The 166,776-nt window shown below is 73.6% G+C and carries 136 protein-coding genes, 4 tRNA genes and 2 riboswitches; of the genes, 70 read left to right on the plus strand and 70 right to left on the minus strand.

Going from position 1 to position 166,776, the window contains the following annotated elements:
• Positions 1 to 214: 214 nt before the first annotated feature.
• Entirely contained in the window at positions 215 to 1,057 is an 843-nt protein-coding gene (locus tag ACFY00_RS20565) for a LuxR C-terminal-related transcriptional regulator (protein ID WP_388032940.1), read from the plus strand.
• A gap of 57 nt (positions 1,058 to 1,114) precedes the next feature.
• A complete protein-coding gene (locus ACFY00_RS20570; protein ID WP_388032941.1) occupies positions 1,115 to 2,656 on the plus strand; it encodes a polysaccharide biosynthesis protein in 1,542 nt (513 codons plus the stop codon).
• A 235-nt stretch (positions 2,657 to 2,891) separates the two neighbouring features.
• Here ACFY00_RS20570 and ACFY00_RS20575 read toward each other — a convergent pair whose 3' ends face one another.
• On the minus strand, positions 2,892 to 3,386 hold the full coding sequence (locus ACFY00_RS20575; RefSeq protein ID WP_388032942.1) for a MarR family winged helix-turn-helix transcriptional regulator: 495 nt from the start codon (positions 3,384 to 3,386) through the stop codon (positions 2,892 to 2,894).
• Between the two features lie 118 nt (positions 3,387 to 3,504).
• Here ACFY00_RS20575 and ACFY00_RS20580 point away from each other — a divergent pair, with 118 nt between their 5' ends.
• Positions 3,505 to 4,302 carry a methyltransferase domain-containing protein gene (locus ACFY00_RS20580; protein ID WP_388032943.1) on the plus strand — a complete coding sequence of 266 codons (798 nt, stop codon included), beginning with the start codon at positions 3,505 to 3,507 and terminating at the stop codon, positions 4,300 to 4,302.
• Positions 4,303 to 4,317: 15 nt separating this feature from the next.
• Here ACFY00_RS20580 and ACFY00_RS20585 read toward each other — a convergent pair whose 3' ends face one another.
• The 3 genes from ACFY00_RS20585 to ACFY00_RS20595 are packed head-to-tail and all read right to left on the minus strand — an operon-like array spanning position 4,318 to position 6,920.
• A complete protein-coding gene (locus ACFY00_RS20585; protein ID WP_388032944.1) occupies positions 4,318 to 5,169 on the minus strand; it encodes a DMT family transporter in 852 nt (283 codons plus the stop codon).
• A gap of 57 nt (positions 5,170 to 5,226) precedes the next feature.
• A complete protein-coding gene (locus ACFY00_RS20590; RefSeq protein WP_388032945.1) occupies positions 5,227 to 5,940 on the minus strand; it encodes a TetR family transcriptional regulator in 714 nt (237 codons plus the stop codon).
• The gene (locus tag ACFY00_RS20595) at positions 5,937 to 6,920 is read right to left on the minus strand and encodes an acyl-CoA desaturase (RefSeq protein ID WP_388032946.1); all 984 of its coding nucleotides are present in this window, start codon (positions 6,918 to 6,920) and stop codon (positions 5,937 to 5,939) included. Before ACFY00_RS20595 ends, ACFY00_RS20590 begins: the two co-directional genes overlap by 4 nt.
• Before the next feature lie 226 nt (positions 6,921 to 7,146).
• On the opposite strand from ACFY00_RS20595, the gene ACFY00_RS20600 reads away from it, so the two are divergent.
• The 6 genes from ACFY00_RS20600 to ACFY00_RS20625 all read left to right on the plus strand — a co-directional run bounded on the left by ACFY00_RS20600 (position 7,147) and on the right by ACFY00_RS20625 (position 11,896).
• Positions 7,147 to 7,217, plus strand: a tRNA-Gln gene (locus ACFY00_RS20600).
• A gap of 123 nt (positions 7,218 to 7,340) precedes the next feature.
• The gene (glmU, locus tag ACFY00_RS20605; protein ID WP_388032947.1) at positions 7,341 to 8,786 is read left to right on the plus strand and encodes a bifunctional UDP-N-acetylglucosamine diphosphorylase/glucosamine-1-phosphate N-acetyltransferase GlmU; all 1,446 of its coding nucleotides are present in this window, start codon (positions 7,341 to 7,343) and stop codon (positions 8,784 to 8,786) included.
• Between the two features lie 156 nt (positions 8,787 to 8,942).
• Positions 8,943 to 9,923 carry a ribose-phosphate diphosphokinase gene (locus tag ACFY00_RS20610; RefSeq protein WP_388032948.1) on the plus strand — a complete coding sequence of 327 codons (981 nt, stop codon included), beginning with the start codon at positions 8,943 to 8,945 and terminating at the stop codon, positions 9,921 to 9,923.
• 247 nt (positions 9,924 to 10,170) lie between these two features.
• Positions 10,171 to 10,788, plus strand: coding sequence for a 50S ribosomal protein L25/general stress protein Ctc (locus tag ACFY00_RS20615; protein ID WP_388032949.1), 618 nt, complete (start codon positions 10,171 to 10,173; stop codon positions 10,786 to 10,788).
• Positions 10,789 to 10,896: 108 nt separating this feature from the next.
• Entirely contained in the window at positions 10,897 to 11,472 is a 576-nt protein-coding gene (gene pth / locus ACFY00_RS20620) for an aminoacyl-tRNA hydrolase (RefSeq protein WP_388032950.1), read from the plus strand.
• A gap of 199 nt (positions 11,473 to 11,671) precedes the next feature.
• Positions 11,672 to 11,896 (plus strand): hypothetical protein, encoded by a 225-nt coding sequence (locus ACFY00_RS20625; protein WP_388032951.1) that lies wholly within the window; start codon positions 11,672 to 11,674, stop codon positions 11,894 to 11,896.
• 77 nt (positions 11,897 to 11,973) lie between these two features.
• Here the strand turns inward: ACFY00_RS20625 and ppc (ACFY00_RS20630) are convergent, their stop codons facing one another.
• The gene (gene ppc, locus ACFY00_RS20630; protein WP_388032952.1) at positions 11,974 to 14,772 is read right to left on the minus strand and encodes a phosphoenolpyruvate carboxylase; all 2,799 of its coding nucleotides are present in this window, start codon (positions 14,770 to 14,772) and stop codon (positions 11,974 to 11,976) included.
• A gap of 206 nt (positions 14,773 to 14,978) precedes the next feature.
• On the opposite strand from ppc (ACFY00_RS20630), the gene ACFY00_RS20635 reads away from it, so the two are divergent.
• Positions 14,979 to 16,250: a sensor histidine kinase gene (locus ACFY00_RS20635; RefSeq protein WP_388032953.1), complete on the plus strand. Its 1,272-nt coding sequence runs from the start codon at positions 14,979 to 14,981 to the stop codon at positions 16,248 to 16,250.
• A gap of 23 nt (positions 16,251 to 16,273) precedes the next feature.
• On the opposite strand, the gene ACFY00_RS20640 is transcribed toward ACFY00_RS20635, so the two are convergent.
• Together ACFY00_RS20640 and ACFY00_RS20645 are read right to left on the minus strand one after the other, a co-directional pair.
• Positions 16,274 to 16,738: an SUKH-3 domain-containing protein gene (locus tag ACFY00_RS20640; RefSeq protein WP_388032954.1), complete on the minus strand. Its 465-nt coding sequence runs from the start codon at positions 16,736 to 16,738 to the stop codon at positions 16,274 to 16,276.
• Between the two features lie 124 nt (positions 16,739 to 16,862).
• Entirely contained in the window at positions 16,863 to 17,318 is a 456-nt protein-coding gene (locus tag ACFY00_RS20645; RefSeq protein ID WP_388032955.1) for a YwqJ-related putative deaminase, read from the minus strand.
• A 310-nt stretch (positions 17,319 to 17,628) separates the two neighbouring features.
• Between ACFY00_RS20645 and ACFY00_RS20650 the strand changes: the two genes are divergently transcribed.
• The 7 genes from ACFY00_RS20650 (at position 17,629) to ACFY00_RS20680 (ending at position 27,329) form a co-directional block, all read left to right on the plus strand.
• Positions 17,629 to 18,801 (plus strand): Gfo/Idh/MocA family protein, encoded by a 1,173-nt coding sequence (locus ACFY00_RS20650; protein ID WP_388032956.1) that lies wholly within the window; start codon positions 17,629 to 17,631, stop codon positions 18,799 to 18,801.
• Complete coding sequence (locus tag ACFY00_RS20655) at positions 18,798 to 19,781, plus strand: NAD-dependent epimerase/dehydratase family protein (protein ID WP_388032957.1); 984 nt, start codon at positions 18,798 to 18,800, stop codon at positions 19,779 to 19,781. The genes ACFY00_RS20650 and ACFY00_RS20655 overlap by 4 nt, the downstream gene beginning before the upstream one ends.
• A 103-nt stretch (positions 19,782 to 19,884) precedes the next feature.
• Entirely contained in the window at positions 19,885 to 21,021 is a 1,137-nt protein-coding gene (locus tag ACFY00_RS20660) for a DegT/DnrJ/EryC1/StrS family aminotransferase (protein WP_388032958.1), read from the plus strand.
• 193 nt (positions 21,022 to 21,214) lie between these two features.
• The gene (locus tag ACFY00_RS20665) at positions 21,215 to 22,321 is read left to right on the plus strand and encodes a DegT/DnrJ/EryC1/StrS family aminotransferase (RefSeq protein WP_388032959.1); all 1,107 of its coding nucleotides are present in this window, start codon (positions 21,215 to 21,217) and stop codon (positions 22,319 to 22,321) included.
• Between the two features lie 133 nt (positions 22,322 to 22,454).
• A complete protein-coding gene (locus ACFY00_RS20670; RefSeq protein WP_388032960.1) occupies positions 22,455 to 23,456 on the plus strand; it encodes an SMI1/KNR4 family protein in 1,002 nt (333 codons plus the stop codon).
• A gap of 14 nt (positions 23,457 to 23,470) precedes the next feature.
• Positions 23,471 to 25,903, plus strand: coding sequence for an SUKH-4 family immunity protein (locus ACFY00_RS20675; protein WP_388032961.1), 2,433 nt, complete (start codon positions 23,471 to 23,473; stop codon positions 25,901 to 25,903).
• Between the two features lie 160 nt (positions 25,904 to 26,063).
• A complete protein-coding gene (locus tag ACFY00_RS20680; protein ID WP_388032962.1) occupies positions 26,064 to 27,329 on the plus strand; it encodes a hypothetical protein in 1,266 nt (421 codons plus the stop codon).
• A gap of 37 nt (positions 27,330 to 27,366) precedes the next feature.
• Here the strand turns inward: ACFY00_RS20680 and ACFY00_RS20685 are convergent, their stop codons facing one another.
• On the minus strand, positions 27,367 to 28,674 hold the full coding sequence (locus tag ACFY00_RS20685) for a nucleotide sugar dehydrogenase (RefSeq protein ID WP_388032963.1): 1,308 nt from the start codon (positions 28,672 to 28,674) through the stop codon (positions 27,367 to 27,369).
• A 551-nt stretch (positions 28,675 to 29,225) separates the two neighbouring features.
• On the opposite strand from ACFY00_RS20685, the gene mfd (ACFY00_RS20690) reads away from it, so the two are divergent.
• The 4 genes from mfd (ACFY00_RS20690) to ACFY00_RS20705 all read left to right on the plus strand — a co-directional run bounded on the left by mfd (ACFY00_RS20690) (position 29,226) and on the right by ACFY00_RS20705 (position 35,228).
• On the plus strand, positions 29,226 to 32,831 hold the full coding sequence (gene mfd, locus ACFY00_RS20690; protein WP_388032964.1) for a transcription-repair coupling factor: 3,606 nt from the start codon (positions 29,226 to 29,228) through the stop codon (positions 32,829 to 32,831).
• A gap of 168 nt (positions 32,832 to 32,999) precedes the next feature.
• A complete protein-coding gene (locus ACFY00_RS20695; RefSeq protein ID WP_388032965.1) occupies positions 33,000 to 33,626 on the plus strand; it encodes a SurA N-terminal domain-containing protein in 627 nt (208 codons plus the stop codon).
• Between the two features lie 169 nt (positions 33,627 to 33,795).
• The gene (locus ACFY00_RS20700; protein ID WP_388032966.1) at positions 33,796 to 34,179 is read left to right on the plus strand and encodes an LPXTG cell wall anchor domain-containing protein; all 384 of its coding nucleotides are present in this window, start codon (positions 33,796 to 33,798) and stop codon (positions 34,177 to 34,179) included.
• 53 nt (positions 34,180 to 34,232) lie between these two features.
• Positions 34,233 to 35,228, plus strand: a complete 996-nt coding sequence (locus ACFY00_RS20705) for a MazG family protein (RefSeq protein WP_388032967.1) — start codon at positions 34,233 to 34,235, stop codon at positions 35,226 to 35,228.
• A gap of 12 nt (positions 35,229 to 35,240) precedes the next feature.
• On the opposite strand, the gene ACFY00_RS20710 is transcribed toward ACFY00_RS20705, so the two are convergent.
• On the minus strand, positions 35,241 to 35,660 hold the full coding sequence (locus tag ACFY00_RS20710; protein WP_388032968.1) for an SDR family NAD(P)-dependent oxidoreductase: 420 nt from the start codon (positions 35,658 to 35,660) through the stop codon (positions 35,241 to 35,243).
• A gap of 156 nt (positions 35,661 to 35,816) precedes the next feature.
• On the opposite strand from ACFY00_RS20710, the gene ACFY00_RS20715 reads away from it, so the two are divergent.
• The 7 genes from ACFY00_RS20715 (at position 35,817) to ACFY00_RS20745 (ending at position 43,858) form a co-directional block, all read left to right on the plus strand.
• A complete protein-coding gene (locus tag ACFY00_RS20715; protein WP_388032969.1) occupies positions 35,817 to 37,061 on the plus strand; it encodes a cytochrome P450 in 1,245 nt (414 codons plus the stop codon).
• A gap of 232 nt (positions 37,062 to 37,293) precedes the next feature.
• Positions 37,294 to 37,492: riboswitch (cyclic di-AMP (ydaO/yuaA leader) on the plus strand.
• A gap of 3 nt (positions 37,493 to 37,495) precedes the next feature.
• On the plus strand, positions 37,496 to 38,200 hold the full coding sequence (locus tag ACFY00_RS20720) for a transglycosylase family protein (protein ID WP_388032970.1): 705 nt from the start codon (positions 37,496 to 37,498) through the stop codon (positions 38,198 to 38,200).
• Positions 38,201 to 38,523: 323 nt separating this feature from the next.
• Complete coding sequence (gene eno / locus ACFY00_RS20725; protein WP_388032971.1) at positions 38,524 to 39,810, plus strand: phosphopyruvate hydratase; 1,287 nt, start codon at positions 38,524 to 38,526, stop codon at positions 39,808 to 39,810.
• Positions 39,811 to 39,937: 127 nt separating this feature from the next.
• Positions 39,938 to 40,375, plus strand: coding sequence for a septum formation initiator family protein (locus ACFY00_RS20730; protein ID WP_388032972.1), 438 nt, complete (start codon positions 39,938 to 39,940; stop codon positions 40,373 to 40,375).
• Positions 40,376 to 40,418: 43 nt separating this feature from the next.
• Positions 40,419 to 41,090: a DUF501 domain-containing protein gene (locus ACFY00_RS20735; RefSeq protein WP_388032973.1), complete on the plus strand. Its 672-nt coding sequence runs from the start codon at positions 40,419 to 40,421 to the stop codon at positions 41,088 to 41,090.
• The gene (locus ACFY00_RS20740) at positions 41,087 to 42,022 is read left to right on the plus strand and encodes an exopolyphosphatase (protein WP_388032974.1); all 936 of its coding nucleotides are present in this window, start codon (positions 41,087 to 41,089) and stop codon (positions 42,020 to 42,022) included. Before ACFY00_RS20735 ends, ACFY00_RS20740 begins: the two co-directional genes overlap by 4 nt.
• A 468-nt stretch (positions 42,023 to 42,490) precedes the next feature.
• Positions 42,491 to 43,858 (plus strand): NAD(P)/FAD-dependent oxidoreductase, encoded by a 1,368-nt coding sequence (locus ACFY00_RS20745; protein ID WP_388032975.1) that lies wholly within the window; start codon positions 42,491 to 42,493, stop codon positions 43,856 to 43,858.
• Between the two features lie 208 nt (positions 43,859 to 44,066).
• Here ACFY00_RS20745 and ACFY00_RS20750 read toward each other — a convergent pair whose 3' ends face one another.
• On the minus strand, positions 44,067 to 44,522 hold the full coding sequence (locus tag ACFY00_RS20750; protein WP_388032976.1) for a DNA-binding protein: 456 nt from the start codon (positions 44,520 to 44,522) through the stop codon (positions 44,067 to 44,069).
• 185 nt (positions 44,523 to 44,707) lie between these two features.
• On the opposite strand from ACFY00_RS20750, the gene ACFY00_RS20755 reads away from it, so the two are divergent.
• Positions 44,708 to 45,967 (plus strand): cation:proton antiporter, encoded by a 1,260-nt coding sequence (locus ACFY00_RS20755; protein ID WP_388032977.1) that lies wholly within the window; start codon positions 44,708 to 44,710, stop codon positions 45,965 to 45,967.
• Between the two features lie 24 nt (positions 45,968 to 45,991).
• Here ACFY00_RS20755 and glgA (ACFY00_RS20760) read toward each other — a convergent pair whose 3' ends face one another.
• Positions 45,992 to 47,182: a glycogen synthase gene (gene glgA, locus ACFY00_RS20760; RefSeq protein WP_388032978.1), complete on the minus strand. Its 1,191-nt coding sequence runs from the start codon at positions 47,180 to 47,182 to the stop codon at positions 45,992 to 45,994.
• A gap of 52 nt (positions 47,183 to 47,234) precedes the next feature.
• A complete protein-coding gene (locus tag ACFY00_RS20765; protein ID WP_388032979.1) occupies positions 47,235 to 47,390 on the minus strand; it encodes a hypothetical protein in 156 nt (51 codons plus the stop codon).
• Between the two features lie 229 nt (positions 47,391 to 47,619).
• On the opposite strand from ACFY00_RS20765, the gene ACFY00_RS20770 reads away from it, so the two are divergent.
• Positions 47,620 to 48,975: a helix-turn-helix domain-containing protein gene (locus ACFY00_RS20770; protein WP_388032980.1), complete on the plus strand. Its 1,356-nt coding sequence runs from the start codon at positions 47,620 to 47,622 to the stop codon at positions 48,973 to 48,975.
• Positions 48,976 to 49,054: 79 nt separating this feature from the next.
• Here ACFY00_RS20770 and ACFY00_RS20775 read toward each other — a convergent pair whose 3' ends face one another.
• The 7 genes from ACFY00_RS20775 to ACFY00_RS20805 all read right to left on the minus strand — a co-directional run bounded on the left by ACFY00_RS20775 (position 49,055) and on the right by ACFY00_RS20805 (position 59,380).
• Positions 49,055 to 50,410 (minus strand): phosphomannomutase/phosphoglucomutase, encoded by a 1,356-nt coding sequence (locus ACFY00_RS20775; RefSeq protein WP_388032981.1) that lies wholly within the window; start codon positions 50,408 to 50,410, stop codon positions 49,055 to 49,057.
• Positions 50,400 to 52,622, minus strand: a complete 2,223-nt coding sequence (gene glgB / locus ACFY00_RS20780) for a 1,4-alpha-glucan branching protein GlgB (RefSeq protein ID WP_388032982.1) — start codon at positions 52,620 to 52,622, stop codon at positions 50,400 to 50,402. The genes ACFY00_RS20775 and glgB (ACFY00_RS20780) overlap by 11 nt, the downstream gene beginning before the upstream one ends.
• Positions 52,623 to 52,658: 36 nt before the next feature.
• The gene (locus tag ACFY00_RS20785; RefSeq protein WP_388032983.1) at positions 52,659 to 54,119 is read right to left on the minus strand and encodes a hypothetical protein; all 1,461 of its coding nucleotides are present in this window, start codon (positions 54,117 to 54,119) and stop codon (positions 52,659 to 52,661) included.
• Between the two features lies 1 nt (position 54,120).
• Complete coding sequence (locus ACFY00_RS20790; protein ID WP_388032984.1) at positions 54,121 to 56,136, minus strand: alpha-1,4-glucan--maltose-1-phosphate maltosyltransferase; 2,016 nt, start codon at positions 56,134 to 56,136, stop codon at positions 54,121 to 54,123.
• Between the two features lie 43 nt (positions 56,137 to 56,179).
• On the minus strand, positions 56,180 to 56,716 hold the full coding sequence (locus ACFY00_RS20795; protein WP_388033008.1) for a DJ-1/PfpI family protein: 537 nt from the start codon (positions 56,714 to 56,716) through the stop codon (positions 56,180 to 56,182).
• Positions 56,717 to 56,769: 53 nt separating this feature from the next.
• A complete protein-coding gene (locus tag ACFY00_RS20800) occupies positions 56,770 to 58,434 on the minus strand; it encodes a thiamine pyrophosphate-binding protein (RefSeq protein WP_388032985.1) in 1,665 nt (554 codons plus the stop codon).
• A gap of 109 nt (positions 58,435 to 58,543) precedes the next feature.
• A complete protein-coding gene (locus tag ACFY00_RS20805; protein WP_388032986.1) occupies positions 58,544 to 59,380 on the minus strand; it encodes a type 1 glutamine amidotransferase domain-containing protein in 837 nt (278 codons plus the stop codon).
• 320 nt (positions 59,381 to 59,700) lie between these two features.
• On the opposite strand from ACFY00_RS20805, the gene ACFY00_RS20810 reads away from it, so the two are divergent.
• The 9 genes from ACFY00_RS20810 to ACFY00_RS20850 all read left to right on the plus strand — a co-directional run bounded on the left by ACFY00_RS20810 (position 59,701) and on the right by ACFY00_RS20850 (position 67,324).
• Positions 59,701 to 60,126, plus strand: a complete 426-nt coding sequence (locus ACFY00_RS20810; protein ID WP_388032987.1) for a hypothetical protein — start codon at positions 59,701 to 59,703, stop codon at positions 60,124 to 60,126.
• On the plus strand, positions 60,126 to 61,673 hold the full coding sequence (locus ACFY00_RS20815; protein ID WP_388032988.1) for a GMC family oxidoreductase: 1,548 nt from the start codon (positions 60,126 to 60,128) through the stop codon (positions 61,671 to 61,673). Before ACFY00_RS20810 ends, ACFY00_RS20815 begins: the two co-directional genes overlap by 1 nt.
• A gap of 20 nt (positions 61,674 to 61,693) precedes the next feature.
• Positions 61,694 to 62,497 carry an ester cyclase gene (locus ACFY00_RS20820; RefSeq protein ID WP_388032989.1) on the plus strand — a complete coding sequence of 268 codons (804 nt, stop codon included), beginning with the start codon at positions 61,694 to 61,696 and terminating at the stop codon, positions 62,495 to 62,497.
• A 47-nt stretch (positions 62,498 to 62,544) separates the two neighbouring features.
• On the plus strand, positions 62,545 to 62,916 hold the full coding sequence (locus ACFY00_RS20825; RefSeq protein ID WP_388032990.1) for a nuclear transport factor 2 family protein: 372 nt from the start codon (positions 62,545 to 62,547) through the stop codon (positions 62,914 to 62,916).
• Between the two features lie 7 nt (positions 62,917 to 62,923).
• Positions 62,924 to 63,370, plus strand: a complete 447-nt coding sequence (locus tag ACFY00_RS20830) for a VOC family protein (protein WP_388032991.1) — start codon at positions 62,924 to 62,926, stop codon at positions 63,368 to 63,370.
• Positions 63,371 to 63,464: 94 nt separating this feature from the next.
• Complete coding sequence (locus ACFY00_RS20835) at positions 63,465 to 64,652, plus strand: low temperature requirement protein A (RefSeq protein WP_388032992.1); 1,188 nt, start codon at positions 63,465 to 63,467, stop codon at positions 64,650 to 64,652.
• Positions 64,653 to 64,799: 147 nt separating this feature from the next.
• Positions 64,800 to 66,008, plus strand: a complete 1,209-nt coding sequence (locus tag ACFY00_RS20840; protein ID WP_388032993.1) for an MFS transporter — start codon at positions 64,800 to 64,802, stop codon at positions 66,006 to 66,008.
• A gap of 41 nt (positions 66,009 to 66,049) precedes the next feature.
• Positions 66,050 to 66,424 (plus strand): nuclear transport factor 2 family protein, encoded by a 375-nt coding sequence (locus ACFY00_RS20845; protein WP_388032994.1) that lies wholly within the window; start codon positions 66,050 to 66,052, stop codon positions 66,422 to 66,424.
• A gap of 72 nt (positions 66,425 to 66,496) precedes the next feature.
• A complete protein-coding gene (locus tag ACFY00_RS20850; RefSeq protein ID WP_388032995.1) occupies positions 66,497 to 67,324 on the plus strand; it encodes an SDR family NAD(P)-dependent oxidoreductase in 828 nt (275 codons plus the stop codon).
• 100 nt (positions 67,325 to 67,424) lie between these two features.
• Here ACFY00_RS20850 and ACFY00_RS20855 read toward each other — a convergent pair whose 3' ends face one another.
• From ACFY00_RS20855 to ACFY00_RS20875, 5 genes are all read right to left on the minus strand, one after another.
• Positions 67,425 to 68,675: an IS701 family transposase gene (locus ACFY00_RS20855; protein WP_388032996.1), complete on the minus strand. Its 1,251-nt coding sequence runs from the start codon at positions 68,673 to 68,675 to the stop codon at positions 67,425 to 67,427.
• 96 nt (positions 68,676 to 68,771) lie between these two features.
• Complete coding sequence (locus tag ACFY00_RS20860; RefSeq protein WP_388032997.1) at positions 68,772 to 70,946, minus strand: AGE family epimerase/isomerase; 2,175 nt, start codon at positions 70,944 to 70,946, stop codon at positions 68,772 to 68,774.
• Positions 70,943 to 73,078: a glycogen debranching protein GlgX gene (gene glgX, locus ACFY00_RS20865; RefSeq protein ID WP_388032998.1), complete on the minus strand. Its 2,136-nt coding sequence runs from the start codon at positions 73,076 to 73,078 to the stop codon at positions 70,943 to 70,945. Before glgX (ACFY00_RS20865) ends, ACFY00_RS20860 begins: the two co-directional genes overlap by 4 nt.
• 7 nt (positions 73,079 to 73,085) lie before the next feature.
• The gene (locus ACFY00_RS20870; protein WP_388032999.1) at positions 73,086 to 73,778 is read right to left on the minus strand and encodes an SDR family oxidoreductase; all 693 of its coding nucleotides are present in this window, start codon (positions 73,776 to 73,778) and stop codon (positions 73,086 to 73,088) included.
• Positions 73,779 to 73,866: 88 nt separating this feature from the next.
• Positions 73,867 to 75,210: a sugar phosphate nucleotidyltransferase gene (locus ACFY00_RS20875; RefSeq protein ID WP_388033000.1), complete on the minus strand. Its 1,344-nt coding sequence runs from the start codon at positions 75,208 to 75,210 to the stop codon at positions 73,867 to 73,869.
• Positions 75,211 to 75,528: 318 nt separating this feature from the next.
• Here ACFY00_RS20875 and ACFY00_RS20880 point away from each other — a divergent pair, with 318 nt between their 5' ends.
• Both ACFY00_RS20880 and ACFY00_RS20885 read left to right on the plus strand, forming a co-directional pair.
• Positions 75,529 to 75,933, plus strand: a complete 405-nt coding sequence (locus ACFY00_RS20880) for a hypothetical protein (RefSeq protein WP_388033001.1) — start codon at positions 75,529 to 75,531, stop codon at positions 75,931 to 75,933.
• A gap of 193 nt (positions 75,934 to 76,126) precedes the next feature.
• Entirely contained in the window at positions 76,127 to 77,743 is a 1,617-nt protein-coding gene (locus tag ACFY00_RS20885; protein ID WP_388033002.1) for an FAD-binding oxidoreductase, read from the plus strand.
• Positions 77,744 to 77,865: 122 nt separating this feature from the next.
• Here ACFY00_RS20885 and ACFY00_RS20890 read toward each other — a convergent pair.
• Positions 77,866 to 77,947, minus strand: a tRNA-Leu gene (locus ACFY00_RS20890).
• 340 nt (positions 77,948 to 78,287) lie between these two features.
• Here ACFY00_RS20890 and ACFY00_RS20895 point away from each other — a divergent pair.
• Both ACFY00_RS20895 and ACFY00_RS20900 read left to right on the plus strand, forming a co-directional pair.
• Positions 78,288 to 79,061, plus strand: a complete 774-nt coding sequence (locus ACFY00_RS20895; protein ID WP_388033003.1) for an ABC transporter ATP-binding protein — start codon at positions 78,288 to 78,290, stop codon at positions 79,059 to 79,061.
• 54 nt (positions 79,062 to 79,115) lie between these two features.
• On the plus strand, positions 79,116 to 81,680 hold the full coding sequence (locus ACFY00_RS20900) for an ABC transporter permease (protein WP_388033004.1): 2,565 nt from the start codon (positions 79,116 to 79,118) through the stop codon (positions 81,678 to 81,680).
• Positions 81,681 to 81,774: 94 nt separating this feature from the next.
• Here the strand turns inward: ACFY00_RS20900 and ACFY00_RS20905 are convergent, their stop codons facing one another.
• Positions 81,775 to 82,299 carry a peptidylprolyl isomerase gene (locus ACFY00_RS20905; protein ID WP_388033005.1) on the minus strand — a complete coding sequence of 175 codons (525 nt, stop codon included), beginning with the start codon at positions 82,297 to 82,299 and terminating at the stop codon, positions 81,775 to 81,777.
• Positions 82,300 to 82,467: 168 nt separating this feature from the next.
• On the opposite strand from ACFY00_RS20905, the gene ACFY00_RS20910 reads away from it, so the two are divergent.
• Positions 82,468 to 83,349, plus strand: coding sequence for a Bax inhibitor-1/YccA family protein (locus ACFY00_RS20910; protein WP_388033006.1), 882 nt, complete (start codon positions 82,468 to 82,470; stop codon positions 83,347 to 83,349).
• A 78-nt stretch (positions 83,350 to 83,427) separates the two neighbouring features.
• Here ACFY00_RS20910 and ACFY00_RS20915 read toward each other — a convergent pair whose 3' ends face one another.
• A complete protein-coding gene (locus ACFY00_RS20915) occupies positions 83,428 to 84,309 on the minus strand; it encodes a Bax inhibitor-1/YccA family protein (protein WP_388033006.1) in 882 nt (293 codons plus the stop codon).
• A gap of 168 nt (positions 84,310 to 84,477) precedes the next feature.
• On the opposite strand from ACFY00_RS20915, the gene ACFY00_RS20920 reads away from it, so the two are divergent.
• Positions 84,478 to 85,002: a peptidylprolyl isomerase gene (locus ACFY00_RS20920; protein WP_388033005.1), complete on the plus strand. Its 525-nt coding sequence runs from the start codon at positions 84,478 to 84,480 to the stop codon at positions 85,000 to 85,002.
• 94 nt (positions 85,003 to 85,096) lie between these two features.
• On the opposite strand, the gene ACFY00_RS20925 is transcribed toward ACFY00_RS20920, so the two are convergent.
• Together ACFY00_RS20925 and ACFY00_RS20930 are read right to left on the minus strand one after the other, a co-directional pair.
• A complete protein-coding gene (locus tag ACFY00_RS20925) occupies positions 85,097 to 87,661 on the minus strand; it encodes an ABC transporter permease (RefSeq protein ID WP_388033004.1) in 2,565 nt (854 codons plus the stop codon).
• 54 nt (positions 87,662 to 87,715) lie between these two features.
• Positions 87,716 to 88,489 (minus strand): ABC transporter ATP-binding protein, encoded by a 774-nt coding sequence (locus ACFY00_RS20930; protein ID WP_388033003.1) that lies wholly within the window; start codon positions 88,487 to 88,489, stop codon positions 87,716 to 87,718.
• A 340-nt stretch (positions 88,490 to 88,829) separates the two neighbouring features.
• On the opposite strand from ACFY00_RS20930, the gene ACFY00_RS20935 reads away from it, so the two are divergent.
• Positions 88,830 to 88,911 (plus strand) — tRNA-Leu (locus ACFY00_RS20935).
• Between the two features lie 122 nt (positions 88,912 to 89,033).
• Here the strand turns inward: ACFY00_RS20935 and ACFY00_RS20940 are convergent.
• Together ACFY00_RS20940 and ACFY00_RS20945 are read right to left on the minus strand one after the other, a co-directional pair.
• Complete coding sequence (locus ACFY00_RS20940) at positions 89,034 to 90,650, minus strand: FAD-binding oxidoreductase (protein WP_388033002.1); 1,617 nt, start codon at positions 90,648 to 90,650, stop codon at positions 89,034 to 89,036.
• A 193-nt stretch (positions 90,651 to 90,843) separates the two neighbouring features.
• The gene (locus tag ACFY00_RS20945; protein ID WP_388033001.1) at positions 90,844 to 91,248 is read right to left on the minus strand and encodes a hypothetical protein; all 405 of its coding nucleotides are present in this window, start codon (positions 91,246 to 91,248) and stop codon (positions 90,844 to 90,846) included.
• Between the two features lie 318 nt (positions 91,249 to 91,566).
• Between ACFY00_RS20945 and ACFY00_RS20950 the strand changes: the two genes are divergently transcribed.
• The 5 genes from ACFY00_RS20950 to ACFY00_RS20970 all read left to right on the plus strand — a co-directional run bounded on the left by ACFY00_RS20950 (position 91,567) and on the right by ACFY00_RS20970 (position 99,352).
• Entirely contained in the window at positions 91,567 to 92,910 is a 1,344-nt protein-coding gene (locus ACFY00_RS20950; protein ID WP_388033000.1) for a sugar phosphate nucleotidyltransferase, read from the plus strand.
• An 88-nt stretch (positions 92,911 to 92,998) separates the two neighbouring features.
• Positions 92,999 to 93,691 (plus strand): SDR family oxidoreductase, encoded by a 693-nt coding sequence (locus ACFY00_RS20955; RefSeq protein ID WP_388032999.1) that lies wholly within the window; start codon positions 92,999 to 93,001, stop codon positions 93,689 to 93,691.
• A gap of 7 nt (positions 93,692 to 93,698) precedes the next feature.
• Positions 93,699 to 95,834 (plus strand): glycogen debranching protein GlgX, encoded by a 2,136-nt coding sequence (gene glgX / locus ACFY00_RS20960; RefSeq protein WP_388032998.1) that lies wholly within the window; start codon positions 93,699 to 93,701, stop codon positions 95,832 to 95,834.
• A complete protein-coding gene (locus ACFY00_RS20965) occupies positions 95,831 to 98,005 on the plus strand; it encodes an AGE family epimerase/isomerase (protein WP_388032997.1) in 2,175 nt (724 codons plus the stop codon). Before glgX (ACFY00_RS20960) ends, ACFY00_RS20965 begins: the two co-directional genes overlap by 4 nt.
• Positions 98,006 to 98,101: 96 nt before the next feature.
• Positions 98,102 to 99,352, plus strand: a complete 1,251-nt coding sequence (locus tag ACFY00_RS20970) for an IS701 family transposase (protein ID WP_388032996.1) — start codon at positions 98,102 to 98,104, stop codon at positions 99,350 to 99,352.
• Positions 99,353 to 99,452: 100 nt separating this feature from the next.
• On the opposite strand, the gene ACFY00_RS20975 is transcribed toward ACFY00_RS20970, so the two are convergent.
• The 9 genes from ACFY00_RS20975 to ACFY00_RS21015 form a co-directional block, all read right to left on the minus strand.
• Positions 99,453 to 100,280 (minus strand): SDR family NAD(P)-dependent oxidoreductase, encoded by an 828-nt coding sequence (locus tag ACFY00_RS20975; RefSeq protein WP_388032995.1) that lies wholly within the window; start codon positions 100,278 to 100,280, stop codon positions 99,453 to 99,455.
• A 72-nt stretch (positions 100,281 to 100,352) separates the two neighbouring features.
• Positions 100,353 to 100,727, minus strand: coding sequence for a nuclear transport factor 2 family protein (locus tag ACFY00_RS20980; RefSeq protein WP_388032994.1), 375 nt, complete (start codon positions 100,725 to 100,727; stop codon positions 100,353 to 100,355).
• Between the two features lie 41 nt (positions 100,728 to 100,768).
• Positions 100,769 to 101,977, minus strand: a complete 1,209-nt coding sequence (locus ACFY00_RS20985) for an MFS transporter (RefSeq protein WP_388032993.1) — start codon at positions 101,975 to 101,977, stop codon at positions 100,769 to 100,771.
• Positions 101,978 to 102,124: 147 nt separating this feature from the next.
• On the minus strand, positions 102,125 to 103,312 hold the full coding sequence (locus ACFY00_RS20990; RefSeq protein ID WP_388032992.1) for a low temperature requirement protein A: 1,188 nt from the start codon (positions 103,310 to 103,312) through the stop codon (positions 102,125 to 102,127).
• A 94-nt stretch (positions 103,313 to 103,406) separates the two neighbouring features.
• A complete protein-coding gene (locus ACFY00_RS20995; RefSeq protein WP_388032991.1) occupies positions 103,407 to 103,853 on the minus strand; it encodes a VOC family protein in 447 nt (148 codons plus the stop codon).
• Between the two features lie 7 nt (positions 103,854 to 103,860).
• A complete protein-coding gene (locus ACFY00_RS21000; protein ID WP_388032990.1) occupies positions 103,861 to 104,232 on the minus strand; it encodes a nuclear transport factor 2 family protein in 372 nt (123 codons plus the stop codon).
• A gap of 47 nt (positions 104,233 to 104,279) precedes the next feature.
• Positions 104,280 to 105,083 carry an ester cyclase gene (locus tag ACFY00_RS21005; RefSeq protein ID WP_388032989.1) on the minus strand — a complete coding sequence of 268 codons (804 nt, stop codon included), beginning with the start codon at positions 105,081 to 105,083 and terminating at the stop codon, positions 104,280 to 104,282.
• Positions 105,084 to 105,103: 20 nt separating this feature from the next.
• Positions 105,104 to 106,651, minus strand: a complete 1,548-nt coding sequence (locus ACFY00_RS21010; RefSeq protein WP_388032988.1) for a GMC family oxidoreductase — start codon at positions 106,649 to 106,651, stop codon at positions 105,104 to 105,106.
• Positions 106,651 to 107,076: a hypothetical protein gene (locus ACFY00_RS21015; protein WP_388032987.1), complete on the minus strand. Its 426-nt coding sequence runs from the start codon at positions 107,074 to 107,076 to the stop codon at positions 106,651 to 106,653. The genes ACFY00_RS21010 and ACFY00_RS21015 overlap by 1 nt, the downstream gene beginning before the upstream one ends.
• Positions 107,077 to 107,396: 320 nt before the next feature.
• On the opposite strand from ACFY00_RS21015, the gene ACFY00_RS21020 reads away from it, so the two are divergent.
• The 7 genes from ACFY00_RS21020 to ACFY00_RS21050 all read left to right on the plus strand — a co-directional run bounded on the left by ACFY00_RS21020 (position 107,397) and on the right by ACFY00_RS21050 (position 117,722).
• Complete coding sequence (locus ACFY00_RS21020) at positions 107,397 to 108,233, plus strand: type 1 glutamine amidotransferase domain-containing protein (RefSeq protein ID WP_388033007.1); 837 nt, start codon at positions 107,397 to 107,399, stop codon at positions 108,231 to 108,233.
• 109 nt (positions 108,234 to 108,342) lie between these two features.
• Positions 108,343 to 110,007 carry a thiamine pyrophosphate-binding protein gene (locus ACFY00_RS21025; RefSeq protein ID WP_388032985.1) on the plus strand — a complete coding sequence of 555 codons (1,665 nt, stop codon included), beginning with the start codon at positions 108,343 to 108,345 and terminating at the stop codon, positions 110,005 to 110,007.
• Between the two features lie 53 nt (positions 110,008 to 110,060).
• Positions 110,061 to 110,597 (plus strand): DJ-1/PfpI family protein, encoded by a 537-nt coding sequence (locus tag ACFY00_RS21030; protein ID WP_388033008.1) that lies wholly within the window; start codon positions 110,061 to 110,063, stop codon positions 110,595 to 110,597.
• Between the two features lie 43 nt (positions 110,598 to 110,640).
• Entirely contained in the window at positions 110,641 to 112,656 is a 2,016-nt protein-coding gene (locus ACFY00_RS21035; RefSeq protein ID WP_388032984.1) for an alpha-1,4-glucan--maltose-1-phosphate maltosyltransferase, read from the plus strand.
• 1 nt (position 112,657) lies between these two features.
• Positions 112,658 to 114,118, plus strand: coding sequence for a hypothetical protein (locus tag ACFY00_RS21040; protein ID WP_388032983.1), 1,461 nt, complete (start codon positions 112,658 to 112,660; stop codon positions 114,116 to 114,118).
• A gap of 36 nt (positions 114,119 to 114,154) precedes the next feature.
• Positions 114,155 to 116,377, plus strand: a complete 2,223-nt coding sequence (glgB, locus tag ACFY00_RS21045; protein WP_388032982.1) for a 1,4-alpha-glucan branching protein GlgB — start codon at positions 114,155 to 114,157, stop codon at positions 116,375 to 116,377.
• A complete protein-coding gene (locus ACFY00_RS21050) occupies positions 116,367 to 117,722 on the plus strand; it encodes a phosphomannomutase/phosphoglucomutase (RefSeq protein WP_388032981.1) in 1,356 nt (451 codons plus the stop codon). Before glgB (ACFY00_RS21045) ends, ACFY00_RS21050 begins: the two co-directional genes overlap by 11 nt.
• A gap of 79 nt (positions 117,723 to 117,801) precedes the next feature.
• Here ACFY00_RS21050 and ACFY00_RS21055 read toward each other — a convergent pair whose 3' ends face one another.
• The gene (locus tag ACFY00_RS21055) at positions 117,802 to 119,157 is read right to left on the minus strand and encodes a helix-turn-helix domain-containing protein (RefSeq protein ID WP_388032980.1); all 1,356 of its coding nucleotides are present in this window, start codon (positions 119,155 to 119,157) and stop codon (positions 117,802 to 117,804) included.
• 229 nt (positions 119,158 to 119,386) lie between these two features.
• On the opposite strand from ACFY00_RS21055, the gene ACFY00_RS21060 reads away from it, so the two are divergent.
• Positions 119,387 to 119,542 carry a hypothetical protein gene (locus tag ACFY00_RS21060; RefSeq protein ID WP_388032979.1) on the plus strand — a complete coding sequence of 52 codons (156 nt, stop codon included), beginning with the start codon at positions 119,387 to 119,389 and terminating at the stop codon, positions 119,540 to 119,542.
• Positions 119,543 to 119,594: 52 nt separating this feature from the next.
• A complete protein-coding gene (gene glgA / locus ACFY00_RS21065; RefSeq protein ID WP_388032978.1) occupies positions 119,595 to 120,785 on the plus strand; it encodes a glycogen synthase in 1,191 nt (396 codons plus the stop codon).
• 24 nt (positions 120,786 to 120,809) lie between these two features.
• Here the strand turns inward: glgA (ACFY00_RS21065) and ACFY00_RS21070 are convergent, their stop codons facing one another.
• Positions 120,810 to 122,069: a cation:proton antiporter gene (locus tag ACFY00_RS21070; protein WP_388032977.1), complete on the minus strand. Its 1,260-nt coding sequence runs from the start codon at positions 122,067 to 122,069 to the stop codon at positions 120,810 to 120,812.
• Positions 122,070 to 122,254: 185 nt separating this feature from the next.
• On the opposite strand from ACFY00_RS21070, the gene ACFY00_RS21075 reads away from it, so the two are divergent.
• Positions 122,255 to 122,710 (plus strand): DNA-binding protein, encoded by a 456-nt coding sequence (locus ACFY00_RS21075; RefSeq protein ID WP_388032976.1) that lies wholly within the window; start codon positions 122,255 to 122,257, stop codon positions 122,708 to 122,710.
• Positions 122,711 to 122,918: 208 nt separating this feature from the next.
• Here the strand turns inward: ACFY00_RS21075 and ACFY00_RS21080 are convergent, their stop codons facing one another.
• The 7 genes from ACFY00_RS21080 to ACFY00_RS21110 all read right to left on the minus strand — a co-directional run bounded on the left by ACFY00_RS21080 (position 122,919) and on the right by ACFY00_RS21110 (position 130,960).
• A complete protein-coding gene (locus ACFY00_RS21080; RefSeq protein ID WP_388032975.1) occupies positions 122,919 to 124,286 on the minus strand; it encodes an NAD(P)/FAD-dependent oxidoreductase in 1,368 nt (455 codons plus the stop codon).
• 468 nt (positions 124,287 to 124,754) lie between these two features.
• Positions 124,755 to 125,690: an exopolyphosphatase gene (locus ACFY00_RS21085; RefSeq protein WP_388032974.1), complete on the minus strand. Its 936-nt coding sequence runs from the start codon at positions 125,688 to 125,690 to the stop codon at positions 124,755 to 124,757.
• Positions 125,687 to 126,358: a DUF501 domain-containing protein gene (locus tag ACFY00_RS21090; RefSeq protein ID WP_388032973.1), complete on the minus strand. Its 672-nt coding sequence runs from the start codon at positions 126,356 to 126,358 to the stop codon at positions 125,687 to 125,689. Before ACFY00_RS21090 ends, ACFY00_RS21085 begins: the two co-directional genes overlap by 4 nt.
• A 43-nt stretch (positions 126,359 to 126,401) precedes the next feature.
• A complete protein-coding gene (locus tag ACFY00_RS21095; RefSeq protein WP_388032972.1) occupies positions 126,402 to 126,839 on the minus strand; it encodes a septum formation initiator family protein in 438 nt (145 codons plus the stop codon).
• A 127-nt stretch (positions 126,840 to 126,966) separates the two neighbouring features.
• Complete coding sequence (gene eno / locus ACFY00_RS21100; RefSeq protein ID WP_388032971.1) at positions 126,967 to 128,253, minus strand: phosphopyruvate hydratase; 1,287 nt, start codon at positions 128,251 to 128,253, stop codon at positions 126,967 to 126,969.
• A 323-nt stretch (positions 128,254 to 128,576) separates the two neighbouring features.
• The gene (locus tag ACFY00_RS21105) at positions 128,577 to 129,281 is read right to left on the minus strand and encodes a transglycosylase family protein (RefSeq protein ID WP_388032970.1); all 705 of its coding nucleotides are present in this window, start codon (positions 129,279 to 129,281) and stop codon (positions 128,577 to 128,579) included.
• 3 nt (positions 129,282 to 129,284) lie between these two features.
• Positions 129,285 to 129,483, minus strand: a riboswitch (cyclic di-AMP (ydaO/yuaA leader).
• 232 nt (positions 129,484 to 129,715) lie between these two features.
• Positions 129,716 to 130,960 carry a cytochrome P450 gene (locus tag ACFY00_RS21110; RefSeq protein ID WP_388032969.1) on the minus strand — a complete coding sequence of 415 codons (1,245 nt, stop codon included), beginning with the start codon at positions 130,958 to 130,960 and terminating at the stop codon, positions 129,716 to 129,718.
• Positions 130,961 to 131,116: 156 nt separating this feature from the next.
• Here ACFY00_RS21110 and ACFY00_RS21115 point away from each other — a divergent pair, with 156 nt between their 5' ends.
• The gene (locus tag ACFY00_RS21115; protein ID WP_388032968.1) at positions 131,117 to 131,536 is read left to right on the plus strand and encodes an SDR family NAD(P)-dependent oxidoreductase; all 420 of its coding nucleotides are present in this window, start codon (positions 131,117 to 131,119) and stop codon (positions 131,534 to 131,536) included.
• Between the two features lie 12 nt (positions 131,537 to 131,548).
• Here ACFY00_RS21115 and ACFY00_RS21120 read toward each other — a convergent pair whose 3' ends face one another.
• The 4 genes from ACFY00_RS21120 to mfd (ACFY00_RS21135) form a co-directional block, all read right to left on the minus strand.
• A complete protein-coding gene (locus tag ACFY00_RS21120) occupies positions 131,549 to 132,544 on the minus strand; it encodes a MazG family protein (protein ID WP_388032967.1) in 996 nt (331 codons plus the stop codon).
• Between the two features lie 53 nt (positions 132,545 to 132,597).
• The gene (locus tag ACFY00_RS21125; protein ID WP_388032966.1) at positions 132,598 to 132,981 is read right to left on the minus strand and encodes an LPXTG cell wall anchor domain-containing protein; all 384 of its coding nucleotides are present in this window, start codon (positions 132,979 to 132,981) and stop codon (positions 132,598 to 132,600) included.
• 169 nt (positions 132,982 to 133,150) lie between these two features.
• On the minus strand, positions 133,151 to 133,777 hold the full coding sequence (locus ACFY00_RS21130; protein WP_388032965.1) for a SurA N-terminal domain-containing protein: 627 nt from the start codon (positions 133,775 to 133,777) through the stop codon (positions 133,151 to 133,153).
• 168 nt (positions 133,778 to 133,945) lie between these two features.
• A complete protein-coding gene (mfd, locus tag ACFY00_RS21135) occupies positions 133,946 to 137,551 on the minus strand; it encodes a transcription-repair coupling factor (protein WP_388032964.1) in 3,606 nt (1,201 codons plus the stop codon).
• Positions 137,552 to 138,102: 551 nt separating this feature from the next.
• Between mfd (ACFY00_RS21135) and ACFY00_RS21140 the strand changes: the two genes are divergently transcribed.
• Positions 138,103 to 139,410, plus strand: a complete 1,308-nt coding sequence (locus tag ACFY00_RS21140; RefSeq protein ID WP_388032963.1) for a nucleotide sugar dehydrogenase — start codon at positions 138,103 to 138,105, stop codon at positions 139,408 to 139,410.
• Between the two features lie 37 nt (positions 139,411 to 139,447).
• Here ACFY00_RS21140 and ACFY00_RS21145 read toward each other — a convergent pair whose 3' ends face one another.
• The 7 genes from ACFY00_RS21145 to ACFY00_RS21175 form a co-directional block, all read right to left on the minus strand.
• Positions 139,448 to 140,713, minus strand: a complete 1,266-nt coding sequence (locus tag ACFY00_RS21145; RefSeq protein WP_388032962.1) for a hypothetical protein — start codon at positions 140,711 to 140,713, stop codon at positions 139,448 to 139,450.
• Between the two features lie 160 nt (positions 140,714 to 140,873).
• Positions 140,874 to 143,306, minus strand: a complete 2,433-nt coding sequence (locus ACFY00_RS21150; protein ID WP_388032961.1) for an SUKH-4 family immunity protein — start codon at positions 143,304 to 143,306, stop codon at positions 140,874 to 140,876.
• 14 nt (positions 143,307 to 143,320) lie between these two features.
• Positions 143,321 to 144,322: an SMI1/KNR4 family protein gene (locus tag ACFY00_RS21155; RefSeq protein ID WP_388032960.1), complete on the minus strand. Its 1,002-nt coding sequence runs from the start codon at positions 144,320 to 144,322 to the stop codon at positions 143,321 to 143,323.
• Positions 144,323 to 144,455: 133 nt separating this feature from the next.
• Positions 144,456 to 145,562: a DegT/DnrJ/EryC1/StrS family aminotransferase gene (locus ACFY00_RS21160; RefSeq protein WP_388032959.1), complete on the minus strand. Its 1,107-nt coding sequence runs from the start codon at positions 145,560 to 145,562 to the stop codon at positions 144,456 to 144,458.
• 193 nt (positions 145,563 to 145,755) lie between these two features.
• Positions 145,756 to 146,892: a DegT/DnrJ/EryC1/StrS family aminotransferase gene (locus ACFY00_RS21165; protein WP_388032958.1), complete on the minus strand. Its 1,137-nt coding sequence runs from the start codon at positions 146,890 to 146,892 to the stop codon at positions 145,756 to 145,758.
• Between the two features lie 103 nt (positions 146,893 to 146,995).
• Positions 146,996 to 147,979 (minus strand): NAD-dependent epimerase/dehydratase family protein, encoded by a 984-nt coding sequence (locus tag ACFY00_RS21170; protein WP_388032957.1) that lies wholly within the window; start codon positions 147,977 to 147,979, stop codon positions 146,996 to 146,998.
• A complete protein-coding gene (locus ACFY00_RS21175) occupies positions 147,976 to 149,148 on the minus strand; it encodes a Gfo/Idh/MocA family protein (RefSeq protein ID WP_388032956.1) in 1,173 nt (390 codons plus the stop codon). Before ACFY00_RS21175 ends, ACFY00_RS21170 begins: the two co-directional genes overlap by 4 nt.
• 310 nt (positions 149,149 to 149,458) lie before the next feature.
• Here ACFY00_RS21175 and ACFY00_RS21180 point away from each other — a divergent pair, with 310 nt between their 5' ends.
• The gene (locus ACFY00_RS21180; protein WP_388032955.1) at positions 149,459 to 149,914 is read left to right on the plus strand and encodes a YwqJ-related putative deaminase; all 456 of its coding nucleotides are present in this window, start codon (positions 149,459 to 149,461) and stop codon (positions 149,912 to 149,914) included.
• A 124-nt stretch (positions 149,915 to 150,038) separates the two neighbouring features.
• On the plus strand, positions 150,039 to 150,503 hold the full coding sequence (locus ACFY00_RS21185; RefSeq protein ID WP_388032954.1) for an SUKH-3 domain-containing protein: 465 nt from the start codon (positions 150,039 to 150,041) through the stop codon (positions 150,501 to 150,503).
• A gap of 23 nt (positions 150,504 to 150,526) precedes the next feature.
• Here the strand turns inward: ACFY00_RS21185 and ACFY00_RS21190 are convergent, their stop codons facing one another.
• Positions 150,527 to 151,798 (minus strand): sensor histidine kinase, encoded by a 1,272-nt coding sequence (locus ACFY00_RS21190; RefSeq protein ID WP_388032953.1) that lies wholly within the window; start codon positions 151,796 to 151,798, stop codon positions 150,527 to 150,529.
• A gap of 206 nt (positions 151,799 to 152,004) precedes the next feature.
• On the opposite strand from ACFY00_RS21190, the gene ppc (ACFY00_RS21195) reads away from it, so the two are divergent.
• Positions 152,005 to 154,803, plus strand: coding sequence for a phosphoenolpyruvate carboxylase (gene ppc, locus ACFY00_RS21195; protein ID WP_388032952.1), 2,799 nt, complete (start codon positions 152,005 to 152,007; stop codon positions 154,801 to 154,803).
• Positions 154,804 to 154,880: 77 nt separating this feature from the next.
• Here ppc (ACFY00_RS21195) and ACFY00_RS21200 read toward each other — a convergent pair whose 3' ends face one another.
• The 6 genes from ACFY00_RS21200 to ACFY00_RS21225 form a co-directional block, all read right to left on the minus strand.
• The gene (locus ACFY00_RS21200; protein WP_388032951.1) at positions 154,881 to 155,105 is read right to left on the minus strand and encodes a hypothetical protein; all 225 of its coding nucleotides are present in this window, start codon (positions 155,103 to 155,105) and stop codon (positions 154,881 to 154,883) included.
• Between the two features lie 199 nt (positions 155,106 to 155,304).
• Positions 155,305 to 155,880, minus strand: coding sequence for an aminoacyl-tRNA hydrolase (gene pth / locus ACFY00_RS21205; RefSeq protein WP_388032950.1), 576 nt, complete (start codon positions 155,878 to 155,880; stop codon positions 155,305 to 155,307).
• A 108-nt stretch (positions 155,881 to 155,988) separates the two neighbouring features.
• Positions 155,989 to 156,606 carry a 50S ribosomal protein L25/general stress protein Ctc gene (locus tag ACFY00_RS21210; protein WP_388032949.1) on the minus strand — a complete coding sequence of 206 codons (618 nt, stop codon included), beginning with the start codon at positions 156,604 to 156,606 and terminating at the stop codon, positions 155,989 to 155,991.
• A 247-nt stretch (positions 156,607 to 156,853) separates the two neighbouring features.
• The gene (locus ACFY00_RS21215) at positions 156,854 to 157,834 is read right to left on the minus strand and encodes a ribose-phosphate diphosphokinase (RefSeq protein WP_388032948.1); all 981 of its coding nucleotides are present in this window, start codon (positions 157,832 to 157,834) and stop codon (positions 156,854 to 156,856) included.
• Between the two features lie 156 nt (positions 157,835 to 157,990).
• Entirely contained in the window at positions 157,991 to 159,436 is a 1,446-nt protein-coding gene (gene glmU, locus ACFY00_RS21220) for a bifunctional UDP-N-acetylglucosamine diphosphorylase/glucosamine-1-phosphate N-acetyltransferase GlmU (RefSeq protein ID WP_388032947.1), read from the minus strand.
• A 123-nt stretch (positions 159,437 to 159,559) separates the two neighbouring features.
• Positions 159,560 to 159,630 (minus strand) — tRNA-Gln (locus ACFY00_RS21225).
• A gap of 226 nt (positions 159,631 to 159,856) precedes the next feature.
• Between ACFY00_RS21225 and ACFY00_RS21230 the strand changes: the two genes are divergently transcribed.
• Genes ACFY00_RS21230 through ACFY00_RS21240 form a run of 3 tightly spaced genes read left to right on the plus strand, consistent with a single transcriptional unit; the run spans position 159,857 to position 162,459 of the window.
• The gene (locus ACFY00_RS21230) at positions 159,857 to 160,840 is read left to right on the plus strand and encodes an acyl-CoA desaturase (RefSeq protein WP_388032946.1); all 984 of its coding nucleotides are present in this window, start codon (positions 159,857 to 159,859) and stop codon (positions 160,838 to 160,840) included.
• Complete coding sequence (locus ACFY00_RS21235) at positions 160,837 to 161,550, plus strand: TetR family transcriptional regulator (protein ID WP_388032945.1); 714 nt, start codon at positions 160,837 to 160,839, stop codon at positions 161,548 to 161,550. Before ACFY00_RS21230 ends, ACFY00_RS21235 begins: the two co-directional genes overlap by 4 nt.
• Before the next feature lie 57 nt (positions 161,551 to 161,607).
• Entirely contained in the window at positions 161,608 to 162,459 is an 852-nt protein-coding gene (locus ACFY00_RS21240; protein ID WP_388032944.1) for a DMT family transporter, read from the plus strand.
• A 15-nt stretch (positions 162,460 to 162,474) separates the two neighbouring features.
• On the opposite strand, the gene ACFY00_RS21245 is transcribed toward ACFY00_RS21240, so the two are convergent.
• Positions 162,475 to 163,272: a methyltransferase domain-containing protein gene (locus ACFY00_RS21245; protein WP_388032943.1), complete on the minus strand. Its 798-nt coding sequence runs from the start codon at positions 163,270 to 163,272 to the stop codon at positions 162,475 to 162,477.
• A gap of 118 nt (positions 163,273 to 163,390) precedes the next feature.
• Between ACFY00_RS21245 and ACFY00_RS21250 the strand changes: the two genes are divergently transcribed.
• Positions 163,391 to 163,885: a MarR family winged helix-turn-helix transcriptional regulator gene (locus ACFY00_RS21250; protein ID WP_388032942.1), complete on the plus strand. Its 495-nt coding sequence runs from the start codon at positions 163,391 to 163,393 to the stop codon at positions 163,883 to 163,885.
• 235 nt (positions 163,886 to 164,120) lie between these two features.
• Here the strand turns inward: ACFY00_RS21250 and ACFY00_RS21255 are convergent, their stop codons facing one another.
• Complete coding sequence (locus ACFY00_RS21255; protein WP_388032941.1) at positions 164,121 to 165,662, minus strand: polysaccharide biosynthesis protein; 1,542 nt, start codon at positions 165,660 to 165,662, stop codon at positions 164,121 to 164,123.
• A gap of 57 nt (positions 165,663 to 165,719) precedes the next feature.
• On the minus strand, positions 165,720 to 166,562 hold the full coding sequence (locus tag ACFY00_RS21260) for a LuxR C-terminal-related transcriptional regulator (RefSeq protein ID WP_388032940.1): 843 nt from the start codon (positions 166,560 to 166,562) through the stop codon (positions 165,720 to 165,722).
• Positions 166,563 to 166,776 lie beyond the last annotated feature (214 nt).

Below are 166,776 nucleotides of genomic sequence, written 5' to 3' on the forward strand. Positions count from 1 at the left end.
CCCAAGCGCCCCGAACTCGACCGGATCGTCGCCGACGCCTGGGAGTTCACCCTCGCCCACCGCGCCTGACCAGCACCCCACCCCGACCCGACCCCCACCGTCGAAGACCCTGTGTACAGGAACTTCACCAAACCCCCACGCCGTGCGGGCAGGCGCCCGTAGGCTGAGTGAGGGACCGGTGGGGGTCGGCCCACGAGCAGGGGGGCAAGGACGAATGGGGCGTACACGCGTCCTGGTGGTCGACGGCCACCGGATCTTCGCCGAGGCGCTCGCCACGGCGCTGGCCGCCGAACCCGACGTGGACGTCGGGGCGGCGGGCAGCGCGGCGGCGGCCGAACGGGCACTGGAGCGCGCGGCGGGCGAGCACCGCCCGTACGACGTGGTGCTGGTCGACGTCGACCTGGGCGTCGTGCCGGTGCCGCCGCCCCGCGGCCCGGCCGCCGTGCCGGTGCCCCGGCGGGCCCCGCAGCCCCCCGGCGGGCAGCCGCCGCTGACCGACGGGATCGCCCTGGTGGCCCGGATCCGGCGGGCCCACCCGCAGGTGCGGGCCGTCCTGCTGGCCGCCGCGGACGACCCGCAGCGGGCCGCCCGCGCCCTGCAGGCCGGGGCCAACGGCTGGGTGGCGCGCGAGAGTTCGCTCGGCGCGCTGATGGCGGTGGTGCGCGGCGTCCGGCGCGACGAGACGCACCTGCCGCCCGCGCTGCTCACCGGTGTGGTCCGCGAACTGACCTCGGCCCGCCGGGACCGCTCGGAGAGCGAGCGGCTGGTGGCCGCGCTCACCCCCCGCGAGGAGGAGGTGCTGCGCTGCATGGTGGCCGGTCTCGGCCGGCAGGCCGTCGCGGAGCGGCTGTTCCTCTCCCCGCACACCGTCCGCACCCACATGCAGAACGTCCTGGGCAAGCTGGGGGTGCACTCCACGCTGGCGGCGGTCGCGGTCGCCCGCCGGGCCGGGGTCGCCCCCCTGGAACCGCCCGGGCCGCCCGCCGCGCCCGCCCCGGCCACCGCCCCCGTCCCTCCGCCGACCGTCGCCTCTGCCGCAGGCCCCGGCCCGGGCTGAACGAGCCCGCGCCCTTCCGCACGTTCCACTCCGTGAGTCAGGTAGACCGGAGGTCAGATGTCGCCGCACCCCACTGCCGCACGCCCGTACCGGGCCCGCATCCCGCTGCCCGCCCAGCGGGCCGGTTCGCCCGGCCTGCGCACCCTGGTCGTCGGGGGCGGCGCCGCCGGGACCGCGCTGGTCCGCGACCTGGACCGGACCCCGGACTTCGGCCTCCATCCGGTCGGCGTCCTGGACGACGATCCGGCCAAGGCCGGGCTGGACGTCTCCGGCAGCCCCGTCCTCGGCCCGCTCGCCGACCTCACCGACCTGGCCCTCACCCACGCCGCCCAGGTGGTGGTCCTCGCCATCCCCGGCCTCCCGCACCAGCGGGTGCGCGAGCTCGCCACCGCCGCGGCCGCGGCCGGTGCGTCCGTCCGTTACCTGCCGTCCTTCCTGTCCGCGCTGCGCCGCGAGGTGGTCGGCTCCGACATGCGCACCCTGGACGTCAACCGGCTGATCGGCCGGCACGAGGTCCACGTGGTCTCCCCGGACGTCCGCACCGTCATCGAGGGCCGCCGGGTCCTGGTCACCGGCGCCGGTGGTTCGATCGGCAGCGAACTGTGCCGGCAGGTCCAGGCGTTCGGGCCCGCCGCGCTCTACATGCTCGACCACGACGAGTCCAACCTGCACCGGCTGCAGCTCGACATCTGGGGCGAGGCGCTGCTCACCGACGAGTCCCTGGTGATCGCCGACATCCGGGACCGCCCCCGGATCCAGCAGATCTTCCGCGACCTGCGCCCCGACGTGGTCTTCCACGCCGCCGCGCACAAGCACCTCCCGCTGCTGGAGCGCCACCCCAGCGAGGCGGTGAAGTCCAACGTGCTGGGCACCGACCACCTGGTCGAGGCGGCGCTGGCCACCGGCGTCGAACGCTTCGTGCTGATCTCCACCGACAAGGCCGCCGACCCGACCTCGGTGCTGGGCGCGAGCAAGCGGCTGGCCGAGCTGATCGTCCAGGCCAACGCCCGCGACGCCCGCAACCTGGGCACCGGCGTCTTCACCGCCGTCCGCTTCGGCAACGTCCTCGGCTCGCGCGGCTCGCTGCTGTCGGTGCTGGAGGAGCAGTTGCGCAGCGGCGGCCCGGTGACGGTCACCCACCCCGACGTCACCCGCTTCTTCATGACCATCGAGGAGGCCGTCGGCCTGGTCCTGGAGGCCGGACGGATGGCCGAGGGCGGCGAGGTGTTCGTCCTCGACATGGGCGAGCCGGTCCGGATCGTCGACCTGGTCCACAACTTCGCCGAACAGGTGCAGCTGGGCGCGGACGAGGTGGAGATCCGCTACACCGGCCTGCGGGCCGGGGAGAAGCTCAACGAGGCGCTGTTCTCCGACAGCGAGGAGCGCCTCCCCACCGCCCACCCCCGGATCTTCGCCACCGTCGCCGACCACGCCACCGTCCCCGAGGACCTGGCCGGCGGCCTCACCGGCCTCTACGGCGCGGCCACCGTCAACTCCGACCCCGAGGTCCGCGACCGCCTGGCGGCGCTGCTCCCCGGCTACCAGACCGCCCACGCCAGGACCCCGGCCCTCGCGACCCCGTACCCGGACGGTTTCTAGGGGAGTCCCGTCAGGGGCTCGGGAGGAACGGCGGGATGCGTATTCAGGGGCTCGGGGAACGGCGAGTCCGAGCTGCTGCTGGCCGGAGCCCACCGGAGGTCCGTGCTGCTTCGGGCCGCGGTGACAGAACCCGAAGCCGACGCGCGCTCCGGCAGTGCACCGTGAGCAGACCCGTGCCCGCCGTTCCCCGGGCCCCTGATGGGGCCCTCGTGACGGGGCCCTCGTGCGGGGCCTCTCAGCTGCTGCGGTCGAAGGGGGCCACCAGGTTGCGGAGCAGGGCGGCGAGTTCGGTCTGCTGGGCGGGGGCGAGCTGGGCGAGGATCTCGCGTTCGTGGGCGAGGAGGCCGGCCAGGGCCTGGTCGGCCTTGTCGCGGCCGGCGTCGGTGAGGCGGACCAGGACGCCGCGGCGGTCGTCGGGGTCGGGGAGGCGCACGACCAGGCCCTTGGCGGTGAGGCGGTCGATCCGGTTGGTCATGGTGCCGGAGGTGACCAGGGTCTGGGTGAGGAGCTGGCCGGGGGAGAGCTGGTAGGGGGAGCCGGCCCGGCGCAGGGCGGTGAGGACGTCGAACTCCCAGGGTTCGAGGCCGTGCTCGGCGAAGGCGGTGCGGCGGGCGCGGTCGAGGTGGCGGGCGAGCCGACTCACCCGACTGAGGACCTCAAGCGGTTCCACGTCGAGGTCGGGGCGCTCTCGGCGCCATGCTGCGACCAGCCGGTCGACCTCGTCCTCCATGTCGATCAGTGTATCGGGGGGTGTGTCGATGTGAAGTCTCTTGACATCAAGAGATAACAAAGGGAGTCTCGTCGTTACAGAGATATCTTGATGTCGAGATACTTTCGGGAGCCGCACCATGCCCGCCCACTGGGACGCCGACCAGTACCTCCGCTACGCCGACCTGCGGAACCGCCCCTTCGAGGACCTGCTCGCCCGCGTCCCGGAGCTGCCGCCCGCCCCCACCGTGCTCGACCTCGGCTGCGGCCCGGGCAACTCCACCGCCGCGCTGCGCCGCCGCTGGCCGGACGCCCGGCTGCTCGGCCTGGACTCCTCGCCCGAGCTGCTGGCGAAGGCCCGCGGCGCCGACGGCGAACCCACCGCCGTGTACCGGCAGCAGGACGTCACGCAGTACGACCCGGCGCCCGAGCGGCCCGACCTGATCGCCTCCAACGCCGCCCTGCACTGGATGGACACCGACACCGCCGACCACCTGGACCTGTTGCCGCGCTGGGCGGCCGCACTGCGCCCCGGCGGGGTGATCGCCTTCCAGCTGCCCGGCAACTTCGCCGCCCCCAGCCACACCCTGCTCGCCGAACTGCGCCGCGCCCCGCACTGGCGCGAGCGGCTGGGCACCGTCCGCCCGGACGCCTCCTGCCACCAACCGGAGCGCTACGCACGGACGTTGATGGCGGCGGGCTGCACCGCGGACGTCTGGGAGAGCACGTACACGATGGTGCTGCCGGGCCCCGACCCGGTGCTGGAGTGGGTCAAGGGCTCCACCCTGCGCCCGGTGCTGGACCGGCTGCCCGAGGAGCGGGAGCGCGCCGAGTTCCTGGCCGAGTACGGGGCGCTGCTGCGCGCGGCGTACCCGGCCACCGAGCACGGCACGCTGTTCCCGTTCCGCCGGGTCTTCGCGGTGGCGGTCAAGCGGTGAGGCGCTGACGGCGCGTCACTTGGCGCCGGGCAGCGCCGGGTGGCGCCCCAGCACCACCACGCCGACCACGATCGCGGCCAGCCCGGCGCTCTGCCAGGCCAGCGCCCCCGGGGTGAGGCGCAGCCGGTCGCCGAGGAAGCCGACCGCGCAGGCGATCCCGGCCAGCGGCTGGGCCGCGGTGAGGGCGGGCAGCGACATCCGCAGCGGCGCGGCCTCGAACGCGGACTGCACCAGCAGCAGGCCGATCACGCCCAGCCCGACCACGGTGTACGGCGGCCAGGAGACCAGCGCGGCCGCCGCCCCGTCTCGGTCGATCCGGTCGAAGGTGGTGCGGGTGAGCGCGTCCTGCAGGCCGTAGAGCAGCCCGGCGGCCAGCGCCAGCAGGGTGGCCTCCTCGAACAGCGGCAGGCGGCGGGCCACCGTGACCAGCAGCAGGGCCAGGCCGGAGACGATCCCGAAGACCAGCCAGTAGCGCAGCGGTCCGGCCGCCGGGCCGCCGCCCCGAGGCTGTCCGGCGGCGATGAACGCGGTGACGCCGAGGGCGATCAGGGCGACGCCGATCCAGCCGGCGCGGCCCAGCCGGGTGCCGGTGATCCGGCGGGCCAGCAGCATCGCCCAGACCAGGTTGGTGGCCAGCAGCGGTTCGACCAGGGCGACTTCGCCCTGGCTGAGGGCCAGCGCGGAGAGCGCCTGGCCGCCGATCATGAAGGCGATGCCGAGCAGCCAGTCGGGCATCCGCATCAGGTCGAGCAGCAGCCGCCAGCGCAGCAGGTCGCCGCTGGGCGCGCGCTGGGCGGCGTGCTGCTGCAGGACGAATCCGGCGCCCAGGCAGCAGGCGGCGCCGAGGGACAGCAGGAAGACCGCCACGGGTGCTCCTGTCGCGGGGGCGGCCCGGGCCTCGGTGCGGGGCCGGGCCGGTCGGTGTCAGTTCTTGCGCTCGCCGACCAGCTTGGGGTGCCGCTCCAGGCCCTCCAGGCCGTGCCAGGCGAGGTTGACCAGGTGGGCGGCGACCTCCGCCTTGGCGGGCTTGCGGACCTCCAGCCACCACTGGCCGGTCAGCGCCACCATGCCGACCAGCATCTGCGAGTACATCGGCGCCAGCCTGGCGTCGAAGCCCCGGGACTTGAACTCCAGCCCGAGGATGTCCTCGACCTGGGTGGCGATGTCGCCGATCAGCGAGGCGAACGAGCCGGTGGACTGGGCCACCGGCGAGTCCCGGACGAGGATCTTGAAGCCGTCGGTGGAGGTGTCGATGTAGTCCATCAGCGCGAACGCGGCCTGCTCCAGCAGCTCGCGGGAGTGCCCGCCGGTGAGGGCGCCGGTGACCATGTCGAGCAGCAGCTGCATCTCGCGGTCGACCACCACCGCGTACAGGCCCTCCTTGCCGCCGAAGTGCTCGTACACGACGGGCTTGGAGACCCCGGCGCGCTCGGCGATCTCCTCGACCGAGGTGCCGTCGTAGCCGCGTTCGGCGAAGACCGTCCGGCCGATCTCCAGCAGCTGCTCGCGGCGCTGCTTGCCGGTCATCCGCACCCGGCCGCTGCCCTTGCCCCCGCCGCGGCGCGGGGGCTGCCGATGGCCGGCGCTGTCTCCGTTGGTCCCGTTCACCCCTCCATCATGCTGTAGGCGCCGGGTCATGCGGCGCGGCGGGCGGCGATCCGCTCCGCGCCGGGCCAGCGGACGTCGTGCGCCCAGCCCGCCCGCTCGAACCAGCGGATGACCCGGGCGGAGGAGTCGACCTGCCCGCGGAGCACGCCGTGCCGGGCCGAGGTGGGGTCGGCGTGGTGCAGGTTGTGCCAGGACTCGCCGCAGGACAGCACGGCCAGCCACCAGACGTTGCCGGAGCGGTCGCGGGACTTGAAGGGCCGCGAACCCACCGCGTGGCAGATCGAGTTGATCGACCAGGTGACGTGGTGCAGCAGCGCGACCCGGACCAGCGAGCCCCAGAAGAAGGCGCTCAGCGCGCCCTGCCAGCTCCAGGTGGCCAGGCCGCCGACCAGCGGGGGCAGGCCGAGCGAGATCAGCGTCCACAGCCAGAACAGCCGGGAGACGCGCCTTATGGCCGGGTCGCGGACCAGGTCGGGCGCGTAGGTGAGCTGCGGGGTCTGCTCCTCGTCGAACATCCAGCCCATGTGCGCCCACCACAGGCCCTTGAGCAGGGCGGGCAGGCTCTCGCCGTAGCGCCACGGCGAGTGCGGGTCGCCGTCCTTGTCGGAGTAGCGGTGGTGCTTGCGGTGGTCGGCGACCCAGCGCACCAGCGGGCCCTCGACGGCCAGCGAGCCGAGCACCGCCAGGCCCACGCGCAGCGGGCGGTTGGCCTTGAACGCGCCGTGGGTGAAGTAGCGGTGGTAGCCGACGGTGATGCCGTGGCAGGTGAGGAAGTACATGCCGACGGCGAGCCCGGCGTCCAGCCAGGACAGGCCCCGGCCCCAGGCCAGCGGGACGGCGGCGAGCAGGGCCAGGAACGGCACGGCGATGAACAGGGCCAGGGTGGTGCGCTCCAGCGCGCCCTGCTTCTCGCCGCCCCTGGTGGCGGACAGTCCGGTGGCGCTGCGCTCGGCGGTGGTGGGTTCGTCCTCGGCGGCGCGCGGCGGCGCCTGCCCGGTCTGGATGGTCATGGCGCTCCCTTGGGTGAGGGGGAGGAGCTGGTACCTACGTTTCCGTAACTTACGGCATCGTAGGTAACGCCGCCGGGCAAGCGGAAGAGGCCCGCACGGGTGTGTCGCACTGTTCGCCCGCCGGTCGGCGCGCCGTTCGCGCGGCGTCGTTCGTGTGCCTTCGCGGAAGGTGGTGGAGCTACGGGCCGTCAACCCGTAGGCTGTGCTGGGCGCGCGACGCGCCCTTTCCGCCGTGGTGTAATGGCAGCACAGGGCCCTTTGGAGGCCTTTGTCTGGGTTCGAATCCTAGCGGCGGAGCCCTTCGCGGAGCCCCGGCCTGCCGGTTTCGGGCCGCCCCGACCGTTTCGGACGGTTTCCGTTCCTTTTCTCTCGGTATCCTCGGTGCGCCCTCCATCCGCATCGACCGAGGAGTCTCCCCGCGTGAGTGCCAACCAGCCCGCCGCCGTGATCGTGCTCGCCGCCGGGGGCGGCACCCGGATGAAGTCCAGGGCCCTGCCGAAGGTGCTGCACGAGATCTGCGGGCGCTCCCTGGTGGGCCACGCGGTCAGCGCGGCCCAGGAGTTGACGCCCGCTCAGCTGGTCGTGGTGGTCGGCCACCTGCGCGAGCTGGTCCAGGCGCACCTGGCCGAGCACTACCCGGCCGCCCGCCCGGTCGTGCAGAGCGAGCAGAACGGCACCGGCCACGCCGTGCGCACCGCGCTGCGGGCGCTGGCCGCCGACGGCGTGGAGCTGGACGGCACCGTGCTGGTCACCACCGGCGACGCCCCGCTGCTCACCGGCGCCACCCTGGCCGCGCTGGCCGCCGCCCACGCCGAGCAGGGCAACGGCGTCACCGTGCTGACCGCCCGGGTCCCCGACCCGACCGGCTACGGCCGGATCCTGCGCGGCCCGGACGGCGCGGTCGCCGCGATCGTCGAGCACAAGGACGCCACCGCCGAGCAGTTGGCCGTGGACGAGATCAACTCCGGGGTGTTCGCCTTCGACGCCAAGCTGCTGGCGCTGGCCCTGTCGCTGGTCGGCACCGACAACGTGCAGGGTGAGGAGTACCTGACCGACACCCTGGAGATCCTGCGCCGCGAGGGCCACCGGGTCGGCGCGGTGGTGGCCGCCGACCACCGGGAGATCGTCGGCATCAACGACCGGGTGCAGCTGGCCGAGGCCCGCCGGCTGCTCAACGACCGGCTGCTGGAGGACGCGATGCGGGCCGGGGTCACCGTGGTCGACCCGGCCTCCACCTGGTTCGACGTGCAGGTGACCTACGAGCCGGACGCGCTGGTCCACCCGAACACCCAGCTGCGCGGCGCCAGCCACCTCGGCGAGGGCTGCGAGGTCGGCCCGAACACCACGCTGACCGCCACCGCGGTCGGCGCGGGCGCCCGTGTGAGCAACACCACGGCCGAGCGCGCCGAGATCGGCCCGGAGGCCAGCGTCGGCCCGTACGCGTACCTGCGGCCCGGCACGACGCTGGCCCGGGGGGCGAAGGCCGGCACCTACGTCGAGATCAAGAACTCGGAGCTCGGCGAGGGGGCGAAGGTCCCGCACCTGTCGTACATCGGGGACGCGACGATCGGCGAGGGCACCAACGTCGGTGCGGCGTCCGTCACAGTCAACTACGACGGGGTGAACAAGCACCGCACGGTCATCGGGGCCCACTGCCGCACGGGTTCCGACAACATGTTCATCGCCCCGGTGACGGTGGGCGACGGCGCCTACACGGCCGCCGGATCGGTGATCACCAACGACGTCCCGGCCGGTTCGCTGGGCGTCGCGCGGGCCCAGCAGCGCAACATCGCGGGCTGGGTTGAGCGGAAGCGGCCGGGTTCGGCCTCCGCCCGCGCGGCCGCCGAGGCGGGTGGGGCGCAGTAGTCCGGAGGGGGCGGCCGGGGATCTTGAGGAGTGGTCCCCGGCCACCGGTCCGGCAGCGGGGCGCGTAACCTGAAGTACATACGTGCGCCATCGGGCCTGTTCGGCCGTGCCTCGGCGTACTCACCCAGAGTGGCAATACATCGAGGAGACGGTGCAGTGAGCGGGATCACGACCTCCGGTGAGAAGAAGCTCAAACTCTTTTCCGGCCGTGCCCACCCCGAACTTGCCGAGGAGGTCGCCCGCGAGCTGGGCACCGAACTCGTCCCGACCAAGGCCCTGGACTTCGCCAACGGCGAGATCTACGTCCGGTTCCTGGACTCCGCCCGCGGCGCGGACTGCTTCGTGATCCAGAGCCACACGGCTCCGATCAACCAGTGGATCATGGAGCAGCTGATCATGATCGACGCGCTCAAGCGCGCGTCGGCCCGCAGCATCACCGCGATCCTCCCGTTCTACGGCTACGCCCGGCAGGACAAGAAGCACCTCGGTCGCGAGCCCATCTCGGCCCGCCTGATCGCCGACCTGCTGCGCCAGGCCGGGGCCGACCGGCTGATGGCCGTGGACCTGCACACCGCGCAGATCCAGGGCTTCTTCGACGGCCCGGTGGACCACCTGTTCGCGCTGCCGATGCTGGCCGACTACATCGGCGCCCGCGTCCCGGACCGCTCCAAGCTGACCGTCGTCTCCCCGGACGCGGGCCGGGTGAAGGTCGCCGACCAGTGGTGCGACCGCCTCGGCGCCCCGCTGGCGATCATCCACAAGCGCCGCGACATGTCGCAGGCCAACACCATCATGTCCGCCGAGGTGGTCGGTGACGTCAGGGACCGGGTCTGCGTCCTGGTCGACGACATGATCGACACCGCGGGCACCATCTGCGCCGCCGCCGACGCGCTGTTCGACGCCGGGGCCTCCGACGTCCTGGTCGCCGCCACCCACGGCGTGCTCTCCGGGCCCGCCGCGGACCGGCTGAAGAACTCCCGGGTCAGCGAGTTCGTCTTCACCAACACCCTGCCGACCCCGGCCCAGCTCCAGCTGGACAAGATCACCACGCTGTCGATCGCCCCGTCGATCGCCGCCGCGGTGCGCGAGGTGTTCGAGGACGGCTCGGTCACCAGCCTCTTCGAGGGCGTGCACTGACCCCGTCCCACCCCTCGATCGGCCCCCGGCTCCGTCACGGAGCCGGGGGCCGATTTCACGTCCGCGCCACCCCCCGGTTAGTCTTGGGAGACTGCTCGGCGAGGGATGCCCATTCGGTGCTCCGTGATCGACGCGCGAGAACGATGCGCCTTGATCGAACCGCCGAGCGTCCCCCATTACGTACATGAGGGTGTGGCCCGGCGGTTCTGTCGTTCCTGCACCCCTTCGCTTCACGAGGAGTGCAGTCGTGTCCGAGATCCGCCTTGCCGCCGAAGCCCGCACCGAGTTCGGCAAGGGTGCCGCCCGCCGCGCCCGCCGCGCCGGCTTCGTCCCCGGTGTCGTGTACGGCCACGGCCACACCCCGGTGCACCTGAACCTGCCCGGCCACGACCTGATGATGGCCCTCAAGACCCCGAACGCCCTGCTGGTCGTCCCGATCGAGGGCAAGGACGAGTACGTGCTGCCGAAGGCCGTGCAGCGCGAGGCCATCAAGCGCTCCATCGAGCACGTCGACCTGCTGCTGGTCAAGCGCGGCGAGAAGGTCACCGTCGAGATCCCGGTCCACACCGAGGGCGAGCTGGCCCCCGGCGGCAACCTGATCGAGAACGTGCTGAACGCCCTCCCGGTCGAGGCCGAGGCCACCCACCTGCCCGAGTCGGTCACCGTCTCGATCGAGGGCCTGGAGGCCGGCGCCTCCATCACCGCCGGCGACATCACCCTGCCCTCCGGCACGACCCTGGCCGTCGAGGCCGACGCCGTCGTGCTGCAGGTCATCGGCGCCCAGGCCCCCGAGGCCAGTGAGACCGAGGAGGCCGCTGCTGAGGGTGCCGCCGAGGCCGCCGCCGACGAGGCCGTCGAGGCCTGATCGCGCCCCTTCGCTGCCCCGGCCGTCCCGCCCCGCGCGCGGACGGCCGGGGCAGCGGCGTGTCCGGGATGATGTGACGGTACGGAGAACACCCGCGTGAGGAGCGGCATGAGCGAGTACGACGGCCCCTGGCTGGTGGTGGGCCTCGGCAACCCGGGCAAGGAGTACGCCCGCAACCGGCACAACATCGGCTTCATGGTGGTCGAGCTGCTGGCCCAGCGCATCGGCGCCAGGTTCAAGGCCCACAAGAGCCGCGCCCAGGTCGCCGAGGGGCGGCTGGCGGGCAAGCGGGTCGTGCTCGCCGAGCCGATGAGCTTCATGAACCTCTCGGGCGGCCCGGTCACCGCGCTGCGCGACTTCTACAAGGTCCCGACCTCGGCGATCGTCGCCGTCCACGACGAACTCGACCTCGACTACGCGGCGTTGCGGCTGAAGGCCGGCGGCGGGGACAACGGCCACAACGGCCTCAAGTCGATCACCAAGTCGCTCGGCCCCGACTACCACCGGGTCCGCTGCGGCATCGGCCGCCCGCCCGGCCGGATGGAGGTCGCCGACTTCGTGCTCAAGGACTTCTCCTCCACCGAGCGCAAGGACCTGGACTGGTTCGTCGACCGGGCCGCCGACGCCGTCGAGGCGCTGCTCTCGGACGGCCTGGAACGGGCCCAGCAGAACTACAACTCCTGAACCCCCGCCTCCACTTGGCACCTGGTGCCGCGGCGGCACCGGATTCGACCACCCTCCGTACACAACGTTCATGCAACGCTTGCCCGGTGGAAGCTGACCTGGGGTCAGAAACGCCGACGGATCCGATAGCGTCAGGACCGGTACAGCAAGGATTGAAGTGCCGTCTATGGGGGTATGGACCGTGATCCGGTCGAAGCGCGTGGGCAAGGTCGTCGGAGGCACCGTCCTGTGCCTGGCCGCCGGGGGTTGGACCGCCGGGGTCGCCGCGGCCGCCGAAGCCAGCCCCGCCCCGGAGCCCGCCGCGGCCCGGCTCGCCCCGCCCACCGGCTCCGTCGGCTCGGCCGGCGTGTACGCGGTGGGCGGCGGCCTGGTGGTGGTGGCGGGCGGGGCGGCCGCCTGGCTGCGCAAGCGCAGGAAGGCCTGAACGGCCGGTAGGAGCGACGGCGGCGGCCCGCCCCCTCGTCCGAGCGAGGGGGCGGGCCGCCGTGCCGTCGGGGCGGGTCAGCCGGTGTTGCGCAGGCCCGCCGCGATGCCGTTCACGGTGAGCAGCAGCGCGCGGGCGCGCAGCGGGTCCTCCGGGCGGCCGGCCGCGACCTCCTCGCGCTGGCGGCGCAGCAGCGCGACCTGCAGGTAGGAGATCGGGTCGAGGTAGGCGTCGCGCACGGTGAAGGTCTGCTTGAGGACCGGATTGTGCTCCAGCAGCTCCGACTCGCCGGTCAGCCGCAGCACCTCGCGCAGGGTGAGGTCGTGCTCGGCGACGATCTGGTCGAAGATGTGGTGCAGTTCGGCCGGGACGAGCTGCTCGACGTAGTGGCGGGCGATCCGCAGGTCGGTCTTGGCCAGCGTCATGGCGACGTTGGACAGGAAGTTGCGGAAGAAGTGCCAGTTGCCGTGCATCTCGTCGAGCACGTCCGACAGCCCGGCCGCGCGGGCCGCCGCCAGGCCGGAGCCCACGCCGTACCAGCCGGGCACGATCTGCCGGGACTGCGTCCAGCCGAACACCCACGGGATGGCCCGCAGGCCGTCCAGGCCCGCGCCGCTGTCGGGGCGGCGGGACGGGCGGGAGCCCAGGTGCAGCGAGGCCAGCTGGTCGACCGGGGTCGCGGCGAAGAAGTACTTCGGCAGGTCCTCCTGCTCGACCAGGGCGCGGTACGCGGTGTGCGCGGCCTCGGAGACCCGGTCCATCGCGGCGTCCCAGCGGGCCAGCTCCTCGGGGGCCTGGCGGGGCGCGGTGTGCAGCGCGGAGGCGGCCAGCGTGGCGGAGAGGGTCAGCTCCAGGTTCTCCCGGGCCAGCGAGGGCAGCAGGTACTTGTCGCTGATCACCTCGCCCTGCTCGGTGACCTTGATCTCGCCCTCCAGGGTGCCCCACGGCTGGGCCAGGATCGCCTCGTGCGAGGGGCCGCCGCCGCGGCCGACGGTGCCGCCGCGGCCGTGGAAGAGCCGCAGCCGGATGCCGTAGCGGTGCGCGACGTCGCGCAGCCGGCGCTGGGCGCGGTGGATCTCCCACTGCGAGGTGGTGATGCCGCCGAACTTGGAGGAGTCCGAGTAGCCGAGCATGACCTCCTGGACGTCGCCGCGCAGCGACACCAGCAGCCGGTAGGAGGGGTCGGAGAGCATCTCGTCCAGGATCCGGTCGGCCTCCTGGAGCTCGTCGGTGGTCTCCAGCAGCGGCACGATGCCGATCTTGGCGATGCCCGCGTGCAGGTCGATCAGGCCGGCCTCGCGGGCCAGCACCGCGGCCGCGAACACGTCGTCGGCGCCCTGGCACATCGAGATGATGTACGACTCGACGATCTCGTCGCCGAAGCGCTCGAAGCCCTCGCGGATGGTGGTGAACACGCCCAGCGTCTTGGCGCCCGCGGCGTCCAGCGGCGCCGGGGTCGGGGCCAGCGGGCGGCGCGAGCGCATCTCCTTGGACAGCAGGCGCTGGCGGTACTCGCGCGGCATGTCGGTGTAGCGCCACGCCTCCTCGCCGAGCCGGTCGAAGAGCTGGCCCAGCGCGTGGTGGTGCGCCTCGGCGTGCTCGCGCACGTCCATGGTGGCCAGCTGCAGGCCGAACGCCTCGATGGTGCGGATCGCCCGGGCCAGGCGGCCGTCGGCGATCAGGCCGCCGCGGTGGGCGCGCAGCGAGTCCTGGATCAGCCGCAGGTCGGCGATCAGGTCGCGGGTGCCGACGTAGTCGCGGCCCGGGGTGGGCGGCGTCCCGGCGGCCAGCCGGTCGCGGGTGTTCTCCAGCTTGATCCGGATGCAGGTGGCCTTCAGCCGGTACGGCTCCTCGGCGTTCATCCGCTTGTAGCGCGGGCTCAGCTCCGGCAGGTGGGTCAGGTCGGCGTCCAGCGAGGCCAGCAGCTCCTCCGAGGCCCCGGCCAGGCGGACCGAGGTGGAGAGCGAGGCGCGCAGGTCGTCGATCGCCTCCAGGGCGTCCTTGATGCCGTACTCGTGCTGCAGGTTGAGGACGTCCCAGGTGACCCGCGGGGTGACGTTCGGGTTGCCGTCGCGGTCGCCGCCGATCCAGGTGCCGAAGGTCAGCGGGCGCACGCCCTCGGGCAGCGTCAGGCCGACCCGGGCCAGCTCCTCGTGCAGCTCCTCCAGCACCTCCGGGACGGCGTCGCGGTACAGCTCGTCCAGGTAGTAGACGGCGTTGCGGGCCTCGTCGGTGGGCTCCGGGCGGGCGATCCGCAGCTCGTCGGTCTGCCACAGCAGGTCGATCACCTCGGCCAGGCGGCGGTCGGCCTGGCGGCGGGCGGAGGTCTGCCGGGCGCTGTCGACCCGGCCGGTGGCGGCCTGCTCGCGGTGGATGCGCTCCAGCAGCTCGCCGACCCGGCGCAGCTTGTTCAGCACCGAGCGGCGGGCCGCCTCGGTGGGGTGCGCGGTGAAGACCGGGCGGACCGCGAGGTTGGCCAGGGTGTCGGCCAGGTGCTTCGGGTCGGCGTCCTTCAGCTGGTCCATGGTCTGCGACAGCAGCGAGCCCTCGCGGGCCCGGCGGGAGGCGAACTCCCGGCCGCGGTGCACCTGCTCGGTGACGTTGGCCAGGTGGAAGTAGGTCGAGAAGGCGCGCACCAGCTTCGCGGCGGTGTCCAGGTCGATCTCGGCCAGCAGCTGGGCCGTCGCCTCGCCGTCGGTGCGGCTCAGCAGGCGGACCTGCTCGACCAGGCCCAGCAGTTCGGGGCCCTCCTGGCGCACCAGGGTCTCCCCGAGCAGATCGCCGAGCCGGCGGATGTCCGCCCGCAGCGCGGCGTTGTCGTCCGCGTCGGCGATCACGGAGGGGCTGTCCGCCGGAGTGGGGACCGGAGCGGTCACGGCTGTCTCCCTGTGGTGGTGGGGTTCGGCAACGGCTCTGACATCACCGCGGTGCGGGTGACGGGTGCGGACCGCGCTGTCCGACGGGCAACAGCATAGGTGGCACGCGGTGCCAGGACGGAGAGGTGGCCGGATGGCGGACAGGTCGGGGCACCGGGCTGCGCCGGGGGTCCGGCCGCCGGGGCCGCTTGCGTATCGTGTCGGTCATGAGTGAGAAGCCGGCGGGGGACGGCGTGTGGTGGTGGGCGCGCAGGCGCAGCGCGGTGCTGGACGTGGGCCTGGCGGTGGCCTCGGGGCTGGAGTGCGCCGTCGGCGCGTACGGGCTGCTCCGGGACCGGCTGCACTGGGGGACGCCCGTCACGGTGGTGTGCGTGGTGCTGGGGGCGCTGGCCGGGGCGTCGCTGGTGGTGCGGCGGCGGTGGCCGGTGGTGCCGGTGGTGGTGGCGCTGGTGTTCGTGCCGGGCTTCTTCGGCGTGATGCTGCTGGTGGTCTCGCTGTACACGCTCGCCGCGACCTGGGAGTGGCCCTCGCGCCGGGCCCGGGTGGTGGTGCTGTCGGCGGTCGCGACGGTGGAGACCTTCGGCATGGTGCTGTTCGCGATGACGGCGCCCACGAAGGCCCCGCCCGCCGAACCGCTCCCGCCGACCTGGGTGTTCGTGCTGATCGCGGCCTTCGTCGCGGTCGGCATGGCCGTCGCCCCGATGGTGACCGGCCTGTACGTGGGGGCGCGGCGCCGCCTGGTGGAGTCGCTGAAGGACCGGGCCCAGGGCCTGGAGACCGAGCTGACGCTGCTGGCCGAGCAGGCCAGGGAACGGGCCTGGCGGGCCCGGGCCGAGGAGCGCACCCGGATCGCCCGGGAGATGCACGACGTGGTCGCGCACCGGGTCAGCCTGATGGTGGTGCACGCCGCCGCGGTGGAGCGGATCGTCCCCAAGGACCCGGCGAGGGCCCAGCAGTCGGCCCAGCTGATCGGCGAGACCGGACGGCAGGCGCTGGACGAGCTGCGGGAGATCCTCGGCGTGCTGCGGATGACCGAGCCGCAGGAGCAGGTGGAGGCCCCGGTCGGCGGCCTGGCCGAACTGCCGGAGCTGGTCGAGCAGTCCCGGGTGGCGGGCATGGCGGTGTCGCTGACGGTCAGCGGCGAGCGCCGGGCGTACGTCGCCGAGGCCGAGCAGACCGCGTACCGGGTGGTGCAGGAGGGCCTGACCAACGCGCACAAGTACGCGGGCGGGGCCCGGGTCTCGGTGCTGCTGGCGTACGTGCCCAACGGGGTGCGGGTGTCGGTGGTGAACGAGTGCCCGGGCGGGGCGGCGGTGCCGGTGGCGCTGCCCAGCGGGGGCAACGGGCTGGTGGGCATGCGCGAGCGGGTGGTGGCGCTCGGCGGGGCGTTCCACGCCGGGCCGGAGGGGGACGGCGGGTTCCGGGTGGAGGCGGTGCTGCCGTCCCGGCTGCGGCGCGCGGTGGCGCCCCCGGCCTGACGCGGCGCCGGGCCGGGCGGGCGTCAGCCGGGGTCGGACGCGGTGCGCAGCCGGTGCGGGGCGTGGCCGAGCACCAGGGTGCCGATCGCCCGGTCCACGCTGGCGCCCAGGTACCACTCGCCGGTGTGGTCGAGGCTGTACACCCGGCCCTGCTCGTCGATCGCCAGCAGCGCCTGCCCGTACAGCTCCTCGCCCAGCGGGGCCAGCCGGGTGTCGAGGGCGCGGCCGAGGTCGGCCAGGGTGCGCGGGGCGTGCAGGCCGCAGCGCGGGTCGAGCAGGAACGGGGTGCGGGCCAGGGTGGCGCCCGCGCCCGGGACGTCGAAGGCCAGGCCGCCGAACTCCGCCCAGGCCTCGATCGCGGCCGGGAACACCGCGTGCTGCGGCTCCTGCGGGCCGCCGTACGCGACCAGGGCGTCGGCCCACTGCTCGGCCTGCCGGATCTCCCAGCGGCCGGGGTGCCAGCCGGCCTGCTTGAGGGCGGCGGCCACGTCGGCCGGGAACCGGGGCTGGGTGCGGACGGTGCTGGCGTTCAGGGCGTGCTCCGGGAGTGCGGGGACGGGGGCGGGGTGCGCGGCGGAGGCGCGTGCGGGCGCGCGCTCGGCGGCGGCGCGCTCAGCGGCCGGGCGGGCCGACCGCGACGCTGGCCACGTTCAGGTGCTCCAGCAGCGGGGCGCAGGAGCGGCACGGCGGCGCGTGCGTGCCGTGCGCCGGGTCGCCCTCCTCGCGGATCCGCAGCGTGGTCATCCGGGCCCCCTTGAGCGCCTTGCGGGCCTCCTGCACCGTCATCGGCTTGCGCGCGGCCCGCTTCGAGCGGGACGCGTCGACCTGCCCCAGGTACTGGGACAGCAGCGCCGCCTCCGGGCAGCGGCCCACGAAGCGCTCGCGCTTCTCCACCGGCAGCCCCGCCAGGAACTCGCCGACCAGCGGGTGCAGCATCGGCGCCGGCTCCGACTTCTCCCCGGCCAGCGTGTGCACCTCGCCGCCGCGCAGCGACAGCGCGGCCGCGACCGCGGGCAGCAGGCTGTCGCGCTGGTGCCGCAGCACGGGCGGCGGGCCCGACTGGTCCATGACTGCTCCTCGGCATCGGTGCGGTGCGCCGGCAGTTCTCCGCTGCCGGGGGTCTGCTGACGGACGGTGGATCACGCAGGGTAGCGAACCCCACTGACAGGGGATCCTCACCCGAGAGCATCCAGCCTGCCAAACCGATTCGGGCCGCGCCGCGCCGGGGTACGGACACGGGGCGTGCGGAGGTGTACGGAGGGCCGAACTCCCGCCGCACGCGCCCCTGCTGGCCTTCACCGGTTTTGCCGATTGTGACCCGATGGGCCCGGCCGGGCCGGTACCGTTCGAGCGACGCGGCGGCAAGGGGGGTCTTGCGATGGGGTCGAACGTCGTGGCGCACGAGGCGCCCGGGGAACACGTGCCCACACCGGGCAGCACCGAACGCCCGCCCGACCGGCGGATCGGCCTGGCCGTCGTCGGCGCCGGGTACTGGGGACCGAACCTGGTCCGCAACGCGCAGCAGACCGCCGCCCTGCGGCTGCACTGGCTGTGCGACCTCGACGAACAGCGCTCCCGCAGGGTCCTCGGCGAGTACTCCACGGTCGCCGCCACCACCTCGTACGCGCAGGTGCTCGCCGACGAGCGGGTCCAGGCGGTGGCCATCGCCACCCCCGCCGGGGCGCACCACCGGCTGGCCCGGGCCGCCCTGGAGGCGGGCAAGCACGTCCTGGTCGAGAAGCCGATCACCACCACCGTCGAGGAGGCCGCCGACCTGGTCGCCCTCGCCGAGGAGCGCGGCCTCGTCCTGATGTGCGACCACACCTTCTGCTACACGCCGGTGGTGCGCCGGATCCGCGAGCTCGTGCACGGCGGCGAGATCGGCGACGTCCAGTTCTTCGACTCGGTGCGGATCAACCTCGGGCTGGTCCAGCCCGACGTCGACGTGCTGTGGGACCTCGCCCCGCACGACCTGTCCATCCTCGACTTCGTGCTGCCGCCGGGCGTCGAACCCGTCGGCGTCAGCGCCCAGGCCGCCGACCCGATCGGCGCCGGACGGGCCTGCGTGGCCTACCTGACGCTGCGCCTGTCCAACGGCGCGCTCGCCCACTGCCACGTCAACTGGCTCTCCCCGACCAAGGTCCGCACCACCCTGATCGGCGGCTCCCGCCGCACCCTGGTCTGGGACGACCTCAACCCGCAGGCCCGGCTCGCCGTCCACGACCGCGGCGTCGACCTCACCCCGCCCGACGAACTCACCGACGCCATCCGGCACCGCGCCCTGATCTCCTACCGGGTCGGCGACGTGGTCGCCCCCGCCCTGGTCGAGCAGGAGGCGCTGCGCAACGTCATGGGCGAGTTCGCCGCCGCCATCACCGAGGGCCGCGCCCCGCTCACCGACGGCCGCGCCGGACTGCGCGTGCTGCGCCTGCTGCACGCCGCCTCCCGCAGCCTCGAACTCGGCGGCGCGACCGTCCCCGTGGACACCGCCGCCGACGCCGGGCCGATCACCCGCCACCGCACCGCCGAACAGAAGGCCGCCGCCCGATGAACGCCGCCGTCCCCCTCGAGGGCTCCCGCTGCCTGGTCACCGGCGGCGCCGGAACCATCGGCTCCACCGTCGTCGACCAGCTGGTCGAGGCCGGGGCCCGCGAGGTCGTCGTCCTCGACAACTTCGTCCGCGGCCGCACCGCCAACCTGGCCCGCGCCCGCGAACTCGCCGCCCCCGGGCAGCTGCGGGTCGTCGACGGCGACATCCGCGACCGCGCCCTGCTGCGCGAACTGCTCGGCACCGGCACCGACCTGCTGTTCCACCTCGCCGCGATCCGGATCACCCAGTGCGCCGCCGAACCCCGGCTCGCCCTGGAGGTCATGGTCGACGGCACCTTCGACGTGGTCGAGGCCGCCGCGGAGACCGGCGTGCGCAAGGTGGTCGCCTCCTCCACCGCCTCGGTCTACGGCCTGGCGGACACCTTCCCCACGCCCGAGACCCAGCACCCGTACCACAACGACACCCTGTACGGGGCCGCCAAGGTCTTCAACGAGGGCCTGCTGCGCAGCTTCCACGCCATGCACGGCCTCGACTACGTCGCCCTGCGCTACTTCAACGTGTACGGCCCCCGGATGGACGTGCACGGCCGCTACACCGAGGTCTTCATCCGCTGGATGGAGCGGATCGCCGCCGGGCAGCCTCCGCTGATCTTCGGCGACGGCGCCCAGACCATGGACTTCGTCTACACCGAGGACATCGCCCGGGCCAACCTGCTGGCCGCCGCCGCCCCCGTCACCGACCGGGTCTACAACATCGCCTCCGGCACCGAGGTCTCGCTGCGCGGCCTCGCCGACGCCCTGCTCACCGCCATGGACTCCGACCTCGACGTCGAGCACGGCCCGGCCCGCGACACCGCGGGCGGCGTGGTCCGGCGGCTCGCCGACATCTCCGCGGCCGAGCGCGACCTCGGCTGGAAGCCCGAACTCGGGCTGGAGGACGGGCTGCGCAAGCTCGTCGCCTGGTGGCGCGAGCAGAGCTAGCGCGCAGCGCGCAGGACGCCCGCGGGAGCCGGCCGCGCCCGGGCGGGGGTGAACCGTCCACGGGCGCGGCCGCCCACCCTGCGCGATGCGAAGGAGCACCACCGTGTCCACCATCCCCGTCATGGTCCCCTGGCTCGGCGACGAGGAGGCCGAGGCCGCCGCCGAGGCGGTCCGCTCCGGCTGGGTCGCGCAGGGCCCCCGGGTGGCCGCCTTCGAGCGGGCGTTCGCCGAGCACCTCGGCGTCCCGCACGCCGTCGCGGTCTCCTCCTGCACCACCGCCCTGCACCTGGCGATGATCGGCGCGGGCGTCGGCCCCGGCGACGAGGTCGTGGTGCCCTCGCTGTCCTTCATCGCCACCGCCAACGCCGTCACCTACGTCGGCGCCACCCCGGTCTTCGCGGACGTCGACCCGGCCACCGGCAACCTCACCCCCGACACCGTCGCCCCGCTGCTCACCGACCGCACCCGGGCCGTCGTCGCCGTCGACCAGGGCGGCGTCCCGGTCGACCTGGACGCGATCCGGGCCCTGGTCGAACCGCGCGGCGCCGTCGTCGTCCAGGACGCCGCGTGCGCCGCCGGCTCCGTCTACCGCGGCCGACCGGCCGGCGCGGGCGCCGAGATCGCCGCCTACTCCTTCCACCCGCGCAAGCTCCTCACCACCGGCGAGGGCGGCATGGTCACCTGCCGGGACGCCGCGCTCGCCGCCCGGCTGCGGCGCCTGCGCGAGCACGGGATGAGCGTCTCGGCCGCCGACCGGCACGCCGGGGCGGCCGGGGCCGGCATCGTCGAGACCTACGACGAGATCGGCTTCAACCACCGGATGACCGACGTCCAGGCCGCGATCGGCCTGGTCCAGCTCGGCAAGCTCCCCGCGATGGTCGCCCGCCGCCGCGAACTCGCCGACCGCTACCGGGACCTGCTCGGCCCGGAACTCGCCGCCCGGCTGGTCGGCGACCCGGCGCACGGCACCTCCAACTTCCAGTCGCTGTGGCTGCTGCTCCCCGAGGACGCCCCCGACCGCGGCGAGGTCCTCGCCCGGCTGGCCGCGGACGGCGTCTCCGCCCGGCGCGGCATCATGGCCGCCCACCTGGAGGCCCCGTACAAGGGCACCGCCCGGGTGCCGCTCCCGGTGACCGAGACGATCACGTCGCGGACGCTGATCCTGCCGCTGTACCACTCGCTCACCCACGCGCAGCAGGACCACGTCGTCTCGGCGCTCAAGGCGGCCCTGGGCCGCTAGGGCCCGTCTTCAAACCCCCGCCTGCCCCACGATGCCTGGCACGCCCTCTCGCCGCACCGGGCGAAAGGCCAAGTACAGCCAGTACGAGGCCTTCCACCCGGCACGCCGAGAGCACGCACCAGACACCGCAGGGCTGCGACGGGGGTTTGAAGACGGACCCTAGGCCCCCCTACCCCCGAAAGGTTCTGCCCACATGACGAACATCCCCCTGGTCGACCTGCACGCCTCGCACGCCGAGATCGCCGACGAGGTCCGCGCGGGCTTCGACGCGGTGCTGGCGAGCGGGGCCTACATCAAGGGCCCGGACGTGGCCGCGTTCGAGCGGGAGTACGCGGCGTTCTCCGGGGTGGGGCACGCGGTGGGGACGGCGAACGGCACCGACGCGCTGGAACTGGCTCTGCGCGCACTGGAGTTGAAGCCCGGCGGCGGGGTGGTGCTGCCCGCGAACACCTTCGTGGCCACCGCCGAGGCGGTGGTCCGGGCCGGGCTGCGGCCGGTGCTGGTGGACGTGGACGAGGAGCACCTGCTGATCGACGTCGAGCAGGCCGCCGACCGGGTCACCCAGGCCGTCGCCCTGCTGCCCGTCCACCTCAACGGCCAACTCGCCCCGGTGGACCACCTGCTGGAGGTCGCCGACGGGCTGCCGGTGGTCGAGGACGGCGCCCAGTCGCAGGGCGCCACCCGGCACGGCCGCCCGTCCGGCAGCTGGGGGCGGATCTCGGCCACCAGCTTCTACCCGGGCAAGAACCTCGGCGCGTACGGCGACGCGGGCGCGGTGGTCACCGACGACGCCGAACTCGCCGACGCGGTCCGGCTGATCGGCGACCACGGCTCGGCCCGCAAGTACGTCCACGAGAAGTTCGGCTTCAACTCCCGGATGGACACCCTGCAGGCCGTGGTGCTGCGCGCCAAGCTCCGCCGCCTGCCCGCCTGGAACGAGGCCCGCCGGGCCGCCGCCGAACGCTACGACAAACTGCTCGGCGGCCTGGACGGCCTCACCCTGCCGCGCACCCTGCCCGGCAACGAGCACGTCTGGCACCTGTACGCGGTGCGGGTCGACCGCGACCGCGACGGCGTGCTGGCCGCCCTGCAGGAGGCCGGGATCGGCGCGGGCGTGCACTACCCCGTCCCCGTGCACCTGCAGCCCGCCTTCCGGCACCTCGGGTACGCCGAGGGCGCGTTCCCGGTCACCGAGCGGGCCGCCGGGCAACTGCTCACCCTGCCGCTGTTCCCGCAGCTCACCGAGGGCCAGCAGGCCCGGGTCGCCGAGGCGCTGGCCGCCGCGCTGCGCCGCCGCTGACCCGCGCCGGGCACCCGGTCGGCCCCCGGCCGTCCGGGCCGCCGGTCAGGGTGGGCCCGTGCCCCGAACGCGAACGGCCGTTGCCCTACGCTGGTCCCCGAGGAAATCGGCTTCTGCCAGTGGGGGACCACAGATGACGACAGGTCGGCCCGGCACCGCCGCCGTGCCCAACGCGGCGTACGCGGGCCAGGTGGTGCAGTTCCCGGACCCGGTCCGGGCCCAGCGGCACCCCCGGGGCGTGCGCGTCGACGAGAACGGCCACCCCGACTTCGCGCCGTACGCGGCCGCCGCCGCCGAGGTCGCCGACCCGCCGGAGGGCTTCGGCGTCGACGAACTGCGCCTGACCGACTACGTGTCGGCGAACGCCGCGCTGTACACCCAGGGCCACGAGCTCTGGGCCGACCTGGAGAGCGCCGTCGCCACCCCGCCCGGCTGGACGTGGCACCACGTGGTCGGCCGCGCCCCCGCGGGCTGGCGCCGGATGGAACTCGTCCCGGTCGAGGTCAAGGCCCTGCTGCGGCACCACGGCGGCCTGGCCAACTCCACCGCCGACCACACCCGCCGCGGCACCCGCCCGCTGCAGGACCGCCGCCCCGCGCACTTCGCCCTCGCCAAGGACGGCGGCGACCCGCTCGTCGTCACCGAGGACCTCGTCCAGCGCGCCGAACAGCGCCTCGGCCACCCGCTGCCCACCGCCTACCGGGACTTCCTGAAGCTCACCGGCGGCCGCGGCCCGGCCGGCGTCGCCCTCGACGTGGACCTCGGCCTGCTGGTCGACCAGCCGTTCCTCACCCTGAGCGAGGAGTACGGCACCCAGGACCTGGTGTACGCCAACAAGTGCCTGCGCGACCACCTCACCAAGGACCACCTCGCCGTCGCCTACCTGCAGGGCGGCCTGCTGACCGTCAAGGTCCGCGGCGAGGGCACCGGCTCGGTCGGCTTCCTGCCCCACGACGACGCCCGCGACGACGGCTCGGACGAGTCCGTCGAGCAGCGCGTGCAGCGCCTCCTGCTGCCCTGCGCCGACAGCTTCGACGCGTTCCTGCTGCGCCTCGCGGGCAGCCCCGCGGAGCTGGAGACCGTCGCCGAACTCATGGTGGACGGCGGCTTCGCCCGCGCCGTCCCGGTGAACTGACCAGAACGACGAGGGTGGGACGAGACGTGGTGACCACGTACGCGCAGGCGCAGGAGACCGCCGAGGACTGGATCAACGCCGGGGTGCCGCGCTCGCAGCACCGCGAGGTGAAGGTCCGCGAGTTCGACCTCGGCTACGTCTGCTGGGCCGTCGACGGCAGCGAGCACACCGGCGGCCCCGGCACCTCGCTGCGCCTGGTGATCGCCCGCGACGGCGGCGCCAGCACGCTCTGGCCGCCGCTGCCGGTCAACGAGGTGGTCCGGCAGTACGAGGAGCTGTACGGCACCGAGAGCGCCCCCAACCCGGCGGGCGCCGCCAAACCGGTGCGCGGTGCGGTCGAGGCCACCTCCTTCCTGCTCAGCCCCCCGCAGTGGCTGCAGGAGGCCGGGGCCGCCGCGATCGCCGCCGAGGCCGACCGCCTGGGTGCGCCCGCCGCGGCGGCGCCCGCCGCCCCCGTGGCGCCCGCCCCCGCGCCCGCTCCTGCGCCCGTTCCGGCTGCCGCGCCGGTGCCGCCGCCCGTCCCGGTGCAGCAGGGCGGGCAGTTGCCGGAGCCCGGCGGGGAGGGACCGAGCTACTTCACCGGCACGCCCGGCACGCCCGGCACGCCCGGCACGGGCCTGCCCGTGCCGCCGCCGCCCGGCGCTCCGGGCGGCCCCGCCGTGCCCGGCTCCGAGGACGCCACCGTGCTCGCCCCGGGCGGTCTCGGCGTCCCCGTGCCCGGTGCCCCCGCGCCCGTGCCGCCCGGCGCCACCCCGCCGTACCCGGTCGGCGGTCCGGCCACGCCGGTGCCCGGCACGCCCGTCCCGCCCGCCGCCCCCGTCCCGCCGGGCCCGCCCGTTCCGCCGGGCCCGTCCGGCCCCGGGGTCAACTACGCGGCCACCATGCTCGCCACCGACGGCCCGCCCGGGCTGATGGGCCTGCCCGGCGCCCCCGGCCCCGGCCAGCCGCTGCCCGGCACCCCGCAGTTGGGCCGCGGCGGCCCCGGCGTCCCGCCGCCGCCCCCGCCGAACGACCTGCTGCCGTCCACCGGCGGACCCGCGCACGCCCAGTTGGGCCGCGGCGGCCCCGGCGCGCCCCCGCCCCCGCCGCCGAACGAGCTGCTGCCCCCCGGCGGCGGCCCCGCCGCGCACTCCGGCGGCCGCGGCGGCCCCGGTGCCCCGCCGCCGCCCGCCCCGGCGGGCCTGCGCGCCGAGGGCGCGCCCGGCGCGCCCGGTGCCGCCCCGGCGCCCGCGGCCGCCGCGGTCGCGTACCAGGCGACCCAGCTGGCCCCGGCGATCGAGCTGCCGCCGGGCGCGACCCCGCCGTTCCCGATGCCGGGCGCCCCCGGCCAGCCGTTCCCGGGCGCCCCGGCGCCGCAGGGCGCGCCGCCGTTCCAGGCGCCCCCGCCGCCGCCGCCGTTCCCGGGCGGCCCGCAGCCGGGTCCGGGCTTCCCGCCCGGAGCCCCCGCGCCGGTGGCCCCGCCGCCGGCCGGTCCGCCGACGGTCGGCCCCGGCACCACCGCGGTGGTCAACTACCGGGGCCCGGACGGCTCCGAGCTCAACCTGGTGATGACCTCCGAGCTGGGCACCCCGCACCCCGAGTGGAAGGCCCTGCAGGAGCTGCGCCGCCTCGGCGTGCCCGCCGACCAGGTGCTGGAGGTGCACACCGACCTGGAGCTGTGCGACCTGCCCGGCGGCTACTGCGCCCGGATGGTGCGGGCGTCCTGGCCGAACGCCCGGATCAGCCACACCGCCCCGTACGGCCGCGACGCCGCGTCCCGGCAGGCGGGCATGAACGTGCTCAGCGAGCACGTCGAGCAGCTGCACCAGCTGGTGTCGGCACCGCCGCGCCCGCGCACCGTCCGGGTGCCGCTGCCCGCGCCCGGCACCGTCCCGCAGCAGCAGCCGCCCGCGCCGCCGCAGCAGCTCGCGGCGGAGTTCGGCGCCCTGTTCGGCCCCTCGATGTTCCGGTTCGAGCAGCGCGCGGTGGCCCGGCAGGGCGTGCCGGAGCCGGTCGCCCAGACGCTGATGTGGGTCGGCCTGCCGCGCGAGTTCGCGCCGTTCTTCTGGGCCCAGGCGCAGGAGGGCCGCCCCATCCCGACGCTGGCCGAGCTCGCCGCCGAGCGCGGCCTGCCGCCCGGCCCGGACTTCGGCGGCTACCTGGTGCTCGGCAACGACTACGGCCGCCAGCTGTGCGTCCAGTACGGCACCGCCGCGGTGGTCGCCGTCGACCTGGAGAACCCGGCCGAGCCGCCGCGCTTCGTCAACACCGGCGTCCCCGAGTTCGTCGGCTGCCTGGCGGTGCTGGCCCGGATGTGGCGGCTGCGGCTGGGCCTCACCCCCGAACAGGCCGGACGCTGGACCACCGACCTCCAGGCCCAGCTGATGGCCGTCGACCCGGCCGCCGTGCACACCCCGGAGAGCTGGTGGGCGGTGCTCGTCGAGCAGTTCTGGGACGGTCTGCTGTAGTGCCCCGCCGCGCGGCCGGTTTCCCCGGCCGCGCGGCGGCCCTGTTTGGTTTGCGTTCGTATCTGCGCAAAATAGGTCAATGGGACGGTTCACCCCGACCCACCCGAACCACGCACCCAGCGGGGCCGCGCAGCCCGCGAGCACGAGGAGAACAGCCGAAATGAGCGACGCCGTGTCCCAGTACGGCTTCACCCCGTCCCGGCGCGGCTACGCGCCCGACCAGGTCGACGCGGCCGTCACCGCCCTCATCCGCGCACGCGACGAGGCCTGGGAGCGGCTCAGCGTCCTCGGCGGCGGCCTGCGCGAGATGGAGAAGCGCCTCGCCGACATCAAGCAGGCCGCCGAGGACGCCCCCGACCCGGACTTCGCCGAGCTCAGCGACCAGGCCGCCGCCCTGCTCGGCATCGCCCTCAACGAGGCCGACGCGATCCACGCCAAGGCCGAGCGCGCCGCCGAGGACGCCCGCGACTCCGCCCACGAGGCGGGCGAGGCCGCGGCCAAGGCGGCCAAGGAGTACGCCGCCAAGCTGCGCGAGGACGCCGAGCAGTTCGCCCGCCGCACCGACGAGCGCAGCCGGGCCGAGGCCGAGCGGATCCGCGCCGAGGCCGACGCCGAGTGCCGCGCCCTGATCCACGCCGCGACCGGCCACGCCGCCCGGGTCCGGGTCGCCGCGGCCAACGCCTCCGAGCAATCCGAGAGCGCGCTCGCCGAGCGCCGCCGCAAGGCCGACGAGGAGTTCGCCGCCGCCGAGGCCGCCGCCGACGCCGCCGTGGCCAAGGTCACCGCCGCCGCCGACGCCCGGGTCAAGGAGGCCGAGCAGCACCGCGAGGCGATGCTCGCCGAGGCCCGCCGCCTCGACACCGAGGCCCAGGCCAAGGCCGACGCGGCGCTCGCCGCCGCGCGGGAGAAGGCCGACCGGATCAGGGCCGCCAGCGAGCGCGAGCAGGCCGACTTCGCCAAGCGCCTCGACAAGGTCCAGACCCACCTCGACCACATCAAGGGCACCCTGGCCTCGCTCACCGGCGCCGCCGTCGGCGCCATCGAGGACCCGGAGGACGCGGCCGAGGCCGTCGCCGCCAAGAAGGCCGACCTGGCCAAGGCCCCGGCCACCGACCAGCCCACCACCGTGCTGGGCCCGGTCAAGCCCAAGCAGGAGGACCCGCGCAAGCCCTACGCGCCCGCGGCCCCCGCCCAGCCCCCGGCCCCGCCCGCCAAGCCCGCGAGCTTCGCCAAGGAGCCGCTGCCCCCGAAGCCCGCGACCGCCCCGGCGGCCGCGCCGGAGACCCGCGCGAAGCCGGAGCCGAAGGCCGACGCGAAGCCGGACGCCACCGTCGAGGAGCGCATCGTCCCCAAGATCGTCATCGTCGACGACGGCATCGACCACGACACCCGCCCGGACCGCAACCGCATCCAGCGCCGGGGCTGAGCCCGGAGCGAGGGGGCGTCGCGGCGGAGGTGACCGGCTACAGCACCTCGACCGCGGCCCCCGTCAGGCGGCGGCGGCAGTCCAGGACGTACCGGGCGTGGGTGGCGACCGCCTCGTAGTCGAACTCGTCGTGGTCGGCGAGCAGGACGACCGCGTCGGCGGCCGCCAGCTCCTCCGGGGTGGCCTCGACCCGGTGCACGGCGGCGAGCGGGCCGCCCTCGTGGGCGGCGGTGCGCTGGCCCGGGACGTGCGGCTCGGCGACGTGCACGCCCGCCACCACGTGCGGGTCGGCGGCCCGGACCTCGGCGCCCTGGCGGGTGAGCAGCTCGACGACGCGGGCCGCCGGGGTCTCCCGCGCGTCGCCGGTGTTCGGCTTGTACGCCAGCCCCAGGACCAGCACCCGGGAGCCGTTCACGCTGCGCCGCCGCTGGTTGAGCGCCTCGGTGAGCCGGCGCACCACGTAGTCGGGCATGTGGCTGTTGACGTCGTTGGCGAGCTCGACGAACCGGAAGGACTGCCCCAGGGCCCGCTCCACCCGCCAGGACAGGTACGAGGGGTCGATCGGCAGGCAGTGCCCGCCCACGCCGGGACCGGGGGTGAAGCGGAGGAAGCCGAAGGGCTTGGTGGAGGCCGCGTCGATGGCCTCCCAGACGTCGATGCCGAGGTCGTGGGCGAACATCGCGAGCTCGTTGACCAGGGCGATGTTGACGTGCCGGAAGGTGTTCTCCAGCAGCTTGGTCAGCTCCGCCTCCTTGCAGGAGGACACCGGGACGGTCCGCTCGACCAGCTGCCCGTAGAAGTCGGAGACCGCGGCCAGGCCCTCGGGGGTGGTGCCGGAGACGACCTTCGGGGTGTTCTCCAGCTTCCACACCGGGTTGCCGGGGTCGATCCGCTCCGGGCTGTAGCCGAGGTGGAAGTCGGCGCCCGCCCGCAGCCCCGAGCCCGCCTCCAGCAGCGGGGCGAGCAGCTCCTCGGTGGTGCCCGGGTAGGTGGTGGACTCCAGCACCACCGTCGCGCCGGGCTTCAGGTGCCGCCCCAGCAGCTTCGCCGAGGCCTCGATGTAGGACAGGTCGGGGACGCCCTCGCGCAGCGGGGTCGGGACGGTGATCACCGCGACGTCGAACCCCGCGACGTCGGCCGGGTCGGCGGAGGGCAGGTACGCCCCGGAGTCGAGCAGCGGACGCAGCCGCTCCCCGGGGATGTCCTCGACGTACGACTCGCCGACCGCGAGCCGCTTGATCCGGCGTTCGTCCACGTCGTACCCGACGACCCGGTGCCCCACCTCGGCGGCGCGAACCGCGAGCGGGAGTCCGACGTAGCCCTGACCTGCGATGACAACGCGCATGACGAAGCAAACCCCCTGGGAAAGACCGGCGTCCCCACACCTTCTTCACACGAGGGTACGGAGCCCGGGCCTCCGCGCGGGCGGCTTCGCCCGAAGTGGTGCACGAGCGTGCGCGAGCGGCGGGAGGGGCCCGGAACGCCAGGACGCCGAGAGCCGCGGCGCCCGCCCGGGAGCGGACGCCGCGAGTCCCGGCGTGAGTGGCACGGGCGCCCCCACCCAGGGTCGCCCGGCCTTCGCACTCCCGACCCCCATCGAGGTGCGACCGCGCTTCCGCAGCCATCCCCCACGGTTGGATGCGGCCCGCGCTGACATCCATGGTGCGCGCTGACCATGGACGCACAGTGACGACAATGTGTCGGCCGCATGATCTCTGGACGAGCCCGTACGGATACCGGTGAGTCGGCCGGACCGGCCGGGAGGGTGCCGCACCGCGTGCCGGGCGGCGGCGCGGCGTAGGCTGGACACCCCCCGGGGCGCACCGCGTTCCGGGCTGTCGCGCTGCCCGGCCGTCTCCTGTGCCGGGCCACTCCCCGTCGTGGAGAAACTGACGTATGAGCCTGTCCGGACTGCTCGATGTCGTCGTACGGGACGCCGCCCTCGCCGAGGCGATCGAGGCGGCGGCCACGGGGCACAGGCAGCACCTCGACCTGGTCGGACCGCCCGCCGCCCGCCCGTTCGCGATCGCGGCGCTGGCCCGTTCGCTGGCCGCCCGGGGCGGTGGGAACGGGCGGCCGGTGCTGGCCGTGACCGCCACCGGCCGGGAGGCCGAGGACCTCGCGGCGTCGCTGCGCTCGCTGCTGCCCGCCGACGCGGTCGCCGAGTTCCCGGCCTGGGAGACCCTGCCGCACGAGCGGCTCTCCCCGCGCTCGGACACCGTCGGCCGCCGCCTGGCCGTGCTGCGCCGGATCGTCCACCCCCGGGCCGACGACCCGGCGGCGGGCCCGTTGCAGGTGGTGGTGGCGCCGGTGCGCAGCGTGCTGCAGCCGCAGGTGAAGGGCCTGGCCGAGCTGGAGCCGGTGGCCCTGCGGCGCGGCGAGCAGCACGACCTCGGCGAGATCGCCCGGCGGCTGGCGGCCGCGGCCTACGCCCGGGTCGAACTGGTCGAGAAGCGCGGCGAGTTCGCGGTCCGCGGCGGCATCCTGGACGTCTTCCCGCCGACCGAGGAGCACCCGCTGCGGGTGGAGTTCTGGGGCGACGAGGTCGAGGAGATCCGCTACTTCAAGGTCGCCGACCAGCGCTCCCTGGAGATCGCCGAGCACGGTCTGTGGGCGCCGCCCTGCCGGGAGCTGCTGCTGACCGACGAGGTGCGCGGGAAGGCCGCCGAACTGGCCGCCGAGCACCCCGAGTTGGGCGAGATCCTGGACAAGATCGCGCAGGGCATCGCGGTCGAGGGCATGGAGTCGCTGGCCCCGGTGCTGGTGGACGACATGGAGCTGCTGCTGGACGTCCTCCCGGCGGGTTCGATCGCCGTGGTCTGCGACCCGGAGCGGGTCCGCACCCGGGCCGCCGACCTGGTCGCCACCAGCCAGGAGTTCCTGGCCGCGTCCTGGGTGGCCGCCGCGGCGGGCGCCGACCGCCCGATCGACCTGGAGGCGATCGACGTCTCCGCCGCCTCGCTGTGGTCCCTGGCGGACGTCCGCGAGCACGCGGCGGGCATCGGTCTGCCGTGGTGGTCGGTCAGCCCGTTCGCCACCAGCGACTCCACCGTCCACGGCATCCTCGAACGCGACGCCGACACCCTCACCCTCGGCATGCACGCCGTCGAGGCGTACCGCGGCGACACCGCCCGGGCGATCGCCGACGCCCGGGAGCGGCTGGCCGCCGACTGGCGGGTGGTGATGGTGACCGAGGGCCACGGCCCGGCCTCCCGGCTGGCCGAGGTGCTCGGCAACGAGGGCATCGCGGCCCGGCTGGTCGCCGACCTCGCCGAGGCCCCGACCCGGGACGTGGTGTACGTCTCCTGCGGCTCGATCGAGCACGGCTTCGTCGACGAGGAGCTGAAGCTCACCGTCGTCACCGAGACCGACCTGTCCGGCCAGAGGTCCTCCACCAAGGACATGCGCCGGATGCCGTCCCGCCGCCGCAACGCGATCGACCCGCTGGCGCTGGCGGCCGGCGACTACGTGGTGCACGAGCAGCACGGCGTCGGCCGGTACGTGGAGATGGTGCAGCGCACCGTGCAGGGCGCCACCCGCGAGTACCTGGTGCTGGAGTACGCGCCCGCCAAGCGGGGCCACCCCGGCGACCGGCTGTTCGTGCCGACCGACCAGCTCGACCAGGTCACCAAGTACGTGGGCGGCGAGGCCCCGACCCTGCACCGGCTCGGCGGCGCGGACTGGGCCAAGACCAAGCAGCGGGCCAAGAAGGCGGTCAAGGAGATCGCCGCCGACCTGATCAAGCTGTACTCGGCCCGGATGGCGGCCCCCGGCCACGCCTTCGGCCCGGACACCCCGTGGCAGCGCGAACTGGAGGACGCCTTCCCGTACGCGGAGACGCCCGACCAGCTGACCACCATCGGCGAGGTCAAGGCCGACATGGAGAAGTCCGTCCCGATGGACCGGCTGATCTGCGGCGACGTCGGCTACGGCAAGACCGAGATCGCGGTGCGCGCCGCCTTCAAGGCGGTGCAGGACGGCAAGCAGGTGGCGGTGCTGGTGCCGACCACGCTGCTGGTGCAGCAGCACTTCTCCACCTTCGCGGAGCGGTACGCCAACTTCCCGGTCACCGTGAAGGCGCTGTCCCGGTTCCAGACCGACACCGAGGCGAAGGCCGTCCTGGAGGGCCTGTTCGAGGGCTCGGTGGACGTCGTCATCGGCACCCACCGGCTGTTCTCCTCGGAGACCAGGTTCAAGGACCTGGGCCTGGTCATCGTCGACGAGGAGCAGCGCTTCGGCGTCGAGCACAAGGAGCAGCTGAAGAAGCTGCGGGCCAACGTGGACGTGCTGACCATGTCCGCGACCCCGATCCCGCGCACCCTGGAGATGGCGGTCACCGGCATCCGCGAGATGTCCACCATCACCACCCCGCCGGAGGAGCGGCACCCGGTGCTGACCTTCGTCGGCCCGTACGACGAGAAGCAGATCTCGGCCGCGATCCGGCGCGAACTCCTGCGCGAGGGCCAGGTGTTCTACATCCACAACCGGGTCGAGTCGATCGACAAGGCGGCCGCCCGGCTGAAGGACCTGGTGCCGGAGGCCCGGATCGCCACCGCGCACGGGCAGATGGGGGAGACCCAGCTGGAGAAGGTCGTCGTCGACTTCTGGGAGAAGGAGTTCGACGTCCTGGTCTCCACCACCATCGTCGAGTCCGGCATCGACATCTCCAACGCCAACACCCTGATCGTCGAGCGCGGCGACACCTTCGGCCTGTCCCAGCTGCACCAGCTGCGCGGCCGGGTCGGCCGCGGCCGCGAGCGCGGCTACGCGTACATGCTGTACCCGCCGGAGAAGCCGCTCACCGAGACCGCGCACGAGCGGCTGGCCACCATCGCCCAGCACACCGAGATGGGCGCGGGCATGTACGTCGCGATGAAGGACCTGGAGATCCGCGGCGCGGGCAACCTGCTCGGCGGCGAGCAGTCCGGGCACATCGCGGGCGTCGGCTTCGACCTCTACATGCGGATGGTCGGCGAGGCGGTCGCCGAGTTCCGCGAGTCGCTGGACGGCGGCGGCGAGCCGGAGGAGGAGCCGCTGGAGGTGAAGATCGAGCTGCCGGTGGACGCGCACGTCCCGCACGACTACGCGCCGGGGGAGCGGCTGCGGCTGCAGGCGTACCGCTCGATCGCGGCGGTCAACTCGGAGGCCGACATCGCGCAGGTCCGCGAGGAGCTGACCGACCGCTACGGCAAGCTGCCCGAGCCGGTGGAGAACCTGCTGCTGGTGGCGGGGCTGCGGCTGTTCGCCCGGCGCTGCGGCATCGGCGACATCACCCTGCAGGGCAACTTCGTCCGGTTCGGGCCGGTCGAGCTGCGGGAGTCGCAGGAGCTGCGGCTGAACCGGCTCTACCCGCGCACCCAGGTCAAGTCCGCCGCCCGGCAGTTGCTGGTGCCGCGGCCGGGCAGCGGCGGCCGGATCGGCGGCAAGCCGCTGGTCGGGCGGGAACTGCTGTCCTGGTGCACGGAGTTCCTGGGCACCATGTTCGACGACCTCAAGCGGTAGCCGAGCACGCGCACCCGGTACGGGGCGCCGGGGCCGTCCCCGGCGTCCCGTACCGGATCGCCGCTCCCTGCGCGGGGTCTGGCACCCGGGCGCGGTGGTCAATAGTGTTCCTCCCAGCCACGTACGCAGAGCACCACCGGACCGCGCTCCACCGCCCAGGAGGCCCCAGTGATCCGCACCAGCTCCGCCCGCCGACTGCGCGCCGCCCTCGGCACCGCGGTCGCCGCCGCCGCGCTCGCCGCCTGCGGCGGCGCACCGGCGCACCAGGGGGCGGCCGCCGTGGTCGGCAGCGACCGGATCAGCATCGCCCAGGTCGAGGCCCGGGTCACCGCCGTCCGGGACGGCGCCGCGCAGAGCGGCGCCGCCACCGAGGAGCAGCCCGGCCTGGCCCGGCACGCCGTCTCCGACCTGATCCTCGGCAAGGTCGTCGCCCGCGCCCTGGCGGACCGCGGCCTGACGGTCAGCCAGGGCGAGATCGACCGCGCCCGGTCCGCGGACGCCCGGACCGTCGGCAGCGAGGCCAAGCTCGCCGAACTGCTGCGCGCCAAGCAGGGCGTCCCGGCCACCGACGTGGACGGCTTCTACCGGCAGCAGATCGGCCTGGTGAAGCTGGCCGACGGCCGGGACCCGTCCAGCGCCGAGGGCGACGCCGCCATCCGCAAGGCCCTGGTCGACGCGGGCACCGCCCTGCACATCGAGGTCAACCCGCGCTACGGCAGCTGGAACACCGCCGGGATCGGCCTGCAGGGCAGCTCCGACGACTGGCTCCCGAAGAGCGGCCAGGCCGCCCTGTAGCGGTCCGGGCGGCCCTCGGCCGAACGGGTGGGCGACCGGACGCGCGGGCCGTGTCCGGTCGGACGATCCCCCGCGGGCCGGTGAGGCTGGGTTCCTCCGCCCAGTCTGCCCAGTCCGCCCGCCGGTTGCGAGGTCCGCCGTGGTTCAGCGCCGTTCCCCCCTGCCGAGGATGCCGCGCGCCCTGTGCGCGGCCCTGCCCGTCGCCGGGCTCCTCGTCCCGCTCGCCGCCGCCCCCGCGGTGAGCCTGCCGGCGCGCGGCGACCTGACGGCGGCCGCCGACCTGGCCGGCACCGGCGCCGCGGGCGGCCGCTCCGGCGGCCTGGCCCGGGGTGACGCGGCCTCCTGGAAGGTCCCCGGCTCCTCGCCGACCCCGCCCCCGTCCCCCTCGCCGTCCCCGTTTTTGTCCCCGTCCAGCAGCCCCAGCGGCGCCGCGAGCGGCCGCCTCCCCGAGACCGGCACCGCCGGGGCCCTCCCGCTGATCGGCCTCGCCGCCCTCGGCTGCGTCCTGGCGGGGCTGATGGTCCTGGTCGCGAAGGCCCGCCGCAAGCACTGACCGGCCGTTCCCCCGCGCCCGTGGCCGGGGCGCCGCGCGGTAGGTTCGGTCCCGTGGAGACTCCGAAGCTGATCCTGCTGACCACCACCCACCGCGTCGCCCCCGGCCTGCTCTCCTGGCCCGCCTGGGAGGCGCTCCGGTCCGCGCCCACGGTGCTGGCCGGTGTCGCGGACCACCCGCAGTTGGCCGCGCTGCGGGCGGCGGGCGTGGAGCCGGAGGTGGTGGAGCGGCCGTCCGCCCCGGCGCTGGCCCGGCAGTTGCTCGCCCGGGCCCCCGCGGTCTGGCTGGAGAGCCCGGACGGCGACCCGGGCCTGACCGACGCGCTGGCCCGGATCGCGGTCGAGGAGGCGGGCGAGCACCCGGAGATCGAACTGCTGCCGGGTTCGTACGACCTGCCGGGGGCCCGGCTGCTCGACCTGGTCTCGGTGATGGACCGGCTGCGCTCGCCGGGCGGCTGCCCGTGGGACGCCGAGCAGACCCACCAGAGCCTGGTGAAGTACCTGGTGGAGGAGGCCTTCGAGCTGGTCGAGGCGATCGAGGAGGGCGACCGGGAGACCCTGCGCGAGGAGCTCGGCGACGTGCTGCTGCAGGTGTTCTTCCACTCGCGGATCGCCGAGGAGGACGCCGAGGACCCGTTCTCGATCGACGACGTGGCGGGCGACATCGTCGAGAAGCTGATGTACCGCCACCCGCACGTGTTCGGCGACGTGAGCGTGACCGGCTCGGCCGAGACCGAGGCCAACTGGGAGCAGTTGAAGGCGGCGGAGAAGCAGCGCGAGTCGGTGCTGGACGGCGTGCCCGCCGGGCTGCCCGCGCTGGCGTACGCGGCGAAGCTGGTCTCGCGGGTGCGCCGCGCGCACTTCACCGGCGTGCCGGACGCGCCGTACGAGCTGCCCGCCGAGCTGACCGCGGAGTCGGCGGGGCGACTGCTGCTGGCGGTCGCCCAGCGCGCCCACGACCGGGGGGTGGACGTGGACGCGGCGCTGCGGGCGGCGGCCCGCCGCTACCGCGCGGCGGTCCGGGCCGCGGAGGGGCTGCCGGAGGAGTAGGGGGACGCGGGTTCAGCCCGCCAGCGGGACGTCCGCGACCGGGCGGCGCTGGGCCGGGACGACCTCGCCGATGGCCTCGCCGACCAGGGCGAGGACCTCGGCCAGCGGGTTCAGGTGACCGGGCAGGTCGGCGAGCTGGACGATCCGCTCGCCGTCCGGGCCCGCGACCGCGAACAGGTCGATCGGGCCGAGGTGCTTGACGGCGGTGTCGACCAGCGCGGCGATGTCGGCCGGGTGGTGGATGTCGCCGGAGACGCCGACCACCGGGCAGCCGGGGCGGTCGAGTTCGGCCGCGAGGTCCTCGGCGATGCCGGGGCGCAGGTCGGCGATGAGCAGACCGGCGGCACCGGCGGCGGAGAAGCGGCGGGCCAGGTCGGCCCCCGAACCTCCGTCGAGCACCGCGATGACCACCACTGCACCGGCTACTCGCATGGTCTGCTCCCCTTTCCGAGGGCGAACCCGTGGCCGACCCGCACGTCGCCCACTGTGGTTATCGGAGGATCGTAGGCGCGCCCCGACGCTCCGCAACAGGGATTACCCACCAGGTGACCAGACTCACGCGGTGGTGCTTCCCGATACGGTCAAGACATGCCAGATCAGCCCCACGCCCCCCATCCGCAACTCTTCACCTGGGAGTTCGCGGCCGACCCCTACCCGGCGTACGCCTGGCTGCGCGAGCACGCGCCGGTGCACCGCACCACCCTGCCGAGCGGGGTGGACGCCTGGCTGGTCACCCGCTACGCGGACGCGCGGCAGGCGCTGGCGGACGCCCGGCTGTCGAAGAACCCGGCGCACCACAGCGAGCAGGCCCACCGCAGCGGCCGGGTCGGCATCCCGGGGGAGCGGCAGGCCGACCTGATGACCCACCTGCTGAACATCGACCCGCCCGACCACACCCGGCTGCGCCGCCTGGTCTCCAAGGCGTTCACCCCGCGCCGGGTGGCCGAGTTCGAGCCGCGGGTGCAGCAGCTCACCGACCGGCTGATCGACTCCTTCGCGGCCCGCGGCGAGGCCGACCTGATCCACGAGTTCGCCTTCCCGCTCCCCATCTACGCGATCTGCGACCTGCTCGGCGTCCCCGCCGAGGACCAGGACGACCTGCGCGACTGGGCGGGCATGATGATCCGCCACACCGGCGGTAAGAGGGGAGGGGTCGGCCGCGCGGTCAAGCAGATCCGCGGCTACCTGGCCGACCTGATCCACCGCAAGCGGGCCGACCTGGGCGACGACCTGATCTCCGGCCTGATCCGGGCCGGTGACCACGGCGAGCACCTGACCGAGAACGAGGCCGCGGCGATGGCCTTCATCCTGCTCTTCGCCGGCTTCGAGACCACCATCAACCTCATCGGCAACGGCATGTACGCGCTGCTGCGCAACCCGGACCAGCGCACCCTGCTCCAGCAGTCGCTGGACCGCGGCGAGTCGGGCCTGCTGGAGACCGGCGTCGAGGAACTCCTGCGCTACGACGGCCCGGTGGAGCTGGCCACCTGGCGGTTCGCCACCGCGCCGCTGGCCATCGGCGGGGTGGACATCCCGGTCGGCGACCCGGTGCTGGTGGTGCTGGCCGCGGCGGACCGCGACCCGGCCCGGTTCTCCGCCGAGAACACCCTCGACCTGGCCCGCTCGGACAACCCGCACCTGGGTTTCGGTCACGGCATCCACTACTGCATCGGCGCCCCGCTGGCCCGGCTTGAGGGGCAGCGCGCGATCGGCAGCCTACTGACCAGGCTTCCGGACGTCCGGTTGGCCGCCGATCCGGCGGACCTGCGCTGGCGGGGCGGACTGATCATGCGCGGTCTGCGCGACCTCCCGGTCTCCTTCACGCCCCGCTGACGCCGTTTCGGCACCCGCGACACGCCGTCCGACCGGGCCGACGACGCGCCGGGGCGGGGGCGCGCGTCGCACGCCGGTTCGGAACGAATCCGGACATACCTGGATCGTTCGTGTACGAGATTCGAGGATCCGTAATTTCGGCGTGATCATGGTGATATGAGCTTGTGATTGCTCGTCAGCTTTGCCTACTCTCCGACATGCCCGCAGCTGCGGGCCCCGATCGCGGCACGCCGAGTCCTGTCCGCCGCGTCCTCGGGCCACCTACCAGGTACCGGACAGGAGCGGGGGAACCAGTGTGAACGCCGTAGTCCCAACGGCTTGGGGTGAGGCCGCCGAGCGGCGGGCGCAACCGCGTCCGGAGCGACCGGCGGCCGGGCCAACCTCCCGGTCCGAACCCGACAGCTCACCTCGCAGGCGTGCGGAGAGGACGTCCCGTGCTGTTCGCCAACACCGCCCGCCACCGCCGTAGTACCAAGGCCGAGAAGGTCATCGCCGCCGCCGGCGTGGCCTCGGTCGGCCTGGCCCTGCCACTGCTCGCCGCCACCGGAGCGGTAGCCGCACCCGTCGACACCTGGGACCGCGTGGCCCAGTGCGAGAGCGGCGGCGACTGGAGCATCAACACCGGGAACGGTTTCTACGGCGGCCTGCAGTTCACCTCCTCCACCTGGCGCGCCTTCGGCGGCGGCCAGTACGCGGCCCGCGCCGACCAGGCCAGCCGCGCCCAGCAGATCGCGGTGGCCGAGCGGGTGCTCGCCTCCCAGGGCCCCGGCGCCTGGCCGGTCTGCTCCAAGCGGGCCGGGCTCGTCAAGGGCGGCGCGCCTGCCGACACCTCCGAGGACGCCGCCTCGCGCTCCCAGGAGCGCCCGACCGCCCCCCGGCAGCCGAAGGGCTCGCAGTCGAAGAAGCCCGCGAAGCCCGCTGCCCCCGCCACTCCCGCCGAGCCGCAGGCCGCCGAGCCCCAGGCCGCCCCGCAGAACACGGCCGCCGGCGGTTACACCGTCCAGGACGGCGACACGCTCTCCGGCATCGCCGCCGCGCAGAACGTGTCCGGCGGCTGGGAGCGGATCTACCAGGCCAACCACGAGCTGATCGGTGCCGACCCCGACCTGATCGTGCCCGGCCAGGTGCTCGCCCTCTGAGCCGGTCCGGGCCCGGTCCGAGCCCGGGTCCCGAGCCGGTCCGGAACCGGTCCCGGCATCCGGGACGCGAGGGGCGGGCGGCCTGACGAGGCCCCGCCGCCGCCCTGACGAGGGCCGCGTCCCCTGACGTTCCGTCCGCTCCCGGTGCGCACCGGGCAGTTCGCGCTGCCGGGGGCGGCGGACCGGCCGTCAATCAGGTGAACTACCGATGAGTAGCCCGGCCACACCGTGAGACGGGGCCCGGCCGAGCGTGGCCGCGGCGCGGTGTGCGGCTAGGCTCTGGTCGTAACGACCACACATCCGCTTCCGCTAGGAGATGCCTCGTGCCGTCCATTGATGTCGTCGTAGCCCGTGAGATCCTCGACTCCCGCGGCAACCCCACGGTCGAGGTCGAGGTCGGTCTCGACGACGGCAGCACCGGTCGCGCGGCTGTCCCGTCGGGTGCCTCCACCGGTGCCTTCGAGGCCCTGGAGCTCCGTGACGGCGACAAGAACCGCTACTTCGGCAAGGGCGTCGAGAAGGCCGTCCTCGCCGTGATCGAGCAGATCGGCCCCGAGCTGGTCGGCTACGACGCCACCGAGCAGCGCCTCATCGACCAGGCCATGCTCGACCTGGACGCCACCCCGGACAAGTCCTCGCTCGGCGCCAACGCCATCCTGGGCGTCTCCCTCGCCGTGGCGCACGCCGCCTCCGAGGCCAGCGACCTGCCGCTGTTCCGCTACCTGGGCGGCCCGAACGCCCACGTGCTGCCCGTCCCGATGATGAACATCCTCAACGGCGGCTCGCACGCGGACTCCAACGTCGACATCCAGGAGTTCATGATCGCCCCGATCGGCGCGGAGTCCTTCTCCGAGGCCGTCCGCTGGGGCGTCGAGGTCTACCACACCCTCAAGGGCGTGCTGAAGGAGCGCGGGCTCTCCACCGGCCTGGGCGACGAGGGCGGCTTCGCCCCGAACCTGGACTCCAACCGCGAGGCCCTCGACCTCATCACCGAGGCGATCAAGAAGGCCGGCTACACCCCGGGCAAGGACGTCGCCCTGGCCCTGGACGTCGCCGCCTCCGAGTTCTTCGAGGACGGCGCCTACCAGTTCGAGGGCAAGGCGCTCTCCTCCGCCGACCTGATCGCGTACTACGCCGAGCTGGTCGCCGACTACCCGCTGGTCTCCATCGAGGACCCGCTGGACGAGTCGGACTGGGACGGCTGGAAGGCCATCACCGACGCGATCGGCGACAAGGTCCAGCTGGTCGGCGACGACCTGTTCGTCACCAACCCGGAGCGCCTGCGCAAGGGCATCGAGACCGGCACCGCCAACGCGCTGCTGGTGAAGGTCAACCAGATCGGCTCGCTCACCGAGACCCTGGACGCCGTCGAGCTGGCCCAGCGCAACGGCTACCGCTGCATGATGTCGCACCGCTCCGGCGAGACCGAGGACGTCACCATCGCCGACCTCGCCGTCGCCACCAACTGCGGCCAGATCAAGACCGGCGCCCCGGCCCGCTCCGAGCGCGTCGCCAAGTACAACCAGCTGCTGCGCATCGAGGAGATCCTCGACGACGCCGCCGAGTACGCGGGCCGTTCGGCGTTCCCGCGGTTTCGCTCTGCGAACTGACGAGCACAGCGCTCTGCGGACAAGTAAGCACAGCAAGGGCTGAACAACCCCTTGATGTGACCGGTGCCCCGGCTCCCACCGCGTAGGGTGGGGCCGGGGCACCGGCATGCGCAGGAGGGGCGAGCAGATGGCCAAGTGGAGGATTCCCGGGTTGGCGGCGCGACCGCGCTTCACCAGCCGGGCCACCGTGCTGGTGCTCGTGCTGTGCTCGCTGGTGGCGATACTCGCCTACCCGGCCCGGCAGTACATCGCCCAGCGCGGCGAGATCGCCGCCCAGCGGGCCAAGGCCGAGCACGCCCGCCAGCAGGTCGACGAGCTGCGCCGGGAGAAGGCCCGCTGGCAGGACCCGGAGTACGTCAAGGCCCAGGCCCGGGAGCGGCTGCACTACGCGCTGCCCGGCGAGACCCCGTTCGTCTCGGTCTCCCCGCAGCCCTCGCCCGGCGCGAAGCCCTCGACCGACGCCGCGGCCGGCCGCCCGAAGGCGGTCAAGCCCTGGTACGCCACCCTCTGGGACTCGGTGGACGCCGCCGACGCCGCCCTGCCCGCCCCGCGACCGGCCCGCTGAGCAGCCCCAACGACCCCCGCCCCCTCAGACGAACAGACTCCCGATGAGCAACCAGAACCCTCCCGCGTCCGACGCCCCCGAGGTGTCCGAGCGCGACGTCGCCGCCATCGCCGCCCAGCTCGGCCGCGTCCCGCGCGGGCTGCGCGGCGTCGCCCACCGCTGCCCGTGCGGCAACCCGGACGTGGTGGAGACCGCGCCCCGGCTGCCCGACGGCACGCCGTTCCCGACGCTCTACTACCTGACCTGCCCCCGGGCCGCCTCGCTGATCGGGACGCTGGAGGCGGACGGCGTGATGAAGGAGCAGACCGCCCGGCTCGCCGAGGACCCGGAGCTCGCCGCCGCGTACCGGAGGGCGCACGAGGACTACATCGCCCGCCGGGACGCCATCGAGGTGCTGGAGGGCTTCCCCAGCGCGGGCGGGATGCCCGACCGGGTCAAGTGCCTGCACGTGCTGGTCGGGCACTCGCTGGCCGCCGGGGAGGGCGTCAACCCGCTCGGCGACGAGGCGATCGGGATGCTGGAGCAGTGGTGGGCCAAGGGCCCGTGCGTCAGCGAGGCCGAGGTCGACGCGGCCGGTGAGCGGGTCGCCCGCAACCGGGCCAAGGCCGCGGGGCAGGACCACGACGCGGTGATCGCCGCCAAGGAGGCGCTGAGCGCCGAGCGGGCCGCCCGCAAGGCGGCCGCCGGGGCCGACGGGGCGGAGGACGAGTCGTGAGCAGCACCCGGGTCGCCGCGATCGACTGCGGCACCAACTCGATCCGCCTGCTGATCGCCGACCTCGACCCGGCCACCGGCGGGATCACGGACCTGGACCGGCGGATGCTGATCGTCCGGCTCGGCCAGGACGTCGACCGCACCGGGCGGCTGCACCCCGAGGCGCTGGCCCGCACCTTCGCGGCCTGCCGCGAGTACGCGGAGGTCATCGCCGCGCACGGGGTCACCCCGGACCGGATCCGGATGGTCGCCACCTCCGCCTCCCGGGACGCCGAGAACGCCGCCGAGTTCACCGCCGGGGTCGAGGAGATCCTGGGCGTCACGCCGAGCGTGGTCAGCGGCGAGGAGGAGGCCCGGCTGTCCTTCACCGGCGCCACCCGCGAGCTGCTCGGCGGCCCGCACCGGCCGCCGTACCTGGTGTTCGACCTGGGCGGGGGCTCCACCGAGTTCGTGCTCGGCGAGCAGGAGGTGCGGGCCGCGTACTCGATGGACATCGGCTGCGTGCGGATGACGGAGCGTCACTTCGCGGGCGGACAGCCCACCGAGGCGCAGATCGAGGCCGCGCGGGCCGACATCCGGGCCGCGCTGGACACCGTCGCCGGGGTCGTCCCGCTGGACTCCGGCGCGACCCTGGTCGGCCTGGCCGGGACGGTCACCACCGTCGCCGGGATCGCCCTGGAGCTGCCCGGGTACGACTCCGAGCGGATCCACCACGCGGTGGTCGGCGTCGAGCGGGTGCGGGAGGTCGCCCGTTGGCTGCTGCACTCCTCGCACGCCGAGCGGGCCGCCGTCCCGGTCATGCACCCCGGCCGGGTGGACGTGATCGCCGCGGGGGCGCTCGTCCTGCTGGAGGTCATGGAGCGCACCGGGGCCGCCGAACTGCTGGTCTCCGAGCACGACATCCTGGACGGGATCGCCTGGTCGATCGCCTGATCCACCGGGCCGCCGGGAGGCCGTCGAAGGGCCCCCGGGAAGGTGTCGGAAGGCCCCCGGAGGGCGCGCGGGAGACCCCCGCGGGCCGTTCCGGGGGCCTTCCGGCGTGTCGCGGCGAGAAGCTTCGTGAATTTCTTCACATGGCAATCCAGCCTTTCGACCCACTCGGAGCCACTGCGGCGACCGAAATGTGGACCGAAGGCGCTGTCGGCGGGTCGCTCGTGGGATCGCAGGCAACCTGGTGTTCATCCCGGAGAAATCGAAACCCCGCTCGGGAACCGGTGCGGGGCCGGGATCGTTGCTGCTCAGCGCGGCACTGCGGCCCGGACCGCTCACCGAGGTCGGCCGACGGGGGTGGGGAGACCCCTCCGGGGCGGAAGTGCGGGCGCGCAGTGTAGCACCCGGTGTCCAGGAGCTTGTGACGGGCCTCACGAATGGCCCGTCAGGCGGGGGTGGATACTTTCGGATATGAGCACCACGGAGCGTCCTCGCATCCTCATTGTCGGCGGTGGTTACGTCGGCCTGTATGCCGCGATGCGCATCCTCAAGAAGATGCGTTACGGCGAAGCGACCGTCACGGTCGTCGACCCGCGGTCGTACATGACGTACCTGCCCTTCCTCCCCGAGGCGGCCGGCGGCAACGTCGCCCCTCGCAACCTCGTCGCGCCGCTGCGCAGCGCCCTCAAGAAGGCGGAGGTGCTCACCGGTCACGTGACCGAGGTGGACCACGCCCGCAAGGTCGCCACCATCCAGCCCGCGGCGGGCGACTCCTACGAACTGCCCTTCGAGTACCTGGTCGTCGCGACCGGCTCGGTGTCCCGCACCTTCCCGATCCCGGGTCTGGCGGAGCACGGCATCGGCATGAAGACGGTCGAGGAGGCGATCAGCCTCCGCAACCACGTCATGGCGCAGCTCGACAAGGCCGAGTCCACCACGGACGAGGACGTCCGGCGCAAGGCCCTGACCTTCGTGGTCATCGGCGGTGGCTTCGCCGGCATCGAGACCGTCGCCGAGATCGAGGACATGGCGCGCGACGCCGCCAAGATCTACAAGACCGTCAGCCGTTCCGACATGCGCTTCGTGGTGGTCGAGGCGGCCAACCGCATCCTCCCCGAGATGGGCCCGGACCTCGGTCTGTGGACCAAGGGCCGCCTGGAGGAGCGCGACATCGAGGTCTACATCGAGACCTCGATGGAGTCCTGCGTCGACCAGCACGTGGTGCTGAAGAACGGCATGGAGTTCGACGCCTCCACCATCGTGTGGACCGCGGGCGTCAAGCCCAACCCGGTGGTCAACCGCTTCGGCCTCCCGCTCGGCCCGCGCGGCCACGTGGACACCGCGGCGACCCTCCAGGTGCAGGGCTTCGACTACGTGTGGGCCGCGGGCGACAACGCCCAGGTGCCCGACCTGGCTGCCGGTGAGGGCGCCTGGTGCCCGCCGAACGCGCAGCACGCCGTCCGCCAGGCCGCCGTCCTCGGTGACAACGTCATCGCGGGCATGCGCGGCTTCCCGCAGGCCGAGTACAAGCACAAGAACCTCGGCGCGGTGGCCGGCCTCGGCCTGCACAAGGGCGTGGCGATCCTGTTCGGCAAGATCAAGCTCAAGGGCCGCCTGGCCTGGTGGTTCCACCGCGGCTACCACGGCGCGATGGTCCCGACCATGAACCGCAAGATCCGGGTCTTCACCGACTGGACCCTGGCGATGTTCCTCAAGCGCGAGACGGTCGGCCTCTCCGAGATGGAGAAGCCCTTCGACGCCTTCCAGGAGGCGACCGCCCCCGCGCCGAAGCCGGCCGCCGCGGCCGCGCCGGAGAAGGAACTCGCCGCGAGCAAGTAAGTCACGAGCGAAGAGCGACCAGACCCGACACAGGTCGGGTACGAGTCGGAGGCCCTCCGCCCGGCAGCGCCGCCGGACCACGACCTCCGTGGTGCTCAGCCGGCCCCGCCACCGGGCGGAGTACAGCAGGCAGTTGACGAAGGCCCCCACCCTCCACCGGGTGGGGGCCTTCGGACGTTCCGGGGCCGGTCGCCGTCCTGGCGGGGCGTCAGGAGGGCTCGGCGGGGGCGGTGCGGTCGGTCAGCCGCTCGTGCCGCTGGCGGGCGGCCTGCGGCGTGCCCAGGCCCAGCCCGAAGGCGATCTCCTGCCAGGTCATCCCGCGCCCGCGGGCCATGGTGAGCAACCCGGCCTCCAGCTCGTCGAGTTCGGCCCGCACCAGCGGCAGCAGGGTCAGCGCGGCCAGCACGTCGGCCCGGTCGACCTCCGGCTCGCCCTCCTCGGCCAGGGCCGCCCCGCTGAGCAGGAACGCGACCAGCCGCACCGCCTCGTGCGGGGCGAGCATCGCGGGGTTGGTCTGCCGCTGCCGCTGCCCGTCGGTGGCGGCGTGCCGCTCGGCGATCCGGAACAGCGAGGCGTACACCCGCTGGGTGCGGGCGGCGGCGGGGTCGGGCGGGGCGAACGGGTCGGCGGCGGGGGAGTGCGGCTGGGGGGTGGTGTCGGCCATGGTCCCAGGATGCGCCGACGAACGCAGTGTGGTCAAGGATCCGTTGTGAACATTCCGTTCAAGTGCGGGAGTGCTCCGCGCGACTTCCCACAGTGCGCCCCGGCCGGTGACGTTCCGTCGACGGTCCGGATGTGACGACCTAGATTTCTGGCTGTCAATTCTTAAGTAAATATTGGGGGTTGCAGATGTCCTCGGATCCCACCACCCGGTTCCTCCTCGCCTTCGCCGCCGTCCTGGCCCTCGGACCCGGCGCCGCCCGGCTCGCCCGGCGGTTCGGCCAACCGGCGGTGATCGGCGAGATCGTGCTCGGGATCGCGCTCGGACCGTCCCTGCTCGGACGCGTCCTGCCCGACCTGCACCGGCAGCTGTTCACCGGCGTGCCGCTGACCGTCCTCGGCGGCCTGTCCCAACTCGCCCTCTCCCTCTACGCCTTCGAGATCGGCGCGCACCTCGCGGCGGAGGCCCGGACCCGCCGGGGCGCCGGGGGCCGCTCGCCGCTGCCGCTGGCCGCGGTGTCGGTGGCGGTGCCGGCCGCCACCGGGCTGGCGCTCGCCCCCTGGCTGGTCCGCTCGGGCGGGGTCGGACCGCACGGCTCGCCCGGCTCCTTCGCGGTCTTCCTGGCCGCCGCGCTCGGCGTCACCGCCGTGCCCGTGCTGGCCCGGCTGCTGCACGACCGCGGCCTGGACGGCACCCCGGAGGGCCGACTCGCCCTGGCCGCCGCGGCCGTCGGCGACGGCGTCTGCTGGGCGCTGCTCGCCCTCGCCCTCTGGCTGGCCGGCGCCCTGCCGGCCAGCCACCTGGCCCTCGCCCTGGCCGGGGTCGCGGTCGCCGCCCTGCTCGCCCGCCGCCGCGCCCGCGCCGCCGACCGCACCCCGCCCGGCCCCCGTCCCGGCGCCGCCCCGCTGCTCGGCGCGGTCTGCCTGGCCGCCGCGCTCTCCTCCGCGCTCGGCCTGCACACGCTGTTCGGCGGCCTGGTGCTCGGCCTGCTCTGGCCGCCCGCCGACGGCCCGCACGGCGAACTGCCCGCCACCACCGCCGCCGGGCTCGGCACCCTGGCCACCCTGCTGTTGCCCTGCTTCTTCCTCGGCGCCGGCCAGCAGGTCGACCTCGGCGCCGAACTGGCCGACCCCGGCTTCCTCGCCCTGGCCGGGACGCTGCTCGCCGCCTCGACCGCGGCCAAGGTGCTGCCCGCCGCCGCGGTCGGACGGCGCGGCGGGCTGCCCTGGCGGGACAGCCTGCGGCTCGGCGTCCTGATGAACACCAAGGGGCTCACCGAACTCGTCCTGCTCGCCGCCGGTCGGCAGGCGGGCCTGATCGGCCCCCGGCCGTACGCGGCGCTGCTGGTGGTCGCGGTCGCCGCCACCGTGCTGGCCGGGCCCGCGCTCCTGCTGCTGGGCGAGCGGCCGCGGGCCGCGGCGGAGCCGGTGCCCGCCCCGGCGGGCTGAGCGCGGGCCCCGCCGGGGCGGCGGTCAGCGGGCGGCCAGCACCTTGCCGTAGACGTCGAGGGTGCGCTCGGCGACCCGGTCCCAGGAGAACTCCCGGACCGCCCGCTCCCGCCCGGCCAGGCCGAACTTCTCCGCCGTCCCCGGGGACTCCAGCAGCGCGTTGACGGCCGCGGCCAGACCGCGGGCCAGGGCGGCCGGGTCGGTGGGCTCCCCGGTGGCGTCGTCCCGCTGCTCGTACGGCACCAGCAGGCCGGTGCGGCCGTGCTCGACCACCTCGGGGATGCCGCCGACCGCGGTGGCCACCACGGCGGTCTCGCAGGCCATCGCCTCCAGGTTGACGATGCCCATCGGCTCGTACAGCGAGGGGCAGACGAACACCGCGGCGCGGCTGAGCAGTCGGCGCAGGCTCAGCGGGTCGAGCATCCCGTCGATCCGGACCACGCCGTCGCGCCGCCGGACCAGGTCGGCCACCAGGCCGTCCACCTCGGCGGCGATCGCGGGGGTGTCCGGCTGCCCGCAGCACAGCACCAGCTGGGCCTCCGGGCGCAGCTCGAAGGCCGCCCGGAGCAGGTGCTGCAGGCCCTTCTGGCGGGTGACCCGGCCGACGAACAGCACGATCGGCCGGTCCGGGTCGAGGCCGAACCGCTCCAGCACCGCGGGGGAGCGGTCGGGCCGGTAGGCGTCGGCGTCGATGCCGTTGTGGATCACGTGGACCCGCTCGGGGGCGATCTCCGGGTAGGCCGCGAGCACGTCCGCGCGCATCGCGCGGGAGACCGCGATCACGGCGTCCGCGGACAGTGCGGCGGTGCGCTCCAGCCAGGAGGAGAGCGCGTAGCCGCCGCCGAGCTGCTCGGCCTTCCACGGGCGCAGCGGTTCCAGGCTGTGCGCGGTCATCACGTGCGGGACGCCGTGCAGCAGGCCGGCGACCTGGCCGGCGCCGTTGGCGTACCAGGTGTGGCTGTGCACCAGGTCGGTGCCGGCGCAGGCGGCCGCGGCGCCGAGGCCGGCGCCGAGGAAGCCGAGCGCGGGGTTGGCGCCGCGCAGTGCCCCGGGGACGGCGTGGGCGCGGGTGCCCTCCTCGTGGCGGGGCTCGCCGAAGCAGTGGACGTCCACCTCGACGCGGCGGCGCAGCGCCCGGGTCAGCTCGGTGACGTGGACGCCGGCACCGCCGTACACCTCGGGCGGGTACTCCCTGGTCAGGACGGAGACGCGCATGGCGGATCCCTTCTGGGGGCTGGGGCGCTGGTTCCGGGGCCGGGCGCGGGTCTCAACAGCAGTCGCCGTCCCCGTTGGGGGTGACGACGGCCACAGGGACGCCCTTGGTCGGGGCGGAGGAGTGGGCCGCGCCGAGCGGGCCGAGGGCCAGGGCGAGGCCGGTCGCGGCGAGCACGGCGGCGAGGCGGGCGATCAGCTTCTTGGACATGGCGGTGCCTTCCTGAGCAGGCCCTTCGCGGGCGGCTTCGAATTGACATGTAGAGTCAATCTCGATTGACATAACCTGTCAATGGAGCGCTTCCGGGTAGGGTTCGATGCCCGGTACAACGTCAGGTCAGCCCGAGAACAGTCGAGAAGGAAGGCATCGACAACGCCTTGGCGGCCTGCTCGCCGTCCTGTAAAAATGGCAGTCAAATAGCACTCTGGAGGTGGACGACGTGGACCAGACTCAGAGCGTGCCGGGTGGAATCGGTCAGCGCCTGCGCGAGCTCCGGCTCAAGCGCGGACTCAACCAGCAGGACCTCGCCTCCGAGGACATCTCGGTCAGTTACGTGTCCCTGATCGAGACCGGCAAGCGGGCCCCGTCGGAGGCCGTGCTGAAGAGCCTCGCCGAGCGGGTGGGCTGCTCGGTGGAGTACCTGCGCACCGGGCACGACGACGCCACCATCAAGGAGCTCGAGCTCAAGGTGGCCTTCGGCGACATGGCGCTGCGCAACGGCTCCAACGGGGAGGCGCTGCAGTCCTTCAGCGAGGCGCTGGCCTCGGCGCCGCTGCTCAGCGACGCGATGGTCCACCGGGCCCGGCTCGGCCAGGCGCTGGCGTTCGAGAAGCTGGGCCGGCTGGAGGCCGCGATCCAACTGCTCACCACGCTCTTCGAGGACCCGGCCATGGTGGCCGGCTCGGCCCAGTGGGCCCAGCTCGCGGTGGCGCTGTGCCGCTGCTACCGGGAGTCCGGCGACCACGTCATGAGCGTCGAGGTGGGCGAGCGGGCGATGCGCAAGCTCGACGCGCTCGGCCTGGACGTCACCGACGACCACATCCAGCTCGGCGCCACCCTGATCGGCTGCTACCGCGAGCGCGGAGACCTGGGCCAGGCCAACCTGGTCGCGGCCCGGCTGCTGGTGGTCGCCGAGCAGACCGGCTCGCGGGTCGCCCGCGGCTCGGTGTACTGGAACGCCGCGCTGGTCGCCAAGTCGCGCGGGCGGGTGGACGAGGCGCTCGGCCTCACCGAGCGGGCGCTGATGATGATGGCCGAGACCGACAACGTCCGGCACATGGCCCTGCTCAAGGGCGTGTACGGGCGGCTCATCCTGGAGACGGACCCGCCCGACCTGGAGCGGGCCCGCACCCTGCTGGACGAGTCCCAGCTCGGGCTGCTGGAGGCCGGAACCGCCACCGAGCAGGCCTGGAGCGAGACCAGCCTGGCCCAACTGGACATCCAGCTGGGGCGGTTCGACGAGGCGGCGGCGCACGCCAACCGGGCGCTCGGGCTGCTGCGGGCCGAGCCGCGGTTCGACGCCGCCAAGGCCCGGGTGCTGCTGGCCGAGGCCCAGTTCTTCGGCGGCGACCAGGACAGCGGCGTGGCCACGCTGCACGCGGTCGAGCGGCAGCTCGGCCAGCTCGCCGCCAACCGCGGCGCGGCGGAGGTCTGGCGGCAGGTCGGCGACCTCTGGCAGCGGTTCGGCCGGCCGGACGAGGCGATGAGCGCCTACCAGCGGGCGCTGACCAGCGTCGGCCTGCGGGCGCTGCCCAGCGCGGCCGAGGCGTCCTCGTCGCGGCAGGTCAGCCAGTAGCCGCGGCGGACCCGCCGGGTGCGGCGGGTCCGCGGGCGGTCCGGTCCCGGAGGGGGTGTCCCGGGACCGGACCGCCGGTTCAGGAGCCGGCGACGATCCGCAGCACCCGCTCGCGGAGGCCGTCGAGGCGGCCGCCGTCGGGGGCCTCGGCGTTCAGCCGCAGCACCGGCTCGGTGTTGGAGGCGCGCAGGTTGAACCAGGAGCCGTCGGAGAAGGTGGCGGTCAGGCCGTCCAGCCGGTCCAGGGCGGCGCTGTCGCCGAGCGAGCGCTCCACCGCGGCCAGCGCGGCGGCCGGGTCGGCGACCTCCAGGTTGGTCTCCGCCGCGGTGGCGTACCGGGTGAAACCGGCCACCAGCTTGGACAACGGCTGCTCCGCGGCGGACAGTTCGGCCAGGATGTGCAGGGCGGCCAGCATGCCGGTGTCGGCGAACCAGAAGTCGCGGAAGTAGTAGTGCCCGGAGTGCTCGCCGCCGAACACCGCCAGGTGCTCGGCCATCAGCGCCTTGACGAAGGAGTGCCCGACCCGGGACCGGACCGGCACGCCGCCGTTCTCCTCGATCACCTCGATCGCGGACCGCGAGGTGATCAGGTTGTGCACCACCCGGGCCCCGGGCTCACCGGCCAGCAGCCGGGCGGCGACCAGCGCGACCACCGAGGAGGCCGGCACCGCCTCGCCGCGCTCGTCGACCGCGAAGCAGCGGTCGGCGTCCCCGTCGAAGGCCAGCCCCAGGTCGGCGCCCTCCGCCCGGACCCGGGCCTTCAGGTCCGCGACGTTGGCCGGCTTCATCGGGTCGGCCTCGTGGTGCGGGAAGCTGCCGTCGAGCTCGAAGTACATCGGGACGACCTCGAGCAGCGGGTGGTCCAGCACCAGCGGCACGGTCAGCCCGGCCATGCCGTTGCCCGCGTCCACCACCACCTTCAGCGGCCGCAGCCCCGAGAGGTCGACCAGCGAACGCAGGTGGGCGGCGTACTCGTCGAGCAGGCTCTCGGCCCGCCGGACCCCCGGGACCGGGTCGGCGGCGACCGGCGCCGGGTCGACCAGCGCGGCCCGGATCCGCTCCAGGCCGCTGCCCTCGCCGACCGGCACGGCCCCGGCCCGGCACAGCTTGATCCCGTTGTACGCCGCCGGGTTGTGGCTGGCCGTGAACATCGCACCGGGCACGTCGAGCCGCCCGGACACGAAGTACAGGTAGTCGGTGGAGCCGAGGCCGGCGTCCAGGACGTCCGCGCCCTGCTCCAGCACGCCCCGGGTGAAGGCCGCGGCCAAGGCGGGCGAGGAGTCCCGCATGTCGTGGGCGACCGCGATCTCGGCGGCCCCGGTCAGCTCGGCGAAGGCGGCGCCGATCCGGTACGCGGCGGCCTCGTCCAGCTCCTGCGGCACCAGGCCGCGGATGTCGTAGGCCTTGACCAGGCGGCGGGCGAGTTCAGGCTCCATGATGCTCCTCGGGTGTCAGCCAGACGGTGGCCAGTGGGGGAAGGGTCAGCCGGGCGCTGTGGTCCTGGCCGTGCCACGGGACGGGTTCGGCCTCGGACCGGCGGGCCCCGGCGGCGGCGTCGCTGCCGCCGTACCGGGCGTCGTCGGTGTCCAGCACGGTCCGCCAACGGCCCGGCAGCGGCAGGCCGATCCGGAAGCCGTGCCGGACGACCGGGGAGAAGTTGCTGACGGCGACCAGCGGGCTGCCGTCGGCCGCGCGGCGCACGAACGCGACGACGTTCTCGTCGGCGGCGCCGCCGTCGAGCCAGGTGAAGCCGGTGGGGACGGTGTCCTGTTCGTACAGGGCGGGGGTGGCGCGGTAGGTGTGGTTGAGGTCGGCGACCAGGCGTTGGATGCCTTGGTGGTCGGTGTGTGCGGGCCAGGCGTCGTCCAGCACCCACCACTGCGGGCCGTGCTCGTGGTCCCATTCGGCTCCTTGGGCGAACTCCTGTCCCATGAAGAGGAGTTGCTTGCCGGGGTGGGCCCACATGAAGCCGAGGTAGGCGCGGTGGTTGGCGCGTTGCTGCCACCAGTCGCCGGGCATCTTGGAGACGAGTGCCTGCTTGCCGTGGACGACTTCGTCGTGGGAGATCGGCAGGACGTAGTTCTCGGAGTAGGCGTACACCATCGAGAAGGTGATCTCGTTGTGGTGGTACTTGCGGTGCACCGGCTCCTTGGAGATGTACACCAGCGAGTCGTGCATCCAGCCCATGTTCCACTTCAGGCCGAAGCCCAGGCCGCCGCTGTCGGTCGGCCGGGTCACGCCCTCCCAGGCGGTGGACTCCTCGGCCACCGTCAGCACGCCCGGGCAGCGCCGGTAGACGGTGGCGTTCATCTCCTGGAGGAAGGAGGCGGCGTCCCAGTTCTCGCGGCCGCCGTACTGGTTGGGGGTCCAGGCGCCGTGTTCGCGGGAGTAGTCGAGGTAGAGCATGGAGGCGACGGCGTCCACGCGCAGGCCGTCGACGTGGAATTCCTCGCACCAGTAGACGGCGTTGGCGACGAGGAAGTTGCGGACTTCGGTGCGGCCGTAGTCGAACTCCAGGGTGCCCCAGTCGGGGTGTTCGGCGCGCAGCGGGTCGGCGGGCTCGTAGAGGGGTTCGCCGTCGAAGCGGGCCAGGGCGAAGTCGTCCTTGGGGAAGTGTGCGGGGACCCAGTCGACGATGACGCCGATGTTGTGCCGGTGGAGGGTGTCGACCAGGTGGCGGAAGTCGTCGGGGGTGCCGAGGCGGGCGGTGGGGGCGTAGAAGCCGGAGACCTGGTAGCCCCAGGAGCCGCCGAAGGGGTGTTCCATGACGGGCATGAACTCGACGTGGGTGAAGCCGAGTTCGTTCAGGTAGCCGGGCAGCACCTCGGCGATCTGGCGGTACGAGGTCAGCTCCGGGCGCCAGGAGGCGAGGTGCATCTCGTAGACCGACAGCGGGGCGCGGTGGTGCACGGTGCGGGCGCGGTGCTGCATCCACTCGGCGTCCTGCCACGCGTGGCGGGAGACGGTCACCAGCGAGGCGGTGTCGGGGGGGCACTGGGCGGCCCGGGCGAGCGGGTCGGCCTTCTCCACCCGCTGTCCGTGGCGGGTGAGGATCTGGTACTTGTACTGCTCGCCCTCGCCGACGCCGGGCAGGAACACCTCCCACACGCCGGAGGAGCCCAGCGAGCGCATCGGGTGCGCGGTGCCGTCCCAGTGGTTGAACGAGCCGATCACCCGCACCCCGACCGCGTTCGGCGCCCACACCGCGAACGCCGTACCCTCCACCCCCTCCACCGTGCGCACGTGCGAGCCCAGCGCCCGCCACAGCTGCTCGTGGCGGCCCTCCCGGATCAGGTGCAGGTCCAGCTCGCCCAGCGTCGGCGCGAACCGGTAGCCGTCCTCCTGCACCAGCGGCTCACCACCCGGATACGTCACCCGCAGCCGGTAGTCGGGCAGTTGGGCGATCGGGAGCAGGGCGGTGAACAGGCCGTCCGGGCCGGGCACCAGGGCGACCTCGCCGAGCGGGGTCTCCAGCACCACGCGTTCCGCGCCGGGTCGCAGCGCCCGGACGGCCACGCCCTCCTCGACCGGGTGCGCGCCGAGGACGGCGTGCGGGTCGTGGTGGGCGCCGGCGAGCAGCCGTTCGGCGTCGTCGGGCGGCGGCGGGGCCTCGGGGAGCAGGAGCGGGGCCGTCAGCTGCACGGTCACGGGAGTGGCGTCCTCTCGGGGGTTCGGGCGGGCGGTTCAGCGGCCGGCGGCCAGCCGCTGGATCGCGTTGAGCGGGATGAACCGCTTGTCGGGGCGGTAGCGGGTCTCGTACACGGCCTCGTAGACGGCCTTGTCGATCTCGAAGGCGCGCAGCACCGCCGGGTGGCAGTAGGGGTCGACCGGTCCGCCGGCGGCGTAGCCGGCGATGAAGGCGCGGCGGCCGCGCAGCGACCAGGCCCGGGCGCGGCGGGTGTGGTGGAGCCGGTCGGCGGGGTCGAGGAGTTCGCCGTCCTCGGCGAGCAGGGTGGCGAGCGCGTGCTCGGCGGCGTACTCGAAGGAGCGCAGCATGCCCGCGACGTCGCGCAGGACGGGTTGCGGGCGGCCCTGGTCGTCGGCGGTGCCGCCGGGTTCGCCCTCGAAGTCGATGACCTTCCACCCGGTCTGGGTGCGCAGCACCTGGCCGAGGTGGAGGTCGCCGTGGATCCGCTGGCCGTCGAGGCCGCGGCCCTGGCAGGCGGCGCGGGCGAAGTCCCGGTAGATCTCGGTGATCCGCCCGGTGTACGGGGCGATCTCGGGGACCCGGTGGGCGGCATCGCGCAGCCGGTCGTCGAGCCGGCCGACGATGCCGCAGACCTGCTTCTCGGTCAGGTGGCGGCGGGGGAAGGCCTCGGCGAGCAGGCGGTGGGTGCGGGCGACGGACTCGCCCATGGCGTAGGCGTCGGCGCCGAAGCCGCCGAGGCCGGCGGCGCCCTCGCGGCCGCGCAGGCTGTCGGTGGCGTGCCGGACGGCGAGGTCCCAGCCGTCGCCGTCGGCGGGCAGGAACTCCTGGAGCACGCCGAGCACGTGGTCGTCGACGGTGAGGCTGCCGAGCAGACCGGGGGTGCTGAGGCTGCCGGCGGCGGTGAGGGCGGTGAGCACCTCGGCCTCCGGGTGCGGGCCGGGCTGCGGCTGGCGGAACAGCTTGAGCATCAGCCGGTTGCCGAACACCACGGCGCTGTTGGTCTGTTCGGCCTTCAGCGGGCGCGGGGTGAGGCCGTCGGGCAGCGAGCCGGGGCGGGTCAGGGCGAGGCGGGGTTCGCCGGGTCGGGCGGTCCGGGTGCGTTCCAGCAGCAGGGACATCAACTCCGGGTCGTCGGTGGCCTCGTAGATCCACCAGCCGTCCCAACGGCCGCCGACCGCCTGCCCGACCACCGCCGCGTTCAGGCGCGGGGCGAGCCGGGGACGCAGTCCCAGCAGCAACTGGTAGCGGCGGGCGGCACCGGAGGTGTGGACGGCGGTGAGCAGGGCGTGCACCAGGACGGCTTCGCCGCCGGGCCGTTCCAGCACGGTGTCGGTGATCGGGACGAGGTCCTGCAGGCAGCCGCTCTCGTGGGTGAACCAGCGGCGGGTGACCAGCCAGGGCAGCAGCGCGGGCAGCATCGGGCGGAGCAGCTCGTCGCCCCGGAGGGCCGGCCCGGGTTCGGTGGCCAGGCAGGACTCGCAGACGGCGGTGGTCATCTCAGCCGTCCTGGCGCAGGGTGAGCAGGTGGGCGGGGGCGACGGCCGGGTCGAGCCGGACGTAGTTGTGACGGCCCCAGAGGTAGAGCTCGCCGGTCAGCTCGTCCCTGACCTTGGTGTCCTCGGGCAGGTCCAGGGTGACGGTGGCCTCCTGGACGTGGTGCGGGTCGAGGTTGACCACGGTGACGACCCGGTCCTCGGTGCCGTCCGCGGCGCGGGCGGTCTTGGAGAAGGCGATGATCGCCTCGTTGTCGACGGGGTGGAAGCGCAGGTCGCGCAGCTGCTGCAGCGCGGGGTGGCGGCGGCGGAGCCGGTTCAGGGCGGTGAGCAGCGGGGCGAGGGTGTCGGTGCGGGTCCAGTCGCGGGGGCGCAGCTCGTACTTCTCGGAGTCGAGGTACTCCTCCGAGCCCGGGTGGGCGGCCCGGTTCTCGAAGTGCTCGTAGCCGGCGTAGATGCCGTAGCTGGGGGAGAGGGTGGCGGCGAGGACGGCGCGCAGGGCGAACGCGGCGGGGCCGCCGGCCTGGAGCTGCTCGGGGAGGATGTCGGGGGTGCTGGGGAAGAAGTTGGGGCGCATCCAGGCGGCCGCCTCGCCGGTGAGTTCGGTGAGGTACTCGGTGAGTTCGGTCTTGGTGGTGCGCCAGGTGAAGTACGTGTAGGACTGGTGGAAGCCGATCTTGCCCAGGGTGTGCATCATCGCGGGGCGGGTGAAGGCCTCGGCGAGGAAGAGCACGTCCGGGTCGGTGCGGGCGATGTCGGCGAGCACCTTCTCCCAGAAGTTCACCGGTTTGGTGTGCGGGTTGTCGACGCGGAAGATCCGCACTCCGCGGGCCATCCAGAAGCGCAGGATCCGTACCGTCTCGCGGACGATCCCGTCGAAGTCCTGGTCGAAGTTGACCGGGTAGATGTCCTGGTACTTCTTGGGCGGGTTCTCGGCGTAGGCGATGGTGCCGTCCGCGCGGTGGCTGAACCACTCGGGGTGCTTGTGCACCCAGGGGTGGTCCGGTGAGCACTGGAGGGCGAAGTCGAGGGCGATCTCCAGGCCCAGTGCGGTGGCTTCGGCGACGAAGTGGTCGAAGTCCTCGAGGGTGCCCAGGTCCGGGTGGACGGCGTCGTGGCCGCCTTCGGGGGAGCCGATCGCCCAGGGCGAGCCGACGTCGTGCGGACCGGCCGTCAGCGTGTTGTCCGGGCCCTTGCGGTGGGCCCGGCCGATCGGGTGGATCGGCGGCAGGTACACCACGTCGAAGCCCATCGCGGCGATGGCGGGCAGCCGTTCGGCGGCCGTGCGGAAGGTGCCCGAGACCGGGGGCTCGACGCCGGTCGGGTCGACCACCGCGCCCTCCGAGCGCGGGAAGAACTCGTACCAGGAGCCGAACAGCGCCCGCTTCCGGCTGACCACCAGCTCGAACTCGGGTGAGCTGCTGACCAGTTCGCGCAGCGGGTAGCGCTCCAGGACGGCGGTGACCCGGGGGCGGCGGGCGATCAGCAGCCGCTCCAGCGGGGGGCGGTCCGGGTCGCGGAGCGCGGCGGCGGCGCCGAGCAGGACGCCGCGGCCGCGGCCCTGCGGGACGTTCCCGGCGGCCCGCTCCAGCAGCTGCGCGCCCTCGACCAGGGTGACCTCGACGTCGACGCCGGCCGGGACCTTGACCGCGGCGGTGCGCTGCCAGCCGGTGACCGGGTCGCTCCAGGCCTCCACGGCGTAGGTCCAGCGGCCGGGGACGGCGGGGGTGACCTCGGCGGTCCAGCGGTCGGTGCCGGGGGCCTGCTCGCGCATCGGCGTCCACGGCCCGCGGCGACCGCCGGGGCCGCGCAGCACCACGTTGGCGCCGACCGCCTCCCGGCCCTCGCGGAACACCGTCGCGGACACCTCGAAGGTCTCGCCCTCGACCGCCTTCGCGGGCCGGCGGCCGCCGTCGACGGCCGGTCTGACGTCGAGCACCGGGATCCGCCCTACTGGCTCCGGCCGACGACGGACTGCTGAGGCGGCGCGGGGGGACAACACGGCGGTACGGGCGGACATGGCGGAACTCCTCTCGGTGGCGGGACGCGCGGGGGGAGCGGGATCAGCGGTGACCGATCCGGTCGATGATGGTGCGGGCGAACAGGTGGCAGTGGTTGCCGGTGCGGGCGGTCACCAGGTCGCCGTCGACCACCACGTCGCGGTCGACGAAGACGCCGCCCATGTTCCGCAGGTCGCCCAGCAGGTTGTTGTGGACGACGGCCTGCCGACCGCGGATCACCGAGGGCACCGGGGCGGCCAGCCACATGCCGTGGCAGATGATCCCCTTGACGATCGCCGGGTCGGCGAAGGCGCGGCGCAGGAACAGCGCGGCGGGCGGCAGCCGGTCGACGTCCTCGGTGTAGCGCAGCCGGTCGGCGACGATCCCGGAGGGCACGATCACCGCCGCGTACTGGCGCAGCTCGAACTCGTCGACGTCCTCGAAGGACTCGCTGACCTCGAACGGCATGCCGTGCTCGTGGCCGCGGAAGACCAGCCGGTCGTTGCCCCACAGCCGGGTGAGGAAGTGGACGGCGGCGCCCTCCTCGGCGAACCGGCGCTGGTAGTAGAGGATCTCGGGCTCGTAGAAGTCGCTCTCCATCAGTACGGCGATCCTCCGGCCGGCCAGTCGGCCGACGGGCTCGGCGAGGGTGCTCACCGGCCCACCACCAGGTCGATCAGGAACGGTCCGCCGCTCGCCAGCGCCTCGGCGATCGCGGGGGCGACCTGGTCGGGCTTGTCGACCCGGACGGCGGGGACGCCGAGCGAGCGGGAGAGCGCGGCGAAGTCGATCTCCGGACGGGTCAGGTCGAACAGCTCGGGGAGGGCGTGCGGCTCGATGCCCTGGCTGTCCCAGTACTGGGCGATGTTGTGGTCGAGCAGCTTGTAGCGGCCGTTGTTGCAGATGACGAAGAGGGCGCCGATGTCGTAGCGGGCGGCGGTCCACAGGGCCTGGAAGGTGTACATCGAGCCGCCGTCGCCGGTGAAGCCGACCACGGTCTTCTCCGGGTGGGCGAGCTTGGCGCCGAGCGCGCCGGGGATGCCGACGCCGAGCGAGCCGCCGCGGGTCTGGAACCACTCTCCGGGGGTGTTCGGCGGCAGGTGGCGGAAGAGGCCGGGCGAGCAGGTCAGCGCCTCGTCGAAGAGGATCGCGTCGGCGGGGAGCCGCGCGGCGAGCTCGCGGCCGAAGTCGGCGGCGGTGAGCGCGCCGGCGGCCTCGCGGGCGTCGCGCTCGTCGGCCTCGGCGCGGGCGGCCGCCTGCTCGGCGCCCCAGGCACGCAGCCGGTCGGCGGCCCGGCGGCGCTGCTCGGGGGTCAGCCGGGCGTCGAGGGCGTCGGCGATCCGGCCGAGCGACTGGCGGGGGTCGGCGAGGATGCCGAGGTCGACCGGGAAGTTCTTGGCGATGGCGCCGCTGTCGAGGTCGACGTGGACCACCGGCGCGCCGGGGGCGAACACCCCGTCCAGGGCCGGGTAGACCTCCGGCAGGACGTAGGTGCCGGTGACCAGCACCGCGTCGGCGGCCGAGGTGACCCGGCGGCTCGACTCGCCGAACATGTGGCCCAACTGGCCGCGGTAGGCCGGGTGGTCGGCGGGCAGGTTGACCTCGGACCAGTCCGCGCCCCACACCTCGGCGCCCCACACCTCGGCGAGGCGGGCCAGCTCGGCCTGGGCGCCGGAGAAGTGCACGCCGTCGCCGACCACCAGCAGCGGCCGCTCGGCGCCGGCCAGCAGGTCGGCGGCGCGCTCGACGGTCTCCGGGGCGGGGACGGCCGCGGTCTCCAGGTACGAGGTGGGCACCACCGGCTCGTCGGTCTCGGCGTCCAGCACGTCGGCCGGCAGCACCACCAGCACCGGGCCGTAGGGCGGGGTGGCGGCGACCTTGAAGGCGCGGCGCAGCACCCGCAGGGTGGAGCGGGGGTCGACCACCCGGGTCGCCCACTTGGTGACCGGCTCGCCCATGGCGACCAGGTCGGCGGCCATCTGGGCCTCCATGGCGTCGTACCCCAGCCCGGCCTCGCCGACCAGGACGACCAGCGGGGCGTGGCCGCGCATGGCCTGGTACAGCATGCCGATGCCGTTGCCGAGGCCCACACCGGAGTGCAGCTGGAGCAGGGCCGGCCGGCGGGTGGCCCGGGCGTAGCCGTCGGCCAGGCCGACCACGGTGGCCTCCTGGAGGGCCAGCACGTACTGGATGCCGGGGAAGTTGCGGAGCTCGTCCAGGAACCCCTGCTCGACCGTGCCGGGGTTGCCGAACATGTGGGTGACGCCGTCGGCCTCGAACTGTTCGAGCATCGCCACCCGTGCGGGCCTGCTGGCCATCTCTGTGCCTCCTCGTGTGCGCTGGGTCTGCCGGTGCGGGGGAGGGGGGGGGGGGGGGGGGGGGGGGCGGGCGGCCCCCCCCCCCCCCCCCCCCCGCCCCCGGCGCGGGTCAGGCCGTGAAGCCCCACTGGCGCAGCCCGTGCTCCAGGACCTCGACCAGCTTCTGGCCGGTGAGGTAGGAGTCCGGGGTGGAACGCCCGGTGATGAACGGGTAGTCGACGATCACCGAGGTCTCCTTGCCGAAGTTGCCGTGGAAGGCCCCCTCGGGGAGGGTCGCGTCGCGGAGGATGTACTCCAGCGGGTACGGCGGCGGGCCGATCACGAAGTCGGTGCCCATGAAGCCGGTGCCGTCCTTGTAGTCGTACTCGATGCAGTGCCCGGTGACGTGCTTGTAGCGCAGGATGCTGACCCGGTCGTCCTGCTCGCGGGCGAAGGCCAGGGCCGCGATGCCGTAGCACTCGGCGGCGATCGGCAGGTCCAGGGCGTGGAAGGCCAGGATCAGGTCGTGGATCCGCCAGTTGTTGGCGAGGTCGACGATCGGGCCGCTGCCGCCGACGATCAGCAGCGCGTCGTAGCGCTCGGCGATCTGCGCCCGCACCTGCTCGCGGCGGGTGTGGTAGCCCTCCCAGGCGCGCAGGAAGTCGCTGCGGCTGCGGTACGGGCGGTCCGGCAGCCAGGAGGACAGGTCCAGCGGCGCGTCCAGGCGGCTGGAGCGGTCCAGGACCTTGACCTTCTCGGCCATCTCGGTGCTGGTCACCGAGCGGCCCAGCGGCGGGTCGATGTACTCGGGGTCCATGCTCGGCGGCAGGGCCGCCGGGCGCTTGCCGGTCGGGGTCGCGAAGGTGACCTCGTAGCCGGCCCGGTCGAAGGTCTCCAGCGGCCCGACCAGTTCCTCGCCCCAGTACCCGTACTCGGAGAGCACGATGAGGATTCGCTTCTTCGCCATCGGCGGTGTTCTCCTTCGATTGCCTTGCGCATTCCCGCCGGAAGTCGGCGGCGGTTCTGTCTAACAGCCGCCGCGGAATTCGCACCAGGGCCGGGGCCCCGTCCGCCGGGACACTGCGAAGTCGGCGAAAGCACTTCGGCATGTCCCGCGGTTCGGCGTCCGGGCCGACCGGGACGCCTTCGAGCAGCCGAGTTGCCGAAGGACGGGAGGGGACTTCGCACAGTGCGGAGGCGGGCGCGGCGGGCCGTTGACGCTCCGGCGGGCCGGATTCTAGCGTCCCTGTCAGCCGCGCCCACGAATTGCGGAAAGGGGAATCGGAAATGCCCGAGACGAACTCCGGGGAGAACCCGGAAATCAGGGATTTCGCACAGAACTGGTTCGACCTGCTGAGCGGCCACAAGCCGGTGGAGGAGCTCCTGCCGCTGGTGGCGGACGAGGGCCTGGAGATGGCGTTCCCGGAACGCACGCTCCGCTCGCACGCCGACTTCCGGGACTGGTACGCCGTGGTCGGCGAGGCCTTCGCCGACCAGAGCCACACCCTGGAGGAGTTCACCGCCGCCGAGGCGGACGGCCTGGTCGACATCGAGCTGACCGTGGTCTGGGCCGCCGAGCACCTGGCCGAGGGCGCCCGGAAGGTGTTCCGGGTGAAGCAGAGCTGGCAGCTGGACCGCGACCCGGCCACCGGCGCGCCGCGGATCGTCCGCTACCGGGTCGGCATCCTCACCCCGGTCGAGGACATCGGCTGATGGCAGCCGACTACGTGGTGGTCGGCGCCGGTTCGGCCGGCGCCGCGGTGGCCGCCCGGCTCAGCGAGGACGGCTCCGCGGACGTCGTCCTGCTGGAGGCCGGCGGCTGGCCCGGACGCGAGGAACTGCACCGCACCGACGCCGGCGCGCTGCTGGCGCTGCTCACCGCCGACTGGAGCGCGGCCGTCGACTGGGGCTACGCCACCGAGCCGGAACCCGGCGTCGACGGGCGCCGGATCCCGGTCGCCCGCGGCCGGCTGGTCGGCGGCTGCAGCGCGGTCAACGCGCTGATGTGGGTGCGCGGCAGCCACCGCGACTACGACGGCTGGCGCGACCTGGGCAACCCCGGCTGGGGCCACCAGGACGTCCTGCCGTACTTCCGGCGCTCGGAGGACTACGCCGGCGGCGCCTCCGCCTGGCGCGGCGAGGGCGGCCCGGTGCGGGTCGCCGCGCCGGACGAACCGACCCCGCTGGCCGAGGCGTTCGTCGCCGCGGCCCGGGAGACCGGCCACGGCGGCGACGGCGACTACAACGCCGAGCACCAGGAGGGCTTCGGGTTCCACTACCAGCACACCCGGACCCCGCGGGGCCGCCGCTCCAGCACCGCCACCGGGTACCTGCGGCCGGCCCTGGCCCGCCCCAACCTCACCGTGCAGACCGGCGCCCAGGCGACCCGGATCCTGGTCGAGGACGGCCGCGCGGTCGGCGTCGAGTACCTCCAGGGCGACCGGACGCACACCCTGCGGGCCGAACGCGAAGTCGTCGTCTGCGCGGGCGCGTTCGAGAGCCCCAAGCTGCTGCTGCTGTCCGGCATCGGCCCGGCCGACCAGCTGCGCGCCGCGGGCGTCGAGGTACTCCTCGACCTGCCCGGGGTGGGCCGCAACCTGCAGGACCACCTGTTCGCGCCGGTCTGCTACGAGTCGCTGCGCGAACTGCCGCCCGGGGCGCCGCTCTCCGAGGCGGGCCTGTTCACCCGGACCGCCGCCGCCGACCCCGCGCGCGGACCGGACCTGCAGTTCACCTTCGGGCCGGTGAAGTTCCTGCCCGCCGACGCCCCCGCCGCACTGCGGGCCGGCCCCGGCTTCACCTTCGCGCCCATCGCGCTGCTGCCCGCGAGCCGCGGCACGGTGACCCTGCGCGACACCGACCCGCGCTCCACCGCGCTGGTCCGGCCCGGCTACCTCGGCGACCCGGCCGACCTGGACGTCCTGGTCGAAGGCGTCCGGCTGGCCCGGGAACTGGCCCACACCGCGGCCTTCGACGACTTCCGCGGGGAGGAGTACGGCCCCGGCAAGGGAGCCGTCGGCACCGCGGAGCTGCGCGCGTACGTCCGCGCCAACGCCACGACCCTCTGGCACCCCGCCGGCACCTGCCGGATGGGCCCCGGACCGGACGCCGTGGTCGGCCCGGACCTGCGGGTGCACGGCATCGACGGCCTGCGGGTCGCCGACGCCTCGGTGATGCCGACCGTGGTGGCCGGCAACACCAACGCCCCCAGCGTGATGATCGGCGAGAAGGCCGCCGATCTGATCCTCAACCGTCCCTGACCCCCGACCGGAGGCCGACGATGGCAGACCAGCAGGACAACCTCGACCTGTACCGGCGCTTCCTGGACGCGCTGAACCGCAACGACCCCGACGGCATCGCCGCCGTGATCGACCCCGCGTTCCGGGACCACCACCCGGGCTTCGACATCAGCAGCCTGGAGAGCTACCAGCAGGCGCTCAAGGCCGCGCACGACTCGCTCGACCTGCGCGGCGAACTGCAGGAGGCGTTCACCGCCGGGGACCGCGTGGTCACCCGGGTGAAGCTCACTGGCACCCACCGCGGCGAGGTGCTCGGCATCCCCGCCACCGGCCGGCGGGTCGAGTGGACCACCACCGAGATCTGGCGCGCCGAGGACGGCCTGCTCGCCGAACGCTGGGCGCAGGACGACCTGCTCGGCCTGAAGGCGCAGCTGGCCCGCGGCGCCGAGAACACCGCCGTGGTGCAGCGGGTCAGCGACGCGGTCAACGCGCACCGCTACGACGACCTGGACGAGCTGTTCGGCCCCGGGTTCCGGGACAACAACCCGGCCTGGAGCGTGACCAGCCTGGAGGAGCTCAAGGGCATCATCATCGGCGCCCACGAGGCGCTCGACTTCCACGCCCACCTGGACGCCCTCTACCCGGCCGACCCGGACAAGGTGATCATGCACATCACCTTCACCGGTCGGCACGTCGGCCCGTTCTTCGGGATCGAGCCGACCGGCAAGGAGGTCAGCTGGACCAGCCTGGAGGTCTACCGGCTGGAGCACGGCAAGGTCGTCGAGCGCTGGGTGCAGGCCGACACCGCCGGCCTGATGGCCCAGCTCGGCGTCGAGCTCCCGTAACGCCCGCCCCCACCCACCGAGTTCACCCCAGACCCAGGAGGAGACCCATGGACACCAGGGGTGTCGTGGACCGCTACTACGAGCTCGCCAACGCGGGCGACTGGAACCCGTGGTGCGACCTGTTCGCCGCCGACACGGTGATGGACGAGCAGCTCGCCGGACACGTCGAGGGCCGGGAGACGCTGCGCGAGATGATGCGCGGATTCCCGGAGACCTACGCCGAGTTCGCCAACAAGCCGGTCCACGTGGTGATCGACGGCGAGCAGGCGGCCGTGGTCTCGCGGATCACCGGGCGCACCCACGGCGGCGTGGAGGTCGAGGCCGCGGTGTGCAACTACTTCCGCGTCGTCGGCGGCGAGATCGTCTACATGGCGAACTTCCACGACAGCGCGCCGTTCGCCCCCGTGCTCGGGAAGTGAGGCCGCGATGACCGCACCCGCCGCACTGCGCTGGGCGCACGTCGGGCTCAACTGCCGCGACCAGGCGGCCACCGAGGAGTTCTACACCCGCTGGTTCGGCTTCCGCCGGGCCCGGGTGGTGGCCGGCGACGGCTGGCAGGTGGTCTTCCTGCGCCGCGGCGAGGCCTGGCTGGAGCTGTTCGCCAGCGACGCCGACCCCGCCCCCGCCGCCAAGGAGGACGGCCCGGCCAACCCCGGCACGGTCCGCCACCTGGCCTTCCAGGTGGACGACGTGGACGCCTTCCTGGCCGACGCCGACGGCGAGTTGAACGTCTCGCTCGGCCCGCTCGGCTTCGACGAGTACATCCCCGGCTGGCGCACGGTCTGGGTCACCGACCCGGACGGCGTCGTCATCGAGGTCAGCCAGGGCTACACCGACCAGACCCCCGAGGAGCTGGCCCGGTACGACGCCTGACCCCCACCGGCCGGCCCGCACCGCCCCGCGGCGGCCGGGCCGGCCACTGCCCGTACCGCCCGGACGTCCGCGCCCGGGCAGAGAGGGTGAGGAGATGTTCCACCACCACCGCCACGAGCACGCCGCCGACGGCACCCGCTCCCGGGCCACCTGGGCGGAACTGTTCTACGACATCGTGCTCGCCTTCGGCGTCAGCCAGACCACCCACATCCTCGGCCACTCGCCCAGCTGGGCGACGTTCGGCCAGGCCCTGCTGATGCTCACCCCCCTGTGGTGGGCCTGGGTGGACGTCGCACTGGCCGTCACCATGGTCGAGGAGACCCACGTCGAACGGCTGCTGCTGCTCGCCGCCGGCCTGGCCACCTACGGCATGGGCGTGGCCGCGCCGCGCGCGATGTCCGGGCACGCCGGCGCGGCGCTGTTCGCCGGCTCGTACCTGGTGCTGCGGCTGCTGATGGGCGAGGCCACCCGGCGCGACCGCCCCTTCGCCCGCACCATCCACCCGTACTCGGTCGGCGTGGTGTTCGCGCTGGCGCTGACCGCCGGGGCCTTCGTCAGCGGCCCGGCCCGGGCCGCGATCTGGGCCGGCGCCATCCTGGCCGAGGCGGTGCTGCCCGCGGTGATGAGCCGTCGGCTGCACGCCATGACCTACAGCGCGGCCCACCTGCCGGAGCGCTTCGGCCTGTTCATCATCATCGCGCTCGGCGAGAACATCCTCGCGGTCGGCGCCCGGGCCTCGGCCGGGGCGCTCACCGCCGCGCTGATCGCCGCCCTGGTGCTCAGCTTCGTGATCGGCGGCGCGCTGTGGTGGCTGTACTTCCACCTCGCCGCGCCCGCCGTCGAGCACGCGATGCGCACCCACCGCACCCCGGCCACCGTGGTGCGCGACGTGCTCAGCTACGGCCACCTGGTGCTGGTGCTCGGCCTGCTGCTGGTCGCGGTCGGCACCGGCAACACCGTCGCCCACCCCACCGGCGTCCCGCACGACCCGAGCGCGGCCCTGCTCCCGATCGGCGCCGCGATCTTCGCCCTGACCTTCGGCTACACCCGCTGGCGGATGTTCGGCGCCGCCTCGGCGACCCGGATCGGGGTCGGGCTGTGCCTGCTCGGCCTGGCCGCCGGGGCCCCGTTCCTGCCCGCGATCGCCACCCTGGGGGCGACCGCCGTCCTGCTGGTCGCCGTCAGCGGCCTGGAGCACTGGATGGTGGCCACCGGTCGCCCGGTGCCCCTGCTGTTCCACCGTCCCGTCCCCACCGGTCACGAGTTGACGCAGTACCGCTGACGACCTTTCACAGTGCCCCGCCGGGGGGCGCTCCGGGCGCCGGACCCAGGCCGCCTGGCTAGCGTTTCGAACGCGGGCACGTCCGGCCGACGCCGTCACCCGAACCTGCTCACCGCGCACCGGAATTCACCTGCGAAACGAGGTCCCGTGAATCCTCGAAACCCCACCCCTGCCCTGCTCGCGCTGGCACTCGGCTACTTCAGCCTCGGCACCATCTCGCTCGCCGTCGTCGGCCTCAACGCCCCGATCGGCAAGAGCCTGGAGGTCGCCCCGGCCAGCGTCGGCCTGCTGGTCACCGTGTTCGCCCTCACCTTCGCGGTGGGCGCGCCGACGGCACCGGCCCTGCTGCGCCGGATGGACCGCAAGAAGGTCCTGCTGCTCGGCCTGGCGCTGCTCACCGTCGGCGGCGGGCTCAGCGCCGTCGCCCCCGACTACACCACCATGACGCTCACCCGGGTGCTCGGCGCGGTCGGCGCGGCGATCTTCGGACCGGCCTCCTCGGCGGCCGGCGCGGCCATCGTCGGACCGGAGCGGCGCCACCGGGCCCTGGCCACGGTGTTCGCCGGCATGACCGCCGCCTCCGTGCTCGGCGTCCCGCTCGCCTCCTTCCTGGGCTCCACCATGAGCTGGCGCCCGGCCCTGCTGGGCGTCAGCGCGCTCTCCGCGCTGGCCCTGGTGCTGGTGGCGGTGCTGGTCCCGGACCTGCCGGCCGGCGAACCGCCGACCGCCCAGGCGTACCGGGCCGCGCTGCGCACCCCCGGCGCGCTGCCCACCGTCACCACCACCCTGCTGTTCATGGCCGCCCAGTTCACCGTGTACGGCGTGGCCGGCGCCTACCTGGCGGCCCGCTTCGACGCCTCCGCCGGCATGGTCTCCGGCACCCTGATGGCCTTCGGCGTCGTCGGCGTGCTCGGCAACGCGCTGGCGCCGCGGATCAGCGAGAAGCTCGGCGGCACCCGCACCATCACGGTGTCGCTGGTCGGCCTGGGCGCGGCCCTGGCCCTGCTGGTCGTCACCCCGAAGGCGGCGGTCGCCGGCCTGCTGCTGTTCGCCGGCTGGGCCTTCTTCAGCCAGATGTACCAGGCACCGCAGCAGGCCCGGCTGATCGCCGTGCTGCCCGCCCACCCGGCGCTGATCCTGGCGCTGAACGCCTCCGCGCTGTACCTGGGCATGAGCCTGGGCAGCCTGATCGGCTCCACCTTCCTGCCCTCGGTTGGCGCGACCCTGATGCCCGGGCTCGCCCTGCTGATGCTGATCGCGGCGGCCGGCGCGCACGTGCTGTCCGGCCGCGGCACCAAGACTCCGGCGGCCCCGGCTCCGGCCGAGCAGCCGGTCCCCGCACCATCCAATTCCTGACCACCAGGCACCACCGATACCCACGAACGGGAGAGTCCACGATGTCCGAGAGCAACAAGCAGCTGGTGACCCAGTACCTCACCACCGTCTGGAACAACGGCGAGACCGACGAGGCCGACCGCTTCCTCGCCGAGGACCTCGTCCAGCACAACCCCAACCTGCCCGACGGCCGCAAGCCGGTGGTCGAGTTCGTCGCCGGCTTCAAGACCCAGGTCCCGGAGGGCCGGTTCACGATCCGGCGGATCGCCGCCGACCACGACCTGGTCTTCGTGCACAGCCACTTCACCGCGCAGGACGGCGACCGCGGCATGGCCGTGGTGGACGTCTTCCGCATCGCCGACGGTCTGATCGCGGAGCACTGGGACGTCAAGGAGAACGTCCCGGAGACCACCGCCAGTGGCCACCCGATCGTCTGACCGGCCATCCGCTGCCCGGAAGCACCGACGGCGCTTCCGGGCAGCGCCCTTCTCCAGAGCACGGAGGTTGCTGTGACCCCCATCGAAGAACAGACCGTCCTCATCACCGGCGCCACCGACGGCCTCGGCCGCGCGATGGCCCGCGAACTCGCCGCCCGCGGCGCCACCCTGGTGCTGCACGGCCGCAGCCGGGAGCGGGGCGAGGCCCTGCTCGCCGAACTGCGCGCCGAGACCGGCAACGACCGGATCAGCTACCTGCTGGCGGACTTCGCCCGGCTCTCCGACATCCACAAGCTCGCCGAGCAGGCGGCCGGCCTGGAACGGCTCGACGCGCTGGTCAACAACGCCGGCATCGGCGTCGAGCTCGACCGCCAGGAGAGCTGGGACGGCCACGAGCTGACCTTCCAGGTCGACTACCTGGCCACGTACCTGCTGTCGGTGCGCCTCGCCCCGCTGCTGGCCCGCTCCGCCCCGGCCCGGATCGTCAACGTCTCCTCGGCCGGCCAGGCGCCGGTCAACTTCGACGACGTGATGCTGCGCCGCGGCTGGGACGGCGTCCAGGCGTACTGCCAGGCCAAGCTGGCCCAGATCATGCTGACCTTCGACCTGGCCGAGGCGCTGGCCGGCACCGGCGTGACGGTCAACGCGCTGCACCCGGCGTCGTACATGCCGACCAAGATGGTGGTCAACCTCTACACCCCGCAGAGCACCGTCGCCGAGGGCGTGCGGCACACCCTGCGGCTGGTCACCGACCCGGCGCTGGACGGCGTCACCGGGCGGTACTTCAACCGCTCGACCGAGGCCCGGGCCAGCAACCAGGCGTACGAGAGCGGCGCGCGGGCGCGGCTGCGGGCGCTGAGCGAACAACTGACCGGGGTGCCGTTCGACGCGGCGCGTTGAGCCGGGCCCGGTGGACGTCCTCCCCGGACCCGGACGCGCCACCGGACCCTGCGCTCGGGGGCGGCCCGTCGGGCCGCCCCCGAGGTGCCGGTGGCGCCGGTCAGCCGGTGGCCGAGGTCTCGTGGGCCGCCCCCAGGTCGGCCATCCGACCCAGCAGGTCGTAGCCGTGCGCGGCGGCGACCAGCGTGACGTGGTGGTGCCAGCCGCGGTAGGAGCGGCCCTCGAAGTCGCCGAGGCCGTAGTCGAGGTGCAGCCGCTCGACGGCGTCGGCGGAGCGGCCGCGCAGCTCGGCGAGGGCGACCAGCTCGGGCAGCCGGTGCACCGGCAGGTCGGTCACCCAGTAGGTGCGCGGCTGGGAACGCCCGAACGGCCACTCGACCACCAGGTGACGGGGGGCGGCGGGCACCAGCTCGGCGAAGCGGCCGCGGCGGGCGCCGCGCCCGTCGGAGAGCGGCACCACCAGGAACTGCGAGGGCCGCGCCCGGGAGGTCGGCCCGTCCCGCCAGGCCAGCACCGCGCGGTCGCCCTGCGGGACCAGCTCGTCGGCGAGCTCGGCGGCCCGCCGGCGGACGGTGGCGGGCGCCCGGCGCACCGGCGGGGCGCCGTGGGCGACCGGCAGGGCCCGCTGGGCGCGGGCGGTGCAGGCCGGCAGCACGGTGCCGGCGCCGACCTGGACCAGGTAGCCGAGGCCGCGCTCCTCCAGGCCGAGCAGCAGCGGCTCGACCTCCTTCTCGTTGCTCCAGTCGGCGAGCACGGGGGCACTGGGCACGTCCCAGCCCAGCATCTCGTCGACCGAGTCGAGCAGCAGCCGCCAGCGCGGCAGGTGCCGGGCCTCCTCGGGGACGTGGGCCTGGCTGCGCAGCGCCAGGTCGGTGTCCCAGTGCCGGGGCAGCGCCAGCTGCCAGGCGACCGGCTGGGCGCCGTGCGGCAGGACCAGCGAAGTGGCCAGGGCCAGTTGGCAGTTCATGGTGCGGCCCTCGGCGTGGACGAACTGGCGGGCGACACCGGCCGAGCGGGTGCCGTTCTTGGCGAACACCACGTCGTCGACGGACCAGGCGAGCGGGGCGGCGGCCGCGGCGACCAGCTCGGCGAGTCGGCGGCGGACGTCGCCTACCTCCCAGGTGGACTGGTTGACGAACTGCTGGATGGGCTGCACCGTGCGTCGGCCGAGCACCTGCTCGGAGATGTTGGCGGGGGTCTTGCGGCCGTCCGCCTGGCGCAGGCCGCGGAGGTAGACCTCGCCCCAGCGCCGCTGGTCGGAGCGGGCGAAGCAGCTGAAGAGTTCGTGGCAGTACACGGAGATTCCGTCCTGCCGCAGGCCGGAGTGCGGTGCACGGAGGTTCGAAATCATGGACACATCGATCCTTGGGTGAGGTTCTGGCGCGATGGCGGTCGGGCCGGGCCCCGCCCCCGCCGGGTGGGGCCCGGCGGGGGCGGGGCGGCGGGGTCAGTCCGTGACGCAGCTCCGGTCCTCGTCGACCAGGAAGGCGTCGGTGGCCAGCAGGGCCTGGGTGACCTCGGGGAGGCTGCAACCGACGATCACGAAGTCGACCTCGAGGCCCATCTTGGCGCGCTGGAACAGCAGTTCGTTGATGGCCGGGCGGCCGATCTCGGTCACCTTGCAGAGGTGGAACTCCACCCGGCGGGGCTCCACCGACAGCGCCTCGGTCAGGCAGCGGCGGAACTTCTCCAGCTCGTCGCGGTCGATCACGCCCTCGCAGTGGACGTGCGCGGTCTTGCCGTCGAAGTCGCTGGAGACCCGCAGCCGCATGTCGGCCGGCTCGACCTCCACCCGGACCTTCAGCGGGCGGCTGCTCAGCGGCAGCCGGACGGTCAGCTGCTTGGGGTCGAAGTCCTGGTACGGCTCGTCGTCGATCCACACCCGGGAGAGCTGGACCGAGCCGGCCGGCAGCAGGTCCGGCGCCACCCGCAGCAGGTGGTCCGGGAAGGCCCCGGGCTGCGGCCGGAAGTGCAGGGTGAGCGGCGCCGAGGTGACCAGCAGGCCGGTGTAGGCGGCGGCCAGGTAGCACAGCTCCAGCGCGTGGTAGCCGGCCATCGAGTGGCTGCCCTTGAGCCGCTCGGTGCCCACCAGGTACGGGATGCCGTTGGCCAGCACGTTGAAGTAGACGCCGCCGTCGTCGTAGTCGAGGAAGAAGGCGTTGTAGAAGGCGGCCGACTCGCGGGCCAGCCGTCGGTGCTCCGGGTCGCCGGAGACGCCGGCCAGGATCAGGTAGGCGAGGATCGCCTGCTCCTGCTGCCACCAGGCCTTGCGGTCGTGCCAGACCAGGTGGTGCACGCCGGTGTCCGGGTCGGCCACCCGCTCCACCACGTCGTACCAGCCGCCGCGCTGCTGGTCGCTGCCGACCGAGGGCATCAACTCGGCTATCCGCTCGGCCAGTTCGGAGTAGCGGGGCTTGTCGTGCAGGGCGCGGATCCGGGTCAGGTTCCAGGCGATCTTGAGGTTGTGGCCGACCACCGCGCGGTTCTGCTGCCAGCCCCAGGAGCGGTCGGCGCTCCAGTCGCCGTGGAAGCGCTCCTGGACGAACGGGCTGCCCGGCTCGTCGGGGAAGCGCTCGGCGATGGTGTCGGCGGTCTCCTCCAGCAGCTTCGAGAAGTCCTCCCGGCCGGTGGCGAGGTAGGCGTTGATCAGGTACGCCGGGGCGTGGTCGCCGATCGAGTTCCAGTTCTTCCGGGACCGGTTGGGGCCGAGCGAGTCGGCCCGCGGGTCCATGGTGATCGGGTCGAGGTGGGAGAAGAAGCCGCCCTGGTCCTCGTCCCGGAAGAAGCGCTCGAACAGGGCGACCGTGCGGTCGACGTCCTCCAGGATCCGCGGGTCGCCGGTGATCCGGTAGGTCTGGGTCGGCCCGGCCAGCGCGTAGATCTGCTCGTACATCGGGATGGCGTCGAAGTCGTCGCCGAACTCCGAGGCGTAGACCTTGCGCTGGCCGGCCCCGCCGATGTCGATGCCGTGGTACCAGTAGACGACGCCCTCCGCGGTGTCGACGACCCGCATGTGCTCGCGCAGGTACTCGGTGCCGGACTCGGCGGCGTTCAGGAACCGCTCCTCGCCGGTGAGCATGAAGGCGGTGGCCAGGCCGTAGACCAGCCGGGAGATGGTGTCGGTCTCCTGCCGCACGTCCGCGCCGGTGAAGTCCGGGACGTGGGTGCCGCTCAGGGTGAGCCGGGTGCGGAAGTTGCGCCAGTCGTACCGGCCGTCCTTGCCGGGGCCGTCCGGGAAGTGGCCGCGCAGGTAGAAGTCGGCGATCTCGGCGGCCTGCTGCACCCACCAGTTGGGGTGCTCGAAGACGTAGTTGCCGCGGCTGGTCTCCGGGAAGGTGATCTGCCGGGCCTCGATCCGCTCGCCGCCGTCCCAGCGGTAGAACAGGCCGTAGACGAAGACGTACCGGCCCTCGGCCAGCATGTCGCGGGTGGCCGCGCTGGTGTCGCGCGGGCCGTCGCCGAGGTTGCGGACGACCTCCGAGCTCAGGAAGCCGTTCAGGTGGATGGTGAACTCGCGCCCGTCCGAGGTCCGCAGGCCGAAGCGGTCGTGGGCGGGGTCGTAGCTGGTGATGTAGCCGGCGATGCTGTCGGAGTACATCCGCCAGGTGTCGGGTGCGTTCATCGGTGCGTTCCTCCCTCGTCGGGCAGCGCCACCAGGACGACGACGCTGCGGCCCTGCGCGTGGAAGCTCTGACCGTGGACGGGCGCCTCGGTGCCGGGGGCGAGGACGTCCGCGCCGGGGCCCCGCGCGGTGTCCACCAGGCGGGCCCACCGGTGGCCGTCGATCGACGGCAGCTCGAAGTCCAGGCCCAGGTGGAACATGTTGAGGACGACGTGCAGGTCCGGGTCGCCGTCGAAGCCGGCCAGGGTCAGCGCCAGCACCCGGGCCTGCGGGTCGTCCCAGCCCGGCTGCCCCAGCCGGGTGCCGTGCCAGGTGACGTCGGGCAGGCCGCGGGCGTTGGTGCGGCCGGAGAAGAACCGGGCCTCGCGCACCGCGCGGAAGCGCCGGCGCACCGCCGTCATGTTCCGGAAGAAGTCCCGGACCTCGGTCTCCTTCTCGGCCTGGTCCCAGTCCAGCCAGGCGGTCTCGTTGTCCTGGCAGTACGCGTTGTTGTTGCCGCCCTGGCTGTTGCGGAACTCGTCGCCGGCCAGCAGCATCGGCACGCCCCGGCTGAGCAGCAGCACGGCGGCGTGGTTCTTGATCTGCCGCACCCGCAGCCGCTCGACCTCCGCCGAGTCGCTGGGGCCCTCCACGCCGCAGTTCCAGCTGAAGTTCTCGTGGGCGCCGTCCGCGTCGGCCTCGCCGTTGGCCCAGTTGTGCTTCTCGTTGTAGCTGACCAGGTCGTTGAGGGTGAAGCCGTCGTGGCAGGTGATGAAGTTGATGCTGTTGGTGGGCAGTTCGCCGTCCTTGCCGAACAGGTCGGGCGAGCCGCCGAGCCGGGTCGCCACCGTGCCGACCAGGCCGGCGTCGCCGCGCACGAAGCGCCGGACGTCGTCCCGGTAGGGGCCGTTCCACTGGGCCCAGCGCTTCCCCGGGAAGCGGCCGACCTGGTAGAGGCCGCCGCCGTCCCACGGCTCGGCGATGATCTTCGACTCGGAGAGGATCCCGGACAGCTCGATCCCCCACAGCACCGGCGGCACGTCCATCTCGTAGCCGCCGGCCCCGCGCGAGAGCTCCGAGGCCAGGTCGAACCGGAAGCCGTCCACGTGGTGCTCGGTCACCCAGTACTCGAGGCACTCGATGACGAACTTGGCCACCGCCGGGTGGTTGGCGTTGATCGCGTTGCCGCAGCCGGTGAAGTCCATGTAGTGCCGGCGGTCCTGCGGCCACAGGTGGTAGTACACCTCGTTGGCCTGGCCGCGGAAGCTGATCACCGGGCCGTTCTCGTTGCCCTCCGAGGTGTGGTTGAAGACCACGTCGAGGATCACCTCGATGCCGGCCCGGTGCAGCGCCTTCACCATGTCGCGGAACTCGGTGATGTGGGTGCACTCGCACGGGTCCGAGCAGTAGCCGGTGTGCGGCGCGAAGAACCCGAACGGGTCGTAGCCCCAGTAGTTGTGCAGCGGCGCGCCGTTCGGCCCGATCCGCAGCACCTGCCGCTCGTCGAAGTCGAAGACCGGCAGCAGCTCGACCGCGGTGACGCCGAGCTCCTTCAGGTACGGGATCTTCTCCACCACCCCGTTGAAGGTGCCGGGGTGGGCCACCCCCGAGGACGGCGAGGCGGTGAGCCCGCCGACGTGCATCTCGTAGATCACGGTGTCCGCCAGCGGGGTGCGCAGCGGCTCGTCGCCCTCCCAGTCGTAGCCGTCCAGGTCGACCACCATGCTGCGCATCGAGTACGCGCAGTTGTCCTCGGTGCCGACCGCCCGGGTGCGGTCCCACAGCGAGTTGACGTTGGCCCGGGCGTACGGGTCGATCAGCACCTTGCGCGGGTTGAAGAAGGTGCCGGACTCCTTGGTGCGGCGCGGGCCGTCGACCCGGTACGCGTACACCTGGCCCTTGGTCAGGCCGGAGAGGTGGCAGTGCCAGAAGTGGTAGCTGCGGTGCCGCTCCGGGTCGAGCGGGATCACCCGGGCCGGGGCCGGGTCCTCGTGGTGGGCGAAGAGCAGCAGGTCGACCCGGGTGGCGTGCTCGGAGTAGAGCGAGAAGTTGACCCCGTCGGCGTCCAGCGTGGCGCCGAGCGGCTGGGCGCGGCCGGGTCCGATCGCGGCCGCCTCGATCGCGGCCCTGCGGGCCTCGTGGTGTTGGCTCATCTCGTCGTCAGCCCACCGGTGTCCGGTCGCCCTGGAGCCCGGCGAACGCCTCGCTCCACGCCGGGGAGGCGCTGCCGGGCTCGTTGAAGATCTCGAAGGTGACGCCGTCCGCGGCCGGGTGGAGCAGCGCCTGGACGCAGGCCTCGGCCAGGTCCGGCCGGGAGACCTGGCCGAAGCCCAGGTCGCCCTGCTCCAGCCGGATCCGCTCGCCGGCCTCCCGGGTGTCGGTGAGCCAGCCCGGCCGGATCACGGTGTACGGCAGGCCGGAGTCGCGGACCGCGTTCTCGCCGGCCAGCCGCCACTCCAGCACCCGGCCGTAGGCGTTCAGCGGGTGGGCCAGGTGGGTGGCGTGGATCTGGCTGACCAGCACCACCCGGGGGCGGTGGCCGCCCTCGACGGCGGCCGCCAGGGCGTTGCGCACGCCCTGGTAGACGGTGGTCTCCGGCCGGTCCGGGCCGCTGTCGGCGGTGCCCGGGTCGACGCAGTAGACCAGGGCCGAGACGCCGGCCAGCGGTTCGCGCAGGGTCTCCGGCCGGCGGACGTCGCCCTCGAAGAAGAGCGCGCCGGGCGGCAGGCTGCGCCGGGCGCGCTGCACGCTGCGGCCGATCGCGCGGACCGGAACGCCGCGGTCCAGCAGTCGTTGGGCGATCAGGCGGCCCAGCCGTCCCGAGCCGCCGATCACCGCCACGGGGTTGTCCATCGCTTGCTCCTCGTCTCTCGGGGTCTTCCCGAGTCCTGCTCGGGTTCGCTCGGGGGTGCTCGGGCCGCGCCGGACCGTCCGGGCGCGCTCAGATCCAGCGCAGGATGTCGTCGGGGCTGGTCAGCCGGGTGCCCGAGGGCAGGTTGGCCAGGGCCGGCACCCGCAGCCGCGGGTAGATGCTCACGCCGGTGAGCCTGGTGCCCTGCCGGACGTGCACGCCGTCGCCGACCGCGCAGTAGCCGTCCATCCGGACCGGGTCGTCCCGGGTGGAGCGGATGTCGGCCATCGGGCCGATGTAGGAGTCGCTGATCCAGGCGTACGGGCCGATCAGCGAGGAGTCGCCGAGCGAGGTTCCGCTCAGCCGGGCGCCCTCGCGCAGTTCGGCGCCGTCGCCGATGTCGGCGTGCTCCAGCCGGACGCCGGGGCCGACGGTGACGTGCCGGCCGATCCGGACGCCCGGGCCGATCACCACGTCGCCGCTGGCGATCTTGTCGGCGAGGGTGGTGCCGGAGGCGTCGTCCTTGGTGTGCAGGCTGCTCTCGTGGATCCAGTACCGCGGGCGGTCGTTGTGCGGTGCGGGCATCAGCCGGTTCATCTGGTGGAAGTCGCCGGACAGCACCTGGCGCAGCGTCGCCAGGTAGTCCTCGACGTTGCCGAGGTCGCCGAGCCGGGCGATGTGGTGCGCGGCCACCGTGCGGCCGTGCTCGACCAGCCAGGGCAGCAGGTCGCCGCCCCAGTCCAGGCGCTGCTGGGCCTGCCGCATCAGCCGCGGGTCCCGGGCGGCCAGCCGCAGCCGGCCGCAGTCCACCAGGTACATGCCCGCGTTGGTGGGCACCAGGGCGCAGTCGTCGCTGGTCGCCTCCGGGAAGACCTCGTGCACCCGGGCCAGGCTCGGCTTCTCGACGAAGCCGGAGACCAGGCCGTCGGCGCCGGTGCGCATCGCGCCGTACTTGCCGGCCACCTCGAGCGGGCTGCGGGCCACCGCGGCCACGGTGACCACGGCGTCGCTCCCCTCGTGGGTGGCCTCCAGCTCGGCCAGGGAGAAGTCGAAGACCGAGTCGACCGGGAGCACCAGCGCCCGCCCGGTGAGGTCCCACTGCTCCAGGTTGTGCAGGGTGGCGGCGCCGGACCCGACGTTGTAGCGGTCGAAGCTGGAGCGCGAGTAGCGCACCTCCACCCCGTACTGCTCGCCGTGGCCCAGCAGCAGTTTGATCTGGCTGCGGTTCTCCAGGCCCTGCGCCACCACGTAGAAGCGGCGGATGCCTTGTTCCCGGCAGGCGTCGACGACCCACTCGATCAGTCGTCGGCCCGCGAACGGGATCAGTGCCTTGCTCCGGATGTAGTCCGCGGACTCCAGGGTGATGGGCTTCGCGCGTTCTCCCCGTCCGCCGGCCAGGATGATCCCGACCGTCCCGCCGTCTCGCTCGGCCATCTCGCTTCCCCTGCTAGGCGACCTTGTCGAAGCAGATACAACACTAGCTGTCAAATCGTGTCAAGGGAGCTGTAAAGTTACTGGACGTGCTCATGTCATCTGTCGGGGCCCGCGGTCGGGGGCGGATCGATACCGAACGGAATATTATTCTTTCGAGAATGGGAATTCACCCGTCGGCAAAGTTGAGACTTCACGACCGCAAATGCTTGCGGCATGATTGCCAAGGTCGGTCGCGCCCCGCGCGCGAAGAAGGTGGGAGCAGCACGGGAACGGGGGAACGTGATCAATCGGACCGGCCGCCGCGCGGCATTCTTCGACGTGAGACACGACCTGCTGTCGGCCGGCTCGGTGCTCACCGTGCTGGAGGCGGCGGCCCGCCACCGCTCGGCCGGCGACCTGCTGGTCTGCGTCGCCGGCGGACCACCGCCCGGCGACCCGGCCGACTGGCCGGCCGCCGGCCACCCGACCACCTCGGGCACCGGCTTCGTCGCCGATCTGGTGCTGTACGCCGACTCGCCGGGCGAGGCGGGCTCCGAGGTGGTGGTGGAGGCGATGGCCCGGCTCGGCCTGGACGCCGCCCAGTGCTTCGCCTACGGCGACCGCCGCGAGGGCCTCACCATCCTGCGGGTGGTCGGCAACCCGCGGGTGGTCGGCCGCGACCCGCTGATGACCGAACTGGCCCGCGACCGCGGCTGGCCCGTCCTGCACACCGCGCAGTACTGACCGGAACTCGCGCCTCCGAAAATCCCGGTATTCGATAGTCGCCCACCGCACGTGACGCAGTACCGCCCCGGCCCGCGACGGGCGGCATCCCGTCGGGCGGGCTGCGTATCGTGCCCGGTATTCGGTCCGATCGCGCGCATTCCGGCCATTCGGCGGGACGGTCGCGACAACGGGAAAGGGCTTGGTGTTGACCTTGGCTGAAACGACCCGCCGCGGGTTCCTCGGAGTGGCCGCCGCACTCGGCGGCACCGTGGCACTCCCCTCGATTGACAGTTATGCCGACGACGCTGTCAACAGCGATGTCGTTTCAGCCGCGGCGCCGACCCCGGCCGCCCGCACCGTCTCGCCCGGCGACCCGCGCTACCTCGACCTCACCTCGCGCGGCTACAACGGCCGCTTCGTCGGGCAGCCCGACTCGGTGCGGGTGGTGTACACCACCGCGCAGGTGGTCGCGGTGGTGAACGAGGCGGTGCAGAACGGGCGGCGGATCGCCGTCCGCAGCGGCGGCCACTGCCTGGACGGGCTGGTCGACGACCCCGCGGTGCGGACGCTCGTCGACATATCCGAGATGACCGCGGTCGGCTACGACCCGGCCCGCCGCGCCTTCATGGTCGAGGCCGGCGCCACCCTCGGCCACGTCTACCGCACCCTCTACCTCGACCACGGCGTCACCGTCCCCGGCGGCACCTGCCCGACCGTCGGGGTCGGCGGCCACGTCACCGGCGGCGGCTACGGCGCGCTCTGCCGCGCCCACGGCGCGATCGTCGACCACCTGTACGCGCTGGAGGTGGTCGTGGTGGACGCCTCCGGCACCGCCCGCGCGGTGGTCGCCACCAGCGACCCGGGCGACCCCAACCGCGAACTGTGGTGGGCGCACACCGGTGGCGGCGGCGGCAACTTCGGCGTGGTCACCCGCTACTGGTTCCGCACGCCCGGCGCCACCGGCACCGACCCGGCCGGGCTGCTGCCCAAGCCCCCGGCCACCCTGCTGAAGGCCGCCGCGGTGTGGAAGTGGAGCGACCTGAACGCGGCCGACTTCGCCGCCGTCGTCCGCAACCACGGCGCCTGGCACGCCGCCAACAGCGCCGACGGCTCGCCCTACGCCGGGCTGCACAGCGTGCTGATCCTCGGCAACGTCGCCGTCGGCACCGTGACCCTCAGCGCCCAGATCGACAACACCCTCCCCGACGCGGCCGGCCTGATGACCCGCTACCTCGACGCGGTCGCGGCCGGCGTCCAGGCACCCGCCGCCCGCAGCCAGTCCACCTCGCCGTGGCTGAAGGCCACCCTCAAGGACCCGTACGACACCGGCGCGTTCAACCGCGCCAAGTCCAAGGGCGCCTACCTGCGCCGGGGTTGGGACGACGGCCAGATCGCCACCCTGTACCGCTACCTCTCCGACCCCGGGTACGACGGGCACAGCTCGATCCTGCTCTACTCCTACGGCGGCCGGGTCAACACCGTCGCCCCCGACGCCACCGCGATGCCGCAGCGCGACTCGATCCTGAAGGCCAACTTCACCACCTACTGGCCCGACCCCGCCCAGGACGCCCGCCACCTGGCCTGGATGGGCTCGCTCTACCGGGACGTGTACGCCGCCACCGGCGGCGTGCCGGTCAGCAACGCGGCCAACGACGGCTCCTACATCAACTACCCGGACGTCGACCTCGCCGACCCGCGGTGGAACACCTCGGGCGTGCCCTGGCAGACGCTCTACTACAAGGGCAACTACCCCCGCCTGCAGCGGGCGAAGGCCGTCTGGGACCCGACCGACACGTTCCACCACGCCCTGTCGATCACGGCCGGCTGACCGGACCGGACGACCGACGGGCCCGGCCGGGGGCCGCCCCCGGCCGGGCCCCGTCGCGTCCGCGGCGGGGATGCGCCCGTGTTCGTTGGGTCACCAAGCGTTACGGAGAGTGGGCAGGAGAGTGCCCAGAGCCGGACTCGAACCGGCACGGCCTCGCGGCCAAGCAGTTTTAAGCTGCCCGTGTCTGCGTTCCACCATCTGGGCCAGGGAGCGCGGCTGACTCAGGCACTGAGCCTAGTCGGCCGGGCGACGGTTTCGCATATTTCCCGGCACGGAAGTTGTCATGCTTCCATGACATCTGACGAAGCGTCTGGCGTTTCGGCCACACTTGGGCGGTTCTCGGCCACCGGGGCCCTCGGGGGAGGGGTCATACCGCAGGAGGAGACGGCGGCGGCGGGCCGTACGCCTGGCGGTGGTGGGCCAACCGTTCGCCGGGGCGACGTGGACGGCGGGAGGCGCCGGGAGGATGGAGTAGCGGTCGAAGGAGCCTGCGGGCCGACCGCCCCGTGACGAAACCCGCCCCTCCCGGACAGGAGTCCCCAGCGTGAGCACCTCGACCGCGTACGCAGCCCACACCGGTGTGGCCGCGGCCCGCGCCACCGGTCTGAACAAGGTCTACGGCGAGGGCGAGACCCGCGTCGTGGCGCTGGACGACGTCTCGGTCGCCTTCGGGCAGGGCGAGTTCACCGCGATCATGGGCCCGTCCGGCTCCGGCAAGTCCACGCTGATGCACTGCATGGCCGGGCTGGACACGGTCTCCTCCGGCTCGGCGACGATCGGGGACACCGAACTGGTCGGGCTGAAGGACAAGCAGCTGACCAAACTGCGCCGCGACAAGATCGGCTTCATCTTCCAGGCGTTCAACCTGCTGCCCACGCTGACCGCGCTGGAGAACATCACGCTGCCGATGGACATCGCGGGCAGCAAGGTCGACCGGGCCTGGCTGGACCGGGTGGTGGAGACCGTCGGCCTCTCCGGCCGCCTCTCGCACCGGCCCTCCCAGCTCTCCGGCGGCCAGCAGCAGCGGGTGGCGTGCGCCCGGGCGCTGGCCTCCAAGCCGGCGATCATCTTCGCCGACGAGCCCACCGGCAACCTGGACTCCCGCTCCGGCGCCGAGATCCTCTCCTTCCTGCGCAACTCGGTGCGCGAACTCGGCCAGACCGTGGTGATGGTGACGCACGACCCGGTCGCCGCCTCGTACGCGGACCGGGTGGTGTTCCTGGCCGACGGCCGGATCGTCGACGAGCTGCACCACCCCACCGCCGACTCCGTCCTGGACCGGATGCGCCGCTTCGACGCCAAGGGCCGCACCAGCTGACGGCCCGACGCCCCCGTCGACCCCGCCCGCACCGACCTCCCCAGGACTGACCCCATGTATCGCACCGCACTGCGCAACGTGCTGGCCCACAAGGGCCGACTCCTGATGACGGCCCTGGCCGTGCTGCTCGGCACGGCCTTCGTGGCCGGCACCCTGGTGTTCTCCGACACCATGGGCCGGGCCATGCGCAACAGCTACTCCACCAGCTTCTCGGACGTCTCGGTGCTGGTCTCCGCCCACGGCTCCGGCGAGGGCGACGGCGGCGACGGGCCCCGCAAGGGCGGGGACGAGGCCGTGCTGACCGCCGCCACCGTCGAGGAGCTGGCCGCGCTGCCCGGCGCCGAGCGGGCCCGCGGCGTGGTCTCCGGGTTCACCGCCGTCGCCGACAAGAAGGGCAACCTGATCGGCGAGGCGTGGAGCTCCCGCGGCGCCAACTTCGTCCCGGACGCCTCCGGGGCCGATCCCCGCTACCCGATGGCCGAGGGCCGCGGCCCGCGCTCCGCGGGCGAGGTCGCGCTGAACCGGCAGGCCGCCGACAAGGCGGGCTACCACGTCGGCGACACCGTCCGGGTGGCCGGGAACGGCGCCGCCCGGGACGCGGTGCTCACCGGCGTCTTCACCACCGACGACCCGCAGGTCACCTCCGGCGGCACGCTGGCCCTGATGGACACCGCCACCGCCCAGCAGGAGCTGCTGGAGCCCGGCCGGTTCAGCTCGGTGGTGCTGACCGCCAAGCCCGGCACCAGCGAGGCCCAACTGCTCGACCAGGCCCGGGCGAAGGCCCCCGCCGAGGGCGTCGAGCTGCAGACCGGCCAGGAGCTCAAGGACGAGCAGACCAGGATGGTCGCCGACTCCGTCAGCGGCATGAAGACCATGCTGCTGGTGTTCGCCGGGATCTCGCTGTTCGTCGGCATCTTCATCATCGTCAACACCTTCACCATGCTGATCGCCCAGCGGATCAAGGAGTTGGCGCTGCTGCGGGCGGTCGGTGCCGGCCGCGGCCAGGTCACCCGGTCGGTGCTGGTCGAGGCGCTCGTCATCGGCGTGGTCGCGTCGGTCGGTGGCCTGCTCGCGGGCATCGGCATCGGCGCGGGCCTGCAGTCGCTGCTGCACGCCTTCAACGAGGGCCTGCCCACCGGCTCGCTGGTGATCGCCCCGGTGACGGTCGTCGGCACCCTGGTGGTCGGCGTGCTGGTCACCGTGCTCTCGGCGCTGCTGCCCGCCGTCCGGGCCTCCCGGATCCCCCCGGTCGCGGCGATGAGCAGCGGCGACCAGCCGACCACCCAGCGCGGCCTGCTGATCCGCAACTCGATCGGCGCGGTGCTGGCCGGCTCCGGCCTGGGCCTGATCCTGGCCGGTGCGAACGGCACCGGCTCGAACGCCCAGCACCTGCTGGAGTTCGGCGCCCCGCTCACCCTGATCGGCGTGTTCGTCCTGCTGCCGCTGCTGTCGCGCCCGGTGATCGCGCTGGTCGGCCCGGTGCTGGCCAAGGTGTTCGGCACCCCCGGCAAGCTGGCCCGGCTGAACGCGGTGCGCAACCCGCGCCGCACCGCCAGCACCGCGGCCGCGCTGACCATCGGCCTGACCCTGGTCACCGCGCTGACCGTGATCGGCAACTCGGTCACCAGCGCCGTCACCTCGATGGTCGGCGACACGATGAAGGCCGACTACGCGGTCAACATGGCCAACGGCCGCCAGCTCTCCACCGACCTGACCGGGATGGTGGCGAAGGCGGACGGGGTGAAGGCGGTCAGCCAGGTCGACAACGTCTGGTGGGACATCGAGGGCGTCGGCAAGGACCGCGCCGTCGAGGGCTACGACGCCGCCGCCTTCGACCAGTTGATCGACCTGACGATGAAGTCCGGCTCCACCGCGGCCCTCGGCCAGGGCCAGGTGCTGGTCAACGAGGACTTCGCCACCAAGCACCAGCTGTCGGTCGGCTCCACCCTGCGGGCCACCGCGGCCAAGGGCGCGCCCGTGACGCTCACCGTCGGCGGCGTCTTCGAGGCCACCGAGGGCGTCTCCCCGATCGTGGCCCCCAACCGGCTGATCGAGGCCAACGACCCGGACCCGCTGGTCCAGCAGATCCTGGTCAAGGGCGTCGACGGCCCGACCCCCGCCCTGAAGCAGTCGATCAAGGACGCCACCGGCCGCAACCCGGTGATGGAGGTCCGCACCATGCAGGACATGGTCGACGACTTCAGCCGGATCATCTCGACCATGCTGAACCTGATGTACGGCCTGCTCGGCATGGCGGTGCTGGTCGCCGTCCTCGGCGTGATCAACACCCTCGCCATGTCGGTGTTCGAGCGCAAGCGGGAGATCGGCATGCTGCGGGCGATCGGCCTGGAGCGGCGCGGCATCAAGCGGATGATCCGCCTGGAGTCGGTGGTGATCTCGCTGTTCGGCGCCGCGATCGGCGTCCTGCTCGGCTGCTTCCTGGCCTGGGCCGCCCTCCGGATCCTGGCCTCCGAACTGAAGGGACTGACCACGGTGATCCCGTACGGCAGCGTGCTCCTCTTCCTCGGCCTCGCCGCCCTGGTCGGCATGGTCGCCGCCCTCTGGCCGGCCCGCCGGGCCTCCCGGATGGACATCCTGAGCAGCATCAAGACCGACTGACGCGCCGACGTCACGACGGACCGGAGACCGGAAGCCGCCCGCCCCCTCGACGAGGGGTGGGCGGCTTCCGCGTGCCGGGAGCGCCGGCGGGTCGTCAGCGGGTCTCGATGACGACCTTCTCGATCACCACGTCCTCGACCGGGCGGTCGTTGCGGCCGGTCTCGACGTTCGCGATGGCGTCCACGACCTTCTGGCTGGCCGCGTCGGTCACCTCGCCGAAGATGGTGTGCTTGCCGGTCAGCCAGGTGGTCGGGCCGACCGTGACGAAGAACTGCGAACCGTTGGTGCCCGGGCCCGCGTTGGCCATCGCCAGCAGGTACGGCTTGGTGAAGGCGAGGTCCGGGTGGAACTCGTCGGCGAACTTGTAGCCCGGGCCGCCGGTGCCGTTGCCCAGCGGGTCGCCGCCCTGGATCATGAAGCCCTGGATGACCCGGTGGAAGACCGTGCCGTCGTACAGCGGGGCGTTGCTGGGCTGCCCGGTGTTCGGGTCGACCCACTGGCGCTCGCCCGTCGCCAGCTCCACGAAGTTCTTGACCGTCTTGGGGGCGTGGTTCGGCAGCAGCCGGATCTCGATGTCGCCCTTGTTGGTCTTCAGGGTGGCGTACAGCTCCTCGGCCATGGGGCCGCCTTTCTGGGTATGCGTCAGGTGCGCCACCCACCCTGCCCCTTGGGGGACCCTCCGCGCAGGCGACACGGGATCATCCTCACGACCGACGCGGAATACTTTGCCAAACCATTACTCTTGTGCTCTGTGTGGGTGGTGCCGTGCCGCCCCGGAAGGAATGTGATGAGAAGCAGGAACCCGGTCTTCTCGCGGGAGGGGTCCTTCACCCGCAACGACCAGTACGCGGGGTTCGGCACGCAGACGGCCGCCCAGCCGGGCCAGTCCGCGTACGGCAACCCGTACGCGGGCCAGCAGGCGTACGGCGACCCGCACGCGGGGCAGCAGCCGCTGACCGACGAGCAGCTCGTCGTGATGTACAACGCGCCGTCCGCCGGCCCGCTGCAGACCGGCCGGATGACCATGGACGACGTGGTCGCCCGGACGGCCATGACGCTGCTGACCCTGGTCGGCTTCGGTGCGGTGGCGTGGTTCGTCGTGCCCGTCGAGAACTTCGTCCCGGCGGTCGTCGCGCTCGTCGCCGCGACGGTCCTCGGCATGGTGATCAGCTTCAAGCGCAGCGTCAACCCGGGGCTGATCCTGGCTTACGCGGCCCTGGAAGGCGTCTTCCTCGCCTCGTTCAGCAAGCTCTTCGAGACCTTCTGGCCCGGCATCGCGATCCAGGCCGTGCTGGGCACCGCCGCGGTGTTCGCGGCGACGCTGATCGCCTACAGGACCGGCCGGATCCGGGTCACCCCCCGGTACACCCGGATCGGCATCTCGATCGCCATCGGCTTCATGATCCTGATGGTGGTCAACCTGGTCGCGACGCTCCTCGGCGCCGACTTCGGCCTGCGCTCGGGTCCGCTGGGCATCGTGGTCGGCCTGGTCGCCATCGCCCTCGGCGCGTTCTTCCTCACCCTCGACTACGCCGAGATCGAGGAGGGCATCCGCCACGGCGCCCCCGAGAAGGAGGCGTGGCGGGCGGCCTTCGGCCTGACGGTCTCGCTGGTGTGGATCTACGTCGAGATGCTGCGGCTGATCGCCATCCTGCGCGGCGACGACTGACCGGCACCCGGTAGGTGAAGCGGCGGGCCCCGGAGGAACGTTCCTCCGGGGCCCGCCGCTTCACCTACCGGGTGCCGGTCAGTCGTCGCCGCGCAGGATGGCGATCAGCCGCAGCATCTCGACGTAGATCCACACCAGCGAGACCGTCAGGCCGAAGGCCGCCCGCCACGCCTCCTTCTCGGGGGCGCCGTGGCGGATGCCCTCCTCGATCTCGGCGTAGTCGAGGGTGAGGAAGAACGCGCCGAGGGCGATGGCGACCAGGCCGACCACGATGCCCAGCGGACCCGAGCGCAGGCCGAAGTCGGCGCCGAGGAGCGTCGCGACCAGGTTGACCACCATCAGGATCATGAAGCCGATGGCGATCGAGATGCCGATCCGGGTGTACCGGGGGGTGACCCGGATCCGGCCGGTCCTGTAGGCGATCAGCGTCGCCGCGAACACCGCGGCGGTGCCCAGCACGGCCTGGATCGCGATGCCGGGCCAGAAGGTCTCGAAGAGCTTGCTGAACGAGGCGAGGAAGACGCCTTCCAGGGCCGCGTAAGCCAGGATCAGCCCCGGGTTGACGCTGCGCTTGAAGCTGATCACCATGCCGAGGACCGTCGCGGCGACGAGCGCGACGACCGCCGGGACGAAGTTCTCGACGGGCACGACGAACCACGCCACCGCACCGAAGCCGACCAGGGTCAGCAGCGTCATGGCCGTCCGGGCGACCACGTCGTCCATGGTCATCCGGCCGGTCTGCAGCGGGCCGGCGGACGGCGCGTTGTACATCACGACGAGCTGCTCGTCGGTCAGCGGCTGCTGCCCCGCGTGCGGGTCGCCGTACGCCTGCTGGCCCGCGTACGGGTTGCCGTACGCGGACTGGCCCGGCTGGGCGGCCGTCTGCGTGCCGAACCCCGCGTACTGGTCGTTGCGGGTGAAGGACCCCTCCCGCGAGAAGACCGGGTTCCTGCTTCTCATCACATTCCTTCCGGGGCGGCACGGCACCACCCACACAGAGCACAAGAGTAATGGTTTGGCAAAGTATTCCGCGTCGGTCGTGAGGATGATCCCGTGTCGCCTGCGCGGAGGGTCCCCCAAGGGGCAGGGTGGGTGGCGCACCTGACGCATACCCAGAAAGGCGGCCCCATGGCCGAGGAGCTGTACGCCACCCTGAAGACCAACAAGGGCGACATCGAGATCCGGCTGCTGCCGAACCACGCCCCCAAGACGGTCAAGAACTTCGTGGAGCTGGCGACGGGCGAGCGCCAGTGGGTCGACCCGAACACCGGGCAGCCCAGCAACGCCCCGCTGTACGACGGCACGGTCTTCCACCGGGTCATCCAGGGCTTCATGATCCAGGGCGGCGACCCGCTGGGCAACGGCACCGGCGGCCCGGGCTACAAGTTCGCCGACGAGTTCCACCCGGACCTCGCCTTCACCAAGCCGTACCTGCTGGCGATGGCCAACGCGGGCCCGGGCACCAACGGTTCGCAGTTCTTCGTCACGGTCGGCCCGACCACCTGGCTGACCGGCAAGCACACCATCTTCGGCGAGGTGACCGACGCGGCCAGCCAGAAGGTCGTGGACGCCATCGCGAACGTCGAGACCGGCCGCAACGACCGCCCGGTCGAGGACGTGGTGATCGAGAAGGTCGTCATCGAGACCCGCTGACGACCCGCCGGCGCTCCCGGCACGCGGAAGCCGCCCACCCCTCGTCGAGGGGGCGGGCGGCTTCCGGTCTCCGGTCCGTCGTGACGTCGGCGCGTCAGTCGGTCTTGATGCTGCTCAGGATGTCCATCCGGGAGGCCCGGCGGGCCGGCCAGAGGGCGGCGACCATGCCGACCAGGGCGGCGAGGCCGAGGAAGAGGAGCACGCTGCCGTACGGGATCACCGTGGTCAGTCCCTTCAGTTCGGAGGCCAGGATCCGGAGGGCGGCCCAGGCCAGGAAGCAGCCGAGCAGGACGCCGATCGCGGCGCCGAACAGCGAGATCACCACCGACTCCAGGCGGATCATCCGCTTGATGCCGCGCCGCTCCAGGCCGATCGCCCGCAGCATGCCGATCTCCCGCTTGCGCTCGAACACCGACATGGCGAGGGTGTTGATCACGCCGAGGACGGCGACCAGCACCGCCATGCCGAGCAGGCCGTACATCAGGTTCAGCATGGTCGAGATGATCCGGCTGAAGTCGTCGACCATGTCCTGCATGGTGCGGACCTCCATCACCGGGTTGCGGCCGGTGGCGTCCTTGATCGACTGCTTCAGGGCGGGGGTCGGGCCGTCGACGCCCTTGACCAGGATCTGCTGGACCAGCGGGTCCGGGTCGTTGGCCTCGATCAGCCGGTTGGGGGCCACGATCGGGGAGACGCCCTCGGTGGCCTCGAAGACGCCGCCGACGGTGAGCGTCACGGGCGCGCCCTTGGCCGCGGTGGCCCGCAGGGTGGAGCCGACCGACAGCTGGTGCTTGGTGGCGAAGTCCTCGTTGACCAGCACCTGGCCCTGGCCGAGGGCCGCGGTGGAGCCGGACTTCATCGTCAGGTCGATCAACTGGTCGAAGGCGGCGGCGTCGTAGCCCTCGACGGCGCGGTCCTTGCCGACGCCCTCGATGTCCCACCAGACGTTGTCGACCTGGCTGACCGCCTTCACCCCGTCCGCCTTCGCCACCATCCCGGTCAGGTCGGTGGAGAGCTGGCGGCCGTTGGCCATGTTGACCGCGTAGTCGGCCTTCATCGTGTCGCCGACCATCGAGGTGACGGCGCTGGTGACCGAGTTGCCGATCACGGTCAGCGCGGTGACCAGGGTCAGGCCGATGGTCAGCGCGGCCGCGGTGCTGGCGGTGCGGCGCGGGTTGCGCACCGCGTTCAGCCGGGCCAGCTTGCCGGGGGTGCCGAACACCTTGGCCAGCACCGGGCCGACCAGCGCGATCACCGGGCGCGACAGCAGCGGCAGCAGGACGAACACGCCGATCAGGGTGAGCGGGGCGCCGAACTCCAGCAGGTGCTGGGCGTTCGAGCCGGTGCCGTTCGCACCGGCCAGGATCAGGCCCAGGCCGGAGCCGGCCAGCACCGCGCCGATCGAGTTGCGGATCAGCAGGCCGCGCTGGGTGGTCGGCTGGTCGCCGCTGCTCATCGCCGCGACCGGGGGGATCCGGGAGGCCCGGACGGCGGGCAGCAGCGCCGAGAGCACGGTGACCAGCACGCCGACCACCAGGGTGCCGACGACCGTCACCGGGGCGATCACCAGCGAGCCGGTGGGCAGGCCCTCGTTGAAGGCGTGCAGCAGCGACTGCAGGCCCGCGCCGATGCCGATGCCCGCGAGCAGGCCACCGACCGACGCGACCACGCCGATGACGAGCGCCTCGACCAGCACCGACCGGGTGACCTGGCCGCGGCCGGCACCGACCGCCCGCAGCAGCGCCAACTCCTTGATCCGCTGGGCGATCAGCATGGTGAAGGTGTTGACGATGATGAAGATGCCGACGAACAGCGAGATCCCGGCGAACACCAGCAGCATGGTCTTCATGCCGCTGACGGAGTCGGCGACCATCCTGGTCTGCTCGTCCTTGAGCTCCTGGCCGGTCTGCAGCTCGACGCCCTCGGCGGGGGCCTTCGCCCGGGCCTGGTCGAGCAGTTGGGCCTCGCTGGTGCCGGGCTTGGCGGTCAGCACCACCGAGCTGAACCGGCCGGGCTCCAGCAGCTCCTGCTGGGCGGTGGCGGTGTCCATCAGGGCCAGCGTGCCGCCGGAGGTGACCTGCGGGTCGTCGGTGGTGAAGACGCCGGTGAGCACCGCGTCCCGGGCGGCGCCGTTCCCGGCCACCCGGACGGTGTCGCCGACGTGGTAGCCCGCCTTGTCGGCGGCCTGCCGGTTCAGCGCGACCTCGCCCGCGGAGCGCGGGCCGCGGCCCTCGGCCATCGGGTAGCGGGGATCGGCCCCGGAGGCGTCCGGGACGAAGTTGGCGCCGCGGGAGCTCCACGCCTCGCCGATCAGGTTGCCCTTCTTGTCGGCGACGGCGGTGAACCCGGAGACCACGCCGCGGGCCCGCTCGGCGCCGGGCAGCGCGGCCAGCTCCTCGACGGTGGCGGCGGTCAGCACGGCCTCGTCCCCGCCCTTGCGGGGCCCGTCGCCGCCGTCGCCCTCGCCGGAGCCGTGGGCGGAGACCAGCACCGAGACGTCCGAGAAGCTGGTGGAGTAGCTGTTGCGCATGGCCCGGCCCATGGTGTCGGAGAACACCAGGGTGCCGGCCACGAAGGCCGTGCCGAGCAGCACGGCCAGGGCCGTCATCAGGAGTCGGCCCTTGTGGGCCAGCACGTTGCGCAGTGCGGTGCGATACATGGGGTCAGTCCTGGGGAGGTCGGTGCGGGCGGGGTCGACGGGGGCGTCGGGCCGTCAGCTGGTGCGGCCCTTGGCGTCGAAGCGGCGCATCCGGTCCAGGACGGAGTCGGCGGTGGGGTGGTGCAGCTCGTCGACGATCCGGCCGTCGGCCAGGAACACCACCCGGTCCGCGTACGAGGCGGCGACCGGGTCGTGCGTCACCATCACCACGGTCTGGCCGAGTTCGCGCACCGAGTTGCGCAGGAAGGAGAGGATCTCGGCGCCGGAGCGGGAGTCCAGGTTGCCGGTGGGCTCGTCGGCGAAGATGATCGCCGGCTTGGAGGCCAGCGCCCGGGCGCACGCCACCCGCTGCTGCTGGCCGCCGGAGAGCTGGGAGGGCCGGTGCGAGAGGCGGCCGGAGAGGCCGACGGTCTCCACCACCCGGTCCAGCCAGGCCCGGTCGACCTTGCTGCCCGCGATGTCCATCGGCAGCGTGATGTTCTCCAGCGCGGTCAGCGTGGGCAGCAGGTTGAACGCCTGGAAGATGAAGCCGATCTTGTCGCGGCGCAGTTTGGTCAGCTGCTTGTCCTTCAGCCCGACCAGTTCGGTGTCCCCGATCGTCGCCGAGCCGGAGGAGACCGTGTCCAGCCCGGCCATGCAGTGCATCAGCGTGGACTTGCCGGAGCCGGACGGGCCCATGATCGCGGTGAACTCGCCCTGCCCGAAGGCGACCGAGACGTCGTCCAGCGCCACGACGCGGGTCTCGCCCTCGCCGTAGACCTTGTTCAGACCGGTGGCGCGGGCCGCGGCCACACCGGTGTGGGCTGCGTACGCGGTCGAGGTGCTCACGCTGGGGACTCCTGTCCGGGAGGGGCGGGTTTCGTCACGGGGCGGTCGGCCCGCAGGCTCCTTCGACCGCTACTCCATCCTCCCGGCGCCTCCCGCCGTCCACGTCGCCCCGGCGAACGGTTGGCCCACCACCGCCAGGCGTACGGCCCGCCGCCGCCGTCTCCTCCTGCGGTATGACCCCTCCCCCGAGGGCCCCGGTGGCCGAGAACCGCCCAAGTGTGGCCGAAACGCCAGACGCTTCGTCAGATGTCATGGAAGCATGACAACTTCCGTGCCGGGAAATATGCGAAACCGTCGCCCGGCCGACTAGGCTCAGTGCCTGAGTCAGCCGCGCTCCCTGGCCCAGATGGTGGAACGCAGACACGGGCAGCTTAAAACTGCTTGGCCGCGAGGCCGTGCCGGTTCGAGTCCGGCTCTGGGCACTCTCCTGCCCACTCTCCGTAACGCTTGGTGACCCAACGAACACGGGCGCATCCCCGCCGCGGACGCGACGGGGCCCGGCCGGGGGCGGCCCCCGGCCGGGCCCGTCGGTCGTCCGGTCCGGTCAGCCGGCCGTGATCGACAGGGCGTGGTGGAACGTGTCGGTCGGGTCCCAGACGGCCTTCGCCCGCTGCAGGCGGGGGTAGTTGCCCTTGTAGTAGAGCGTCTGCCAGGGCACGCCCGAGGTGTTCCACCGCGGGTCGGCGAGGTCGACGTCCGGGTAGTTGATGTAGGAGCCGTCGTTGGCCGCGTTGCTGACCGGCACGCCGCCGGTGGCGGCGTACACGTCCCGGTAGAGCGAGCCCATCCAGGCCAGGTGGCGGGCGTCCTGGGCGGGGTCGGGCCAGTAGGTGGTGAAGTTGGCCTTCAGGATCGAGTCGCGCTGCGGCATCGCGGTGGCGTCGGGGGCGACGGTGTTGACCCGGCCGCCGTAGGAGTAGAGCAGGATCGAGCTGTGCCCGTCGTACCCGGGGTCGGAGAGGTAGCGGTACAGGGTGGCGATCTGGCCGTCGTCCCAACCCCGGCGCAGGTAGGCGCCCTTGGACTTGGCGCGGTTGAACGCGCCGGTGTCGTACGGGTCCTTGAGGGTGGCCTTCAGCCACGGCGAGGTGGACTGGCTGCGGGCGGCGGGTGCCTGGACGCCGGCCGCGACCGCGTCGAGGTAGCGGGTCATCAGGCCGGCCGCGTCGGGGAGGGTGTTGTCGATCTGGGCGCTGAGGGTCACGGTGCCGACGGCGACGTTGCCGAGGATCAGCACGCTGTGCAGCCCGGCGTAGGGCGAGCCGTCGGCGCTGTTGGCGGCGTGCCAGGCGCCGTGGTTGCGGACGACGGCGGCGAAGTCGGCCGCGTTCAGGTCGCTCCACTTCCACACCGCGGCGGCCTTCAGCAGGGTGGCCGGGGGCTTGGGCAGCAGCCCGGCCGGGTCGGTGCCGGTGGCGCCGGGCGTGCGGAACCAGTAGCGGGTGACCACGCCGAAGTTGCCGCCGCCGCCACCGGTGTGCGCCCACCACAGTTCGCGGTTGGGGTCGCCCGGGTCGCTGGTGGCGACCACCGCGCGGGCGGTGCCGGAGGCGTCCACCACGACCACCTCCAGCGCGTACAGGTGGTCGACGATCGCGCCGTGGGCGCGGCAGAGCGCGCCGTAGCCGCCGCCGGTGACGTGGCCGCCGACCCCGACGGTCGGGCAGGTGCCGCCGGGGACGGTGACGCCGTGGTCGAGGTAGAGGGTGCGGTAGACGTGGCCGAGGGTGGCGCCGGCCTCGACCATGAAGGCGCGGCGGGCCGGGTCGTAGCCGACCGCGGTCATCTCGGATATGTCGACGAGCGTCCGCACCGCGGGGTCGTCGACCAGCCCGTCCAGGCAGTGGCCGCCGCTGCGGACGGCGATCCGCCGCCCGTTCTGCACCGCCTCGTTCACCACCGCGACCACCTGCGCGGTGGTGTACACCACCCGCACCGAGTCGGGCTGCCCGACGAAGCGGCCGTTGTAGCCGCGCGAGGTGAGGTCGAGGTAGCGCGGGTCGCCGGGCGAGACGGTGCGGGCGGCCGGGGTCGGCGCCGCGGCTGAAACGACATCGCTGTTGACAGCGTCGTCGGCATAACTGTCAATCGAGGGGAGTGCCACGGTGCCGCCGAGTGCGGCGGCCACTCCGAGGAACCCGCGGCGGGTCGTTTCAGCCAAGGTCAACACCAAGCCCTTTCCCGTTGTCGCGACCGTCCCGCCGAATGGCCGGAATGCGCGCGATCGGACCGAATACCGGGCACGATACGCAGCCCGCCCGACGGGATGCCGCCCGTCGCGGGCCGGGGCGGTACTGCGTCACGTGCGGTGGGCGACTATCGAATACCGGGATTTTCGGAGGCGCGAGTTCCGGTCAGTACTGCGCGGTGTGCAGGACGGGCCAGCCGCGGTCGCGGGCCAGTTCGGTCATCAGCGGGTCGCGGCCGACCACCCGCGGGTTGCCGACCACCCGCAGGATGGTGAGGCCCTCGCGGCGGTCGCCGTAGGCGAAGCACTGGGCGGCGTCCAGGCCGAGCCGGGCCATCGCCTCCACCACCACCTCGGAGCCCGCCTCGCCCGGCGAGTCGGCGTACAGCACCAGATCGGCGACGAAGCCGGTGCCCGAGGTGGTCGGGTGGCCGGCGGCCGGCCAGTCGGCCGGGTCGCCGGGCGGTGGTCCGCCGGCGACGCAGACCAGCAGGTCGCCGGCCGAGCGGTGGCGGGCCGCCGCCTCCAGCACGGTGAGCACCGAGCCGGCCGACAGCAGGTCGTGTCTCACGTCGAAGAATGCCGCGCGGCGGCCGGTCCGATTGATCACGTTCCCCCGTTCCCGTGCTGCTCCCACCTTCTTCGCGCGCGGGGCGCGACCGACCTTGGCAATCATGCCGCAAGCATTTGCGGTCGTGAAGTCTCAACTTTGCCGACGGGTGAATTCCCATTCTCGAAAGAATAATATTCCGTTCGGTATCGATCCGCCCCCGACCGCGGGCCCCGACAGATGACATGAGCACGTCCAGTAACTTTACAGCTCCCTTGACACGATTTGACAGCTAGTGTTGTATCTGCTTCGACAAGGTCGCCTAGCAGGGGAAGCGAGATGGCCGAGCGAGACGGCGGGACGGTCGGGATCATCCTGGCCGGCGGACGGGGAGAACGCGCGAAGCCCATCACCCTGGAGTCCGCGGACTACATCCGGAGCAAGGCACTGATCCCGTTCGCGGGCCGACGACTGATCGAGTGGGTCGTCGACGCCTGCCGGGAACAAGGCATCCGCCGCTTCTACGTGGTGGCGCAGGGCCTGGAGAACCGCAGCCAGATCAAACTGCTGCTGGGCCACGGCGAGCAGTACGGGGTGGAGGTGCGCTACTCGCGCTCCAGCTTCGACCGCTACAACGTCGGGTCCGGCGCCGCCACCCTGCACAACCTGGAGCAGTGGGACCTCACCGGGCGGGCGCTGGTGCTCCCGGTCGACTCGGTCTTCGACTTCTCCCTGGCCGAGCTGGAGGCCACCCACGAGGGGAGCGACGCCGTGGTCACCGTGGCCGCGGTGGCCCGCAGCCCGCTCGAGGTGGCCGGCAAGTACGGCGCGATGCGCACCGGCGCCGACGGCCTGGTCTCCGGCTTCGTCGAGAAGCCGAGCCTGGCCCGGGTGCACGAGGTCTTCCCGGAGGCGACCAGCGACGACTGCGCCCTGGTGCCCACCAACGCGGGCATGTACCTGGTGGACTGCGGCCGGCTGCGGCTGGCCGCCCGGGACCCGCGGCTGATGCGGCAGGCCCAGCAGCGCCTGGACTGGGGCGGCGACCTGCTGCCCTGGCTGGTCGAGCACGGCCGCACGGTGGCCGCGCACCACATCGCCCGGCTCGGCGACCTCGGCAACGTCGAGGACTACCTGGCGACGCTGCGCCAGGTGCTGTCCGGCGACTTCCACCAGATGAACCGGCTGATGCCCGCACCGCACAACGACCGCCCGCGGTACTGGATCCACGAGAGCAGCCTGCACACCAAGGACGACGCCTCCGGCACCACCCTCGCCGACAAGATCGCCAGCGGCGACGTGGTGATCGGCCCGGGCGTCCGGATCGGCCGGCACGTCACCGTCGGCCCCGGCGTCCGGCTGGAGCACGCCGACATCGGCGACGGCGCCGAACTGCGCGAGGGCGCCCGGCTGAGCGGAACCTCGCTCGGCGACTCCTCGCTGATCGGCCCGTACGCCTGGATCAGCGACTCCTACATCGGCCCGATGGCCGACATCCGCTCCACCCGGGACGACCCGGTCCGGATGGACGGCTACTGCGCGGTCGGCGACGGCGTGCACGTCCGGCAGGGCACCAGGCTCACCGGCGTGAGCATCTACCCGCGGCTGCGGGTGCCGGCCCTGGCCAACCTGCCCTCGGGCACCCGGCTGACCAGCCCCGACGACATCCTGCGCTGGATCTGAGCGCGCCCGGACGGTCCGGCGCGGCCCGAGCACCCCCGAGCGAACCCGAGCAGGACTCGGGAAGACCCCGAGAGACGAGGAGCAAGCGATGGACAACCCCGTGGCGGTGATCGGCGGCTCGGGACGGCTGGGCCGCCTGATCGCCCAACGACTGCTGGACCGCGGCGTTCCGGTCCGCGCGATCGGCCGCAGCGTGCAGCGCGCCCGGCGCAGCCTGCCGCCCGGCGCGCTCTTCTTCGAGGGCGACGTCCGCCGGCCGGAGACCCTGCGCGAACCGCTGGCCGGCGTCTCGGCCCTGGTCTACTGCGTCGACCCGGGCACCGCCGACAGCGGCCCGGACCGGCCGGAGACCACCGTCTACCAGGGCGTGCGCAACGCCCTGGCGGCCGCCGTCGAGGGCGGCCACCGCCCCCGGGTGGTGCTGGTCAGCCAGATCCACGCCACCCACCTGGCCCACCCGCTGAACGCCTACGGCCGGGTGCTGGAGTGGCGGCTGGCCGGCGAGAACGCGGTCCGCGACTCCGGCCTGCCGTACACCGTGATCCGGCCGGGCTGGCTCACCGACACCCGGGAGGCCGGCGAGCGGATCCGGCTGGAGCAGGGCGACCTGGGCTTCGGCCAGGTCTCCCGGCCGGACCTGGCCGAGGCCTGCGTCCAGGCGCTGCTCCACCCGGCCGCGGACGGCGTCACCTTCGAGATCTTCAACGAGCCCGGCAGCGCCTCCCCGGCGTGGAGCGAGGCGTTCGCCGGGCTCCAGGGCGACCGGACACCGGTGGGCTGACGACGAGATGAGCCAACACCACGAGGCCCGCAGGGCCGCGATCGAGGCGGCCGCGATCGGACCCGGCCGCGCCCAGCCGCTCGGCGCCACGCTGGACGCCGACGGGGTCAACTTCTCGCTCTACTCCGAGCACGCCACCCGGGTCGACCTGCTGCTCTTCGCCCACCACGAGGACCCGGCCCCGGCCCGGGTGATCCCGCTCGACCCGGAGCGGCACCGCAGCTACCACTTCTGGCACTGCCACCTCTCCGGCCTGACCAAGGGCCAGGTGTACGCGTACCGGGTCGACGGCCCGCGCCGCACCAAGGAGTCCGGCACCTTCTTCAACCCGCGCAAGGTGCTGATCGACCCGTACGCCCGGGCCAACGTCAACTCGCTGTGGGACCGCACCCGGGCGGTCGGCACCGAGGACAACTGCGCGTACTCGATGCGCAGCATGGTGGTCGACCTGGACGGCTACGACTGGGAGGGCGACGAGCCGCTGCGCACCCCGCTGGCGGACACCGTGATCTACGAGATGCACGTCGGCGGGCTCACCGCCTCGCCGTCCTCGGGGGTGGCCCACCCCGGCACCTTCAACGGGGTGGTGGAGAAGATCCCGTACCTGAAGGAGCTCGGCGTCACCGCGGTCGAGCTGCTGCCGGTCTTCGACTTCGACGAGCGGCAGGTGCTGCGGATCGGGCCGAACGGCGCGCCGCTGCACAACTACTGGGGCTACGACCCGTTCGGGTTCTTCGCGCCGCACACCGGCTACTGCTCGGACCCGTGCGAGTGCACCCACATCACCGAGTTCCGCGACATGGTGAAGGCGCTGCACCGGGCCGGCATCGAGGTGATCCTCGACGTGGTCTTCAACCACACCTCGGAGGGCAACGAGAACGGCCCGGTGATCAGCTTCCGCGGCCAGGCCAACGAGGTGTACTACCACCTGTGGCCGCAGGACCGCCGGCACTACATGGACTTCACCGGCTGCGGCAACGCGATCAACGCCAACCACCCGGCGGTGGCCAAGTTCGTCATCGAGTGCCTCGAGTACTGGGTGACCGAGCACCACGTGGACGGCTTCCGGTTCGACCTGGCCTCGGAGCTCTCGCGCGGGGCCGGCGGCTACGAGATGGACGTGCCGCCGGTGCTGTGGGGGATCGAGCTGTCCGGGATCCTCTCCGAGTCGAAGATCATCGCCGAGCCGTGGGACGGCGGCGGCCTCTACCAGGTCGGCCGCTTCCCGGGGAAGCGCTGGGCCCAGTGGAACGGCCCCTACCGGGACGACGTCCGGCGCTTCGTGCGCGGCGACGCCGGCCTGGTCGGCACGGTGGCGACCCGGCTCGGCGGCTCGCCCGACCTGTTCGGCAAGGACGGCGAACTGCCCACCAACAGCATCAACTTCATCACCTGCCACGACGGCTTCACCCTCAACGACCTGGTCAGCTACAACGAGAAGCACAACTGGGCCAACGGCGAGGCCGACGCGGACGGCGCCCACGAGAACTTCAGCTGGAACTGCGGCGTGGAGGGCCCCAGCGACTCGGCGGAGGTCGAGCGGCTGCGGGTGCGGCAGATCAAGAACCACGCCGCCGTGCTGCTGCTCAGCCGGGGCGTGCCGATGCTGCTGGCCGGCGACGAGTTCCGCAACAGCCAGGGCGGCAACAACAACGCGTACTGCCAGGACAACGAGACCGCCTGGCTGGACTGGGACCAGGCCGAGAAGGAGACCGAGGTCCGGGACTTCTTCCGGAACATGACGGCGGTGCGCCGGCGCTTCCGCGCGGTGCGCGAGGCCCGGTTCTTCTCCGGCCGCACCAACGCCCGCGGCCTGCCCGACGTCACCTGGCACGGCACCCGGCTGGGGCAGCCGGGCTGGGACGACCCGCAGGCCCGGGTGCTGGCGCTGACCCTGGCCGGCTTCGACGGCGACCCGGACCTGCACGTCGTCCTCAACATGTTCCACCTGGGCCTGGACTTCGAGCTGCCGTCGATCGACGGCCACCGGTGGGCCCGCCTGGTGGACACCGCGCGGGGCCCCGGCGCGGACGTCCTCGCCCCCGGCACCGAGGCGCCCGTCCACGGTCAGAGCTTCCACGCGCAGGGCCGCAGCGTCGTCGTCCTGGTGGCGCTGCCCGACGAGGGAGGAACGCACCGATGAACGCACCCGACACCTGGCGGATGTACTCCGACAGCATCGCCGGCTACATCACCAGCTACGACCCCGCCCACGACCGCTTCGGCCTGCGGACCTCGGACGGGCGCGAGTTCACCATCCACCTGAACGGCTTCCTGAGCTCGGAGGTCGTCCGCAACCTCGGCGACGGCCCGCGCGACACCAGCGCGGCCACCCGCGACATGCTGGCCGAGGGCCGGTACGTCTTCGTCTACGGCCTGTTCTACCGCTGGGACGGCGGCGAGCGGATCGAGGCCCGGCAGATCACCTTCCCGGAGACCAGCCGCGGCAACTACGTCTTCGAGCACCCCAACTGGTGGGTGCAGCAGGCCGCCGAGATCGCCGACTTCTACCTGCGCGGCCACTTCCCGGACGGCCCCGGCAAGGACGGCCGGTACGACTGGCGCAACTTCCGCACCCGGCTCACCCTGAGCGGCACCCACGTCCCGGACTTCACCGGCGCGGACGTGCGGCAGGAGACCGACACCATCTCCCGGCTGGTCTACGGCCTGGCCACCGCCTTCATGCTCACCGGCGAGGAGCGGTTCCTGAACGCCGCCGAGTCCGGCACCGAGTACCTGCGCGAGCACATGCGGGTCGTCGACACCGCGGAGGGCGTCGTCTACTGGTACCACGGCATCGACATCGGCGGGGCCGGCCAGCGCAAGGTCTACGCCTCGGAGTTCGGCGACGACTTCGACGCCATCCCGATGTACGAGCAGATCTACGCGCTGGCCGGGCCGACCCAGACCTACCGGATCACCGGCGACCCGCGGATCCTGGAGGACGTCGACCGCACGGTCGCCCTGTTCGAGCGCTTCTTCCGGGACGAGGACCAGGGCGGCTTCTTCTCCCACCTCGACCCGATCACCATGGACCCGCGGGCCGACTCGCTCGGCCCCAACCGGTCCCGGAAGAACTGGAACTCGATCGGCGACCACGCCCCGGCGTACCTGATCAACGCCTACCTCGCCACCGGCCGGGAGGACTTCTCGAAGCTGCTGGAGGAGACCGCCGACACCATCGCCGAGCGCTTCCCCGACGAGCCGGGCAGCCCGTTCGTCCAGGAGCGCTTCCACGGCGACTGGAGCGCCGACCGCTCCTGGGGCTGGCAGCAGAACCGCGCGGTGGTCGGCCACAACCTCAAGATCGCCTGGAACCTGACCCGGATCCGCGCCCTGCACGACAAGCCCCGCTACTCCGAACTGGCCGAGCGGATAGCCGAGTTGATGCCCTCGGTCGGCAGCGACCAGCAGCGCGGCGGCTGGTACGACGTGGTGGAGCGGGTGGCCGACCCGGACACCGGCGTGCACCACCTGGTCTGGCACGACCGCAAGGCCTGGTGGCAGCAGGAGCAGGCGATCCTCGCCTACCTGATCCTGGCCGGCGTCTCCGGCGACCCGGAGCACCGACGGCTGGCCCGCGAGTCGGCCGCCTTCTACAACGCCTTCTTCCTCGACTACGACGACGGCGGCGTCTACTTCAACGTGCTGGCCAACGGCATCCCGTACCTGGTGGGCACCGAGCGGCTCAAGGGCAGCCACTCGATGGCCGGCTACCACGCGCTGGAGCTGTGCTACCTGGCCGCCGCCTACACCGGCCTGCTGGTCACCTCGGCGCCGCTCACCCTGCACTTCCGGCCGCAGCCCGGGGCCTTCCCGGACCACCTGCTGCGGGTGGCGCCGGACCTGCTGCCGGCCGGCTCGGTCCAGCTCTCCCGGGTGTGGATCGACGACGAGCCGTACCAGGACTTCGACCCCAAGCAGCTGACCGTCCGGCTGCCGCTGAGCAGCCGCCCGCTGAAGGTCCGGGTGGAGGTCGAGCCGGCCGACATGCGGCTGCGGGTCTCCAGCGACTTCGACGGCAAGACCGCGCACGTCCACTGCGAGGGCGTGATCGACCGCGACGAGCTGGAGAAGTTCCGCCGCTGCCTGACCGAGGCGCTGTCGGTGGAGCCCCGCCGGGTGGAGTTCCACCTCTGCAAGGTGACCGAGATCGGCCGCCCGGCCATCAACGAACTGCTGTTCCAGCGCGCCAAGATGGGCCTCGAGGTCGACTTCGTGATCGTCGGTTGCAGCCTCCCCGAGGTCACCCAGGCCCTGCTGGCCACCGACGCCTTCCTGGTCGACGAGGACCGGAGCTGCGTCACGGACTGACCCCGCCGCCCCGCCCCCGCCGGGCCCCACCCGGCGGGGGCGGGGCCCGGCCCGACCGCCATCGCGCCAGAACCTCACCCAAGGATCGATGTGTCCATGATTTCGAACCTCCGTGCACCGCACTCCGGCCTGCGGCAGGACGGAATCTCCGTGTACTGCCACGAACTCTTCAGCTGCTTCGCCCGCTCCGACCAGCGGCGCTGGGGCGAGGTCTACCTCCGCGGCCTGCGCCAGGCGGACGGCCGCAAGACCCCCGCCAACATCTCCGAGCAGGTGCTCGGCCGACGCACGGTGCAGCCCATCCAGCAGTTCGTCAACCAGTCCACCTGGGAGGTAGGCGACGTCCGCCGCCGACTCGCCGAGCTGGTCGCCGCGGCCGCCGCCCCGCTCGCCTGGTCCGTCGACGACGTGGTGTTCGCCAAGAACGGCACCCGCTCGGCCGGTGTCGCCCGCCAGTTCGTCCACGCCGAGGGCCGCACCATGAACTGCCAACTGGCCCTGGCCACTTCGCTGGTCCTGCCGCACGGCGCCCAGCCGGTCGCCTGGCAGCTGGCGCTGCCCCGGCACTGGGACACCGACCTGGCGCTGCGCAGCCAGGCCCACGTCCCCGAGGAGGCCCGGCACCTGCCGCGCTGGCGGCTGCTGCTCGACTCGGTCGACGAGATGCTGGGCTGGGACGTGCCCAGTGCCCCCGTGCTCGCCGACTGGAGCAACGAGAAGGAGGTCGAGCCGCTGCTGCTCGGCCTGGAGGAGCGCGGCCTCGGCTACCTGGTCCAGGTCGGCGCCGGCACCGTGCTGCCGGCCTGCACCGCCCGCGCCCAGCGGGCCCTGCCGGTCGCCCACGGCGCCCCGCCGGTGCGCCGGGCGCCCGCCACCGTCCGCCGGCGGGCCGCCGAGCTCGCCGACGAGCTGGTCCCGCAGGGCGACCGCGCGGTGCTGGCCTGGCGGGACGGGCCGACCTCCCGGGCGCGGCCCTCGCAGTTCCTGGTGGTGCCGCTCTCCGACGGGCGCGGCGCCCGCCGCGGCCGCTTCGCCGAGCTGGTGCCCGCCGCCCCCCGTCACCTGGTGGTCGAGTGGCCGTTCGGGCGTTCCCAGCCGCGCACCTACTGGGTGACCGACCTGCCGGTGCACCGGCTGCCCGAGCTGGTCGCCCTCGCCGAGCTGCGCGGCCGCTCCGCCGACGCCGTCGAGCGGCTGCACCTCGACTACGGCCTCGGCGACTTCGAGGGCCGCTCCTACCGCGGCTGGCACCACCACGTCACGCTGGTCGCCGCCGCGCACGGCTACGACCTGCTGGGTCGGATGGCCGACCTGGGGGCGGCCCACGAGACCTCGGCCACCGGCTGACCGGCGCCACCGGCACCTCGGGGGCGGCCCGACGGGCCGCCCCCGAGCGCAGGGTCCGGTGGCGCGTCCGGGTCCGGGGAGGACGTCCACCGGGCCCGGCTCAACGCGCCGCGTCGAACGGCACCCCGGTCAGTTGTTCGCTCAGCGCCCGCAGCCGCGCCCGCGCGCCGCTCTCGTACGCCTGGTTGCTGGCCCGGGCCTCGGTCGAGCGGTTGAAGTACCGCCCGGTGACGCCGTCCAGCGCCGGGTCGGTGACCAGCCGCAGGGTGTGCCGCACGCCCTCGGCGACGGTGCTCTGCGGGGTGTAGAGGTTGACCACCATCTTGGTCGGCATGTACGACGCCGGGTGCAGCGCGTTGACCGTCACGCCGGTGCCGGCCAGCGCCTCGGCCAGGTCGAAGGTCAGCATGATCTGGGCCAGCTTGGCCTGGCAGTACGCCTGGACGCCGTCCCAGCCGCGGCGCAGCATCACGTCGTCGAAGTTGACCGGCGCCTGGCCGGCCGAGGAGACGTTGACGATCCGGGCCGGGGCGGAGCGGGCCAGCAGCGGGGCGAGGCGCACCGACAGCAGGTACGTGGCCAGGTAGTCGACCTGGAAGGTCAGCTCGTGGCCGTCCCAGCTCTCCTGGCGGTCGAGCTCGACGCCGATGCCGGCGTTGTTGACCAGCGCGTCGAGCCGTTCCAGGCCGGCCGCCTGCTCGGCGAGCTTGTGGATGTCGGAGAGCCGGGCGAAGTCCGCCAGCAGGTAGCTGATCCGGTCGTTGCCGGTCTCGGCGCGCAGTTCGGCGAGCAGGGCCTCGCCCCGCTCCCGGCTGCGGCCGTGCAGCACCAGGGTGGCGCCGCGGGCGGCGAGTTCGCGGGCCATCGCGCGGCCGAGGCCGTCGGTGGCGCCGGTGATGAGGACGGTCTGTTCTTCGATGGGGGTCACAGCAACCTCCGTGCTCTGGAGAAGGGCGCTGCCCGGAAGCGCCGTCGGTGCTTCCGGGCAGCGGATGGCCGGTCAGACGATCGGGTGGCCACTGGCGGTGGTCTCCGGGACGTTCTCCTTGACGTCCCAGTGCTCCGCGATCAGACCGTCGGCGATGCGGAAGACGTCCACCACGGCCATGCCGCGGTCGCCGTCCTGCGCGGTGAAGTGGCTGTGCACGAAGACCAGGTCGTGGTCGGCGGCGATCCGCCGGATCGTGAACCGGCCCTCCGGGACCTGGGTCTTGAAGCCGGCGACGAACTCGACCACCGGCTTGCGGCCGTCGGGCAGGTTGGGGTTGTGCTGGACGAGGTCCTCGGCGAGGAAGCGGTCGGCCTCGTCGGTCTCGCCGTTGTTCCAGACGGTGGTGAGGTACTGGGTCACCAGCTGCTTGTTGCTCTCGGACATCGTGGACTCTCCCGTTCGTGGGTATCGGTGGTGCCTGGTGGTCAGGAATTGGATGGTGCGGGGACCGGCTGCTCGGCCGGAGCCGGGGCCGCCGGAGTCTTGGTGCCGCGGCCGGACAGCACGTGCGCGCCGGCCGCCGCGATCAGCATCAGCAGGGCGAGCCCGGGCATCAGGGTCGCGCCAACCGAGGGCAGGAAGGTGGAGCCGATCAGGCTGCCCAGGCTCATGCCCAGGTACAGCGCGGAGGCGTTCAGCGCCAGGATCAGCGCCGGGTGGGCGGGCAGCACGGCGATCAGCCGGGCCTGCTGCGGTGCCTGGTACATCTGGCTGAAGAAGGCCCAGCCGGCGAACAGCAGCAGGCCGGCGACCGCCGCCTTCGGGGTGACGACCAGCAGGGCCAGGGCCGCGCCCAGGCCGACCAGCGACACCGTGATGGTGCGGGTGCCGCCGAGCTTCTCGCTGATCCGCGGCGCCAGCGCGTTGCCGAGCACGCCGACGACGCCGAAGGCCATCAGGGTGCCGGAGACCATGCCGGCGGAGGCGTCGAAGCGGGCCGCCAGGTAGGCGCCGGCCACGCCGTACACGGTGAACTGGGCGGCCATGAACAGCAGGGTGGTGGTGACGGTGGGCAGCGCGCCGGGGGTGCGCAGCGCGGCCCGGTACGCCTGGGCGGTCGGCGGTTCGCCGGCCGGCAGGTCCGGGACCAGCACCGCCACCAGCACCAGGGCCAGCGCGGAGAGCGCGCTGACGCCCAGCAGGGCCGGGCGCCAGCTCATGGTGGAGCCCAGGAAGGAGGCGAGCGGGACGCCGAGCACGGAGGCGGCGGTCATGCCGGCGAACACCGTGGCCAGGGCCCGGTGGCGCCGCTCCGGTCCGACGATGGCCGCGCCGGCCGCCGAGGAGGCCGGTCCGAAGATCGCCGCGCCGACCGCGCCGAGCACCCGGGTGAGCGTCATGGTGGTGTAGTCGGGGGCGACGGCGCTGAGCCCGCCGCCGACGGTGAGCAGCGCCAGGCCGAGCAGCAGGACCTTCTTGCGGTCCATCCGGCGCAGCAGGGCCGGTGCCGTCGGCGCGCCCACCGCGAAGGTGAGGGCGAACACGGTGACCAGCAGGCCGACGCTGGCCGGGGCGACCTCCAGGCTCTTGCCGATCGGGGCGTTGAGGCCGACGACGGCGAGCGAGATGGTGCCGAGGCTGAAGTAGCCGAGTGCCAGCGCGAGCAGGGCAGGGGTGGGGTTTCGAGGATTCACGGGACCTCGTTTCGCAGGTGAATTCCGGTGCGCGGTGAGCAGGTTCGGGTGACGGCGTCGGCCGGACGTGCCCGCGTTCGAAACGCTAGCCAGGCGGCCTGGGTCCGGCGCCCGGAGCGCCCCCCGGCGGGGCACTGTGAAAGGTCGTCAGCGGTACTGCGTCAACTCGTGACCGGTGGGGACGGGACGGTGGAACAGCAGGGGCACCGGGCGACCGGTGGCCACCATCCAGTGCTCCAGGCCGCTGACGGCGACCAGCAGGACGGCGGTCGCCCCCAGGGTGGCGATCGCGGGCAGGAACGGGGCCCCGGCGGCCAGGCCGAGCAGGCACAGCCCGACCCCGATCCGGGTCGCCGAGGCGGCGCCGAACATCCGCCAGCGGGTGTAGCCGAAGGTCAGGGCGAAGATCGCGGCGCCGATCGGGAGCAGGGCCGCGCTCGGGTCGTGCGGGACGCCGGTGGGGTGGGCGACGGTGTTGCCGGTGCCGACCGCGACCAGCAGCAGGCCGAGCACCAGCACCAGGTGGCCGTAGCTGAGCACGTCGCGCACCACGGTGGCCGGGGTGCGGTGGGTGCGCATCGCGTGCTCGACGGCGGGCGCGGCGAGGTGGAAGTACAGCCACCACAGCGCGCCGCCGATCACGAAGCTGAGCACCAGGGCGGCGATCAGCGCGGCGGTGAGCGCCCCGGCCGAGGCCCGGGCGCCGACCGCGAGGATGTTCTCGCCGAGCGCGATGATGATGAACAGGCCGAAGCGCTCCGGCAGGTGGGCCGCGCTGTAGGTCATGGCGTGCAGCCGACGGCTCATCACCGCGGGCAGCACCGCCTCGGCCAGGATGGCGCCGGCCCAGATCGCGGCCCGGGCCGGGCCGCTGACGAAGGCCCCGGCGGTCAGCGCCAGCGCGAACACCACGCCGACCGAGTACGGGTGGATGGTGCGGGCGAAGGGGCGGTCGCGCCGGGTGGCCTCGCCCATCAGCAGCCGCAGCACCAGGTACGAGCCGGCGAACAGCGCCGCGCCGGCGTGCCCGGACATCGCGCGCGGCGCGGCCACGCCCATGCCGTAGGTGGCCAGGCCGGCGGCGAGCAGCAGCAGCCGTTCGACGTGGGTCTCCTCGACCATGGTGACGGCCAGTGCGACGTCCACCCAGGCCCACCACAGGGGGGTGAGCATCAGCAGGGCCTGGCCGAACGTCGCCCAGCTGGGCGAGTGGCCGAGGATGTGGGTGGTCTGGCTGACGCCGAAGGCGAGCACGATGTCGTAGAACAGTTCCGCCCAGGTGGCCCGGGAGCGGGTGCCGTCGGCGGCGTGCTCGTGGCGGTGGTGGTGGAACATCTCCTCACCCTCTCTGCCCGGGCGCGGACGTCCGGGCGGTACGGGCAGTGGCCGGCCCGGCCGCCGCGGGGCGGTGCGGGCCGGCCGGTGGGGGTCAGGCGTCGTACCGGGCCAGCTCCTCGGGGGTCTGGTCGGTGTAGCCCTGGCTGACCTCGATGACGACGCCGTCCGGGTCGGTGACCCAGACCGTGCGCCAGCCGGGGATGTACTCGTCGAAGCCGAGCGGGCCGAGCGAGACGTTCAACTCGCCGTCGGCGTCGGCCAGGAAGGCGTCCACGTCGTCCACCTGGAAGGCCAGGTGGCGGACCGTGCCGGGGTTGGCCGGGCCGTCCTCCTTGGCGGCGGGGGCGGGGTCGGCGTCGCTGGCGAACAGCTCCAGCCAGGCCTCGCCGCGGCGCAGGAAGACCACCTGCCAGCCGTCGCCGGCCACCACCCGGGCCCGGCGGAAGCCGAACCAGCGGGTGTAGAACTCCTCGGTGGCCGCCTGGTCGCGGCAGTTGAGCCCGACGTGCGCCCAGCGCAGTGCGGCGGGTGCGGTCATCGCGGCCTCACTTCCCGAGCACGGGGGCGAACGGCGCGCTGTCGTGGAAGTTCGCCATGTAGACGATCTCGCCGCCGACGACGCGGAAGTAGTTGCACACCGCGGCCTCGACCTCCACGCCGCCGTGGGTGCGCCCGGTGATCCGCGAGACCACGGCCGCCTGCTCGCCGTCGATCACCACGTGGACCGGCTTGTTGGCGAACTCGGCGTAGGTCTCCGGGAATCCGCGCATCATCTCGCGCAGCGTCTCCCGGCCCTCGACGTGTCCGGCGAGCTGCTCGTCCATCACCGTGTCGGCGGCGAACAGGTCGCACCACGGGTTCCAGTCGCCCGCGTTGGCGAGCTCGTAGTAGCGGTCCACGACACCCCTGGTGTCCATGGGTCTCCTCCTGGGTCTGGGGTGAACTCGGTGGGTGGGGGCGGGCGTTACGGGAGCTCGACGCCGAGCTGGGCCATCAGGCCGGCGGTGTCGGCCTGCACCCAGCGCTCGACGACCTTGCCGTGCTCCAGCCGGTAGACCTCCAGGCTGGTCCAGCTGACCTCCTTGCCGGTCGGCTCGATCCCGAAGAACGGGCCGACGTGCCGACCGGTGAAGGTGATGTGCATGATCACCTTGTCCGGGTCGGCCGGGTAGAGGGCGTCCAGGTGGGCGTGGAAGTCGAGCGCCTCGTGGGCGCCGATGATGATGCCCTTGAGCTCCTCCAGGCTGGTCACGCTCCAGGCCGGGTTGTTGTCCCGGAACCCGGGGCCGAACAGCTCGTCCAGGTCGTCGTAGCGGTGCGCGTTGACCGCGTCGCTGACCCGCTGCACCACGGCGGTGTTCTCGGCGCCGCGGGCCAGCTGCGCCTTCAGGCCGAGCAGGTCGTCCTGCGCCCAGCGTTCGGCGAGCAGGCCGTCCTCGGCGCGCCAGATCTCGGTGGTGGTCCACTCGACCCGCCGGCCGGTGGCGGGGATGCCGAGCACCTCGCCGCGGTGGGTGCCAGTGAGCTTCACCCGGGTGACCACGCGGTCCCCGGCGGTGAACGCCTCCTGCAGTTCGCCGCGCAGGTCGAGCGAGTCGTGCGCGGCCTTGAGCGCCTGCTGGTAGCTCTCCAGGCTGCTGATGTCGAAGCCCGGGTGGTGGTCCCGGAACGCGGGGTCGATCACGGCGGCGATGCCGTCGGGGTCGTTGCGGTTCAGCGCGTCCAGGAAGCGCCGGTACAGGTCGAGGTTGTCCTGCTGGTCTGCCATCGTCGGCCTCCGGTCGGGGGTCAGGGACGGTTGAGGATCAGATCGGCGGCCTTCTCGCCGATCATCACGCTGGGGGCGTTGGTGTTGCCGGCCACCACGGTCGGCATCACCGAGGCGTCGGCGACCCGCAGGCCGTCGATGCCGTGCACCCGCAGGTCCGGGCCGACCACGGCGTCCGGTCCGGGGCCCATCCGGCAGGTGCCGGCGGGGTGCCAGAGGGTCGTGGCGTTGGCGCGGACGTACGCGCGCAGCTCCGCGGTGCCGACGGCTCCCTTGCCGGGGCCGTACTCCTCCCCGCGGAAGTCGTCGAAGGCCGCGGTGTGGGCCAGTTCCCGGGCCAGCCGGACGCCTTCGACCAGGACGTCCAGGTCGGCCGGGTCGCCGAGGTAGCCGGGCCGGACCAGCGCGGTGGAGCGCGGGTCGGTGTCGCGCAGGGTCACCGTGCCGCGGCTCGCGGGCAGCAGCGCGATGGGCGCGAAGGTGAAGCCGGGGCCGGCCCGCAGTGCGGCGGGGGCGTCGGCGGGCAGGAACTTCACCGGCCCGAAGGTGAACTGCAGGTCCGGTCCGCGCGCGGGGTCGGCGGCGGCGGTCCGGGTGAACAGGCCCGCCTCGGAGAGCGGCGCCCCGGGCGGCAGTTCGCGCAGCGACTCGTAGCAGACCGGCGCGAACAGGTGGTCCTGCAGGTTGCGGCCCACCCCGGGCAGGTCGAGGAGTACCTCGACGCCCGCGGCGCGCAGCTGGTCGGCCGGGCCGATGCCGGACAGCAGCAGCAGCTTGGGGCTCTCGAACGCGCCCGCGCAGACGACGACTTCGCGTTCGGCCCGCAGGGTGTGCGTCCGGTCGCCCTGGAGGTACTCGACGCCGACCGCGCGGCCGTCCTCGACCAGGATCCGGGTCGCCTGGGCGCCGGTCTGCACGGTGAGGTTGGGGCGGGCCAGGGCCGGCCGCAGGTACCCGGTGGCGGTGCTGGAGCGGCGGCCCCGCGGGGTCCGGGTGTGCTGGTAGTGGAACCCGAAGCCCTCCTGGTGCTCGGCGTTGTAGTCGCCGTCGCCGCCGTGGCCGGTCTCCCGGGCCGCGGCGACGAACGCCTCGGCCAGCGGGGTCGGTTCGTCCGGCGCGGCGACCCGCACCGGGCCGCCCTCGCCGCGCCAGGCGGAGGCGCCGCCGGCGTAGTCCTCCGAGCGCCGGAAGTACGGCAGGACGTCCTGGTGGCCCCAGCCGGGGTTGCCCAGGTCGCGCCAGCCGTCGTAGTCGCGGTGGCTGCCGCGCACCCACATCAGCGCGTTGACCGCGCTGCAGCCGCCGACCAGCCGGCCGCGGGCGACCGGGATCCGGCGCCCGTCGACGCCGGGTTCCGGCTCGGTGGCGTAGCCCCAGTCGACGGCCGCGCTCCAGTCGGCGGTGAGCAGCGCCAGCAGCGCGCCGGCGTCGGTGCGGTGCAGTTCCTCGCGTCCGGGCCAGCCGCCGGCCTCCAGCAGGACGACGTCCGCGGAGCCGTCCTCGCTGAGCCGGGCGGCCACCGCGGCGCCGGCCGAACCGGCGCCGACCACCACGTAGTCGGCTGCCATCAGCCGATGTCCTCGACCGGGGTGAGGATGCCGACCCGGTAGCGGACGATCCGCGGCGCGCCGGTGGCCGGGTCGCGGTCCAGCTGCCAGCTCTGCTTCACCCGGAACACCTTCCGGGCGCCCTCGGCCAGGTGCTCGGCGGCCCAGACCACGGTCAGCTCGATGTCGACCAGGCCGTCCGCCTCGGCGGCGGTGAACTCCTCCAGGGTGTGGCTCTGGTCGGCGAAGGCCTCGCCGACCACGGCGTACCAGTCCCGGAAGTCGGCGTGCGAGCGGAGCGTGCGTTCCGGGAACGCCATCTCCAGGCCCTCGTCCGCCACCAGCGGCAGGAGCTCCTCCACCGGCTTGTGGCCGCTCAGCAGGTCGAACCAGTTCTGTGCGAAATCCCTGATTTCCGGGTTCTCCCCGGAGTTCGTCTCGGGCATTTCCGATTCCCCTTTCCGCAATTCGTGGGCGCGGCTGACAGGGACGCTAGAATCCGGCCCGCCGGAGCGTCAACGGCCCGCCGCGCCCGCCTCCGCACTGTGCGAAGTCCCCTCCCGTCCTTCGGCAACTCGGCTGCTCGAAGGCGTCCCGGTCGGCCCGGACGCCGAACCGCGGGACATGCCGAAGTGCTTTCGCCGACTTCGCAGTGTCCCGGCGGACGGGGCCCCGGCCCTGGTGCGAATTCCGCGGCGGCTGTTAGACAGAACCGCCGCCGACTTCCGGCGGGAATGCGCAAGGCAATCGAAGGAGAACACCGCCGATGGCGAAGAAGCGAATCCTCATCGTGCTCTCCGAGTACGGGTACTGGGGCGAGGAACTGGTCGGGCCGCTGGAGACCTTCGACCGGGCCGGCTACGAGGTCACCTTCGCGACCCCGACCGGCAAGCGCCCGGCGGCCCTGCCGCCGAGCATGGACCCCGAGTACATCGACCCGCCGCTGGGCCGCTCGGTGACCAGCACCGAGATGGCCGAGAAGGTCAAGGTCCTGGACCGCTCCAGCCGCCTGGACGCGCCGCTGGACCTGTCCTCCTGGCTGCCGGACCGCCCGTACCGCAGCCGCAGCGACTTCCTGCGCGCCTGGGAGGGCTACCACACCCGCCGCGAGCAGGTGCGGGCGCAGATCGCCGAGCGCTACGACGCGCTGCTGATCGTCGGCGGCAGCGGCCCGATCGTCGACCTCGCCAACAACTGGCGGATCCACGACCTGATCCTGGCCTTCCACGCCCTGGACCTGCCGATCGCCGCCGAGTGCTACGGCATCGCGGCCCTGGCCTTCGCCCGCGAGCAGGACGACCGGGTCAGCATCCTGCGCAACAAGCACGTCACCGGGCACTGCATCGAGTACGACTACAAGGACGGCACCGGCTTCATGGGCACCGACTTCGTGATCGGCCCGCCGCCGTACCCGCTGGAGTACATCCTCCGCGACGCGACCCTCCCCGAGGGGGCCTTCCACGGCAACTTCGGCAAGGAGACCTCGGTGATCGTCGACTACCCGTTCATCACCGGGCGTTCCACCCCGGACTCCTACCTCACCGGCCAGAAGCTGGTCGAGGTCCTGGAGCACGGGCTGCGCCAGTGGGGCTTCACGGCCTGACCCGCGCCGGGCGCGGGGGGGGGGGGGGGGGGCCCGGCCCCCCCCCCCCCCCCCCCCCCCCCCCACTCCCCCGCACCGGCAGACCCAGCGCACACGAGGAGGCACAGAGATGGCCAGCAGGCCCGCACGGGTGGCGATGCTCGAACAGTTCGAGGCCGACGGCGTCACCCACATGTTCGGCAACCCCGGCACGGTCGAGCAGGGGTTCCTGGACGAGCTCCGCAACTTCCCCGGCATCCAGTACGTGCTGGCCCTCCAGGAGGCCACCGTGGTCGGCCTGGCCGACGGCTACGCCCGGGCCACCCGCCGGCCGGCCCTGCTCCAGCTGCACTCCGGTGTGGGCCTCGGCAACGGCATCGGCATGCTGTACCAGGCCATGCGCGGCCACGCCCCGCTGGTCGTCCTGGTCGGCGAGGCCGGGCTGGGGTACGACGCCATGGAGGCCCAGATGGCCGCCGACCTGGTCGCCATGGGCGAGCCGGTCACCAAGTGGGCGACCCGGGTGGTCGACCCCCGCTCCACCCTGCGGGTGCTGCGCCGCGCCTTCAAGGTCGCCGCCACCCCGCCCTACGGCCCGGTGCTGGTGGTGCTGCCGGCCGACGTGCTGGACGCCGAGACCGACGAGCCGGTGGTGCCCACCTCGTACCTGGAGACCGCGGCCGTCCCCGCCCCGGAGACCGTCGAGCGCGCCGCCGACCTGCTGGCCGGCGCCGAGCGGCCGCTGCTGGTGGTCGGCGACGGCGTGCACTTCTCCGGCGCCCAGGCCGAGCTGGCCCGCCTCGCCGAGGTGTGGGGCGCCGAGGTGTGGGGCGCGGACTGGTCCGAGGTCAACCTGCCCGCCGACCACCCGGCCTACCGCGGCCAGTTGGGCCACATGTTCGGCGAGTCGAGCCGCCGGGTCACCTCGGCCGCCGACGCGGTGCTGGTCACCGGCACCTACGTCCTGCCGGAGGTCTACCCGGCCCTGGACGGGGTGTTCGCCCCCGGCGCGCCGGTGGTCCACGTCGACCTCGACAGCGGCGCCATCGCCAAGAACTTCCCGGTCGACCTCGGCATCCTCGCCGACCCCCGCCAGTCGCTCGGCCGGATCGCCGACGCCCTCGACGCCCGGCTGACCCCCGAGCAGCGCCGCCGGGCCGCCGACCGGCTGCGTGCCTGGGGCGCCGAGCAGGCGGCCGCCCGCGCCGAGGCCGACGAGCGCGACGCCCGCGAGGCCGCCGGCGCGCTCACCGCCGCCGACTTCGGCCGCGAGCTCGCCGCGCGGCTCCCCGCCGACGCGATCCTCTTCGACGAGGCGCTGACCTGCTCGCCCGGCCTCTTCCGCCACCTGCCGCCGAACACCCCCGGAGAGTGGTTCCAGACCCGCGGCGGCTCGCTCGGCGTCGGCATCCCCGGCGCGCTCGGCGCCAAGCTCGCCCACCCGGAGAAGACCGTGGTCGGCTTCACCGGCGACGGCGGCTCGATGTACACCTTCCAGGCCCTGTGGACCGCCGCCCGCTACGACATCGGCGCCCTCTTCGTCATCTGCAACAACGGCCGCTACAAGCTGCTCGACCACAACATCGCCCAGTACTGGGACAGCCAGGGCATCGAGCCGCACGCCCTCCCCGAGCTGTTCGACCTGACCCGTCCGGAGATCGACTTCGCCGCGCTCTCCCGCTCGCTCGGCGTCCCCGCCGTCCGGGTCGACAAGCCCGACCAGGTCGCCCCCGCGATCGCCGAGGCGCTGGCGAGCGGCGGACCGTTCCTGATCGACCTGGTGGTGGGCCGGTGAGCACCCTCGCCGAGCCCGTCGGCCGACTGGCCGGCCGGAGGATCGCCGTACTGATGGAGAGCGACTTCTACGAGCCCGAGATCCTCTACTACCAGCGCCGGTTCGCCGAGGAGGGCGCCGCCGTCCACTTCCTCACCCGGCTGTGGGGCAACGACCGGCTGGTCTTCCGCGGCCACGAGCACGGCATGCCGTTCGAGGTCAGCGAGTCCTTCGAGGACGTCGACGAGTTCGAGCTGCGCCAGTACGCGGCGGTGATCGTGCCCTCCGGGATCGTCGCCGACCGGCTGCGCTACACCGAGGACGTCGACCGGCTGCCGCCCGCCGCGCTGTTCCTGCGCCGCGCCTTCGCCGACCCGGCGATCGTCAAGGGGATCATCTGCCACGGCATGTGGCTGGCCGCCCCGGTGCCCTCGGTGATCCGCGGTCGGCAGGCCGTCGTCCACAACAACCTGCTGGGCGACCTGCGGAACATGGGCGGCGTCTTCGTCGACCGCGACGTGGTGGTCGACGGCGACCTGGTGACCGCCCGCACCGGCAACCACTGCCACCTGTTCGCCCGCACCATCATCGACCGGATCGGTCACCGCTGATCCCGCTCCCCCCGCGCGTCCCGCCACCGAGAGGAGTTCCGCCATGTCCGCCCGTACCGCCGTGTTGTCCCCCCGCGCCGCCTCAGCAGTCCGTCGTCGGCCGGAGCCAGTAGGGCGGATCCCGGTGCTCGACGTCAGACCGGCCGTCGACGGCGGCCGCCGGCCCGCGAAGGCGGTCGAGGGCGAGACCTTCGAGGTGTCCGCGACGGTGTTCCGCGAGGGCCGGGAGGCGGTCGGCGCCAACGTGGTGCTGCGCGGCCCCGGCGGTCGCCGCGGGCCGTGGACGCCGATGCGCGAGCAGGCCCCCGGCACCGACCGCTGGACCGCCGAGGTCACCCCCGCCGTCCCCGGCCGCTGGACCTACGCCGTGGAGGCCTGGAGCGACCCGGTCACCGGCTGGCAGCGCACCGCCGCGGTCAAGGTCCCGGCCGGCGTCGACGTCGAGGTCACCCTGGTCGAGGGCGCGCAGCTGCTGGAGCGGGCCGCCGGGAACGTCCCGCAGGGCCGCGGCCGCGGCGTCCTGCTCGGCGCCGCCGCCGCGCTCCGCGACCCGGACCGCCCCCCGCTGGAGCGGCTGCTGATCGCCCGCCGCCCCCGGGTCACCGCCGTCCTGGAGCGCTACCCGCTGCGCGAACTGGTCAGCAGCTCACCCGAGTTCGAGCTGGTGGTCAGCCGGAAGCGGGCGCTGTTCGGCTCCTGGTACGAGTTCTTCCCGCGCTCGGAGGGCGCGGTGGTCGACCCGACCGGCGTCGAGCCCCCGGTCTCGGGCACCTTCCGCACGGCCGCCGAACGGCTGCCCGCCATCGCCGCGATGGGCTTCGACGTGGTGTACCTGCCGCCGATCCACCCGATCGGCCGGGCCCACCGCAAGGGCCCGGACAACACGCTGACGGCCGGTCCGCACGACGTCGGCTCGCCCTGGGCGATCGGCTCCCCCGAAGGCGGCCACGACGCCGTCCACCCGGACCTGGGCACCCTCGAGGACTTCGACCACTTCGTCGCCGAAGCCACCGCACTGGGCCTGGAGATCGCCCTCGACTTCGCCCTCCAGTGCTCACCGGACCACCCCTGGGTGCACAAGCACCCCGAGTGGTTCAGCCACCGCGCGGACGGCACCATCGCCTACGCCGAGAACCCGCCCAAGAAGTACCAGGACATCTACCCGGTCAACTTCGACCAGGACTTCGACGGGATCGTCCGCGAGACGGTACGGATCCTGCGCTTCTGGATGGCCCGCGGAGTGCGGATCTTCCGCGTCGACAACCCGCACACCAAACCGGTGAACTTCTGGGAGAAGGTGCTCGCCGACATCGCCCGCACCGACCCGGACGTGCTCTTCCTCGCCGAGGCCTTCACCCGCCCCGCGATGATGCACACCCTGGGCAAGATCGGCTTCCACCAGTCCTACACGTACTTCACCTGGCGCACCACCAAGACCGAACTCACCGAGTACCTCACCGAACTCACCGGCGAGGCGGCCGCCTGGATGCGCCCCAACTTCTTCCCCAGCACCCCCGACATCCTCCCCGAGCAGCTCCAGGCCGGCGGCCCCGCCGCGTTCGCCCTGCGCGCCGTCCTCGCCGCCACCCTCTCCCCCAGCTACGGCATCTACGCCGGCTACGAGCACTTCGAGAACCGGGCCGCCCACCCGGGCTCGGAGGAGTACCTCGACTCCGAGAAGTACGAGCTGCGCCCCCGCGACTGGACCCGCACCGACACCCTCGCCCCGCTGCTCACCGCCCTGAACCGGCTCCGCCGCCGCCACCCCGCGCTGCAGCAGCTGCGCGACCTGCGCTTCCACCCCGTCGACAACGAGGCGATCATCGCCTTCTCCAAGACCGCCCGCGCCGCGGACGGCACCGAGGACCGGGTCGTCACCGTGGTCAACCTCGACCCGCACCACGTCCAGGAGGCCACCGTCACCCTGGACCTGCCCGAGGACACCAAGGTCAGGGACGAGCTGACCGGCGAGCTCTACCTCTGGGGCCGTCACAACTACGTCCGGCTCGACCCGGCCGTCGCCCCCGCCCACCTGCTCACCCTGCGCCAGGACGGCTGAGATGACCACCGCCGTCTGCGAGTCCTGCCTGGCCACCGAACCCGGGCCGGCCCTCCGGGGCGACGAGCTGCTCCGCCCGATGCTGCCCGCGCTGCTGCCCTGGCTGGTCACCCGCCGCTGGTTCACCCACGAGAGCGGCTGCCTGCAGGACCTCGTCCCGATCACCGACACCGTGCTGGAACGGCCCGGCGGCGAAGCCGTCCTGGTGCACGCCCTGCTCACCGCCGTCCACACCTCCGGTGCCGCCCGCCGCTACCAGTTGCTGCTGGGACTGCGTCCCCGGCTCGCCCCGCGCCTGAACGCGGCGGTGGTCGGGCAGGCGGTCGGCGGCCGTTGGGACGGCTGGTGGATCTACGAGGCCACCGACGACCCGGAGTTGATGTCCCTGCTGCTGGAACGCACCCGGACCGCCCGACCCGGCGAACCCCGCCTCGCCCTGACCCGCCCCGGCTCGCTGCCCGACGGCCTCACCCCGCGCCCGCTGAAGGCCGAACAGACCAACAGCGCCGTGGTGTTCGGCAACCGGCTGATGCTCAAGCTGTTCCGCCAGCCGCAGCCCGGCCCGCACCCGGAGGCCGAGGTGCTCACCGCCCTCACCGCCGCCGGCAGCCTCAGCACCCCCGGTCTGCTCGGCAGCCTCACCGTCGACGACCACGTGCTCGGCGTGCTCCAGGAGTTCCTGCCCGCCGACGGCGACGGCTGGGACCTCGCCGTCCGGCACGCCACCGACAGCCTGCGCGGCCGCGAGGGCGCCGCCGGCCTCGGCGGCTTCGGCGCCGACGCCTACGCCATGGGCGAGTCCGTCGCCCGCACCCACCGCCTGCTCGCCGAGGCCTTCCCCCGCCGCCACCTGACCGAGAAGCAGGTCTGCGGCATCGTCGGCCGGCTCGACGACCGGCTGCGCGATGCCGCCCACCGGGTCCCCGAGATCGCCCCGTACACCGGGCGGATCACCGAGATCTACCGGGACTTCGCCCGCGCCGCCTGCCAGGGCCGCGGCCTCGACGGCCAGCGGATCCACGGCGACCTCCACCTCGGCCAGGTGCTGCGCACCCAGACCGGGTGGAAGGTCATCGACTTCGAGGGCGAACCCGGCGGCACCGCCGACGACCAGGGCCGCCCGCAACCCGTCCTGCGCGACGTCGCGGGCATGCTGCGCTCCTTCGAGTACGCCGCCGAGCACGCGCTCGCCACCCTGCTCGCCGAGGACGGCGAACTCCTCGACCCCGCCGACCGGCTCCACCACACCCGCCGCGCCCGGGCCTGGTCGCTGCGCGGCCGCCGCGCCTTCATCGCCGGCTACGCCGCCGGCGGACCGGTCGACCCCTACTGCCACCCGGCGGTGCTGCGCGCCTTCGAGATCGACAAGGCCGTCTACGAGGCCGTGTACGAGACCCGCTACCGCCCCGACAAGCGGTTCATCCCGCTCAACGCGATCCAGCGGCTGGCCGCCGGCCGCTGAACCGCCCGCCCGAACCCCCGAGAGGACGCCACTCCCGTGACCGTGCAGCTGACGGCCCCGCTCCTGCTCCCCGAGGCCCCGCCGCCGCCCGACGACGCCGAACGGCTGCTCGCCGGCGCCCACCACGACCCGCACGCCGTCCTCGGCGCGCACCCGGTCGAGGAGGGCGTGGCCGTCCGGGCGCTGCGACCCGGCGCGGAACGCGTGGTGCTGGAGACCCCGCTCGGCGAGGTCGCCCTGGTGCCCGGCCCGGACGGCCTGTTCACCGCCCTGCTCCCGATCGCCCAACTGCCCGACTACCGGCTGCGGGTGACGTATCCGGGTGGTGAGCCGCTGGTGCAGGAGGACGGCTACCGGTTCGCGCCGACGCTGGGCGAGCTGGACCTGCACCTGATCCGGGAGGGCCGCCACGAGCAGCTGTGGCGGGCGCTGGGCTCGCACGTGCGCACGGTGGAGGGGGTGGAGGGTACGGCGTTCGCGGTGTGGGCGCCGAACGCGGTCGGGGTGCGGGTGATCGGCTCGTTCAACCACTGGGACGGCACCGCGCACCCGATGCGCTCGCTGGGCTCCTCCGGCGTGTGGGAGGTGTTCCTGCCCGGCGTCGGCGAGGGCGAGCAGTACAAGTACCAGATCCTCACCCGCCACGGACAGCGGGTGGAGAAGGCCGACCCGCTCGCCCGGGCCGCCCAGTGCCCCCCCGACACCGCCTCGCTGGTGACCGTCTCCCGCCACGCGTGGCAGGACGCCGAGTGGATGCAGCACCGCGCCCGCACCGTGCACCACCGCGCCCCGCTGTCGGTCTACGAGATGCACCTCGCCTCCTGGCGCCCGGAGCTGACCTCGTACCGCCAGATCGCCGAGGTGCTGCCCGGCTACCTGAACGAACTCGGCTTCACCCACGTCGAGTTCATGCCCGTCATGGAACACCCCTTCGGCGGCTCCTGGGGCTACCAGGTCTCCGGCTTCTACGCCCCCACCGCCCGCCTCGGCACCCCCGACGACTTCCGCCACCTGGTCGACACCCTCCACCGGCACAACATCGGCGTCATCGTCGACTGGGTCCCCGCACACTTCCCCAAGGACGACTTCGCCCTGGCCCGCTTCGACGGCGAACCCCTCTACGAGCCCGCCGACCCGCTGCGCGCCGAACACCCCGACTGGGGCACCCTGGAGTTCGACTACGGCCGCACCGAAGTCCGCAACTTCCTCGTCGCCAACGCCGTCTACTGGTGCGAGGAATTCCACGTCGACGGCCTGCGCGTGGACGCCGTCGCCTCCATGCTCTACCTCGACTACTCCCGCGAACACGGCGCCTGGACCCCCAACCAGTACGGCGGCCGCGAGAACTGGGACGCCGCCTCCTTCCTCCAGGAGATGAACGCCACCGTCTACCGGCGCTGCCCGGGCGTGCTGACGGTGGCCGAGGAGTCCACCGCCTGGGAGGGCGTGACCCGGCCGACCGACAGCGGCGGCCTGGGCTTCGGCCTGAAGTGGAACATGGGCTGGATGCACGACTCGCTGGTGTACATCTCCAAGGAGCCGGTGCACCGCAAGTACCACCACAACGAGATCACCTTCTCGATGGTGTACGCCTACTCCGAGAACTACGTCCTGCCGATCTCCCACGACGAAGTCGTCCACGGCAAGCAGGCACTCGTCTCCAAGATGCCCGGCGACTGGTGGCAGCAACGCGCCAACCACCGCGCCTACCTCGGCTTCATGTGGGCCCACCCCGGCAAGCAACTCCTCTTCATGGGACAGGAGTTCGCCCAAGGAGCCGAATGGGACCACGAGCACGGCCCGCAGTGGTGGGTGCTGGACGACGCCTGGCCCGCACACACCGACCACCAAGGCATCCAACGCCTGGTCGCCGACCTCAACCACACCTACCGCGCCACCCCCGCCCTGTACGAACAGGACACCGTCCCCACCGGCTTCACCTGGCTCGACGGCGGCGCCGCCGACGAGAACGTCGTCGCGTTCGTGCGCCGCGCGGCCGACGGCAGCCCGCTGGTCGCCGTCAGCAACTTCTCCCCGGTCGTCCGGCACGGCTTCCGGATCGGCCTGCCGCTGCCGGGCCGTTGGCGGACCGTGCTGGACACCGACGACGCCCGGTACGGCGGCAGCGACGCCGCCGCCGGGGCCCGCCGGTCCGAGGCCGAACCCGTCCCGTGGCACGGCCAGGACCACAGCGCCCGGCTGACCCTTCCCCCACTGGCCACCGTCTGGCTGACACCCGAGGAGCATCATGGAGCCTGAACTCGCCCGCCGCCTGGTCAAGGCCTACGACATCCGCGGCCTGGTGCCGCAGGAGCTGGACGAGGCCGCCGCGTACCGGATCGGCGCCGCCTTCGCCGAGCTGACCGGGGCCGCCGAGATCGCGGTCGCCCACGACATGCGGGACTCCTCGCCCGCCTTGGCCGCGGCCTTCACCCGGGGCGTGCTGGAGCAGGGCGCGGACGTCCTGGACGCCGGCCTCGGCTCCACCGACTACCTGTACTTCGTGTCCGGGCGGCTCGACGTGCCCGGTGCGATGTTCACGGCCAGCCACAACCCGGCGGCGTACAACGGGATCAAGCTGTGCCGGGCCGGGGCCGTGCCGGTCGGCGAGGGCAGCGGCCTGGAGCGGATCCGGGCCGCGCTGGTCGACCCGGCGCCGGTCGCCGCCGACCCGGTCCCGGGGGTCCGGCGGGCCGAGAGCCTGCTCGACGAGTACGCCGCCCACCTGCGTTCGCTGGTCGACCTCTCGGGGCTGCGGCCGCTGAAGGTGGTGGTGGACGCGGGCAACGGCATGGCCGGGCTGACCGTGCCGCTGGTGCTGGACCACCCGCTGCTCGAGGTCGTCCCGATGTACTTCGAGCTCGACGGCAGCTTCCCGCACCACGAGGCCGACCCGATGAAGCCGGCCAACGTCGCGGACCTGAAGGCCCGGGTCCGGGCGGAGGGCGCCGACCTGGGGCTGGCCTTCGACGGGGACGCCGACCGCTGCTTCGCGGTCGACGAGCGCGGCGAGGCGGTGCCGGCCTCCTCGGTGGTCGCGCTGGTCGCCGCCCGGCTGCTGGCCGGTGAGCCCGGGGCCCGGGTGGTGCACAACCTGATCACCTCGCGGTCCGCGATCGAGGTGATCGAGGAGAACGGCGGCGTGCCGGTCCGGTCCCGGGTCGGGCACTCCTTCGTCAAGGCGCTGATGGCCGAGCACCTGGCGGTGTTCGGCGGCGAGCACTCCGGGCACTACTACTTCCGCGACTTCTGGTTCGCCGACACCGGCATGCTGGCCGCCCTGCACATCCTGGCCGAACTGTCCGCCGCGGAGCAGCCGTTGTCCAAGCTGGTGGCCGGTTTCACCCGGTACGCCACCGCGGCGGAGACCAACCTGGAGGTCGCCGACCCGGCCGCCGCGCTGGCCGCGGTGGAGCGCTCGCTCGGCGACAGCGCCGCCCTGGACCGGCTGGACGGCCTGACCGCCACCTTCTCCGACGGCTCCTGGTTCAACCTGCGCGCCTCCAACACCGAGCCGGTGCTGCGGCTGAACGCCGAGGCCCCCGACGGCGGCCGCCTCGACGGCCTCCGCGAGCGGGTGCTGCGGATCGTCGCCGGCTCCTGAACCGGCGGTCCGGTCCCGGGACACCCCCTCCGGGACCGGACCGCCCGCGGACCCGCCGCACCCGGCGGGTCCGCCGCGGCTACTGGCTGACCTGCCGCGACGAGGACGCCTCGGCCGCGCTGGGCAGCGCCCGCAGGCCGACGCTGGTCAGCGCCCGCTGGTAGGCGCTCATCGCCTCGTCCGGCCGGCCGAACCGCTGCCAGAGGTCGCCGACCTGCCGCCAGACCTCCGCCGCGCCGCGGTTGGCGGCGAGCTGGCCGAGCTGCCGCTCGACCGCGTGCAGCGTGGCCACGCCGCTGTCCTGGTCGCCGCCGAAGAACTGGGCCTCGGCCAGCAGCACCCGGGCCTTGGCGGCGTCGAACCGCGGCTCGGCCCGCAGCAGCCCGAGCGCCCGGTTGGCGTGCGCCGCCGCCTCGTCGAACCGCCCCAGCTGGATGTCCAGTTGGGCCAGGCTGGTCTCGCTCCAGGCCTGCTCGGTGGCGGTTCCGGCCTCCAGCAGCCCGAGCTGGGACTCGTCCAGCAGGGTGCGGGCCCGCTCCAGGTCGGGCGGGTCCGTCTCCAGGATGAGCCGCCCGTACACGCCCTTGAGCAGGGCCATGTGCCGGACGTTGTCGGTCTCGGCCATCATCATCAGCGCCCGCTCGGTGAGGCCGAGCGCCTCGTCCACCCGCCCGCGCGACTTGGCGACCAGCGCGGCGTTCCAGTACACCGAGCCGCGGGCGACCCGCGAGCCGGTCTGCTCGGCGACCACCAGCAGCCGGGCCGCGACCAGGTTGGCCTGGCCCAGGTCTCCGCGCTCGCGGTAGCAGCCGATCAGGGTGGCGCCGAGCTGGATGTGGTCGTCGGTGACGTCCAGGCCGAGCGCGTCGAGCTTGCGCATCGCCCGCTCGCCCACCTCGACGCTCATGACGTGGTCGCCGGACTCCCGGTAGCAGCGGCACAGCGCCACCGCGAGCTGGGCCCACTGGGCCGAGCCGGCCACCATGGCCGGGTCCTCGAAGAGCGTGGTGAGCAGTTGGATCGCGGCCTCCAGCCGGCCCAGCTTCTCGAACGCCAGCGCCTGGCCGAGCCGGGCCCGGTGGACCATCGCGTCGCTGAGCAGCGGCGCCGAGGCCAGCGCCTCGCTGAAGGACTGCAGCGCCTCCCCGTTGGAGCCGTTGCGCAGCGCCATGTCGCCGAAGGCCACCTTGAGCTCGAGCTCCTTGATGGTGGCGTCGTCGTGCCCGGTGCGCAGGTACTCCACCGAGCAGCCCACCCGCTCGGCGAGGCTCTTCAGCACGGCCTCCGACGGGGCCCGCTTGCCGGTCTCGATCAGGGACACGTAACTGACCGAGATGTCCTCGGAGGCGAGGTCCTGCTGGTTGAGTCCGCGCTTGAGCCGGAGCTCGCGCAGGCGCTGACCGATTCCACCCGGCACGCTCTGAGTCTGGTCCACGTCGTCCACCTCCAGAGTGCTATTTGACTGCCATTTTTACAGGACGGCGAGCAGGCCGCCAAGGCGTTGTCGATGCCTTCCTTCTCGACTGTTCTCGGGCTGACCTGACGTTGTACCGGGCATCGAACCCTACCCGGAAGCGCTCCATTGACAGGTTATGTCAATCGAGATTGACTCTACATGTCAATTCGAAGCCGCCCGCGAAGGGCCTGCTCAGGAAGGCACCGCCATGTCCAAGAAGCTGATCGCCCGCCTCGCCGCCGTGCTCGCCGCGACCGGCCTCGCCCTGGCCCTCGGCCCGCTCGGCGCGGCCCACTCCTCCGCCCCGACCAAGGGCGTCCCTGTGGCCGTCGTCACCCCCAACGGGGACGGCGACTGCTGTTGAGACCCGCGCCCGGCCCCGGAACCAGCGCCCCAGCCCCCAGAAGGGATCCGCCATGCGCGTCTCCGTCCTGACCAGGGAGTACCCGCCCGAGGTGTACGGCGGTGCCGGCGTCCACGTCACCGAGCTGACCCGGGCGCTGCGCCGCCGCGTCGAGGTGGACGTCCACTGCTTCGGCGAGCCCCGCCACGAGGAGGGCACCCGCGCCCACGCCGTCCCCGGGGCACTGCGCGGCGCCAACCCCGCGCTCGGCTTCCTCGGCGCCGGCCTCGGCGCCGCGGCCGCCTGCGCCGGCACCGACCTGGTGCACAGCCACACCTGGTACGCCAACGGCGCCGGCCAGGTCGCCGGCCTGCTGCACGGCGTCCCGCACGTGATGACCGCGCACAGCCTGGAACCGCTGCGCCCGTGGAAGGCCGAGCAGCTCGGCGGCGGCTACGCGCTCTCCTCCTGGCTGGAGCGCACCGCCGCACTGTCCGCGGACGCCGTGATCGCGGTCTCCCGCGCGATGCGCGCGGACGTGCTCGCGGCCTACCCGGAGATCGCCCCCGAGCGGGTCCACGTGATCCACAACGGCATCGACGCCGACGCCTACCGGCCCGACCGCTCCCCCGCGGTGCTGGAGCGGTTCGGCCTCGACCCGGACCGGCCGATCGTGCTGTTCGTCGGCCGGGTCACCCGCCAGAAGGGCCTGCAGCACCTGCTCCGGGCGGCCTTCGAGCTGCGCCCGGAGGCCCAGCTGGTGCTGTGCTGCGGGCAGCCGGACACCCCCGCGATCGCCGCCGAGGTGGACGGCCTGGTGGCCGACCTGGTCCGGCGGCGCGACGGCGTGGTCCGGATCGACGGGATGCTCGACCCGCTGAGCCTGCGCCGACTGCTCAGCCGCGCCGCGGTGTTCGTCTGCCCCTCGCTGTACGAGCCGATGGGCATCGTCAACCTGGAGGCGATGGCCTGCGAGACCGCCGTGGTGGCCACCGCGGTCGGCGGCATCCCCGAGGTGGTCGAGCACGGCCGCACCGGCCTGCTGGTGCCGTACGAGCAGCGGGACGACGCCACCGGGGAGCCCACCGACCCGGCCGCCCTGGCCCGCGGTCTGGCCGCGGCCGTCAACGCGCTGCTGGAGTCCCCGGGGACGGCGGAGAAGTTCGGCCTGGCCGGGCGGGAGCGGGCGGTCCGGGAGTTCTCCTGGGACCGGGTCGCCGAGCGCACCCTCGACGTCTACGGCAAGGTGCTGGCCGCCCGCTGACCGCCGCCCCGGCGGGGCCCGCGCTCAGCCCGCCGGGGCGGGCACCGGCTCCGCCGCGGCCCGCGGCCGCTCGCCCAGCAGCAGGAGCGCGGGCCCGGCCAGCACGGTGGCGGCGACCGCGACCACCAGCAGCGCCGCGTACGGCCGGGGGCCGATCAGGCCCGCCTGCCGACCGGCGGCGAGCAGGACGAGTTCGGTGAGCCCCTTGGTGTTCATCAGGACGCCGAGCCGCAGGCTGTCCCGCCAGGGCAGCCCGCCGCGCCGTCCGACCGCGGCGGCGGGCAGCACCTTGGCCGCGGTCGAGGCGGCGAGCAGCGTCCCGGCCAGGGCGAGGAAGCCGGGGTCGGCCAGTTCGGCGCCGAGGTCGACCTGCTGGCCGGCGCCGAGGAAGAAGCAGGGCAACAGCAGGGTGGCCAGGGTGCCGAGCCCGGCGGCGGTGGTGGCGGGCAGTTCGCCGTGCGGGCCGTCGGCGGGCGGCCAGAGCAGGCCGAGCACCAGGCCGCCGAACAGCGTGTGCAGGCCGAGCGCGGAGGAGAGCGCGGCGGCCAGGCAGACCGCGCCGAGCAGCGGGGCGGCGCCGGGACGGGGGCCGGGCGGGGTGCGGTCGGCGGCGCGGGCGCGGCGGCGGGCGAGCAGGGCGGCGACCGCGACCCCGGCCAGGGCGAGGGCCAGGTGGCTGGCCGGCAGGGCGCCGGCCAGCCAGAGGGCGAGGGCGAGCAGCGCCCAGCAGACGCCGTCGCCGACGGCCGCGGCGGCCAGGGCGAGTCGGCCCTCCGGGGTGCCGTCCAGGCCGCGGTCGTGCAGCAGCCGGGCCAGCACGGGCACGGCGGTGACGCCGAGCGCGGCGGCCAGGAAGACCGCGAAGGAGCCGGGCGAGCCGTGCGGTCCGACCCCGCCCGAGCGGACCAGCCAGGGGGCGAGCGCCAGCCCGGTGGCGGCCGGCACCGCCACCGACACCGCGGCCAGCGGCAGCGGCGAGCGGCCCCCGGCGCCCCGGCGGGTCCGGGCCTCCGCCGCGAGGTGCGCGCCGATCTCGAAGGCGTAGAGGGAGAGGGCGAGTTGGGACAGGCCGCCGAGGACGGTCAGCGGCACGCCGGTGAACAGCTGCCGGTGCAGGTCGGGCAGGACGCGTCCGAGCAGGGACGGTCCGAGCGCGATCCCGAGCACGATCTCGCCGATCACCGCCGGTTGGCCGAACCGCCGGGCGAGCCGGGCGGCGCCGGGTCCGAGGGCCAGGACGGCGGCGAAGGCGAGGAGGAACCGGGTGGTGGGATCCGAGGACATCTGCAACCCCCAATATTTACTTAAGAATTGACAGCCAGAAATCTAGGTCGTCACATCCGGACCGTCGACGGAACGTCACCGGCCGGGGCGCACTGTGGGAAGTCGCGCGGAGCACTCCCGCACTTGAACGGAATGTTCACAACGGATCCTTGACCACACTGCGTTCGTCGGCGCATCCTGGGACCATGGCCGACACCACCCCCCAGCCGCACTCCCCCGCCGCCGACCCGTTCGCCCCGCCCGACCCCGCCGCCGCCCGCACCCAGCGGGTGTACGCCTCGCTGTTCCGGATCGCCGAGCGGCACGCCGCCACCGACGGGCAGCGGCAGCGGCAGACCAACCCCGCGATGCTCGCCCCGCACGAGGCGGTGCGGCTGGTCGCGTTCCTGCTCAGCGGGGCGGCCCTGGCCGAGGAGGGCGAGCCGGAGGTCGACCGGGCCGACGTGCTGGCCGCGCTGACCCTGCTGCCGCTGGTGCGGGCCGAACTCGACGAGCTGGAGGCCGGGTTGCTCACCATGGCCCGCGGGCGCGGGATGACCTGGCAGGAGATCGCCTTCGGGCTGGGCCTGGGCACGCCGCAGGCCGCCCGCCAGCGGCACGAGCGGCTGACCGACCGCACCGCCCCCGCCGAGCCCTCCTGACGCCCCGCCAGGACGGCGACCGGCCCCGGAACGTCCGAAGGCCCCCACCCGGTGGAGGGTGGGGGCCTTCGTCAACTGCCTGCTGTACTCCGCCCGGTGGCGGGGCCGGCTGAGCACCACGGAGGTCGTGGTCCGGCGGCGCTGCCGGGCGGAGGGCCTCCGACTCGTACCCGACCTGTGTCGGGTCTGGTCGCTCTTCGCTCGTGACTTACTTGCTCGCGGCGAGTTCCTTCTCCGGCGCGGCCGCGGCGGCCGGCTTCGGCGCGGGGGCGGTCGCCTCCTGGAAGGCGTCGAAGGGCTTCTCCATCTCGGAGAGGCCGACCGTCTCGCGCTTGAGGAACATCGCCAGGGTCCAGTCGGTGAAGACCCGGATCTTGCGGTTCATGGTCGGGACCATCGCGCCGTGGTAGCCGCGGTGGAACCACCAGGCCAGGCGGCCCTTGAGCTTGATCTTGCCGAACAGGATCGCCACGCCCTTGTGCAGGCCGAGGCCGGCCACCGCGCCGAGGTTCTTGTGCTTGTACTCGGCCTGCGGGAAGCCGCGCATGCCCGCGATGACGTTGTCACCGAGGACGGCGGCCTGGCGGACGGCGTGCTGCGCGTTCGGCGGGCACCAGGCGCCCTCACCGGCAGCCAGGTCGGGCACCTGGGCGTTGTCGCCCGCGGCCCACACGTAGTCGAAGCCCTGCACCTGGAGGGTCGCCGCGGTGTCCACGTGGCCGCGCGGGCCGAGCGGGAGGCCGAAGCGGTTGACCACCGGGTTGGGCTTGACGCCCGCGGTCCACACGATGGTGGAGGCGTCGAACTCCATGCCGTTCTTCAGCACCACGTGCTGGTCGACGCAGGACTCCATCGAGGTCTCGATGTAGACCTCGATGTCGCGCTCCTCCAGGCGGCCCTTGGTCCACAGACCGAGGTCCGGGCCCATCTCGGGGAGGATGCGGTTGGCCGCCTCGACCACCACGAAGCGCATGTCGGAACGGCTGACGGTCTTGTAGATCTTGGCGGCGTCGCGCGCCATGTCCTCGATCTCGGCGACGGTCTCGATGCCGGCGAAGCCACCGCCGATGACCACGAAGGTCAGGGCCTTGCGCCGGACGTCCTCGTCCGTGGTGGACTCGGCCTTGTCGAGCTGCGCCATGACGTGGTTGCGGAGGCTGATCGCCTCCTCGACCGTCTTCATGCCGATGCCGTGCTCCGCCAGACCCGGGATCGGGAAGGTGCGGGACACCGAGCCGGTCGCGACGACCAGGTACTCGAAGGGCAGTTCGTAGGAGTCGCCCGCCGCGGGCTGGATGGTGGCGACCTTGCGGGCGTGGTCCACCTCGGTCACGTGACCGGTGAGCACCTCCGCCTTCTTGAGGGCGCTGCGCAGCGGCGCGACGAGGTTGCGAGGGGCGACGTTGCCGCCGGCCGCCTCGGGGAGGAAGGGCAGGTACGTCATGTACGACCGCGGGTCGACGACCGTGACGGTCGCTTCGCCGTAACGCATCTTCTTGAGGATGCGCATCGCGGCATACAGGCCGACGTAACCACCGCCGACAATGAGGATGCGAGGACGCTCCGTGGTGCTCATATCCGAAAGTATCCACCCCCGCCTGACGGGCCATTCGTGAGGCCCGTCACAAGCTCCTGGACACCGGGTGCTACACTGCGCGCCCGCACTTCCGCCCCGGAGGGGTCTCCCCACCCCCGTCGGCCGACCTCGGTGAGCGGTCCGGGCCGCAGTGCCGCGCTGAGCAGCAACGATCCCGGCCCCGCACCGGTTCCCGAGCGGGGTTTCGATTTCTCCGGGATGAACACCAGGTTGCCTGCGATCCCACGAGCGACCCGCCGACAGCGCCTTCGGTCCACATTTCGGTCGCCGCAGTGGCTCCGAGTGGGTCGAAAGGCTGGATTGCCATGTGAAGAAATTCACGAAGCTTCTCGCCGCGACACGCCGGAAGGCCCCCGGAACGGCCCGCGGGGGTCTCCCGCGCGCCCTCCGGGGGCCTTCCGACACCTTCCCGGGGGCCCTTCGACGGCCTCCCGGCGGCCCGGTGGATCAGGCGATCGACCAGGCGATCCCGTCCAGGATGTCGTGCTCGGAGACCAGCAGTTCGGCGGCCCCGGTGCGCTCCATGACCTCCAGCAGGACGAGCGCCCCCGCGGCGATCACGTCCACCCGGCCGGGGTGCATGACCGGGACGGCGGCCCGCTCGGCGTGCGAGGAGTGCAGCAGCCAACGGGCGACCTCCCGCACCCGCTCGACGCCGACCACCGCGTGGTGGATCCGCTCGGAGTCGTACCCGGGCAGCTCCAGGGCGATCCCGGCGACGGTGGTGACCGTCCCGGCCAGGCCGACCAGGGTCGCGCCGGAGTCCAGCGGGACGACCCCGGCGACGGTGTCCAGCGCGGCCCGGATGTCGGCCCGCGCGGCCTCGATCTGCGCCTCGGTGGGCTGTCCGCCCGCGAAGTGACGCTCCGTCATCCGCACGCAGCCGATGTCCATCGAGTACGCGGCCCGCACCTCCTGCTCGCCGAGCACGAACTCGGTGGAGCCCCCGCCCAGGTCGAACACCAGGTACGGCGGCCGGTGCGGGCCGCCGAGCAGCTCGCGGGTGGCGCCGGTGAAGGACAGCCGGGCCTCCTCCTCGCCGCTGACCACGCTCGGCGTGACGCCCAGGATCTCCTCGACCCCGGCGGTGAACTCGGCGGCGTTCTCGGCGTCCCGGGAGGCGGAGGTGGCGACCATCCGGATCCGGTCCGGGGTGACCCCGTGCGCGGCGATGACCTCCGCGTACTCGCGGCAGGCCGCGAAGGTGCGGGCCAGCGCCTCGGGGTGCAGCCGCCCGGTGCGGTCGACGTCCTGGCCGAGCCGGACGATCAGCATCCGCCGGTCCAGGTCCGTGATCCCGCCGGTGGCCGGGTCGAGGTCGGCGATCAGCAGGCGGATCGAGTTGGTGCCGCAGTCGATCGCGGCGACCCGGGTGCTGCTCACGACTCGTCCTCCGCCCCGTCGGCCCCGGCGGCCGCCTTGCGGGCGGCCCGCTCGGCGCTCAGCGCCTCCTTGGCGGCGATCACCGCGTCGTGGTCCTGCCCCGCGGCCTTGGCCCGGTTGCGGGCGACCCGCTCACCGGCCGCGTCGACCTCGGCCTCGCTGACGCACGGGCCCTTGGCCCACCACTGCTCCAGCATCCCGATCGCCTCGTCGCCGAGCGGGTTGACGCCCTCCCCGGCGGCCAGCGAGTGCCCGACCAGCACGTGCAGGCACTTGACCCGGTCGGGCATCCCGCCCGCGCTGGGGAAGCCCTCCAGCACCTCGATGGCGTCCCGGCGGGCGATGTAGTCCTCGTGCGCCCTCCGGTACGCGGCGGCGAGCTCCGGGTCCTCGGCGAGCCGGGCGGTCTGCTCCTTCATCACGCCGTCCGCCTCCAGCGTCCCGATCAGCGAGGCGGCCCGGGGGCAGGTCAGGTAGTAGAGCGTCGGGAACGGCGTGCCGTCGGGCAGCCGGGGCGCGGTCTCCACCACGTCCGGGTTGCCGCACGGGCAGCGGTGGGCGACGCCGCGCAGCCCGCGCGGGACGCGGCCGAGCTGGGCGGCGATGGCGGCGACGTCGCGCTCGGACACCTCGGGGGCGTCGGACGCGGGAGGGTTCTGGTTGCTCATCGGGAGTCTGTTCGTCTGAGGGGGCGGGGGTCGTTGGGGCTGCTCAGCGGGCCGGTCGCGGGGCGGGCAGGGCGGCGTCGGCGGCGTCCACCGAGTCCCAGAGGGTGGCGTACCAGGGCTTGACCGCCTTCGGGCGGCCGGCCGCGGCGTCGGTCGAGGGCTTCGCGCCGGGCGAGGGCTGCGGGGAGACCGAGACGAACGGGGTCTCGCCGGGCAGCGCGTAGTGCAGCCGCTCCCGGGCCTGGGCCTTGACGTACTCCGGGTCCTGCCAGCGGGCCTTCTCCCGGCGCAGCTCGTCGACCTGCTGGCGGGCGTGCTCGGCCTTGGCCCGCTGGGCGGCGATCTCGCCGCGCTGGGCGATGTACTGCCGGGCCGGGTAGGCGAGTATCGCCACCAGCGAGCACAGCACGAGCACCAGCACGGTGGCCCGGCTGGTGAAGCGCGGTCGCGCCGCCAACCCGGGAATCCTCCACTTGGCCATCTGCTCGCCCCTCCTGCGCATGCCGGTGCCCCGGCCCCACCCTACGCGGTGGGAGCCGGGGCACCGGTCACATCAAGGGGTTGTTCAGCCCTTGCTGTGCTTACTTGTCCGCAGAGCGCTGTGCTCGTCAGTTCGCAGAGCGAAACCGCGGGAACGCCGAACGGCCCGCGTACTCGGCGGCGTCGTCGAGGATCTCCTCGATGCGCAGCAGCTGGTTGTACTTGGCGACGCGCTCGGAGCGGGCCGGGGCGCCGGTCTTGATCTGGCCGCAGTTGGTGGCGACGGCGAGGTCGGCGATGGTGACGTCCTCGGTCTCGCCGGAGCGGTGCGACATCATGCAGCGGTAGCCGTTGCGCTGGGCCAGCTCGACGGCGTCCAGGGTCTCGGTGAGCGAGCCGATCTGGTTGACCTTCACCAGCAGCGCGTTGGCGGTGCCGGTCTCGATGCCCTTGCGCAGGCGCTCCGGGTTGGTGACGAACAGGTCGTCGCCGACCAGCTGGACCTTGTCGCCGATCGCGTCGGTGATGGCCTTCCAGCCGTCCCAGTCCGACTCGTCCAGCGGGTCCTCGATGGAGACCAGCGGGTAGTCGGCGACCAGCTCGGCGTAGTACGCGATCAGGTCGGCGGAGGAGAGCGCCTTGCCCTCGAACTGGTAGGCGCCGTCCTCGAAGAACTCGGAGGCGGCGACGTCCAGGGCCAGGGCGACGTCCTTGCCCGGGGTGTAGCCGGCCTTCTTGATCGCCTCGGTGATGAGGTCGAGGGCCTCGCGGTTGGAGTCCAGGTTCGGGGCGAAGCCGCCCTCGTCGCCCAGGCCGGTGGAGAGCCCGCGCTCCTTCAGCACGCCCTTGAGGGTGTGGTAGACCTCGACGCCCCAGCGGACGGCCTCGGAGAAGGACTCCGCGCCGATCGGGGCGATCATGAACTCCTGGATGTCGACGTTGGAGTCCGCGTGCGAGCCGCCGTTGAGGATGTTCATCATCGGGACGGGCAGCACGTGGGCGTTCGGGCCGCCCAGGTAGCGGAACAGCGGCAGGTCGCTGGCCTCGGAGGCGGCGTGCGCCACGGCGAGGGAGACGCCCAGGATGGCGTTGGCGCCGAGCGAGGACTTGTCCGGGGTGGCGTCCAGGTCGAGCATGGCCTGGTCGATGAGGCGCTGCTCGGTGGCGTCGTAGCCGACCAGCTCGGGGCCGATCTGCTCGATCACGGCGAGGACGGCCTTCTCGACGCCCTTGCCGAAGTAGCGGTTCTTGTCGCCGTCACGGAGCTCCAGGGCCTCGAAGGCACCGGTGGAGGCACCCGACGGGACAGCCGCGCGACCGGTGCTGCCGTCGTCGAGACCGACCTCGACCTCGACCGTGGGGTTGCCGCGGGAGTCGAGGATCTCACGGGCTACGACGACATCAATGGACGGCACGAGGCATCTCCTAGCGGAAGCGGATGTGTGGTCGTTACGACCAGAGCCTAGCCGCACACCGCGCCGCGGCCACGCTCGGCCGGGCCCCGTCTCACGGTGTGGCCGGGCTACTCATCGGTAGTTCACCTGATTGACGGCCGGTCCGCCGCCCCCGGCAGCGCGAACTGCCCGGTGCGCACCGGGAGCGGACGGAACGTCAGGGGACGCGGCCCTCGTCAGGGCGGCGGCGGGGCCTCGTCAGGCCGCCCGCCCCTCGCGTCCCGGATGCCGGGACCGGTTCCGGACCGGCTCGGGACCCGGGCTCGGACCGGGCCCGGACCGGCTCAGAGGGCGAGCACCTGGCCGGGCACGATCAGGTCGGGGTCGGCACCGATCAGCTCGTGGTTGGCCTGGTAGATCCGCTCCCAGCCGCCGGACACGTTCTGCGCGGCGGCGATGCCGGAGAGCGTGTCGCCGTCCTGGACGGTGTAACCGCCGGCGGCCGTGTTCTGCGGGGCGGCCTGGGGCTCGGCGGCCTGCGGCTCGGCGGGAGTGGCGGGGGCAGCGGGCTTCGCGGGCTTCTTCGACTGCGAGCCCTTCGGCTGCCGGGGGGCGGTCGGGCGCTCCTGGGAGCGCGAGGCGGCGTCCTCGGAGGTGTCGGCAGGCGCGCCGCCCTTGACGAGCCCGGCCCGCTTGGAGCAGACCGGCCAGGCGCCGGGGCCCTGGGAGGCGAGCACCCGCTCGGCCACCGCGATCTGCTGGGCGCGGCTGGCCTGGTCGGCGCGGGCCGCGTACTGGCCGCCGCCGAAGGCGCGCCAGGTGGAGGAGGTGAACTGCAGGCCGCCGTAGAAACCGTTCCCGGTGTTGATGCTCCAGTCGCCGCCGCTCTCGCACTGGGCCACGCGGTCCCAGGTGTCGACGGGTGCGGCTACCGCTCCGGTGGCGGCGAGCAGTGGCAGGGCCAGGCCGACCGAGGCCACGCCGGCGGCGGCGATGACCTTCTCGGCCTTGGTACTACGGCGGTGGCGGGCGGTGTTGGCGAACAGCACGGGACGTCCTCTCCGCACGCCTGCGAGGTGAGCTGTCGGGTTCGGACCGGGAGGTTGGCCCGGCCGCCGGTCGCTCCGGACGCGGTTGCGCCCGCCGCTCGGCGGCCTCACCCCAAGCCGTTGGGACTACGGCGTTCACACTGGTTCCCCCGCTCCTGTCCGGTACCTGGTAGGTGGCCCGAGGACGCGGCGGACAGGACTCGGCGTGCCGCGATCGGGGCCCGCAGCTGCGGGCATGTCGGAGAGTAGGCAAAGCTGACGAGCAATCACAAGCTCATATCACCATGATCACGCCGAAATTACGGATCCTCGAATCTCGTACACGAACGATCCAGGTATGTCCGGATTCGTTCCGAACCGGCGTGCGACGCGCGCCCCCGCCCCGGCGCGTCGTCGGCCCGGTCGGACGGCGTGTCGCGGGTGCCGAAACGGCGTCAGCGGGGCGTGAAGGAGACCGGGAGGTCGCGCAGACCGCGCATGATCAGTCCGCCCCGCCAGCGCAGGTCCGCCGGATCGGCGGCCAACCGGACGTCCGGAAGCCTGGTCAGTAGGCTGCCGATCGCGCGCTGCCCCTCAAGCCGGGCCAGCGGGGCGCCGATGCAGTAGTGGATGCCGTGACCGAAACCCAGGTGCGGGTTGTCCGAGCGGGCCAGGTCGAGGGTGTTCTCGGCGGAGAACCGGGCCGGGTCGCGGTCCGCCGCGGCCAGCACCACCAGCACCGGGTCGCCGACCGGGATGTCCACCCCGCCGATGGCCAGCGGCGCGGTGGCGAACCGCCAGGTGGCCAGCTCCACCGGGCCGTCGTAGCGCAGGAGTTCCTCGACGCCGGTCTCCAGCAGGCCCGACTCGCCGCGGTCCAGCGACTGCTGGAGCAGGGTGCGCTGGTCCGGGTTGCGCAGCAGCGCGTACATGCCGTTGCCGATGAGGTTGATGGTGGTCTCGAAGCCGGCGAAGAGCAGGATGAAGGCCATCGCCGCGGCCTCGTTCTCGGTCAGGTGCTCGCCGTGGTCACCGGCCCGGATCAGGCCGGAGATCAGGTCGTCGCCCAGGTCGGCCCGCTTGCGGTGGATCAGGTCGGCCAGGTAGCCGCGGATCTGCTTGACCGCGCGGCCGACCCCTCCCCTCTTACCGCCGGTGTGGCGGATCATCATGCCCGCCCAGTCGCGCAGGTCGTCCTGGTCCTCGGCGGGGACGCCGAGCAGGTCGCAGATCGCGTAGATGGGGAGCGGGAAGGCGAACTCGTGGATCAGGTCGGCCTCGCCGCGGGCCGCGAAGGAGTCGATCAGCCGGTCGGTGAGCTGCTGCACCCGCGGCTCGAACTCGGCCACCCGGCGCGGGGTGAACGCCTTGGAGACCAGGCGGCGCAGCCGGGTGTGGTCGGGCGGGTCGATGTTCAGCAGGTGGGTCATCAGGTCGGCCTGCCGCTCCCCCGGGATGCCGACCCGGCCGCTGCGGTGGGCCTGCTCGCTGTGGTGCGCCGGGTTCTTCGACAGCCGGGCGTCCGCCAGCGCCTGCCGCGCGTCCGCGTAGCGGGTGACCAGCCAGGCGTCCACCCCGCTCGGCAGGGTGGTGCGGTGCACCGGCGCGTGCTCGCGCAGCCAGGCGTACGCCGGGTAGGGGTCGGCCGCGAACTCCCAGGTGAAGAGTTGCGGATGGGGGGCGTGGGGCTGATCTGGCATGTCTTGACCGTATCGGGAAGCACCACCGCGTGAGTCTGGTCACCTGGTGGGTAATCCCTGTTGCGGAGCGTCGGGGCGCGCCTACGATCCTCCGATAACCACAGTGGGCGACGTGCGGGTCGGCCACGGGTTCGCCCTCGGAAAGGGGAGCAGACCATGCGAGTAGCCGGTGCAGTGGTGGTCATCGCGGTGCTCGACGGAGGTTCGGGGGCCGACCTGGCCCGCCGCTTCTCCGCCGCCGGTGCCGCCGGTCTGCTCATCGCCGACCTGCGCCCCGGCATCGCCGAGGACCTCGCGGCCGAACTCGACCGCCCCGGCTGCCCGGTGGTCGGCGTCTCCGGCGACATCCACCACCCGGCCGACATCGCCGCGCTGGTCGACACCGCCGTCAAGCACCTCGGCCCGATCGACCTGTTCGCGGTCGCGGGCCCGGACGGCGAGCGGATCGTCCAGCTCGCCGACCTGCCCGGTCACCTGAACCCGCTGGCCGAGGTCCTCGCCCTGGTCGGCGAGGCCATCGGCGAGGTCGTCCCGGCCCAGCGCCGCCCGGTCGCGGACGTCCCGCTGGCGGGCTGAACCCGCGTCCCCCTACTCCTCCGGCAGCCCCTCCGCGGCCCGGACCGCCGCGCGGTAGCGGCGGGCCGCCGCCCGCAGCGCCGCGTCCACGTCCACCCCCCGGTCGTGGGCGCGCTGGGCGACCGCCAGCAGCAGTCGCCCCGCCGACTCCGCGGTCAGCTCGGCGGGCAGCTCGTACGGCGCGTCCGGCACGCCGGTGAAGTGCGCGCGGCGCACCCGCGAGACCAGCTTCGCCGCGTACGCCAGCGCGGGCAGCCCGGCGGGCACGCCGTCCAGCACCGACTCGCGCTGCTTCTCCGCCGCCTTCAACTGCTCCCAGTTGGCCTCGGTCTCGGCCGAGCCGGTCACGCTCACGTCGCCGAACACGTGCGGGTGGCGGTACATCAGCTTCTCGACGATGTCGCCCGCCACGTCGTCGATCGAGAACGGGTCCTCGGCGTCCTCCTCGGCGATCCGCGAGTGGAAGAACACCTGCAGCAGCACGTCGCCGAGCTCCTCGCGCAGGGTCTCCCGGTCGCCCTCCTCGATCGCCTCGACCAGCTCGAAGGCCTCCTCCACCAGGTACTTCACCAGGCTCTGGTGGGTCTGCTCGGCGTCCCACGGGCAGCCGCCCGGCGAGCGCAGCCGGTCCATCACCGAGACCAGGTCGAGCAGCCGGGCCCCCGGCAGGTCGTACGAACCCGGCAGCAGTTCGATCTCCGGGTGCTCGCCCGCCTCCTCGACCGCGATCCGGGCCAGCGCGTCGGTCAGGCCCGGGTCGCCGTCCGGGCTCTCCAGCCAGACCGCGGGGGCCCGGGCGAGCAACTGCCGGGCCAGCGCCGGGGCGGACGGCCGCTCCACCACCTCCGGCTCCACGCCCGCCGCCCGCAGCGCGGCCAACTGCGGGTGGTCCGCGACACCGGCCAGCACCGTGGGCGCGGACCGGAGCGCCTCCCAGGCGGGCCAGGAGAGCAGGCCGGGGGCGACGCGGTGGGTGGTGGTCAGCAGGATCAGCTTCGGAGTCTCCACGGGACCGAACCTACCGCGCGGCGCCCCGGCCACGGGCGCGGGGGAACGGCCGGTCAGTGCTTGCGGCGGGCCTTCGCGACCAGGACCATCAGCCCCGCCAGGACGCAGCCGAGGGCGGCGAGGCCGATCAGCGGGAGGGCCCCGGCGGTGCCGGTCTCGGGGAGGCGGCCGCTCGCGGCGCCGCTGGGGCTGCTGGACGGGGACAAAAACGGGGACGGCGAGGGGGACGGGGGCGGGGTCGGCGAGGAGCCGGGGACCTTCCAGGAGGCCGCGTCACCCCGGGCCAGGCCGCCGGAGCGGCCGCCCGCGGCGCCGGTGCCGGCCAGGTCGGCGGCCGCCGTCAGGTCGCCGCGCGCCGGCAGGCTCACCGCGGGGGCGGCGGCGAGCGGGACGAGGAGCCCGGCGACGGGCAGGGCCGCGCACAGGGCGCGCGGCATCCTCGGCAGGGGGGAACGGCGCTGAACCACGGCGGACCTCGCAACCGGCGGGCGGACTGGGCAGACTGGGCGGAGGAACCCAGCCTCACCGGCCCGCGGGGGATCGTCCGACCGGACACGGCCCGCGCGTCCGGTCGCCCACCCGTTCGGCCGAGGGCCGCCCGGACCGCTACAGGGCGGCCTGGCCGCTCTTCGGGAGCCAGTCGTCGGAGCTGCCCTGCAGGCCGATCCCGGCGGTGTTCCAGCTGCCGTAGCGCGGGTTGACCTCGATGTGCAGGGCGGTGCCCGCGTCGACCAGGGCCTTGCGGATGGCGGCGTCGCCCTCGGCGCTGGACGGGTCCCGGCCGTCGGCCAGCTTCACCAGGCCGATCTGCTGCCGGTAGAAGCCGTCCACGTCGGTGGCCGGGACGCCCTGCTTGGCGCGCAGCAGTTCGGCGAGCTTGGCCTCGCTGCCGACGGTCCGGGCGTCCGCGGACCGGGCGCGGTCGATCTCGCCCTGGCTGACCGTCAGGCCGCGGTCCGCCAGGGCGCGGGCGACGACCTTGCCGAGGATCAGGTCGGAGACGGCGTGCCGGGCCAGGCCGGGCTGCTCCTCGGTGGCGGCGCCGCTCTGCGCGGCGCCGTCCCGGACGGCGGTGACCCGGGCCTCGACCTGGGCGATGCTGATCCGGTCGCTGCCGACCACGGCGGCCGCCCCCTGGTGCGCCGGTGCGCCGCCGCAGGCGGCGAGCGCGGCGGCGGCGACCGCGGTGCCGAGGGCGGCGCGCAGTCGGCGGGCGGAGCTGGTGCGGATCACTGGGGCCTCCTGGGCGGTGGAGCGCGGTCCGGTGGTGCTCTGCGTACGTGGCTGGGAGGAACACTATTGACCACCGCGCCCGGGTGCCAGACCCCGCGCAGGGAGCGGCGATCCGGTACGGGACGCCGGGGACGGCCCCGGCGCCCCGTACCGGGTGCGCGTGCTCGGCTACCGCTTGAGGTCGTCGAACATGGTGCCCAGGAACTCCGTGCACCAGGACAGCAGTTCCCGCCCGACCAGCGGCTTGCCGCCGATCCGGCCGCCGCTGCCCGGCCGCGGCACCAGCAACTGCCGGGCGGCGGACTTGACCTGGGTGCGCGGGTAGAGCCGGTTCAGCCGCAGCTCCTGCGACTCCCGCAGCTCGACCGGCCCGAACCGGACGAAGTTGCCCTGCAGGGTGATGTCGCCGATGCCGCAGCGCCGGGCGAACAGCCGCAGCCCCGCCACCAGCAGCAGGTTCTCCACCGGCTCGGGCAGCTTGCCGTAGCGGTCGGTCAGCTCCTCGCGGACCTGCGCGATGTCGGCCTCCGAGTTGACCGCCGCGATCGAGCGGTACGCCTGCAGCCGCAGCCGCTCCCCCGGCGCGTAGTCGTGCGGGACGTGCGCGTCCACCGGCAGCTCGATCTTCACCTCCAGCGGCTCCTCCTCCGGCTCGCCGCCGCCGTCCAGCGACTCGCGGAACTCGGCGACCGCCTCGCCGACCATCCGCATGTAGAGGTCGAAGCCGACGCCCGCGATGTGCCCGGACTGCTCGCCGCCGAGCAGGTTGCCCGCGCCGCGGATCTCCAGGTCCTTCATCGCGACGTACATGCCCGCGCCCATCTCGGTGTGCTGGGCGATGGTGGCCAGCCGCTCGTGCGCGGTCTCGGTGAGCGGCTTCTCCGGCGGGTACAGCATGTACGCGTAGCCGCGCTCGCGGCCGCGGCCGACCCGGCCGCGCAGCTGGTGCAGCTGGGACAGGCCGAAGGTGTCGCCGCGCTCGACGATCAGGGTGTTGGCGTTGGAGATGTCGATGCCGGACTCGACGATGGTGGTGGAGACCAGGACGTCGAACTCCTTCTCCCAGAAGTCGACGACGACCTTCTCCAGCTGGGTCTCCCCCATCTGCCCGTGCGCGGTGGCGATCCGGGCCTCCGGCACCAGGTCCTTCAGCCGGGCGGCCGCCTTGTCGATCGACTCGACCCGGTTGTGGATGTAGAACACCTGGCCCTCGCGCAGGAGTTCGCGCCGGATCGCGGCCGAGATCTGCTTCTCGTCGTACGGGCCGACGAAGGTCAGCACCGGGTGCCGCTCCTCCGGCGGGGTGGTGATGGTGGACATCTCGCGGATGCCGGTGACCGCCATCTCCAGGGTGCGCGGGATCGGGGTCGCGGACATGGTCAGCACGTCCACGTTGGCCCGCAGCTTCTTCAGCTGCTCCTTGTGCTCGACGCCGAAGCGCTGCTCCTCGTCGACGATGACCAGGCCCAGGTCCTTGAACCTGGTCTCCGAGGAGAACAGCCGGTGGGTGCCGATGACGACGTCCACCGAGCCCTCGAACAGGCCCTCCAGGACGGCCTTCGCCTCGGTGTCGGTCTGGAACCGGGACAGCGCCTTCACGGTGACCGGGAAGTTGGCGTACCGCTCCGCGAAGGTGGAGAAGTGCTGCTGCACCAGCAGCGTGGTCGGCACCAGCACCGCCACCTGCTTGCCGTCCTGCACCGCCTTGAAGGCGGCGCGCACCGCGATCTCGGTCTTGCCGTAGCCGACGTCGCCGCAGATCAGCCGGTCCATCGGGACGGACTTCTCCATGTCGGCCTTGACCTCGCCGATGGTGGTCAGCTGGTCGGGCGTCTCCGCGTACGGGAAGGCGTCCTCCAGTTCGCGCTGCCACGGGGTGTCCGGGCCGAAGGCGTGGCCGGGGGCCGCCATCCGGGCCGAGTACAGCTTGATCAGGTCGGCGGCGATCTCCTTGACCGCCTTCTTGGCCCGCTGCTTGGTCTTGGCCCAGTCCGCGCCGCCGAGCCGGTGCAGGGTCGGGGCCTCGCCGCCCACGTACTTGGTGACCTGGTCGAGCTGGTCGGTCGGCACGAACAGCCGGTCGCCGGGGTGGCCCCGCTTGGCGGGCGCGTACTCCAGCACCAGGTACTCGCGGGTGGCGCCCTGCACGGTGCGCTGCACCATCTCCACGTACCGGCCGACGCCGTGCTGCTCGTGCACCACGTAGTCGCCGGCCGCCAGCGCCAGCGGGTCGATCGCGTTGCGGCGGCGGGACGGCATCCGGCGCATGTCCTTGGTGGAGGACCTCTGGCCGGACAGGTCGGTCTCGGTGACGACGGTGAGCTTCAGCTCCTCGTCGACGAAGCCGTGCTCGATCGAGCCGCAGGAGACGTACACCACGTCCCGGGTCGGGGCCTCGGCGAGGTCGGCGACCAGCCGGGCCGCGATGCCCTCGTTGCCGAGCACCTCGGCCAGCCGGGAGGCCGGGCCGTGGCCCTCGGTCACCATCACCACCCGCCAGTCGGCGGCCAGCCGCTCCCGGGCGTCGGCGATCGCCCGGGCGGTGTCGCCGCGGTACGCCTCGACGGCGTGCATGCCGAGGGTGAGGGTGTCGGCGTCGCGTTCGAGGATGCCGTGGACGGTGGAGTCGCTGGTGGCGAACGGGCTGACCGACCACCACGGCAGACCGATGCCCGCCGCGTGCTCGCGGACGTCCGCCAGGGACCACAGCGAGGCGGCGGAGACGTCGATCGCCTCCAGGTCGATCGGGCGGTCGGCGCCCGCCGCGGCGGCCACCCAGGACGCGGCCAGGAACTCCTGGCTGGTGGCGACCAGGTCGGCGGCCCGGGTGCGGACCCGCTCCGGGTCGCAGACCACGGCGATCGAACCCGCCGGGAGGACGTCCAGCAGCAGCTCCATGTCGTCCACCAGCACCGGGGCCAGCGACTCCATGCCCTCGACCGCGATGCCCTGCGCGATCTTGTCCAGGATCTCGCCCAACTCGGGGTGCTCGGCGGCCAGTTCGGCGGCCTTCCCGCGCACCTCGTCGGTCAGCAGCAGCTCCCGGCAGGGCGGCGCCCACAGACCGTGCTCGGCGATCTCCAGGGAGCGCTGGTCGGCGACCTTGAAGTAGCGGATCTCCTCGACCTCGTCGCCCCAGAACTCCACCCGCAGCGGGTGCTCCTCGGTCGGCGGGAAGACGTCCAGGATGCCGCCGCGGACCGCGAACTCGCCGCGCTTCTCGACCAGTTCGACCCGGGCGTAGGCCGCGGCCGCCAGCCGCCGGGCGATCTCGCCGAGGTCGTGCTGCTCGCCGCGCCGCAGGGCCACCGGCTCCAGCTCGGCCAGGCCCTTCACCTGCGGCTGCAGCACGCTGCGCACCGGCGCCACCACCACCTGCAACGGGCCCGCCGCCGGGTCGTCGGCCCGGGGGTGGACGATCCGGCGCAGCACGGCCAGGCGGCGGCCGACGGTGTCCGAGCGCGGGGAGAGCCGCTCGTGCGGCAGGGTCTCCCAGGCCGGGAACTCGGCGACCGCGTCGGCGGGCAGCAGCGAGCGCAGCGACGCCGCGAGGTCCTCGGCCTCCCGGCCGGTGGCGGTCACGGCCAGCACCGGCCGCCCGTTCCCACCGCCCCGGGCGGCCAGCGAACGGGCCAGCGCCGCGATCGCGAACGGGCGGGCGGCGGGCGGTCCGACCAGGTCGAGGTGCTGCCTGTGCCCCGTGGCCGCCGCCTCGATCGCCTCGGCGAGGGCGGCGTCCCGTACGACGACATCGAGCAGTCCGGACAGGCTCATACGTCAGTTTCTCCACGACGGGGAGTGGCCCGGCACAGGAGACGGCCGGGCAGCGCGACAGCCCGGAACGCGGTGCGCCCCGGGGGGTGTCCAGCCTACGCCGCGCCGCCGCCCGGCACGCGGTGCGGCACCCTCCCGGCCGGTCCGGCCGACTCACCGGTATCCGTACGGGCTCGTCCAGAGATCATGCGGCCGACACATTGTCGTCACTGTGCGTCCATGGTCAGCGCGCACCATGGATGTCAGCGCGGGCCGCATCCAACCGTGGGGGATGGCTGCGGAAGCGCGGTCGCACCTCGATGGGGGTCGGGAGTGCGAAGGCCGGGCGACCCTGGGTGGGGGCGCCCGTGCCACTCACGCCGGGACTCGCGGCGTCCGCTCCCGGGCGGGCGCCGCGGCTCTCGGCGTCCTGGCGTTCCGGGCCCCTCCCGCCGCTCGCGCACGCTCGTGCACCACTTCGGGCGAAGCCGCCCGCGCGGAGGCCCGGGCTCCGTACCCTCGTGTGAAGAAGGTGTGGGGACGCCGGTCTTTCCCAGGGGGTTTGCTTCGTCATGCGCGTTGTCATCGCAGGTCAGGGCTACGTCGGACTCCCGCTCGCGGTTCGCGCCGCCGAGGTGGGGCACCGGGTCGTCGGGTACGACGTGGACGAACGCCGGATCAAGCGGCTCGCGGTCGGCGAGTCGTACGTCGAGGACATCCCCGGGGAGCGGCTGCGTCCGCTGCTCGACTCCGGGGCGTACCTGCCCTCCGCCGACCCGGCCGACGTCGCGGGGTTCGACGTCGCGGTGATCACCGTCCCGACCCCGCTGCGCGAGGGCGTCCCCGACCTGTCCTACATCGAGGCCTCGGCGAAGCTGCTGGGGCGGCACCTGAAGCCCGGCGCGACGGTGGTGCTGGAGTCCACCACCTACCCGGGCACCACCGAGGAGCTGCTCGCCCCGCTGCTGGAGGCGGGCTCGGGGCTGCGGGCGGGCGCCGACTTCCACCTCGGCTACAGCCCGGAGCGGATCGACCCCGGCAACCCGGTGTGGAAGCTGGAGAACACCCCGAAGGTCGTCTCCGGCACCACCCCCGAGGGCCTGGCCGCGGTCTCCGACTTCTACGGGCAGCTGGTCGAGCGGACCGTCCCGGTGTCCTCCTGCAAGGAGGCGGAGCTGACCAAGCTGCTGGAGAACACCTTCCGGCACGTCAACATCGCCCTGGTCAACGAGCTCGCGATGTTCGCCCACGACCTCGGCATCGACGTCTGGGAGGCCATCGACGCGGCCTCCACCAAGCCCTTCGGCTTCCTCCGCTTCACCCCCGGTCCCGGCGTGGGCGGGCACTGCCTGCCGATCGACCCCTCGTACCTGTCCTGGCGGGTGGAGCGGGCCCTGGGGCAGTCCTTCCGGTTCGTCGAGCTCGCCAACGACGTCAACAGCCACATGCCCGACTACGTGGTGCGCCGGCTCACCGAGGCGCTCAACCAGCGGCGGCGCAGCGTGAACGGCTCCCGGGTGCTGGTCCTGGGGCTGGCGTACAAGCCGAACACCGGCGACGCGCGGGAGACCCCGGCGGCCCGCGTCGTCGAGCTGCTCACCCGCCAGGGCGCCGAGGTCCGGGCCGCCGACCCGCACGTGGTGGCGGGCGTGCACGTCGCCGAGCCGCACGTCCCGGGCCAGCGCACCGCCGCCCACGAGGGCGGCCCGCTCGCCGCCGTGCACCGGGTCGAGGCCACCCCGGAGGAGCTGGCGGCCGCCGACGCGGTCGTCCTGCTCGCCGACCACGACGAGTTCGACTACGAGGCGGTCGCCACCCACGCCCGGTACGTCCTGGACTGCCGCCGCCGCCTGACGGGGGCCGCGGTCGAGGTGCTGTAGCCGGTCACCTCCGCCGCGACGCCCCCTCGCTCCGGGCTCAGCCCCGGCGCTGGATGCGGTTGCGGTCCGGGCGGGTGTCGTGGTCGATGCCGTCGTCGACGATGACGATCTTGGGGACGATGCGCTCCTCGACGGTGGCGTCCGGCTTCGCGTCGGCCTTCGGCTCCGGCTTCGCGCGGGTCTCCGGCGCGGCCGCCGGGGCGGTCGCGGGCTTCGGGGGCAGCGGCTCCTTGGCGAAGCTCGCGGGCTTGGCGGGCGGGGCCGGGGGCTGGGCGGGGGCCGCGGGCGCGTAGGGCTTGCGCGGGTCCTCCTGCTTGGGCTTGACCGGGCCCAGCACGGTGGTGGGCTGGTCGGTGGCCGGGGCCTTGGCCAGGTCGGCCTTCTTGGCGGCGACGGCCTCGGCCGCGTCCTCCGGGTCCTCGATGGCGCCGACGGCGGCGCCGGTGAGCGAGGCCAGGGTGCCCTTGATGTGGTCGAGGTGGGTCTGGACCTTGTCGAGGCGCTTGGCGAAGTCGGCCTGCTCGCGCTCGCTGGCGGCCCTGATCCGGTCGGCCTTCTCCCGCGCGGCGGCGAGCGCCGCGTCGGCCTTGGCCTGGGCCTCGGTGTCGAGGCGGCGGGCCTCGGCGAGCATCGCCTCGCGGTGCTGCTCGGCCTCCTTGACCCGGGCGTCGGCGGCGGCGGTGACCTTGGCCACGGCGGCGTCGGCGGCGGCCTCGGCGGCGGCGAACTCCTCGTCGGCCTTGCGGCGGCGCTCGGCGAGCGCGCTCTCGGATTGCTCGGAGGCGTTGGCCGCGGCGACCCGGACCCGGGCGGCGTGGCCGGTCGCGGCGTGGATCAGGGCGCGGCACTCGGCGTCGGCCTCGGCGCGGATCCGCTCGGCCTCGGCCCGGCTGCGCTCGTCGGTGCGGCGGGCGAACTGCTCGGCGTCCTCGCGCAGCTTGGCGGCGTACTCCTTGGCCGCCTTGGCCGCGGCCTCGCCCGCCTCGTGGGCGGAGTCGCGGGCGTCCTCGGCGGCGCGCTCGGCCTTGGCGTGGATCGCGTCGGCCTCGTTGAGGGCGATGCCGAGCAGGGCGGCGGCCTGGTCGCTGAGCTCGGCGAAGTCCGGGTCGGGGGCGTCCTCGGCGGCCTGCTTGATGTCGGCGAGGCGCTTCTCCATCTCGCGCAGGCCGCCGCCGAGGACGCTGAGCCGCTCCCAGGCCTCGTCGCGTGCGCGGATGAGGGCGGTGACGGCCGCGTCGACCTGGTCGGGCGCGTAGCCGCGCCGGGACGGGGTGAAGCCGTACTGGGACACGGCGTCGCTCATTTCGGCTGTTCTCCTCGTGCTCGCGGGCTGCGCGGCCCCGCTGGGTGCGTGGTTCGGGTGGGTCGGGGTGAACCGTCCCATTGACCTATTTTGCGCAGATACGAACGCAAACCAAACAGGGCCGCCGCGCGGCCGGGGAAACCGGCCGCGCGGCGGGGCACTACAGCAGACCGTCCCAGAACTGCTCGACGAGCACCGCCCACCAGCTCTCCGGGGTGTGCACGGCGGCCGGGTCGACGGCCATCAGCTGGGCCTGGAGGTCGGTGGTCCAGCGTCCGGCCTGTTCGGGGGTGAGGCCCAGCCGCAGCCGCCACATCCGGGCCAGCACCGCCAGGCAGCCGACGAACTCGGGGACGCCGGTGTTGACGAAGCGCGGCGGCTCGGCCGGGTTCTCCAGGTCGACGGCGACCACCGCGGCGGTGCCGTACTGGACGCACAGCTGGCGGCCGTAGTCGTTGCCGAGCACCAGGTAGCCGCCGAAGTCCGGGCCGGGCGGCAGGCCGCGCTCGGCGGCGAGCTCGGCCAGCGTCGGGATGGGGCGGCCCTCCTGCGCCTGGGCCCAGAAGAACGGCGCGAACTCGCGCGGCAGGCCGACCCACATCAGCGTCTGGGCGACCGGCTCCGGCACGCCCTGCCGGGCCACCGCGCGCTGCTCGAACCGGAACATCGAGGGGCCGAACAGGGCGCCGAACTCCGCCGCGAGCTGCTGCGGCGGCGCGGGCGGCTGCTGCTGCGGGACGGTGCCGGGCGCGGGCAGCGGCACCCGGACGGTGCGCGGGCGCGGCGGTGCCGACACCAGCTGGTGCAGCTGCTCGACGTGCTCGCTGAGCACGTTCATGCCCGCCTGCCGGGACGCGGCGTCGCGGCCGTACGGGGCGGTGTGGCTGATCCGGGCGTTCGGCCAGGACGCCCGCACCATCCGGGCGCAGTAGCCGCCGGGCAGGTCGCACAGCTCCAGGTCGGTGTGCACCTCCAGCACCTGGTCGGCGGGCACGCCGAGGCGGCGCAGCTCCTGCAGGGCCTTCCACTCGGGGTGCGGGGTGCCCAGCTCGGAGGTCATCACCAGGTTGAGCTCGGAGCCGTCCGGGCCCCGGTAGTTGACCACCGCGGTGGTGCCGGGGCCGACCGTCGGCGGACCGGCCGGCGGCGGGGCCACCGGCGCGGGGGCTCCGGGCGGGAAGCCCGGACCCGGCTGCGGGCCGCCCGGGAACGGCGGCGGCGGCGGGGGCGCCTGGAACGGCGGCGCGCCCTGCGGCGCCGGGGCGCCCGGGAACGGCTGGCCGGGGGCGCCCGGCATCGGGAACGGCGGGGTCGCGCCCGGCGGCAGCTCGATCGCCGGGGCCAGCTGGGTCGCCTGGTACGCGACCGCGGCGGCCGCGGGCGCCGGGGCGGCACCGGGCGCGCCGGGCGCGCCCTCGGCGCGCAGGCCCGCCGGGGCGGGCGGCGGCGGGGCACCGGGGCCGCCGCGGCCGCCGGAGTGCGCGGCGGGGCCGCCGCCGGGGGGCAGCAGCTCGTTCGGCGGCGGGGGCGGGGGCGCGCCGGGGCCGCCGCGGCCCAACTGGGCGTGCGCGGGTCCGCCGGTGGACGGCAGCAGGTCGTTCGGCGGGGGCGGCGGCGGGACGCCGGGGCCGCCGCGGCCCAACTGCGGGGTGCCGGGCAGCGGCTGGCCGGGGCCGGGGGCGCCGGGCAGGCCCATCAGCCCGGGCGGGCCGTCGGTGGCGAGCATGGTGGCCGCGTAGTTGACCCCGGGGCCGGACGGGCCCGGCGGAACGGGCGGGCCCGGCGGGACGGGGGCGGCGGGCGGGACGGGCGTGCCGGGCACCGGCGTGGCCGGACCGCCGACCGGGTACGGCGGGGTGGCGCCGGGCGGCACGGGCGCGGGGGCACCGGGCACGGGGACGCCGAGACCGCCCGGGGCGAGCACGGTGGCGTCCTCGGAGCCGGGCACGGCGGGGCCGCCCGGAGCGCCGGGCGGCGGCGGCACGGGCAGGCCCGTGCCGGGCGTGCCGGGCGTGCCGGGCGTGCCGGTGAAGTAGCTCGGTCCCTCCCCGCCGGGCTCCGGCAACTGCCCGCCCTGCTGCACCGGGACGGGCGGCGGCACCGGCGCGGCAGCCGGAACGGGCGCAGGAGCGGGCGCGGGGGCGGGCGCCACGGGGGCGGCGGGCGCCGCCGCGGCGGGCGCACCCAGGCGGTCGGCCTCGGCGGCGATCGCGGCGGCCCCGGCCTCCTGCAGCCACTGCGGGGGGCTGAGCAGGAAGGAGGTGGCCTCGACCGCACCGCGCACCGGTTTGGCGGCGCCCGCCGGGTTGGGGGCGCTCTCGGTGCCGTACAGCTCCTCGTACTGCCGGACCACCTCGTTGACCGGCAGCGGCGGCCAGAGCGTGCTGGCGCCGCCGTCGCGGGCGATCACCAGGCGCAGCGAGGTGCCGGGGCCGCCGGTGTGCTCGCTGCCGTCGACGGCCCAGCAGACGTAGCCGAGGTCGAACTCGCGGACCTTCACCTCGCGGTGCTGCGAGCGCGGCACCCCGGCGTTGATCCAGTCCTCGGCGGTCTCCTGCGCCTGCGCGTACGTGGTCACCACGTCTCGTCCCACCCTCGTCGTTCTGGTCAGTTCACCGGGACGGCGCGGGCGAAGCCGCCGTCCACCATGAGTTCGGCGACGGTCTCCAGCTCCGCGGGGCTGCCCGCGAGGCGCAGCAGGAACGCGTCGAAGCTGTCGGCGCAGGGCAGCAGGAGGCGCTGCACGCGCTGCTCGACGGACTCGTCCGAGCCGTCGTCGCGGGCGTCGTCGTGGGGCAGGAAGCCGACCGAGCCGGTGCCCTCGCCGCGGACCTTGACGGTCAGCAGGCCGCCCTGCAGGTAGGCGACGGCGAGGTGGTCCTTGGTGAGGTGGTCGCGCAGGCACTTGTTGGCGTACACCAGGTCCTGGGTGCCGTACTCCTCGCTCAGGGTGAGGAACGGCTGGTCGACCAGCAGGCCGAGGTCCACGTCGAGGGCGACGCCGGCCGGGCCGCGGCCGCCGGTGAGCTTCAGGAAGTCCCGGTAGGCGGTGGGCAGCGGGTGGCCGAGGCGCTGTTCGGCGCGCTGGACGAGGTCCTCGGTGACGACGAGCGGGTCGCCGCCGTCCTTGGCGAGGGCGAAGTGCGCGGGGCGGCGGTCCTGCAGCGGGCGGGTGCCGCGGCGGGTGTGGTCGGCGGTGGAGTTGGCCAGGCCGCCGTGGTGCCGCAGCAGGGCCTTGACCTCGACCGGGACGAGTTCCATCCGGCGCCAGCCCGCGGGGGCGCGGCCGACCACGTGGTGCCACGTCCAGCCGGGCGGGGTGGCGACGGCGCTCTCCAGGTCGGCCCAGAGCTCGTGGCCCTGGGTGTACAGCGCGGCGTTCGCCGACACGTAGTCGGTCAGGCGCAGTTCGTCGACGCCGAAGCCCTCCGGCGGGTCGGCGACCTCGGCGGCGGCGGCCGCGTACGGCGCGAAGTCGGGGTGGCCGTTCTCGTCGACGCGCACGCCCCGGGGGTGCCGCTGGGCCCGGACCGGGTCCGGGAACTGCACCACCTGGCCCGCGTACGCCGCGTTGGGCACGGCGGCGGTGCCGGGCCGACCTGTCGTCATCTGTGGTCCCCCACTGGCAGAAGCCGATTTCCTCGGGGACCAGCGTAGGGCAACGGCCGTTCGCGTTCGGGGCACGGGCCCACCCTGACCGGCGGCCCGGACGGCCGGGGGCCGACCGGGTGCCCGGCGCGGGTCAGCGGCGGCGCAGCGCGGCGGCCAGCGCCTCGGCGACCCGGGCCTGCTGGCCCTCGGTGAGCTGCGGGAACAGCGGCAGGGTGAGCAGTTGCCCGGCGGCCCGCTCGGTGACCGGGAACGCGCCCTCGGCGTACCCGAGGTGCCGGAAGGCGGGCTGCAGGTGCACGGGGACGGGGTAGTGCACGCCCGCGCCGATCCCGGCCTCCTGCAGGGCGGCCAGCACGCCGTCGCGGTCGCGGTCGACCCGCACCGCGTACAGGTGCCAGACGTGCTCGTTGCCGGGCAGGGTGCGCGGCAGGGTGAGGCCGTCCAGGCCGCCGAGCAGTTTGTCGTAGCGTTCGGCGGCGGCCCGGCGGGCCTCGTTCCAGGCGGGCAGGCGGCGGAGCTTGGCGCGCAGCACCACGGCCTGCAGGGTGTCCATCCGGGAGTTGAAGCCGAACTTCTCGTGGACGTACTTGCGGGCCGAGCCGTGGTCGCCGATCAGCCGGACCGCGTCGGCGAGTTCGGCGTCGTCGGTGACCACCGCGCCCGCGTCGCCGTACGCGCCGAGGTTCTTGCCCGGGTAGAAGCTGGTGGCCGAGATCCGCCCCCAGCTGCCGGACGGGCGGCCGTGCCGGGTGGCGCCCTGCGACTGGGCGCCGTCCTCGACCACCGGCAGCCCGTCGGCGACCTCCAGCAGGTGGTCCACCGGGGCGAGTTGGCCGTTGAGGTGGACGGGCAGCAGGGCGACGGCCTGGGTGACCCGGTCGGCGGCCTGCTCGACGTCGATCAGCAGGTGCTCCTCGTCCACGTCCACCAGCACCGGCCGCAGCCCGGCCCGGACCACCGCCTCGGCGGTGGCCACGAAGGTGTTCGCGGGCAGCACCACCCCGCCGCCGGGCTTCAACTCCAGTGCGCGCAGAGCCAGTTCCAGCGCGTCGGTGCCGTTCGCCGTCCCCACCGCGTGCCCCACCCCGGAGAACGCCGCGTACTCCCGCTCGAACGCGGCCACGTCCGGGCCCTTGATGTAGGCCCCGCTCGCCAGCACCGCGTCGAAGCCCGCGCGGACCTCGTCGGCGATCTCGGCGTGCGAGGCGTGCAGGTCGACCAGGGGGATGTTCGTCATGTGGGCAGAACCTTTCGGGGGTAGGGGGGCCTAGGGTCCGTCTTCAAACCCCCGTCGCAGCCCTGCGGTGTCTGGTGCGTGCTCTCGGCGTGCCGGGTGGAAGGCCTCGTACTGGCTGTACTTGGCCTTTCGCCCGGTGCGGCGAGAGGGCGTGCCAGGCATCGTGGGGCAGGCGGGGGTTTGAAGACGGGCCCTAGCGGCCCAGGGCCGCCTTGAGCGCCGAGACGACGTGGTCCTGCTGCGCGTGGGTGAGCGAGTGGTACAGCGGCAGGATCAGCGTCCGCGACGTGATCGTCTCGGTCACCGGGAGCGGCACCCGGGCGGTGCCCTTGTACGGGGCCTCCAGGTGGGCGGCCATGATGCCGCGCCGGGCGGAGACGCCGTCCGCGGCCAGCCGGGCGAGGACCTCGCCGCGGTCGGGGGCGTCCTCGGGGAGCAGCAGCCACAGCGACTGGAAGTTGGAGGTGCCGTGCGCCGGGTCGCCGACCAGCCGGGCGGCGAGTTCCGGGCCGAGCAGGTCCCGGTAGCGGTCGGCGAGTTCGCGGCGGCGGGCGACCATCGCGGGGAGCTTGCCGAGCTGGACCAGGCCGATCGCGGCCTGGACGTCGGTCATCCGGTGGTTGAAGCCGATCTCGTCGTAGGTCTCGACGATGCCGGCCCCGGCCGCCCCGGCGTGCCGGTCGGCGGCCGAGACGCTCATCCCGTGCTCGCGCAGGCGCCGCAGCCGGGCGGCGAGCGCGGCGTCCCGGCAGGTGACCATGCCGCCCTCGCCGGTGGTGAGGAGCTTGCGCGGGTGGAAGGAGTAGGCGGCGATCTCGGCGCCCGCGCCGGCCGGTCGGCCGCGGTAGACGGAGCCGGCGGCGCACGCGGCGTCCTGGACGACGACGGCGCCGCGCGGTTCGACCAGGGCCCGGATCGCGTCCAGGTCGACCGGGACGCCGCCCTGGTCGACGGCGACGACGGCCCGGGTGCGGTCGGTGAGCAGCGGGGCGACGGTGTCGGGGGTGAGGTTGCCGGTGGCCGGGTCGACGTCCGCGAAGACCGGGGTGGCGCCGACGTAGGTGACGGCGTTGGCGGTGGCGATGAAGGACAGCGAGGGCACCACGACCTCGTCGCCGGGGCCGACGCCCGCGCCGATCATCGCCAGGTGCAGGGCGGTGGTGCAGGAGGAGACCGCGACGGCGTGCGGGACGCCGAGGTGCTCGGCGAACGCCCGCTCGAAGGCGGCCACCCGGGGGCCCTGCGCGACCCAGCCGGAGCGGACCGCCTCGGCGGCGGCCTCGGCCTCCTCGTCGCCGAGCCAGGGGACCATGACGGGGATGGTGGACACGGTGGTGCTCCTTCGCATCGCGCAGGGTGGGCGGCCGCGCCCGTGGACGGTTCACCCCCGCCCGGGCGCGGCCGGCTCCCGCGGGCGTCCTGCGCGCTGCGCGCTAGCTCTGCTCGCGCCACCAGGCGACGAGCTTGCGCAGCCCGTCCTCCAGCCCGAGTTCGGGCTTCCAGCCGAGGTCGCGCTCGGCCGCGGAGATGTCGGCGAGCCGCCGGACCACGCCGCCCGCGGTGTCGCGGGCCGGGCCGTGCTCGACGTCGAGGTCGGAGTCCATGGCGGTGAGCAGGGCGTCGGCGAGGCCGCGCAGCGAGACCTCGGTGCCGGAGGCGATGTTGTAGACCCGGTCGGTGACGGGGGCGGCGGCGGCCAGCAGGTTGGCCCGGGCGATGTCCTCGGTGTAGACGAAGTCCATGGTCTGGGCGCCGTCGCCGAAGATCAGCGGAGGCTGCCCGGCGGCGATCCGCTCCATCCAGCGGATGAAGACCTCGGTGTAGCGGCCGTGCACGTCCATCCGGGGGCCGTACACGTTGAAGTAGCGCAGGGCGACGTAGTCGAGGCCGTGCATGGCGTGGAAGCTGCGCAGCAGGCCCTCGTTGAAGACCTTGGCGGCCCCGTACAGGGTGTCGTTGTGGTACGGGTGCTGGGTCTCGGGCGTGGGGAAGGTGTCCGCCAGGCCGTAGACCGAGGCGGTGGAGGAGGCGACCACCTTGCGCACGCCGGTCTCCGCGGCGGCCTCGACCACGTCGAAGGTGCCGTCGACCATGACCTCCAGGGCGAGCCGGGGTTCGGCGGCGCACTGGGTGATCCGGATCGCGGCGAGGTGGAACAGCAGGTCGGTGCCGGTGCCGAGCAGTTCGCGCAGCAGGGCGCGGTCGCGGATGTCGCCGTCGACGACCCGCAGCTGCCCGGGGGCGGCGAGTTCGCGGGCGCGGGCCAGGTTGGCGGTGCGGCCGCGGACGAAGTTGTCGAGGACGACGACCTCGCGGGCCCCGGCCTCGACCAGCTGGTCGACGACGGTGGAGCCGATGGTTCCGGCGCCGCCGGTGACCAGGCAGCGGGAGCCCTCGAGGGGGACGGCGGCGTTCATCGGGCGGCGGCCTTCTGTTCGGCGGTGCGGTGGCGGGTGATCGGCCCGGCGTCGGCGGCGGTGTCCACGGGGACGGTCGCGCCGCCGAGTTCGAGGCTGCGGGAGGCGGCGTGCAGCAGGCGCAGCACGCGCAGTCCGGCGCGGCCGTCGGTGAGCGGGGCGCGGCCCTCGGTGATGGCGGCGGCGAACTCGCCCATGACGTTGCGCAGCGCCTCCTGCTCGACCAGGGCGGGGGCGACCACGTCGCCGACCCGGTAGGAGATCAGGGCGCGGTGCCGGATGGCGTCGGTGAGTTCGTCGGGCGGGGTGAGGTCGACGCCGCGGTCGTGGACGGCGAGCCGGGCCTGCGGGTTGAGGTCGTCCCAGACCAGGGTGCGGCGGGAGCCGCCGATCAGGGTGGTGCGGACCTTGGTCGGGGAGAGCCAGTTGACGTGGCAGTGGGCGAGCGCGCCGTTGGACAGGCGCAGCGTCAGGTAGGCCACGCAGGCCCGTCCGGCGCCGATCGGGTCGGCGGCCTGGGCGCTGACGCCGACGGGTTCGACGCCCGGCGGCAGCACGAAGTCGAGGATGGACAGGTCGTGCGGGGCGAGGTCCCACAGCACGTCGACGTCGGGCTGGACCAGCCCGAGGTTGATCCGCACCGAGTCGAAGAACTGGACGTCGCCGATCTCGCCGCCGTGCACGAGCTCGCGGATCCGGCGCACCACCGGCGTGTAGCAGAAGGTGTGGTCGCACATCAGGACGAGGCCGCGCTCCTCGGCGAGGGCGACCAGGTCGGCGGCCTCCTCGACGGTGGTGGTGATCGGCTTCTCGACCAGGACGTGCTTGCCCGCCTCCAGGGCGGCCCGGGCCAGCCGGTGGTGCGCCCCGGCGGGGGTGGCGATGGCCACCGCCTGGACCCGCTCGTCGGCGAGCACCTGCGCGTACGAGGTGGTGGCGGCGACCGTGGAGTACTCGCCGAGGACCCTGCGGGAGCGCTGTTCGTCGAGGTCGCACAGCCAGTGCAGCCGCAGGGCGGCGGTCTGCTGCGCGTTGCGGACCAGGTTCGGTCCCCAGTACCCGGCGCCGACGACGGCCAGGCCGATCCGCCGGTCGGGCGGGCGTTCGGTGCTGCCCGGTGTGGGCACGTGTTCCCCGGGCGCCTCGTGCGCCACGACGTTCGACCCCATCGCAAGACCCCCCTTGCCGCCGCGTCGCTCGAACGGTACCGGCCCGGCCGGGCCCATCGGGTCACAATCGGCAAAACCGGTGAAGGCCAGCAGGGGCGCGTGCGGCGGGAGTTCGGCCCTCCGTACACCTCCGCACGCCCCGTGTCCGTACCCCGGCGCGGCGCGGCCCGAATCGGTTTGGCAGGCTGGATGCTCTCGGGTGAGGATCCCCTGTCAGTGGGGTTCGCTACCCTGCGTGATCCACCGTCCGTCAGCAGACCCCCGGCAGCGGAGAACTGCCGGCGCACCGCACCGATGCCGAGGAGCAGTCATGGACCAGTCGGGCCCGCCGCCCGTGCTGCGGCACCAGCGCGACAGCCTGCTGCCCGCGGTCGCGGCCGCGCTGTCGCTGCGCGGCGGCGAGGTGCACACGCTGGCCGGGGAGAAGTCGGAGCCGGCGCCGATGCTGCACCCGCTGGTCGGCGAGTTCCTGGCGGGGCTGCCGGTGGAGAAGCGCGAGCGCTTCGTGGGCCGCTGCCCGGAGGCGGCGCTGCTGTCCCAGTACCTGGGGCAGGTCGACGCGTCCCGCTCGAAGCGGGCCGCGCGCAAGCCGATGACGGTGCAGGAGGCCCGCAAGGCGCTCAAGGGGGCCCGGATGACCACGCTGCGGATCCGCGAGGAGGGCGACCCGGCGCACGGCACGCACGCGCCGCCGTGCCGCTCCTGCGCCCCGCTGCTGGAGCACCTGAACGTGGCCAGCGTCGCGGTCGGCCCGCCCGGCCGCTGAGCGCGCCGCCGCCGAGCGCGCGCCCGCACGCGCCTCCGCCGCGCACCCCGCCCCCGTCCCCGCACTCCCGGAGCACGCCCTGAACGCCAGCACCGTCCGCACCCAGCCCCGGTTCCCGGCCGACGTGGCCGCCGCCCTCAAGCAGGCCGGCTGGCACCCCGGCCGCTGGGAGATCCGGCAGGCCGAGCAGTGGGCCGACGCCCTGGTCGCGTACGGCGGCCCGCAGGAGCCGCAGCACGCGGTGTTCCCGGCCGCGATCGAGGCCTGGGCGGAGTTCGGCGGCCTGGCCTTCGACGTCCCGGGCGCGGGCGCCACCCTGGCCCGCACCCCGTTCCTGCTCGACCCGCGCTGCGGCCTGCACGCCCCGCGCACCCTGGCCGACCTCGGCCGCGCCCTCGACACCCGGCTGGCCCCGCTGGGCGAGGAGCTGTACGGGCAGGCGCTGCTGGCGATCGACGAGCAGGGCCGGGTGTACAGCCTCGACCACACCGGCGAGTGGTACCTGGGCGCCAGCGTGGACCGGGCGATCGGCACCCTGGTGCTCGGCCACGCCCCGCACCGGCTGCGCACCGCGTCCGACCCCGGCTGACGCCCGCCCGGCCCGGCGCCGCGTCAGGCCGGGGGCGCCACCGCGCGCCGCAGCCGGGACGGCAGCACCGCCTCCACCCGGAACCCGCCGTCCCCCTCCGGCCCGGCGTGGAACGCCCCGCCGAGCGCCACCACCCGCTCGCGCATGCCCACCAGCCCGTTGCCCCCGCTGGGCAGCGCCACCGGCACCGCCGCCCCGCCCGGGCACTCGTTCACCACCGACACCCGCACCCCGTTGGGCACGTACGCCAGCAGCACCGAGACCCGGGCCCCGCCCGCGTACTTGTGCGCGTTGGTCAGGCCCTCCTGCACCACCCGGTACGCGGTCTGCTCGGCCTCGGCGACGTACGCCCGGCGCTCGCCGCTGACCGTCAGCGACACCGCCATGCCCGCCACCCGGGACTGCTCGACCAGCTCCGGCAGTTCGGCCAGGCCGCCGACCGGGGCCTCCACCTGCTCCTGCGGCTCGGTCATCCGCAGCACGCCGAGGATCTCCCGCAGCTCGTCCAGCGCCTGCCGTCCGGTCTCGCCGATCAGCTGGGCCGACTGCTGGGCCCTCGCCGGGTCCTTGGGGACGATCCGCTCCACCGCGGCGGCGTGCACCACCATCAGGCTGACCCGGTGCGCGACCACGTCGTGCATCTCCCGGGCGATCCGGGTGCGCTCCTCGGCCCGGGCCCGCCAGGCCCGTTCCCTGGCCTGCTCGGCCAGCAGCGTCAGCTCGGTCTCCAGGCCCTGGGCCCGGTCCTTCAGCGACTCCACCAGGCGGCGCCGCGCCCCCACGTACAGGCCGGTCACCATCGGGGCGACGGCCATGCCGACCGCGACGAAGGCCGCGATCAGCACGAACACCCAGGTCGGCGGGAGCGGTTCGGCGGGCGGGGCCTTCGTGGGCGCCGTCATCGCGAACAGCACCATGCCGAAGGTCTCCACCGTCGCGACCGCCGACAGCACCACCACCCGGGCCCGGCGCGAGGGCCACTCCCAGGTCGCGGCGAGCGTGTACAGCGAGACCACCAGCAGCATCACGCCGAAGAAGCCCGGCACGAACACCAGCGCCACCACCACCGGCACCACCGGCCACCGCCGCCGCACCACCAGCGACGCCCCGGCCAGCGCCCCCAGCACCACGCACACCACCGTGACGGGCGTCCCCCAGTGCAGCCGGTCCCGGAGCAGCCCGTACGCGCCGACGGCGCACTCCAGCCCCGAGGCCACCGCCAGGCCCACGTCCAGCACCGCGCTGCGCCTGCGCGCCCACCACCACACGCCGTCCCCCGCCGGCTTCTCACTCATGACCGACACGATACGCAAGCGGCCCCGGCGGCCGGACCCCCGGCGCAGCCCGGTGCCCCGACCTGTCCGCCATCCGGCCACCTCTCCGTCCTGGCACCGCGTGCCACCTATGCTGTTGCCCGTCGGACAGCGCGGTCCGCACCCGTCACCCGCACCGCGGTGATGTCAGAGCCGTTGCCGAACCCCACCACCACAGGGAGACAGCCGTGACCGCTCCGGTCCCCACTCCGGCGGACAGCCCCTCCGTGATCGCCGACGCGGACGACAACGCCGCGCTGCGGGCGGACATCCGCCGGCTCGGCGATCTGCTCGGGGAGACCCTGGTGCGCCAGGAGGGCCCCGAACTGCTGGGCCTGGTCGAGCAGGTCCGCCTGCTGAGCCGCACCGACGGCGAGGCGACGGCCCAGCTGCTGGCCGAGATCGACCTGGACACCGCCGCGAAGCTGGTGCGCGCCTTCTCGACCTACTTCCACCTGGCCAACGTCACCGAGCAGGTGCACCGCGGCCGGGAGTTCGCCTCCCGCCGGGCCCGCGAGGGCTCGCTGCTGTCGCAGACCATGGACCAGCTGAAGGACGCCGACCCGAAGCACCTGGCCGACACCCTGGCCAACCTCGCGGTCCGCCCGGTCTTCACCGCGCACCCCACCGAGGCGGCCCGCCGCTCGGTGCTGAACAAGCTGCGCCGGGTCGGCGAGCTGCTGGAGCGCATCCACCGCGAGCAGGCCGCCACCGGCCGGGTCGACAGCGCCCGGCAGACCTCCGCCCGCCGCCAGGCCGACCGCCGCCTGGCCGAGGTGATCGACCTGCTGTGGCAGACCGACGAGCTGCGGATCGCCCGCCCGGAGCCCACCGACGAGGCCCGCAACGCCGTCTACTACCTGGACGAGCTGTACCGCGACGCCGTCCCGGAGGTGCTGGAGGAGCTGCACGAGGAGCTGGCCCGGGTCGGCCTGACGCTGCCCGAGGGCGTGCGCCCGCTGACCTTCGGCACCTGGATCGGCGGCGACCGCGACGGCAACCCGAACGTCACCCCGCGGGTCACCTGGGACGTCCTCAACCTGCAGCACGAGTACGGCATCAAGGACGCCCTGGAGGCGATCGACGACCTGCGCGCCTCGCTCTCCACCTCGGTCCGCCTGGCCGGGGCCTCGGAGGAGCTGCTGGCCTCGCTGGACGCCGACCTGACCCACCTGCCGGAGCTGAGCCCGCGCTACAAGCGGATGAACGCCGAGGAGCCGTACCGGCTGAAGGCCACCTGCATCCGGATCAAGCTGGAGAACACCCGCGACCGGCTGGCCGCCGGGACGCCGCCCACCCCGGGCCGCGACTACGTCGGCACCCGCGACCTGATCGCCGACCTGCGGCTGATCCAGGACTCGCTGCGCGCCCACCGCGGCGGCCTGATCGCCGACGGCCGCCTGGCCCGGGCGATCCGCACCATCGAGGCGTTCGGCCTGCAGCTGGCCACCATGGACGTGCGCGAGCACGCCGAGGCGCACCACCACGCGCTGGGCCAGCTCTTCGACCGGCTCGGCGAGGAGGCGTGGCGCTACACCGACATGCCGCGCGAGTACCGCCAGCGCCTGCTGTCCAAGGAGATGCGCTCGCGCCGCCCGCTGGCCCCGACCCCGGCGCCGCTGGACGCCGCGGGCGCCAAGACGCTGGGCGTGTTCACCACCATCCGCGAGGGCTTCGAGCGCTTCGGCGACGAGATCGTCGAGTCGTACATCATCTCGATGTGCCAGGGCGCCGACGACGTGTTCGCGGCCGCGGTGCTGGCCCGCGAGGCCGGCCTGATCGACCTGCACGCGGGCATCGCCAAGATCGGCATCGTGCCGCTGCTGGAGACCACCGACGAGCTCCAGGAGGCCGACCGGATCCTGGACGAGATGCTCTCCGACCCCTCCTACCGGCTGCTGGTGTCGCTGCGCGGCGACGTCCAGGAGGTCATGCTCGGCTACTCGGACTCCTCCAAGTTCGGCGGCATCACCACCTCGCAGTGGGAGATCCACCGCGCCCAGCGCCGGCTGCGCGACGTCGCGCACCGCTACGGCATCCGGCTGCGGCTCTTCCACGGCCGCGGCGGCACCGTCGGCCGCGGCGGCGGCCCCTCGCACGAGGCGATCCTGGCCCAGCCGTGGGGCACCCTGGAGGGCGAGATCAAGGTCACCGAGCAGGGCGAGGTGATCAGCGACAAGTACCTGCTGCCCTCGCTGGCCCGGGAGAACCTGGAGCTGACCCTCTCCGCCACGCTGGCCGCCTCCGCGCTGCACACCGCGCCCCGCCAGGCCCCCGAGGAGCTGGCCCGCTGGGACGCCGCGATGGACCGGGTCTCCGAGGCCGCGCACACCGCGTACCGCGCCCTGGTCGAGCAGGAGGACCTGCCGAAGTACTTCTTCGCCGCGACCCCGGTCGACCAGCTGGCCTCGCTGCACCTGGGCTCCCGCCCGTCCCGCCGCCCCGACAGCGGCGCGGGCCTGGACGGCCTGCGGGCCATCCCGTGGGTGTTCGGCTGGACGCAGTCCCGGCAGATCGTGCCCGGCTGGTACGGCGTGGGCTCCGGCCTGGCGGCGGCCCGCGCGGCCGGGCTGTCGGACGTGCTCGACGAGATGCACGGCAACTGGCACTTCTTCCGCAACTTCCTGTCCAACGTCGCCATGACGCTGGCCAAGACCGACCTGCGGATCGCCCGCCACTACGTCGAGCAGCTCGTCCCGGCCGAACTGCACCACATCTTCGACCAGATCGTCGCCGAGCACGACCTCACCCTGCGCGAGGTGCTGCGGCTGACCGGCGAGTCGGAGCTGCTGGAGCACAATCCGGTCCTCAAGCAGACCTTCACCGTGCGCGACGCCTACCTCGACCCGATCTCCTACCTGCAGGTCGCGCTGCTGCGCCGCCAGCGCGAGGAGGTCGCGGCCGGCCGCCCGGAGGACCCGCTGCGCGCCCGCGCGCTGCTGCTCACCGTGAACGGCATCGCGGCGGGCCTGCGCAACACCGGCTGACCCGCCCCGACGGCACGGCGGCCCGCCCCCTCGCTCGGACGAGGGGGCGGGCCGCCGCCGTCGCTCCTACCGGCCGTTCAGGCCTTCCTGCGCTTGCGCAGCCAGGCGGCCGCCCCGCCCGCCACCACCACCAGGCCGCCGCCCACCGCGTACACGCCGGCCGAGCCGACGGAGCCGGTGGGCGGGGCGAGCCGGGCCGCGGCGGGCTCCGGGGCGGGGCTGGCTTCGGCGGCCGCGGCGACCCCGGCGGTCCAACCCCCGGCGGCCAGGCACAGGACGGTGCCTCCGACGACCTTGCCCACGCGCTTCGACCGGATCACGGTCCATACCCCCATAGACGGCACTTCAATCCTTGCTGTACCGGTCCTGACGCTATCGGATCCGTCGGCGTTTCTGACCCCAGGTCAGCTTCCACCGGGCAAGCGTTGCATGAACGTTGTGTACGGAGGGTGGTCGAATCCGGTGCCGCCGCGGCACCAGGTGCCAAGTGGAGGCGGGGGTTCAGGAGTTGTAGTTCTGCTGGGCCCGTTCCAGGCCGTCCGAGAGCAGCGCCTCGACGGCGTCGGCGGCCCGGTCGACGAACCAGTCCAGGTCCTTGCGCTCGGTGGAGGAGAAGTCCTTGAGCACGAAGTCGGCGACCTCCATCCGGCCGGGCGGGCGGCCGATGCCGCAGCGGACCCGGTGGTAGTCGGGGCCGAGCGACTTGGTGATCGACTTGAGGCCGTTGTGGCCGTTGTCCCCGCCGCCGGCCTTCAGCCGCAACGCCGCGTAGTCGAGGTCGAGTTCGTCGTGGACGGCGACGATCGCCGAGGTCGGGACCTTGTAGAAGTCGCGCAGCGCGGTGACCGGGCCGCCCGAGAGGTTCATGAAGCTCATCGGCTCGGCGAGCACGACCCGCTTGCCCGCCAGCCGCCCCTCGGCGACCTGGGCGCGGCTCTTGTGGGCCTTGAACCTGGCGCCGATGCGCTGGGCCAGCAGCTCGACCACCATGAAGCCGATGTTGTGCCGGTTGCGGGCGTACTCCTTGCCCGGGTTGCCGAGGCCCACCACCAGCCAGGGGCCGTCGTACTCGCTCATGCCGCTCCTCACGCGGGTGTTCTCCGTACCGTCACATCATCCCGGACACGCCGCTGCCCCGGCCGTCCGCGCGCGGGGCGGGACGGCCGGGGCAGCGAAGGGGCGCGATCAGGCCTCGACGGCCTCGTCGGCGGCGGCCTCGGCGGCACCCTCAGCAGCGGCCTCCTCGGTCTCACTGGCCTCGGGGGCCTGGGCGCCGATGACCTGCAGCACGACGGCGTCGGCCTCGACGGCCAGGGTCGTGCCGGAGGGCAGGGTGATGTCGCCGGCGGTGATGGAGGCGCCGGCCTCCAGGCCCTCGATCGAGACGGTGACCGACTCGGGCAGGTGGGTGGCCTCGGCCTCGACCGGGAGGGCGTTCAGCACGTTCTCGATCAGGTTGCCGCCGGGGGCCAGCTCGCCCTCGGTGTGGACCGGGATCTCGACGGTGACCTTCTCGCCGCGCTTGACCAGCAGCAGGTCGACGTGCTCGATGGAGCGCTTGATGGCCTCGCGCTGCACGGCCTTCGGCAGCACGTACTCGTCCTTGCCCTCGATCGGGACGACCAGCAGGGCGTTCGGGGTCTTGAGGGCCATCATCAGGTCGTGGCCGGGCAGGTTCAGGTGCACCGGGGTGTGGCCGTGGCCGTACACGACACCGGGGACGAAGCCGGCGCGGCGGGCGCGGCGGGCGGCACCCTTGCCGAACTCGGTGCGGGCTTCGGCGGCAAGGCGGATCTCGGACACGACTGCACTCCTCGTGAAGCGAAGGGGTGCAGGAACGACAGAACCGCCGGGCCACACCCTCATGTACGTAATGGGGGACGCTCGGCGGTTCGATCAAGGCGCATCGTTCTCGCGCGTCGATCACGGAGCACCGAATGGGCATCCCTCGCCGAGCAGTCTCCCAAGACTAACCGGGGGGTGGCGCGGACGTGAAATCGGCCCCCGGCTCCGTGACGGAGCCGGGGGCCGATCGAGGGGTGGGACGGGGTCAGTGCACGCCCTCGAAGAGGCTGGTGACCGAGCCGTCCTCGAACACCTCGCGCACCGCGGCGGCGATCGACGGGGCGATCGACAGCGTGGTGATCTTGTCCAGCTGGAGCTGGGCCGGGGTCGGCAGGGTGTTGGTGAAGACGAACTCGCTGACCCGGGAGTTCTTCAGCCGGTCCGCGGCGGGCCCGGAGAGCACGCCGTGGGTGGCGGCGACCAGGACGTCGGAGGCCCCGGCGTCGAACAGCGCGTCGGCGGCGGCGCAGATGGTGCCCGCGGTGTCGATCATGTCGTCGACCAGGACGCAGACCCGGTCCCTGACGTCACCGACCACCTCGGCGGACATGATGGTGTTGGCCTGCGACATGTCGCGGCGCTTGTGGATGATCGCCAGCGGGGCGCCGAGGCGGTCGCACCACTGGTCGGCGACCTTCACCCGGCCCGCGTCCGGGGAGACGACGGTCAGCTTGGAGCGGTCCGGGACGCGGGCGCCGATGTAGTCGGCCAGCATCGGCAGCGCGAACAGGTGGTCCACCGGGCCGTCGAAGAAGCCCTGGATCTGCGCGGTGTGCAGGTCCACGGCCATCAGCCGGTCGGCCCCGGCCTGGCGCAGCAGGTCGGCGATCAGGCGGGCCGAGATGGGCTCGCGACCGAGGTGCTTCTTGTCCTGCCGGGCGTAGCCGTAGAACGGGAGGATCGCGGTGATGCTGCGGGCCGACGCGCGCTTGAGCGCGTCGATCATGATCAGCTGCTCCATGATCCACTGGTTGATCGGAGCCGTGTGGCTCTGGATCACGAAGCAGTCCGCGCCGCGGGCGGAGTCCAGGAACCGGACGTAGATCTCGCCGTTGGCGAAGTCCAGGGCCTTGGTCGGGACGAGTTCGGTGCCCAGCTCGCGGGCGACCTCCTCGGCAAGTTCGGGGTGGGCACGGCCGGAAAAGAGTTTGAGCTTCTTCTCACCGGAGGTCGTGATCCCGCTCACTGCACCGTCTCCTCGATGTATTGCCACTCTGGGTGAGTACGCCGAGGCACGGCCGAACAGGCCCGATGGCGCACGTATGTACTTCAGGTTACGCGCCCCGCTGCCGGACCGGTGGCCGGGGACCACTCCTCAAGATCCCCGGCCGCCCCCTCCGGACTACTGCGCCCCACCCGCCTCGGCGGCCGCGCGGGCGGAGGCCGAACCCGGCCGCTTCCGCTCAACCCAGCCCGCGATGTTGCGCTGCTGGGCCCGCGCGACGCCCAGCGAACCGGCCGGGACGTCGTTGGTGATCACCGATCCGGCGGCCGTGTAGGCGCCGTCGCCCACCGTCACCGGGGCGATGAACATGTTGTCGGAACCCGTGCGGCAGTGGGCCCCGATGACCGTGCGGTGCTTGTTCACCCCGTCGTAGTTGACTGTGACGGACGCCGCACCGACGTTGGTGCCCTCGCCGATCGTCGCGTCCCCGATGTACGACAGGTGCGGGACCTTCGCCCCCTCGCCGAGCTCCGAGTTCTTGATCTCGACGTAGGTGCCGGCCTTCGCCCCCCGGGCCAGCGTCGTGCCGGGCCGCAGGTACGCGTACGGGCCGACGCTGGCCTCCGGGCCGATCTCGGCGCGCTCGGCCGTGGTGTTGCTCACACGGGCGCCCGCGCCGACCGCGGTGGCGGTCAGCGTGGTGTTCGGGCCGACCTCGCAGCCCTCGCCGAGGTGGCTGGCGCCGCGCAGCTGGGTGTTCGGGTGGACCAGCGCGTCCGGCTCGTAGGTCACCTGCACGTCGAACCAGGTGGAGGCCGGGTCGACCACGGTGACCCCGGCCCGCATCGCGTCCTCCAGCAGCCGGTCGTTGAGCAGCCGGCGGGCCTCGGCCAGCTGCACCCGGTCGTTGATGCCGACGATCTCCCGGTGGTCGGCGGCCACCACCGCGCCGACCCGGTGGCCCTCGCGGCGCAGGATCTCCAGGGTGTCGGTCAGGTACTCCTCACCCTGCACGTTGTCGGTGCCGACCAGCGACAGGGCCAGCGCCAGCAGCTTGGCGTCGAAGGCGAACACCCCGGAGTTGATCTCGTCCACGGCCAACTGCTCGGCGGTGGCGTCCTTGTGCTCGACGATCGCGGCGACCGCGCCGTCCGGGCCGCGCAGGATCCGGCCGTAGCCGGTCGGGTCGGGGACCCGGGCGGTCAGCACGGTGACGCCGTTGCCCTGCTCGGCGTGGGCGGCGGCCAGCGCGGCCAGGGTGGCGCCGGTGAGCAGCGGGGCGTCGCCGGTGGTGACCAGCACGGTGCCGTCCAGCTCCACGCCGTCGGCGGCCAGCGCCCGCAGCGCGGTGCGCACGGCGTGGCCGGTGCCGTTCTGCTCGCTCTGCACGACCGGGCGGGCGGCCGGGTAGTGCTCGGCCAGGTGCGCCTGGACCAGCTCGCGCAGGTGGCCGACCACCACGACCAGCTGAGCGGGCGTCAACTCCTGGGCCGCGCTGACCGCGTGGCCCACCAGGGAGCGCCCGCAGATCTCGTGCAGCACCTTCGGCAGGGCCCTGGACTTCATCCGGGTGCCGCCCCCGGCGGCGAGCACGATCACGGCGGCGGGCTGGTTGGCACTCACGCGGGGAGACTCCTCGGTCGATGCGGATGGAGGGCGCACCGAGGATACCGAGAGAAAAGGAACGGAAACCGTCCGAAACGGTCGGGGCGGCCCGAAACCGGCAGGCCGGGGCTCCGCGAAGGGCTCCGCCGCTAGGATTCGAACCCAGACAAAGGCCTCCAAAGGGCCCTGTGCTGCCATTACACCACGGCGGAAAGGGCGCGTCGCGCGCCCAGCACAGCCTACGGGTTGACGGCCCGTAGCTCCACCACCTTCCGCGAAGGCACACGAACGACGCCGCGCGAACGGCGCGCCGACCGGCGGGCGAACAGTGCGACACACCCGTGCGGGCCTCTTCCGCTTGCCCGGCGGCGTTACCTACGATGCCGTAAGTTACGGAAACGTAGGTACCAGCTCCTCCCCCTCACCCAAGGGAGCGCCATGACCATCCAGACCGGGCAGGCGCCGCCGCGCGCCGCCGAGGACGAACCCACCACCGCCGAGCGCAGCGCCACCGGACTGTCCGCCACCAGGGGCGGCGAGAAGCAGGGCGCGCTGGAGCGCACCACCCTGGCCCTGTTCATCGCCGTGCCGTTCCTGGCCCTGCTCGCCGCCGTCCCGCTGGCCTGGGGCCGGGGCCTGTCCTGGCTGGACGCCGGGCTCGCCGTCGGCATGTACTTCCTCACCTGCCACGGCATCACCGTCGGCTACCACCGCTACTTCACCCACGGCGCGTTCAAGGCCAACCGCCCGCTGCGCGTGGGCCTGGCGGTGCTCGGCTCGCTGGCCGTCGAGGGCCCGCTGGTGCGCTGGGTCGCCGACCACCGCAAGCACCACCGCTACTCCGACAAGGACGGCGACCCGCACTCGCCGTGGCGCTACGGCGAGAGCCTGCCCGCCCTGCTCAAGGGCCTGTGGTGGGCGCACATGGGCTGGATGTTCGACGAGGAGCAGACCCCGCAGCTCACCTACGCGCCCGACCTGGTCCGCGACCCGGCCATAAGGCGCGTCTCCCGGCTGTTCTGGCTGTGGACGCTGATCTCGCTCGGCCTGCCCCCGCTGGTCGGCGGCCTGGCCACCTGGAGCTGGCAGGGCGCGCTGAGCGCCTTCTTCTGGGGCTCGCTGGTCCGGGTCGCGCTGCTGCACCACGTCACCTGGTCGATCAACTCGATCTGCCACGCGGTGGGTTCGCGGCCCTTCAAGTCCCGCGACCGCTCCGGCAACGTCTGGTGGCTGGCCGTGCTGTCCTGCGGCGAGTCCTGGCACAACCTGCACCACGCCGACCCCACCTCGGCCCGGCACGGCGTGCTCCGCGGGCAGGTCGACTCCTCCGCCCGGGTCATCCGCTGGTTCGAGCGGGCGGGCTGGGCGCACGACGTCCGCTGGCCCGGCGCGGAGCGGATCGCCGCCCGCCGCGCCGCATGACCCGGCGCCTACAGCATGATGGAGGGGTGAACGGGACCAACGGAGACAGCGCCGGCCATCGGCAGCCCCCGCGCCGCGGCGGGGGCAAGGGCAGCGGCCGGGTGCGGATGACCGGCAAGCAGCGCCGCGAGCAGCTGCTGGAGATCGGCCGGACGGTCTTCGCCGAACGCGGCTACGACGGCACCTCGGTCGAGGAGATCGCCGAGCGCGCCGGGGTCTCCAAGCCCGTCGTGTACGAGCACTTCGGCGGCAAGGAGGGCCTGTACGCGGTGGTGGTCGACCGCGAGATGCAGCTGCTGCTCGACATGGTCACCGGCGCCCTCACCGGCGGGCACTCCCGCGAGCTGCTGGAGCAGGCCGCGTTCGCGCTGATGGACTACATCGACACCTCCACCGACGGCTTCAAGATCCTCGTCCGGGACTCGCCGGTGGCCCAGTCCACCGGCTCGTTCGCCTCGCTGATCGGCGACATCGCCACCCAGGTCGAGGACATCCTCGGGCTGGAGTTCAAGTCCCGGGGCTTCGACGCCAGGCTGGCGCCGATGTACTCGCAGATGCTGGTCGGCATGGTGGCGCTGACCGGCCAGTGGTGGCTGGAGGTCCGCAAGCCCGCCAAGGCGGAGGTCGCCGCCCACCTGGTCAACCTCGCCTGGCACGGCCTGGAGGGCCTGGAGCGGCACCCCAAGCTGGTCGGCGAGCGCAAGAACTGACACCGACCGGCCCGGCCCCGCACCGAGGCCCGGGCCGCCCCCGCGACAGGAGCACCCGTGGCGGTCTTCCTGCTGTCCCTCGGCGCCGCCTGCTGCCTGGGCGCCGGATTCGTCCTGCAGCAGCACGCCGCCCAGCGCGCGCCCAGCGGCGACCTGCTGCGCTGGCGGCTGCTGCTCGACCTGATGCGGATGCCCGACTGGCTGCTCGGCATCGCCTTCATGATCGGCGGCCAGGCGCTCTCCGCGCTGGCCCTCAGCCAGGGCGAAGTCGCCCTGGTCGAACCGCTGCTGGCCACCAACCTGGTCTGGGCGATGCTGCTGGCCCGCCGGATCACCGGCACCCGGCTGGGCCGCGCCGGCTGGATCGGCGTCGCCCTGATCGCCCTCGGCGTCACCGCGTTCATCGCCGCCGGACAGCCTCGGGGCGGCGGCCCGGCGGCCGGACCGCTGCGCTACTGGCTGGTCTTCGGGATCGTCTCCGGCCTGGCCCTGCTGCTGGTCACGGTGGCCCGCCGCCTGCCGCTGTTCGAGGAGGCCACCCTGCTGGCGCTGGCCGCCGGGCTGCTCTACGGCCTGCAGGACGCGCTCACCCGCACCACCTTCGACCGGATCGACCGAGACGGGGCGGCGGCCGCGCTGGTCTCCTGGCCGCCGTACACCGTGGTCGGGCTGGGCGTGATCGGCCTGCTGCTGGTGCAGTCCGCGTTCGAGGCCGCGCCGCTGCGGATGTCGCTGCCCGCCCTCACCGCGGCCCAGCCGCTGGCCGGGATCGCCTGCGCGGTCGGCTTCCTCGGCGACCGGCTGCGCCTCACCCCGGGGGCGCTGGCCTGGCAGAGCGCCGGGCTGGCCGCGATCGTGGTCGGCGTGGTGGTGCTGGGGCGCCACCCGGCGCTGCCCGGCGCCAAGTGACGCGCCGTCAGCGCCTCACCGCTTGACCGCCACCGCGAAGACCCGGCGGAACGGGAACAGCGTGCCGTGCTCGGTGGCCGGGTACGCCGCGCGCAGCAGCGCCCCGTACTCGGCCAGGAACTCGGCGCGCTCCCGCTCCTCGGGCAGCCGGTCCAGCACCGGGCGCAGGGTGGAGCCCTTGACCCACTCCAGCACCGGGTCGGGGCCCGGCAGCACCATCGTGTACGTGCTCTCCCAGACGTCCGCGGTGCAGCCCGCCGCCATCAACGTCCGTGCGTAGCGCTCCGGTTGGTGGCAGGAGGCGTCCGGGCGGACGGTGCCCAGCCGCTCGCGCCAGTGCGGGGCGCGGCGCAGTTCGGCGAGCAGGGTGTGGCTGGGGGCGGCGAAGTTGCCGGGCAGCTGGAAGGCGATCACCCCGCCGGGGCGCAGTGCGGCCGCCCAGCGCGGCAACAGGTCCAGGTGGTCGGCGGTGTCGGTGTCCATCCAGTGCAGGGCGGCGTTGGAGGCGATCAGGTCGGGCCGCTCGGGCGCCGGGTCGTACTGCGTGACGTCCTGCTGCCGGTACACGGCGGTGGGTTCGCCGTCGGCGCCGCGGGCCTTCGCCAGCAGCTCGGGCGAGGAGTCCAGGCCGAGCAGCCGGGCGTCCGGCCAGCGGCGGCGCAGCGCGGCGGTGGAGTTGCCCGGGCCGCAGCCGAGGTCGAGCACGGTGGGGGCGGGCGGCAGCTCCGGGACGCGGGCGAGCAGGTCCTCGAAGGGGCGGTTCCGCAGGTCGGCGTAGCGGAGGTACTGGTCGGCGTCCCAGTGGGCGGGCATGGTGCGGCTCCCGAAAGTATCTCGACATCAAGATATCTCTGTAACGACGAGACTCCCTTTGTTATCTCTTGATGTCAAGAGACTTCACATCGACACACCCCCCGATACACTGATCGACATGGAGGACGAGGTCGACCGGCTGGTCGCAGCATGGCGCCGAGAGCGCCCCGACCTCGACGTGGAACCGCTTGAGGTCCTCAGTCGGGTGAGTCGGCTCGCCCGCCACCTCGACCGCGCCCGCCGCACCGCCTTCGCCGAGCACGGCCTCGAACCCTGGGAGTTCGACGTCCTCACCGCCCTGCGCCGGGCCGGCTCCCCCTACCAGCTCTCCCCCGGCCAGCTCCTCACCCAGACCCTGGTCACCTCCGGCACCATGACCAACCGGATCGACCGCCTCACCGCCAAGGGCCTGGTCGTGCGCCTCCCCGACCCCGACGACCGCCGCGGCGTCCTGGTCCGCCTCACCGACGCCGGCCGCGACAAGGCCGACCAGGCCCTGGCCGGCCTCCTCGCCCACGAACGCGAGATCCTCGCCCAGCTCGCCCCCGCCCAGCAGACCGAACTCGCCGCCCTGCTCCGCAACCTGGTGGCCCCCTTCGACCGCAGCAGCTGAGAGGCCCCGCACGAGGGCCCCGTCACGAGGGCCCCATCAGGGGCCCGGGGAACGGCGGGCACGGGTCTGCTCACGGTGCACTGCCGGAGCGCGCGTCGGCTTCGGGTTCTGTCACCGCGGCCCGAAGCAGCACGGACCTCCGGTGGGCTCCGGCCAGCAGCAGCTCGGACTCGCCGTTCCCCGAGCCCCTGAATACGCATCCCGCCGTTCCTCCCGAGCCCCTGACGGGACTCCCCTAGAAACCGTCCGGGTACGGGGTCGCGAGGGCCGGGGTCCTGGCGTGGGCGGTCTGGTAGCCGGGGAGCAGCGCCGCCAGGCGGTCGCGGACCTCGGGGTCGGAGTTGACGGTGGCCGCGCCGTAGAGGCCGGTGAGGCCGCCGGCCAGGTCCTCGGGGACGGTGGCGTGGTCGGCGACGGTGGCGAAGATCCGGGGGTGGGCGGTGGGGAGGCGCTCCTCGCTGTCGGAGAACAGCGCCTCGTTGAGCTTCTCCCCGGCCCGCAGGCCGGTGTAGCGGATCTCCACCTCGTCCGCGCCCAGCTGCACCTGTTCGGCGAAGTTGTGGACCAGGTCGACGATCCGGACCGGCTCGCCCATGTCGAGGACGAACACCTCGCCGCCCTCGGCCATCCGTCCGGCCTCCAGGACCAGGCCGACGGCCTCCTCGATGGTCATGAAGAAGCGGGTGACGTCGGGGTGGGTGACCGTCACCGGGCCGCCGCTGCGCAACTGCTCCTCCAGCACCGACAGCAGCGAGCCGCGCGAGCCGAGGACGTTGCCGAAGCGGACGGCGGTGAAGACGCCGGTGCCCAGGTTGCGGGCGTCGCGGGCGTTGGCCTGGACGATCAGCTCGGCCAGCCGCTTGCTCGCGCCCAGCACCGAGGTCGGGTCGGCGGCCTTGTCGGTGGAGATCAGCACGAAGCGTTCGACGCCGGTGGCCAGCGCCGCCTCGACCAGGTGGTCGGTGCCCAGCACGTTGGACTTCACCGCCTCGCTGGGGTGGCGCTCCAGCAGCGGGAGGTGCTTGTGCGCGGCGGCGTGGAAGACCACGTCGGGGCGCAGGTCGCGGAAGATCTGCTGGATCCGGGGGCGGTCCCGGATGTCGGCGATCACCAGGGACTCGTCGGTGAGCAGCGCCTCGCCCCAGATGTCGAGCTGCAGCCGGTGCAGGTTGGACTCGTCGTGGTCGAGCATGTAGAGCGCGGCGGGCCCGAACGCCTGGACCTGCCGGCACAGTTCGCTGCCGATCGAACCACCGGCGCCGGTGACCAGGACCCGGCGGCCCTCGATGACGGTGCGGACGTCCGGGGAGACCACGTGGACCTCGTGCCGGCCGATCAGCCGGTTGACGTCCAGGGTGCGCATGTCGGAGCCGACCACCTCGCGGCGCAGCGCGGACAGGAAGGACGGCAGGTAACGGACGGACGCACCGGCCGCGGCCGCGGCGGTGGCGAGCTCGCGCACCCGCTGGTGCGGGAGGCCGGGGATGGCGAGGACCACCACCTGGGCGGCGTGGGTGAGGGCCAGGTCGGTGAGGTCGGCGAGCGGGCCGAGGACGGGGCTGCCGGAGACGTCCAGCCCGGCCTTGGCCGGATCGTCGTCCAGGACGCCGACCGGATGGAGGCCGAAGTCCGGGGTCCGGTCCAGGTCGCGGACCAGCGCGGTCCCGGCGGCGCCGCCCCCGACGACCAGGGTGCGCAGGCCGGGCGAACCGGCCCGCTGGGCGGGCAGCGGGATGCGGGCCCGGTACGGGCGTGCGGCAGTGGGGTGCGGCGACATCTGACCTCCGGTCTACCTGACTCACGGAGTGGAACGTGCGGAAGGGCGCGGGCTCGTTCAGCCCGGGCCGGGGCCTGCGGCAGAGGCGACGGTCGGCGGAGGGACGGGGGCGGTGGCCGGGGCGGGCGCGGCGGGCGGCCCGGGCGGTTCCAGGGGGGCGACCCCGGCCCGGCGGGCGACCGCGACCGCCGCCAGCGTGGAGTGCACCCCCAGCTTGCCCAGGACGTTCTGCATGTGGGTGCGGACGGTGTGCGGGGAGAGGAACAGCCGCTCCGCGACGGCCTGCCGGCCGAGACCGGCCACCATGCAGCGCAGCACCTCCTCCTCGCGGGGGGTGAGCGCGGCCACCAGCCGCTCGCTCTCCGAGCGGTCCCGGCGGGCCGAGGTCAGTTCGCGGACCACACCGGTGAGCAGCGCGGGCGGCAGGTGCGTCTCGTCGCGCCGGACGCCGCGCACCACCGCCATCAGCGCGCCGAGCGAACTCTCGCGCGCCACCCAGCCGTTGGCCCCGGCCTGCAGGGCGCGGGCGGCCCGCTGCGGGTCGTCCGCGGCGGCCAGCAGGACGGCCCGCACCTGCGGGTGGGCCCGCCGGATCCGGGCCACCAGGGCGATCCCGTCGGTCAGCGGCGGCTGCCCGCCGGGGGGCTGCGGGGCCCGCCGGGGCACCGGCACGGCGGCCGGGCCGCGGGGCGGCGGCACCGGCACGACGCCCAGGTCGACGTCGACCAGCACCACGTCGTACGGGCGGTGCTCGCCCGCCGCGCGCTCCAGTGCCCGTTCGGCCGCCGCCGCGCTGCCCGCCGCCCCGACGTCCACGTCGGGTTCGGCGGCCAGCGCCGTGGCGAGCGCCTCGGCGAAGATCCGGTGGCCGTCGACCACCAGGACGCGTGTACGCCCCATTCGTCCTTGCCCCCCTGCTCGTGGGCCGACCCCCACCGGTCCCTCACTCAGCCTACGGGCGCCTGCCCGCACGGCGTGGGGGTTTGGTGAAGTTCCTGTACACAGGGTCTTCGACGGTGGGGGTCGGGTCGGGGTGGGGTGCTGGTCAGGCGCGGTGGGCGAGGGTGAACTCCCAGGCGTCGGCGACGATCCGGTCGAGTTCGGGGCGCTTGGG

The sequence above is a fragment of the Kitasatospora sp. NPDC001540 genome (genome assembly GCF_042894345.1).
GTDB classification, from domain to species: domain Bacteria; phylum Actinomycetota; class Actinomycetes; order Streptomycetales; family Streptomycetaceae; genus Kitasatospora; species Kitasatospora phosalacinea_C.

Coding starts and splice junctions, on each gene's coding strand:
- ACFY00_RS21075 (WP_388032976.1), top strand. CDS start 122,255: ATGGCCGACACCACCCCCCAGCCGCACTCCCCCGCCGCCGACCCGTTC.
- ACFY00_RS21095 (WP_388032972.1), bottom strand. CDS start 126,839: ATGGCCAAGTGGAGGATTCCCGGGTTGGCGGCGCGACCGCGCTTCACC.
- ACFY00_RS20655 (WP_388032957.1), top strand. CDS start 18,798: ATGAACGCCGCCGTCCCCCTCGAGGGCTCCCGCTGCCTGGTCACCGGC.
- ACFY00_RS21015 (WP_388032987.1), bottom strand. CDS start 107,076: ATGCCCGAGACGAACTCCGGGGAGAACCCGGAAATCAGGGATTTCGCA.
- pth (WP_388032950.1), bottom strand. CDS start 155,880: ATGAGCGAGTACGACGGCCCCTGGCTGGTGGTGGGCCTCGGCAACCCG.
- ACFY00_RS21035 (WP_388032984.1), top strand. CDS start 110,641: ATGTCCGCCCGTACCGCCGTGTTGTCCCCCCGCGCCGCCTCAGCAGTC.
- ACFY00_RS20870 (WP_388032999.1), bottom strand. CDS start 73,778: ATGGACAACCCCGTGGCGGTGATCGGCGGCTCGGGACGGCTGGGCCGC.
- ACFY00_RS20785 (WP_388032983.1), bottom strand. CDS start 54,119: ATGACCACCGCCGTCTGCGAGTCCTGCCTGGCCACCGAACCCGGGCCG.
- ACFY00_RS20745 (WP_388032975.1), top strand. CDS start 42,491: ATGAGCACCACGGAGCGTCCTCGCATCCTCATTGTCGGCGGTGGTTAC.
- ACFY00_RS21125 (WP_388032966.1), bottom strand. CDS start 132,981: ATGCCGCGCGCCCTGTGCGCGGCCCTGCCCGTCGCCGGGCTCCTCGTC.
- ACFY00_RS20795 (WP_388033008.1), bottom strand. CDS start 56,716: ATGGAGAGCGACTTCTACGAGCCCGAGATCCTCTACTACCAGCGCCGG.
- ACFY00_RS21115 (WP_388032968.1), top strand. CDS start 131,117: ATGCGAGTAGCCGGTGCAGTGGTGGTCATCGCGGTGCTCGACGGAGGT.
- ACFY00_RS20670 (WP_388032960.1), top strand. CDS start 22,455: ATGACGACAGGTCGGCCCGGCACCGCCGCCGTGCCCAACGCGGCGTAC.
- ACFY00_RS20580 (WP_388032943.1), top strand. CDS start 3,505: ATGCCCGCCCACTGGGACGCCGACCAGTACCTCCGCTACGCCGACCTG.
- ACFY00_RS21070 (WP_388032977.1), bottom strand. CDS start 122,069: ATGTCCTCGGATCCCACCACCCGGTTCCTCCTCGCCTTCGCCGCCGTC.
- ACFY00_RS20575 (WP_388032942.1), bottom strand. CDS start 3,386: ATGGAGGACGAGGTCGACCGGCTGGTCGCAGCATGGCGCCGAGAGCGC.
- ACFY00_RS20820 (WP_388032989.1), top strand. CDS start 61,694: ATGGCAGACCAGCAGGACAACCTCGACCTGTACCGGCGCTTCCTGGAC.
- ACFY00_RS20900 (WP_388033004.1), top strand. CDS start 79,116: ATGTATCGCACCGCACTGCGCAACGTGCTGGCCCACAAGGGCCGACTC.
- ACFY00_RS20855 (WP_388032996.1), bottom strand. CDS start 68,675: ATGATTTCGAACCTCCGTGCACCGCACTCCGGCCTGCGGCAGGACGGA.
- ACFY00_RS21230 (WP_388032946.1), top strand. CDS start 159,857: ATGACCATCCAGACCGGGCAGGCGCCGCCGCGCGCCGCCGAGGACGAA.
- ACFY00_RS20750 (WP_388032976.1), bottom strand. CDS start 44,522: ATGGCCGACACCACCCCCCAGCCGCACTCCCCCGCCGCCGACCCGTTC.
- ACFY00_RS20715 (WP_388032969.1), top strand. CDS start 35,817: ATGCCAGATCAGCCCCACGCCCCCCATCCGCAACTCTTCACCTGGGAG.
- ACFY00_RS21155 (WP_388032960.1), bottom strand. CDS start 144,322: ATGACGACAGGTCGGCCCGGCACCGCCGCCGTGCCCAACGCGGCGTAC.
- ACFY00_RS21245 (WP_388032943.1), bottom strand. CDS start 163,272: ATGCCCGCCCACTGGGACGCCGACCAGTACCTCCGCTACGCCGACCTG.
- ACFY00_RS20570 (WP_388032941.1), top strand. CDS start 1,115: ATGTCGCCGCACCCCACTGCCGCACGCCCGTACCGGGCCCGCATCCCG.
- ACFY00_RS21010 (WP_388032988.1), bottom strand. CDS start 106,651: ATGGCAGCCGACTACGTGGTGGTCGGCGCCGGTTCGGCCGGCGCCGCG.
- ACFY00_RS20825 (WP_388032990.1), top strand. CDS start 62,545: ATGGACACCAGGGGTGTCGTGGACCGCTACTACGAGCTCGCCAACGCG.
- ACFY00_RS20995 (WP_388032991.1), bottom strand. CDS start 103,853: ATGACCGCACCCGCCGCACTGCGCTGGGCGCACGTCGGGCTCAACTGC.
- ACFY00_RS21040 (WP_388032983.1), top strand. CDS start 112,658: ATGACCACCGCCGTCTGCGAGTCCTGCCTGGCCACCGAACCCGGGCCG.
- ACFY00_RS20665 (WP_388032959.1), top strand. CDS start 21,215: ATGACGAACATCCCCCTGGTCGACCTGCACGCCTCGCACGCCGAGATC.
- ACFY00_RS20955 (WP_388032999.1), top strand. CDS start 92,999: ATGGACAACCCCGTGGCGGTGATCGGCGGCTCGGGACGGCTGGGCCGC.
- ACFY00_RS20815 (WP_388032988.1), top strand. CDS start 60,126: ATGGCAGCCGACTACGTGGTGGTCGGCGCCGGTTCGGCCGGCGCCGCG.
- ACFY00_RS20565 (WP_388032940.1), top strand. CDS start 215: ATGGGGCGTACACGCGTCCTGGTGGTCGACGGCCACCGGATCTTCGCC.
- ACFY00_RS20925 (WP_388033004.1), bottom strand. CDS start 87,661: ATGTATCGCACCGCACTGCGCAACGTGCTGGCCCACAAGGGCCGACTC.
- ACFY00_RS21250 (WP_388032942.1), top strand. CDS start 163,391: ATGGAGGACGAGGTCGACCGGCTGGTCGCAGCATGGCGCCGAGAGCGC.
- ACFY00_RS20875 (WP_388033000.1), bottom strand. CDS start 75,210: ATGGCCGAGCGAGACGGCGGGACGGTCGGGATCATCCTGGCCGGCGGA.
- ACFY00_RS20735 (WP_388032973.1), top strand. CDS start 40,419: ATGAGCAACCAGAACCCTCCCGCGTCCGACGCCCCCGAGGTGTCCGAG.
- ACFY00_RS20835 (WP_388032992.1), top strand. CDS start 63,465: ATGTTCCACCACCACCGCCACGAGCACGCCGCCGACGGCACCCGCTCC.
- ACFY00_RS20950 (WP_388033000.1), top strand. CDS start 91,567: ATGGCCGAGCGAGACGGCGGGACGGTCGGGATCATCCTGGCCGGCGGA.
- mfd (WP_388032964.1), top strand. CDS start 29,226: ATGAGCCTGTCCGGACTGCTCGATGTCGTCGTACGGGACGCCGCCCTC.
- ACFY00_RS20765 (WP_388032979.1), bottom strand. CDS start 47,390: ATGTCCAAGAAGCTGATCGCCCGCCTCGCCGCCGTGCTCGCCGCGACC.
- ACFY00_RS20790 (WP_388032984.1), bottom strand. CDS start 56,136: ATGTCCGCCCGTACCGCCGTGTTGTCCCCCCGCGCCGCCTCAGCAGTC.
- ACFY00_RS20730 (WP_388032972.1), top strand. CDS start 39,938: ATGGCCAAGTGGAGGATTCCCGGGTTGGCGGCGCGACCGCGCTTCACC.
- ACFY00_RS21175 (WP_388032956.1), bottom strand. CDS start 149,148: ATGGGGTCGAACGTCGTGGCGCACGAGGCGCCCGGGGAACACGTGCCC.
- ACFY00_RS21255 (WP_388032941.1), bottom strand. CDS start 165,662: ATGTCGCCGCACCCCACTGCCGCACGCCCGTACCGGGCCCGCATCCCG.
- ACFY00_RS20595 (WP_388032946.1), bottom strand. CDS start 6,920: ATGACCATCCAGACCGGGCAGGCGCCGCCGCGCGCCGCCGAGGACGAA.
- ACFY00_RS21080 (WP_388032975.1), bottom strand. CDS start 124,286: ATGAGCACCACGGAGCGTCCTCGCATCCTCATTGTCGGCGGTGGTTAC.
- ACFY00_RS20635 (WP_388032953.1), top strand. CDS start 14,979: ATGAGTGAGAAGCCGGCGGGGGACGGCGTGTGGTGGTGGGCGCGCAGG.
- ACFY00_RS21235 (WP_388032945.1), top strand. CDS start 160,837: ATGACCCGGCGCCTACAGCATGATGGAGGGGTGAACGGGACCAACGGA.
- ACFY00_RS20980 (WP_388032994.1), bottom strand. CDS start 100,727: ATGTCCGAGAGCAACAAGCAGCTGGTGACCCAGTACCTCACCACCGTC.
- ACFY00_RS20910 (WP_388033006.1), top strand. CDS start 82,468: ATGAGAAGCAGGAACCCGGTCTTCTCGCGGGAGGGGTCCTTCACCCGC.
- ACFY00_RS20830 (WP_388032991.1), top strand. CDS start 62,924: ATGACCGCACCCGCCGCACTGCGCTGGGCGCACGTCGGGCTCAACTGC.
- ACFY00_RS21170 (WP_388032957.1), bottom strand. CDS start 147,979: ATGAACGCCGCCGTCCCCCTCGAGGGCTCCCGCTGCCTGGTCACCGGC.
- ACFY00_RS20710 (WP_388032968.1), bottom strand. CDS start 35,660: ATGCGAGTAGCCGGTGCAGTGGTGGTCATCGCGGTGCTCGACGGAGGT.
- ACFY00_RS20645 (WP_388032955.1), bottom strand. CDS start 17,318: ATGGACCAGTCGGGCCCGCCGCCCGTGCTGCGGCACCAGCGCGACAGC.
- glgX (WP_388032998.1), bottom strand. CDS start 73,078: ATGAGCCAACACCACGAGGCCCGCAGGGCCGCGATCGAGGCGGCCGCG.
- ACFY00_RS20590 (WP_388032945.1), bottom strand. CDS start 5,940: ATGACCCGGCGCCTACAGCATGATGGAGGGGTGAACGGGACCAACGGA.
- pth (WP_388032950.1), top strand. CDS start 10,897: ATGAGCGAGTACGACGGCCCCTGGCTGGTGGTGGGCCTCGGCAACCCG.
- ACFY00_RS21025 (WP_388032985.1), top strand. CDS start 108,343: ATGGCCAGCAGGCCCGCACGGGTGGCGATGCTCGAACAGTTCGAGGCC.
- ACFY00_RS20685 (WP_388032963.1), bottom strand. CDS start 28,674: ATGCGCGTTGTCATCGCAGGTCAGGGCTACGTCGGACTCCCGCTCGCG.
- ACFY00_RS21260 (WP_388032940.1), bottom strand. CDS start 166,562: ATGGGGCGTACACGCGTCCTGGTGGTCGACGGCCACCGGATCTTCGCC.
- ACFY00_RS20810 (WP_388032987.1), top strand. CDS start 59,701: ATGCCCGAGACGAACTCCGGGGAGAACCCGGAAATCAGGGATTTCGCA.
- ACFY00_RS21145 (WP_388032962.1), bottom strand. CDS start 140,713: ATGAGCGACGCCGTGTCCCAGTACGGCTTCACCCCGTCCCGGCGCGGC.
- ACFY00_RS21180 (WP_388032955.1), top strand. CDS start 149,459: ATGGACCAGTCGGGCCCGCCGCCCGTGCTGCGGCACCAGCGCGACAGC.
- ACFY00_RS20650 (WP_388032956.1), top strand. CDS start 17,629: ATGGGGTCGAACGTCGTGGCGCACGAGGCGCCCGGGGAACACGTGCCC.
- ACFY00_RS21110 (WP_388032969.1), bottom strand. CDS start 130,960: ATGCCAGATCAGCCCCACGCCCCCCATCCGCAACTCTTCACCTGGGAG.
- ACFY00_RS21020 (WP_388033007.1), top strand. CDS start 107,397: ATGGCGAAGAAGCGAATCCTCATCGTGCTCTCCGAGTACGGGTACTGG.
- ACFY00_RS20860 (WP_388032997.1), bottom strand. CDS start 70,946: ATGAACGCACCCGACACCTGGCGGATGTACTCCGACAGCATCGCCGGC.
- ACFY00_RS21140 (WP_388032963.1), top strand. CDS start 138,103: ATGCGCGTTGTCATCGCAGGTCAGGGCTACGTCGGACTCCCGCTCGCG.
- ACFY00_RS21160 (WP_388032959.1), bottom strand. CDS start 145,562: ATGACGAACATCCCCCTGGTCGACCTGCACGCCTCGCACGCCGAGATC.
- ACFY00_RS21030 (WP_388033008.1), top strand. CDS start 110,061: ATGGAGAGCGACTTCTACGAGCCCGAGATCCTCTACTACCAGCGCCGG.
- ACFY00_RS20965 (WP_388032997.1), top strand. CDS start 95,831: ATGAACGCACCCGACACCTGGCGGATGTACTCCGACAGCATCGCCGGC.
- ACFY00_RS20920 (WP_388033005.1), top strand. CDS start 84,478: ATGGCCGAGGAGCTGTACGCCACCCTGAAGACCAACAAGGGCGACATC.
- ACFY00_RS20755 (WP_388032977.1), top strand. CDS start 44,708: ATGTCCTCGGATCCCACCACCCGGTTCCTCCTCGCCTTCGCCGCCGTC.
- ACFY00_RS20805 (WP_388032986.1), bottom strand. CDS start 59,380: ATGGCGAAGAAGCGAATCCTCATCGTGCTCTCCGAGTACGGGTACTGG.
- ACFY00_RS21050 (WP_388032981.1), top strand. CDS start 116,367: ATGGAGCCTGAACTCGCCCGCCGCCTGGTCAAGGCCTACGACATCCGC.
- ACFY00_RS21000 (WP_388032990.1), bottom strand. CDS start 104,232: ATGGACACCAGGGGTGTCGTGGACCGCTACTACGAGCTCGCCAACGCG.
- ACFY00_RS20970 (WP_388032996.1), top strand. CDS start 98,102: ATGATTTCGAACCTCCGTGCACCGCACTCCGGCCTGCGGCAGGACGGA.
- ACFY00_RS20700 (WP_388032966.1), top strand. CDS start 33,796: ATGCCGCGCGCCCTGTGCGCGGCCCTGCCCGTCGCCGGGCTCCTCGTC.
- ACFY00_RS20915 (WP_388033006.1), bottom strand. CDS start 84,309: ATGAGAAGCAGGAACCCGGTCTTCTCGCGGGAGGGGTCCTTCACCCGC.
- ACFY00_RS21060 (WP_388032979.1), top strand. CDS start 119,387: ATGTCCAAGAAGCTGATCGCCCGCCTCGCCGCCGTGCTCGCCGCGACC.
- ACFY00_RS21005 (WP_388032989.1), bottom strand. CDS start 105,083: ATGGCAGACCAGCAGGACAACCTCGACCTGTACCGGCGCTTCCTGGAC.
- ACFY00_RS20775 (WP_388032981.1), bottom strand. CDS start 50,410: ATGGAGCCTGAACTCGCCCGCCGCCTGGTCAAGGCCTACGACATCCGC.
- ACFY00_RS20905 (WP_388033005.1), bottom strand. CDS start 82,299: ATGGCCGAGGAGCTGTACGCCACCCTGAAGACCAACAAGGGCGACATC.
- glgA (WP_388032978.1), bottom strand. CDS start 47,182: ATGCGCGTCTCCGTCCTGACCAGGGAGTACCCGCCCGAGGTGTACGGC.
- ACFY00_RS20800 (WP_388032985.1), bottom strand. CDS start 58,434: ATGGCCAGCAGGCCCGCACGGGTGGCGATGCTCGAACAGTTCGAGGCC.
- ACFY00_RS20845 (WP_388032994.1), top strand. CDS start 66,050: ATGTCCGAGAGCAACAAGCAGCTGGTGACCCAGTACCTCACCACCGTC.
- ACFY00_RS21090 (WP_388032973.1), bottom strand. CDS start 126,358: ATGAGCAACCAGAACCCTCCCGCGTCCGACGCCCCCGAGGTGTCCGAG.
- ACFY00_RS20680 (WP_388032962.1), top strand. CDS start 26,064: ATGAGCGACGCCGTGTCCCAGTACGGCTTCACCCCGTCCCGGCGCGGC.
- glgA (WP_388032978.1), top strand. CDS start 119,595: ATGCGCGTCTCCGTCCTGACCAGGGAGTACCCGCCCGAGGTGTACGGC.
- glgX (WP_388032998.1), top strand. CDS start 93,699: ATGAGCCAACACCACGAGGCCCGCAGGGCCGCGATCGAGGCGGCCGCG.
- ACFY00_RS20990 (WP_388032992.1), bottom strand. CDS start 103,312: ATGTTCCACCACCACCGCCACGAGCACGCCGCCGACGGCACCCGCTCC.
- mfd (WP_388032964.1), bottom strand. CDS start 137,551: ATGAGCCTGTCCGGACTGCTCGATGTCGTCGTACGGGACGCCGCCCTC.
- ACFY00_RS21190 (WP_388032953.1), bottom strand. CDS start 151,798: ATGAGTGAGAAGCCGGCGGGGGACGGCGTGTGGTGGTGGGCGCGCAGG.